This is a genomic window from Acinetobacter sp. 479375 (genome assembly GCF_000581715.1).
Lineage (GTDB): Bacteria > Pseudomonadota > Gammaproteobacteria > Pseudomonadales > Moraxellaceae > Acinetobacter > Acinetobacter ursingii.
This window is the reverse complement of sequence record NZ_JEZN01000001.1, coordinates 288,358-471,190: the sequence shown is the minus strand read 5'-3', so window position 1 is coordinate 471,190 and position 182,833 is coordinate 288,358. Positions and strand designations below refer to the sequence as shown.

189 protein-coding genes, 1 tRNA gene and 2 pseudogenes (1 of these 192 cut by a window edge) are annotated in these 182,833 nt (G+C 39.3%); 116 read left to right on the top strand and 76 right to left on the bottom strand.

Annotated elements, in window-relative coordinates:
* Positions 1-343: 343 nt before the first annotated feature.
* The 3 genes from J500_RS02360 to J500_RS02350 form a co-directional block, all read right to left on the bottom strand.
* Positions 344-1,591 carry a CaiB/BaiF CoA transferase family protein gene (locus J500_RS02360; protein WP_004997773.1) on the bottom strand — a complete coding sequence of 416 codons (1,248 nt, stop codon included), beginning with the start codon at positions 1,589-1,591 and terminating at the stop codon, positions 344-346.
* A gap of 52 nt (positions 1,592-1,643) precedes the next feature.
* A complete protein-coding gene (locus tag J500_RS02355; protein ID WP_004997771.1) occupies positions 1,644-2,960 on the bottom strand; it encodes an MFS transporter in 1,317 nt (438 codons plus the stop codon).
* A gap of 253 nt (positions 2,961-3,213) precedes the next feature.
* Positions 3,214-4,440, bottom strand: coding sequence for an acyl-CoA dehydrogenase (locus J500_RS02350; RefSeq protein WP_004997769.1), 1,227 nt, complete (start codon positions 4,438-4,440; stop codon positions 3,214-3,216).
* A 252-nt stretch (positions 4,441-4,692) separates the two neighbouring features.
* Between J500_RS02350 and J500_RS02345 the strand changes: the two genes are divergently transcribed.
* Positions 4,693-5,667: a LysR substrate-binding domain-containing protein gene (locus tag J500_RS02345; protein WP_034697825.1), complete on the top strand. Its 975-nt coding sequence runs from the start codon at positions 4,693-4,695 to the stop codon at positions 5,665-5,667.
* Here J500_RS02345 and J500_RS02340 read toward each other — a convergent pair.
* A complete protein-coding gene (locus J500_RS02340) occupies positions 5,648-5,977 on the bottom strand; it encodes a hypothetical protein (protein ID WP_004997762.1) in 330 nt (109 codons plus the stop codon). The genes J500_RS02345 and J500_RS02340 overlap by 20 nt on opposite strands.
* 192 nt (positions 5,978-6,169) lie before the next feature.
* On the opposite strand from J500_RS02340, the gene J500_RS02335 reads away from it, so the two are divergent.
* Together J500_RS02335 and J500_RS02330 are read left to right on the top strand one after the other, a co-directional pair.
* Positions 6,170-6,607, top strand: a complete 438-nt coding sequence (locus J500_RS02335; RefSeq protein ID WP_004997753.1) for an HD domain-containing protein — start codon at positions 6,170-6,172, stop codon at positions 6,605-6,607.
* A 103-nt stretch (positions 6,608-6,710) separates the two neighbouring features.
* Positions 6,711-7,610 carry a LysR family transcriptional regulator gene (locus J500_RS02330; protein ID WP_004997750.1) on the top strand — a complete coding sequence of 300 codons (900 nt, stop codon included), beginning with the start codon at positions 6,711-6,713 and terminating at the stop codon, positions 7,608-7,610.
* Positions 7,611-7,653: 43 nt separating this feature from the next.
* On the opposite strand, the gene map is transcribed toward J500_RS02330, so the two are convergent.
* A complete protein-coding gene (map, locus tag J500_RS02325) occupies positions 7,654-8,475 on the bottom strand; it encodes a type I methionyl aminopeptidase (RefSeq protein ID WP_004997748.1) in 822 nt (273 codons plus the stop codon).
* A 339-nt stretch (positions 8,476-8,814) separates the two neighbouring features.
* On the opposite strand from map, the gene brnQ reads away from it, so the two are divergent.
* Positions 8,815-10,116 (top strand): branched-chain amino acid transport system II carrier protein, encoded by a 1,302-nt coding sequence (gene brnQ, locus J500_RS02320; protein WP_004997746.1) that lies wholly within the window; start codon positions 8,815-8,817, stop codon positions 10,114-10,116.
* Positions 10,117-10,703: 587 nt separating this feature from the next.
* A complete protein-coding gene (locus J500_RS02315; protein WP_004988991.1) occupies positions 10,704-10,964 on the top strand; it encodes a hypothetical protein in 261 nt (86 codons plus the stop codon).
* Positions 10,965-10,999: 35 nt separating this feature from the next.
* Here the strand turns inward: J500_RS02315 and J500_RS02310 are convergent, their stop codons facing one another.
* Positions 11,000-11,452: a hypothetical protein gene (locus J500_RS02310; protein WP_004997742.1), complete on the bottom strand. Its 453-nt coding sequence runs from the start codon at positions 11,450-11,452 to the stop codon at positions 11,000-11,002.
* Positions 11,453-11,585: 133 nt separating this feature from the next.
* On the opposite strand from J500_RS02310, the gene J500_RS02305 reads away from it, so the two are divergent.
* The 6 genes from J500_RS02305 to accC all read left to right on the top strand — a co-directional run bounded on the left by J500_RS02305 (position 11,586) and on the right by accC (position 17,140).
* Positions 11,586-12,452 carry an alpha/beta fold hydrolase gene (locus tag J500_RS02305; RefSeq protein ID WP_004997740.1) on the top strand — a complete coding sequence of 289 codons (867 nt, stop codon included), beginning with the start codon at positions 11,586-11,588 and terminating at the stop codon, positions 12,450-12,452.
* A 252-nt stretch (positions 12,453-12,704) separates the two neighbouring features.
* The gene (locus tag J500_RS02300) at positions 12,705-13,295 is read left to right on the top strand and encodes a LexA family protein (protein ID WP_373865987.1); all 591 of its coding nucleotides are present in this window, start codon (positions 12,705-12,707) and stop codon (positions 13,293-13,295) included.
* A gap of 2 nt (positions 13,296-13,297) precedes the next feature.
* The gene (locus J500_RS02295; protein ID WP_004997733.1) at positions 13,298-14,623 is read left to right on the top strand and encodes a Y-family DNA polymerase; all 1,326 of its coding nucleotides are present in this window, start codon (positions 13,298-13,300) and stop codon (positions 14,621-14,623) included.
* 237 nt (positions 14,624-14,860) lie between these two features.
* Complete coding sequence (gene aroQ / locus J500_RS02290) at positions 14,861-15,310, top strand: type II 3-dehydroquinate dehydratase (protein WP_004989003.1); 450 nt, start codon at positions 14,861-14,863, stop codon at positions 15,308-15,310.
* Between the two features lie 27 nt (positions 15,311-15,337).
* Complete coding sequence (gene accB, locus J500_RS02285) at positions 15,338-15,757, top strand: acetyl-CoA carboxylase biotin carboxyl carrier protein (protein WP_004997731.1); 420 nt, start codon at positions 15,338-15,340, stop codon at positions 15,755-15,757.
* A gap of 15 nt (positions 15,758-15,772) precedes the next feature.
* Entirely contained in the window at positions 15,773-17,140 is a 1,368-nt protein-coding gene (accC, locus tag J500_RS02280; protein ID WP_004997729.1) for an acetyl-CoA carboxylase biotin carboxylase subunit, read from the top strand.
* 70 nt (positions 17,141-17,210) lie between these two features.
* Here the strand turns inward: accC and J500_RS02275 are convergent, their stop codons facing one another.
* Entirely contained in the window at positions 17,211-17,642 is a 432-nt protein-coding gene (locus tag J500_RS02275; protein ID WP_370684984.1) for a hypothetical protein, read from the bottom strand.
* Between the two features lie 248 nt (positions 17,643-17,890).
* Here J500_RS02275 and J500_RS02270 point away from each other — a divergent pair, with 248 nt between their 5' ends.
* Positions 17,891-19,381, top strand: a complete 1,491-nt coding sequence (locus tag J500_RS02270; RefSeq protein ID WP_004997728.1) for an amidase — start codon at positions 17,891-17,893, stop codon at positions 19,379-19,381.
* Here J500_RS02270 and J500_RS02265 read toward each other — a convergent pair.
* The 4 genes and pseudogenes from J500_RS02265 to J500_RS02250 all read right to left on the bottom strand — a co-directional run bounded on the left by J500_RS02265 (position 19,378) and on the right by J500_RS02250 (position 23,509).
* Positions 19,378-20,548: pseudogene (locus J500_RS02265) on the bottom strand (MFS transporter). The gene J500_RS02270 and the pseudogene J500_RS02265 overlap by 4 nt on opposite strands.
* Before the next feature lie 66 nt (positions 20,549-20,614).
* A complete protein-coding gene (locus tag J500_RS02260) occupies positions 20,615-22,483 on the bottom strand; it encodes a SurA N-terminal domain-containing protein (protein WP_004997724.1) in 1,869 nt (622 codons plus the stop codon).
* A 129-nt stretch (positions 22,484-22,612) separates the two neighbouring features.
* A complete protein-coding gene (locus J500_RS02255) occupies positions 22,613-22,885 on the bottom strand; it encodes an HU family DNA-binding protein (protein ID WP_004989063.1) in 273 nt (90 codons plus the stop codon).
* Positions 22,886-23,053: 168 nt separating this feature from the next.
* A complete protein-coding gene (locus J500_RS02250; protein WP_004997721.1) occupies positions 23,054-23,509 on the bottom strand; it encodes a phasin family protein in 456 nt (151 codons plus the stop codon).
* A 195-nt stretch (positions 23,510-23,704) separates the two neighbouring features.
* Here J500_RS02250 and J500_RS02245 point away from each other — a divergent pair, with 195 nt between their 5' ends.
* The 8 genes from J500_RS02245 (at position 23,705) to fdx (ending at position 29,824) form a co-directional block, all read left to right on the top strand.
* Entirely contained in the window at positions 23,705-24,352 is a 648-nt protein-coding gene (locus J500_RS02245) for a hypothetical protein (protein ID WP_004997720.1), read from the top strand.
* A 112-nt stretch (positions 24,353-24,464) separates the two neighbouring features.
* Complete coding sequence (locus J500_RS02240; protein WP_004989069.1) at positions 24,465-24,938, top strand: Rrf2 family transcriptional regulator; 474 nt, start codon at positions 24,465-24,467, stop codon at positions 24,936-24,938.
* Between the two features lies 1 nt (position 24,939).
* Entirely contained in the window at positions 24,940-26,157 is a 1,218-nt protein-coding gene (locus J500_RS02235) for an IscS subfamily cysteine desulfurase (protein ID WP_004997719.1), read from the top strand.
* A gap of 80 nt (positions 26,158-26,237) precedes the next feature.
* Positions 26,238-26,624, top strand: coding sequence for a Fe-S cluster assembly scaffold IscU (gene iscU / locus J500_RS02230; protein WP_004989072.1), 387 nt, complete (start codon positions 26,238-26,240; stop codon positions 26,622-26,624).
* Positions 26,625-26,652: 28 nt separating this feature from the next.
* Positions 26,653-26,973 (top strand): iron-sulfur cluster assembly protein IscA, encoded by a 321-nt coding sequence (gene iscA / locus J500_RS02225; RefSeq protein ID WP_004989073.1) that lies wholly within the window; start codon positions 26,653-26,655, stop codon positions 26,971-26,973.
* A gap of 84 nt (positions 26,974-27,057) precedes the next feature.
* Positions 27,058-27,573: a Fe-S protein assembly co-chaperone HscB gene (gene hscB, locus J500_RS02220; protein ID WP_004997717.1), complete on the top strand. Its 516-nt coding sequence runs from the start codon at positions 27,058-27,060 to the stop codon at positions 27,571-27,573.
* A gap of 37 nt (positions 27,574-27,610) precedes the next feature.
* The gene (hscA, locus tag J500_RS02215; RefSeq protein WP_004997716.1) at positions 27,611-29,470 is read left to right on the top strand and encodes a Fe-S protein assembly chaperone HscA; all 1,860 of its coding nucleotides are present in this window, start codon (positions 27,611-27,613) and stop codon (positions 29,468-29,470) included.
* 15 nt (positions 29,471-29,485) lie between these two features.
* The gene (gene fdx, locus J500_RS02210; protein WP_004989078.1) at positions 29,486-29,824 is read left to right on the top strand and encodes an ISC system 2Fe-2S type ferredoxin; all 339 of its coding nucleotides are present in this window, start codon (positions 29,486-29,488) and stop codon (positions 29,822-29,824) included.
* Between the two features lie 42 nt (positions 29,825-29,866).
* Here the strand turns inward: fdx and J500_RS02205 are convergent, their stop codons facing one another.
* The 8 genes from J500_RS02205 to J500_RS02170 form a co-directional block, all read right to left on the bottom strand.
* On the bottom strand, positions 29,867-31,243 hold the full coding sequence (locus J500_RS02205) for an adenylate/guanylate cyclase domain-containing protein (protein ID WP_416202161.1): 1,377 nt from the start codon (positions 31,241-31,243) through the stop codon (positions 29,867-29,869).
* Between the two features lie 113 nt (positions 31,244-31,356).
* Positions 31,357-31,791 (bottom strand): HIT domain-containing protein, encoded by a 435-nt coding sequence (locus tag J500_RS02200; protein ID WP_004989091.1) that lies wholly within the window; start codon positions 31,789-31,791, stop codon positions 31,357-31,359.
* 236 nt (positions 31,792-32,027) lie between these two features.
* Positions 32,028-35,486: a transcription-repair coupling factor gene (gene mfd, locus J500_RS02195; RefSeq protein WP_004997713.1), complete on the bottom strand. Its 3,459-nt coding sequence runs from the start codon at positions 35,484-35,486 to the stop codon at positions 32,028-32,030.
* A 96-nt stretch (positions 35,487-35,582) separates the two neighbouring features.
* Positions 35,583-35,936, bottom strand: coding sequence for a hypothetical protein (locus J500_RS02190; protein ID WP_004997710.1), 354 nt, complete (start codon positions 35,934-35,936; stop codon positions 35,583-35,585).
* 25 nt (positions 35,937-35,961) lie between these two features.
* Positions 35,962-36,987, bottom strand: coding sequence for an alpha/beta hydrolase (locus tag J500_RS02185; protein WP_004997709.1), 1,026 nt, complete (start codon positions 36,985-36,987; stop codon positions 35,962-35,964).
* The gene (locus J500_RS02180) at positions 36,988-38,130 is read right to left on the bottom strand and encodes a YdcF family protein (protein WP_004997707.1); all 1,143 of its coding nucleotides are present in this window, start codon (positions 38,128-38,130) and stop codon (positions 36,988-36,990) included.
* A 2-nt stretch (positions 38,131-38,132) separates the two neighbouring features.
* Positions 38,133-39,170 carry a UDP-N-acetylmuramate dehydrogenase gene (gene murB / locus J500_RS02175; RefSeq protein ID WP_034697901.1) on the bottom strand — a complete coding sequence of 346 codons (1,038 nt, stop codon included), beginning with the start codon at positions 39,168-39,170 and terminating at the stop codon, positions 38,133-38,135.
* A gap of 45 nt (positions 39,171-39,215) precedes the next feature.
* Positions 39,216-39,719 (bottom strand): low molecular weight protein-tyrosine-phosphatase, encoded by a 504-nt coding sequence (locus J500_RS02170; RefSeq protein WP_004997703.1) that lies wholly within the window; start codon positions 39,717-39,719, stop codon positions 39,216-39,218.
* A gap of 118 nt (positions 39,720-39,837) precedes the next feature.
* On the opposite strand from J500_RS02170, the gene J500_RS02165 reads away from it, so the two are divergent.
* Positions 39,838-40,998, top strand: a complete 1,161-nt coding sequence (locus J500_RS02165; RefSeq protein WP_004997701.1) for an iron-containing alcohol dehydrogenase — start codon at positions 39,838-39,840, stop codon at positions 40,996-40,998.
* The gene (locus J500_RS02160; RefSeq protein WP_004997700.1) at positions 40,995-41,456 is read left to right on the top strand and encodes an acyl-CoA thioesterase; all 462 of its coding nucleotides are present in this window, start codon (positions 40,995-40,997) and stop codon (positions 41,454-41,456) included. The genes J500_RS02165 and J500_RS02160 overlap by 4 nt, the downstream gene beginning before the upstream one ends.
* Before the next feature lie 23 nt (positions 41,457-41,479).
* Here the strand turns inward: J500_RS02160 and dnaX are convergent, their stop codons facing one another.
* Together dnaX and J500_RS02150 are read right to left on the bottom strand one after the other, a co-directional pair.
* Entirely contained in the window at positions 41,480-43,735 is a 2,256-nt protein-coding gene (gene dnaX / locus J500_RS02155; RefSeq protein WP_034697814.1) for a DNA polymerase III subunit gamma/tau, read from the bottom strand.
* Between the two features lie 103 nt (positions 43,736-43,838).
* Positions 43,839-45,341, bottom strand: a complete 1,503-nt coding sequence (locus tag J500_RS02150; RefSeq protein ID WP_034697811.1) for a SmvA family efflux MFS transporter — start codon at positions 45,339-45,341, stop codon at positions 43,839-43,841.
* A 121-nt stretch (positions 45,342-45,462) separates the two neighbouring features.
* Between J500_RS02150 and J500_RS02145 the strand changes: the two genes are divergently transcribed.
* Both J500_RS02145 and J500_RS02140 read left to right on the top strand, forming a co-directional pair.
* Positions 45,463-46,056: a TetR family transcriptional regulator gene (locus tag J500_RS02145; RefSeq protein ID WP_034697808.1), complete on the top strand. Its 594-nt coding sequence runs from the start codon at positions 45,463-45,465 to the stop codon at positions 46,054-46,056.
* A 69-nt stretch (positions 46,057-46,125) separates the two neighbouring features.
* Positions 46,126-46,641: a GNAT family N-acetyltransferase gene (locus tag J500_RS02140; RefSeq protein WP_034697805.1), complete on the top strand. Its 516-nt coding sequence runs from the start codon at positions 46,126-46,128 to the stop codon at positions 46,639-46,641.
* A gap of 1 nt (position 46,642) precedes the next feature.
* Here the strand turns inward: J500_RS02140 and J500_RS02135 are convergent, their stop codons facing one another.
* From J500_RS02135 to J500_RS02125, 3 genes are all read right to left on the bottom strand, one after another.
* A complete protein-coding gene (locus tag J500_RS02135) occupies positions 46,643-47,905 on the bottom strand; it encodes a serine hydrolase domain-containing protein (RefSeq protein WP_034697802.1) in 1,263 nt (420 codons plus the stop codon).
* A gap of 62 nt (positions 47,906-47,967) precedes the next feature.
* Positions 47,968-48,822 (bottom strand): MaoC family dehydratase, encoded by an 855-nt coding sequence (locus J500_RS02130; protein WP_034697799.1) that lies wholly within the window; start codon positions 48,820-48,822, stop codon positions 47,968-47,970.
* Between the two features lie 112 nt (positions 48,823-48,934).
* Entirely contained in the window at positions 48,935-50,326 is a 1,392-nt protein-coding gene (locus tag J500_RS02125) for a 3-oxoacyl-ACP reductase (RefSeq protein WP_004997669.1), read from the bottom strand.
* A gap of 241 nt (positions 50,327-50,567) precedes the next feature.
* Between J500_RS02125 and J500_RS02120 the strand changes: the two genes are divergently transcribed.
* Complete coding sequence (locus tag J500_RS02120; RefSeq protein WP_004997667.1) at positions 50,568-52,124, top strand: acetyl-CoA C-acetyltransferase; 1,557 nt, start codon at positions 50,568-50,570, stop codon at positions 52,122-52,124.
* 91 nt (positions 52,125-52,215) lie between these two features.
* On the opposite strand, the gene J500_RS02115 is transcribed toward J500_RS02120, so the two are convergent.
* From J500_RS02115 to aceI, 3 genes are all read right to left on the bottom strand, one after another.
* Positions 52,216-53,220, bottom strand: a complete 1,005-nt coding sequence (locus J500_RS02115) for an alpha/beta hydrolase (RefSeq protein ID WP_004997666.1) — start codon at positions 53,218-53,220, stop codon at positions 52,216-52,218.
* 214 nt (positions 53,221-53,434) lie between these two features.
* Entirely contained in the window at positions 53,435-54,562 is a 1,128-nt protein-coding gene (locus J500_RS02110; protein WP_004997665.1) for an OmpW/AlkL family protein, read from the bottom strand.
* Between the two features lie 251 nt (positions 54,563-54,813).
* Positions 54,814-55,236 (bottom strand): chlorhexidine efflux PACE transporter AceI, encoded by a 423-nt coding sequence (gene aceI, locus J500_RS02105; protein ID WP_004997664.1) that lies wholly within the window; start codon positions 55,234-55,236, stop codon positions 54,814-54,816.
* 88 nt (positions 55,237-55,324) lie between these two features.
* On the opposite strand from aceI, the gene J500_RS02100 reads away from it, so the two are divergent.
* The 4 genes from J500_RS02100 to J500_RS02085 all read left to right on the top strand — a co-directional run bounded on the left by J500_RS02100 (position 55,325) and on the right by J500_RS02085 (position 59,291).
* Entirely contained in the window at positions 55,325-56,206 is an 882-nt protein-coding gene (locus J500_RS02100) for a LysR family transcriptional regulator (protein WP_004997663.1), read from the top strand.
* Positions 56,207-56,292: 86 nt separating this feature from the next.
* Positions 56,293-57,282, top strand: coding sequence for a transaldolase (gene tal, locus J500_RS02095; RefSeq protein WP_034697898.1), 990 nt, complete (start codon positions 56,293-56,295; stop codon positions 57,280-57,282).
* Positions 57,283-57,354: 72 nt separating this feature from the next.
* Positions 57,355-58,005, top strand: a complete 651-nt coding sequence (leuE, locus tag J500_RS02090; RefSeq protein ID WP_004989131.1) for a leucine efflux protein LeuE — start codon at positions 57,355-57,357, stop codon at positions 58,003-58,005.
* 110 nt (positions 58,006-58,115) lie between these two features.
* The gene (locus J500_RS02085) at positions 58,116-59,291 is read left to right on the top strand and encodes a benzoate/H(+) symporter BenE family transporter (RefSeq protein WP_004997660.1); all 1,176 of its coding nucleotides are present in this window, start codon (positions 58,116-58,118) and stop codon (positions 59,289-59,291) included.
* A gap of 47 nt (positions 59,292-59,338) precedes the next feature.
* On the opposite strand, the gene J500_RS02080 is transcribed toward J500_RS02085, so the two are convergent.
* The 4 genes from J500_RS02080 to J500_RS02065 form a co-directional block, all read right to left on the bottom strand.
* On the bottom strand, positions 59,339-60,058 hold the full coding sequence (locus J500_RS02080) for an MgtC/SapB family protein (protein WP_004989136.1): 720 nt from the start codon (positions 60,056-60,058) through the stop codon (positions 59,339-59,341).
* 10 nt (positions 60,059-60,068) lie between these two features.
* Positions 60,069-62,831: a magnesium-translocating P-type ATPase gene (mgtA, locus tag J500_RS02075; RefSeq protein ID WP_034697795.1), complete on the bottom strand. Its 2,763-nt coding sequence runs from the start codon at positions 62,829-62,831 to the stop codon at positions 60,069-60,071.
* A gap of 110 nt (positions 62,832-62,941) precedes the next feature.
* Entirely contained in the window at positions 62,942-63,634 is a 693-nt protein-coding gene (locus J500_RS02070) for a hypothetical protein (protein WP_034697792.1), read from the bottom strand.
* Positions 63,635-63,957: 323 nt separating this feature from the next.
* Positions 63,958-64,401 (bottom strand): RDD family protein, encoded by a 444-nt coding sequence (locus tag J500_RS02065; protein WP_004989141.1) that lies wholly within the window; start codon positions 64,399-64,401, stop codon positions 63,958-63,960.
* Positions 64,402-64,680: 279 nt separating this feature from the next.
* Here J500_RS02065 and J500_RS02060 point away from each other — a divergent pair, with 279 nt between their 5' ends.
* The gene (locus tag J500_RS02060) at positions 64,681-65,124 is read left to right on the top strand and encodes a universal stress protein (protein ID WP_004997656.1); all 444 of its coding nucleotides are present in this window, start codon (positions 64,681-64,683) and stop codon (positions 65,122-65,124) included.
* Positions 65,125-65,165: 41 nt separating this feature from the next.
* Here J500_RS02060 and J500_RS02055 read toward each other — a convergent pair whose 3' ends face one another.
* Together J500_RS02055 and pepN are read right to left on the bottom strand one after the other, a co-directional pair.
* Positions 65,166-65,510 carry a hypothetical protein gene (locus J500_RS02055; protein WP_227546596.1) on the bottom strand — a complete coding sequence of 115 codons (345 nt, stop codon included), beginning with the start codon at positions 65,508-65,510 and terminating at the stop codon, positions 65,166-65,168.
* Between the two features lie 201 nt (positions 65,511-65,711).
* Positions 65,712-68,318 (bottom strand): aminopeptidase N, encoded by a 2,607-nt coding sequence (gene pepN / locus J500_RS02050; RefSeq protein WP_034697789.1) that lies wholly within the window; start codon positions 68,316-68,318, stop codon positions 65,712-65,714.
* 392 nt (positions 68,319-68,710) lie between these two features.
* On the opposite strand from pepN, the gene J500_RS02045 reads away from it, so the two are divergent.
* The 3 genes from J500_RS02045 (at position 68,711) to thiM (ending at position 71,123) form a co-directional block, all read left to right on the top strand.
* The gene (locus J500_RS02045) at positions 68,711-68,968 is read left to right on the top strand and encodes a hypothetical protein (protein WP_004989154.1); all 258 of its coding nucleotides are present in this window, start codon (positions 68,711-68,713) and stop codon (positions 68,966-68,968) included.
* 146 nt (positions 68,969-69,114) lie between these two features.
* Positions 69,115-70,272 carry a hypothetical protein gene (locus tag J500_RS02040; protein ID WP_004997654.1) on the top strand — a complete coding sequence of 386 codons (1,158 nt, stop codon included), beginning with the start codon at positions 69,115-69,117 and terminating at the stop codon, positions 70,270-70,272.
* A 26-nt stretch (positions 70,273-70,298) separates the two neighbouring features.
* The gene (gene thiM, locus J500_RS02035; protein ID WP_004997653.1) at positions 70,299-71,123 is read left to right on the top strand and encodes a hydroxyethylthiazole kinase; all 825 of its coding nucleotides are present in this window, start codon (positions 70,299-70,301) and stop codon (positions 71,121-71,123) included.
* Positions 71,124-71,172: 49 nt separating this feature from the next.
* On the opposite strand, the gene J500_RS02030 is transcribed toward thiM, so the two are convergent.
* The 3 genes from J500_RS02030 to J500_RS02020 all read right to left on the bottom strand — a co-directional run bounded on the left by J500_RS02030 (position 71,173) and on the right by J500_RS02020 (position 74,182).
* A complete protein-coding gene (locus J500_RS02030; protein ID WP_004997649.1) occupies positions 71,173-72,024 on the bottom strand; it encodes an AraC family transcriptional regulator in 852 nt (283 codons plus the stop codon).
* Positions 72,025-72,085: 61 nt separating this feature from the next.
* A complete protein-coding gene (locus tag J500_RS02025; RefSeq protein ID WP_004997647.1) occupies positions 72,086-72,457 on the bottom strand; it encodes a 5-carboxymethyl-2-hydroxymuconate Delta-isomerase in 372 nt (123 codons plus the stop codon).
* A gap of 12 nt (positions 72,458-72,469) precedes the next feature.
* A complete protein-coding gene (locus J500_RS02020; RefSeq protein ID WP_004997637.1) occupies positions 72,470-74,182 on the bottom strand; it encodes an AAA family ATPase in 1,713 nt (570 codons plus the stop codon).
* Positions 74,183-74,409: 227 nt separating this feature from the next.
* Here J500_RS02020 and mdh point away from each other — a divergent pair, with 227 nt between their 5' ends.
* Together mdh and J500_RS02010 are read left to right on the top strand one after the other, a co-directional pair.
* Positions 74,410-75,582 (top strand): iron-dependent methanol dehydrogenase, encoded by a 1,173-nt coding sequence (mdh, locus tag J500_RS02015; RefSeq protein ID WP_004997635.1) that lies wholly within the window; start codon positions 74,410-74,412, stop codon positions 75,580-75,582.
* Between the two features lie 182 nt (positions 75,583-75,764).
* Entirely contained in the window at positions 75,765-76,727 is a 963-nt protein-coding gene (locus tag J500_RS02010; protein ID WP_004997634.1) for an alpha/beta hydrolase, read from the top strand.
* Between the two features lie 3 nt (positions 76,728-76,730).
* Here the strand turns inward: J500_RS02010 and J500_RS02005 are convergent, their stop codons facing one another.
* On the bottom strand, positions 76,731-77,915 hold the full coding sequence (locus J500_RS02005) for a helix-turn-helix domain-containing protein (RefSeq protein WP_004997631.1): 1,185 nt from the start codon (positions 77,913-77,915) through the stop codon (positions 76,731-76,733).
* Positions 77,916-78,068: 153 nt separating this feature from the next.
* On the opposite strand from J500_RS02005, the gene J500_RS02000 reads away from it, so the two are divergent.
* The gene (locus J500_RS02000) at positions 78,069-79,580 is read left to right on the top strand and encodes an aldehyde dehydrogenase family protein (RefSeq protein ID WP_004997628.1); all 1,512 of its coding nucleotides are present in this window, start codon (positions 78,069-78,071) and stop codon (positions 79,578-79,580) included.
* 277 nt (positions 79,581-79,857) lie between these two features.
* Positions 79,858-80,574: a glutamine amidotransferase gene (locus tag J500_RS01995; protein WP_004997627.1), complete on the top strand. Its 717-nt coding sequence runs from the start codon at positions 79,858-79,860 to the stop codon at positions 80,572-80,574.
* A 23-nt stretch (positions 80,575-80,597) separates the two neighbouring features.
* On the opposite strand, the gene J500_RS01990 is transcribed toward J500_RS01995, so the two are convergent.
* Entirely contained in the window at positions 80,598-81,005 is a 408-nt protein-coding gene (locus tag J500_RS01990; protein ID WP_004997626.1) for a GFA family protein, read from the bottom strand.
* A gap of 121 nt (positions 81,006-81,126) precedes the next feature.
* Positions 81,127-81,708, bottom strand: a complete 582-nt coding sequence (locus J500_RS01985; RefSeq protein ID WP_004989182.1) for a YceI family protein — start codon at positions 81,706-81,708, stop codon at positions 81,127-81,129.
* 302 nt (positions 81,709-82,010) lie between these two features.
* On the opposite strand from J500_RS01985, the gene J500_RS01980 reads away from it, so the two are divergent.
* Positions 82,011-82,421 carry an OsmC family protein gene (locus J500_RS01980; RefSeq protein WP_034697895.1) on the top strand — a complete coding sequence of 137 codons (411 nt, stop codon included), beginning with the start codon at positions 82,011-82,013 and terminating at the stop codon, positions 82,419-82,421.
* 154 nt (positions 82,422-82,575) lie between these two features.
* Here J500_RS01980 and J500_RS01975 read toward each other — a convergent pair whose 3' ends face one another.
* Entirely contained in the window at positions 82,576-82,860 is a 285-nt protein-coding gene (locus tag J500_RS01975) for a hypothetical protein (RefSeq protein WP_004989184.1), read from the bottom strand.
* 124 nt (positions 82,861-82,984) lie between these two features.
* A complete protein-coding gene (gene tkt, locus J500_RS01970) occupies positions 82,985-84,973 on the bottom strand; it encodes a transketolase (RefSeq protein WP_004997623.1) in 1,989 nt (662 codons plus the stop codon).
* A gap of 795 nt (positions 84,974-85,768) precedes the next feature.
* Between tkt and metK the strand changes: the two genes are divergently transcribed.
* Positions 85,769-86,935 (top strand): methionine adenosyltransferase, encoded by a 1,167-nt coding sequence (gene metK, locus J500_RS01965; RefSeq protein ID WP_004997619.1) that lies wholly within the window; start codon positions 85,769-85,771, stop codon positions 86,933-86,935.
* Between the two features lie 110 nt (positions 86,936-87,045).
* Here the strand turns inward: metK and J500_RS01960 are convergent, their stop codons facing one another.
* Positions 87,046-87,294 carry a hypothetical protein gene (locus J500_RS01960; protein WP_004997617.1) on the bottom strand — a complete coding sequence of 83 codons (249 nt, stop codon included), beginning with the start codon at positions 87,292-87,294 and terminating at the stop codon, positions 87,046-87,048.
* A gap of 246 nt (positions 87,295-87,540) precedes the next feature.
* Here J500_RS01960 and J500_RS01955 point away from each other — a divergent pair, with 246 nt between their 5' ends.
* Both J500_RS01955 and J500_RS01950 read left to right on the top strand, forming a co-directional pair.
* On the top strand, positions 87,541-87,735 hold the full coding sequence (locus J500_RS01955; protein ID WP_004997608.1) for a hypothetical protein: 195 nt from the start codon (positions 87,541-87,543) through the stop codon (positions 87,733-87,735).
* Positions 87,736-87,866: 131 nt separating this feature from the next.
* Positions 87,867-89,258, top strand: a complete 1,392-nt coding sequence (locus J500_RS01950) for an LLM class flavin-dependent oxidoreductase (protein WP_004997607.1) — start codon at positions 87,867-87,869, stop codon at positions 89,256-89,258.
* A 77-nt stretch (positions 89,259-89,335) separates the two neighbouring features.
* Here the strand turns inward: J500_RS01950 and J500_RS01945 are convergent, their stop codons facing one another.
* A complete protein-coding gene (locus J500_RS01945; RefSeq protein WP_004997605.1) occupies positions 89,336-89,902 on the bottom strand; it encodes an FxsA family protein in 567 nt (188 codons plus the stop codon).
* A gap of 124 nt (positions 89,903-90,026) precedes the next feature.
* Between J500_RS01945 and ruvC the strand changes: the two genes are divergently transcribed.
* Positions 90,027-90,572, top strand: coding sequence for a crossover junction endodeoxyribonuclease RuvC (gene ruvC, locus J500_RS01940; protein WP_034697892.1), 546 nt, complete (start codon positions 90,027-90,029; stop codon positions 90,570-90,572).
* Positions 90,573-90,578: 6 nt separating this feature from the next.
* Here ruvC and J500_RS01935 read toward each other — a convergent pair whose 3' ends face one another.
* Entirely contained in the window at positions 90,579-92,066 is a 1,488-nt protein-coding gene (locus J500_RS01935; RefSeq protein ID WP_004997601.1) for a bifunctional ADP-dependent NAD(P)H-hydrate dehydratase/NAD(P)H-hydrate epimerase, read from the bottom strand.
* 28 nt (positions 92,067-92,094) lie between these two features.
* Between J500_RS01935 and queG the strand changes: the two genes are divergently transcribed.
* Together queG and bioB are read left to right on the top strand one after the other, a co-directional pair.
* A complete protein-coding gene (gene queG, locus J500_RS01930; RefSeq protein ID WP_004997600.1) occupies positions 92,095-93,198 on the top strand; it encodes a tRNA epoxyqueuosine(34) reductase QueG in 1,104 nt (367 codons plus the stop codon).
* A gap of 83 nt (positions 93,199-93,281) precedes the next feature.
* Complete coding sequence (gene bioB / locus J500_RS01925) at positions 93,282-94,271, top strand: biotin synthase BioB (protein WP_004997598.1); 990 nt, start codon at positions 93,282-93,284, stop codon at positions 94,269-94,271.
* A 47-nt stretch (positions 94,272-94,318) separates the two neighbouring features.
* On the opposite strand, the gene J500_RS01920 is transcribed toward bioB, so the two are convergent.
* The 3 genes from J500_RS01920 to J500_RS01910 form a co-directional block, all read right to left on the bottom strand.
* Positions 94,319-94,528, bottom strand: coding sequence for a hypothetical protein (locus tag J500_RS01920; protein WP_004989206.1), 210 nt, complete (start codon positions 94,526-94,528; stop codon positions 94,319-94,321).
* A gap of 230 nt (positions 94,529-94,758) precedes the next feature.
* Positions 94,759-95,040: a hypothetical protein gene (locus tag J500_RS01915; protein WP_004997596.1), complete on the bottom strand. Its 282-nt coding sequence runs from the start codon at positions 95,038-95,040 to the stop codon at positions 94,759-94,761.
* Between the two features lies 1 nt (position 95,041).
* Positions 95,042-95,689, bottom strand: coding sequence for a helix-turn-helix domain-containing protein (locus J500_RS01910; protein ID WP_004997595.1), 648 nt, complete (start codon positions 95,687-95,689; stop codon positions 95,042-95,044).
* 200 nt (positions 95,690-95,889) lie between these two features.
* Between J500_RS01910 and J500_RS01905 the strand changes: the two genes are divergently transcribed.
* From J500_RS01905 to J500_RS01810, 20 genes are all read left to right on the top strand, one after another.
* On the top strand, positions 95,890-96,159 hold the full coding sequence (locus tag J500_RS01905) for a helix-turn-helix domain-containing protein (RefSeq protein WP_034697785.1): 270 nt from the start codon (positions 95,890-95,892) through the stop codon (positions 96,157-96,159).
* Complete coding sequence (locus tag J500_RS17655) at positions 96,159-96,590, top strand: hypothetical protein (protein ID WP_004997593.1); 432 nt, start codon at positions 96,159-96,161, stop codon at positions 96,588-96,590. The genes J500_RS01905 and J500_RS17655 overlap by 1 nt, the downstream gene beginning before the upstream one ends.
* Before the next feature lie 42 nt (positions 96,591-96,632).
* Positions 96,633-98,321 carry a Mu transposase C-terminal domain-containing protein gene (locus J500_RS01895; protein ID WP_004997592.1) on the top strand — a complete coding sequence of 563 codons (1,689 nt, stop codon included), beginning with the start codon at positions 96,633-96,635 and terminating at the stop codon, positions 98,319-98,321.
* A 56-nt stretch (positions 98,322-98,377) separates the two neighbouring features.
* Positions 98,378-99,145 (top strand): AAA family ATPase, encoded by a 768-nt coding sequence (locus J500_RS01890; protein WP_004997580.1) that lies wholly within the window; start codon positions 98,378-98,380, stop codon positions 99,143-99,145.
* Positions 99,146-99,192: 47 nt separating this feature from the next.
* Positions 99,193-99,840: a hypothetical protein gene (locus tag J500_RS16885; protein WP_051062663.1), complete on the top strand. Its 648-nt coding sequence runs from the start codon at positions 99,193-99,195 to the stop codon at positions 99,838-99,840.
* Positions 99,833-100,051 (top strand): hypothetical protein, encoded by a 219-nt coding sequence (locus tag J500_RS01880; RefSeq protein ID WP_004997571.1) that lies wholly within the window; start codon positions 99,833-99,835, stop codon positions 100,049-100,051. Before J500_RS16885 ends, J500_RS01880 begins: the two co-directional genes overlap by 8 nt.
* Complete coding sequence (locus tag J500_RS01875; RefSeq protein WP_004997568.1) at positions 100,035-100,379, top strand: helix-turn-helix domain-containing protein; 345 nt, start codon at positions 100,035-100,037, stop codon at positions 100,377-100,379. Before J500_RS01880 ends, J500_RS01875 begins: the two co-directional genes overlap by 17 nt.
* Before the next feature lie 94 nt (positions 100,380-100,473).
* On the top strand, positions 100,474-100,686 hold the full coding sequence (locus J500_RS01870; RefSeq protein WP_004997562.1) for a TraR/DksA C4-type zinc finger protein: 213 nt from the start codon (positions 100,474-100,476) through the stop codon (positions 100,684-100,686).
* 2 nt (positions 100,687-100,688) lie between these two features.
* The gene (locus tag J500_RS01865; protein WP_004997559.1) at positions 100,689-101,306 is read left to right on the top strand and encodes a DUF3164 family protein; all 618 of its coding nucleotides are present in this window, start codon (positions 100,689-100,691) and stop codon (positions 101,304-101,306) included.
* 20 nt (positions 101,307-101,326) lie between these two features.
* Complete coding sequence (locus tag J500_RS01860; protein ID WP_004997557.1) at positions 101,327-101,599, top strand: HU family DNA-binding protein; 273 nt, start codon at positions 101,327-101,329, stop codon at positions 101,597-101,599.
* A 93-nt stretch (positions 101,600-101,692) separates the two neighbouring features.
* Complete coding sequence (locus J500_RS01855; RefSeq protein ID WP_004997555.1) at positions 101,693-102,004, top strand: hypothetical protein; 312 nt, start codon at positions 101,693-101,695, stop codon at positions 102,002-102,004.
* A gap of 65 nt (positions 102,005-102,069) precedes the next feature.
* Positions 102,070-102,483, top strand: a complete 414-nt coding sequence (locus J500_RS01850; RefSeq protein WP_004997553.1) for a hypothetical protein — start codon at positions 102,070-102,072, stop codon at positions 102,481-102,483.
* Between the two features lie 59 nt (positions 102,484-102,542).
* Entirely contained in the window at positions 102,543-102,917 is a 375-nt protein-coding gene (locus J500_RS01845; protein ID WP_228128174.1) for a regulatory protein GemA, read from the top strand.
* Positions 102,877-103,308, top strand: a complete 432-nt coding sequence (locus J500_RS01840) for a Mor transcription activator family protein (RefSeq protein WP_004997546.1) — start codon at positions 102,877-102,879, stop codon at positions 103,306-103,308. The genes J500_RS01845 and J500_RS01840 overlap by 41 nt, the downstream gene beginning before the upstream one ends.
* A 127-nt stretch (positions 103,309-103,435) precedes the next feature.
* Positions 103,436-103,885: a M15 family metallopeptidase gene (locus J500_RS01835; RefSeq protein ID WP_004997545.1), complete on the top strand. Its 450-nt coding sequence runs from the start codon at positions 103,436-103,438 to the stop codon at positions 103,883-103,885.
* Between the two features lie 2 nt (positions 103,886-103,887).
* Positions 103,888-104,424 (top strand): hypothetical protein, encoded by a 537-nt coding sequence (locus J500_RS01830; RefSeq protein ID WP_004997544.1) that lies wholly within the window; start codon positions 103,888-103,890, stop codon positions 104,422-104,424.
* Positions 104,417-104,698 carry a DUF2730 family protein gene (locus J500_RS01825; protein ID WP_004997543.1) on the top strand — a complete coding sequence of 94 codons (282 nt, stop codon included), beginning with the start codon at positions 104,417-104,419 and terminating at the stop codon, positions 104,696-104,698. The genes J500_RS01830 and J500_RS01825 overlap by 8 nt, the downstream gene beginning before the upstream one ends.
* Positions 104,699-104,704: 6 nt before the next feature.
* Complete coding sequence (locus tag J500_RS01820) at positions 104,705-104,998, top strand: hypothetical protein (RefSeq protein WP_004997542.1); 294 nt, start codon at positions 104,705-104,707, stop codon at positions 104,996-104,998.
* 14 nt (positions 104,999-105,012) lie between these two features.
* The gene (locus J500_RS01815) at positions 105,013-105,579 is read left to right on the top strand and encodes a phage protein Gp27 family protein (protein WP_004997541.1); all 567 of its coding nucleotides are present in this window, start codon (positions 105,013-105,015) and stop codon (positions 105,577-105,579) included.
* A 2-nt stretch (positions 105,580-105,581) separates the two neighbouring features.
* Complete coding sequence (locus J500_RS01810) at positions 105,582-107,219, top strand: phage protein (RefSeq protein WP_034697878.1); 1,638 nt, start codon at positions 105,582-105,584, stop codon at positions 107,217-107,219.
* A 2-nt stretch (positions 107,220-107,221) separates the two neighbouring features.
* Here the strand turns inward: J500_RS01810 and J500_RS16880 are convergent, their stop codons facing one another.
* The gene (locus J500_RS16880) at positions 107,222-107,896 is read right to left on the bottom strand and encodes a hypothetical protein (protein ID WP_004997537.1); all 675 of its coding nucleotides are present in this window, start codon (positions 107,894-107,896) and stop codon (positions 107,222-107,224) included.
* A 107-nt stretch (positions 107,897-108,003) separates the two neighbouring features.
* Between J500_RS16880 and J500_RS01800 the strand changes: the two genes are divergently transcribed.
* The 11 genes from J500_RS01800 to J500_RS01750 all read left to right on the top strand — a co-directional run bounded on the left by J500_RS01800 (position 108,004) and on the right by J500_RS01750 (position 117,216).
* Entirely contained in the window at positions 108,004-108,579 is a 576-nt protein-coding gene (locus J500_RS01800; protein ID WP_004997535.1) for a hypothetical protein, read from the top strand.
* A gap of 130 nt (positions 108,580-108,709) precedes the next feature.
* Positions 108,710-110,296 (top strand): DUF935 domain-containing protein, encoded by a 1,587-nt coding sequence (locus J500_RS01795; protein WP_034697784.1) that lies wholly within the window; start codon positions 108,710-108,712, stop codon positions 110,294-110,296.
* A complete protein-coding gene (locus tag J500_RS01790) occupies positions 110,296-111,618 on the top strand; it encodes a phage minor head protein (RefSeq protein ID WP_004997531.1) in 1,323 nt (440 codons plus the stop codon). Before J500_RS01795 ends, J500_RS01790 begins: the two co-directional genes overlap by 1 nt.
* A 101-nt stretch (positions 111,619-111,719) precedes the next feature.
* Positions 111,720-112,196, top strand: coding sequence for a phage virion morphogenesis protein (locus tag J500_RS01785; protein ID WP_004997530.1), 477 nt, complete (start codon positions 111,720-111,722; stop codon positions 112,194-112,196).
* Between the two features lie 185 nt (positions 112,197-112,381).
* Positions 112,382-113,467, top strand: coding sequence for a phage protease (locus J500_RS01780; RefSeq protein WP_004997529.1), 1,086 nt, complete (start codon positions 112,382-112,384; stop codon positions 113,465-113,467).
* A gap of 3 nt (positions 113,468-113,470) precedes the next feature.
* Entirely contained in the window at positions 113,471-113,896 is a 426-nt protein-coding gene (locus J500_RS01775) for a hypothetical protein (protein ID WP_004997525.1), read from the top strand.
* A gap of 3 nt (positions 113,897-113,899) precedes the next feature.
* Complete coding sequence (locus tag J500_RS01770) at positions 113,900-114,832, top strand: Mu-like prophage major head subunit gpT family protein (protein WP_004997523.1); 933 nt, start codon at positions 113,900-113,902, stop codon at positions 114,830-114,832.
* Positions 114,833-114,835: 3 nt separating this feature from the next.
* Positions 114,836-115,264, top strand: coding sequence for a gp436 family protein (locus tag J500_RS01765; protein ID WP_004997520.1), 429 nt, complete (start codon positions 114,836-114,838; stop codon positions 115,262-115,264).
* The gene (locus tag J500_RS01760; protein ID WP_004997519.1) at positions 115,258-115,857 is read left to right on the top strand and encodes a phage protein Gp37; all 600 of its coding nucleotides are present in this window, start codon (positions 115,258-115,260) and stop codon (positions 115,855-115,857) included. Before J500_RS01765 ends, J500_RS01760 begins: the two co-directional genes overlap by 7 nt.
* A gap of 218 nt (positions 115,858-116,075) precedes the next feature.
* Complete coding sequence (locus J500_RS01755) at positions 116,076-116,921, top strand: phage tail sheath C-terminal domain-containing protein (RefSeq protein WP_051062670.1); 846 nt, start codon at positions 116,076-116,078, stop codon at positions 116,919-116,921.
* A gap of 25 nt (positions 116,922-116,946) precedes the next feature.
* A complete protein-coding gene (locus J500_RS01750) occupies positions 116,947-117,216 on the top strand; it encodes a hypothetical protein (RefSeq protein ID WP_004997517.1) in 270 nt (89 codons plus the stop codon).
* 30 nt (positions 117,217-117,246) lie between these two features.
* Here J500_RS01750 and J500_RS01745 read toward each other — a convergent pair whose 3' ends face one another.
* On the bottom strand, positions 117,247-117,501 hold the full coding sequence (locus J500_RS01745; protein WP_227613744.1) for a hypothetical protein: 255 nt from the start codon (positions 117,499-117,501) through the stop codon (positions 117,247-117,249).
* Between the two features lie 90 nt (positions 117,502-117,591).
* Here J500_RS01745 and J500_RS01740 point away from each other — a divergent pair, with 90 nt between their 5' ends.
* The 13 genes from J500_RS01740 to J500_RS01680 all read left to right on the top strand — a co-directional run bounded on the left by J500_RS01740 (position 117,592) and on the right by J500_RS01680 (position 128,324).
* The gene (locus tag J500_RS01740; protein WP_004997514.1) at positions 117,592-117,966 is read left to right on the top strand and encodes a hypothetical protein; all 375 of its coding nucleotides are present in this window, start codon (positions 117,592-117,594) and stop codon (positions 117,964-117,966) included.
* A 9-nt stretch (positions 117,967-117,975) separates the two neighbouring features.
* The gene (locus J500_RS01735; RefSeq protein ID WP_004997510.1) at positions 117,976-118,302 is read left to right on the top strand and encodes a hypothetical protein; all 327 of its coding nucleotides are present in this window, start codon (positions 117,976-117,978) and stop codon (positions 118,300-118,302) included.
* Positions 118,303-118,307: 5 nt separating this feature from the next.
* Positions 118,308-118,517 carry a hypothetical protein gene (locus J500_RS01730; protein WP_034697781.1) on the top strand — a complete coding sequence of 70 codons (210 nt, stop codon included), beginning with the start codon at positions 118,308-118,310 and terminating at the stop codon, positions 118,515-118,517.
* A gap of 3 nt (positions 118,518-118,520) precedes the next feature.
* A complete protein-coding gene (locus J500_RS01725; protein WP_004997507.1) occupies positions 118,521-120,947 on the top strand; it encodes a phage tail tape measure protein in 2,427 nt (808 codons plus the stop codon).
* A 70-nt stretch (positions 120,948-121,017) separates the two neighbouring features.
* Positions 121,018-122,400, top strand: coding sequence for a DNA circularization N-terminal domain-containing protein (locus J500_RS01720; protein WP_004997506.1), 1,383 nt, complete (start codon positions 121,018-121,020; stop codon positions 122,398-122,400).
* Positions 122,390-123,493 carry a phage baseplate assembly protein gene (locus tag J500_RS01715; RefSeq protein ID WP_004997501.1) on the top strand — a complete coding sequence of 368 codons (1,104 nt, stop codon included), beginning with the start codon at positions 122,390-122,392 and terminating at the stop codon, positions 123,491-123,493. The genes J500_RS01720 and J500_RS01715 overlap by 11 nt, the downstream gene beginning before the upstream one ends.
* Positions 123,490-123,966, top strand: coding sequence for a phage baseplate assembly protein domain-containing protein (locus J500_RS01710; protein WP_004997499.1), 477 nt, complete (start codon positions 123,490-123,492; stop codon positions 123,964-123,966). The genes J500_RS01715 and J500_RS01710 overlap by 4 nt, the downstream gene beginning before the upstream one ends.
* 10 nt (positions 123,967-123,976) lie before the next feature.
* Positions 123,977-124,339 (top strand): phage GP46 family protein, encoded by a 363-nt coding sequence (locus tag J500_RS01705; RefSeq protein WP_004997496.1) that lies wholly within the window; start codon positions 123,977-123,979, stop codon positions 124,337-124,339.
* A 5-nt stretch (positions 124,340-124,344) separates the two neighbouring features.
* Positions 124,345-125,394 (top strand): baseplate J/gp47 family protein, encoded by a 1,050-nt coding sequence (locus tag J500_RS01700; protein ID WP_034697780.1) that lies wholly within the window; start codon positions 124,345-124,347, stop codon positions 125,392-125,394.
* Positions 125,394-125,921, top strand: coding sequence for a hypothetical protein (locus J500_RS01695; protein ID WP_034697862.1), 528 nt, complete (start codon positions 125,394-125,396; stop codon positions 125,919-125,921). The genes J500_RS01700 and J500_RS01695 overlap by 1 nt, the downstream gene beginning before the upstream one ends.
* A 1-nt stretch (position 125,922) precedes the next feature.
* Positions 125,923-127,818 (top strand): hypothetical protein, encoded by a 1,896-nt coding sequence (locus J500_RS17600; RefSeq protein ID WP_004997488.1) that lies wholly within the window; start codon positions 125,923-125,925, stop codon positions 127,816-127,818.
* 6 nt (positions 127,819-127,824) lie between these two features.
* Positions 127,825-128,040 (top strand): hypothetical protein, encoded by a 216-nt coding sequence (locus tag J500_RS16875; protein ID WP_227613746.1) that lies wholly within the window; start codon positions 127,825-127,827, stop codon positions 128,038-128,040.
* Positions 128,037-128,324: a hypothetical protein gene (locus tag J500_RS01680; protein WP_004997484.1), complete on the top strand. Its 288-nt coding sequence runs from the start codon at positions 128,037-128,039 to the stop codon at positions 128,322-128,324. The genes J500_RS16875 and J500_RS01680 overlap by 4 nt, the downstream gene beginning before the upstream one ends.
* 213 nt (positions 128,325-128,537) lie before the next feature.
* Here J500_RS01680 and J500_RS01675 read toward each other — a convergent pair.
* A tRNA-Ile gene (locus J500_RS01675) sits at positions 128,538-128,614 on the bottom strand.
* Between the two features lie 467 nt (positions 128,615-129,081).
* On the opposite strand from J500_RS01675, the gene J500_RS01670 reads away from it, so the two are divergent.
* Positions 129,082-129,612, top strand: coding sequence for a ferritin-like domain-containing protein (locus tag J500_RS01670; RefSeq protein ID WP_004989233.1), 531 nt, complete (start codon positions 129,082-129,084; stop codon positions 129,610-129,612).
* A gap of 403 nt (positions 129,613-130,015) precedes the next feature.
* Here the strand turns inward: J500_RS01670 and J500_RS17480 are convergent, their stop codons facing one another.
* Positions 130,016-130,174, bottom strand: a complete 159-nt coding sequence (locus tag J500_RS17480) for a hypothetical protein (protein ID WP_004997481.1) — start codon at positions 130,172-130,174, stop codon at positions 130,016-130,018.
* A gap of 362 nt (positions 130,175-130,536) precedes the next feature.
* On the opposite strand from J500_RS17480, the gene J500_RS01665 reads away from it, so the two are divergent.
* Positions 130,537-131,097 carry a 1-acyl-sn-glycerol-3-phosphate acyltransferase gene (locus tag J500_RS01665; protein ID WP_004989238.1) on the top strand — a complete coding sequence of 187 codons (561 nt, stop codon included), beginning with the start codon at positions 130,537-130,539 and terminating at the stop codon, positions 131,095-131,097.
* 111 nt (positions 131,098-131,208) lie between these two features.
* Positions 131,209-131,958, top strand: coding sequence for a YebC/PmpR family DNA-binding transcriptional regulator (locus J500_RS01660; RefSeq protein ID WP_004989240.1), 750 nt, complete (start codon positions 131,209-131,211; stop codon positions 131,956-131,958).
* A gap of 36 nt (positions 131,959-131,994) precedes the next feature.
* Here J500_RS01660 and J500_RS01655 read toward each other — a convergent pair whose 3' ends face one another.
* A complete protein-coding gene (locus tag J500_RS01655; protein ID WP_004989241.1) occupies positions 131,995-132,465 on the bottom strand; it encodes an Lrp/AsnC family transcriptional regulator in 471 nt (156 codons plus the stop codon).
* A gap of 720 nt (positions 132,466-133,185) precedes the next feature.
* On the opposite strand from J500_RS01655, the gene J500_RS01650 reads away from it, so the two are divergent.
* The gene (locus tag J500_RS01650) at positions 133,186-134,628 is read left to right on the top strand and encodes a DcaP family trimeric outer membrane transporter (RefSeq protein ID WP_004989243.1); all 1,443 of its coding nucleotides are present in this window, start codon (positions 133,186-133,188) and stop codon (positions 134,626-134,628) included.
* A gap of 114 nt (positions 134,629-134,742) precedes the next feature.
* On the opposite strand, the gene J500_RS01645 is transcribed toward J500_RS01650, so the two are convergent.
* The 4 genes from J500_RS01645 to J500_RS01630 all read right to left on the bottom strand — a co-directional run bounded on the left by J500_RS01645 (position 134,743) and on the right by J500_RS01630 (position 138,018).
* The gene (locus J500_RS01645) at positions 134,743-135,486 is read right to left on the bottom strand and encodes an amino acid ABC transporter ATP-binding protein (protein WP_004989245.1); all 744 of its coding nucleotides are present in this window, start codon (positions 135,484-135,486) and stop codon (positions 134,743-134,745) included.
* A gap of 13 nt (positions 135,487-135,499) precedes the next feature.
* On the bottom strand, positions 135,500-136,177 hold the full coding sequence (locus tag J500_RS01640; RefSeq protein ID WP_004989246.1) for an amino acid ABC transporter permease: 678 nt from the start codon (positions 136,175-136,177) through the stop codon (positions 135,500-135,502).
* Position 136,178: 1 nt separating this feature from the next.
* Positions 136,179-137,021 (bottom strand): amino acid ABC transporter permease, encoded by an 843-nt coding sequence (locus tag J500_RS01635; RefSeq protein WP_004989247.1) that lies wholly within the window; start codon positions 137,019-137,021, stop codon positions 136,179-136,181.
* A 103-nt stretch (positions 137,022-137,124) separates the two neighbouring features.
* The gene (locus J500_RS01630) at positions 137,125-138,018 is read right to left on the bottom strand and encodes an amino acid ABC transporter substrate-binding protein (protein WP_004989248.1); all 894 of its coding nucleotides are present in this window, start codon (positions 138,016-138,018) and stop codon (positions 137,125-137,127) included.
* Positions 138,019-138,762: 744 nt separating this feature from the next.
* Here J500_RS01630 and J500_RS01625 point away from each other — a divergent pair.
* Together J500_RS01625 and argF are read left to right on the top strand one after the other, a co-directional pair.
* Positions 138,763-139,395 (top strand): annotated as a pseudogene (locus J500_RS01625) (TetR/AcrR family transcriptional regulator).
* Between the two features lie 102 nt (positions 139,396-139,497).
* Positions 139,498-140,403, top strand: coding sequence for an ornithine carbamoyltransferase (argF, locus tag J500_RS01620; RefSeq protein ID WP_004989252.1), 906 nt, complete (start codon positions 139,498-139,500; stop codon positions 140,401-140,403).
* Between the two features lie 72 nt (positions 140,404-140,475).
* Here argF and J500_RS01615 read toward each other — a convergent pair whose 3' ends face one another.
* The 5 genes from J500_RS01615 to argC all read right to left on the bottom strand — a co-directional run bounded on the left by J500_RS01615 (position 140,476) and on the right by argC (position 145,439).
* The gene (locus J500_RS01615; protein ID WP_034697778.1) at positions 140,476-140,835 is read right to left on the bottom strand and encodes a YnfA family protein; all 360 of its coding nucleotides are present in this window, start codon (positions 140,833-140,835) and stop codon (positions 140,476-140,478) included.
* A gap of 3 nt (positions 140,836-140,838) precedes the next feature.
* On the bottom strand, positions 140,839-143,115 hold the full coding sequence (gene clpA / locus J500_RS01610; protein ID WP_034697777.1) for an ATP-dependent Clp protease ATP-binding subunit ClpA: 2,277 nt from the start codon (positions 143,113-143,115) through the stop codon (positions 140,839-140,841).
* 10 nt (positions 143,116-143,125) lie between these two features.
* Entirely contained in the window at positions 143,126-143,539 is a 414-nt protein-coding gene (clpS, locus tag J500_RS01605) for an ATP-dependent Clp protease adapter ClpS (RefSeq protein WP_004997476.1), read from the bottom strand.
* Between the two features lie 18 nt (positions 143,540-143,557).
* Complete coding sequence (locus J500_RS01600; RefSeq protein WP_104794893.1) at positions 143,558-144,310, bottom strand: DUF6776 family protein; 753 nt, start codon at positions 144,308-144,310, stop codon at positions 143,558-143,560.
* 73 nt (positions 144,311-144,383) lie between these two features.
* Positions 144,384-145,439: an N-acetyl-gamma-glutamyl-phosphate reductase gene (gene argC, locus J500_RS01595; protein WP_171063275.1), complete on the bottom strand. Its 1,056-nt coding sequence runs from the start codon at positions 145,437-145,439 to the stop codon at positions 144,384-144,386.
* 510 nt (positions 145,440-145,949) lie between these two features.
* Here argC and J500_RS01590 point away from each other — a divergent pair.
* The gene (locus J500_RS01590) at positions 145,950-147,401 is read left to right on the top strand and encodes a hypothetical protein (protein ID WP_227546593.1); all 1,452 of its coding nucleotides are present in this window, start codon (positions 145,950-145,952) and stop codon (positions 147,399-147,401) included.
* A gap of 33 nt (positions 147,402-147,434) precedes the next feature.
* Here the strand turns inward: J500_RS01590 and J500_RS01585 are convergent, their stop codons facing one another.
* Together J500_RS01585 and rpiA are read right to left on the bottom strand one after the other, a co-directional pair.
* Entirely contained in the window at positions 147,435-148,109 is a 675-nt protein-coding gene (locus tag J500_RS01585; protein WP_004989264.1) for a SprT family zinc-dependent metalloprotease, read from the bottom strand.
* Positions 148,109-148,780, bottom strand: coding sequence for a ribose-5-phosphate isomerase RpiA (gene rpiA, locus J500_RS01580; RefSeq protein ID WP_004989265.1), 672 nt, complete (start codon positions 148,778-148,780; stop codon positions 148,109-148,111). The genes J500_RS01585 and rpiA overlap by 1 nt, the downstream gene beginning before the upstream one ends.
* A gap of 108 nt (positions 148,781-148,888) precedes the next feature.
* On the opposite strand from rpiA, the gene ilvA reads away from it, so the two are divergent.
* From ilvA to J500_RS01565, 3 genes are all read left to right on the top strand, one after another.
* On the top strand, positions 148,889-150,427 hold the full coding sequence (ilvA, locus tag J500_RS01575; protein WP_004989268.1) for a threonine ammonia-lyase, biosynthetic: 1,539 nt from the start codon (positions 148,889-148,891) through the stop codon (positions 150,425-150,427).
* Positions 150,428-150,598: 171 nt separating this feature from the next.
* Positions 150,599-151,264, top strand: a complete 666-nt coding sequence (locus J500_RS01570) for a potassium channel family protein (protein WP_004989270.1) — start codon at positions 150,599-150,601, stop codon at positions 151,262-151,264.
* Positions 151,254-152,588: a TrkH family potassium uptake protein gene (locus tag J500_RS01565; protein WP_005004086.1), complete on the top strand. Its 1,335-nt coding sequence runs from the start codon at positions 151,254-151,256 to the stop codon at positions 152,586-152,588. Before J500_RS01570 ends, J500_RS01565 begins: the two co-directional genes overlap by 11 nt.
* A gap of 100 nt (positions 152,589-152,688) precedes the next feature.
* On the opposite strand, the gene J500_RS01560 is transcribed toward J500_RS01565, so the two are convergent.
* Complete coding sequence (locus tag J500_RS01560) at positions 152,689-153,882, bottom strand: phospholipase A (RefSeq protein ID WP_034697776.1); 1,194 nt, start codon at positions 153,880-153,882, stop codon at positions 152,689-152,691.
* A 20-nt stretch (positions 153,883-153,902) separates the two neighbouring features.
* Positions 153,903-156,842, bottom strand: coding sequence for an insulinase family protein (locus J500_RS01555; RefSeq protein ID WP_034697853.1), 2,940 nt, complete (start codon positions 156,840-156,842; stop codon positions 153,903-153,905).
* A 372-nt stretch (positions 156,843-157,214) separates the two neighbouring features.
* On the opposite strand from J500_RS01555, the gene J500_RS01550 reads away from it, so the two are divergent.
* The 8 genes from J500_RS01550 (at position 157,215) to J500_RS01515 (ending at position 162,904) form a co-directional block, all read left to right on the top strand.
* Entirely contained in the window at positions 157,215-158,219 is a 1,005-nt protein-coding gene (locus J500_RS01550) for an adenosine kinase (protein WP_004997467.1), read from the top strand.
* 17 nt (positions 158,220-158,236) lie between these two features.
* Positions 158,237-158,545, top strand: a complete 309-nt coding sequence (locus tag J500_RS01545) for a Rieske (2Fe-2S) protein (RefSeq protein ID WP_004989278.1) — start codon at positions 158,237-158,239, stop codon at positions 158,543-158,545.
* A 17-nt stretch (positions 158,546-158,562) separates the two neighbouring features.
* The gene (locus J500_RS01540; RefSeq protein WP_004989281.1) at positions 158,563-159,174 is read left to right on the top strand and encodes an OB-fold-containig protein; all 612 of its coding nucleotides are present in this window, start codon (positions 158,563-158,565) and stop codon (positions 159,172-159,174) included.
* 389 nt (positions 159,175-159,563) lie between these two features.
* On the top strand, positions 159,564-159,755 hold the full coding sequence (gene cydP / locus J500_RS01535; RefSeq protein ID WP_004989285.1) for a cytochrome oxidase putative small subunit CydP: 192 nt from the start codon (positions 159,564-159,566) through the stop codon (positions 159,753-159,755).
* Positions 159,755-161,341: a cytochrome ubiquinol oxidase subunit I gene (locus J500_RS01530; protein ID WP_004989287.1), complete on the top strand. Its 1,587-nt coding sequence runs from the start codon at positions 159,755-159,757 to the stop codon at positions 161,339-161,341. Before cydP ends, J500_RS01530 begins: the two co-directional genes overlap by 1 nt.
* Positions 161,338-162,483: a cytochrome d ubiquinol oxidase subunit II gene (gene cydB / locus J500_RS01525; protein ID WP_004997458.1), complete on the top strand. Its 1,146-nt coding sequence runs from the start codon at positions 161,338-161,340 to the stop codon at positions 162,481-162,483. The genes J500_RS01530 and cydB overlap by 4 nt, the downstream gene beginning before the upstream one ends.
* Before the next feature lie 18 nt (positions 162,484-162,501).
* Positions 162,502-162,603, top strand: coding sequence for a cytochrome bd-I oxidase subunit CydX (cydX, locus tag J500_RS16960; protein ID WP_000270276.1), 102 nt, complete (start codon positions 162,502-162,504; stop codon positions 162,601-162,603).
* Positions 162,604-162,607: 4 nt separating this feature from the next.
* Positions 162,608-162,904 carry a cyd operon YbgE family protein gene (locus J500_RS01515; protein ID WP_004989293.1) on the top strand — a complete coding sequence of 99 codons (297 nt, stop codon included), beginning with the start codon at positions 162,608-162,610 and terminating at the stop codon, positions 162,902-162,904.
* Positions 162,905-162,962: 58 nt separating this feature from the next.
* Here the strand turns inward: J500_RS01515 and J500_RS01510 are convergent, their stop codons facing one another.
* The 3 genes from J500_RS01510 to ftsY all read right to left on the bottom strand — a co-directional run bounded on the left by J500_RS01510 (position 162,963) and on the right by ftsY (position 165,793).
* Positions 162,963-163,646 carry a DUF2057 family protein gene (locus tag J500_RS01510; RefSeq protein ID WP_004997457.1) on the bottom strand — a complete coding sequence of 228 codons (684 nt, stop codon included), beginning with the start codon at positions 163,644-163,646 and terminating at the stop codon, positions 162,963-162,965.
* Between the two features lie 226 nt (positions 163,647-163,872).
* Positions 163,873-164,469, bottom strand: coding sequence for a nitroreductase family protein (locus J500_RS01505; RefSeq protein ID WP_004989296.1), 597 nt, complete (start codon positions 164,467-164,469; stop codon positions 163,873-163,875).
* Between the two features lie 190 nt (positions 164,470-164,659).
* Positions 164,660-165,793, bottom strand: a complete 1,134-nt coding sequence (ftsY, locus tag J500_RS01500; protein ID WP_004997455.1) for a signal recognition particle-docking protein FtsY — start codon at positions 165,791-165,793, stop codon at positions 164,660-164,662.
* 242 nt (positions 165,794-166,035) lie between these two features.
* Here ftsY and J500_RS01495 point away from each other — a divergent pair, with 242 nt between their 5' ends.
* Together J500_RS01495 and J500_RS01490 are read left to right on the top strand one after the other, a co-directional pair.
* Positions 166,036-167,403 (top strand): M16 family metallopeptidase, encoded by a 1,368-nt coding sequence (locus J500_RS01495; RefSeq protein ID WP_004997453.1) that lies wholly within the window; start codon positions 166,036-166,038, stop codon positions 167,401-167,403.
* A 10-nt stretch (positions 167,404-167,413) separates the two neighbouring features.
* Complete coding sequence (locus tag J500_RS01490; RefSeq protein WP_004997451.1) at positions 167,414-168,979, top strand: M16 family metallopeptidase; 1,566 nt, start codon at positions 167,414-167,416, stop codon at positions 168,977-168,979.
* Here J500_RS01490 and J500_RS01485 read toward each other — a convergent pair.
* Together J500_RS01485 and J500_RS01480 are read right to left on the bottom strand one after the other, a co-directional pair.
* Complete coding sequence (locus tag J500_RS01485; RefSeq protein WP_227615820.1) at positions 168,903-169,145, bottom strand: hypothetical protein; 243 nt, start codon at positions 169,143-169,145, stop codon at positions 168,903-168,905. The two genes, J500_RS01490 and J500_RS01485, sit on opposite strands and share 77 nt — an antisense overlap.
* Before the next feature lie 199 nt (positions 169,146-169,344).
* Positions 169,345-169,704, bottom strand: a complete 360-nt coding sequence (locus J500_RS01480; protein WP_004989306.1) for a hypothetical protein — start codon at positions 169,702-169,704, stop codon at positions 169,345-169,347.
* A 230-nt stretch (positions 169,705-169,934) separates the two neighbouring features.
* On the opposite strand from J500_RS01480, the gene J500_RS01475 reads away from it, so the two are divergent.
* From J500_RS01475 to alr, 5 genes are all read left to right on the top strand, one after another.
* Positions 169,935-170,168 (top strand): hypothetical protein, encoded by a 234-nt coding sequence (locus tag J500_RS01475; protein ID WP_004989307.1) that lies wholly within the window; start codon positions 169,935-169,937, stop codon positions 170,166-170,168.
* Between the two features lie 127 nt (positions 170,169-170,295).
* Entirely contained in the window at positions 170,296-170,673 is a 378-nt protein-coding gene (locus J500_RS01470; RefSeq protein ID WP_004989308.1) for a DUF2750 domain-containing protein, read from the top strand.
* A 157-nt stretch (positions 170,674-170,830) separates the two neighbouring features.
* The gene (locus J500_RS01465; RefSeq protein ID WP_004997445.1) at positions 170,831-171,262 is read left to right on the top strand and encodes a CBS domain-containing protein; all 432 of its coding nucleotides are present in this window, start codon (positions 170,831-170,833) and stop codon (positions 171,260-171,262) included.
* 310 nt (positions 171,263-171,572) lie between these two features.
* On the top strand, positions 171,573-173,018 hold the full coding sequence (dnaB, locus tag J500_RS01460; protein ID WP_004989311.1) for a replicative DNA helicase: 1,446 nt from the start codon (positions 171,573-171,575) through the stop codon (positions 173,016-173,018).
* Positions 173,019-173,086: 68 nt separating this feature from the next.
* The gene (gene alr / locus J500_RS01455; protein ID WP_004997442.1) at positions 173,087-174,166 is read left to right on the top strand and encodes an alanine racemase; all 1,080 of its coding nucleotides are present in this window, start codon (positions 173,087-173,089) and stop codon (positions 174,164-174,166) included.
* A gap of 17 nt (positions 174,167-174,183) precedes the next feature.
* Here alr and J500_RS01450 read toward each other — a convergent pair whose 3' ends face one another.
* The 5 genes from J500_RS01450 to J500_RS01430 are packed head-to-tail and all read right to left on the bottom strand — an operon-like array spanning position 174,184 to position 178,324.
* Complete coding sequence (locus J500_RS01450; protein ID WP_004997440.1) at positions 174,184-174,609, bottom strand: BLUF domain-containing protein; 426 nt, start codon at positions 174,607-174,609, stop codon at positions 174,184-174,186.
* A gap of 50 nt (positions 174,610-174,659) precedes the next feature.
* Positions 174,660-175,394, bottom strand: a complete 735-nt coding sequence (locus J500_RS01445; RefSeq protein WP_004989316.1) for a proteasome-type protease — start codon at positions 175,392-175,394, stop codon at positions 174,660-174,662.
* Positions 175,395-175,408: 14 nt separating this feature from the next.
* Positions 175,409-176,188 carry a transglutaminase family protein gene (locus tag J500_RS01440; RefSeq protein ID WP_004997436.1) on the bottom strand — a complete coding sequence of 260 codons (780 nt, stop codon included), beginning with the start codon at positions 176,186-176,188 and terminating at the stop codon, positions 175,409-175,411.
* Positions 176,185-176,790, bottom strand: coding sequence for an alpha-E domain-containing protein (locus tag J500_RS01435; protein WP_004989318.1), 606 nt, complete (start codon positions 176,788-176,790; stop codon positions 176,185-176,187). Before J500_RS01435 ends, J500_RS01440 begins: the two co-directional genes overlap by 4 nt.
* 28 nt (positions 176,791-176,818) lie before the next feature.
* Positions 176,819-178,324, bottom strand: coding sequence for a circularly permuted type 2 ATP-grasp protein (locus J500_RS01430; protein WP_370685022.1), 1,506 nt, complete (start codon positions 178,322-178,324; stop codon positions 176,819-176,821).
* 274 nt (positions 178,325-178,598) lie between these two features.
* Between J500_RS01430 and J500_RS17595 the strand changes: the two genes are divergently transcribed.
* Positions 178,599-179,600 carry a helix-turn-helix transcriptional regulator gene (locus J500_RS17595; protein ID WP_004989324.1) on the top strand — a complete coding sequence of 334 codons (1,002 nt, stop codon included), beginning with the start codon at positions 178,599-178,601 and terminating at the stop codon, positions 179,598-179,600.
* Between the two features lie 388 nt (positions 179,601-179,988).
* Here the strand turns inward: J500_RS17595 and mnmG are convergent, their stop codons facing one another.
* Positions 179,989-181,869 (bottom strand): tRNA uridine-5-carboxymethylaminomethyl(34) synthesis enzyme MnmG, encoded by a 1,881-nt coding sequence (gene mnmG, locus J500_RS01420; protein WP_004997433.1) that lies wholly within the window; start codon positions 181,867-181,869, stop codon positions 179,989-179,991.
* Between the two features lie 234 nt (positions 181,870-182,103).
* Here mnmG and J500_RS01415 point away from each other — a divergent pair, with 234 nt between their 5' ends.
* Both J500_RS01415 and J500_RS01410 read left to right on the top strand, forming a co-directional pair.
* Positions 182,104-182,340, top strand: a complete 237-nt coding sequence (locus tag J500_RS01415; RefSeq protein WP_004997431.1) for a hypothetical protein — start codon at positions 182,104-182,106, stop codon at positions 182,338-182,340.
* Positions 182,341-182,513: 173 nt separating this feature from the next.
* Positions 182,514-182,833, top strand: partial view of a bile acid:sodium symporter family protein gene (locus tag J500_RS01410; protein WP_004997430.1) — the beginning only. It continues 571 nt past the right edge of the window; only the first 320 of its 891 coding nucleotides appear in the window; it begins with the start codon at positions 182,514-182,516; its stop codon lies off the right edge, out of view.

Genomic DNA, 182,833 nt, shown 5'->3' with positions numbered 1-182,833 from the left:
AGTTAAAATCATTTTGCGTCTTTCTTAAAGAACAAGACGCCAATTCTGGCTCATCAATTACTGACAAATTCTCTCAAATAAACTTCGAGTAATTTAAACCAATTAATTAATGATAATATTTCGATCAATCAATTGGTAAAAATCCACACAAGTTGTTCTTCTATTTTCTTAATGATCTATTCCTTACCTCGTCAGTAAGAAATTCAACTCAATACAAATCCTTCAACCTTAACCCTAAAAGCCAAGATCTTCATCGTGTATCGCGTCGGGATGCTGCGTATTCTATACAGTTTTTAAAGCAACGCAAGCCCTATTTTCCAAATAAACATCATCAGGATGTTTTTTAATCAACATACGCTTTTTCCTTGCTGTATTCGCCCGTTTTATCCTCAATTATGCCTTTTTCATTGAACTGATTAAGTTGATCATTCGATTTATAACGCTTCAGTATCTTATAAGTATGCTCACCTAGCTGTGGTGGAGCATGATGATATTCAACTGGAGTGCCCGATAATTTGATTGGTGAAGCAATTACTTTAAATCTCTGATTTTGTGGGTGTGGAATATTCACTACCATTTGACGAGCCAGAATTTGTGGCTCATTTAATGCTTCTTCAATGGAGTTGATCATGCCCACTGGCACTTTTTTCGCATGAATTTGTGTTATCCAATGAGTTGCATCTTGCGTTTGGAAATGCTCACTCAATACACCAATTAATTCATGCCTATGTGCAACTCGGTCTTTATTAGTCGAATAATTTGGCTGATCTAATAAGTCCGCCCGATCTATTGCAACACACAAGTCTTTGAATTGTTTATCATTACCACAGGCAATAATAAAGTCTTTATCCTTCGCCTTAAACACTTGATACGGCACAATATTGGGGTGTGCATTTCCCATTCGTACAGGTGATTTTCCTGTGGTGAGAAAATTCATGCCTTGATTGGCCAATGTTGCAACCTGTACATCTAAAAGAGACAAATCAATGTGTTGTCCTTTACCTGTACTCAAACGTGACCATAATGCTGCTTGAATCGCAATGGTGGCATACAGCCCAGTTTGAATATCTGCAACCGCAACCCCAACTTTTTGTGGTTCTTGATTTTGCTCACCTGTAATACTCATCAATCCAGACATACCTTGAATGACAAAATCATAACCCGGTTCTTCGGCACGAGGACCTGTTTGCCCAAAACCTGTAATTGAACAATAGACAAGTCGAGGGTTAATTTGGCTCAGTGTCGCGTAATCTAGTCCATATTTTGCGAGTGAACCTGCTTTGTAGTTTTCAATTAATACATCCGCATCTTTGATCATCTCCTGAATCAGTTGTTGGCCTTCTTCAGATGCAATATCAATTGCCACAGAATATTTATTTCGGTTGGCTGCCTGATAATAACCCGCTTCTTTAGTCGGTTGGCCCTGATCATTTAACATCCACGGCGGCCCCCACATGCGAGTATCATCACCCACTTTAGGACGTTCCACTTTAATCACTTCTGCACCTAGATCTGCCAGAATTTGACCACACCATGGTCCTGCTAAAACCCGACTTAAATCCAATACTGTTAAGCCTGTCAATGCACCCATAATTTATTCCTCCAAAAACCGACATCATATTTTTAGATGTCGGTTTTTTATCTCATGATTTTTGTGGATCGTACTGACGATCTTTAATAAATAAACCTGGTAATACGCCTGCGATAAAGTAGGCTGCCCCCATGACAATAAATGCCATAGCAAAAGTCCCACCTGATGCCAAAAAGCCAATCGTTGCAGGTGCAATTGCAGCACCGACACGACCAATGTTATAAGCACCACCAATCGCAGTCCCACGGACATCAGTTGAGAACGACTCTGCCATATAAGTGGCATTTACCCCATATGGAATACCGTAAAGGAAACCAAAGGTGATCAATAAATACAGAATATTGTCAGGCGTATTAAAGAAAATAATGATTGGCAGGAAAATTGCGCTGGCAAGTGTTCCGAAGACAAACACAGCACGGCGATTAAATTTATCCGCTAAATATCCTGCTAAAATTTTGCCTAAAATCATTGCGGTATATGAACCCACCATATAACTGGTCAAGGATTTAAAATTCATATGGACTTCAGTTTCAAGATAACTCGGCATCCAGTTATTAATCCCGTAATAACCAAACTGTAAGAAAAATGCGGTGGTCATCCAAAGTAGAAACATTTTGCGATGTTTGAAGTTCTTGAAGATTTGTTTGTAAATACTGCCGCTTTTAGGTTTTACATCTGGTTGTCCTGTTTTTTGTTTTTCTGGATTTAAAGCTGCAATTTTTGTTAATTGCCATGATTTTGGTTCAGGGACAAAGCGCTGTAAAATGACATTAATAATGGCAGGAATCACGGTAATAAAAAATAGAATACGCCAGCCATGTTCAGGAATAATTGCACCAGCTAATAATGTAGCTACGATGTAACCTACGGTTTGTCCTGTCTGTAATGTTCCTAAGACGGTTGTACGATATGAAGTCGGAACGTATTCGGCCATTAAAGTATTACATGCCATATACAGCGCACCAATTCCTAAAGCTCCGATAAAACGAAGCACCATGAATTGTTCAAAAGTTTGTGTAAAACCTAAAATACAAGTTGCAATTGAAAAGAATGTCACTGAATGCGCAATGGTTCTAACACGACCAAACTTATCACAGGCCCAACCCCCTAAAATACCTCCAATTCCCATCCCTGCTAAAGATGCGCTGCCTAATGCGCCCGCCTGAAAAGTCGACAAACCAAAATCTGCTTTTAAACTGGTCAAGCTATAAGACAACAACATGATATCCACGCCATCCACCACCATCGCGAAATAGGCAAATAACAATGCCCATTTCCATGTATTTGGGGTAATGCGATCATATGTTCCAATATTGGATGCTAGTGTATTTGGAAGATTTCCTGTAACGGTTTGAACATCATTGTTCATTTTATTTCACCTCATTTTTTCCTAAATGAGTCTTGGGTTTTCATCGATTGATCATGCCATGTTCGCTTTGCTATTGTTGTTTTATCTTGCCCAAGCAAAGTGCCATTTCTTCATGAAAAATTCCATGATGAATCCCTGACTATTTTTGTATTGTCTTTTTTAAGCAAAAGCCGCTTAGAGACACGCATAGCGCGCATCTTTAAGCATCAAGATTTAATTTAAAAATGAAAAACGAATTAATTAAACTATGAGTCTAGTTACTAAAAGCCGCAATACCCGTTTGAGCACGTCCCAAAATCAAGGCATGTACATCATGTGTACCTTCGTAAGTATTGACGACTTCTAGGTTCACCAAGTGACGTGCAACACCAAATTCATCACTAATGCCGTTACCACCCATCATGTCACGGGCTAAACGAGCAATATCAAGCGCTTTACCACAGTTATTACGTTTAATTAAAGACGTACCTTCTACCGCAGCAATACCTTCATCTTTCATACGACCAAAACGTAAAGCCGCCTGTAAGCCTAATGCGATTTCAGTTTGCATATCAGCCAGTTTTTTCTGAATCAACTGATTGGCAGCCAATGGACGACCGAATTGTTTACGATCTAGGGTATATTGACGTGCGGTATGCCAACAAAATTCTGCCGCACCCATCGCACCCCAAGCGATTCCATAACGCGCACTGTTCAAGCAAGTGAATGGACCTTTTAGACCACGAACGTCTGGAAATGCGTTTTCTTCTGGAACAAACACATTATCCATCACGATTTCGCCAGTAATGGAAGCACGTAATCCTACTTTGCCGTGAATTGCTGGAGCAGAAAGTCCTTCCCAACCTTTTTCTAAAATAAAGCCGCGGATTTCACCCACATTACCTTCAGCAGACACTTCTTTTGCCCATACCACAAACACATCAGCAATTGGGCTGTTAGTAATCCACATTTTTGCGCCAGTTAAACGATAACCACCGTCTACTTTTTTGGCACGTGTAATCATACTGCCTGGATCAGAACCATGATCAGGTTCAGTCAAACCGAAACAACCAATGAATTCACCTGTTGCAAGTTTGGGTAAATATTTTTGCTTTTGTTCTTCAGTCCCAAATTCATTAATTGGCACCATCACTAAAGAACTTTGTACACTTGCCATTGAACGGTAGCCTGAATCGACACGCTCAACTTCACGAGCAATCAAACCATAACTGACATAATTTAAACCTGCGCCACCGTATTGTTCTGGAATGGTTGGGCCAAGCAGACCCAATTCACCCATTTCACGAAAAATAGTAGGATCGGTGGTTTCGTGACGAAATTGCTCCAATACACGTGTCATGAGTTTATCTTGACAATATGCATGCGCAGAATCACGAATCATGCGTTCTTCTTCAGTTAACTGTTGCTCAAGTAAGAATGGGTCTTCCCAATTGAAGTGAACACGTGCAGATTTTTTAGCTGTATCGACCATTTGATTCATCGCTTTCCTAGCCTGTTTGTTTGTCATTGACCCGATGCTACGATGTCGTAGTCAAAGCAGCAAACGATAAATTTGCATACAGTCATTCCATTTACGCATATCTTATTTTAATTTTAGGCTATACTTAAATTACGTTTTACTCTTAAGTTCAAGCAAATAGGTTTTTTGAGCTACAGAAAGATAGAGTACACTTTCAAAATATATGTGATTTACAAATATCTTCATTTTGCAATCATCATTAAGGACAACCCTATGCGGCGTATGATTCCCTCTCTACAAGCACTCATTTGTTTTGAATCAGCCGCCAAGCACAAAAGTTATACCTACGCGGCACAAGAGCTTTCGATTACACAAAGTGCTGTGTCTCGACAAGTCCAACAGCTTGAGGAATTTTTAAATATTGAGCTGTTTAATCGCACCCGACACGGCGTAGAACTCACTCAAGCCGGCGAACAATATTTTAAGAGTATTAAGCCTTATTTGCTCGGCATTGAACAAAGCACACTGGATCTGATGTCGCACAAAGGTTTAGGTGGAACTTTAAAGCTAGGAGTTGTCCCCACTTTTGCGACCCGTTGGTTGTTGCCTCGTTTATATCGCTTTAATGAAATTTTTCCTGAAATTACCATTCACCTTGAAACCAGTACCAAACCTTTTTTATTTAGTGATCATATTTTTGATGCCGCCATTTATGCAGGCACACCTTCACAAATTGAAAACTGGCCAGGTGCAAAAATTCAATTTCTGATGCAAGAAGAAGTTGTACCTGTTTGCTCTTTAGCCTTAATCCAAAAACATTTTCCTGATATTCATATTGATCAAAAACGCAGCATCGACTTATCCCCTGAACAGATTATTCAACTACCCTTACTGCAACAAACCACACGCCCTTACATCTGGAAAGAATGGTTTTCAGCCGCTGCTTACGATTACCCCTATGCGATGGAAGGTCAACGTCACGAACTCTTTTCGATGCTCGCAGTAGCGGCAACACATCATTTAGGCGTAGCACTCATTCCACAAATGTTGCTTGAGAAAGAACTGAACAATGCTGATCTGGTCATTGCCTCGTCTTTAAAGTTAGTCGGTGCGCGTTCTTATTATTTCGTCTATTCTGAGCAACACAATAACGCACTGATTTTAAAATTTACTGAATGGCTTGAAAAAGAAGTGAAGACCTATCAATCTAAAACTGGCTTACAACAGATCAAGACTCATGAGAACTAAATCCTGCATAGCGCGATAAATTTTCAACCCCTAAATCAGTCTGGATAATCGTTACCGCAGAATATGGCGTTTCAGTAATCGCAGTAAAAATATTCATGTCTGGATCTTCGTGTAACTCATCCACAGATTTTGTCATTTGAGCTTCAAAGCGATCTGCAACAAATTCAAAACCCAAGTCCATTGCAACAAATAAAGTGTGTTCACAAGGCTGAATATATTGCTCTTGCATCCAGTCAACGACAGCATGTTGACAAATCGGACAGAGAATATTGGCAGAAGCATCGGGCTGCTGGATAAGCTTGCAGGACATAGACTTACTCTAATAATGTGTTTAATAACGTCAATAGTAGTCTAATAGAAATATTTGCTTGCATCTAATTTTTTTAAAATCCACCTTTGGTGAATTGCTATTCATTTCCACTCATGCTTATTATCATAGAAAGAAAAAACGTGCTCAGTTGTGTGAATTTTGAATTAACGACATTTTTGAAATGGAGATTTCATGTCAACACTAGAAAAAGCCATTGCACTGGCAACAAAAAAACATGCGGGACAACTTGATAAAGCGGGGCAACCATACATTTTACATCCTTTAAGGCTTATGTTGAATGTAGAAAATATGGATCAGAAAATGGTCGCGGTAATGCACGATCTACTTGAAGACACAGATACCACGATTGTTGATCTGATTACTTTGGGGTTCAGTCAGAATGTAATTGATGCGGTCGTTGCATTGACCAAAAAAGAAGGCGAAAGCCGTTTGGATGCAGCCAAAAGAATCGTGAAAAATTCACTCGCAAGAACAGTTAAATTAGCTGACCTTGCAGACAATATGGACTTAAGCCGAATCAAATCGCCAACGCAACGTGATTTTATGCGCCTTGAAGAATATAAAAAAGTAAAAGACTTTCTACTAAACCCGCCCGCAGCTCTCATATAATTTTGAGCTATTTACTCAGGTTTAACATAAAGCTTTAAAATTATTGGGTATAATATGCAGTATTGCTTAAAAAATTAAATTTGCTGCTCAACGGAAATCCATTATGCTCACTGATTTAGACGATTTTTATTGTTTTGCTTTAGTCGTTGAACATGGGGGATTTAGTGCAGCCGAACGAGCCACAGATATTCCAAAATCAAAATTGAGCCGTCGTGTTTATAACCTTGAAGAACGTCTCGGGGTTCGCCTGATTCAGCGTAGTTCGCGCCATTTTGCTGTGACTGAAATCGGCATGAATGTATATCGACATGCCCAAGTCATGATGAATGCTGCACAAGCTGCACATGACTTGGTCGATCATTTGAGTGTTAAACCTCGTGGTGTGATCAAAGTCACCGTTCCGGTCGATATTGCACAGAATCAACTGACCAAGATTTTGCCTGATTTTTTAAAATTATATCCTGAAATTCGGGTGCAGCTGATTATTAGTAATCGACGTTTCGATGTGATTAATGAAGGCATTGATATTGCCCTGCGTGTTCGATCCAATCTGGATGATGATCCAAGTTTAGTGATACGCCAGTTCAGCACCATTGAACAACATATCTTTGCAAGTCAGGCCTATTTAAATGAATACGGCTCCATAAAAAAACCCGAAGATCTCTCTCAGCACCGTATTTTAAGTTTGGCTGATGACCATCTGGATCAACAAATCATTTTACACAATAAAGAAAACCAACAAGAAAAAGTAAAAGTAAATCCAGTTATTATGGCTTCAAACTTATTGATGTTAGCCAATTTAGCCAGTCAAAATTGTGGCGTTGCCTTACTCCCCGATACCATTGCGAGTGAATATGTGCGTACAGGTGAATTAGTGCGAATTTTACCAGACTGGAAAGCACCCCATGGTATTTTCCATGCCGTGTATCCTTCACGCCGTGGTCAGTTACCTGCGGTTCGGGTATTTATTGATTATTTAGTTGAGCAGTTGGCTATCAGATAATAAAAAAGCTTATTTCGATCGAAATAAACTGTATACAAACCGTTTACTCAGTCGCAGTGACAGGTAAAACTTCGATATCAGGATATGAACCTGTACCATTTGGCCACGGTGTCAATAATTCATAACCTGTTTCTGTGACTGCAACCATGTGCTCCCATTGTGCCGATAATGATTTATCTTTGGTAATTACTGTCCAACCATCACTAAGTTCTTTAACCTGTGCATGCCCTGCATTTACCATAGGTTCAATGGTAAAGACCATACCTTTTTGTAAGACCATGCCTTGTCCCGGCTGACCATAATGCAGAATATTTGGCTGTTCGTGATAAACCTTTCCAATGCCATGACCGCAATATTCACGCACGATGCTATAACCTTGAGCTTGAGCGACAGACTGGATCGCATACCCAATATCGCCTAATGTCGCGCCTGGTTTTACTGATTGAATACCTGCATACATCGCTTTATAGGTGGTTTCAACCAATTTTTTTGCATCTGGATGAACATCTCCAACCAGAAACATACGGCTGGTATCACCAAAGTAACCGTCTTTAATAATAGCAACATCAATATTAATGATATCGCCATCTTGCAGAATTTTAGCAGGGGAAGGAATTCCGTGACAGACCACTTCATTAACTGAGGTACAGGTGGTTTTGGTAAAACCGTGATAACCCACATTGGCAGGAATCACTTGCAAGGTATTGACGATGTAATCATGACAAATATCATCCAGATATTCAGTACTCACACCGGGTTTAATATGATCCGCAATCATCTCCAGAACCTGCGCCGCCAGTCGACCTGAAACACGCAAATTTTCAATATCTTGTTCAGTTTTGATGGTAACTGTAGATGCTCGCATTGCAATCCCCTCTATGATTCTGTGAATTATACCCCCTTTAAGCTCAAACTTATATTAGCTTAATGCTTATCATTTCTAATTAGAGACTCATAGATTATCAAATTAGATCAATTATTGATCAATCAATGCTTCATCAAATATGCATTTATTGTTGAAATTTACAGCTAAAGCATTGAACCTAATATAATTTCGATTTTATTTTCAAAAGTTTAATTTAACCACTTTAGAATTTTATCTAAATTTCATCTTTATATATCTATAGGCACGCGATTAGATAGTTGCACAAACATCCTATTTTTATACTAAAATTTGCATGTTTTTATCACAAACTCCCATTTTATGATCAGTCTTCGCACTTCAGACATTATTGCACTTGGTTTTATGACCTTTGCTTTATTTATTGGGGCTGGCAATATTATTTTCCCACCGATTGTTGCTCAACAAGCGGGTGAACATGTATGGTTAGCAGCAGCTGGATTTTTGATTACGGCTGTAGGCTTGCCTGTTATTACTATTATGGCACTTTCCCGTATGGAAGGTTCGATTGCCATGATCAGTTCACCACTTGGAAGAGTCGCTAGCTTACTCCTCACTATTGTATGCTATCTGTCGGTTGGACCATTATTTGCTACTCCACGTACTGCAACCGTTTCTTATGAAATCGGTTTCTCCTCTTATTTTGGTACATCCAGTCATAGCTTACTGATTTACAGTATTGTTTATTTTGCATTTGTAACGCTAGTTTCGCTTTATCCAAATAAACTTTTGGATACTGTAGGGCGTTTTCTTGCTCCTTTAAAAATTGCGGCACTTGCTGTTTTAGGTGTAGCTGCATTTTTGATTCCATCAGGCTATATCCCACCTGCGATTAACAATTACGTTGCTCATCCTGTTTCTGAAGGTTTTGTTAATGGTTACTTAACCATGGATACTTTAGGTGCATTGGTGTTTGGTATCGTGATTATTCAGGCGATTTATTCGCGTGGTGTACGTGAGCCAAGGTTGGTAACACGTTATGCGATCATTGCCAGTATTATTTCAGGAATTGGTTTGACACTGGTGTATATCAGTTTGTTCAAACTTGGGCTAGGTAGTCATGAAGTTGCACCAAATGCAAGCAATGGCGCTGTAATCTTACATGCTTATGTACAACATGCTTTCGGTGATCTTGGTTCTTTCTTCTTAACGATCCTGATCTTTATTGCCTGCATGGTGACTGCCATTGGCCTGACTTGTGCATGTGCTGAATATTTTGCACAGTTAACCAATCTGCCGTATAAACTATATGTCTTTGTTCTGGTTGGATTTTCTTTAATCATTTCGAATTTAGGATTAACCAAACTGATCGCAATTTCAGTTCCAGTTTTAACAGCGATTTACCCGCCTGCTATCGTCGTCATTATGCTGAGTTTTTTCTGGAAATACTGGAATGTACCTGCTCGCGTCGTTGCACCTGTTACAGCCATTGCTTTCTTATTTGGTATTCTTGAGGGCTTAAAAGTTGCTGGTTTTGAAGCACATCTTCCAAGTTTCGTTCAAGATTTGCCATTAAATGCACAAAATTTAGCTTGGCTCATTCCGTCTATTGTTGTACTCGTCATTTCTATTGTGATCGACAAAATCAAAAAACCGAACGTTTGATTATTTTGTTGTTAATTAAAGTCTAGTTTTATCCAAATCTGATTTTAAGCCCAATAAAAATGCCACTGTTTTTACCCAAAACAGGCATTTTTGTTTCAACAACCCTCATCTACAACATGGTCTGTTGTATCAATTCAGTCGTACTGGTTTTATCAAAATAAAAACAATTATCAGCCATCTTCTCCAAACTAATACATTGCAAATAATCATCGCACACATCGCGTATTTTTAATTATTTTTTAAGAAATGCATTTTAGGCTAAAAATCAACCTTTGTCGTTTCACATTCAAAAAAGCTGGCATACTTCATGCTTTATTTAGCTTAAGTCGTATGTCTTTTCCTCTTGAATATACATAGGATGTAAAGAGCTTCCAATTAATTCGGCAATATATATAAATATTTTTGATAGTAATACCTATATTTATTACAAAAATATAAATAACTATCATATATTTTATATATACGCTAAATATTTTGGGAAATAGTGTTATCACCTATTGAAATACCGCTAAATTCGAAGTACAACTGTAATATTAATTCCGACTAAAACAATTATGTTTAGTCAAACTAAAGAAGGAGGGATGGAGATGTTATCATTACATTTCAATAAGCAAGTCTTCATTAACGCTCTGAAGACCTCAGACACAGTCATTTATGGAATAACCACTGTTGCCCTGATGTTGACGCTTGCATTTCAAGGAATGATAAAAGGCAATTTAAAACCCGAATACTTTATGTATGCATTGGTGGTTTCTGTTGCTTTTTCAGTCTGGGCTTTTGTCGATCACAAATTCCGCCAGCTTAGCCTAGAACGTGCCAAAGCAAAAATGGAGAAAATGGATGAGTAATCATCCATTTTTTATGCCCTTTCCTTCTTCATCCCTTAAATAAATTGAACGATACAACCAAGTAATAAAATAAAGGTTGCACCCACTTCAATCACGATTAAAGCCAGCATTGCCAAAGTCATCATCCATGTAGCTAAACTATACTGTCCAAGTTTATGCGGCCTTTGAAATTGGTTGGTGGTATCTTTTAAAAAGCCATGCAAGATATAAGACCCAATTGAAAAACTAAAAAAGATCAAATTCAAGATCACACAGATTACATTCAGCATGTCTGACCATACAGAAAAATAAGCCAAAACCGCCAAAATTAGACTTGCAGGTGCATACAAGAGACTGCTTCGATGCGCAATATCAACATAATAATGTGCACGTGATTGTTGTGAATGACGAATTTGATAGTATTTCCAAACCCCTGTAAGCATTCCCACCCAAAGAAAAATACCACTAAAAATAATCCCTATTTTTACCGCAAAAGCTAAAGAAATCATGAGATTCCATCTCTATGTTTATTTTTGGAAGCCCGTTATATCATATTTTTTTGACTTTTAAGTCATAAAATTATCAAGTCTCTTTTTGGAACTCGTTTAAAGTAAAAGCAAGATTATTACTTAATGACATATCATGGAAAATTTTGAGAAATTATGGATAAGCTGTGCAGATGGTTATCAACTTGCGGCTCAGTTTTATAGCACTTCCAAAAATACCCAAACCGCTAAGACTTATCCTATTTTAATTTGTCCTGCGACTGGCATTACCAAATCGTTTTATCATGCCTTTGCAAGCTGGTTAAGTGAGCAAGGTTATGATTTGATGGTGTTTGACTTTCGTGGAATTGGAGAGTCCTTACATGGCAGTTTACATCATTCCTCCGCCAGTATTGTTGACTGGGGAACGCTGGACATTCCCGCTGCAATAACCACATTACTCAATAAATCAGGTGCAGAGAAAGTCATTTTGCTCGGTCATAGCGCAGGAGGTCAACTTTTAGGTATTAATCCATTGTATGCAAAAGTACATCAAGTGATCGCGGTGGCTGGATCGACAGGTTATATAAAAGGGTTAAAAGGTAAGACTAAGATTTTAGCACCTGTGATGTTCAATTTTGTCTTCCCTATTTCAAGTCTGATCAAAGGATATGGTGCAACTCAGTTTATTGGTATGGGAGAAAACCTACCTAAATTAGTCGCCAAACAATGGCGTGAATTTTGTAGCCAAGCAGGCTATGTCAAAAATGCGATAGGAAAAACCGTACATCATGACTTTCATCATCAAATTGCATGTCCAGTGACTTCAATTTGGGCAACCGATGATGAGATTGCAACAGAAATTAATGTGAAAGATTTATTAAGTTTATATCCAAATGCCAAGACTGAGATGATTAAGCTAGAACCAAAACAACTTGGTTTTCAAACTATTGGGCATATGTTGATGTTTAAAAAATCTCATCAAAGTTTATGGCCAATCATTCAAGAACAAATCAAAAACTAAGCTTATTTTGTGTGGGTTATCTCTTTCGATAAAGCATAGCCCATACCGTTCCCCTTTCCCCGTTCCAATTATGAGCTTGACTCACACTCTTGTCTAAAATGATTCTAAAAGCCGACTCACAAGACTCAGCTTAAGTTGGATTATTATTTTAGCTTGGATTTTTTATTCTTTTTATCAATTAGCCCGATGCTATTTTTTTTGCTATCTTGATTAAGTTACAAATTCAAACCCAACTAAATCACAATGAATGAAATCCCATTCAAGACAGCTAAAAAGCACGGTGGTAAGCGTGAAAATGCTGGTCGAAAAGCCCAATATCAGGAAAAAACAGTGGTTATGCGAGTGCCTGAATCCAAAGTCAATGCTGTCAAAGCATGGCTAAAACCTCGTCATCCAGATGATATTGAGCCCATTTACAATCTACAAAAACTGGTAGCAAAAAGCTCGGTTCAAATCCCTTTTCCACTTGAATCGGTTGCTGCTGGATTTCCATCGCCCGCGCAGGATGATATTGAAAAGACTTTAGATCTAAATCAATACCTGATTAAAAATCCTTTATTTACTTTTATATTAAAAGTTAATTCACTGTCTATGCGTGATGCGGGTATTGATATTGGCGATCAAATTATTATCGACAGAAGTATAGAGGCAGAACACGGAGATATTGTTCTGGCATTGGTCAATAACGACTTTACAGTGAAACGTTATATGCGCAATGGCAATAATCCTCATGATTTTTGGTTAAAAGCCGAAAATCCCGAGTTTCCAGATATCTATCCTCGTGAAAATGAACAGGTAAAAGTTTGGGGCATCATTACCTGTATCCTTAAAAAGCTAAAATAATCATGATGAATTTTCAGCGACAATATTATGCCCTGATTGACATTAATAACTGTTATGTCAGTTGCGAGCGATTATTTCAACCTAAATTCAGTACTCAGCCTGTTGTGGTATTGTCCAATAACGACGGCTGTGTCGTTTCAAGAAGCAATGAAGCAAAAGCACTTGGGATAAAAATGGCTGTGCCGTGGCATCAAATTAAAGATCTTCCCCAGTATCAAGGCGTACAGGTATTTTCTAGCAACTATACGTTATATGCAGAAATGTCTCGGCGCTTTTTTTTAACGATTCAAGAATTCTTCCATGCAGAGGATACAGAAGCCTACTCTATCGATGAGTGTTTCATTCATCTGACTGCTTATGTTGATTTATTTGATATCAAGGATTACTGCCAACAGCTTGTTAAAAAACTTGAACAATGTTTAGGATTACCCTGCTCAATAGGCATCGGTCACAGTAAGACACAAGCAAAACTCGCCAATCATTTTGCCAAGAAAATTTCCAGTTTCAAAGGCGTTTGCTATTTAGAACAATTAGACCCATTGATTTTGGAAGATTTAATGATCAACACCCCTGCCAGAGAAGTCTGGGGAATTGGTCATCAAATCAGCAAACGTTTACAAGCCTACAATATTTATAGTTGTTATGACTTAACTTTTGCCAATGAACACTATCTTACTAAAGAGTTTTCAGTGATTATTGCGCGTACAATCCGTGAGCTAAAAGGCCAATCCTGTATCTCACTTGACGACCCCAAAATTCCAAGTAAACGTATTCTGGCATCCCGAAGTTTTTCAAAAGCTCTAAACGATTTAAATCAAATTAAACAGGCTTTGATTTTTCATTTAAATCGTGCACATCGGCGACTCATGTCACAACAACAGCTATGTCATTGTATTCAAGTTTTCTTGTATGAAAAAATCGAAGCCAAGCCCTATAAAAAAGCGCATGTACATGCTGTCGGTCTGGAATATGCGACAGATGATCTATTAATTTTAACAAAGTTTTCTTTACAGCAACTTGATGTTTTATTTGATAAAAATAAAAAATATATCAAAATTGGTGTAATGTTCTGTGGCTTATATCCTCGCCAGCAACATATTGATGACCTTTGGCAACCTCTTGAACAAATTCATGAGCGTCAAAACCTGATGTTGGTTCTAAGTTCGATCAAAAACCGATTTGGCAATGAAAGTTTGCAAGTGGGTTATCATTCCTGCCAGTCACAATGGAAAATGAAGCAACTATATTGCTCACCTCATTATCTGACTCGATGGAATGAATTACTTTGTATTGATGATTCGCACATGGCAGTTACACAAAATAAATGAACTGTTTTCGTCAATTCGGTTTAAAATAGTATGCGATGAAAAAACGATAAAATTTGTCATTTTTTAACATTGCCAATTTTCAGCAAAGTTTGCAATATAGGCGCTGAGTTTTGGCAAATGCTTTCTGCTTCAATTAAAACAAATTATAAAAAATATGTAGAAATATATGCCATAATGAGCAAACTTTGCAGACATCTTGCAAAGCTTATTTGCATTTTATGAATTGGAGCAAGCAGAATGAGTTCAACCATTTTGGTGATTCATGGACCGAATTTGAATCTGTTAGGAAAACGCGAACCAGAAGTTTATGGTGATCTTACTCTTCAAGATATCAATCAACAGTTGATTAGCCAAGCCCAAAACTCCAGTATTCAATTAGAAACATTCCAAAGCAACTGGGAAGGTGCGATTGTAGATCGCATTCATCAAGCTCAGACCGAAGGCGTTAAATTTATTGTCATTAACCCTGCTGCGCTTACTCATACTTCAGTTGCGCTTCGCGATGCCTTACTTGGCGTTGCCATACCTTTTATCGAAGTGCATTTATCGAATGTACATGCGCGCGAAGCCTTTCGCCATCATTCTTATTTATCTGATAAAGCCGTTGGCGTGATTTGTGGTTTGGGTGCAAAAGGATATTCCTATGCCCTCAACACAGCCATCGAAAAACTACAATCTTCCCATTAATTCACCATGATTTAGGAATACTCACCTATGGATATTCGCAAAATTAAGAAACTCATCGACTTGATGATTGAATCTGACTTACAAGCGATTGAGGTTAAAGAAGGTGATCAATCTATCTCTCTTACCCGCCCAACACCTGTATATACCACTGCGCCAGTAGCCGCTCCCGTTGCTGTGCCTTCTTCAGCACCTGCTGCTAAAACACCACGCGGTGCTGTCGAAACATCACCAATGGTCGGCGTATTTTATGCAGCACCAAGTCCAGGTGAAGCGCCGTTTGTGAAAGTCGGTCAAACTGTTTCTGCGGGTGAAACGTTGGGTATTATTGAAGCGATGAAAATCATGAACCCAATTGAGGCAACTCAAAGCGGTGTTGTTGAAGAGATTCTAGTGAAAAACGGTGACGTGATTCAGTTTGGTCAACCATTATTCCGCTACCGCGCGTAATCCACGGGGGCATGTATGTTGCAAAAAGTATTAATTGCAAACCGTGGTGAAATCGCATTACGAATTACCCGTGCTTGTAAAACATTAGGCATTAAAACTGTTGGTATTTATTCTGATGCCGACAAAGATTTAATGCATTTACGTTTCGTTGATGAAGCTGTATGTATTGGCCCGGGTGCAAGTAGTGATAGCTATTTAAATATTCCTGCAATTATTACAGCAGCAGAAATTACAGGTGCAGATGCCATCCATCCCGGTTATGGCTTTCTCTCAGAAAATGCGGAATTTGCCGAAATTGTAGAAACCTCAGGTTTCATCTTTATTGGCCCACGCCCTGAACATATCCGCTTAATGGGCAATAAAGTCTCTGCTATTGTTGCTATGAAAAAAGCAGGTGTTCCAACTGTTCCGGGTTGTGACCATGCGGTAACCATTCACAATGCACTGGCTGAGGCCAAAGAAATTGGTTTTCCGTTAATTGTCAAAGCGGCTTCTGGTGGTGGTGGTCGTGGGATGCGCATTGTTGAGCGTGTCGATACTCTACTTGAATCTGTTCAAGCGGCACAACGCGATGCTGAAATGTGGTTTGGTGATGATACCGTTTATATGGAACGTTTCCTGCAAAAACCACGTCACGTTGAAGTACAGGTTTTGGGTGATGGTAATGGTCATGCGATTCATTTGTATGATCGTGATTGCTCATTACAACGTCGTCATCAAAAAGTTTTAGAAGAAGCACCAGCACCGAACTTACCAGAGCAAGCACGTGCTGATATTTTAGAAGCATGTGTCAATGCGTGTAAGCTCATGCAGTATCGCGGCGCAGGAACATTTGAGTTTCTATTTGAAGATGGTGAATTCTTCTTTATTGAAATGAATACCCGTGTTCAGGTGGAGCATCCTGTCACTGAAATGGTGACTGGAATCGACATCATTGAACAGCAGCTTCGTGTTGCTGCGGGTCTAGGGCTTGAAATTGAACAGTCTGATGTGGAAGTACGCGGTCATGCGATTGAATGCCGTATCAATGCTGAAGATCCAACCACATTCCTACCTTCACCGGGAAAAATTGAGCATTTCTATGCGCCAGGTGGTGCGGGTATTCGTCTGGATTCACACATCTATCCGGGCTATAGCATTCCGCCTTACTACGATTCTATGATTGCTAAATTGATCGCTCACGGTAAAGATCGCGAGACCTCATTGGCTCGTATGCGTCAAGCATTGGATGAGATTATTCTCACTGGAGTGAAAACCAATATTCCTTTGCATAAAGACCTTATTTTACAAGATAAAAAATTCTGCACTCAGGCTATGGATATTCACTATCTTGAAAAACATTTGCTCAAACAATTAGAAGCAGCACCCACTGAAAAAGCTTAATATTTAAAAAACCTCTTATTTCGATAAGAGGTTTTTTAAATCGTATCAATACAATTATTATTTCAATGGACTAAGGCAAAACACGTCTTAGGGTTGCAAAGCATTGCTGCCCATTTTCACCTGCACAAAAATTAATCGTGTTTGGTGATTTCCACTGAACGAAATATTGTGAAACTTCGCCTGATTGGTCTTCTTGCTGACCTGAACAATCGACTTCGTTATTGTCATATTTGATCTGCATAATGAGCGCAGGAAGTTTTTCTTTCATATCCTGAGATGGCTGATAATCATAAACACCGTATGACCACTCTTTGCCACTCTTGACTACAACTTCATTGGCATTACGGAAATTATAATATTCCACACATTTTTTATTGGTCGGAATTTCCATTCCCCATAAACCCATAATTTCTGGACGAGTTTCGATTTGAATGGTGTTGGCATTTAAATCCATCGCCTGAGCTTCTGTTTCCACTTGTTTTTGCTCTGCTTCATCTGCCATAGCAAATGAACAGCAAAGACTTAATAATCCAACAATATAAATATTTTTCATAGATTTATTGATAACTAAACGCATGGACTTAACTTATCATACTTTTTGAAAATTACATTCGATCATAACGATATAAAAACAATATTTTTATATGCAGATCGTGCAACTCAAATCGGAAACCATCACCATACTTGAATAAGTTACGTAATTGATTTAAAACCTAATTCAATAAAATACAAGATACACAAAAGGGACATATGAAACTGAACGAATATATTCATTATGATGGATTAGGACTTGCACAACTGATCGAAAAAAAAGAAGTTCAACCAATAGAATTACTCGAACTTGCGCTACAACGCTCAGATCAGGTCAATCCAAAACTGAATGCTATTATTATTCCAATGCATGAATATGCAAAAAACAGAGCCAAACAGCAACTGACTGGTGCATTTGCTGGTGTTCCATTTTTAGTGAAAGATTTATTTCAGGAATATGCAGGTATTCCTACCTCATACGGTTGTAATGCTTTAAAAAGTCGTCAGTATACCCCCGATACTAATGCTGAAATTGTAAATCGCTGGGAAAAAGCAGGAATCGTAACTTTTGGTCGTACCAATACACCTGAGTTCGGAATTAAGGGAATTACTGAACCCGATGCTTGGGGAAGTTGTTCAAATCCATGGCATCTAAAGCATAACAGTGGCGGTTCGTCTGGAGGTTCTGCATCCGCAGTGGCAGCAGGAATCGTGCCGATGGCAGGCGCTGGCGATGGTGGAGGCTCTATTCGTATTCCGGCATCTTATTGTGGACTATTTGGTTTAAAACCAAGTCGCGGGCGTACACCATGGGGACCACAAATGAGTGAAGGCATGCATGGTGCTGTAATTCAGCATGTACTGACTAAATCTGTACGCGACAGTGCAGCCATGCTCGATGCGACACATGGCTTTGAAAACAGTTCATTGTTTAAAATTGAGAAACCAGAACGTCCTTTCTTAGAGAACTTAATACGTCCTCCTCAACAGTTAAAAATTGCATTTAATACACAATCACCCATTGGTACAAAAGTATCTAAAGATGCTGTGGCAGCGGTCAAACATACTGCCGAACTTTTGGAATCATTGGGGCATATTGTGGTTGAAGATACCCCTAAAATTGATGGCATGTCGCTTGCTAAAGATTTTATCACCACATGGTTCAGTCAATTTTCATATATGTTGCATCAAATCAAACAAATGTCAGGTGCGACCGACGATGAATTTGAGCTTGATTCACTTGCTCTTGCTGCCTTTGGTGCAAAAACCACAGCACATGAGTATATTCATAATCTAAATAACTGGGGTATTTATGTCACCCAAATGAATCAATTTTTTGATCAATATGATTTATATTTAACTCCTGCTACCGCTTCAGTTGCACCTAAAAATGGTGAGCTCGCCACACCCAAATGGCAACAACCTGTGATCAAAGCGTTACTTAAAATAGGTCAGGCACACTATTTAGCAAAAGGCAAACTGGTCGAACAGATCATCCGTGAAAACCTGAAGTGGGTTCCCTTTACCCAGTTGGCTAATATTACAGGATTACCCGCGATGTCAGTTCCCTTGTATTGGAATAAAGACCATCTTCCACTAGGTTCGCAGTTTATTGCCCCTTTTGCTCGTGAAGATCTTCTTTTCCAACTTGCAGGACAATTAGAACAAGCGCAGCCTTGGTCAAAAAAATATCAAGATATTGTGGTTTAGTTACGCATCGAAATAGGTTGCTCAAACTGACTGGGCAACCATTTAACCCATAATAATCCGAATAGAACTATTCCAGATGCAGTTATAAAAATAATAGAACCGCCATAAATTTTCCAATAATGCCCTGCCAAGATACTTCCAAAAGCAACTCCCAAGCCCCACATCGTGCTATATAAAGCCTGACCACGTCCTTGTTGCCCTGCGGAAAAATTTTGGAAAATCATTCGCATGGCGATTAGATGAAATAATCCAAAACTAAACGCGTGAATCGTCTGTGCAGCAAATTGAGCAATAAAACTGTTTGAAAATAGTCCTGCGACCATCCAACGAATACTCGTCATTATCAGACATAAACTGACCAATTTTTTTAACGAATAACGCGATAAAAACAAATGGGCGTAAGCAAACATGATAATTTCAGCAATGACACCAACCGCCCATAAGAAACCTATTTCTGTCGTTGTAAAATCGGCTTCTTTTAAATAGTTACTATAAAAACTATAAAATGGTGCATGTGAAAATAATAAAATAAATTCAATAGCAAAAAACGCAAAGACATATGGCCGTTTTAAAATAGGAAGTAAGGGTTCAAGCGTTGTTTGAGAGCGCGGCGCTGAGTCTGGCTCCAGAATCGTAAATGACCAAATAAATGCTAAAAAAGCAACGCTCAATAGCAGAACTGGCAGCATGGCAATTGGAATGATTTCTAATAATGCACCAATACTAAACACACCGACGATAAATCCAACAGAACCCCATTTACGAATTTTGCCATATAATTTGCTACGTTGCTCCCCAAGCCAAAATAAGGTCACACCTTCGAACTGAGCTAAAATTGCATTTTGAAAAAAACTGAAAATCAACATTAATAAGGCTATTGACTGAAAAGTATTGGGAATCATAAATTGCGAACCAAATACAAGACTCCATCCATGTTGCAATGCGCACTAATCGCATTCTTTTGCCAGATTTATCTGCAATCCACCCCCAGATAAAGGGTGCAAAAAAGCGAGTAATAATTGCAATTGAAGATAAAATACCAATTTCTTGATAATTAAATCCTTGATCCTCCAGATACAAACTCCAATACGGCATGAATGTTCCCACGATCGCATAGTAGCAAAAGTAAAAACCACCGAGCTTGGTTGTGATTGGAAGGCGTAGCACTGATTTATATCCCTTTGGAACTTTATGACATCAAGAAAAAAACCGCCGAAGCGGTTTTCTTATAACTTACTTGATCTTAGCTTTGGACTTTAAGTACTGCGTATAATCATCCAATTCTTGTTGACCACGGAACTGCTGATAAAGCTTACTTAACTCACTCAACTGCTCTGGTGTCAATGCATTTGCAGTGGTTGAATTGACATTTGAAACACCAACCACTACTAACTCATCTGGAAGCTTCGCTGTCGTAACAGACCAAAACCCATCTTTAGGCGTTGTAACACTAAATGCCGCACGTTCAATTTCACGTTTTAAACCTTGTGAACGTGTAAACGTACCTGCATCTTCAAAATGAATAGCACTTGCTGCAACAACTTGTGCTGCTGGTTGTGTTTTAAATGCATCTAAAGACTTCGCAATTTTAGCTTTAGCAGCCTGATATGCTTTATCTTCAATCAATTTCGCTTTTACATCAGCAGTTGCTTGTGCAAGTGGTTTAATACCAGCTGCGTGATAATCGCGAACTTTTACCCAAACTGTATCGCCATTGGGAAGCTGAATATTGCTCGAAGCATTGCGATCACCATTTTTAACATCATCGTTAAAAATACGTGTCTTAACATTTGAATCACTTAATACAGGATGACCAGTAGCCAAAGTTACACCTTTCACAGATTCAACATGCGTTGCTTTGACTTCCTGAGTGATTGCGGTCAGATCATCACTACTCACCACCATTTCATTTAGGCGATTCACTGCATCTGAATATGCATTTGCTGTTTTAGATTTCTGAACTTCAGCAGTTAAACGTGCCTTTTCAGATTCAAATGAAGCAATTGTCGCAGCAGCAGTATTTGCTTCGATAATATGATAGCCATATTGTGTTTTGACTGGCTTAGAAATTTGGCCATTACCTAATGAATTCACAGCTTGATCAAATTCAGCCGAAAACACGCCTGGTTGATATGCTGCCAGTAAACCACCTTCATTTTTAGAACTGGTATCATCTGAATATTGTTGAGCAGCATCAGCAAAAGATAAAGTACCTGCACTAATTTTTGCATAAACATCGTTGGCAAGCTTTTGAGCTTCTGCATCCGAACGCGCATCAGTGGTAATCAAAATATGCTTAACATCACGCTTTGCATCTTTTTGCTGTTTTTCCACAAAAGCTTTATAAGCTTGCTGCAATTCTGCATCTGTTACTGGAGCATTGGTTACCACTTGCACAGGAGACAAAACCACATAATCAACATCTACGCTAGCAACTTGCTTAAAGCTGTTTTGGTGTTTGTTATAATAATCAGATATTTCCTGATTACTCACGGTAATATCTTTTTTATAATCATCTAATTTAATGCTCGCCAAATGTAAGGTGCGCTGTTCAGTTTGTAAAGTCGCAATCTGATTGATGTCAGCCTTACTAACCAATGCAGTCCCATTAATACTCGAAGTCAGCATTTTAAGCGCATGGTCTTGACGCAGGCTGGTAATGAGCGCCTGACTGGTCATTCCAACTGAACGTAAATAATTTTCATATAAAGTCTGAGAAAACTTTCCATTTTCTTGAAAGCTTGGTTGTTGCGCCAACATTTTCTCAATTTGACCATCACTGAGAGAAATTCCCAGTTTTTCAGCCTGCTGTAAAAGAACTGTACGAGCAACTAGCGTATCTAAAGCAGTTTGCTCGATAAATGGTTGGTTCAGTAAAGTTTCATCACCATGAACCATCGATAAATATTGATCTTTATAAGTTTTTGTTAAGTTCTCAACGTCTTTTTTAGGAATATCCTGACCGTTTACACTTTTTGCAACATCTGCCTTATTATGACTACCAAAATACCCTTCAATACCTACAAGCGCTAAAGGCGTCAAAAACAAGACTAGAAGCACTTTGCCAAGCCAACCCTTAATGATTGTACGAAACGATTCCATAAGTATTCCACTATTTTATTTCGGAGAGATTTTAACTGAAAAAGCTTGCTGAATGAATGCGTAATCTCTTGCTTTTGCACTTTTTAATAAAAAACGCGCCCAAAAGGCGCGTTAATTTAACTCGTGCAATTAAGCAACAGAATCTTTAAGACCTTTACCTGCTTTAAAGCTAGGTACTTTAGTCGCTTTGATCTGTAACTCTTCACCAGTTTTAGGATTACGTCCTGTACGAGCTGCACGGTCTTTAACACTGAAAGTGCCAAAACCCACTAAAGTAACAGTGTCACCCGCTTTAAGTGCATCTGTTACTGAAGCGATAGTCGCATCTAATGCTTTACCAGCATCAGTCTTAGACAATCCCCCTTTTTCTGCAATCGCATCAATTAATTCTGATTTATTCATGAAGATAACGTCCTCTTATTTCGTTTATTTAAAATCTAAGGCTGTAAGTTTAAAAGGCCATGACGCCTTTATAGCAATGCTTTAGGGCAAAAGGCAATACTGAATCAGGCGTTTTATCAAAAATAAACGTGAATTTCTGCTATAAAAACGCCTAAATGCTATTTTTTTTTATTTTTCACTCAATTTTGACTTTAAGTTTTCATTTTCCTCAATCAACATATCGATCTTAGTATGCAGTTGTAATAATAGCTGTTCAATGTGCTGTAAATCCTTTGCCGTCACCAAACCAATTCTGTTCAATGAATGGTGAATACTCTGATCAATGATCCGCTCAACTTTATCTTTAGTATCAGTCACTGACTCTTTTGCTTTTTCTGCTACTTTGTTAACAGTCGTATCCGCAGCATCTATTGTTTTTGATTCAAGCTCTTCACCAACTTTGACTAATGAGTCAAATAATTTATTCCCTTCTTCTTCTGCACGTGAAAAAGCCCCAAGACCTGCTAACCAAATTTGCTTTGTATATTTTCTAAAATCAAGCGCAGATTTACGGGAAGCTCTGGTTTTTCCTCTTGTTTTCTCAGATTCAAGTTCAGTACCCTGATCTATGCTTTCCTTTTCCATTATTTCGTTACTCCTGATCACTTTACCGTCATATGGCTACATTTAACCATAAAATGTATTCATAATAGCAAACCAAAGACTTGATCCTTTTGCTAAAGTGTTCTACAAAGCAAGGCAATTACTTTATTTTTTATTTATTTTTACAATTTGAGATCGGATCTCGAACTTTATATAGCGTTTAAGGACCATGTGGGTATGAGCGAGTCGCAACAAAGCAAAGAACAGTCTCACTTGTTGCTTAACATTTTGTTAATTGTACTTGAAACCGTTTTTTCGTTTATTTTGAAAAATGATAGCGTGATACGCCTTCAGTCTAAACCTTTTGTAGATAAAAAAATTTCATTGCGAATCAATAGTTATATTCCTTACTTTGATTTTTATGTGCAGTTTACTGACAAAGGCGTCTTATTTGATTTACAAGCACCCGATCGAGATATCGATCTTGAGATCAGTAGTACCCTATTAGATTTGATTAAAATTTTTATTTTTGGAAATCGTCGCAGTATCAAAACTATGCGGATTGGTGGCGATGCTGAACTCAAAGAACAGTTTAAAGATTTACTTTTATACTTTAGTTTGCCAAAGCTGTTTGCGGATTGGAAACAATGGCTACGCCAACCTCATGAGCCCCATCAGGCGATTGCTTCAAAAAAACGTATTGCGCCGTTACTTGAAAAAATTGATACTCAACGCTCTCAAATTAACAGTCTACATGTGGAGCTTAAACAATATAAAAACCGTATCCGTCGCCTTCAACAACGTCAACGTTCTATCAATATCGGTTTTGGCGTAATTACTGTCGTTTTAGTTGCTTTATTAGTGTATAATTTATGGGCAGGTTAACCAACACATCTTTCCTGCTCAACAAATCATTTTAATAACTATAAAAAAACTTGACTATTTTAGTCGGGATTCTTAAAATTAACCTATCTAGTCTAAACATGTGTACCGAATCATGCGCCTTACAACTCGCGGTCGCTACGCAGTGACTGCTCTTCTTGATCTAGCTTTGCAGCCAACTGAACAAACGATCACACTCGCTGAAATTGCAGCCCGCCAATCCATTTCAGTCGCTTATCTTGAGCAGTTATTTGCCAAACTAAAGCGTCATGGATTAGTTTCTAGTGTTCGTGGTGCGAATGGTGGTTATCATTTAGCTCGCAAAGCCAATGAAATTACCATATTAGAAATTATCGAAGCCGTAAATGAAACTGTAGATGCAACGCGTTGCGACCATAAAGGCAACTGTCAAAATGGTGCAATGTGCTTGACTCACGATTTATGGCAAGAACTCTCCCACCACATTGCCGATTACCTTGCAAAAATCTCACTTGCTGATCTCGTCAATCGCGACAATGTACAAACCGTCGCACTGCGTCAGAACTCAGCAGATTATGATTCTGCCCTACTATCGGCTACAGGTATTTGAAATGAAACGTCCGATTTATCTTGATTATGCTGCAACAACGCCTGTACTTCCAGAAGTTGCAGAACGCATGATGGAATGCCTGACTTTTGATGGTACGTTTGGTAATCCTGCATCACGTTCTCATGCGTATGGATGGCAAGCAGAAGAAAAAGTTGAATATGCACGTGAACAAGTCGCAAATTTAATCAAAGCTGATCCTCGTGAAATCGTATGGACATCAGGCGCGACTGAATCTGATAACTTGGCATTAAAAGGGATTGCTCAGTTTTATGGTTCAAAGGGTAAACATATCATTACCAGTAAAATTGAACATAAAGCGATTTTAGATCCTTGCCGTGAGTTAGAAGAACAAGGTTTCGAGATTACTTATCTTGAGCCAGAACCACGTACAGGTCTCATTACCCCTGAAATGGTAAAAGAAGCACTGCGTCCAGATACAATTTTAGTGTCACTGATGATGGTGAACAATGAAATTGGTACTGTGACAGATGTTACCGCAATTGGTGAGCTTACACGTGCCAATAAAACTTTCTTGCATGTAGATGCGGCCCAAGCTGCTGGTAAGGTCGAAATTGATCTTTCTACCATGAAAATTGACTTGATGAGTTTTTCTGGTCACAAAGTTTACGGCCCTAAAGGTATTGGTGCGCTTTATGTGCGTCGCAGCCCACGTGTTCGTTTAAAAGCACAAATACACGGTGGCGGTCATGAACGCGGTATGCGTTCGGGTACTTTAGCGACTCATCAAATTGTAGGTATGGGTGAAGCGTTTGAAATTGCTGGTAAAACCATGCAAGCAGAACAAACTCGTATTCGTCAGTTACGTGACAAACTCTGGAATGGCTTACAGGATCTTGAACAAGTGTTCTTGAATGGTCATCCAACTCAGAACGTTGCAAATTATCTTAATGTCAGCTTTAACTTTGTTGAAGGTGAATCATTGATGATGGCACTTAAAGATGCGGCTGTATCTTCTGGATCAGCATGTACATCTGCAACTCTAGAGCCATCTTATGTCTTACGTGCTTTAGGCCTATCTGATGAACTGGCACACAGCTCAATTCGTTTTAGTTTTGGTAAATATACCACTGAAGCTGATATTGATCACGTGCTTGAAATTACCAAAGCTGCTGTCGAGAAATTACGTGAACTTTCTCCGCTTTGGGATATGTATAAAGAAGGTATCGACCTTTCAACAGTTGAATGGGCTGAACACTAATCCATTGATCTGTCGATTGAAAAACATATTTTTGCCCTCATATTTAATATTAGGCTGACCCCGAGGTTTGGAGAAGCAACATGGCTTATAGTGAAAAGGTTATTGATCATTACGAAAACCCGCGTAATGTTGGTGTTTTAGATAAAAACGCTGAAAATGTAGGTACAGGAATGGTAGGTGCACCAGCATGTGGTGATGTGATGCGCCTACAAATTCAAGTCAATGATGATGGTGTGATTGAAGAAGCGCGTTTCAAGACTTATGGTTGTGGTTCAGCCATTGCATCGAGCTCTTTGGTCACAGAGTGGCTTAAAGGTAAAACACTAGACCAAGCGCAAGCAATCAAGAACATTGATATTGCAACTGAGCTTGCTCTACCGCCTGTTAAAGTTCACTGTTCGGTTTTAGCAGAAGATGCAATCAAAGCTGCGATTGACGATTACCGCAACAAAAAGACCAAAGCTTAATTGCTTGCCTTAATTTGACGGAGTTTTCATGATTCATTTAACTGAAAATGCGGCAACTCACATTCGCAATTATTTGTTGAATCGTGGTAAAGGTGAAGGCATTCGCGTTGGTGTGAAAACTTCAGGCTGTTCAGGTCTGGCTTATGTGCTTGAATTTGTCGATGACATGGATACGCATGACCAGATGTTTGAACAGCATGGCGTAAAAGTTTTCGTTGATCCCAAAAGTCTTGTTTATCTTGACGGGATGGAAATGGACTATGTTAAAAATGGTCTAAATGAAGGCTTTGAGTTTAATAACCCCAATAAAAAAGGCGAATGTGGTTGTGGAGAATCCTTCACAGTTTAAAGCCCTTACCCTTTTTACTTCATATTAAAAGCAGTGTTTTTACACTGTTTTTAATATATTTATTTACTACGGAATTCATCTCCCATGAATCATTTTGAGTTGTTTAACTTACCCGTAGCACTCGATATCGATTTAGCCGCGCTAAAAACAAATTTCCTGAACTTGCAGCAACAATATCATCCCGATAAAGCGGAAGATAAAGATCAGGCACTCATCAAATCCAGTGAAATCAATCAGGCTTATAAAACACTTTCACAAGTGGACAGTCGCGCTGCTTATTTATTATCGCTTAAAAAGCAAGATTATCATCTGGATCAATCGATTAGTGATTTTGAGTTTTTGCAATCAGCTTTGGAAATTCGTGAACAACTCGAAGAAGCCAGTGATCCTGAACAACTTCAAACTCTAAAAATTGAAGTCAACCAATGGGTGGATGGTCTGATTCGTGAGTTTAAAATTGATTACGCAGATGAAGATTGGGGCGAAGCACGTGATACTGTTCGTAAACTGCGGTTTTTCCAACGTGTTCTCAATGATATCGATAAAGCTGAAGATCAAATGCTCGATGATGATAGCTTCGATTTAGATGATGAATTTTAATTTAGTTGTACCGATTTATTTTCAAGGGATTTAACTCATGGCACTCTTGCAAATTGCTGAACCAGGTCAATCAAGTGCCCCGCATCAACATCGTATTGCGATTGGGATTGACCTTGGAACAACACATTCTTTAGTTGCCACCGTACTCTCTGGCAAAGCAAAAGTTCTACCAGATGACAAAGATCGCGTCTTGTTGCCTTCAATTGTGCATTATGCTGAGAAAACCACAGAATATGGTGATGATGCCAAGTCCTTTATCACCACAGATCCTAAAAATACGATTATTTCAGTTAAACGTTTTATGGGTCGTTCCAAGGCAGATATTAAATTTCAGCATCCTTACACATTAATCGGTGCAGACAATGAAATGCCCGCTTTTGAAACTCGTGCAGGTCGTAAAACACCTGTTGAAGTTTCAGCAGAAATTCTTAAGCAGCTTAAAGATCGTGCAGAAACCAGCCTTAAAAACCCTGTCAATGGCGCAGTGATTACTGTACCTGCTTATTTTGATGAAGCGCAGCGCCAAGCGACACGTGATGCAGCTCAACTTGCAGGGCTCAATGTTCTAAGACTTTTAAATGAACCGACTGCGGCTGCGGTTGCTTATGGCCTCGATCAGGATACAAACCTACAAACCGATCATAATTATGTGATTTATGATTTGGGTGGTGGTACTTTTGACGTTTCGATCTTACGTTTTTCACAAGGCGTATTTGAAGTGCTTGCGACAGGTGGTCATACCGCTTTGGGTGGTGATGATCTGGATCGCTTAATTGTGAAATGGGCTAAAAAACAGCTTAATATCGATGTATTGGATGATGCAGAATATGCTGCGTTTATTGTTGCTGCTCGCAAAGCAAAAGAAGCTTTATCTGATGAACCTCAGGTTCAATTTAAAGCACTCGATCATGCCTTAGCACTCGATCGCGCTACGTTTGAAACGATCATTCAAATCGCACTAGATAAGACAATCAGTGTTTGTAAACGTGTTTTACGTGATGCAAAACTGAATCTGGACGATATTCAAAATGTAGTATTAGTCGGTGGTTCTACGCGCTCCTATGCTGTACAAAAAGCAGTGCGTGATGTATTTGGTCAGGAACCACTTTGTACCATTAATCCAGATGAAGTGGTCGCTATCGGTGCTGCCATCACAGCCAATCAATTGATTGGTAATTCACAAGATGGTTCGTTACTGCTTGATGTCACTCCGCTTTCTCTTGGCTTGGAAACCATGGGTGGTTTAGTTGAACGACTTATTTCACGCAATACTGCCATCCCTGTTGCTCGTCGTCAGGAATTTACGACTTATCAAGATGGTCAAACCGCCATGTTGATTCATGTAGTACAAGGTGAGCGTGATCTGGTTGAACATTGCCGTTCATTAGGCCGCTTTGTGTTGCATGGCATTCCACCGATGACCGCAGGTCAAGCACGTATCGAAGTAACGTTCCAAGTCGATGCTGATGGGTTATTAACTGTTTCTGCGCAAGAAACAACTTCTGGCGTAAAAGCTGAGATTGATATCAAGCCTTCTTATGGCTTATCCGATACAGACACCGAACGTCTATTGATCGAAGGCTTCCAACATGCGGAAGAAGACAAATTATTGCGTCATTTACAAGAAGCCAAAGTTGAAGCTCAACGTGAACTTGAAGCACTTGAGCAAGCCTTGAAAGTCGATGCTACGCTATTGTCTGAACAGCAGTTGACTGCATTAAATGTCGCCAAAGATCATTTATATATACAACTTAATGCCAATGATATTCAAGCCATTGAACAGGCGGTACAAGCGCTTAAAGTCTATAGCGATGAATTTGCAGCATTACGCATGAATCGACATATCGATCATGCACTCAAAGGCACCAAACTGAACGACTGGTCAGACTCAAATTAAGAAACAGGTGAATATATGCCACGTATTAAAGTTCTTCCCCATGCGCAAATTTGCCCAGAAGGTGCTGAGTTTGAAGTTGAAGAAAATGCCAACCTTTGCCAAAGCTTACTCAATAATGGCATCAAAATTGAACATGCCTGTGATATGTCATGCGCCTGTACGACTTGCCATGTGATTGTGCGTAAAGGTTTTGACAGTTTAGATGAAATGAATGATGTCGAAGCCGACTTGCTTGATCGTGCCTGGGGATTAGAACCAGATTCACGTTTATCTTGTCAGGTTAAAATTGTTGATGAAGATTTGGAAGTTGAGATTCCAAAATACACCATCAACCATGCTTCAGAAAATCATTAATTCATAACTCAGAAAATGAAAAGCCACTCAAAAGAGTGGCTTTTATTTGACTTCATCTTCGAGTTTTAACTTGGCAACACCTTGCGCGTTAGTGAGATTCTGCTGAACCTGAATACGCTGAATCATTTTTTCGAGCACTTCTACCAATTCTGGATATTCAAAATTTTGCACTTCCTCAAGATTAAGTACCAAGTGAAATCCTTTGTATTCATAATCAAACCATTGTTGATTATCGGATTTTTTACCCGTGTATTTTTCCATGACTTGCCATGTTTTGACTGCACCCTGAATACCTTTTAAATAAATAGGCGCTTTAGGTGCACATAGGAATTCATTTTTAACTAATTGATAAGTATCATCAGAAATTAAAATTTCATCAATTTCTGCCGCATATTGTAACCGTGCTGCAAGATTGGCATCACGTCCTACAATGGTATAGGCCATACGATGGGTCGCGCCATAGTTTCCCACGTGACAATATCCCGTACTGATTCCCATACGAATGTGCAATGCTGGATAGCCCATTTTGATCCAGCGCTCACGCAATAATTTCATTTGCTGGCGCATGGCGATTGCCATTTCTACACAGGATTTCGCATCTTTCTCGACCCCTTGAGAAGTCGGATCACCAAAAAAGATAAGAATCGCGTCACCCATAAACTTATCGACAGTCGCTTCATACTGTTTGGCAATTTCAGTCATGTGACTTAAATAGTCATTCAGTAGAAATGCTAAATCATCTGGAATCAAACTCTCTGAAAGTTCGGTAAATCCCTGAATATCAGAAAAGAAAATCGTGAGTTTTTTACGTTTATATTCAATTTTAGCTTCCGCTTCACCACGCATAATCGATTGCCAAAGCTGTAAAGGCGCATAACGACTCAGCTGGTTGGAAAATGCCATGTAACGGGTCATTTGATTATAGTAATGTTGACGAAGCTGGGTCAGTTTTTCGATACGAATATGCTGATAATAATTGCCAATATTAATAAAAGTAATCAGGCAAATTAGACTAATAACGGTCAGCTCCTGACTCGTTGGCTCGAAATAGTCCTGAAAACCAAAAATAAAAATAGTACTTGCATAAAAAATTGTAATCCCAATCATGCCAGACAAAGATGCCGCCATAAATGAAATTTTACTATTAATTGCAGTGTACAATAAGGCAAATAAAGAGGTAAAAGTTAAAACCAGACTTAAATGTCCGCCTGCCAATGAAACCGCAACGGCAATGACATCAATGACAAAAAAAACATTTCGGGCGACATTCTGATTAAATTTATATTGTAACCAACGATCTAATTTGGGACTGATCAGTAAAATCAAAACCAGAAAAATAGGGATAAAGAGTTGATAGTTAGCGTCTGGTGAGGTAAATGAATAAATTACCACAATCAGTGACAGTATAAAATATCCCATCAAACGATGAAAATATGCAAACTGCCGCGGTTCCCTATCAACCAGCCTATCTAATGGCACTCTACCCTCCGATCTTTAACTTAAACCACATTTTCATGCGGTTTAACAAAGACTTAGTCCATACGCCAATCAAATGGCATATCACCCTGTCCGCGTAAAGCTAACATCAAAGTCTGGCGCATATGTGCAAGTACATCATTACTATACGGTACCGCAGGTGTTCCCCATACTGGTTTAGGCCAAGCGACATCGTTCTGATAACGAACCACATGATGAAAATGCAACTGTGGCACCATATTACCTAGTGCGGCAACATTCATCTTATCTGCACGGAAAACACGGGCTAATTGGCTAGATAACCAGCTTGATTCACGCAGGAACTGTTCCTGATCAGCTTGGCTTAACTCATAAAGCTCTGTAATTCCAGGTACACGCGGTATAAGAATCAACCATGGAAATTGCATATCATTCATTAAACGACATGTTGAAAGCGGGAAATCGCCTACAAAAAAAGTATCTTGAGCAAGTTGTGGATGCAAACTAAACATATCTTTATAAATGACGCATGAATTATGATGGCTAATACTATCACAACACTTGTGATGTGAGTATTATTAGTACCTTGTTTACTTACAAATAACAATGATTTTATTCAATAATTCAGCGATAAAAGTCCAATTTTACAGCGGTTTGCTGATCGATTTAGCCAACCTCAAGTTAAACTAAAAAATGTGATGAAAATCGATAGCATTTCATCACATTAGCTTAACAAAAGTTGCATGTCTTAATGCAACTCATTAACAAGTTTTGCAAGTAAATCCTGAATAAATTGGACACGTTTATCATATTCCTGTAATTGCACTGTAATTTTTAAACGCTGCCCACCTTCCATCCGATAATAAGTTGGATTTTTCTGCATCAGTTGAATAATGCTGATCGCTTGTACAGGCGTATCTGGTGAAAATTCAACATAGCCCCCGTTTGCATTGATATCAATCTTGGTTATACCTAGATGTTCGGCTTTAAGACGAATCTGATGCACACTAAATAGCTGTTTAACTGCTTGTGGCAATGTCCCAAAACGATCAATCAATTCCATGCGGATATTATCGAGCTTTTCCTGTGTATCGGTATTACTGATTCGTTTGTAAAATAACAATCGCTGATGTACATCCCCAAGATAATCATCTGGAATTAAAGCTGGCATGTGTAAATTAATTTCTGCGGTTAACGATAAAGGCGCATCGAAATTCGGTGTTTTACCCTTTTGAATGGCTTTGGTAGCTTTTTCTAGCATTTCCATATACAAGCTATAACCAATTGCCTGCATAGAACCACTTTGCTGTTCACCCAGTAATTCACCCGCACCACGGATTTCCAAGTCTTCGGTGGCGAGCATAAAACCCGCTCCTAGTGTTGAAGCGCGTTGAATCGCATCCAGACGTTTTTCGGCATCACCTTTCAAATGTTTAATTGATGGTACCAGCAAATAGGCATAAGCCTGATGATGTGAGCGCCCAACTCGACCACGTAATTGATGCAATTGCGCCAATCCAAGCTTATCCGCTCGTTCAATGATAATGGTATTGGCATTAGGGACATCAATTCCTGTTTCAATAATGGTTGAACACACCAATACATTGAATTCTTTATGATAAAACTGCTGCATCACTTGTTCGAGCTCACGTTCACGCATCTGCCCATGCGCAACTGCAACACGGGCTTCTGGTACTAGATATCGAATATTTTCGGCAGTGCGCTCAATCGTATCGACTTCATTATGTAAGAAATAGACCTGACCACCCCGTAGTAATTCACGCAAAATGGCTTCTTTGACAGACTCATCGGTATGTTCTTGCATAAAGGTTTTTACTGCCAAACGTCGTGCTGGCGGTGTCGCAATAATCGATAAATCACGCATTCCAGAAAATGCCATATTTAAGGTACGCGGAATCGGTGTTGCTGTTAATGTCAGCATATCGACATCAGCACGTAAGGCTTTAATTCGCTCTTTATCTCTTACACCAAAACGGTGTTCTTCATCGACAATCATTAAGCCCAGATTTTTAAACTGGACATTTTCCTGAAGTAATTTATGTGTTCCAATCACAATATCGACTTTGCCATCAATCAAATCTTCAATATTTTTTTGATGAGCTTTGTTGGAACCAAAACGCGATAAAACTTCGATGCGTACGGGCCAGTCTGCAAAACGATCTTTAAAAGATTCATAATGTTGCTGCGCCAAAAGTGTTGTTGGAACTAAAACCGCTACCTGTTTATTATTTTGCACTGCCACAAAAGCCGCTCGCATCGCCACTTCAGTTTTACCAAAACCGACATCACCGCAGACCAAACGATCCATTGGTTTTGCCAAATGCATATCGTGTATAGTCGCTTCAATGGCATTGGCCTGATCGAGCGTTTCCTCATAAGCAAAACCACTGGCAAATTGCATATACAAACTTTGATCCAGTTCAAAAGCAAACCCCGGTTTAGATTGACGACGCGCCTGTATATGCAATAATTCCGCAGCTACATCATGAATTTGCTCTAAAGCTTTTCGTTTTGCTTTGCTCCATGTATCTGTTCCCAACTTATGTAATGGCGCAAGGTCAGGATCACCGCCACTGTAGCGACTAATCAAATGCAAATTAGTCACGGGAACATAAACTTTAGCTCCCTCAGCATAATCAAGCTGCAAAAACTCATGATCCTGCCCATCGATTGCCAGCGTGATCAGTCCTGCATATCGTCCGACCCCATGATCGATATGCACCACAGGTGCGCCAATGCTGAGTTCGGTGAGGCTACGGATCAGAAATTCTTCAGAAACTTCTTGTTGACGTTTACGACGGCGTTGTACAACACGATGCTCATAAAGCTGATTTTCTGAAATCACTGAAAGCTGATCTCGAATCACTAAGCCTCGATCTAAGGGCGCGTTGGTAATCGCAATCGCATATTGCTGTTTAAGAAAATCGCTAAAACCTTCGACATTTGGAATTTCACCCAGACTCGATCGCAATGAATCTTTTAAACTTTCACGACGACCAGCACTTTCAGCGACCAAAAGCACGGGATGATTTGACTCATCAATATACTGTTTGACACTTTCAAAAGGATGCTCTTTTTTGGCATCGACAGGTAGTTTCGGTGGAGCTAAGGTATCAAGATTGATTGCGCCTACACGTAGTTCTGTTGCTTCTGCACTGGCTAAAATTCGGGGGAATTGATTAAGACGTTCAAGCACCAGATTTGGCATGAGAAATAATTCTTCTGGAGCTAAAAGTGGCTGATCAATATTATGTCTACGACTTTCATAACGCTGTAGAACATCTTTCCAAAATTGGGATAAGAATTCATCCAAATCGGTATTAGTAATGACAACGCAATTCTTTGGTAAGTAAGATGTAAACGCACTCTGCGTTTGCATAATTTCCTTTTCAAAAAATAAGGGGAAATAAAACTCAACACCTGGCGATGAAATTCCATCTAATACATCTTGATAGATCGGATTTTTCTTAGGATTTGCCGTTGGAAAACTTTCAGCGTAACGGTCACGAAAGACTGAACGTCCTTCTTTTAATGGAAATTCTTTTGCAGGTAATACTGTAAATTGATCCAGACTCTCCGTCGTTCGCTGGGTTTCTGGATCAAAAAATTTGAGTGTATCTATTTCATCATCGAATAAGTCAACACGAATCGGTTGTTCTTGTCCAGACGCGAAAATATCCATGATGCTGCCACGAACGGCAAACTCACCATGATCATAAACCGTATCGACCAAATGGTAACCCGCCTGAATCAGTCTTAATTTTTCTTTTTCCAGATCAAACTTTTGTCCCACACGAATATCAAAATGTTCTCCCAATATCCATGAAACAGGTGCAACTCGTTGAGCCAGTGTCGCAGCAGAGATCAGCAAGACCCCTTTTTGCGGCATATTGGATAGAATCGCAAGGCGTTCTGAAACAATGTCCTGATGAGGCGAAAGACGATCATAAGGCAGAATTTCCCAGTCAGGAAAAATTGTGGGTTTAACCCCATAAAATTCAAGCTCACTTTCCAGTTGAGCCAAGTGCTGATTATTTCTTGCTACAATGACCAATAGAGATGCACATTGATCGGCCATTTCTTTAAATAGTAATGCGCCAGATGAACCTAATATTGATCCGATCCAGCGTTTTTCGCCTGCTTTTAATTGCTGTAATTTGAGCTGAGAGATTTCTTGTTGGAACATTGAATGTGTTTGGATAAAAGACATAGCACCTATATTAACATGATGCACCACGACCAAACTTGATTTATGTTGTTGTTTGCGCAAGCTTTGAAGGAATTATTTGTCTCGTTTAAACTCACGGTAATATTGATTGAGCTTTTCGATCAGGCTTTTGAATTGTTGTAAATTCTCGTGATTATTTCCCAAACGCTGGATATAACGTCCTGTTGCCATTTCCAGATCAATTTTTTCATTAATCAGCATCGATCTTAAATAAAGCTGTTCCAAATCATTAAAACTGGATAACTTTCGATTTGAAAAATATTCCAGTCGTTCCGATAAATCATTCATAACAATCCCATCCACTATATAGCCCTGTACTGCATCGAACTGAATTTGATGCTGTTGCATATATTGCTGTTCAGCCGATGGCTTGCCGGATTTAAATAAATTTGAAAGCTTGTTTAACATTGCTAGTCATCACGAATACAGTTCATCAATAGTAATAATGCTTCGGTCGTGCATGTAAGAATGCAGGAATCAGCCCCGTTAAAGCAGCACGAATATCAGCGCGTTCATTGATTAACTGATGAGAACCTTCTTCAAGCATTAGCAAGGTTTGTAAGCGAAATTTACGTCGAATAAACTCAATGTTATATCGCCAGTCGACCGTTTGATCCAATGCGCCTTGCGCCAACCAGACTGGAATACGACATGGCGGACGTTGCTCCATTTCCAGCATCCATTTAGACATGGCTAAAATCCAGTCCATTCCCATCATACGCGGTTGAAGTGGATCTTTAAGCCGAATAAAACGCAGAAATTCTGGATTGTGATTATTGCGTCTAAAATGACGCGGAACTTGGCGTTTAATCCGTTTAATAATGCCCAAGCCCACTGAATTGTGCCACCATGCGGTTTTTGCAGGTCGAATCAATGGTGATAATAATAACACCCGATCTACAATCGGATCTTGGCGTTTTTCTGCATATTCAAGTAAATGATGCATCCAGATCGCGCCACCCGTACTCTGCCCAATACCCAACCACGGTTTTGGAAGTTGATTGGCATGTTTAACGTATTGGTGAACTGCTTTTAAGACTTGTTGATAATGATCAAAATTTTGAATATTGGCAGGTGAACCATCACTTAGACCATGACCCGGCAAATCATAAGTCAATACACTAAAACCCTGTTCCAGAATTTCACGGATAATCGGTTGATAGATCCCGCTATGTTCCAGATAACCATGCAATAAACATACTGTACCTAATGGTTTACGATGTGGCTTAAATACCTGTACATGCAGTTTGAACAATGGCATTTGGATATAGCCTTGCCATTGTTCACAATCAAGCAAATCAAGACCATAGAGTTTACGATAAGCTAAAAGATCTTTTGATGGCTCAAAGGCATGATTTAGATTTAAAGGTTCAAGTACATGCGGAGTTAAATCACGACTTGGAACAGGTAAATCCAGTTGCTGAAGCGCAGTTGGATTTAAAAAAGGAATTTCTGGCATTTAAGGTACCTCCCGACATCCGCTAGAGCCAAAAAGTACATCACGTATAGTCGCCAATAGCTCATAATTGGCTCGACGACTATGATCATAATTTTGTTGACTTGGTTGCCATTTTGTCAATTGTGTCGGCATAGGTGCTTCAACAGGAATAGTTTCAATTCCATTTAAAGCAAATAAACGTCTTGTTCTTGGCATATGATAAATATCTGTGACCAACATGACTGTTGGCGCTCCCCCTTTTTTTTGTAGTAATAAAGAACTAAAGCGTGTGTTTTCACAGGTATTCATACTTCTATTTTCAAGAAGTTTTGCATCTACACCCCGTTGTTTCAGCCATTTTTGCATATAGGGTGCTTCTACACCGCTCAATACAATAGGTAAATGATTTTGTTGGTGTAATTCCAGCGTTTTTTCCAGTCTTAACCGTGTATAAGGATTAACAACGATATCCTTTTTGTTTTCATCCAGCGTCAAACCACCACCTAAAACCACAATGGCATAAGGCTTATTATGATTTGCGGGCTTTTCATCATTCTGATTTTGCTGAACGTAAGCAACATCCTGTGAAGTTTGTTGATCAATCGTTTTTTCATGCTCAACTGAAACAGGATGTTTTTTAAGAAATTCAACATACTGCTGCATTAATGCTTTATTTTCAGAGCTATTAAGTTCAATCAATGGATTTGCAGGCTCATCGACGTGTACCTCACTTGCAGCAGCTTCTGGTTCTGAAACAGAAGCTTTAAGCAATGGCACGGCTGGCTTTTCCTGATCTTCATCTTCTGCTTCTTCTTGTTTTTGCTGTTCTAATATACGCTCTTGTAAAAGCTTATATCGAGTTTGTAGCAAGCTTAAAGACTCTGGATCTTTTGAGTTTAGCGCTTCTTCAATCAGGCTTAAATAAGCCTGACGTGCAATCCATAGGTTTGATCCTGGTTCAAGATTATCATGTTCACTTAATGCAGCCTGTTGCTGACTTTTTGCTGCGACTTGATTGACTTCGACAGGCACAAAATAATTTAAAGCTTTTACAATCAATTTTGAGTAAAAAGGCGTATAAATAAAAACCATTAGACAAGCAAAGAATACGAATAGTATGGCAACTAAACGTACTAATCGAATCGCCCAATGCGTTTTAACCATAACTACACTTCCGAATGGGATCGAATTAATCCATTTGAGTCAAATAACACTGGCTCTGGTTCAAGCTGGATATTAAAACGCTGTTTTACATCATATTGAACAGACTGATAAGTGTGCCTAACATCACTTAAAGATGCATTGGCATAATTCACTAAAACCAATGCCTGCTTTTCAAACATCCCAACAGAACCCAACTTTTTACCTTTCCAGCCTGCTTGATCAATCAGCCAGCCTGCCGCAATTTTAACGCAGCCTTGGGCTTGAGGATAATGTGAAATTTGCGGAAATTTTGTAAGTAACTGATCAAAATCTGCTTGATCAATCACAGGATTTTTAAAGAAACTGCCGACATTCGGATATTGCTTTGGATTGGGCAATTTACTCTGACGAATCTGAATCACCTGTTTCTGTAAATTTTCAGGGCTGACATCACTTCCCACTGCGGCTTTTAAATCACCATAATTCAATTTAAGTTGAGGTTGTTTCAATAAACGAAAAGTGACATGAGTGATAATGTAACGGTTTGGGTCACGTTTAAAAATACTATCCCGATAAGCAAATTGGCAATCTTCAGCGAAAATATCTTGTGTCGTTTTCTCAAATCGGTCATAGACTTGTACAGACTCGATAAACTCACCGACCTCGACCCCATAAGCGCCAATATTTTGTACAGGTGAAGCCCCAACCAGACCTGGAATGAGTGCTAGATTTTGTAGTCCATACCAGCCGTTCTCTGTAGTCATCAAGACAAAATCATGCCAAATCTGCCCTCCACCAACTTTGACTTTTACATGGTTAGGGTGATCTTCAACCAGCTCGATACCCTGAATATTGATATGCAATACCAATGCATAAATATGCTCTGGCAATAACAAATTGCTCCCACCAGACAGAATGAGAACATTCAATTGCTGTTGTTCGGCATAGTTTAACGCCACGATTAAGCTTTGGATTGAATCAATTTTTACATAATGTGAAGCGATTGAGTGCAAATTTAAAGTATTAAAAGGTTGAAGCTGTACATCGTGTTGAATTTGGATCACAGGTAAACTCATTTTTATTGATTGCTAGTCATGACTTGCTGTTTAAAGCTTGCTGTTTAAAGATTTGCACCATGCCTGCGCACTAGATTCACATTGATCGAGCACTCGCTCAAAACCATCAGCTCCACCATAATAAGGATCAGGCAATGCCTGACCGAAGTAAACTGGATCATGCTCACTCATTAAAGCAACTGTTGCCAGCAATTGATGTGGCTTATATTGTTTTAATGCTTTTTGTTTAAGTAGTTGAATATCATCAAAATTCTCATGATCCATTGCTAGAATAAGATCAAACTCCAAAAAATCTTGAACCCTGAGCTGACGAGCACGTAAAGAAGACAAATCATAACCCCGTTTTAATGCATGCTGCTGACTTCGAGAATCAGGTGCTTTGTTGGGATGATAATTACTCGTACCTGCCGAATCCACCACGACATTCAGTTGATATGTATCACAAAAGTGTCTTAAAACAATCTCTGCCGTGGGAGAACGACAAATATTTCCCAAACAGACACAAAGCACCTTATAAGGTGGGTGTGATGACATATAAACCTCGAAAGTGCTTTATTTTCAGGTGTCTTATGTTAATTTATTTAAAAGCAGAATCCTATAGAAGAAATGAACAGAAATGTTCGATTTATGATGAAAAATAAGGAAATACCTCATGAGCCAATTTCAATTTCAGACAGCAGCTCGCATTATTTCAGGTCTTGGCTCAATACAGGAACTTAAACAGATTATTCTCGAGAATCACTATCGAAAACTTCTTATCATTACCGATGCAGGAATGGTACAACACCAGCTGCATTTACCTATTATCGAGATTTTAGAACGCCTAAATATTACTTATTCAATTTATTCCAACATTCAGGCTGACCCGCCCGAACATATCGTGCTCGATGCCGCTGAGTTTGCTAAAAAAGAAAAAGTTGATGCGATTTTGGGTTTTGGTGGTGGTAGTTCGATGGATGTTGCTAAAATCATTGCCTTATTGGCACATCCTGAACAAAGACAGACTATCGCGGAGATGTATGGCGTGAATAACGCCAAAGGCCCCAAACTGCCACTAATTCTAGTGCCTACCACTGCTGGGACTGGCTCCGAAGTTACCCCAATTTCTATCGTCACTACAGGTGAAACCACTAAAACAGGTATTGTCTCCCCCCATTTATATGCTGATATTGCCATATTGGATGCAAATTTCACTCAAGGCCTACCTGCACATATTACTGCTGCGACAGGGATAGATGCGATGGTGCATGCCATAGAAGCCTATACCTCCAAAATCAAGAAAAATTTCTACGCGGATATGTTGGCAAAAAATGCATTGCGCTTACTCAATGATAATCTGCCTAAAGTCCTCAAAGATGGTACGGATCTCGAGGCGCGACAAAATATGTTATTGGGATCAATGCTCGCGGGACAAGCTTTTGCCAATGCACCAGTGGGTGCAGTTCATGCCTTAGCCTATCCATTAGGTGGGCATTTTCATCTTTCGCATGGGCATACCAATGCATTGGTTTTAGTCGAAGTTCTCAAATTCAATGCACCACATGCCAAGCATCTCTATGCAGAACTGATGCAATGGCTGGATCCACATAGTAATGGCTGTTCCGATGGTTTATGTGATCTTTTTATTGATCATATGCAAAATCACTTAGATCAAAGTGGACTGGTTTTAAAGCTACAAGATTTGAATGTACCACGGCAAAGTCTTGAGACGCTTGCCAAAGATGCGATGCTACAAACTCGCCTTTTACAAAATAATCCATGCGAAATGACGGAACAAGCTGCGCTTGGAATCTATGAGGCGATTTACGCATGAACAAAGAATCGATAAAAACTGTAATAAAAACACGTGATCAATTTCATTTCTTTTTAAATATCCAGACACGCTGGGCAGATAATGATATTTATGGTCATGTCAACAATGTCACTTATTATAGTTACTTTGACACTGCTGCGAACTCATTACTGATTCAACACGCGGGTTTTGATATCCGCCAATCTCCCATCATTGGTCTCGTGGTTGATTCTGCATGCAGTTTTTTTCAAGAACTGTCTTTTCCAGATATTATTGAAGTTGGCGTAGCCATTGCGAAAATTGGAAATTCATCTTTAAGATATGAATTAGCCATTTTTAAACAACATCATGTTGAACCGTCTGCTCAAGGTCATTTTGTCCATGTTTTTGTGGATCGTGAAACGCGCAAAACAACATCCGTTCCAGACACAATCAGAATAGCACTTCAACCTTATGTATTAAAAAGCGAATCAGATTAAATACGTTTAAAAAAACTACTTCATCATGGTTTTAACTGGATATTTTGTAATTCACCTTGAAATGTTTCCAATAAACTTTTGACCACAGAATCTTTTTTCAACAAATGTTCGGCTCGTTGAAAGGCTTTTTGTTTACGTTCCGCTTGTTTTACAAATGGTGTGATACCTGAAACTTCAGCATATTGCACCGTAAACTGGGTATTTGGCCATAAAGATCGAATCTCGGTTTCCAAAGCATGTTGAAGCTGTGAAAGCATGCCTTCATATTGCTGCGGAATGGTAAATGTACATAGTCCGTCTATTTGACCTGACATCAGACCATGCTGTGCCAACTCCTGAACAGCAGGTGAAAGCTGGCTGTTTCTAAACCAATATTCCCACTTTTCCAGCGTCCATTCGCCATCAAGAACTTCCGCAGAAAGTTTAAGAATTTCTTGTGGCATTAAATCTTCATGACGCGACGCAACAGGTTGATGTTCTTCAAACTGTATGGTCTGGGCAGTGGATTCAAAATTCACTGCAGCATCAGTAGCTGAAATGCTAGGATTTTGGGCACTTTCATATAGATTTTCTAGAGGTTTACTAGAGTCTTCAATATTATCTGATAGTGAAGATACCGGTCGATCTGATGAAACATTCTCTGTTGGAACAATACCATCTTGAACCAAAAGCATATCTTGCTTTGCCTCGCCCAGAGGTTCGATAGGTTCAACTAGAAAAGAATCCTGCGATGGATCGACTATATCTGATTTAGTTAAGAGTTCTTCTACAGGAAAAACCTGCATCTCATCGACTGACATCGCTGGTACAGGTTTTTCTGTATCGAATCCAATCAACTCATCTGAATTTGCATCAAAGACCACCATATTTTCTTGTGTGTCAGTTGTAGGTGCAGGAGAAGACTCCAACGCTTCATGATCCATGGCAATCAATTGCTCTGGTTCTTCAAAGGTTTGAGATTCTTCCTCAAAATTTTCAGTATTAATTAGGACTGAACTGGCTTCAACTTGATCAGATTTAGAGGATATTGGCTGAATATGCGAAACAGCCGTCAAATCATCTTTGGGCAAATCATGTGCGGATAAGTTATCAGTGGAAAAATCATGTGCGAATGTCGATGTATTTGCTTCAAAGCTAGGTTGTACAGTTTCAGATGACATTCCTGGAGATTGTTCAAGCACAACTTCATCGATTGCTAAAGGACGAAATGCCAATAAACGTAGCACACACATCTCGAAACCTTGTTCTTGAGTCACGGCGAGTTGTAATTCTGCTCGACCTTTACAGGCAATCTGATAGTAAAGCTGTAAATCCTGAGCCGACACCATTTTTGACAATGCTAAAATCTTTTGATTGATTTCCTCACTGTATTTGAGGCTTAACTCAGGTAAATATTGCAACAAGGCCAGTTCATGTAAGGTGGAGATCAACTGATCCAGTACCAGTGATACATCAAGCGCTTGTTGGCGGAATTGTAGTAATAATTGGCTGACACGCGCCTGTTGATTTTGATGAATCGCAATGATCAGATCATAGATAATGGTTCGATCAATCAGCCCCAACATTTCCTTAACATCTTGATGATGGACTTCACCTTGCCCGTAAGCAATCGCCTGATCTGTTAAAGATAAAGCATCACGCAAAGACCCTTGCGCAGATTCTGCAATCTGCCAAATCGCATCTTTGTCTGCACTGATCTGTTCTTTGTCTAAAATAGTCGTCAGATGTTCGGTAATTTCATCTACAGCTAAAGGACGCAAGGTGAATTGTAGGCATCGAGAAATCACCGTAATTGGAAGCTTTTGCGGATCTGTGGTTGCAAATAAAAACTTCACATGTTCTGGCGGCTCTTCCAGAGTTTTAAGCAAGGCATTAAATGAGTGCGTAGACAGCATATGCACTTCGTCAATCAAATAAACCTTAAAACGCCCCTGAGTTGGTGCATAAGGCACATTGTCCAAAAGCTCACGTGTATCTTCAACTTTGGTACGTGATGCCGCATCAATCTCAATCAGATCAATAAAACGACCTTCATTGACAGCGCGACAAGTTGCACAAACTTCACAAGGGGTAGAAGTAACGCCTGTTTCACAATTTAGACATTTCGCCAGAATACGCGCTATGGTCGTTTTACCCACGCCGCGCGTACCTGTAAACAAGTAGGCATGATGCAAACGTCCACGCTCAAGCGCACTAGTGAGTGCACGTGACACATGATTTTGCCCGACCAATTCAATAAAATTAAGAGGACGGTATTTTCTAGCCAGTACTTGATACATGAATGCTCCTTAATGTATTTATAAGGATACTGTTTTTTTGCCCGATAGTGAATGAATTCAGCAACAATACATCAACAAGCAAATATTAAATAAACAAATTGTTTTAATAGCTATTCTCCTCATCACATACTCGCTTAGAAGGCAATGCCCACCACACAAAACCAGATAAAATTAAAAATAAACTTCCTGCAATCGCAAGCACTTTCGCATGTGAATGACTAAAAGCATCTGATGCTGCCTGAGTCAATGCGAGCACTAAGCTTTTATCATCGAGTTGTTGTGCAATTTGCATCGCTTCAGCAATTGAATGACTTGCTGTTTGAGCTAACTCAGATGGTAAACCATGTGGAATCAATAAAGATTGCGTATAAAAAAAAGAAAGTAAAAGACCAAATATTGTAATCCCTAAACCGGCACCGAGTTCATATGCCATACCCTCTATTGCCCCAGCTGCGGTTGCTTTGTGTGGAGGCACAGCAGTCATAATCGCAGCAGTTGATGAAAGCAATGCAATTTCAACACTGATGCCCATAACAATCATGAGACTCCACGTTTGCAAATGTTGTGTATCAAAATTAGTAAGCGCAAAACCCCATAAACTAAAGGCACACATCATCATCCCTAAAGTGGCGACTGGGCGAAGTCCATAACGATTCATTAAAAAACTGGTAAATGGCCCACCCAAGCTAATCGCAATCATAAAAGGTAAGATAAATAAGCCTGCCTGCAACGGTGTATAACTATAAACAAACTGAAGTTCTTGAGACAACAAAAGCTCGAATCCGACGAGTGCGATCATCGCCACAATTGCCATGACCATGCTGGTGGAAATCACAGGATGCTTAAACAAACTAAAATCAATCATTGGACTTGCTGATTTTAACTGCTGTTTAACAAAGAGGATCAAAGCACCGAGTCCAATCACAAACAATAAAATAATGAAATAATTCAATTCATGCGTCGCTGTTTTAGCGGCATAAATGATCATTAAAATTGCACTGACTAAAATAAGTGCCTGTAACAGATTTAAAGGCTGCTTAGATTCAACTTTTTGTTTTGGTACGATCCAAACCGTTAAAATGAGTACGAGGATAATGATGGGCACATTTATTAAAAACACAGCGCCCCAATCAAAATGCTCCAAAATAAAACCACCCAGTAGCGGACCAAAAGCTGCTCCACCGCCACCAACTGTTCCCCAAATCCCTAGCGCATAATTGCGTTGTTTTTCATCTAGAAAACTGTTGCGGACACCTGATAATGTGGCAGGAAGAATCATGGCAGCGCCTAACCCAAGTAAAGCGCGAGCCAAAATTAGCATATCAGCCGATTGAGCCAATGCCGCCATTAAAGATGCCAGACCAAAGATCGTCGCCCCTATGATCATTAGGCGTTTAAAACCAATACGATCCCCCAACGCTCCCATTGGCAGAATAAAACCTGCCATAATCAAGGAATAAATATCCATGACCCAGAGCATTTGGTTATTACTGAGTGCCAAAGTTGCGCTTAAGGTCGGAATCGCGACATGCAAAATGGTGGCATCAATCGAGACTGGCAAATAAATCAAAACGATGATTGCAAGAATCATCCACTTGCGGTACATAAAACACCCAATTTAAAGTTGGACACTTGTTCAAATTAAAATCATTATACTCAAACTTGAACAAACGTCCAACTTTTATTAAACTTGAATTTGATGATGATAAATATTGAAAGCCAAGCGAATGAACTATTTAAATCGTGAACAACGTCGTGACATGATTTTAGCTGCTGCTAAAACTTTGGCATTAAAAGAAGGTTTAAATGCATTGACCGTTCGGGCGATCGCAACGCAAGCAAAGGTTTCTACAGGTCAAGTTCATCATCATTTTGAGTCTGCCTCACACTTAAAAGCGCAAGTTTTTATTGAATTGATGGATCAATTGAATGAACTTGAAGCTCAGGTACTTACAGATTCATGGCTTCAACGTATTTCTTTACTATTGGGTTGTGAAAATATCGAGCAAACTCAGCCTTATTTACGACTTTGGAATGAAGCTGAAATTTTGATAGAACAAGATATCGAAATAAAAAAAGCCTATAACCTCACCATGCAACGATGGCACAATGTATTGGTGCAGTTGATTCAAGATGGGATACAACAAAAGCAGTTTAAAATGCTTGAAACGACAACCGCACAAGATGTGGCATGGCGACTCATTGCTTTTGTGTGTGGTTTAGAAGGAATTTATCAACTTGGTCTACAAGGCTTAGATCAGCCATCGTTTCAACGTCATGTGGAAATCATGATTAAAATGGAATTAATGAATTCAATCTAACTTTATATTTGCAAATGATTATTATTTATATATGATAATTAAGTTCGCTAAAAATATATAAATTTCACTATGCTTGCTACTCCAAGTCTTAGTTCTCCTAGACTTAACATAGAAACCTTTAAGTTACAGGATTGTCCTGATATTTATCCATGCATTACGTCAAGTTTGACTCAATTTATGTCTTGGGAGCCAGCAAAATCTTTTGCGGAATTTGAGTCGATTGGTAAAAGCTGGATACATGCTCAAACTCAAGGCACAGATCAATATTTTGTGCTAACAGATAAAAGCTCTCAAAAGTTTATTGGCTTAATTGGCATTCACCGTATCCATACTCAAACGCCTGAATTTGGTTTATGGATACGCGAAGATCAACACGCTAAGGGCTATGCCAAAGAAGCTTTGAAGTCGATTTATGATTGGGCGGTTTTAAACTTTGAAGCTGATTATTTTGTTTATCCTGTAGCAGAACAAAATTTTGCCAGCCGAAAACTTGTAGAAGGTTTGGGGGGAAGCATCAGCCATATCAAACAACAACCCAAATATATTCAGATCACTTATCACATTCCTGCAAAACTGAAAATTTAAATTAAAACCAGCCCTTACGCCCTGTTAATATCAGGTCTGCACAACGCAAGATTTCTTGAGTCAATCCCCATAAACGATAATCCCCCGTGATCGAACCAATTTTAAAATTATGAGTATAAGCAAAGCTTAAGTTTCGATCTGGATCGCACCATGCTCCCGAACCATTATAACCGATGTGTCCAAAGCCATTTTTGGCACGTTTGCCCATCGTTAAAACGCGATGATAACCGAGTCGCCAGTTCATCGGAATCGGCATGACTCTATCTCTTGCATAACTTTGAATCGTACTCAGTTGCTGAAAAACCTCTGGCTGGATCAAGGTGTGACCTTCCCATCGACCACCATTGGCAAGCATCGCATAGATCTTACTTAGGCTATTTGCTGTAAAAGCACCATTGGCTGCCGGTATAATCGCTTGCAGTCCCTCATCACTAAAGAAACTAAAATTTTTCATTCCTTTTGGGATCATCGCATCCTGAAAGTCTTGTGGATTTTGTCCAGTCCATGTGACTAATTTATCGGCAAGAGAAGGTTTATGTGCTTTTACTTTCTTTGTTTGAGCGTCTTGAGGTTTTTGTTCAGTTGATCTTTTTTGTGGAATTAATCTAGCAACACGATCCAACTCTGAACTCGGCACACCAAAAAATGCACCGTCTAATTGTAAAGGTTTAACCAAATAAGTTTGCATTAAATCGGATAAACCGCGTCCAGTCGCTTTTTCAAGCGCGCCCCCTACTAACCAGCCAAATGTTAATGCTTGATAAGCATTGCTTTGATTAACAGCAAAACGTGGCGTCGCTTGTTCAAACACCTGTAACATATGTGACCAATTCAGCATCTCACGTGCATCCTCAATCAAATTGCGAATGTCGTACAAACCGCTTTGATGACTCAATATATGTCTGAGTGTGATCTGCTCTTTATTGTTCTGCCCAAACGCTGGCCAATAATGTGCAATTGGAATGTCATATTCTATCAAGCCCCCACTGACTAAAATATGTGCCAAAGTTGCTAATACACCTTTTCCAGTTGAGTAACAAACAGAAAGCGTCTCATCATTCCATTGTTCAGTCTGTGACTTTTTTCCAGTATAAATATCAACCACTTTTTGACCGTGAAAATAAACGGCTAAAGCTGCTCCGCCTTGTTCAGTCCGCGCATCCTGCAAACGGCTAAATTGTTCTGCCAAATCGTGAAAACGCTGATCAATCGAACCGTGATAATTTTGCTTATCTGCAAATAAAATTTCTGTTAAAGCGCTCATTCTTGTTCCCTCATTTTTTCTAGTTTTATATAAAAAGCCCGAATTGATCGGGCTTTTAAAATTTACAAAGCGCTGACCGTCCCTGAAACATGCGGTTTTTTAGACTTTTCATTGCGAATTAAAAAATCAGTTTCCTTTGGCTGCTCTGCTGTCAAAAACTCAACTTTTGATGGCAAATACATTGGAAGTTTAAACCATACATCTGCTTCATAAGCGTCTGGTAAGTTGATATTGGCCAAAGCCTTTGCTTTACTCCACATTCCATGCGCAATCGCTTGTTTAAATCCAAAGGCTTTTGCCGTCACCGCATGAATATGGATGAGGTTAAAGTCGCCTGAAACTTTGGCATAACGACGACCTGTATTTTCTGCAATATCCCATACTTGTTGAAGTTGATACTCTGGTATTCTGCTTTCTTTTGCTTTTTCAGTAGTCTTTTTCTCTGTCTTTTGACGAGACAAGTAAGTGGTTAAACCTTGCATCACCACTTCATTACCCACTTTTGCAGTCGTAATGAAATCAAACTGAACGCCTTTATCATGCGGCTTTAACTCGCCAAATTTACAAGATAATGTTAAACGTTCATCTACTCCAATTTTACGTGTTTGTTTGACTTGATTACGAATATGAACCAAACCTAACACTGCAAATGGAAAAGCTTCTGTGGTCATCATATGCATCTGTAGACTCTGCGAAAGCACCGCTAAATAAATCGCAGGAATAAAACCATCATTTTTAAAGCCACAAACTTCATTATAAGCTTGCAAATGTTTTTGATCGACTTGAAATGAATCCACCACATATTCAACCTGTGGCAAAACTTTTGGACCCGTTGGCTTTTTAAATACCAGACCTTGAATGACTTTTGGATAAGCCAGATACGGTTTAGGAAGTTGGCTAAAATGGCGTGTATTCATGGTTGACCTTATTCAATTTTTATAGATTTACAATGAGGATACCCTCTCCTTAATGATAAAGAGAGGGCGAATATTATTCTATTTTCAAAGCGACCACATAAAAACCAGCAAATTATGCGCCGAGTAAGCTTTGCCCACAAACACGCACAACGTTACCGTTTAGACCAGTTGATGCAGTTGATGCGTACCATGCGATTGTTTCCGCAACATCAACAGGTAAACCACCTTGATTCATCGAGTTCATACGACGACCAGCTTCACGAATCGCAAATGGGATCGCAGCGGTCATCTGAGTTTCAATAAAACCTGGCGCAACAGCATTGATAGTAATACCATTTTTCAACGTTGGCGCAGTAAATTTCACCAGACCAATTACGCCTGCTTTAGATGCAGCATAGTTGGTTTGTCCCAAGTTCCCTGCAATACCACTGATTGAAGAAACGCAAACAATTCGACCATTTTCATTCAAGCCATCATTAGCCAATAGATAGTCATTGATACGTTCAGCCGCTGACAAGTTAATGTTAATTACCAGATCCCAAAGCTCAGGCTTCATATTGGCCAAAGTTTTGTCACGTGTAATACCAGCGTTATGTACAATAATATCCAAACCGCCCTGCTTTGCAGCAGCCGCTTTAATTTTCTCACCTGCATCAGCCGCAGTAATATCCAAACCTAAAGCCGAGCCACCAATTTCCGCTGCAACGCGATCAAGATCTGCTTGCTGCTGTGGTACATCCAGACAAATAACGTGTGCGCCATCGCGTGCCAATACATGTGCAATTGCTTCACCAATACCACGACTCGCACCTGTGACCAATGCAGTTTTACCTGCCAATGGCTGATTCCAGCCTACTTTTACCACATCTGCTTTAGATACACGGATCACCTGACCAGAAACATACGCTGAACGTGGAGAAAGCAAGAAACGTAAAGTTGATTCGATATTATCCGCCGCACCTTCATCCACATAGACGACTTGTGCAGTAATACCTTTTTTGAATTCTTTACCAACAGATTTCACAAAACCTTCAAGTGCACGTTGTGCAATCGCTTGCTTAACCGTTTTTGCTGATTCTGGCGTTGTTCCAATCACAATCACGCGACCAGAACTCTGAATTTGACGCGCGACTGGATTAAAGAATTTATACAGTTCATTCAACTGTTCAGAGTTTTGAATACCAGACGCATCAAAAACCACCGCCTTAAATTTAGACTCTTTATCGCCTGAATTAAAGGCACGTAAATTTAAACCCGCTTTTGCGGCAGTTTGCTGTAACTCTGCATTGTTACCTGCATAGCTATCTGCATGGATATTACTCAATACTTGAGCAATTGCACCAGACAATGAACTTGAAGGCGCAGCACCAAGCAATACAGCACCATTAATCACCGGTTCTGCACTTTCAAAACGATCTAGCACCACGGGTGATGGTAAACCTAAATTTTTTACGACAAATTTACCAAGTGGTGATTGGGTAAATGCCTGGTATTGATCAGTCATGGTTATTATCTCTCATGCAAAAAATGTATGTATAAACTCAGCCAGATAATTGCTGTTTATATCCTTTGTTGGAAACTTGTGAACATATAGGTTCATGGATTTGAATAAAATAATACTTGAGTTAATCTTGATATGTCTTGACCTGAATGCAGTCTAGAATGTCATTCTAGTCAATACAGGTCTATTTTAATTATGTTAATGTACACCGCAAGAATATCATAAACATGCTTGGAAAAGCCTTATGAGCAAAACAACTCAAGACAATCCACAAGAGCAAACAGCACCGACTAATACTGCTTCGGATACTGTGTCAAATACATCAAAGCGCACTCCACGCGCAACTAAAAGTACAGCTTCAGGTACAGCGAAAGCAACCTCTGCAACCGCAACCAAAACATCACGTACACGTGCAAGCACTGCGCGTACAAAAACGACTGCTGCAACCAGTAAAACGCCAGCTAGTACAAAAACATCAACTTCAACTAAAGCGCAACCTTCTGTTCAACAGGATCAAAACATGAGTCAAAACGCAATTCGCCGTGTCGCCATTATTGGTGGTAACCGTATTCCATTTGCCCGTTCTAATGGCGCGTATTTTAAAGCATCTAACATGGACATGCTGACTGCTGCATTAAATGGTCTGGTTGAACGTTACAACCTTCAAGGTCAACGCCTTGGTGAAGTCGTTGCGGGTGCGGTACTAAAACATAGCCGTGATTTTAATATGACCCGTGAGTGCGTACTGAACACTGCCCTTGCACCAGAAACACCTGCTTACGATATCCAGCAAGCATGTGGTACAGGTTTACAAGCTGCTTTTGCCGTTGCCAATAAAATTGCACTGGGACAAATCGATGTTGCAATTGCTGGCGGTGTAGATACAACTTCGGATGCTCCTATCGCATTTGGTGACGGGTTACGTAAAGCTTTGCTTGAATTGAACATCGCAAAAACAGGTAAAGATCGCTTAAAGGCTTTAACTAAAATTAATTTGAAAGAATTGATGGATGCGCCAAAAAATGGTGAACCACGCACAGGTCTTTCAATGGGCGATCACGCTGCAATTACCGCACTTGAATGGAATATTGGTCGTGAAGAACAGGATGAACTTGCTGCATCTTCTCATCACAAAATGGCAAAAGCCTATGAAGAAGGTTTCTTTGACGACTTAATTACCCCGTTTATGGGTCTTGAGCGCGACAATAACTTACGTCCAGACTCATCAGTCGAAAAACTTGCCAAACTTAAGCCTGTTTTTGGTAAAGGTGAAAATGCGACCATGACAGCGGGTAACTCTACTCCACTGACTGATGGTGCATCTGTTGTTCTTTTAGCTTCTGAAGAATGGGCGAAAGCAAACGGACATGAAGTATTGGCTTACTTAAGCTTCTCTGAAACAGCAGCAGTTGACTTCGTGAATAAAAAAGAAGGCTTATTAATGGCACCTGCTTATGCAGTTCCACGTATGCTTGAACGTGCTGGTTTAAAACTACAAGATTTCGATTATTACGAAATTCATGAAGCATTTGCATCACAAGTACTTTCTACGCTTAAAGCGTGGGAAGATCCTAAATTCTGTAAAGAGCGTTTAGGCTTAGATGCTCCTTTGGGTGCGATTGACCGTTCTAAATTGAACATTCACGGCTCTTCTTTAGCTGCGGGTCATCCATTTGCTGCCACAGGTGGTCGTATCCTTGCGACTGCGGCTAAAATTCTCAACCAAAAAGGTTCAGGGCGTATTTTAGTCTCGATCTGTGCCGCTGGTGGTCAAGGTGTGGTTGCCATTGTAGAAAAATAAGTTTTATTTATTTTCTATCAATGTCTTGAAAAAAATCAGCATCCTATTTGGATGCTGATTTTTTTATAACTACTTAAAATTTCAATCAAGTTCAAGAATGACGCTTGAGGAACTGGATCGACTGATCAAAAACTTCATGACTGGCTTTAAACCGCATATTGAAGTTAAAATCATGATTAATATTTTCGGCATAATCTTTGGTGTATATTTTCGAACTGACATCAACACCCAAATTTTTGAGCTTTTTAACCAATGGCTTAGTCTGGGTTTGGGTCAAAATATCCTGATCTGTTGCACTAAAATACACGGGTGGAAATTGCGCTGTGACCCATGGATAAGCGGACATCAAGTCTAATTGTTGATCCTTAGGATGAGGATAGCCACTGTATTGGGCAATGACGCTTTGTGCCCCCCAAGAAACGATTTTTCCAGCTTTTGCACTTGAGTGGTATAAGGTTTTTAAATCATAATCACCACTATGTAAAACGAGTCCCTTCACACTTTGAGCAGAAATAGACGCTTTCAAATTAAGCTGCTCTGCCATTTTAGGCGCATTTAATGCGGCAACATAACTACTCGTAATATTTGCACCTGCGGAATCACCACTAAAAAATACACGAGATAAGTCGATTGGTAATTGATTTTGGTGCTGAACAACATACTCAACTGCCTGATTTAACTCTAATACCTGTTGAGGATAAGCGGCTTGTGGAACTAAAGTATATTCAACATTGACTACCAAAAAACCTTGATCCGCAATCATTTTCGCATAAGGCAACATACTCTCTTTATTACCAGCAACCCAACCACCACCATGAACCAGAAAGACCACAGGAATCTTTTGATCGACCAACACTTCAGGATAAATAATATCCAATCTTTGACTCGACTGATCGCCATAATTTAGATCAGTTTTAATAATAAGTTGTTGATTAATATTTTCTTTGGCATATTGTTCAAGATATTGAACATTCTCTCGAGTTTGCTGATTATCCATTAATTTCGCGACCAGCGTGGTGGGTAAATTTTGGCAACCTGATGAGAAGATCAATAAACCGAAAGCAAAGCAAATCTTCATTTTTTTCAATTGTAACATCTGAACATAATCCATAATTTGATAATGTGCATTTTAGCCTTTTAAATATGCGAGCTATGCATACCAGAAAGTAAGTTGAACTGTGAAATTTTATGCGCGATTAATCATTCAAATGTAAAAAAGCTTTGTTATTTTGCTAAACTAAAAAAGCATGCCCATCATTGTATTGATCAGCATGCCAGTATCAATAAAGTTTTAAACCTCGACACTAAAATTAAAAACGATAACCTCCCCCCAAATAAGTAATGATAGGGTCGATATCCATTTTGGTCGTGGCATGAATCAGTTGTTTGTTTGTATTGCTATCAAACACATTAATCGTGGCCTTATTATTGAGTTTTGCATAAGACACTGAAACCACTGTATACCAATTTGGCGTGATATCATAAGTAAATCCAGCAGTTACAATCGGTGCAATCGCATCATCTGCGTCAACATCCACCACTGGATTTGCACTGGATTTTTTACCGTCTAATGCAGCACCAGCCTGCCGATCATGAATATTTTGAATCATGTGACCGGCAGCTTCCAAGTCAGAGCGTATACCAGAGTTTAGTTTAATATCACTAAAATGAGCATACATTACTCCCGCGCCGACATAGGGTCTAAACTTATTTATGCCCGCTCTACCCCACTGATATTGGGCTTCCAGTGCAGGTGTCCAAGCACGTACCGTTGCGGCTTTGCCGTAAGCATCTAAATTGGTAATAGGAATGTCTTTTTTTAGTCCAAGATTATTCCCAATAACACTGCCAGCCAAACCACCTGGCGCAGCAGAACCTGTCAATGGTGCTTTAATAAACCCTTTGCCGTTAATATCAACTTTAGGAGGAATACCTCCAATAAATTGCAATGAAACATTTTCATTTAAATAATAGTTAAAAGTTAGACCAAGAGTATCTACATCATCCGCTTCTAATCCGCTTCCTTCATTTTGCCAATGATCAATGCCATTAATTGTAGCTACTCCAGACGTAACTGGAGTGACATTACCTTCAGAATCAACAAATCCCAGTAGCTCCCCAACACTTTGCCCACCGCCTTCAGGTTTTTTAAAGACTAAATCCAAAATATCTTTAGCATTTTCACCTGTAGATGGAAGAGTAGCCTCTGGATCAACAGCACTCATAAATGCAGGGATTGAGATTTGACCAACATTGGCTTTAGTACCACTTGGAACAGAGGTCGAGATATCAAACGGATTTGCTTTTCCCTGTGGCATTACATGTAACCACCCTGCTGACACTGAGAACCTTTTAAAATCAGCTGCATGTACCGCAGAAATGCATGTTACACCAATTAAACTGCAATACATTGTTTTGTAAAATATTTTACTTTTCATATTATATTTCCTTTATATTTAGTTCATCATCAATGACAAAACTCATTTTATCGTACAAAAATATTGAGTAAAAATAAGACAAAACCGACAAATGGCATTAAATTAAAATTCATATATTTCAATATTATAAAATTCAAATATTTATAAAAAACTAACAAATTCAATTAGTAGCGAAATGAAAGATTTAATTGTTAATTATGTTAATTTTCATAGAAAAAGTCACCAATTTTAAAAATCAGTGACTTAAATTGTTAGTTTTGAGGCGCATAACCCAGACGCATTTCTAAATGGTCATAACACCACTGGAATATAAAGGTATAAATCAAAATACACATGGTCAAGCCAAAGTCTAAAACAATCGCCTGCCAGATACTCATATTCATGGCGTAGGCCACCATTGGAATCGTTGCAAGCATCAAGCCGCCTTCAAAACCAATGGCATGAAGAATACGGACTTTAATGGTTCGTTTAAGCTGATGCATATGTTCAAATTTTTCAAAAAAATGGTTAAAAATCATATTCCAGACTACAGAAGTCACCGCCATGGCAATACCTAACGAGCCTGTGACTTCCATCGGAACATCGAAAATAAAACTCAATGCGATTGCTATGATGACCAATAGAATCACTTCATAGCTCAAGGCATGAATAATTCGTCTTTTGGAAATCAACATTTTAAAACACTCTTTTTGTTTACAGTATGCTTATTTTATTTTTATAATTTTGATAAATACAATTAGGTTCTTTCAATAATTTTGATAGATGAATATTAATCAGGAACAACTCACCATCTTTAAGACCGTGATGGAAACAGGTTCATTTTCTGCTGCCGCAAGAAAATTAAACAAAGTTCCATCTGCGGTCAGCATGTCTATTGCTAATTTGGAAATAGATCTTAATTTAAATTTGTTTGAACGACTTGGTCGTGAACCTGTTGCCACTTCGGAAGCGCATGTGCTTTATGAAAAGACCAACCAGCTTTTGATTGAAATGAATCAATGGAAACAACAGGCATATGCACTCAGTACAGGACTTGAATCAGTCTTGAATATTGTGATTGCGTCTGAACTACTGGATACCAATTGGACAGATTATGTCAGTCTAGTTTCCAAACAATTTCCAGATTTACAAATTAATATTACCTCTGCACCTCAAGAAGATGCTTTAGCCATGTTGCTCGATCAGCGCGCGCAACTAGCATGGATGTTTGAACGGGAGAATCTGGATTATCGTGAACAATTCGTTGAAATCAAAAAAGAATCACTGATTCCTGTTGTCTCCAAAACACATCCTTTGGCGAACATGCAGCACATTCAATTTGAAGATCTGTTAAATCAGCGTCAAATCGTAGTGGCAAGTCGGGATAATACGATTAAACCTGAATTATTGTTTTCTAAAAATTATTGGCGTACAGATAATCACCATTCGGCTTATATGCTGATTGTCAGAAATTTAGGCTGGGGCGTTTTACCCTCAGAAATGTTCAAGGAAAACCCTAGATTAAAACAACAACTGAAAGTTTTAGATCTTCTGGATTTTACGCCCAAATTTGAATATTACATCGATCTAGTATGGAGTCGAGAAAGTAAGCTAGGATCTGCTGCGCGATATTTAATCGAGCATATTCGACGTGACAGAAAATAATCAATCGACAAGTTTTAACGTGGATTTACAATAGAATATGCTATAACTAAAGAGATAAATATTTTAAACCAAGAATGTTGATTGCAATGACACAAACAGCTTTAGACCAATTAAAACAGGTTACAACCGTTGTCGCTGATAGTAGTGACCTCGAAGCGATTCGCCAGTTTCGTCCTCTGGATGCCACAACCAATCCCTCATTAATCACTGCGGCAGCTAGCCAGCCTGAAAATCGTGAACTCATCGAAGCTGCTTACACGCAAGCACGTGAAGAAGGTTATCAGGCAGATCAATTGATTGAACGTACCATTGATATTTTGACCGTCAAATTTGGCGTTGAAATTTTAAAGTTGATTGAAGGTCGTGTTTCGACTGAAGTGGATGCGTCGTTATCTTATGATACAGAGGCGACCCTGCAAAAAGCGCGTGAATTGTCCAAACTTTATCAAGATTATGGCATCGATCCATCTAGAGTGTTAATTAAAATTGCATCGACATGGGAAGGTATTCAAGCAGCCAAAGTACTTGAAGCTGAAGGCATTGCTTGTAACTTAACCTTATTGTTTGGTTTGCATCAAGCTCAAGCCTGTGCAGATGCGCATATCACTCTCATTTCTCCATTTGTCGGGCGTATTCTGGATTGGTATAAAAAGGCTGAAAATATTGATCACTATCCGACCGAAAAAGATCCAGGCGTGATTTCAGTCAAAAAAATCTATCATTATTATAAGCAACACGATATCCAGACTCAGGTGATGGGTGCAAGTTTCCGTAGTGTCGATCAGGTTTTAGGTCTAGCGGGTTGTGACCTACTGACGATTTCTCCAGCATTGTTGACTGAATTAAATCAAGACCACCGTCAGGTTGAAACTGTTTTAAGCTCTAAATCAGCATCCGATGCCGAGAAAATCAATCGAGATACGCAAACACGTGAAAGTTTCAAAATTGAACTCGAACATGATTTAATGGCTTTTCAGTTATTACAAAGTGGCATTGATGGCTTTATCAAAGCGCGTGATCAGCTCAATACCTTACTACGTCAGTCATTTGGAATTGATGCCGAAATTCAACCCTAATATTTGATAATTCACATATTAAAACCGATTTTTGTTATAGTACAAAAATCGGTTTTTTATGAGTAAATCTTCGTGTTCGGGATTATAGATCTAGCAACTTACATCGTTGGTACCTTGTTAATTGTATTTTTACCCGGACCAAATTCTATTTACGTCATGTCGATTGCTTCGCGCTATGGTATTAAAACTGGTTATCGTGGCGCATTTGGTATTTTCACGGGCGATGCGATTTTAATTTTGTGTACGGTACTTGGCGCCGCGTCTCTTATGCACGCTTTTCCATGGATTTTTACTACACTCAAAATTGTGGGTGCACTCTATCTATCTTATTTAGGGTTTAAGCTACTGCAAGCAAGTTATCAACGCTGGAAAAATAAGTCTGTGGAAGAAATTCAAATGGCAGACTTACCGCAACTTGATCAGATTCATCCTTATCGCACTGCACTCGGCATTAGTTTACTTAACCCTAAAGCGATTTTATTTTTCTTGTCTTTTTTTGTGCAATTTGTCGATCCTACTTATCCTTATCCCGCGCTAAGTTTTCTGATTTTATCCATCATTTTACAATGCGTAAGTCTAAGTTATTTAACCATTCTGATTTTTTCAGGAGTGAAATTATCAGCTTTTTTTAAATCTCAAGATAAAATCGCTGCGGTCAGTATCTTTATGGTGGGTATTTTATTCTTTGGCTTTGGTTTAAAACTTGCGACTTCAACTTTGTAAGATTTTACCTTTTGTTTAAATCCCTACCTCTTTAGAATACAACCCATGCTTTTCTTTCGCTGAATTTTGAAAAGCATTTTCTTAAACACCTTATGACCTAAAGCTGAATCATGCAAAAATTTATTCGTGATTTTTCACTTCCTGCCGCTTTTGCTGGATTTGTTACTTTTCTGATTGGGATCAGTGTATCTGCTGTGTTGGTTATTCAAGCCGCACAAATACTGGGTGCAACGACCGAACAAATAACCTCATGGTTTTGGGCATTAGGGATTGGGATTGGTTTATCTGGTCTAATTTTGTCATGGAAATTTAAATATCCTGTAGCAACATCATGGTCGACAGCGGGTCTAGCCTTAATTATTGCAACAGGCAGTGGCTATAATTTACATGAAGCGATTGGTGCATTTTTGGTATGTGGCTTAATCACTGCATTGCTTGGTTTCTTTGGTGTTTTTGAAAAAGTCCTCGCTTATATTCCACAAAGTTTGACCAGTGCAATGCTGGCTGGCGTTTTACTTAAATTTGGAATTGCTATTTTTGCCAATATGCAGGATCACTGGCAGTTTATTCTAAGTTTACTTGCCGTCTACATCGTTTCTAAACGTGTTTGGCCACGCTACTGTATTGTCATTACGGTCGTGATTGGCATTATCATCTGCCCATTTTTTATGGAGTTTCACCCTCCTGTTCTACATTGGACTTTGGCAAAACCGGTGTGGATTACACCTGAATTTACATGGTCTGCAATTTTAGGATTAGCACTGCCCCTTTTTGTCATCAATATGGCATCACAATATTTACCGGGTATCGCCATGATTAAAAGTTATGGTTATCGCCCTCATGTCAATCAATTGATTGGCTGGACGGGTGCAACGCAAACCTTGCTTGCCCCTTTTGGCTGTTATACCGTTAATATTGCCGCGATTAGTGCCGCTGTAAGTCTGGATGATCAAGTGCATCCCGACCCAGCCAAACGTTATATTGCGGGGATCAGTTGTGGATTTTTCTATATTTTAATGGGTTTGTTTGCAGCGACACTTACCAGTTTACTGATGTCATTTCCGTCATTATTCATTATGGCGCTGGCGGGTATTGCTCTATTTGGTACCATTAGCCACAATATCGCCATTGCCTTTCATGAACCGAATGATCGCGAAGCAGCGCTACTCACTTTTTTATGTAGCGCTTCTGGGGTTCAGTTTTTTGGAATTGGCTCTGCTTTTTGGGGATTAATTGTCGGAATTATTGTTTCGCTTATATTCAAAGTAAAATTTAAAAAGACATAAACAACAAACTGCTTTTTTAAATTTCATTGAAACTAAAAATACGATGTTTAAGCCATCGTATTTTTATCCCAATAGGCCTGTTGGACTTGTGGCATTTGATTAAGTTGCTTAATCATTTCATTCATTTCAACAGGGTCTATGGACGTTGCAATTAAGGTTGCCTCTATTTCCACATCCTCTTCCCCAAAAGGCTCAACATCCAGATCCATCAAGGGATAATTCAAACTTTGCAACATTTCGGTGAGTTTATACATCACCATTTTTCGATGATCCTTATGGGCGATCAGATAGATCACATGGGTCACTTCTGACTCAGCATCCAATGGTTGCCGATCCATCATATTGACGAGAGGTCGTAATAAAGTATTCGCGGCGATAATAAATGCTGTCGCCAATATAGCCTCCATAATCAGATCTGACCCCGCCGCAGCCCCCACAGCAGCAGAACACCAAAGTGTCGCTGCTGTGTTTAAACCATGAATATTGCCTTCCTGACGCATAATCACACCTGCACCCAGAAAACCAATCCCAGAAACTACATACGCAATTACGCGTACTGCACCATCTGCCCCTGAAAGATTATTGGCGATATCAACAAAAATTGCAGCACCTAAAGCGACCAGAACATTGGTTCTCAAACCCGCTGTTCTTTGTCGATACTGTCGTTCAAAACCAATCAATCCACCCAATAAAAAAGCAGTGGTCAGACTAATTAAAGTATTAGCCATATTAGATAGACTGGTATTGTGTAAAAATTGCAAAACCATACTGCACCTGTTATTGCCAGCCATAACGACGGATATAAATACCTTTTATCCATTGAGTCACACACATATAAGCCAATAAAATACAAGGTAAATACAGAAAATACGTCAATGGTAAAGCTTCTAGTTTAAAGTAATGTGCCAAAGGCCCCATTGGTAAAAATATTCCAATTGCACTAATGATCATCGTCATGACTACCAACGGTGTTGCAGCACAGCTTTGAATAAACGGAATTTTTTTAGTTCGAATCATATGAACGATCAAGGTTTGAGTCAGTAGCCCCACAACGAACCAGCCAAACTGAAACAAGCTTTGCTGGGCTGGTGTATTCGCATCAAATACGAACCACATCATGCCAAAAGTCAAAATATCAAAAATAGAACTGATTGGCCCGAAAACCACCATAAAACGCCCAACTTCTGATGGCTGCCAGCGTTGAGGTTTTTCAAGCTGCTCTTCATCTACATGATCAAAAGGAATGGCAATTTGTGAGACATCATAAAGTAAGTTTTGTACAAGCAAATGAATTGGCAGCATAGGCAAAAATGGAATAAATGCACTAGCTACTAATACCGAAAAAACATTACCAAAATTTGAACTGGCCGTCATTTTGATATATTTGAGCATATTGGCAAAGGTTCGACGACCTTCAATGACACCATTTTCAAGTACCATCAGACTTTTTTCGAGAAGAATTAAATCTGCTGACTCTTTGGCAATATCAACAGCCGAATCTACAGAAATACCAATATCCGCCGCACGAATCGCTGCCGCATCGTTAATCCCATCACCGAGAAAACCGACCACATGACCGTTTGCCTTAAGTTGCTCAACGATTCGTTCTTTATGAATTGGGCTTAATTTGGTAAAGATAGTGTATTCTTCTACGACAAGTTTTAAATCTTCATCAGATAATGTCTCAACCATTCCACCCAATAAAACCTTTTCATGAGGAATACCAATTTCTTGACATATTTTTTGGGTCACAAATTCATTATCCCCAGTCAGTACTTTTACACTAACGCCATGCGCATGTAATTGTTGTATGGCTGGTCGAGCAGATTCTTTAGGTGGATCCAAGAAGGTGATATAACCAGCCAAAATTAGGTCGCTCTCGTCTTTGACTGAAAAGTTTTCACAGATACCATCAAAGTCACGATAAGCTACAGCCACAACGCGTAGACCTTCACGATTATAATGCTGCGTAATTTCTTCAATCTCTTTACGCAGTTGGGCAGTTAACTCTTTGATCTCCCCTTTAATTTCAATATGAGTACAGACCTTAACCATTTCCTCGACAGCGCCTTTGGTCACCATACGAATCTGGGATTGAGGAGTACGTACGATTACTGACATACGGCGACGTTCAAAATCAAATGGAACTTCATCAAGCTTTTTAAAACGTAGCTTTTCAAACTTCATATCTTGATCAACAGCTTCAAGTACAGCTACATCCAACAAGTTCTTGAGTCCCGTTTGATAATAGCTATTTAAAAAAGCCAGCATCAGCACCGTATGTGATTTTTTTCCTAATACATCGACGTGATGGGATAGAAAAATTTTATCTTGTGTCAGCGTTCCTGTTTTATCGGTACATAGCACATCCATCGCACCAAAATTTTGAATAGCATCCAGACGTTTCACTATTACTTTTTTTCTGGATAAAAATACCGCACCTTTCGCAAGTGTTGAGGTCACAATCATCGGGAGCATTTCTGGCGTTAAACCCACCGCAACGGACAGGGCAAATAATACGGCCTCACCCCAATCTCCTTTGGTGAACCCATTAATGAATAAAACAATAGGTGCCATAATCAACATAAACCGAATCAGTAACCAACTGATTTTATTCACACCTAGCTGAAATGAAGTCACGCTGCGATCGGTTGCAGTAACCCGATGTGCCAATGCACCAAAATAAGTTTGAATACCTGTATTAAGCACGACAGCTTTTGCCGTACCTGAGACCACATTGGTTCCCATAAAGACTAAATTATCAAGTTCTAATGGGCTATTTACATCCATACTATGTTGGAATGCATATTTTTCTACAGGCATAGATTCTCCAGTCATGGCTGCCTGTGAGACAAATAAATCTTTTGCCGAAAGAATTCGACAGTCGGCAGGAATCATATCTCCCGCAGAAAGCAAAATAATGTCGCCTGGAACCAGATATTGGATGGGTATTTCAAATTGAATCTCTTTAAGCTGTTTTACTTTCGCGCCATAACGCTGTTGTAGCAAACTCAAATCTGAATAATTAATCTCACGGCGCAACACCATAGCCGTATTCGTGACCATGGCTTTAAGCGATTCTGCGGCTTTGTTTGACTTAGACTCTTGCCAATATCGCAAAAATGTTGAAAGTAACACCATGATGCTAATAATGACTGACCCAGTCAGATCATCTGTGAGAAATGCGACAACAGCCAAAAGACTTAGTAATACATTAAAAGGATTACGATAGCAGTACCACAGATGTTGCCACCACGTTAACGGTTTTTCCTGTGCAACCTCATTAAGTCCAACTTTAAGCTGCTGCTCTTGTGCTTCAAATTCAGTTAAACCCTCTTCATGCGAAGATAAAGTATTTAAGAGTGCTTCACTTTCAAGTGTTGAATAATGTCTTAATTGCACTGCCAGAGTTTGCCCAATTTCTTTGGCATAACTAGATTGATGCAATTCTTTAAAAGAACTATTTCGAATAAAGAAACGTTTTAAATGAAAAGTTTCTAGAAAGCGTGTAAATAGACGTTGCCATAGATCATATTTCATGTAGAGATCTCCTTTTTTCAGGCATACGAAGCCGCACTTTATTTAGATGAATAAAGTGGATTTGCAATAAATGATTTAGAAAATAAGTGCTTTGGTTCTAAATAATCAGATTAGGGCGTAAAACTTAAGCCAAAGCCAAACCATCGCTCTCGAAAAGTATTCAAGCGCTGTCCAATGGAAGCTTCAAAAGTCAAAATATTAGGAAGGATAGAATAATGAATAGCGCTTTGTAACAAAGGCGCATGTTGATCTTGGTTATAAGTTTCAACACTTACACTTGTTTTTGGTGTTAAAGCAAGGTTAGACGCCAAACTCCAGCGCAATAGATTCAAGTTTCGTGGTGAATATTGATAGCCAATATTACTATCTATATGTAGAGAATTATTAAGATAAACTAAAGAAAAAGGAATATTAAGAAACCACTGAATGGACTCTTTATCTTTTTCATTCTGCTGGGAAACTTGAAGGCTGGCAGCCATTCCCCATTGACTCATGGGTTGGATCACACCTTTAACTTGAGCGGACCATTGTCCTTTTCCAGCATCAACAAATTGGTCAGTATAAGAAATCGAACTTTCACCCCCCTCAATGAACTGGCAAGCCGTATTCAACTGATAGCCTGCCTGTGAACCTGACGGGCGAGTTACAGCGGATTCCAACTGGCAATGTTTTGCAGACACAATGTCTGCATCGTCTGTATTCAACAATGGATCTGCTTTGGCATATTGTGAAAGCAACATACAAATCCAGATGCAAAAGCATTGAATACTATAAAGTTTTAAAATTGAAGCATGTAACCACATTGGCTTCTCCCACGTTTTAGAAGGAGTCTAAGCAGGCAGTATTACGCCCGAATGAAAATTCAGCGTGATTCAATATAGATATGGATATAAATGTGATGACAAACTATCTCATTGCAAGATAGTCGCCCTAAGTAGTGACTTTTCTTGCTCAGATGACAGTATGCATAACCAATTTACAGCATAACCTCGAACAACTTCCCACTTAGGGTCTCCTCATATTAAATTTGGCTGTATTATATTTAGATTTTCTTAATTTACAAGTCCTTTTAGTGCAACTTTTTACAGATAAAATACAATTATTGCAAAAACATCATCTGCATCGATTAAAGTTCTTTGACCACGACTGTTTTCGCCATTTTATCGTGCCAACCCTGTTTTTTTGAATCAAATGCAATCCAGATGAATCCGAGCATAAAAACCAAAGTAGATGGTATATATCCGATATAACGAATAATCGACTGACCTAAAGTCAGTTTATCACCCGTTTTTTCATCTAGCACCTTTAAACGCATCAAACGCTTGCCAGGTGTTCCACCTAAATATAACCAAAAGAGAATCGTATATAAAAATGGGAAAATATAATTGACTAGAATATCAAACCATAGCGAAGCTTTTTGATCAGCCAAACCTGTAGAAAAAACCAGATCATAATTCCCCTGATAAAAAATCCATGCTGAAGGTATGATGGCTAACATCATAATAAGCGTATCAATAATCGAAGCGCCACAACGTATCCAAAAGCCTGCGTATTCATATTTATAAGACATGTTTTCCTCTCATTGTTGTTATCAAGGCAGTATTTTAGTTAAACACTATCATTGATTTTATCCTAATCTAAAAAAGTGAAAGGCGAAATATGCAACTTCATCATCGTGCATACTATTTATGCAAACAGAAGAGACCATTTAAAATTTTTAAAAAGTGATAAGTTTTATCCTATGGAGCCTATACAAATAATAATAATTTTTAGAAACACAATCTTCTGATACTGTGTTAGCCTAAAAGCATAAAAGATTTTTAGAAACAATAAATTAAGAGGAAATATTATGTCTTATCATCGTATCTTGGTTCCAGTCGATGACTCACCTCTTTCAGATGCAGCAGTGAAACATGCTGTAGATGTTGCGAAAGCATTTAATAGTAGTGTAACGGTAATGAGTGTGGTTGCCGTTGATCCTTTTGTCGGTGTCGATTTTTATAAGGTTGCACCTGCAGTTACTGAACATTTGTTTGAAGCTGAAACAAATGCTGAAGCGCATTTACAAAAAATAAGTGATATTTTCAGCTCCAATGGAATTGAAACAAATACGAAAATTATTAGAGAAGAACCTACAGCGGTAGGAATCTTGAATATTGCGGATGAAGTGAATGCGGATCTAATTATTATGGGTTCTCATGGCCGTTCAGGTTTAAAAAAATTAGTGCTGGGTAGTGTTGCACAGAAAGTACTTGCTGAAAGTCCTGTACCTGTTTTGATTGTCAAAGCTTAACAAGCAAAAACCTAAAAAAACCGCTTAAGCGGTTTTTTTGTTTAAACGTTTTCGTCTTGGAAATATTTAAGCCAGAATGCTTCTCGACATGTCGAATTAAACTGAATGCGCTTAGGGGTGATATGCTCTAATCGATGTTGATGATCGACGACTTCATAGCTAATCCAATGCTCGCGACAAGCTTCGATCTCGATGGCTGTTGCATCATGCTCTTCAATCTTACGAATGGTAATGCCATTTTCAAACTGAAAAAGCGACATTTTTCCAATAACTTGAATATCACCATCAAACCATTGTTTTATTTTTTCCTCTTTATCCACTACCTGATGTTCCGAAGGTTGCTCTGGATATAGAATACTTTGAACATATTTTGAGAGATGAGACATCACACACGCAGTCATGCATAAGGTGGCAACATGATACCACCAAAGTATAAAATAATGTGCTTATAAATTTACTTGCGTAGCAAACAAGCAAACGTCGTTAGAAATCTTCTTTATGACTGAACATTCTCTCACTTTTCAGGGAAAGCAGTAGTCTGCTACTGCATAACTCAACTCAGTGAATTATGCAGCAGATCCTTTCAATTAAACACTTAAAATACTATTTAAGGTTTCAGTGACATTTTTTGACTTCACACGAGGCTGTAACGCTTTTAAAGCACCTTGTACATGACTACGCTGAGGTTCAGCCAACGTGTACCAACGTGACAATACCTGTAATAAACGCGAACCTAAAATTGGATTTTTTTCATCGAAGTATTCTGCTAAACCAATATAGTGTTCAACACCAAAGCTCCATGCATTGACAGGATTATTACTTAATCCACCGCTGACCGCTCGTACGCGGTTAGGTGTACCCAAATCATAATCTGGATGTTTAGTCAAAGCAGCAATACTTTCAGATGTTGCACTTGGATTGGCTGCCTGTACCATAAACCACTGATCAAGCGATAAAGCTTCATCCTTATAACGATTATAAAAATCGTCTAAAGCTTGCTGTGCTTGTGGGGCATCATTCCAGACTAGCACACGTAATGCCCCCATGCGTTCTGACATGTTATGGGTCTGTTGATACTGGTTGTAAGCCAACTCAAATACACTGTCATCACCCTGACGCGCCATCATACTCAGCATGATATTTTTTAAAGCACGCTCGCCCATCGCCTGAGAAAAGTCATTTTGCAAAGATGGATCAAGTGACAAATAAGTTTCTTTCCAGAAAGTAGCTAATTCACGTGCCAATGTTTCTAGCACTGAATTGCGTTTTTCCTGCACCACTTCTGGTTCATAATCAGCATCAATACGACTACCCAAATACCCTTCAGTTGGTACATCAAATAAACGCGAGGCGAGTAGCGGATCTTTACGCACTAAATCAGGTAGCGTATTTTTAATGGCTTGAATATAAGGTTGAACATCATGATCTTTAAGCAAAATCCGCTCAAGCAAAGTTTGACTGGCTTGCCATTGATTAAAACCACTGGTTTCATGCTGAATCAGAAATGCCAATTCATCATCGCTATAGTCAAACTCCAAGTTCACGGGTGCAGAAAAATTGCGCAACAAGGATACAACTGGTTGCTCGGCGACCTGTGTGAATTCAATAGTGGCCGTATCTTGATCAAATAGATAAACCCCATCCTGAACAGCATCGACAAATAAATCTGGAGAATGAAGCGTATATTGTTCACCTGTTTGGGCATTAAATAATGCAAGCGCGACAGGAATTGGGACTGCTTTTAGATTTGGATATTTCGGATGCGCTTTTAAACTTTGTTTAAAGTTCAACCGATAAGTTTGTTTTTGAGCATCGTACTCGGCATTGACTTGGAGTTTAGGCGTACCTGGCTGGTTATACCATGTCAGAAAATTCGATAAATCTATACCTGAACCTGATGATAACGCATCCACCCAGTCTTCGACTGTCACGGCTTGACCATCATAACGGCGGAAATATTCATCTGTCCCTTTACGGAATTTTTCTTTTCCAAGTAAAGTCGACATCATACGGTTAATTTCCGCACCCTTTTCATAGACGGTAGCGGTATAGAAATTATTGATTTCAACAAAATGATCTGGACGCGGTGGGTGTGATAATGGTCCAGCATCTTCAGGAAATTGATGTGCTTTCAACACTGCAACATCATCGATACGTTGTACCGCAGCCGATTGCAAATCTTCAGAGAAAGATTGATCACGAAATACAGTCAAACCTTCTTTTAAACAAAGCTGAAACCAGTCACGGCAAGTAATACGGTTTCCTGTCCAGTTATGAAAATACTCATGAGCAATCACCGATTGCACGCGCATAATTGCGGCATCGGTGGTGTATTCTTCATCTGCTAATACACATGAGGTATTAAAGATGTTTAATCCTTTATTTTCCATCGCGCCCATGTTGAACTGACTCACCGCAACGATCATGTAATTATCCAGATCGTAAGCGCGGCCATAGTGTTCTTCATCCCAACGCATCGAATGTTTTAGGGCTTCCATGGCGATATGACATTTAGGAATATCTTTTTCGATGGCATAAATTTCAAGTGCAACATCACGACCTTCAGAAGTTGTGTAACGGTCTTTTAATACCGCCAAATCACCAATCACACAAGCAAATAAATAACTTGGTTTTTTGGTCGGGTCTTGCCAAATTGCAAAATGACGATTCTCACCCACTTCACCAGTTTCGAGTAAATTACCATTGGCGAGCAATACAGGATATTTTTTATCGGCTTCAACACGGGTGGTAAATTCAGCCAAAACATCTGGACGGTCTGGATAAAAGGTAATTTTACGAAACCCTTCTGGTTCATTTTGGGTAACAAACAAATCCCCCGCTTTATATAAACCTTCGAGTTGCGTGTTGCTTTCAGGATGAATAATCACTTGAGTATTTAAAATAACATCATCAGGTACGTTGGCAATGACCAGCTGCTCAGAATCAAGTTGATACTGATCGGCTTGTAAACTTTGCCCATTCAATATAATCGATTTCAACTCTAAATCACGGCCTAATAACACCAAATCCCCAGCAGTTTGACGTTTCATGACCAAGGTTGCGTCGACAATAGTGCGATCATCATAGACCTGAATATCAAGGTTAATCGACTGCACTAAAAATGATGGTTTTTGATAGTCTTTAAGATATACCGTTTGATCTGCCTGAACGTGTGGATTTGCCGCAATATTCATATATTTTCCTATGTCGCCACTTGTATCGTGGTATCAGTATTTATTGTGTATGAATCTGATCATACGCCAACTTAACTGAAGTGTCTGTGTTGTTTCACGTTAAAATTTACATGGGTGTAAGGCTTTGATTTTTCAATTCCCCAAGAGTTAAAATTATTGATATTGCTTCATATCTTATGTAAGAACATCTTTTCAGCGTTATCATAGCTATCTCACTGGTTACAGATTGACCAACAAATCTACACATGTGCTTGCATGGATTACGTCGAATTACTTTTTTTCTAAACTGCTTACAGTTTGTGCACGTTTTTTGCTTTGTCTTAAATGACGTCATTAGTCAAAATAAAAACTCAATCTATGCTATACACAAAATAGCCGAGAGGTGACATAAGATGGAATTAACTCAACACTTGTACCGCGCTGAAAATATCAAAGCTATTCATGATTTACATGATGCAGGCGTCGCTCATAACGTGATTGCCGTATTTATGACTGCCGAGGGTATAGACATTCAGCCACAGGATGTGACCAGTATCGTCAATACTTATGACGCGCTGGGTAAAGAAAAACTACCAAGCAAGAAAGTGAAAGCACTTATTGCTGCCAAAAAATTAGGACAGCATGACGAGTCGTTGCCTTGCCCTGTTTAAATAAAGCAATTTTTTAGATCAAGAAAGCCTGAACTTTACGGAGTTTGGGCTTTTTCATTTAATGGTGTTTCAATTATTCCAGTTTCCCCTGACCATTCGACTCAGAGCAAGCTATAATCTTATTTTTACTCACGTATAATTTTCGCATGATTTTGAATATTCTGAAAAAACAGCTTGATGAAAGTACACTTTGCCCTTTATGTCAGGCAGCAATGTACTTTGTGGAAGCTGATCAATTTGATCAGGAGGTTCTATTTCATGAATGCAGCCATTGTCAGCATCAAGTCTTTGCTGATGCAAAAATGGTCTGTCATTGTGCAACTTGCACCAAACAACGCAAAAAAATGATGCAGGATACTCTGCAACAAGAACAACGCAAAAATAAAATTAAAGATGACATCATCTACAATCTGGAAGATTTAAGTTTATTACATAAGCTGTTCCTGCTGTCTTTACTGGATGATCGGATTCAGGATAATCTGCCACATGATGAATATATTTACTGGGATCGAGTCAAATATGAATACATTAGCCCCAATTATTTATTTCAATATGGCTTGCTCAAAGAGTTGATTAAATTGGGTATTTTGGCTCCCAAAAACCTTCAGGATGATCAGCACATCTATTATTTAAGAGTCCGTTTGGATGGCTACAACGAACCCAGTTTATTTAGTATCGCCCAACAATTACGTTATTGGTTTTACGAAAACTTAAGCCTAGGCATTCCCTACAAAACTTCAGATGAAGTGAAAGATGTTTTATTTTTAGTGCTTTATCAGGAAATTATTCAATTTATGCAAATGTACTGCCGTACATGGGGCATACAAATTGCAGGTAATCGGAGCTTTCAGCAATTTTGTTATCGTTTGCTCGATAGCTTGGCTGTGGGTCAAGTTTATTATCTTATTCAAACTGCTTTGGATTATTTATATAATAAGAAAGCCTTACAGCCACGTAATGAAAACTTTATTAATACCAATATTTTAAAAAAGACCTTGGAGCAATATCGTGAGCGCTCACTCAATGAAAAATGGGAAACATCTACGCTACCACGCCCAATGAATTTACCTCTAAGTAAAATGAGTCAAATTTTTTTGTTCCATTTTTTATCTTATGATGAGCGTATTTTCATTCAACCAATCTGGCGCGCATGGCGAAAGATTGAACCTCGACTTAATTTTTATTCGATCAAACGTTGTATGTATTGTGGTTCTCATGATTTAGAAGTGGATTATGATGCTGCCGATTATGTGTCTTTGATTTGTCGACATTGCAAACATCAGGATCATTATTTTACACAATAATTTTTATAAGTTTTAAGGGGAAAAATATGTATAACTCATCTAATATTATCGATTATGTCATTGAAGCGTGGGAAAAATTACAACAGCAAACACCATTAGTTCAATGTATCACTAACAGTGTTGCGGCAAATTATGCAGCCAACGTTCTGCTCGCCGCAGGTGCATCTCCTGCCATGATTGATAATCCCTTTGAAGCGGAAGCATTTACCAAAATCAGTGGTGCACTCAGTATTAATCTCGGAACACCCACCACTGAACAGATGCAAGCCATCAGGATTTCAGCAAAAACTGCCCATGAAAATCTAATCCCGTGGGTATTAGATCCAGTTGGTTATGGCGCTGTTTTGAAATGGCGAAGCGATACGGTCGATGAATTACTGCAATATCATCCGTCTGTAATTCGTGGCAATGCATCAGAGATCAGCGCACTTGCAGGAAGTTTATCTCAAAGCAAAGGTGTAGACAGCACCTTAAAAAGTGATGATATGTTCCAACTTGCACAAGGCTTGCTGAGTAAAGCCAGTTGTATTGCCATATCTGGGGAAACCGATTACATCTTGTCGACTGCCATGACCTGTATTGTCAAAATTCGTGGCGGTAGTCATCTACAACCCAAAATTACCGCTACAGGCTGTGCTTTAGGTGCATTGATTGCTGCATATTCTGCGGTTGCACCCATTCATTTAGCCACCATTGCAGCCCATGTTCATTTCGCGATTGCAGGTAAGCTTGCTTATGATCAGGCTCAAACGGTGGGCAGTTTTAATACCATGTTTATGGATTATATTCATATGATGGATGCCAATTTAATTGAGCAATATGCCTGTATCGAACTGATTTCGGATGATTAATCAACACTTATTTAAAAAAGAGACGAAAATCATCGTCTCTTTCCATGATTTATTTTAACAGCAGATAAATATCTGTGATTAAATCTGCTTCGTTCACTTCATGTACAAAATTGTGATAATGAAAAAAAACTGGATAATCGCCTGCTTGTTCCTGTTGTTCAAGTAACCAGTTTCTAAATAGAAAATACACGCTTTCCCGAATCTGATCGTGACTACCTAAATGCCGAATCATGGCATAACGTCCTGCTGGAATTTCACCTATTCTGATTCCATCGTCTTTTTGAGCAAAAGGTTTATCGATTGAACCTGCAATATCAAAGCGAAATTCCTGTTCAGGTGTCTGCTCTGGATCAGAAAAAGGTATGCCATAGGTTGCAGATTTTCTGAATGGAGATAGTCCTGTTCTTTTTCGCCATTCAATAAACTTGGCCGCAGTTTCAAATACTTTTTCAGGCGAACCAAGATGCGAAATATAAGCTATTTTCTCTAGCGGTCGCTCAATGATATTTACGTTCATGTCTAACTCACTTTTAGGGGTGAAATACACAAACTTCGTATGCCAATTTTGCCAGTTAGGCTCAGTTCTAAAAGCACTCGGAGTCTGGTCAAATGAACGTTTAAACGCTCTCGTAAATGCTTCAGGACTGTCAAATCCTGAATTAAAAGCAATATCAATAATTTTGAGTTCGTGATTAAATACCAGTTGAAATGATGCGCGTTTTAAGCGCAACATCTGCGTATATTTCATCACATTGATACCTAAATGTGCGTAAAAAATACGATGGAAATGAAAGCGTGATAGCCCTGCAATTTCACTTAATCGCTGTAAATTGAGTGGTTCATCCAAATGTTGTTGAATATAATCACAGACACGTTTTAGTTTCAGATCATACGCCATCATAGCTTCAATACTTGTTCATTTGACAGAAGCATTATGAAAGGATTAAACGCGCCGATCCTGATCAAAATTGCGATTTAATCACGTGTTTAAAATAATCCTGTTTCGGCATTTCAATTAATTCTACACAACTTTGCACAGGAAAATCTTGCTGCTGTAAGGCAGAATAAGAAAGTAATACTTTCAGAACGTTCTTCCCAATTTCCTGCTTTTGCTGTTGATCACGTCCAGACAAAAGATAAACTTTAACATGCACATAAGCTTGCTGTTCAGCCCCAAGCCCAATTACAAAAACATCATCCATGTGCGCTCTGGATTTAATATCAAGTGCTTCGCAATAACCTGTTTCCACCAGTGCAGTGTTGATTTGCAATAATAATGGTCTAGGTTCAAAATCTTTCAGATTTGCAGAATAATCAACAATCACATGGGGCATAATCAAATCGTCCTATTCAATAAATAAGAGTGCTAACCGTACCTGATCATAGCCCATGCGTGGACTGGTTAATTCCACAATCGGTCTAAGTTTGATGGAACCGTCATCATTAAAATTTTCTGGGCGTTTGCTTTTTTGCACACGTTTATAGAGTTTTCTGATTTGTTCAACCACTTCATCACCAGGATGTGCAACAGAAATATCGAGTCCTTGTTCTTTTTGTAGACGTGCCAGATGGTTAATAATGGTCGCAGGTGTTAAACCACGTTCCGTTGCGATATCCTGAATATCATAGCCTTCTTCAAATAAAGCACGGGTTTCATCCAGTGTTGCTGAACCATAGTTTTGCTTTTCACTTTTGGCCAGTTTTTTCTCATTTCGTTGAATCTCAGTTTCATTGAGCGTACCACCGCAGTGACGAATAAACGCTTTATGTTGATCACTTAAATCAGTATCAAGAAAATGCTCTTCTGCATCCTGAGATAGTTCCTGAAAACGTTTATCGGCTTTTAGAGCCAATGCATCCAGTTCCAATGCCTGATCATTAAAGCCTAATAAACGCAAACCTGTTAAGGATTTTAATCGCGACAAAGCCACATAGCCCTGTCCTTTTTCAAAGGTATGCGACAGATTAATTTCTGCGGCTTCAAGGGTCATGCCCTGACTTTTATGAATGGTAATCGCCCATGCCAAACGCAGTGGAATCTGCTGAAAACTGGCAATACTTTTTCCGGCTTCATTTTCAATTGACCAAGTTTCGGGTTCAACAAGCAAAGTCGTGCCATCGGTTAATTTTACTTTGGGCAAAATGCCGTGTTCATCATCTTCTTCAAAAGCAATGACTTCGCCCAAGCTGCCATTGATATAGCCCATATCAAAGTTATTCTTTACAAACATGACTTTGGCATGTTTTTTCAACATTAATTCTTCAGGTGCGCGTACAGAAGACTTTAAGGTTTCCAGCATTTTTTCATTGCCATCTAAAACGGCGTTAAATTGATGTTCTTCATTTTCAATTTCATTAAGATGTTGAAAATTAATATTATCGACATCCATATTATGCGTATAAAGACGGGTAAATGTATCGCCGATATCTTGCTGACGTGATTGTAGTAAAGCCTGCGTATGTACTTGCTGAATATCCTGTGCGCGTATGGCATTTAAAATTTGATTGAGAATTTCATCATCCTGACGATGCTGTTCGGTCAAATAGCAGACCCGAAATTTAGCCTCAACCCATGCATCCGACATAAAACAGAACTTGTCACGATTACGCTCGTCGTTTTTTCCTACAGGTGGTAACTGAAAAAAATCACCTGCTAAAATGACTTGGATCCCACCGAAAGCCTCATCACTTTCTTTAAAATATTTCAGGACTTGATTGACCAGATTAAGCTGTTTGGCGTGCAACATCGAAATTTCATCAATAATTAAAACCTGCGCATTTTCAAGATGTTCTTTTAAGTATTTGCGCTCTTTCATGCGTTTGAGATCATCATCAGATAAATGATCTTTAATGCCAATCCCGGCCCAAGTATGAATGGTCATCCCATTCATATGTGTTGCGGCAATACCTGTAGACGCAGTCACTGCAACAGGCACTTTACGGGCTTTTAAGTAATTAATGTATTGATTCAGGGTATATGTTTTTCCTGCACCAGCCGAACCTGTTAAAAACACATTTTCACCCGCTTTTAATAACTTCAGTGCAGTTTCTTGCTTCATAACCTGATCATTTCCATAAAACAGCCCATAGCTTAACGACTTTCATGCAAAAGTGAAATCCGAAAGCAACTCAAAATATTAAAATAAATAAATATCAAATAGATACAACAATATTTTTATTGGTAGGTTTTTGGTAGGTAGGAAAAAAATAGTCAAATCAGAATACTAGCTTCACGGTGAAGATCACCTGTAAAAACAAATGGACTAATGGAAGAAGGAATCGCTCCATGGCTTTAAAAAATATTGCTGACCAAACAAATGGTTTTTATATCCCATGTGTTTCCCTTTTTGGCCCAGGCTGTGCCAAAGAAATTGGAACCAAAGCACAAAATTTAGGTGCAAAAAAAGCGCTGATTGTCACCGATGCAGGTCTGTTCAAGTTTGGTGTAGCAGACACGATTGCTACATACTTAAAAGATGCAGGGGTAGACAGTCATATTTTCCCGGGTGCAGAACCCAACCCAACCGACAAAAATGTACATCATGGTGTTGATGCCTATAACGACAATCAATGTGATTTTATTGTGTCACTTGGTGGTGGTTCTTCACATGATTGCGCTAAAGGGATTGGACTGGTGACCGCAGGCGGCGGACATATTCGTGACTATGAAGGCATCGATAAAAGTAAAGTACCGATGACACCTTTAATTGCAGTAAATACCACAGCGGGTACAGCCTCAGAAATGACGCGTTTTTGTATTATCACTAACACCGACACACATGTCAAAATGGCCATTGTTGATTGGCGCTGTACCCCTCTTATTGCGATTGATGATCCTAAACTGATGGTTGCAAAACCAGCCAGTTTAACTGCTGCAACAGGTATGGATGCCTTGACGCATGCCGTTGAAGCGTATGTCTCAACCGCAGCCAATCCCATTACTGATGCCTGCGCAGAAAAAGCGATTTCCATGATCAGTGAATGGCTCAGCCCTGCGGTTGCCAATGGTGAAAATCTGGAAGCACGTGATGCCATGAGCTATGCCCAGTACCTTGCTGGAATGGCATTTAACAATGCTTCACTGGGTTATGTACATGCGATGGCGCACCAGTTAGGCGGTTTCTATAACTTACCGCACGGGGTTTGTAATGCGGTGCTATTACCTCATGTCTGTGAGTTTAACCTAATCGCTTGTCCAGACCGATATGCACGCATTGCGGAACTGATGGGCGTCCAAACACAAGGCTTAACTCAAAATCAAGCCGCACGCGCAGCGATCAATGCGATTCGTGAGTTATCCCAATCGATCGGAATTCCATCTGGACTGACCGAATTGGGTGTGAAAACCGAAGATTTGGCGGTTATGGCTGAAAATGCACAAAAGGATGCTTGTATGCTGACCAATCCACGCAAGGCAACTCATGCACAAGTGGTAGAGATTTTTAAAGCAGCACTTTAATGACTTGAATTTCTCAAAATTATTTAACAGTCTCCAACTTTTGTCCTTAGAGCAAGCTTCTCTCTCCAACCAGCTTGCTCAATTGAGGGAGTATTTCTCCAAGATATTCCCTCTTTTTTTCTTTACTTCAATTGACAAAACCAACATTTCATACAAGGATGAAAACATGATTTAAAACACAAATGAATAAAAATATGAATCAATACACTCCAGATATTCTAGGTGAAGGCTACCAACAACTGACTTTAAACTTTCCTGATGATTACGAAGGCAAAGTCATTGCGACATTAGTCAGAAAAAAAGCAGCGATACCCACTTCCAAAGCTGTTTTATACATTCATGGCTTTATCGATTATTTTTTTCAGACTGAAATGGCTGAGCAATTTAATCAGCACGGTTATGACTTTTATGCGCTGGATTTGAGAAAATATGGTCGCTCTCATCTTCCTCATCAGATTTTATATAACGTACTCGATCTGAATGAATACAATGCCGAGATTACTGAAGCCCTTAATATTATTGGCGAGGAAAATCATAGCCAGATATTATTAGCAGGACATTCTACAGGTGGACTCACTGCGACACTATATGCTGCACATCATCCTGATCATCCTCTGATCAAGGCACTCTGGGCGAATAGCCCATTTTATGACTTTAATATGAATTCGCTAAAAAAAGCGCTAGGCGTACCTCTTTTAAGTCAAATTGGTCGTTACCTCCCTCAAGCAAAATTTCCGAGCGGTTTAAATAAATGGTATGTACCTAGTTTGCATCGAGATTACTACGGTGAATGGTCATTTGATTTAAACTGGAAACTGCCTAATATGAAGAAAGTCCAGTTAAGTTTTATTCGTGCTATTCATGTTGCACAAAAAGAAATTCATCAAGGTGTTAAACTTACAATTCCTGCACTGGTCATGCATTCGAATCAAACAAAAAACCCAAGAAGATGGAGTAAAAAAGCTACACAAAGCGATGTAATTTTGGGCGTAAAAGATATCGAAAAGTATGCTAGAAAAATTAAGGGTGACGTGACCACCGAAACCATTCATCATGGTCTGCATGATTTAGTACTATCTGCTGAGCCAGTTCGAAGTCAGGTTTATCAGCAATTATTTGATTGGTTAAAAATTAAAATGCCTTAAAATCTATTGTTCTGCCTGCTGATATTTAATTAATGATTGGTGGGCAGGATGATCAGTCGGCAATAGTTCGATTAATCGCTCGACCGCATCAATCGCTTCAGGGAACCGCGCCACATGTTTCAGTAACATATCAGTTTCTTTGGCTTTGAAAATCGCATCACTTAAACGTGATTCTAAACAATCTCGCCATGCGCATAGAAATGGACTCTCGGTTTTTGCCAAGAACACGCCTGTATATAACTGTAATGCCGACGATACATAACCAGAATCTAATGCATTTTCAGCCTGTAAAAAATCAGCTTCAACATGTGCCAATAAGCGATAAGGACGTGAGCCGAGCATTCCCCCAAGCACATCGCGTAACTGCGACATTTCAGCTTTTAGCGTTCCCATACTGACCTTACGTTCACCATAAAGTGCCTGATGTAGTGTTTCCAGATTTAAACCTTGCGGACATAGCGCCAAAATACTCAAAATTTCGATCTGGCGTGGTGTTAGCACCAGATTTTTTCCATTAAATAGCACTTGTGGAATAGAAAATGCCCGTATATACAATTGCTGGCGCTGTTGTTCCTGTAAAGCTGTTTGAATGATTGAGGCACAACGTTCAGCAGCTAAAATGCCTAAAGAATTATGATTCGTCCATGTCGTGGATAAATCGATCACTCCAAGCAATTGCCTCGAATGCGGATCAATAATCGGGGCAGCATAACAGACCCAGTCTTGTACCGACTGCATATAATGTTCATTGGAAAATACACAACTAGATTGTCGAGTTTTGATGGATAAAGCTAATGCATTGGTTCCCACCATTTCCTCACCCCACTGCCCACCTTCGACAAAGTGTACCCGTTCAGCCGCACTACGCATCTGTTGACTCGCAGCTGTCCAGATAATGGTACTACCGACATCCCCCACTGCAATCACCATGGATGATTGTTCAGCCACATGTTTCAGATCATTAGCACAATATTGCAAGGCAATATCCAGTGCAGACGGCTGTTTTTGGGCTAAGGACAATAACGGCGCAGCAGATCGTTCTTTGGGAATTGCAGCAGATACCGAGCGTTGCCAAGAACTGGCAATACTTTCATTGACTTGACTCGTTTGTTCTGTCTTGAGAATGCTTTGTTGACGAAGTGTCTCAACCGTGTGGCGCTGTTCCCTGAGCTTTTGTTTTGTAACCATTTGTATATTCCCTGAAAATTGTCATGGTCTCCAACCTTTCTCCAACCTTCGTTTTTATATGCTAACTGCATAGTGTACAAAAGTACCTTATACCAAAGCTGTATAAGCTTCAAATTTGATATGTATATCAATGATAAGCAAAGGAATATTTATATGCGTTACATCGATCCTAATCAACCTGGTTCTAAGGTTCAATTTAAATCTCAATATGAAAACTTTATTGGTGGGCAATGGGTTGCCCCTGTAAAAGGAGAATACTTTGAAAATATCTCTCCTGTCGATGGCAAAGTATTTACAAAAATTCCGCGTTCAAGCGTGGAAGATATCGAGTTAGCATTAGATGCAGCCCACAAAGCTAAAGCACAATGGAACAAAGCTTCACCTACGACGCGTTCTAATTTATTGTTAAAAATTGCTGATCGTCTTGAAGCAAATCTGGAAATGTTAGCGGTTGCTGAAACATGGGACAATGGTAAGCCTGTACGTGAAACACTGGCAGCGGATATTCCATTGGCGATTGATCATTTCCGTTATTTTGCAGGCTGTATCCGTGCTCAGGAAGGCGGCATTTCAGAGATTGATGAAGATACCATCGCCTACCATTTTCATGAACCTTTAGGTGTCGTTGGTCAAATCATTCCGTGGAATTTCCCCATTTTAATGGCCGCGTGGAAACTTGCACCTGCTTTAGCTGCGGGTAACTGTATTGTACTAAAACCGGCTGAACAAACGCCTGTTAGTATTTTGGTACTGGTTGAACTGATCCAAGATCTTTTACCAGCAGGTGTACTGAATATTGTCAATGGTTATGGCGTAGAAGTTGGTCGTCCATTGGCGACGAATCCACGTATTGCAAAGATTGCCTTTACGGGTTCAACCAAAGTCGGGCAACAAATCATGCAATATGCAACTGAGAATATTATTCCAGTCACACTTGAGCTTGGTGGCAAATCACCGAATATTTTCTTTGAAGATATTTTGGACAAAGATGATGACTTCCTTGAAAAAACCTTAGAAGGTTTTGCCATGTTTGCTCTGAATCAGGGTGAAGTTTGCACTTGTCCTTCTCGCGCACTGGTTCAGGAAAGCATTGCCGATCGTTTTCTTGAAATGGCAGTTGAACGTGTTAAAAAAATCAAAACGGGTCATCCATTAGACACTGACACCATGATTGGTGCGCAGGCATCCAAGCAACAGTTCGACAAAATTATTGGTTGTATCGATAATGGTCGAAATGAAGGTGCGCAACTGCTAACAGGCGGTGATGCGCGTCATGATGTGGATGGTGGTTTTTATATTGAACCAACTATTTTCAAAGGCAATAATAGTATGAAAATTTTTCAGGAAGAAATTTTCGGACCTGTCTTGTCGGTCACTACATTTAAAGACTTTGATGATGCGATGCGCATTGCCAATGATACCGTGTATGGTTTAGGTGCAGGTGTCTGGTCTCGCTCAGCGCATACCTCTTATCGTGCAGGTCGTGCGATTGAAGCAGGTCGTGTCTGGACCAACTGTTATCACATTTATCCTGCGCATGCTGCATTTGGTGGTTATAAACAATCAGGTATTGGTCGTGAAAACCACAAAATGATGCTGGATCATTATCAACAAACTAAAAACTTATTGGTCAGTTATTCAACCAAACCGATGGGCTTTTTCTAAAACCAATTTTTAGGCCTTAGACTTCTTTCATTATTATTTAATCCCTCTTTATTTTTCCCATAAGGATAAATAAAAGAGGGATTTATAAAAGAAGTCTATTCAATAAAGAGGTGATTGAGTCACCTCTTTATTTTCAAAAATAATTTGAATTGCCGTTTTATTCTTCATCGAACCTAAATCTAGCCGTATTTTCTTTTAAGCGCTGCTGATCGTACTGTTTTCTTTTTATATGATTTGGCTTAATGTAAAACAATACTCACACGCTGTTTAGATCCTTATGACGCATCATACTTTTTCCAAAACGATTTACGCTATTCAGCACCTTGCTTTTGAAGACTTGGGTTCGCTGGAAGATATTTTTTATCAGTTAGGTTTTCGTATTCGCTATTTCGAGGCAGGTATTGATGATTTAACTCCCGCGCTAAATTATGAAGGTCTTACCGTGATTTTGGGTGGGCCAATTGGCGTTTATGAGGAAGAAGACTACCCTTTTTTAACAGATGAAATTCGCTTACTCCAACAACGGCTTGCCAGTAAAAAACCAACTTTAGGGATTTGTCTGGGTGCGCAGCTCATTGCAAGAGCTTTGGATGCCAAAGTATATGCAGGTCACCAAAAAGAAATTGGTTGGGGTGAACTTGAGATTAAGCCGACTGAGCATAATATTTTAGAACCGCTTGAAGGTGTCTCAGTTTTACACTGGCATGGGGATACCTTTGATTTACCAGAACATGCTACTCTTCTTGCTAGCTCGCCCCTTTATCCACATCAGGCATTTTCAATCGATCAGCATGTACTGGCTTTACAGTTTCATATCGAAGTGGCTGAAGATATGTTTGAACGTTGGCTGATTGGTCATACATGTGAATTGCGTCAGGGTAAGTTCTCAATTCCTCAGTTACGTGAGGAAAATTCACTGCATGCTCAACACCTTGAACATGCGGCATATCATGTGATTAAACAATTTTTAAAACAAAATCAACTATTAAGCTAAAAGAAGGTCTTTTTGACCTTCTTTTAATTTTCCGAAGAAAATAACTCAATCACATCTTGTTCAGTCATCTGCTTGGCTGAAGATAAAAATGGATAATACGTAGGTTTATGATCTACATAAATTTCCAGATGAATTTTTGCTTGTTCAGGTAACTCAAACAATTGTGCATTTAAGCTGTAGTATTCTCGCTCATTGAGTTTGTAATATAAATTGGTGCCACATTCTTTACAGAAATAACGCGCAGCCCATTCTGATGATGCATATTTTCCAATTGATTTTTCACCCGTCACTTTCAAATGATCTGTCACTTCCAGAGTCAAATATGGCCCACCTCCCCATTTTCGACACATAGAACAATGACAAACTGTGATTTGCTCTGGATGAATATTTGTCTCAAATTGCACTGATCCACACAAACATTGACCGAACATGTTGTTTCCTTTTATTGATGTTTAATTGGTTTTCATTTTTTTAGAATTGATTATTATGCTACACAATAAAAAGCCCATCATGTGTTTTTATTCATGATGGGCTTGCTCAAACTGTAAACTTTTATTTCTTGGCAGCTTCTGCTTCAGTCGTAATGTTTACAGTAATTTTATCACCAACATTTGGTACATAGTTTCCGATACCAAATTCAGAACGATTAAATGAAGTGGTTGCATTGAAACCAATTGCAGGGACTTTTGCCATTGGATGTTCGCCTTGCTTATTCAACACAGCGTCCAAAACGACAGGTTTAGTAATCCCTTTAACGGTTAAGTTACCTGTAATTTTGAAATGTTTTTTGTCTTTGGTTTCAACTTTAGTACTTTTAAAAGTGATGTTTGGATATTTAGCGGCATTGAACCAGCCTTCTTCCTGAAACTCTTTATCCAACGCAGTTACGTTTGTATTAACGCTACTGACGGGAATCGTTACTTCTACAGAAGAGTTTGCAGGTTTTGCATTGTCAACTTTAATCACACCTTGAATATCGCTAAAGTTCGCACTTGGTGTAGAAAAACCAAAGTGGTTCCATGAAAATACAGTCGCAGTGTGAGTCGGATCAATTTTATAATCTACTGGCGCAGCTAAAGTTAATGTACTCGCAACTGCAACCGCCAAGCCAAGTGATAATGTTTTTAAACGCATGATTATTTCCTACTGAGTGGATTGTTATTAGTTTATACATTGCTGATTTTAATACACTGTTATTTATAAGACGAATTGTTGCAAGCATGCAACAATCTTGATTTAGTTAATTTATCTTAACAAATCATCATATTCATCTGAAATAAAGCTTATATTTTTAAATATTACTGAATTAAATACTATATTATTTAGATAAAATTAAAAAAATGCTTTTAAGTCTGCTTGTCAACATACAAAAAAACAACAAGCTCGATATGATTTATGCTAAAGATACTACTTTATTAATCAACTTAGGTTATTACATGTCATACACTGCGCAAGCTCAAAGTACCCAAACACCTTATCGAGTGACGCTGACCGATCCCTCTGGACATGTCTGGTACGTCGATGAACCTGAAGAAAAAGGTGGACAAAATTCTGCACCTAATCCTATTTTGCTGCTTCTTTCTGCCTTAGGTGCATGCACGACCGTGACTTTGCAAATGTATGCAGACCATAAACAAATACAACTTGAACATGTACAGGTCGATTTGATTTTAAATCCTCAAGGAGAAAGCGTTTCTTCTGACTCTAATCAAATTGAACGTAACATTAAACTGACAGGAAACTTCACAGAAGATCAGCACAAACGTTTATTAAAAGTTGCTGAAAGTTGTCCTGTACATAAATTGTTGACTTCAAATATTTCAATTCAGACTGAAATGACTTTTTGATTTTGCATTGATGCACTTATCTGAATACACAAGTTTTATCGGTGCTCAGCAATACTGAGATCAAGCTCAACGGTTGCTGAGAAAGCTCAGGTTAAAAGACAAAAAAGTTCAATAATTCTCTTAACCTAGCTTTTCTTGATCATGCTTTTCTTGATCACGAGTTATCACTTTTCCAATGACTTCCGATTTGAACGAAATCAGGCAGTTTATCACTATGAAAGACATTATTTTCGTTATCAACAGCAAATCTGGATACTTCACTCTCATTTTTCGTATGACTTTTTTGATAAAAACTAAATTCTCCTAACACGCCATCAAGTGCAGTCGAGTTTTTAATATCTGCGGCTAAGGCATGAGAGATAGACTGCGCAGGATGATCTATAAACTCGCAGTCACCTGTAACCGTGTGTCCATTTAAATCCACAAATGAAAATTTCATGCCGATCTCCAATTAAAACCACACTATTCAAAAATATATCATAGAAACATTGAATCAAAAAAAATCCCAGCCAAGCTTTTGATTGACTGGGATTACAAACTTTAAGTTTCGCTAAAGTTTATTTTTAGGCCGTTAAAGACTGCACAGCTTCGACTACAGCCTCGGTTGTAATACCAAAGAATTTAAATAGATCTTTAGCAGGTGCAGATTCACCATAAGTGGTCATGCCAATCACTTTGCCATCTAAACCGACAAATTTCCACCAGTAATCCACATGTGCTGCTTCTACAGCCACACGTGCACGGATGTTAGAAGGAAGTACAGCTTCACGGTAAGCCGCATCTTGCTTCATAAATTCTTCTGCACATGGCATTGAAACTACACGTACACCCTCAAGTTGAGCATAAGCATTCATTGCCAGTTCGACCTCTGAACCTGTTGCAATAATAATCGCTTTAAGTTCACCTTTTTCCTGAGCCAATACATAGCCACCTTTTGCAGCATTTTGGATTTGCTCATCACTACGGGTTTGGAATGCCAGATTTTGACGAGACAAGATCAATGCAGATGGACCATCTTTACGCTCTAAAGCAGATTTCCATGCAATTGCCGTTTCAACGGTATCCGCAGGACGCCATGTATTTAGATTTGGAGTAGAACGCAATGAAGCAATTTGCTCTACAGGTTGATGGGTTGGGCCATCTTCACCCAGACCAATCGAGTCATGGGTATAGACATGGATCACACGCTGCTTCATCAGTGCAGACATACGCACTGCATTACGTGCATATTCCATAAACATCAAGAACGTTGCAACATAAGGGATAAATCCACCATGCAAGGCAACACCATTGGCAATCGCAGTCATACCAAATTCACGGACACCATAATGTACATAGTTCCCTGCTGGATTGTCCTGAACACCCACACAACCTTTCCACAACGTCAGGTTTGAACCTGCAAGGTCAGCAGAACCGCCCAATAATTCAGGTAATAACGGCCCAAATGCCTGTAAAGTATTTTGGCTGGCTTTACGAGTTGCAATAGTTTCAGCTTTGGCATTGGTTTGTGCAATAAAGGCATCTGCTTGAGCCGCAAAATCAGCAGGTAAATCACCAGAAATACGGCGCAAAAGTTCAGCTGCTTCAGTTGGATATTTTTCTTGATACGCTGCAAAAACTTTATCCCAAGCTGATTCAACTTGTTGGCCTTTGGCTTTGGCATCCCAATGCTCATAAATGTCAGTTGGAATGACGAAAGCTTCATCTTCCCAACCTAACACTTCACGAGTAAGCTTGATTTCATCTGCACCGAGTGGCGCACCATGACTATCTTCTTTACCTTGTTTATTTGGAGAACCTAAACCAATAATTGTTTTGCAGATAATAATGGTTGGTTTAGACGTTTCAGCTTGCGCTTCAATCGTTGCTTGGCGAATCGCGTCTGAATTATGACCATCAACACGTAACACTTGCCAGCCATAAGATTTGAAGCGTTGTTCTGTATCATCACTGAACCAGCCTTCTACTTCACCATCAATCGAAATACCATTGTCATCATAGTAAGCAATCAACTTACCCAGACCCAAAGTTCCTGCCAGTGAACACGCTTCATGGGAAACACCTTCCATTAAGCAACCATCACCAAGGAAACAATAAGTAAAATGATCAACTACAGTTAAATCAGCTTTGTTAAATTGTGCAGCAAGCGTTTTTTCAGCTAAGGCAAAACCTACAGCATTGGCAATCCCCTGACCTAAAGGACCTGTTGTAGTTTCAATACCTGGTGCATAACCTAATTCTGGATGGCCTGGCGTTTTAGAGTGTAATTGACGAAATTGCTTGATATCCTCAATTGAAACATCGTAGCCCGTTAAATGAAGCAATGCATATTGCAACATTGAACCATGACCATTTGACAATACAAAACGGTCGCGGTTCGCCCATTGAGGATTGGCTGGATTATGGTTTAAAAACTCGCGCCAAACGACGTCTGCAATGTCTGCCATACCCATTGGCGCACCAGGATGGCCTGAGTTTGCCTGTTGTACAGCATCCATAGCCAATACACGAATTGCGTTTGCAATACGACGTTCGTTTAAAGGGGTCGTCATAGGTCAGCGTCCAAATAAATCGATAGAATATAAAAGATGTGCATGAATCGAGATTCAAAAACAGGCTATATTGTCTTAAAAAAACAGGCACGGGTAAAGCCTATGTCGTGATTTTCCGTACTTTTAAATAGTCATTTTGATTGAATTGTGGTGAATCTTGTAGCGATACACAGGTTTTCATTTTTGTATTTTTTAGGCGCATTCGAAATAGATTATTTTTAAATCCACCAAATTCCAGTATAAATAAAATAAAATCAAAGAATTAAGTTTATTTAAAACCTTGTCAAAATGATTGAAAATCGCTCATTTTCTATATTAAATTTCTAGAAAGATCATAAATTTTAAAAAAAAGAATTTTAATCAACTATTCAAAAAAAGAATGAATCACATTCAACTAAAAGCTTAGATGAGTAACTAGACTTCTTTCATCATTGTATAAGCCCTCTTTACTTTTCTCCCATAGCGAGAAATAAAAGAGACATACGAAAGAAATTTATTCGTTAAAAAATAGTAAACTCTTTGTCTTCGAAGCTAGAAATAACGAGTAAACTGATAATTTTTTTGAATCAAAACAAAAACTATCTTAAAAATCAGAAACTAAATTTTAAAGCACTGTCCAGAATCAATCACAACTGATCATTTTATCTAGCCTATATAAGTTTTACTCATACACATATCAGATAAAACAAGGCAAAAATGAAATAAATTCACGCAATTTAGTCAGGTTAAGCTAGTCCTAAAGGGCAAGTCGATGTAACATATTATGTCTTTAAAAATTACTGTGATAGGACTTTCATGCGCGAGTATGCTGTTTTTACTTCGGAATCTGTAAGCGAAGGCCATCCAGATAAAATGGCTGACCAAATTAGTGATGCGATTCTGGATGCGATCTTAAGAGAAGACCCATACGCACGGGTTGCTTGTGAAACATTAGTAAAAACAGGCGCTGTGGTTCTTGCTGGTGAAATCACTACAACAGCCAATGTAGATTTCGAAGCCATTGTACGTCAAACCGTAAATGGCATTGGCTACCATCATTCTGATCTTGGCTTTGACGGTTCAACCTGTGCTGTGATCAACATGATTGGTAAACAGTCTCCTGAAATTGCGCAAGGTGTAGACCGCCAAAAGCCTGAAGATCAAGGTGCAGGTGATCAGGGTCTGATGTTTGGCTATGCCAGCCGTGAAACTGATGTACTTATGCCAGCGCCTATTTCCTATGCGCATCGTTTAATGGAACGTCAGGCTGAATTACGTCGTTCAGGTGTGTTGCCATGGTTACGTCCAGATGCAAAAAGTCAGGTGACTTTTGCTTATGAAAATGGTCGACCTGTACGTCTGGATGCAGTGGTTCTTTCGACTCAACATGATCCTGAAATTTCTCAAACTCAGCTTAAAGAAGCTGTGATTGAAGAAATTGTCAAACCTGTGATTCCAGCAGACATGTTCCATGCAGGTACCAAATTCCATATTAATCCTACAGGTATGTTTGTGATTGGCGGTCCAGTTGGGGATTGTGGACTTACAGGCCGTAAAATTATTGTGGATACTTACGGCGGTATGGCAAGTCATGGTGGCGGTGCGTTCTCTGGTAAAGATCCATCAAAAGTTGACCGCTCTGCTGCTTATGCAGGTCGTTACGTGGCAAAGAATATCGTTGCAGCAGGCTTAGCAGATAAGTGTGAAATTCAGGTAAGTTATGCTATTGGTGTTGCGGAACCTACTTCAATTTCAATCAATACCTTTAATACTGCAAAAGTCGATGATGAGCTGATTATTGCTTTAGTACGTGAACATTTTGATCTACGCCCATTTGGTATTACGCGTATGTTGAATTTGTTACAACCGATGTATAAGCAAACTGCTGCTTATGGTCACTTTGGCCGTGAAGGCACAGATCATGCATTTACTTGGGAAAAGACAGATAAAGTTGACGTTCTTAAGGATGCTGCTGGTCTATAAAGACTCGCTCTATATTTTAAACAAGCCCGCATTTGCGGGCTTGTTTTTATTAGAACCGATCGAAATAGTTAATCTAAAAAAATTAGTATAGTTCCCTAAATACTGGACTGTTAATTGTTTTTTTTATCATTAGAATTTAAAACATCCAGTATCGACTTTTGTTCTGGCGTATCAGTTTCATGTGTCTGAATATAAAACTGCACTGATTTAAATACCATCACAACAGCGAAACACCCCACAATACAAAATATCCACCACCCGTATGGGCTGCGAATGTGTTGTGAACCACAATAAGGACATTCTTTATCTGTAGATGCAACAACCTTATTACAACATGCACAGTTATATTGGTATAGCATAGTTAAACCCTCCCGCAGACCTCTAAACTTGTTTTTCTATTCTGTTCAGCGACAGCTAAATCATTTTAGGCCTTATATTTTTATACTATGTGAAACAGAACAGGATTTCAACGAAACTCAAAAATAATAAATTTATTAATTATCAACAATATACATAAAATACCACTTATAAGATTACATAAAAAATAGAATTATCCACAAAAAAATTGTTAAAATTTATTAATAATCCCTCAGAAGTTGATCATTATGACCCAATTGATTAATAAAGGTGGTTTTCGTGAACGGGCTAATCGTAGTCGGAAATATAAAGAATCCGAAAACGAAAAAACCACTCTGGCTTCAAATAAATATCAGCCTAGTGTAAAAGCCGAGTCAAGCCATGTTGAATCCACAATTGACACGCCATCTGAAACGCAGAAAAATCCAGACACAGATCAATAGTTATTTTTCCTCTTAATACATCTTTTTTTATTATTAAAAAACAATCATACAAGCTCTGAACTAATCCATATAAAGCACCCTTTAACTTTGATTTAAGCTGTTAATCACTTTGTACAAGCTTGAGTCTAACCATGTCAAAACAAATACGATTTAATGCTTTTGAGATGAATTGTATTGCCCACCAATCACCAGGTTTATGGCGGCATCCCCAAGATCGTTCCCGTGAATATAAAGAGCTGGAATATTGGACAGATTTAGCAAAAATTCTGGAAAAAGGTATTTTTGATGGTGTGTTTCTGGCGGATGTATTAGGAATCTATGACATTTATCAGCAAAGTGCAGAACATGCTCTAACAGGTGCGGTACAAGTTCCTGTCAATGATCCACTGCAAGTTGTACCTGCAATGGCAGCGGTAACCAAACATTTGGGCTTTGGAGTCACCACTTCCATTTCATTCGAACACCCTTATCCTTTTGCACGACGCATGAGTACGCTGGATCATTTAAGTAAAGGACGTGTCGGCTGGAATATCGTGACTTCATATCTGGCAAGTGGTTCCAAAAATTTAGGTCTATCCAATCAAGTCAGTCATGATGAACGATATGATATTGCAGATGAATATCTGGAAGTCTTATACAAACTTTGGGAAGGCTCTTGGGAAAATGATGCCGTTGTTGCAGATAAAAAATCGGGAGTCTTTGCAGATTTTAAAAAAGTGCATCCGATTCAGCACAAAGGCAAATATTTTGAGGTTCCTGGTATTCATATTTGTGAACCCTCGCCTCAACGCACACCCGTTTTATATCAAGCGGGTGCTTCAGGACGCGGACAGACATTTGCCAGTCAAAATGCAGAATGTATTTTCATAGCTGCGCCATCCAAAGTAGCGACTAAAAGTATTGTTCAAAGTATTCGCCACAAATTGGTTGAAAATGGTCGTGATCCTTATTCAGCAAAAATTTATGCGCTACTTTCGATTGTCACCGATGAAACTGATGAGAAAGCTCAACACAAATTTAGAGAATATCAGTCCTATGCAAGCTACGATGGTGCTTTAACTTTGTTGTCAGGCTGGTCGGGTGTTGATTTTTCTCAGTATCAATCTAAAGATAAAGTTGAATATATCCAGACAGATGCAATTCAATCACTGCTTGATTCTTATGTCAATGCAGATCCAAACCGTATCTGGACCATAGAAGAAATTGCCAATTGGATTGGCGTCGGTGGTAATGGACCAGTTTTAGTCGGTTCTGCTCAAACTGTAGCTGATGAATTACAGCAATGGGTTGAAGATACCGATGTTGATGGTTTTAATCTCGCCTATATTTTAGCGCATCAAAGTTTTCAGGACGTGGTTGATTTTATCGTGCCAGAATTGCAAAAACGCGGAGTTTATCCAAAGCAGTACAGTGAAGGCACATTAAGAGAAAAGTTATTTCATAATAATGCTCATTTACCAGACTGGCATCGTGGAGCAGCTTATCGCAAAACCAATCTATCACCTTTCAGGGCAGCAGTTTAGAATCGGCATTTAAGCCACAAAAAAGCCGAATCACATGATTCGGCTTTTGCATATAATCGTTTCACATCAAACTTATTTTAATCTTTGTCTTTGTGTTCGATTTTCTTCACTTCTGGTGTCACTTCACGCGCTTCCCCATCGATTACGCTTGAATCACGATACTGACCGCCTGACTGCTGATTTTGCATATCCTGCATTTGACGCATCATATCGGCGAAAGGATTTTGTCCCGCTTGACCACCAGCACTTCCCATCATACCGCCCATCATTTTATCCATCATGGCTTGTTGGCGTTTTGCCATAGTTTTCATTAGGGCATTTTGGAAAGCTTTCTGTACAGCAGGAATCAAAATCAAAACAGCTAAAATATCAGAGATAATTCCCGGTAACATCAGCAGAAAACCAGCCATTGCCATGGCAAGTTTTTTGCTCACTGCGGGATCTGTTCCAAGTTGTCCTGTCATTTGCATTTGCTGCAACTGTGGCATAATCCCAGAAGTACTGGAACGCAACATGTTTAGCCCGATAAAGAACGCGATAATAAACCAGAAAAAAACATACCAACCGCTCACAAATTGGGCAATACCAATCCATACAGCAATTTCGAGAATCGCGCCAAAAACAACAATCAATAATAAATTCATGTAAAACGTATCTATCTCAAAAATAAATGTTTGCAGCAGTATTAAACACTGATCTCAATTGAATCAAGATTTTTTAATGCTGTTATGTAACAATATGGGCAATCTTTTATTTTTAAAGTCTGTTATGCCATTAATTATAGGAATTGATCCGGGTTCGCGCCTTACAGGTTATGGCATCATTGAAAAAGATGGCGGTCAGTTACGTTTTATTGACGCTGGAACCATACGTACGGAAAGTCAGGACATGCCTGAACGCTTAAAACGGATTTTTGCAGGGGTTGAACGGATTGTAAAATTTCATGGACCGACCGAAGCCGCAGTCGAACAAGTATTTATGGCACAAAATCCTGATTCTGCTCTTAAATTAGGTCAAGCACGTGGTGCAGCGATTGCAGCTTTGGTGAATCTGGATTTACAAGTGGCTGAATATACCGCACGACAAATTAAACAATCTGTAGTCGGTTATGGTGCAGCAGATAAAGAGCAAGTCCAGATGATGGTCATGCGGATTTTAAGCTTAACGATCAAACCTCAAGCCGATGCTGCCGATGCGCTGGCCGCTGCCATTTGTCACGCCCATGTATCTGGAAGCATGAGCAAAATGGCAGTTTTAAATGCTCTGGGTGGCATGGCACGTGGACGTAGTCGGTATAACAGTAGAAGGCGCTAAGTTCAATTAAACATTCACAAGCTGATAAATTGCCTCTGACATGTGCTGTGCCTGAATTCCTCTTTGACCCTTTTCAGCCAACAAATCACCTGCTTTTCCATGTAAAGTGACAATGTCTGAAAGTGCAATCTCTGCATGGAACTGCGCTTTTAGACTAGCCACCATGCCTGCCAATACATCACCCATCCCGCCTGTCCCCATCCCTGCATTACCACTGGAGCAGACAAATAACGTATTATTTTCCAAAATCAAACTGCCAGAGCCTTTCAATACCCAATTGCCCTGATATTTCTGTTGTAGTTGATCAATTGCTGCCACTCGATCTTGTTCAATTTTTTGAACAGTCGTATTCAGTAATCGTGCTGCTTCAGCCGAATGTGGTGTTAAATAGATATTTTCATGCAAATCAGTATTTCTTTCTTCTGCCAAAAACCAAAGCGCATCTGCATCTAATACAATTTCAAGCTGAGTTTGGCTTTTTAAGATTTTAAACCACCGCTTAAAAATCTGTGCTGACTTATCATCTCGCCCCAAGCCCATTCCAAAACAAACGGCATCGATCTGACGAAGTAATGCTTCAATTTTTTCCTGATCAAATTGATCAATATCTTGCACCATAATATTTGGAGCACGTGACAATATGGCTGAATGATGGGATGCATCACAAATTACAGTGACTTTGCCTGCACCTGCATGAAAAGCCGCCTCTGCCGCCATGATCACAGCTCCGCCCATATTGGCATGACCACCCACCACTAACACATGTCCATAACTTCCCTTATGACCAAAAGCCTGACGTTTGGGTAACTGAATATGTGAAGATGTAAGATAAGCCACTGGCCGTAATTCCTCATCACATGGAATCAATGAAATAACTTCTAGTTGCCCCACATATTCTTTGGCTTGTCCTGTCACCAGTCCTACTTTTATTGCCAAAGCCGTAAAAGTAATATCGGCTTTGATTGCGACTGGTAAGGTCTGACCCGTATTAGCATGCAATCCGCTTGGAACATCAATGGCAACTTTTAAACCAGTTAACTGATTAAAATGTTGAATCGTATTTTGCCAGCTTTGATCAAGCTCACGATTTAAACCGATTCCAAATAACGCATCAATATGACAATCAAATTGATCTGGAACTGCAAAATTTGGCTCAATCTGTATTTTATGAAGCTGCGCGTAAAGAATCACTTGCTTTAAATCTGAAGAATCACCTGTTGATGCTGCAAATATTTGAACCTCATAGCCTTTTTGAGACAAATAAGCAGCGGTATAGTAACCATCCCCTGCATTGTTTCCAGAACCACACCAGACTGCAATTTTTTCAATGCTTAGGTTTTTTTGTAAAATGTATTGATCCAGTCGTTCAGCAATCGTCCATGCCACTTGCTGCATGAGACCTAAAGAAGAATTGTGCTGTGCAAACCAACGCTTTTCCCATGCTTGAATACTTTCACGATTATAAACAGGGCTATGGTAAACTATGCTTCGCATTGTTCTTCTTCCTCATTATTCTTGGCATATGTCATCTATTTCTTCAGCAGCTTCTATTCCTGTTCTTCAACATGATGCCATTGCGCTTAAACAATGGATCAAACAACAGGCTTTGGCACTGGGTTTTGCTGATTGTGTCATTGCCAAACCAGATGCTCAAGCACAAATGCCGCGTTTTGAGGAATATTTAAAACGTGGCTACCATGCAGATATGCACTATTTAGAGGAAAATCTGGAAAAACGTGCAGATCCAAAATTGCTCGTTCCAGGAACAAAAAGCATCATTTGTGTGCGCATGAACTATCTGGTGGAAACACCAAAACCGCGCTATGTACCAGATGAACCCAACTCAGCCATTATTGCTCGTTATGCACGAGGACGCGATTATCATAAAGTGATGCGGGGACGTTTAAAAACTCTTGCCTCAAAAATTAAGGAAAAAGTTGGGGAATTTGAATCACGTCCTTTTGCAGACTCGGCCCCGATCTTCGAAAAGTCACTGGCTGAAAGCGCAGGAATGGGTTGGACAGGTAAACATACCCTGCTTATTCACAAGAAATCAGGCTCTTTTTTTGTGTTAGGTGAATTATTTACCTCACTCGATTTGCCTTTTGATGAACCTGCTACAGCACATTGTGGTTCTTGCAGTGCCTGTATCGATATCTGTCCGACTCAAGCGATTGTTGAACCTTATATGCTGGATGCACGTAAATGTATCGCTTATCTTACCATTGAATATAAAGGAATTATTCCTGAAGAATTGCGCAGTGGGATTGGCAATCGCATTTTTGGCTGTGATGATTGTCAGCTCATTTGTCCGTGGAATAGTTTTGCAAAAACAGCCTCAATTCCTGATTTTGATCCCCGACATGGACTGGACAATATTTCATTGATAGAAATCTGGAACTGGGATGAAGCTACATTTTTAAATAACACCGAAGGCAGTCCGATTCGTCGCACAGGCTATCAATCCTTTAAACGTAATATCGCCATTGGATTAGGTAATGCACTCTATTCTGAGTTAACTGTTGAGCAACTAATACAAGCGAAAGCACAACATGATGACATCGTGAATGTGCATATTGACTGGGCAATTGAACAACAATTATTAAAGCAACGCGCAAGTCAGTAAAAATGATGTTTTTTGCCCTATAGCTTTGGCATGAATTCTGTATGATAAGTTGCTAGTAAATGCAATCATCATGGATTATGACAATGACCTTACGTAATGATTGGACTCGTAATGAAATCCAAGCACTTTATGATCAGCCATTTTTAGATCTGGTTTTTCAGGCGCAACAAGTGCACCGTCAATATTTTTCTGCCAATACGATTCAGGTCAGTACCCTATTATCCATCAAAACAGGCAAATGCCCCGAAGATTGCAAATATTGTTCGCAATCGGCACGTTACGATTCAAAATTAGAAGCAGAAAAACGTATTGCTGTTGAAAAAGTCATTTCTGAAGCAAAAGCAGCCAAAGAATCAGGTTCGTCACGTTTTTGTATGGGTGCTGCTTGGCGCAATCCCCATGAACGCGATATGCCTTATGTACTGGAAATGGTACGCGAAGTCAAAGCACTTGGCATGGAAACCTGCATGACGCTTGGAATGCTCAACCAATCACAAGCTGAACGCCTATATGATGCAGGTCTAGATTACTATAATCACAATCTGGACACTTCACGCGAATATTATAGCAATATCATTAGCACCCGTACCTTTGATGATCGTTTAAATACTCTGGATCATGTACGCAATGCAGGCTTGAAAGTCTGTAGTGGCGGGATTGTTGGTTTAGGTGAAGATAAACAAGATCGTATTGGATTATTGTATGAGCTTGCAACTTTACCCATTCACCCTGAATCTGTGCCGATTAATATGTTAGTTCCAATTGAAGGAACACCACTGGCTGATGTTGAAAAGCTGGAAGTGACTGAATGGATTCGTACGATTGCCGTTGCGCGTATTATCATGCCGCAAAGTTATATCCGACTTTCTGCAGGACGTGAGTCATTAAGCGATTCTGATCAGGCACTGGCATTTATGGCTGGAGCAAACTCTTTATTCTCTGGCGATAAATTACTCACCACCCCAAATGCGGGTGAAGGCAGAGATCAACAGCTTTTCGCAAAATTAGGATTAGTCGCTGAAAAACCAAAAGTTTCTGTTCGAGAAATGGCTATCGATGCCATGAGCGCATAACACCTCAGTTTAATATGATCTCAGCCCTCTTAACTAAGAGGGCTTTTTTATGATGTCACTAAAATGCCATATTGAGCAGTGAGATACATACCTTCACGAATCAAATCTTCCCCTGCTGCGTGTTTTACAGTGAGTTGCTGCGTAAGGACGTCGAAACTCAATGAGTCAAAAATATCCTGATGTTGCATCAACCATATAATGGTTTGATCGAGTTGATTGGTAACGATGTGCTGATCACGATTTGAAGTATTCGACATATTTACGCTCAGTTTGCTTTTTTATAAAAATTAACTGTGAGTTTATAACTGATTCTGCACCAGGTAGATGTGGGATTGAGTGGGATATTATGGGATTAAATGGGATTAAATGGGATTAAATGGGATGAAACTTTTGATATGAAAGACTTTGAAGATTTTTTGGGGCAAATTTAGCCGCGTTTTAAATTTACCCGTTATTCTGCACTGATTTTATCAGTTAGAGAATTTGATTAAGATTTTTGGATTTTATTTTGCACTTGTTGGATGACTGGAATTTGGTTCAATAAACTTTCTACTGTTGAACCAACCGTTTTAGTGATCGTTCGATTTGGTGATTGTAGATCGTCTAGTGTGAACTCTAATTTGAATAATTCGCTTCCTGCAATCTTTAGTTCAAGTGTTATATTCTGTTGCTCAGATTCGTTAAGAAAGATATCTAACGCCTTACTTGGTAATTTTACCCCTGCTTGCTTTAATGTTTGTACATTAAAGCGATTTGTTGTTTCATGCATATTAGCTTGTACTCCTTATTAATTCGTCTAGTGTGGTCTTCATTGCTTCTTTGTAAGCTGCGTTGCCATAGTACAGATCATAGATAATCGAAATCAATTCAGATTTTGCAGTAGACGACATTGTACGTCGTGTATCGAGTAAGGCTTGTTCAATTGTATAGATACATTCTTGTAATAGTTCAGCTTTTAGTTCGGTTTCTTCGTTTAAATTGTCATAAATACTCACTACAAACTTTGCTTTTGACTGAGGTGTCATTGTGCGGTTTGTAACTTTTAAAGCTTTGTCCATTGTGTCAAATGCTTGTGCCAAGAGGTCAGTATTTAGGGATATTTGGGTATTTAAATTTTTTTGTTTAGCCCCCTGATTCACCTGATTATTTATTTTTTGATCTGATATAAATGGCTCTCCAATACCTGTTGTAAGCCATGCAGGGTTGGCTCCTGTAGCAACACAAATTTTGTTTACAGTCCCATTATGAAGTGATGACCTTCCTTCCTTCCATATTCCTGTGAAAGTACCTTTAGATAAACCAACTCTTGTAGCAAAGCTATAAGGTTTCTCCAGTTCATTCTCAGTCATTAACAACTTGATTCTCTCTTTGAGAGGGTTCTCTAGTTCTGAATTATTTTTAGTGTTTAAAGAACTCATGACAAAAAAATCACCATTAATGAAAATAAAATAACATTTTGAAAAACATAAATATTTTCAAAAATAAATATTAATAAAGTTCTTTATATTAAAAAGAACCGCTGACAGTTCTTTTTTAAGAACTTATATTGTCGTTAGATTAAGTAAATACCTAGTCTAACAAGTTAAAAAAAATGCCATCTGGCACTTAAGGAGTTCATATGGGATTCGAGAAAAAGCCCACAGAACAATGGGATAGATACAGCATTAAAGCTGAAATTGAGCGACGTGGTAAGTCAATCACTCAATTGGCTAAAGACTACGGTATGTCTGATCGGAGAGTTCGTAATGCGTTGTATCACCCCAGTAAAAAGGGAGAGCTTGTGATTGCGAACTTTTTGGGAAAAACTTTGCACGAGCTATTTCCAGAGCGTTGGACAATCGATAACAAGCGTATCTACCCTCGATACAGCAATAAGGAATGTGCTTAATGAAAACACATTACAGTGTTGCTGAATTATTAGCTTTAGAACTAGAAGGTTTGCCTAAAACTCAGAAAGGTTTAGATAAATTTCTAGCTCGAAATGGATTTGAGTATAAAGAAATTCCAAGTCGTGGAAAAGGGGGAATGCGTAAAGAATACGAACTTCCAAACGATTTAATGACACTTGTGGTTCTTAAAGGTATTAAACAAGAACTGAATGTAGCTGAACCAACTATGGTGACTAAAACTGAATTGTCAACTGTGATTGATACTCAGCAACCGACAGAGTTGATGAATTGGCAACGTGAAATAGCTGAAAATCGCTTATTTATCGTGCGTTATTTGCAAAGCCAGATTAATGCAGGTGCTAAGAAAACACCAGCCATTCAAACTTTTATTGAGCAAGCTTATGAAGGCGCTTTACCTGCGGATATATAACACGCTGTTTCTAAAGCGAATGCAAAGTCAGGTGAAAATCGTGTGGTGAGTCGACGTTCTATATTTGACTGGATGAAAACAGTTGAAGACGCTGAAAAGCATCAGATTTCTGTCATTGCTGTATTGGCTCCGAAACAACGTCAGACCGTCATGCCTGCATGGGCTGGAGCATTATTGAAAGTGTGGAGTCAACCGCAAAAACCCATGCTCACAGTTTGTCTGGAGATGCTTCCTCAATATCTGGATGCGGGAGTGAAATGTCCAAGTTATGCGCAGGCTTATCGTTTCCTTAATGAAAAAATGGGAAAGGTGGATGTAATGCGTGGACAGATGGGCGCGCGTGAGTTAAAGAACATTCGTCCGTTTATTCGACGTGATACCAGTTTGTTGTTGCCTACTGATGTCTATACCGCTGATGGTCATTGTTTTGATGCTGAAGTAGCTCATCCAGCGCACGGTAAGCCGTTTAGACCTGAAATTACGTCTATTTTGGATGTAGCAACTCGTCGTTTAGTTGGTTGGTCAATCTCTTTAGCGGAAAGTAGTTGGTGTGTTTTGGATGCGATTCGTATAGCTGCTGTGGAGTGTGGTATCCCTGCATTGTTTTATGTCGACAATGGCTCTGGCTATAAAAATGACATGCTCAAAGCGCAGAATCGCGGGGTCATGGCACGTTTAAATACAGAAGTCACTCATGCTTTACCTTATAACTCGCAAGCCAAAGGGATGATTGAGCGAAGCCATCAAACCTTATGGGTCACTGCTGCAAAAAAACTGCCAACATACATGGGAAAAGACATGGACAGTGAAGCAGGCAATGCAGTGTTTAAGCTTACTCGTAAGGACATTGCTGAGTTTGGTCAATCCAAATTATTGATGTCATGGCCTGACTTTGTAGCTTATGCAGCTCAGGTGATCAATGAATACAACAATAAGCCACATAGTGGTTTGAAGAGAGTTGTTGATCCTGTCACGTTAAAAAAACGGTATCAGACTCCGTTAGAAGCTTGGAACGAAGCGTTAGAACAAGGTGCGCCAATTGATCGGGTAGAAGATTGGGATGCAGAAGATTTGTTCCGTCCTTATGAGGCGCGTAAGGTGCGCCGAGGTGAGATAGAGTTGTTTGGCAACCGCTATTTTAACAAGGACTTGGAGCAATATCACGGGGTTGAAGTGCTTGTGGGTTATGACATCCATAGTGCCGAAAAAGTTGTGGTACGTGATGAAGATGGTCGCTTGATTTGCCATGCAACTTGGAATGCAAATAAGCGCAATTATTTCCCTGTTTCCAAGGTTGAACAGGCGCGCCAAAACCGTGCTGATGGACGTTTACGTCGTTTGGCTGTGAAACAGGCTGAAGTATTTGATGAATTAAGCCCTAAAGCCATGATTGAGCATATTGAAAATCAGAATGTGATTCCATTTGACCAATTAAAACGTCAAAAACTTATGGCTGAACTTGATGCATTGCCTGTACAGCCTAAACCTGAAGAACGCGTTTACTTTAAAGATGTAGAGCTACCACAAGAAGATGAAAAGCATTCGGGTCAAGTGTTTAGCACTCCGTTAGAGCGCTGGATGAACATTGATAAGAGAGTTTTAAAAGAGGAGGAAGTTTCTGAAAAGGATCAGGATTTTTGGAACATGTTCCAAATGTCTAAGAAGTTTAAACAGCTTAGTTTAGATGACGAAACGCTCAAAACGTATTTAGAGCGTCGTCAAGTATCGTGATGGTATTCGCAGTACCAGCACAAAAATCAAACAACCACATATTTATGGTGATTTAAATGACTGCAAATGTCAATCCTGTTTTACAGAACATCGTTACGAATGGCGGCATCGCCAGTATTCGTAATATTGCACAGTGCTATGAAGCGGTGAATCGTACTTTACAGCGTAATCCGCTATTGCCGGGCATCTCTGCTTTCTATGGCCCAAGTGGCTTCGGGAAGTCGACTGCTGCCAACTATGTAGCGACCAAGACCAATGCATTTTATGTCCAAGTAAAATCAACTTATACCAAAAAAGCGTTTGCTCAAGCACTGTTACGTGAAATGAGTATTCCAATGCCCAATACTTTGAGCGAGATGATGGAGCTTGCCAGTGCTGAGTTAGCTAAGTCAGGACGACCTCTCATTATTGATGAGTTTGATCATTTGGTGAATAGCGCAAAGGTTGAAATAGTTCGCGATTTGTATGAAGCCAGCCAAGGGACTTTCTTGATTATTGGTGAGGAGTTGTTGGCGCGTAAGCTTGAAAAATGGGAACGGTTTCATGGTCGTGTACTAAATTGGGTTCCCGCACTTCCTTCTGATCTTGAAGATGCCTATCAACTCAGTCGTATTTATGCGCCAAGTATCGAGATTGACTCAAGTGTCTTGGAACAGTTGATTGTAGCCGTCCGCGGTTCGACCCGACGAGTTTCAACTAACCTTGAAATGTTGCACGAACTCGCCCTTGAGCAAGGCGTTAAGCACATTGGTTCTAAAGAGTTAAAAATGGTGTTACCTCAAGGGTTTGTGACTGGCGAAAGCCCAAAACCACGGAGTTTCTGAAGATGGATATCGCGTTTTTTAGACCCAACTTTAAGGAATTAGACATCATGAACTCAAAAACTCCGTATGAGTCACCTCGCCAACGAGCTTGGAACGAAATTCGAAAAAATCGTCATGAGTTTACGATTGCACAAATTTCTGAAGATGCGGGCATGGTGTATGAAAGTGTTCGTAGTTTTGTCGGGCAACTGGTTAAGGCTGGCGTAGTTGAAATTTTGAATGAAAAACCTGTACATCATCCAAATTGTGTGGTGAAGCAGCGGACATATCGCCTTTTCAAAGATATGGGCTATAACTACCCAACAATGACAAAAGCAGGACAATTGATTACGACAGTTAGTGGCACTAAAGCGATGTGGAATACATTACGAATTAGTAAGCAACCTATGAATGCAGATGAGTTAGCGGCTATTTCAAGTAATGATACTTTGAATATTGAAATTTCAACTGCTAGTAACTACCTGATGACATTACATAAAGCAGGTTATTTAAAAGTTGTAAAAGCGGCACGAGTTACAGGCGGTAAGGCTAAATATATTTTATTGCCTGAAATGAATACTGGCCCAAAACCACCGCAGATTCAGCGTGCCAAACATGTATTTGACCCAAATACAAACGAGGTCATGTTCGCTGAACGTCCTGAGCTAGATGAAGAACTGAAACACGGCACAATTTTGGGGGTGTTAGATGCATAACTTTAGCCCTGAACATGTAAATCAACGTGAAGCTTGTCTAAATCGTCATCGTACTCGGATGTTTCTTGAGCGTAATGCTTTTATGCAACGCGCCGAAGCGGCTGAGTTTGAACTTGGATACCAACGTCAGAAATATCGAACCATGTTTTTTACTTTGGTCACGATCATTCTTGCGCTTGCATGGAGCCTTAGCTATGTCGTGTTCTTCTGAATTACCTAAATGGAAAAATCTAGTCCATGCACGTATTGCCGAACTTGGAAGCATCCAGAAAGTGGCGGATGAACTTGGCTATGCTCGTTCAAGTCTATCGCTAGCATTACGCGATAAATACGTTGGCAGTACTGAACAACTCGAAAAAAGAGTCATCAAAGTGTTGGATAAAGTTGAATGTCCATATCTGGGTTATGAAATATCTAGTGATCAATGTCGAAAGTTTAAAGAGCGTGATGCTCCTACACAAAATCCTGCCGAAATGAGGCATTGGAGAGAATGTCAATTTTGCCCGATTGGGTGTGGTCAGACAGGCAATAAGGAATAGAAAATGAGTGATAATTTTTTTTGGCTTGCAGCACTTTTTATCATTTTCGGATTACCAGAAATCTTGGATTTAATTGGAAAATTGGGGGGCTGTCATGGTTGATTTGGTTGATATGGCGGAAGAGTTTCAAGCCATGAACTTACAAGAAAAAATAAATGCACGTGCGCAATTTACAGCGTGCAGCAATTATGAATGTGAAGACTGTGGTGAAGATATACCTGATCAGCGTCGTGCAATTGGTGGTGTGACATGTTGTATCAAATGTCAGTTTAGTTTTGAAGCAAAACAAAAGCATTTTCGGAGATAAAAATGAACTCAGCCATGCAAATCCCTGATGGGTTTAAACAAGATGCCAAAGGTCGTTTGATTCCAGAATCTCAGATCAAACCGATTGATATGGAACGTAGTGACTTAGTCATTCGACTCATTGATCAGGCCAAACAGCAGCAACAGTCTTTACGTGATTTTAAGGCTTTGGTGTTTGGTGATATAGCCGCATTTGTGCAGTTATCGGCTGAACAATATGAAGTCAATATTGGTGGGGCTAAAGGCAATCTAACTCTATTTAGCTTTGATGGTAAATATAAAGTCGTTCGTCAATGTCAGGATTCAATTCGTTTTGATGAGCGTTTACAAGCAGCTAAGGCCTTGATTGATGAATGTATCCAGTCATGGTCAGCGAATTCTAACGATAACTTGAAGGCATTGATTAATGATGCTTTCCAAGTTGATAAGGAGGGAAAAATCTCGACAGGTCGTGTACTTGGTTTACGTCGATTGAATATCGATGATGCTAAGTGGCAGCAAGCTATGCAAGCCATCAGTGACAGCATTATCGTGACTGATAGTAAGAATTATGTCCGTTTCTATGAACGAGATGAGGATGGTAAGTACCAGCCGATCTCGCTTGATTTTGCAAATATTTAATTTTTTTAAGGTAATTATTCATGAATAAGTCAGAACTTATCCAACATATCGCAACAAGCGCGGGTTTAACAAAAATTCAGGCCGCAGATGCATTACAAGGTTTTGAAGCTGCGGTGATTAATACACTTGCCAATGGTGGTGAAGTAGCGCTTGTGGGTTTCGGCACTTTCAAAGTTTCAGATCGTGCTGCACGAACTGGTCGTAATCCTAAAACGGGTGAAGCCCTAGAAATTGCGGCCAGCAAAGTGCCTACGTTTAAAGCGGGTAAAGCTTTGAAGGAAGCGGTGAATTGATTTGATTCAAGCTATGAATTGATTTAACAAAACAAAAGGTCCCGCCTTTTGGCGGGATTTTTTTGGCCTAAATTTTAAAAGTGAGACATTAAAATGGGTATTAAAAAATTAGTGACAATTACTGTTGAATCTCAACTTGAAATTGAGCTACCAGATGAATTTCAACAACTTTCTGAAGACGACATTAAAAGTATTAATGCTTGTGGCTATGAAGTTACTAGTACTGATGACCTGTACAAGTATGCCGCCGAACTTGTTTTGAATGGTGGAGAAAATGGAAATTGGGATGTTTTTGGTCGGGTTTTGAATGTATGGAAAAAAGGAATGCCTAACGTTTCCGACAATAGCACATTCTTTTCAAGACGTGAGATGCATATCGAAGATTGTAAGGTGGAGTCAATTTAAATGATCAAAATTGAAGATTTAGACAAGTTACCGCCTGAAATCATTATTAGTCTTGGAGAAACATCATGAGTCTATCCAAAGAACAGAAAGCATTTATTCTCGAAAAATTGAATCATCAATATTCAACTGTAAAGATTAAATGCAATGATCATGAAATTAGTTTGTGTCTTGAACGCGTTTCAAAAATGAAGTTGGCGGTTGGTGTCTATGTAGATGGATTTTTTAAATCCATTTGGTTATTCAAGCCTGATGAACATATTGAAAGCAAGTTCTATCCCACACTATACAAATCATATTATTCGGCAAAGCAGAAAGCTGAACTTACTAAAATATGGGGTAAGCGTGAAGTTAAAAAACGGTATGATTTGGATAAAAAATATGAGTATAAGTTGCCTTATTTCAATACTGCTCAAGCCCCTATCAATCACTTGATTAAAGTGAGTGATTCAATTGAGTTTATAAGTGAGATGTCAATATGAAGAAGGCCTCACGTAATCACCGCCTAGCAGCCATTCATCTAGGTAAGAAAGAGCTAGGAATGGATGATGATACTTATCGGGATCTACTACAGCAGGTCACTGGTAAGCGATCTGCCAAGGACTTGAATGATGATGAGCTGGTAGCCGTTTTAAAACGTTTAGAAGAACTTGGGTTTAGTAAGAAGGAATTTGGAACTAAACCTAAAGTCAAAGCATCCAAGGATGCTTTGATGGACAAGATTGAAGCGCTTTTGACAGATGCCGAGCTGCATTGGAACTATGCAATTGGCATCGCTAAAAAAATGTTTAAAAAAGAAGCGTTAGAATTTTGCACAGAAAGTGAGTTACATCGTATAGTTGCGGCATTAGAGTACAGAAAAAAGAGACTGCCCAATGAAAGACGAGTACCTCCACAAACTTCCCGAAAACCTTAGAACCATTATTCAGCTTACTGACTACCGAACCGCAATGACTTTAGTTCAGCGGTTCGGTGGACATGACTATTCATTCCCACCTGTTAAGTCAATTTCTGAAAGTCATGAACTTTCTATTCTATTAGGCTTCAATAATTTAAAAAAACTATGCCAGTTCTGGAATGGTGATCGTGTTTATATCCCTAAAGCGGATCGTTACATTGGCCTACTGCGCGACCAACGTATTAAACAAGATTTAGAAGAACTCGGTGCATCATCAAATATCCAAGATCAACTTGCTGAAAAATATCGCGTTACGCCACGTTGGATCAGAAAAATCCGTAAAGATATGGTTGAGAATAAGCCTGTAAAGCATAAAGATGATGATCAACTTGACTTGTTTGAAGCGTAATCTATAACTCTAATGGTCTCTTTTACCGCCTTCGGGCGGTTTTTTATTGGAAGTAATTCCGCTCAAATATAGTGCTTAAAAGTCAAACAATAACCACATATTAAATAATGATTTAAAAGGTTTTATTGTGACTAAAAAGCAATATGTACTATCAAAATTAAGTCTGTCACGCCTGCAAGGTGTAAATCCTGATTTGGTCGAAGTTGTACGACGTGCAATCCAGTTGACTGATCAGGACTTTATGGTGGTTGAGGGCGTGCGTAGTCGTGAGCAGTGCATGATCAACTGGGGCAAAGGTCGAACTATAGAACAGTGTAAGCTGCGTGGTATTCCTGAAAAATATGCTCAACCAAGCCTTTCAAAAGTGACATGGCTGACTGATCCTTTTGCATCTAAGCATGTGAAAGGTGAAGCGGTGGATTTAGTTCCCTATCCTATTGATTGGAATGATTTATCAAAATTTAAAGCAATTTCAGTTGCTATGAAAGCCGCTGCGGTTGAGCTAAAAGTGGCAATTGCATGGGGTGGTAACTGGGTTAAAACCAAAGATTACCCGCACTTTGAGTTGGTGGGTTAAATATGAAAAAAACTCAACATAAAATCCCCAGTTCTCTTTTTAAAACTCGTGTTGATAATGCGGTTAAAGAACATTTAAAAGTTCAAGTGATTAGCCCCGATCAGCATGATGCTTTGCGTAGTGAATTAAATAAGGCTACTGGTCAGATTGATAATCTGACCTTAGAAGTTGCTGCATCTAAACAACAACTATCGGAACAAGCCAAGCGCCATCAAGCTCGTGTGACTGAGCTTAAAGATCATATTGAACGTCAAGCGCAACAAATTTTACCTGTGATCACTTCAGTAGAAGCGTCAATTCATAGTGGTTTATTGGTGAATAATTGGAAATCGGGTTGGAAATGGCTTAGTAACTGGATGTTTATTCTTATTGGTTATATCTCAGTTTACGGTATTCCACCCGAAATTGTGAGTTTAATTCCTGAAGCGAGTCAAGGGAAAGTAACTACAATTCTTGCAATTATTGGTTTTCTAACGCGCTTTATTAATCAGAGTAAACCTAAGCCTTTGATGCCAGTGCAAGGAGATGCCGATGTTTGATTTTTTAAAGCTTGGCTTTGCTGAGGTGCAATGGATTGTGGTGACTGCTTTAGGTATTTATGCATGGATTATCCAGAAACACAGCGCCTCAGCTAAAGAAATGCTTGATCTTCATTTGCGTGTTATTGCCCTTGAAAACTCAATGAAAGATATGCCAACCCGTGTTGATATTTCAAATTTACAAGGTCAACTCAATACTGTTAATTCTAAGCTTGGTGGTGTTGAGCAAGGAGTTAAACGGATTGAGGATTATCTTTTAAATAACAATAAGTGAGGTCGTATGAGCTTTGAAAATCATCTAAAAGAAGAAATGCGACTTGTGTTGCTGCGCTTGCTAAATGAAATGCCTAGCTATCGTGGTAATAGCTCTACATTGCACAGTGGACTGAATCATTGGGGTTTAAGCTTTAGTCGTGATCAGGTCAAAACTGAGCTGTATTGGTTGAAAGAGCAAGGTTGTATTGATATTGAAATGGACAATCCTGCTGTATTAGTCGTTCGTCTCACTGAACGTGGTCAGGACTATGTTGAAGGTCGTGCGCGTATTCATGGTATCAAGCGCCCTTCAGCTTAGGAGTATTGGCAATTATGGCTAAGTCTTTTATGCATAAGCTTTCTGATGAGCAACGTGCCTTTATTGAAAAAATGCTGCGCGAAGATCGGCTCACGCTCAATGAAATGATGGATGAAATTCGTGCCGAATTTCCTGTGGACTGTATTCCAAGTCGTTCCGCACTAGGGCGTGAGAAAAAAGGTTGGGCTGAAGAAGCTAAAGCCATGCGTGAATTTGCTGCGGCATCTGAGGTGCTCGTCAAGGAATTTGGTGAAGATCCAGACGACAAAGGCGGGATGTTACTTGCTCAGGCTGTACAAGCGATTGTGACCAAAAAAGCGTTAGATGAACTAACCAATACTGGGGATGATCCTGAAAAACCGAAAATGGATATTGATGCTGTAGGTGCTTTGGCCCGTGCTGCTCGTGCAGCAATGATGACCAAAGAAAAGGCAATGGATAATCGGGAAGAAGTTCGGCGGTTGGCTCGTGAAGAGTTACTGAAAGAACAAGATGAAAATCTTAAAAAAGCTGCTGCGTCACAAGGTATGGGCGAAGAGCAAATTCAATTCTGGCGTGAAAAAGTGTTAGGCATCAAATAATGATGAATGCACCAAAGCCACGGCAAGATACAGTACGAATTATTGACTGGGATGAACTTCCAGAACGTGCGCGTAATTTACCGAACAACTTAAATCCTTTCGAGGAAGGTGTTTTGATGAAACACCAAGTTGAGTGGTTAAAGATTAAGACAGATATTAAAGCCTGTCCTAAAGGTCGTCGTACTGGTATTACTTTTGCCGAAAGCTTTGATGCTGTATTTACCGCAGCAGCGAGCAAAGAAGCTGGCGGTATGAGTGTTTACTACATTGGCGATACCAAAGAAAAAGGTCTGGAGTTTATTGGCTATTGTGCCAAGTTTTCGCGCGTTATTGCTGAGGCTCAGGGTCAAGGTATTTCTCAGATTGAAGAATTTCTTTTTGAAGACCAAAATGACAAAGGCGAAACCCGTCAGATCACCGCCTACCGTGTGCGTTATTCGAGTGGTTTTCAAATTGTCGCGTTATCTAGCCGTCCTGAGAACATCCGTGGTTTACAGGGTAAAGTTGTTATTGATGAAGCTGCATTCCATCCCAATGTTCAAGGCGTGATTGAAGCAGCAACCGCACTTTTGATTTGGGGTGGTCGCATCTCCATCATTAGTTCCCATAACGGTAAAAATAATCCGTTCAATCAATTTGTCAAAGATATTGAAAACGGTGTCTTTGGTGAAGATGCCAAAGTGCATGTGGTTACTTTTGATGATGCTGTGGCGAATGGGTTGTATGAGCGTGTTTGCTTTATGCAAGGCAAAGCAGCAACGCTTGAAGGCAAAGAGAAATGGTATAAAAAGATTCGTAAAGCTTATGGCAGTCGTAAAGCTGCCATGCGTGAAGAGTTAGATGCTATCCCCCGCGATGGATCATCAGTATGTTTACCTCAGCTATGGGTAGAACGTGCAATGCCTGAAGTCAGAACTATTCTACGTCTGACCTTGGGTGATGATTTTAAAGAGCTTACTCCTGATGAGCGCGACGCATATATCGATGAGTGGATTCAACGATATTTAGACCCTGAACTGGCAAAATTGGATAAGCGTCGTCAGCATTGTGCTGGACAGGATTATGCTCGTCATCGTGACTTTAGTTATATTTTACCGTTTTACATCGATACAGATTTGCGTCGGATCGCCCCGTTTGCTATCGAGATGCACAATGTTCCAGCACGTATGCAAAAGAAAATTCTATGGCATATGTTGGATCGTTTACCGCGCTTTGGTGGTATTGCGATGGATGCCACAGGTACAGGTGAAACCTTAGCTGAATATACCGCTGAAAAGTACGGTGAGCATATGGTGCATGAAATTAAGCTGAATCGTAACTGGTATGGTTTATGGACACCCAAGCTTGTATCTGCTTTTGAAGACGACATGATTGATTTGCCAAGGGATGACAACCTAAAAAATGACTGTACTGCGATTGAAGAAGTTGATGGTATTCATATGGTGAGCAAGGCCAGAACCAAAGATTTAAAAGAGCCTGAGCTGTACCGACATGGCGATGGTGCAGTGGCAATGATTTTGGCATGGTTTGCCAGTTTGCATTTATCATCACCGATTGAGTTTTTAGAACTTCCATCCCGTCAAGAGATGAATGTGTGCCCCGATGATTATGATGGGTGGTTTAGTGGTGGATGTATTTAAAATCAATCAATTTTTATAAAAGCAATTTTGTGTATATTGTTTGAGGAGTTTATTATCATGAATTTCGAAACTTGTATTCTTCCCAACCCATCTGTAAATGTAATAAAAAAGTTGGCGTCAGTTTTACTTATTTCAATTTGTCTCATGATAAATGCTTCTGTTTGATCTTGATTAAATACTGAATATTCAAAATTGAATTCTTGGTCGTCACTTTTAATATATCTAAGTAAAACGTTTTTAGCCTTTGCTCCAGTATTCAGAATACCTATATTGTAACCAGAATGTGTGTTGTGACTACGAATCCAAATATGGAAAATTGGTAGAGCATCATTATTAATTCTTGCTATTTCTAACTCTTCTTTTTCTTTGAAAATCGCAAATTGTTGTGAAGATAAATCAAATTGTTGTATTTGTTGTTCAACACTATTTTTAAGTTCCTCTGCTTGTAAACGCAATGCTTCAGTATTTTGTTTAAGCTCTTGACCTTGTTGATAATAACCATAGACAAGCCAAAGAAATGCTAAAGGAGCAAATATTCCAGCTAGAAAATCACCTTTGGCATTAAGTTCTAGTTTCATAAATGCATTCAATTCAGTAATTTTAAAAATAAACAATAGATAAGCAATAGTGATAACAGGCACAATAATTAAGCTTAAAATTTCTTTTATTTTTTTCATAGCATCAATGGGTTCAAGATTAAAATTTGAGTTTATTAGAAAAACTTAATCTTTTGAATCCCTTGAAACTTAAGTAAGATGATCACACAAGAAATAAGGGGAAATAAATGAATAAAATCGTATTCGCAGCAGTCATTTGTATGATTGGACTTGTCGGATGTTCTAAAGAAGAAGAACCTAAAACTGAAACAACGGCTACAAACGCTACTGAACAAGCAGAGCCTAAGCCAGTTGAACAAGAATCATCTCAATCAGGTGAAGATTTTACTCCAGAACAAGCGCAAGCTTTTGCTAAAAATCTACTACATAAAATTGAAGAAGATGAGAAATTTCTTAATGATGCGTTCGAGTTAAAAGAATACGACACATTATCCAAATATGTTTTAAATGATTGGCCCAATTACATCAATCAACCTTTCAGTGCTGATAACGCTAAAAACTCATATGGAAGACCTTACTTTCCAGCAAGTGATATTGCTGATCCATATGCCGTCTGCGATACAGCTTTTAGTGATTTAAATTTGTATGCTGGAGCAATGATGAATTTAGTTCGCGAAGATTCAGCAACCTTAAGAAAAATTTTTCGTAAAGAAAAAGAAGACTTTTTGAAATCAAAAGCTCAATGTGTTGAACGGGTCAATATGACTTATGATGAAGCCTACGAGGCTGAAGAAAAGGAATAATAATATTTATTTTATTTCTCTCAATGCTTTAAGATGCAACCGTTTTGAAATTGTTAAGGAACGTGTTCCAATCATCATTTAATTTTTTTTGATTCAAATTAGGCACAATCTCATATTGTGCTTAATTTTTATGGCTAAGAAAAAACTGACCTCCAATAAACAAGACCGTACCGCACTTGAAACCAATCAAACTGCCGAAATTGCATGGTTAACCAATCAGTGGCAGGAACATCCAACTGTTGGTTTGACGCCAGTTCTACTTAATCGATTACTGACCGATGCCGAACAAGGCAACCTGACAGCTCAAGCTGATCTATTTTCAGATATGGAAGAAAAAGATGCCCATATTTTTTCTGAGATGGATAAGCGCAAGAAAGGTGTCAACGGCTTGGAATGGAATGTCATACCACCCAAAAATGCCACTGATCAAGAAAAAAAGATTGCTGAAGAAGTAGCTGAATGGATTGATGACATTAAAGACTTTGAGATGTTTTTGTTTGATGCGATGGATGGTGTCGGGCATGGCTATAGTTGTCAGGAAATCGAATGGCATCAACTGGGCAGTCTGTGGTTGCCTAAAAGTTTTGAACATGTAAATGCTCGTAACTTTATGACTCCATACAGCAAACCAAATGAATTACGGTTGAATGATGGATCCCCTGACGGGGCTGATTTTTGGGACTTTGGCTGGTTTATTCATCGTCATAAAGCCAAGTCTGGTTATATTGCACGATCAGGATTGCATCGTGTTCTATCATGGCCGTTTCTGTTCAAAAACTATGGTGTCCGTGATGTGATGGAGTTTCTTGAAATTTATGGACTACCAATCCGATTAGGTAAATATCCTTCGGGTGCTACAAGCGACGAGAAAATGACCTTGCTTCGTGCAGTCATGATGATTGGCCGCAATGCTGGCGGGGCAATTCCTCAAGGCATGAGTATCGATTTTGAATCAGCCGCCACGGGTGATACTGACAACCACATGTCATTGATTAAGTGGTGTGAACAAAGCCAATCTAAGGCGATTGTGGGTGGTACATTACTTTCTCAAGCAGATGGCAAAACCAGTACAAATGCTCAATCAACGACTCATGAAATTCAATTTGAAAAAATTATTAAATCTGATGCAAAACAACTTGGTCGATCAATTACCGATAGTTTGATCAGTCATATGATGCGATTGAATTATCCCAATATTACTGAAGATCGTTATCCAGCATTTCAATTTGACACATCTGATATTGAGGATATGACTCAGTTTAGTGAGTCCTTAGGTAAGCTGGTCAGCGTGGGTATGAAGATTCCTCTCAGTTGGGCGCATGAAAAGTTAGGAATTCCTGACCCTGCCGATGAAAATGAAGCAATATTAAGTGCTCAGCAGGAACAACCCTTCGCCGTACCCAATTTAGCAATGAATACATTTCATCCACATTTAATCGGACAGTTGGTTGCCGCTAATTCTTCTCAGTTGCCCATTGAAGACCAAGCCATGCAGTTATTGTTGAATGAGCAGACTGCAAAGGCGCAAACCACAGTTCAAGACTGGACGCAACGTTTATTAAAAAATATTCAAGCAGGTCAAAACGAAGATGATGTTTTAACATTATTACAAGATATCTACCCCCATGATGATGAACCTGCTTTACAAGAAAAGCTTACTCGTTTGATTTTTGCCTGTGAAGTCATGGGTCGGCTGAGTATTGAAGGTGAAAGCTAATGCCAATACCACAACGACCAGAACTCAATGCTTTATTTAACTTACCACCTGTAGATGCGATTGATTATCTTAAGAAAAAGGGATTTAAAATTGGATGGGATTGGCATGAAACTTTAGACGATGCGCATAGTCGTGCTTTTACCGTGGCAAAAGTTGCACGGATTGATTTACTGCAAGACATCCGTAAATCACTCATAACCGCGTTAGAAAATGGTCAGAGCTTTGAAAAATGGAAAGCAGACCTAACACCTGTGTTACAGGAAAAAGGTTGGTGGGGACGCAAAACAGTTAAGAATCCTGAAGGTATTGAGCAAGAAGTACAACTTGGTAGCCCTCGGCGTTTACGTACCATCTATGACACCAACATGAAAAGTGCTTATTCAGCTGGTCGATACAAAGCCATGCTTGCGGGTAGCGAAACACGTCCTTATTGGGAATGGAGACATACCACGATAAATAATCCTCGCAAAAGGGATTTAGTACTTAATGGCAGAATCTTTAGATTTGATGATCCTTTTTGGAATGTATCTTACCCACCTACAGGATTCGGTTGTAATTGCTATATTATTGCCCGATCTGCCCGCGAAGTTGGAGATAAAGAGATTTTATCCAGTGAAGGTTATGCTTCTGTGATTTATGAGAAAGTCGGTACGGATCGTAACTCAGGTGTGGATATTACGACTAGACGTACTCAATTTAATATTCCAACCCAATCAGGTGAAACATTGAGTTTTGCTCCTGCTGCTGGTTTTAATGGTTCGCCAGCGAGTAGCTACCTCATTGATGCAGTCTTAACAAAACGTTCCACAGAACTGATGGGAAGAACCAAAGGTTTACAACAAGTTGAGCAAATGCTGAATGCACCGCCACGGATTAAAGCACATCAGGCTTTTGTCAAAAACTCAATGAGCTTTGCCAAGCCACAAAATAAAACCTGTACCGTTGGGGTATTACAATCAGAAGAAATAAGCTTTCTTGCTAGAAAAAATCAGGTGGTTGAAAGCCCGATTATGACTATTAGTGATCATCTTATGGTCGGAAAAAAGGCTCAAAGACATGGTGAGGCAGGAAACGCACCGACTACGGAGGAATGGCTTGAGTTACCTCAGTTAATTCAGCAGGTCAAACAAGTGGTATATGACGTAAAAAATGACAGTATATTGTACTTGCTAACTGTTTTGGAAAAACAGTATGACGACGATGTATTGAAATTATCTGTTCGTCATCAGAGTGGTGTGATGGAAATTGTGAGTATTTTTAAGGTTCAAAATAAAGCGATTCAAGATGGGCTGAATGCAAAACAATATGAGCTTATCAGATGATGAGATGGCGGCTGACTTGCACAGCATAATACTGAGTAGCACACAGGCTAAACCGTAACCCTTCTATTTGGAAACTACCATCTCAAGGAATAGTTTAAATTATGAGCACCATACAAATCAATGACCAGTTACTCATTGAGAAGTTACATACTGTTGCTGAGCGTCTTGATCAACCCATTAAGCTTGGTCATGCGATTGCAAACAGTCTTTTAACGACTGTTGAAGATAATTTTGATAATGAAGGTCGGCCTGAATGGGCGGGATTGAGTTCTGTGACGTTGGCTCGACGTAAAGCAGGGAAAATTTTACAACAGTCTGGCCAGTTACGCCGTAGCATTGTTACAGTAGTGACTAAAGATGAAGTGATGATTGGTTCAAATGATCCGAAAGCCCCTACTCAACAGTTTGGTGCTAAACAAGGTCAATATGGTCGCAGTGCTAGAAATACGCCTTTACCTTGGGGAAATATATCAACTCGTCCATTTATTCCGATGGATGCGAATGGCAATTTGCAAGTTGAAGCAGAACAGGCAATTTTTGATGATGCAGATTATTTTTATAGATCAATATTCGATTAATGATAAACATAGCGTTAGATTATCGTTAGATTGTTTTATATTAAATTGAAATGCGTAAAACCATGAATCTATCGTCTATATAAAAATAATAGCTTAAAACGCCTTAAAACAATAAATACAGATTTATCGATTTTTCGGAAAGAATTCCAACTCTTTTTCCATTTTGATTCTTTCACACTGCGAGTATGAAAAAGACATTACTCGCAGCTTCATGCTCATTCGATATTACAGCGACATCAGATTACATGGTTTTAATCCCTGAAGGGATTTTCCGTGGCATCGATGGTCGCCCAACTGATGCTCCACACTGGAACTTGACTCCAGAGCGTGGCAGTCAAATTGCTGCGGTTTTAAATCAACGCGCAATCGATATGGTGATCGATTATGAGCATGCAACTTTAAAGTCACAAGAAAATGGTGACCCTGCCCCTGCTGCGGGCTGGATAAAAGCTGGCAGTTTTACCTATATAGAAGGAATAGGCTTATGTAGTACTCAATTCAAATGGACGGATAAGGCAAAGGGCTTTATCGAGTCAGAAGAATATAAATATTTATCCCCCGTCTTTTTTTATAACAACCAAGGTGACGTTCTAGCGTTACTGAATACTTCACTGACCAATACTCCTGCATTAGATCAGTTGCCACAAGCCAAGCTTGCAGCAGCGGCTCAGGATTACTTTTCTCAAAATTTAACCCAACAGGATTCCAAAATGGATGAGTTATTAGAACAACTGCGTTGGATGCTGAATCTGCCTCTCTCTGCAACAGCTGAAGAGATTTTGGCAGAGCTTGGCAAACTTCAAGCGCAGATTAAAGAAAAAACAGGCGTTGCAGTTGCAGCCAATAGTCAAAACCTTTTTGATGCGATTGCAGCTATTGATCAAATTAAAATGGCTGCTAACAGTCAAGCCAAGCCTGATCTAACTCAGTTTGTACCGATGGCTGTATATCAAGAAGCAGTTGCCAAAGCTGGTAATGCTGATGCCGTAATGAAAGCTAAAGAAATTGATGACTTGATTGTCGCAGCATGTAGTGACGGACGCCTCACAGGTGAAGCCACAATTAACTGGGTAAAAGATCAGGCTAAAACCAATCCTGATTTTGTTAAGGCTCATCTTGAAGGTTTACCCAAAATTGCGGCGTTGACCCAGAAACAGACACAGCAGCTCAATTTGGCAGCTAATCACCAGCAACATCAACAACCTGTGGATGACATTACTGCAAGTATTGCCACTCAATTTGGTTTAGACCCTGCAACTATTGGAGCTTAATTTATGACAGCTACTCAAATCCCAATCGTCACTGAAATGCGTGATGGTGAGCTATTACCACTCTCCTTAAAAGCAAATGCAATTGTTTTAGAAGGCACATTTGCTGTCGTTGATGCTACAGGTCTTGCCATTTCTTCAACTGTTGCAGTTGCAGCAACTCAAAAAGTTTTAGGTGTGTGGGATAAATCGGCTGACAACACAGGCGGTGCTGATGCCGATGTTATTACATGTGCTCGTCGCAAAAAGCAGTTCCTATTCCGAAATTCTACAACTGATGCTGTAGGACAAGCAGACATTGGTTCACAGGTTTATGTCGAAGATAACCAAACAATTGCAAAAACAGCAGGCGCTGGAAGTACACGTCCTTTAGCGGGGAAATTTATGGGCTTTGATACGCAATATCGTGACTGCGTATGGGTGGAGATTTAATACATGATCATTAATGAACAAAATGGCGCACGCATTCTTGCCGCTTTAAGTACAAGCATTAAAAAGGTTTTTGATGGGGCTTTTGCTTCTACAGAAAGCAATTATGACAAAGTGGCAATGACTGTACCGAGTACGGGGGCGTCAAATACATATGCATGGACAGACCGCTTCCCTGCATTACGCAAATGGATTGGTGATAAAGCTGTAAAGAAATTAACAGGCCATGCTTACATCTTAGTAAATGAAGATTATGAAGGCACTGTTGAAGTTGATCGTAACGATATCGAAGACGATAACTTGGGAATGTACACCATTGAAACTGAATCTGTTGCTGAGTCAGCTAAGCGCTGGCCAGATGGTTTGGTCTTTAAAGTTTTGACTAAGGGATTTAGTGAAAAATGCTATGACGGCAAAACATTTTATGCCACTGATCATAAGGTTGGTGACGGTAAAAGCATTGAAACTTACAGCAATAAGATTACTGCGCCATTGAGTGCCGCAACTTTGGCTGAAGCTCAAGCGAGTCTTGGTGCTGCAATTACGCTGATGACGTCTTTAAAAGATTCTGAAGGTCAACCACTTAATTTAAGTCCAAGCTTGTTGGTTGTTCCACCGGCTTTGCGTGAAACAGCAAACGTGTTGGTCACGACAGATCGTTTGGAAGACGGTAAGCCGAATCCATATAAAAATGCCGTTGAAGTACTGATCTGTGGTTGGCTGGCAACCACAACTGAATGGCATTTACTTGATGCCTCACGAAAGATCAAACCTATTGTATTCCAGCCACGTAAAAAGCCTGTCTTTGTTGCTCAGTTCGACATGAATAGCGATAACGTCTTCATGCGTAAAAAGTATCGTTACGGTGCTGAAGCACGGGGGGTTGCTGGCTTTGGTTTGTGGCAACAGGCTGTTGGATCAACAGGTACTGGAGCTTAAGTCATGTATGCAACGGTAGATGGGATGCTCAAGAAATTTGGTGAACGTGAATTGATCCAGCTCACTGACACTGAAGCTCCTTATGAAGATGTCATTAATTACGATAAGCTGAATGCTGCCATGATTGAGGCTAATTCGGAAATTGATGGTTATCTTGCAAGTCGCTATCAACTACCGTTGCCTGCTGTACCACCATTTTTAGAAGCGATTGCGTGCAATATGGCCCGTTACCATGCTTGTACGGGTGCGATTTCTGAAAATGATCCAATAAAAACTCGTTATGACAATGCTGTAAAGTCACTCAAGGAAATCGCTAAAGGCACAATAGCTATTGGTGGTACACCTGCGGGTCAATCAGTTCCAGTGCAAACCTCTTCGAATAATGTGATGTTTCAAGTTGGGCGTCACGACTGGGGAGGTAATAAATGGTAGACCTAAATCTTTCAATTGTTGAGCAAGGCATTAAAGATGTCATGGCTGAACAGATCAAATCTGGCCAATGGCCGTGGGTGAGAGAGATTAAAACCTATGGTGGTGAATTCGATGATGAAACACTGGCATTTGTTCAAACCTTTCCAGCGATTTGGGTGACGTATCAAGGCTCAACGACAAAAAAGATCAGTCATAACAAAACTGAGTTGAATTGTACTTTTGTAGTGATGGTCGGTGCGCGTTCATTGCGTAATGAAGAGGCTCAACGGTTGGGCGCTGGACGAGACATTGGCACATTTGAAATGTTGGATCGAGTGCAACGTCTACTGAGCGTTAATGATTTATCCAGTCGAAATATTCAGGGTTTAGCACCGCTTGAGCTAGGTCGAACCCGAACTATTTTCAATACGTTGACACAGCGTCAATCTGTCAGTGTGTTAGCGCAAGAATTTACAACGTCTTATGTGATTCAAGCTTCGGATCGTGATCGTGAAGAAACTGACGCAGAAATTCGACATATCAATATTGACTATTATTTTGAGCCAGGGGATGACATCAAAGATGCTTCTGACCTTGTGGAGTTAAAACCATGACTATTTCAGCAGGAATTAAAACACCTGGTGTTTACACTGAGGTAAATATTAATACCCAGCGATCAGGGCTGCTTGCCAATGATCAGCGTGTATTATTTGTGACAAAAGATACCACCCCCGTCGTCAACCCGATTTCAATCTACGATACGGCATCAGCAGATGAAAAATTTGGTGACAACTCAGTTGCTGGGCGTATGTTGAAAGCAGCAATCAAAACCATGCGTACCGTCGATGTTCAAGCATGTACATTGCAGGAAGAATTAGATGATACGCTAGATACTATTGCACCCTTGGGTCATACCATCATTGCTGTAGATCAGGTGTTTAGTGCAGCTGATGATGCTGCTGCTTGGGTGGATCACTTGAACTTTGTGAGTGATGCAATCGAACAACGTCCTGCGATTTTGGTTGTGCCATTTACTGATATTGATGCTGCTACATTATTTGCTGCACAAGCAAAAATTGAAACCAGTTACCGAGTAGTTTGTCCATGTTACCACGGAGCCACAGGCCAAGCTGCTGAGATTGCTGGTGCGATGGCTGCTGCTTTGGCAGACTCTGCTGATCCAACTGTACCATTTAATGGGGTAAATTTGGGGGGTGTGGCGGCGGTAGATGACCAATACAAACTCACTTTTGAGCGTAAAGAAGCGGCAATGCGTGCAGGTGTGTGTGTCATTGAAACTGGTGCTGATGGCTCACCAGAGATTGTGCGTGCGATTTCCACTTTCCGTAAAAATCCTGATAGTGGTTTAGCTGATGGCATTATGCTCGACATCAATGGTGCTTTGACGATTGATTATGTGCGTAAAGTAATGCGTACTGCTGCATCCAAAGAGCGTCGTCGAAAAAATACCGCAGCGCAGCGTCGTAATTTACGTTCAATCTTCCTGACTGAAGCATTAAAACTGGACAAAGCAGAAATTCTGCAAAATGTCAGTGAAACTGCGGATCAACTCACTGTGACTGAAGATACAACAGATCGTTATCGTGTTAATGCAGTGATTCCTGCGAATTGGGTACGTGGTATGCACGTCGTTGCCGCTACGATTAATGTGTATTAATGGTATTCATAAAGGGCTTTTAAATATGAATTATTCTATCTCAACTGCTGTAGCCAGTACCATTGATGCATTGGACGCTGGCCATGAAATTTATAGCAAAATTGCAGATGCTATGGATTCTATTGAACAACAAGGCTCAACATTATCAGGTACTGAGAAAAAAACATGGGTACTGGAATATGCGGCTAAAGAAATTGCAGAGGTTCTAGATAATCTGGATTACTGGATACCTAAAATCAAGCAATGGATTGATATTTTCAAAGCTGCATTTAATGCATTAAAAGCATTATTTTAAAATCATGGATATAGGTTTCATTTGTGAAACCTATATCCTCACTACCTCAGCATTCAGCCAGAATTTCTTTTTAAAGTTTTTTGCAATTATGCCAATCGGCGTATCGTAGTCCTGAAAAACTTTTGCTTCGTTTATATGTTTTGTCCAACTGTATGATGTAGTTGGGATAATACGTTGGCTAAACTCAAAATCAGAATAACCGTCGCTTTCAAAATCATAATATTCAGTGTTCTTTTCTTCTTTTAAAAATAGTCCATCTTTTTTGATGTAATAGTTTCGCATCATATCTCCTAAATTAAATGGAAATGTTTCCGACTGATTTCACCATAATGCCTGATTAATAATAAGCCATCATTTGATAAAGAGTCTTTTAAAATGGCTGAAAAAGCAGTGGGTACTATAGTACTCAGCGTGAATGGTGATGAATATGACTGTGTGTCTTGCTCACCTAAAACCGAAACAGGTAAGAAACCTGTTAAAACCATGAATCGTTCCCGAAAAGTCACCCATACCACCGATGGTATTGAAACTCATGCGCTTGATGTTGTGGTCATTATTCCAGATGGCAAAGATATCAATTGGCTTGAAGTTGAAGATGCTCGTATCAGCATCGAGTCGCTATCGGGTAAATTCCGTGAAACATTTATCGACTGTACGACACAAAGTATGTCTGACAGCTATGAAGTGGATGGTGAAACCCGTCGCAGTTTGACGATGTTTGCACTGGATAAACTTGGTGAGTCACTTTGAGGTTAAACCATGATTGAAATTAAAGGTACTTTGCCTGTTGCGCTAAAAAAATTGGATGGTCAAACAGAGATTAAAAGTAAGCAGATCGTGATGCGTCAGATGACTGCGATTGAATATATTGACTCACAAGCTAATGTTGGTGAGGGTCAATATCTAGCGATTGCTGATCTTGCTTTTATGACAAAATTGATTGATCAGGATGGTCATGAGCATGATATCAGCTATGACATGCTTGGACACTCCAGTCGCTCGAATCTGGATTATTTGAAAAAATTGCGGCTTGAACTGGATGCAAAGGAACGAGCCGAGAATTCAGAAACCGAGCAAGAATCTTAAAAGCTTTGTTGCATCTAGGCATTCCTTATGATCAAGCGGTCAATATACCGCTTGATCTGGCATATGCATTCCTGATTGATGAGCGGCCAGACAATACTCATCAGCGACAATCAAAAAAATCTAACGTCAATCCAGCTCAATCTAACGCCATTCCACAGTCATCTGAAACCACAACTTTTGTTGCAGCACGTCGCAAGCATTCTAAAAAGGTTTAATCTATGAGCAGTAAAAACACAACAGTTTCTCTCACGCTTCAGGTTAAAGGCTCTCAAGCTTCACAAGAATTAAAGCGGTTGGCTGATCAGCAAATTACTGATACTAAAAAAATTAATGATCAGTGGAATCGAATAGATACTGCACAAAAATCATCAGTCAATACGGCTAAAGCTGGAACTCAGGCTGCGCGAGATACTGCACGTGCGGGAGATCAGCTGTTGCAGACTCAACGAGCAACAGAAACAGTACTGAGAACTCAGAAAGGTCATAGTCAACAGCAAGCCCAGTTGCTAAAGCAGCAACAGAATAATGCGCAACAATTGGCTGCTCAAATGAAAAAAGTTGAGCAATCAAGTTTAGAAACTCAGAGACATACTCAAAATACTTTTTCACTTTGGCAGAAAGGTGCGGCACTCGCTACAGGTGCAGTCGCTACTGGGGCTGTGATTTCTACTGCAATGCAAAAGCCTAGAGATTATGATCAACAGCTTACATATATTGCTGCTACAGCAACAGGTGGCCAAGGTTTAAGTGTTAAAGAGCGTTTAGAAGCCCGCAGCCAGTTAAATGATTACATTAAAGGGTCTGTACGTGCTGGAGGTGGAACTCGGGAAGATGCTGCAAGTGCCGTAAATACATTAATCGCTTCGGGTAAATATGATCTTGACAATGTAAAACCCGCTCTTGATGCAGCGGTTAAAACTGCTTCAGCAACAGGAGCAAATGCTATTGATGCTGCAACTTTAACAACAAGAATGCAAGATTTTGGTATCACGGATTTACAGCGAGGCCATGATATCGCAGTACGTGGAGGTCAATTAGGTAGTTTTGAATATAAAGATTTATCCAAATGGCTTGCACAGCAAATGGCTGCAGCTAGAACTGTTGGATATAGTGGTGAAAAAGGTTACGTTGAACTTGTCGCAATGAATCAGGTGGCTATGTCCACTGCTGCCACATCAGATGAAGCTGGAAATAATGTAGTTAATTTATTGGCTAAATTATCAAGTCGAGAATTTAGTAAATCTATTGGTGATGAAGTTAGAGTTCAAAAAGGCGATCCAACTCGATTGGAAGGGAAAAAAAAGCCACATGAGGTCTTTGACTGGAATACATATGCTATCCAACAACGCGATCAAGGAGTATACGGTGTTGAGGCATTTGTAAAACTTTTAGAGCGTCAATTTGCGGGTAATAAACAATATCAAACACTACAAAATAAAGCATTAAATTCATCTAATGATGCAGAACGTAAACAGGCTCTTGAGGATATGAGTAATATCGCAAGTGGTAGTGAGATTGGTAAAATTATTGCAGATCGTCAGGCTTTAATGGCTGCTTTGAGCGTAGTTTATAAAAAGGATGAATTAAATAAACTTCGCAAAGAATTGCCACAAGCTGGTGGAACAGTTTCTGCTGATTACGAAATGATAAGCCAGACAGAGTGGGCAAAAGATCAGGCAACTGATCAGGAAAAACTATTTGCTCAATCTAAGGCTTATGATTCTATTGCAGATTCATTGGGTGGGGTCAAAGACGAAATTACAGATTGGGCACGTAAACATGAAGACTTGGCAGCCGCAGCATATAGTGCAACGATTGCGTTAGGTGCTTTGGCTGCTGGTGCTGGTATATTTGCAGTTTTAGGCGGTAAAGGTGGTGGCGGTATTTTTACTAAAGTTAAAGATAAGTTTTCAAAAAAACCACCGATTTCAACAGTAAAAATGGAACGTGACCCAATCACTAACCTTCCTAAAGATCAGGCTTTAAAGAAAACTACAACCACAGTCCCCCCGATCTCGACTGAAAAAGCAGGTTCAGGAGCAAAATTAGCCACAGTCGCTAAAACAGCAACAAAGGTTGCAGGAGCAACAGCCACCGTTGCAACTGTTGGTGTTGGTGCATATCAAGCTTATTCTGCATATAACAATCCAGATTTGACTAAAAAGCAAAAAAATACTGAATATGCCAAAGCTGCTGGAGGTACAGCAGGTACACTGGCAGGTGGATGGGCTGGTGCTAAAGCTGGTGGATTTGCAGGAGCTGCTATAGGTTCTGCTTTTCCAGTCGTTGGCACTGTAGCAGGCGGTGTGGTTGGTGCAGCTGTAGGCGGTATCGCGGGTGGACTTGCAGGTAATTGGCTTGGTGATAAAGCGGGAGAAGCATTGAGTCAGACGATCAACGATAGTAGTACTGAACAAATTGCAGTTCTTCAGCAACAAAATGACATGCTGACCGCCCAGAATAAAGCCATTACTGATCAAACTTCGATTTTATCGAACAAGTTGGATGCTCTCATGGGAGCAATGGCCAATAATCGGCCGATAATTAATTTTGATGGAACAACATTTTCAACTTCATTCTCACAACAACAAAACCGTGAAAGTAAACGCTCTGCTGCACCTCCCAATTATTTATTGAGAAAATAAATGGAAAGGTTTCCGCCTGATCTAAAATACTGGAATTTCTAAAATAGCCTCATATCAATGAGGTTTTTTTATGGGCTGGAAAGATGATTTATTAGACTCAAGTTTTCGTGGAGTGCAGTTTGAGTGTATCTCTACTAAGGATAGTGTGTCTAAAACTCAAGTCGTACATCAAGCTCCATATTCTAATGAAGCCATCATCGAAGACATGGGCAAAGAGCCTAGAAAAATCACGATCCAGACTATTTATACGGGCGAAGACTATAAGTCGCAGTTGGATGCGCTTGAAAATGCATTGCAAGAAACGGGCGAAGGTGAACTGATCCATCCGATTTTTGGTTCATGCAATGCCAGTGTTATAACTTATAGTGTTGATCATGATGCAGATAATTATGATGCATGTCTAATTTCAATCGATTTTATTTTAGCAAAAGAAGAAAAACGGGAATTATTTCTACCAATTGATGCCCCGATCGCAATCGACGGATTAGTCGGTGTTGATGCCCCGTTTGCCAAGTTGCGTGAATATCTCAATAAGTTGCGTAGTTTCGATCCTAATAAATATCTGCAAGTTTTTAATCGAATCCGTAATGGTATCCAAGATGCTCGCACTGCTTTGGGCTTAATCAAGGGAACCATTGAAGATGTACTTAATCCTAAGTGGATCACAGGCTTAATTGATGATGTCACCAAGTTAGTAACCTTTGATACATCGATATCGGCAATATCAAAGTGGCGTGATGTTTTTCATCGTATCAAGCGTTTAAGTAATATTTTCGATTCTGATGATGATGCACCAGAACTCAAACAAACTTGGCGCGCGGTACAAGTGGCTACCACTGTTGCGGTTTCTCAGAAGATGGTTAGTCGTGTTCGTGATGAGATGATTCAGCAGACTCAAGAACAGCATGATCAGATCGCCAGTGTTGTGACTAACAATAATAGTAACGGTATTGTCAGTGGCAGCGCCAATAAAAATGGCTCTGTTTCTGGCTCAAGCTCATCTAGCGGCAGTTCTGGTTCTTCGGGTGGTGGTTCATCTTCATCAAGTACAACTGGTCAAACCAGCTCAAGAGGACGTACACGTACTGAAGTGTCTTTGACCCCGCTTGATTTGGCTGTGATTCGCCAAAACATTCGTCAGCAGATTCAGGAAAATATTCAAGCTGAACGTGAACAATCTTCAGCAACAAATCTCATGACGTATGAAAGCGTTAATCAGATCCAATTGTTAAAAGTCTTTGCGGATCAAGTTCATTTGCAGATTCAGGAATTGATTGAAACACGTCCACCAATCACTACTGCTGTTGTGCCTGTGCCATGCACCCTGCATTGGTTCGCACACTATTTGTATGGCGATATGAGCCGAGCAAATGAAATTAATCGTTTGAATCAAAACCTGATTAATCCTGCTATGTTATTGTCTGGCATGGAGTTGACTGTCTATGCAAGATAATCAAAAAACGGATATTCGCCTAGTAATTGGTGCGACTGAAATCAATCAGTTTGATGACGTTTCTATTGATAGTGTCATCGACGTGCCCGCTGACGGCTGGAGCGTGACTGCATTTAATCCAGTCTATGATCGCCTACCGATGGACGTATCAGCGGGTCAAAAAATCCAGTTGTACTATGGCAAAGAGCTTGTTCTCACAGGCATTTGCGACAGCGTTAAAGAAGTGGTGAAACGTGATGGTCGTTTATTGCAAATCGCTGGCCGTGATCTGGCTGGCCAGTTAATTGATTGCTCAGTGCCATTATTCAATGGCAAGCAACTGAATCTACAAGAGTTAATTAATCGCTATGTGTTGTCAGGTGATTTTGCATCACTATTTAGCAATGTCAAAATTCAAAATAATGCATGGCTAAAAAATAAAGTGTCGATTGAGCCAACAGAATCCGTGTGGGATGCACTGGCCAAAGCAGCTCAAGTCACGGGTCAGCACGTTTGGCTGGAGTCAGATGGCACGATTGTTATTGGCGATCCATTTGCCAATCCATATCAAGTCCAGCAACCTCTTATGCTGATGTATGATGGCAACCAGAACAATATTTTAGATGCTGAATATGAAGAGGATGTTTCCAGCGTCTTTAGTACCATCAAAATGCTGTCTCAGGATGCTGAAGCACGTCAAATTTTATCTGAAGCGACCAGCAGTACTAACTATCAATATGGCCGCTTAAAGCTAGTAAGTCTGGGCGATGTCGAAACCCAGTCAGAAGCTAAAGCAGCACTGGATAAAATCAAAAAAGACAATGATCTACAGGCTTATAGCTTAACTGTCACCGTGCAAGGCTGGACAATAGACAACCGTGTCTGGACGGCAGGAATGTATGTCACAGTCAAAAGTGACGTACTTTCACGTGCAACGGCAAAATGGATGGTACTTGGTCGGACATTGCGTTTATCGCGTGGCCAAGGTCAAACCACCATTCTACGCCTTAAACGCCAAGGTGATTGGGCGCAACCGCTTACATCTAAGCAACATCAGGACAAAACCCAAAAGAAAAAAGCCAAACAGGCACTGAAAAAGGAACCAAAACCATGATGGATATGATTCGTAGCCAGATCAATGCTGCGGGTGGTCAAATCCGTCAGGCTTTATTCGGATTGGTTGCTCGTGCTGGCTCTAAGACCTTGCAACTCAAAGGTTTTGCAGATGAAACATTGCAAGATGTTGAATTGATTCAGCAAGTGGGTTTTAACTCGCATATTCCTGTCGATGCACGTGTTGTTGTTCTTCCATTGCACGGCAAAACTGCACGTTCTGTTGTCATTGCTACCACCAATGGAAAAGTCGTGGTGAATGTTGCTGAGGGTGAAACCTGTATTTATGATCAGTTTGGCCATTCAGTTTGGCTAAAGCAAGATGGTGTGCATGTGGCTGGAGACTTATATGTCGATGGAAACATTTCCTCTACAGCAAATATCTCAGATATGAAAAGCTCTATGCAGGATATGCGAGACATATATAACGACCATAAAAACGGCAATACCCCAACCCCGACACCGCAAATGTGAGGCAATAGCAATGGCAGTGATTGATTTAGAAACCAAAGATTATGTACTGACCTCACTGGATGCTGCATTTAATGATGATGTGGTGCAAGTAGTTTGTCAGCGTTTAAATATCCATCGCGGTAAGTTTTGGCGTGATCCAAACTTGGGCAGTCGCTTGTTCACACTCAAGCGCTCTAAAGATGTGAGCCGCAATATTTTATTAGCCAAACAATATGCTGAAGAAGCATTGGTCGATTTAGTTCCGAGCCGTTTATCTGCATTTAAAGTGACTGCTACGCAAAGTATTCAAAGCCGTGTTGATTTAGTGATTAATATTACCCGACTCACGGGTCTAAGTCAGAATATCCTTTATTTTGTCAAAGTTGGGGGGTAATTGCGATGGCTTATCCAATCCCTAACTTTAATACCCTATACCGACTTATTGTTCAGGAAATCCGAAATCAATCGGGTCTAAGCATTTCGGATGATTCAGATGCGGGCATACGTGCTGCGGGTACTGCATCCACGGTTGAGGGTTTATATCACCATCAAACCTATATTCAGCGTCAACTGTTTATCTCAACTGCGGATGAGCCTTTTCTGTATGTCCATGCTGAAGAAATTGGTCTGCCAAGGTTGGGTGGAACCAAAGCATCAGGCACTGTGACAGCCACTGCCAATGTTGATATGACCATTTTGGCTGGAACTCATTTGACCAATGGTAAAGGCTATTACTGGAGCGTTGCGACAGATGTCGAATTGATTGCGAATACAGCTGCTGTTGTTAATGTGGTTGCTGGTGAGGCAGGTACATCATGGAACAGTACTGATGCTAGCCTGATGTGGGTCAGCCCTGCGGCGGGTCTGAGGGGTAATGTACAAGTTATCAGCATTAGTGGTGGTTCTGATGAAGAAGAACTTGAAGATTGGCGTTCACGGCTATCTGAACGTAAAAAACTGGGTGATTTTAAGGATCGACGCACCGATCTGATCTTTATGATGAAATCTGTAACAGGTGTTGAGCATGTTTATATTTACCCCAAACGTCGTGGATTAGGTTCGTTAGATATCGGCATTACTGCCAAAGGTAATCCACCGACTTTACCTTCAGCAGCTCTCATTGCATCAGCACAACAGGTTTTGGATGACTACCTTGGTATCTTAGCTGATAGTCGAGTATTTTCACCGACCCAACAATTGGTGGATGTGACAGCGGTATTGTCAGGTACAACGATTGATTTAGTTGCTGCACAACAAATGATTCGTGATTATTTTGCTGAACTTGAGCCTGCGGATTCGTATTTGCCTGCGATTTTATCTGCACGTTTACTTAACTTGAGCAATGTTACTGATGTGCAATTGACCCCAGATTACAACATTACGCCAACGGTGGACTGGATGAATCTGTTTTGGCTTCGTGCAGGCAATGTCATAGTGAGTAAAGCATGATGACTTTAGATCAATCAACCTTACTTTATGCTTCAGTATTACGTCAGTTGCTCCCAGTTGGCGGCTACGATACTTCTGCCAACACTAATATTGCCATTGATATATATGCACATGCCAAATTACTAGCTCAAACTGATTTTGATGGGAAACGTTTACTCAGCGTGATTCATGATATTCCACCTGAACTTATATCTGAATATGAGCGTGAATATGGGTTGCCGTTAAATTGCTCATTTGATGACGACCGAAGTATTGAAGAGCGCATCAATATTGTGAAATGGGTACGCAGTCATATTTTTGGAACGGAGTATTATCGTCAGCTTTTAAGTTTTTTTGGTGTTGAACTGATCAATCTGGTAAAGCCTAAACCAATGCAATGTACCGACCCATGTACCGCACCAGTCAATACCGAGCAACTTCGTTACAAGATCAAACTTTTAGTTAAGAACTCAAATACAGCCAATATGAGCTGCATTATTGAGAGTTATTTTCCTGCATTTCTTCAAATTGACCCTGTGGAGGCCTAGAGTGAAGCGAATTGATAGTGTAAATGCGCGGCCTAACCAGAATGGCCAAGGCAAAAATGGTTTTTCAGATAATGCTGATATTTCAGGCATGGACGCCACATATGTAACACCTGACTTTCTCAATCATATTCAGGAAGAATTGGCTAACTTGCTGGAGAAAAATGGTACAGCTTTAAACCCGCAGTCTAAGCAGCAGTTGTTTGATTTGCTTGCAACAGACGCAGATGTACTTGCACTTGCTCAAAATATCGAAAATTTGTTTTTAAGAAAAAATCAGCTTGTTGATAATTTGACAACTGACGATTCAAATAGACCTTTAAGTGCAAAACAGGGTAAAAAACTTCAAGATGAAAAATTTGCAAAAACGGGTGGTACTGTTAATGGTGATATGACAGTCACTGGTGCAATTACTGTCAATATTGATGATGCTGTTGGTGTTTTTAAAAAATTGATCGAAGCTAGCACAACAACTGATGGCGGATATTTGGCTATCGGAAATAATGGTGAGGACAAAGGTTATGTTGAGCTTGGTGCTATTGATGATGCGGATTCAAAAGTGTTTGCGCGGAAGAGAGATGGCGCAAATCAGATACTTTCAGAAGTCACATTACTTGGCTCAAACAATGAATCAGTTTTTCCAGTTTCAGTAAAATCTCCAAAATTTATTGGAGAATTGCAGGGCAATGCTTCAACAGCGACTAAATTACAGAGCCCAAGAAAAATTAACAATATTGATTTTGATGGCACATCTAATATCACTATTTATGACGCATCAAAATTTGAAGCGACAGGTGTAACTGGTTCAGTTGTTGATGTAGCATGGAATGCTAAATCTGGTGTCTACAAAAAAAACCTACCAGAATCATCACAGATGATTGTTCATTTTTTAGGTGATGGTTCTGCACCAGCATTACAATTTCTTTGTTCATATTCAAATGGTGGATTGTATTATCGATCTGCAAGGGATTCTTTTGGATTCGAGAAAAACTTTGAACGAATCATGACTGAAAAGGGTGGAAGATTTACAGGTGATGTAGATTTTAGCCAAAATATTACTGTTGATGGTGGTGTATCCATCAACAGCAATATTTTGGTCGGTGGAACGATTTTAGTAAAAGTAAACGATTCTGTTGGTGTTTTTAAAAAATTGATCGAAGCTAGTACAGCAACTGATGGCGGATATTTGGCTGTCGGAAATAATGGTGAAGATAAAGGCTATGTAGAAATTGGTACAACAGATGATGCTGAAACTTGGATTTTTGCAACACAGCGTGGTTCTAATGGCAATGTTTTAAGAAGAGTAGTTTTACTTGATTCTGTTGGTGATACATCATTCCCTGGTTCAATAACCACTCCTAATGATATCTCATCTAAAAATGTCCGAGCATCTAGCGATTTTATTGCTGGCGGTTGGGTCTATGCAGATAAGTATGTATCAAAAAGCGGTGGATCTGCTGCATTTCAGGGTAATGCAGACACAGCATCAAAACTACAAAACTCACGTAACATTGCACTTTCTGGTGCGGTGTCTGGAAATGCCAATTTTGATGGATCTGGAAACATCAACATTGAAACTACTCATAACAACTCAGTTCGTGCATTTATCAACTTCAATATGAGTAACGGCTCAATAAGGAAGTCTTCAGGAATTTCAAGTGTTACTTCGCTTGGTAGTGGTGTTTACAGAATCAACTTAAGTCAAGCTGCTCCAGATGCAAATTATGCAGTTGTTGGGATGGCTAGTTGGCGTGGTTCTGCTGGTGCTGCTGTGAATATGTGGGATGATTCGAACAACTTACCGAGTCAGTGGTCGTTTTGTATTAACTGTAGTTGGGGTGGTGATAACACAGCAGGTACTTATAACCCAACTTACGTTAATTTAGCTATTATGTATTGAGGTTTAATGATGAAAATTATTTATTTACAAGAAAATAATGTCATTGCAATCGTATCACTCGTTGATGAATCGAACATTGCTGAAGAGGCTCCAAAACATGTGCCTCTGGGCAAGAAATTTAAGATCATTGATGATTCTGAACTACCAACTGATACAAAATATCGTGATGCGTGGACAGTAGATGAGTCTGATCTGACCGATGGTATCGGAGAAATGGCATGATCTATATTGATGAAGAAAAGAAAAAAGAAATTGATAGCAAACAATTTCTAGCTCTCACACGCCGACAATTCAAACTTGCATTACTTCAAAATAATTTACTTGAAACGGTCGAGCAGTCGATTGCAACTATTGAAGATTCGGCGTTAAAAACTCGCATTGAAATCGAATACAACGAATCTGAAAAATTTGAGCGTACAAACGATTCAGTTCAATACATGCTTAGTATTTTAAATCTGACTGAAGAACAAGTTGATGAAATGTGGCGTTATGCGATGACGTTGTGATTTGATTATTTATAGTGCTATAAGTCAGTAATGGCTTATAGCTATATATGGGCATAAGTGCAGAATAAGTTATAAAAATTTAGTGCAAAATAAAAAATAAATCAGTGCAAAATTAGCCGAAAACTTACATTAACGATTAAAATAATAATGTTACATGGATATCAGACATTAAAAAACCACTTAGGATTCGTACACCTAAGTGGTTGATTTATTTGGTGGGCCCACCGTGACTCGAACACGGGACCAATGGATTATGAGTCCACTGCTCTAACCGACTGAGCTATAGGCCCAAATAATGTAAAATATTGAATAATCAATGATTTTAAGCGAATCAGATATTATCTAAGTTGATCATTAAATACAAGTGCTTTTTAATTTATAAAACTATAAAGCACCTTGATTTTACCCGAGTGATTCTATCCGATATGGATCATTATAGTAAAGTTAAGATACTGATTTTTTGATCATTAAAGATTCAATTAGAACCATGCAATAGCCTTATAAACATATGATATTTACATTCACTTATCACCCCAATCGATAAATAAAATAATAATTATTATCAAGTACTTGTGTTTCGTTTTTTTACAAATATGCAGCTATACTCTGCTATTTATTTATTCGATCTTCTATAAGAATGTAAAAAGAAATAATGAAATACAGAATTTCTGATTGAGCTTTTAAATAAATACACCCTAATTTATCCCATCAAAATATATTTTTATATATTAAATTCAAAAAGTTGAGGAACAAACCCATGTCAAATGTAGAATTTACAGATATTGCTACTTTACGTCAAAGAGCACGTCAACATGTTGAAGAAGGTGCTGTAACAGAAGGTTATTCAGCAGATCGCGAAGAAATTCTGAAATTACTCAATGAAGCACTCGCAACTGAACTGATTTGCGTTTTACGCTATAAACGCCATTATTTTATGGCTCAAGGCGTCAAAGCCTCGGTTGCTGCTTCTGAGTTTTTAGAGCATGCAAATCAGGAAGCCACACATGCGGACAATCTGGCAGAGCGAATTGTACAGCTCGGTGGTGAACCCAACTTTAATCCAAGAGGTTTGGAAGAACGTTCACATGCCGAATACGTGGAAGGTAAAACTCTTAAAGAAATGGTGACTGAAGATCTGGTTGCTGAACGTATTGCAATCGACTCTTACCGTGAAATCATTCAATATATTGGTGATAAAGATCCAACTACACGCCGTATTTTGGAAGATATTTTAGCTCAGGAAGAAGAACATGCCGATGATATGGCTGATATTTTAAGTGATCTTTAAAATATTTCTTCAATCTATTAAAAATAGGTTTTGAAATCCAATTATTATGTTGATTAGGGTGTTATTTACACCCTAATTTTAGATTTTATTCACTTTCATCAGATTTGCTATGTTTGCGAGCATCAAGATAAAATTCAAAGGCACTCCAAATACAAATAATAGTAAATATGCAGGCTATGACTATCATTAGCGTCATCCACATTAAAATGTCCTTATTTTAACTGGTTGAAAATATTTATAAGTTTAAGTTGAATTAGACTAAAGTCTAATGCTGTTCTTAGATCATCGGAATGGCATTTTTATACTTTTTTAAAACTTTATTTTTATATTTTAAGCATGAAAAAATGGCGCATTTTCTGCGCCACATTTTCTTAAATAAAATAGCGAAATTTAAAACCGAGCACTAACGTTGTTGATTAGATTGCTTTTGCTGGTCTTTTTGCTGATTTGGGTTTTGCTGTTCTTGCTGACGTTGTTTGTCAGACTGTTGGTTATGCTGAGGTTGCTTAGACGGATTCGACTGTTGATCTTGTGACTGACCTTGTTGGCGTTGATTAGACATAACAATGTTCCTCATTTTTGCTTTTTAAATCACCTTAGTCATTTAGAAGTTGAGTTAAAACCCTAAGATGTCCGTTCATGCTAGACCATAAGTTAGGTTTACAATAATTCGGTCTGTAAGATTGTTTAAAGTTATGTAAGACTAAAAAATAGAATATTTTTGTATTTTTTTTAAACAAGAATAGTTTAGCTTCTACTTGTACATTTCAATGAGAAAATAACTCACCTAATGTCACGGATCCTTACTTAAACTTACGCCTAAGTCTCCGTAAAATTTTATACAAGCGTATAAAAATATCTTTTTACTTCTTGTTTTTTCATTAAAGCTGCCTAAACTATGCCGATCTTTAGAGGATGTTCATCATGAAAAAGCAACTTGCTAAGTCTATTTTCAAACTTTCTGGCTGGTCATATCACATCGAACCCAATATTTTGGAAAACAAACAAGTGCTTATCGGTTTTGAGCACACCTCTAATATGGATGCCGTACTTTCACTGGCGTTGTTTGAGATTTTGGATATTAAAATTCATACTCTGATTAAAAAAGAGCTTTTTAAAGGGCCGTTGAAACCCCTATTAGAAAAAATAGGAGGGATTCCCGTTGATCGTAAAGCCAGTAAAGATATCGTCTCACAAATGGTTGAGCTATTTGAAACGCATGAAAGCTTCAATCTGGTGATTGCTCCAGAAGGAACCCGTGCAAAAAATGGCGAAGCACGTAAACCTATTCGTACAGGTTTTTGGCATATTGCAAAAGCCGCCAATGTTCCAATCGTGATGATGTATGCCAATGCGAAAACCAAACAAGGTGGCATTTTAGGCAAAATTTATCCTTCCGATCTCAATCAGGATTTGCAAACCATCCAACGACTTTATAAAGAAAAAGTTGGGTTAGATGTATGTATTCCAGAATCTAAACAATAACGTTTGTTGATTTTTCAAAAGCCAACCTCTTCCTCCTAAAAATAGGCTTATGGTAGAATCTGCACAATTTGATCGGGTACTCTCCCCCATCCTTAAGGAGCATATTGCAACATGGCAGGTCATTCCAAATGGGCAAACACCAAGCATCGTAAAGCAAAACAAGATGCCAGCCGTGCTAAAGTTTTTACCAAATATATTCGTGAAATTGTCACCGCAGCAAAATTGGGTGGCGCTGAGGCAGCAAGTAACCCGCGTTTACGTGCTGTAGTTGAAAAAGCATTGTCGGTAAATATGACCCGCGATGCCATTAATCGTGCGATCCAGCGTGGTGCTGGCGGTGAAGATAATGATGATCTCAACGAAGTCACTTATGAAGGATATGGCGTCGGCGGTGTTGCGGTTTTAGTTGAAACCATGACAGATAACCTGAATCGTACTGTACCTGATGTTCGCCATTGCTTTAGCAAAACCAATGGAAACTTAGGCACGAATGGTTCTGTGTCTTATCTATTTACCAAGCGTGGTGAAATCAGCTTTGAAGATGTGTCTTTAGAAGACAAAATCATGGAAGTGGCACTCGAAGCTGGTGCAGATGATATTGAAATTGAAGAAGACGGTATTTTAGTCATTACTTCGCCTGAAAGCTTTGGTGACGTGCAAGATGCATTGACAGCAGCAGGTTTAAAATCTGACAATGCCGAAGTAGTAATGAGTCCATCGACCAAAGCAGAAATTACGGATATCGAGCAAGCAAAACAGATCTTGAAAATGATTGATATGCTTGAAGATCTGGATGATGTGCAAAACGTCTATACCAATGTTGAATTTTCAGACGATGTATTAGCACAACTTGATGCTTAATATGACTTAAAAAAAACGCGCTTGATGCGCGTTTTTTTATACTTTATTTAAAAGCTTATAGCAGTTAAATACATTATATTCCTTAATCACGAAACTTGAATGAAGTGCCACGACATTGTCAATTTTTCCAATTCTACGCAGCAAAATATCACTATAATCATCCATATTTCGGGCAACCAATTCTAAAATAAAATCAGCACTCTGCCCTGTTACCAAAAATGCATTGGTGACTTCTGGAATATCTTCAATTTCAGTTAAAAATTTATCAAAGGTTTCGGTATCATGTTTACTTAGAGAAACTTGTAGCAGGATATGCAAAGTAAACCCAAGCTTCGCGAAATTAATATCACGCTTTAGACTACTCATGATATTGGTTTCTATTAAATGCTTAATACGTCGATGCACCGAACTGACTGAAAGACTGATCCGCTCAGAAAGTTCATTTAGATTAACATCTTCATGGGTTAATATTTCAAGAATTTGTTTGTCAAAACGATCGAGTTCCATCGTTACTCCACAAGCTTAATCGTGATATTTGAGTGTATTGGAACTTTTATAATGCTTAAATTTTTACAGGGTCAAGGGAAAACATCTGTTTACTTGTGACGACTCTTTCACCGATAAGTGAATTCATCTTGCAATTAACTTGTGGTCAATCCTGTCAAAGCTGAGTCGAGACCTTTTGGGCTAGATCTGCGTATCTCCCAATCCGCAGACCACTCTTCTCAACCCCCATCACACCCTGATCTATAAAGTACCAATATCTGTACGAGATTATTTCCCTAAAATAAGAAAAAACCAAGATAAATCTAAATTATTTTTCATTAAAAATAAATTTTATGTAATTTATTTCCAAATTATGATAATTAATTGATTATAAATATCAGCTTACCGCCTATAATTAATAAAATTTACTTTAAAAACCAAGAGAGAAAGAGCGATCGACTTCTAAAGGAATATTTAGATAATTGCAATAAATTGGAACATGCATGATTTATTTTAGGACTTTTTAATATCGATTATTCTGAATAAAAAATTTAGAGTTTTCAAAGATTACATATAGTTATCTTGTTTAATTCTTTTTCTTCATATTGACTATTTTTTTGGATGTTTTTCAACCAAACACAAAAGACTCATTAGTCTGTCTTAATTATTGGCATTATTCTTGTTAGTAAGAACACGAAGCTTTTTTTGATTTCAGCTTTTACTATTATCCTTGGAGTTATCGTGATCAAACTTAATAAATTAGTACTCTGTATGAGTACATTAGGACTCTCTACAATCTCACTTCCAACATTTGCAGCAGCAAGTGAACAACAAGAAATTCAACAATTACGTGCAGAAGTCGCAGAACTTCGCGCATTAATTCAACAACAGGCGGCAACTCAGAAACAAATCGTGGCAGAGCAAAAAGCACGTCCAGTGGTTGTGGCTTCTGCACCTGCGGTGGTCGTGGCACAAGCTCCTGCCGCACCTGCGCCTGCTAATACAAAACCAGGTTGGTTCACTCTACCAGATGGTCAAACTCAGGTTAAACTTTATGGTAGCGTCCGTGCAGATGCGACTTATGACTTTAAAGGTACCAATGCGGATACCACCAATATCAATAACCCAACCAACAAAGTTCCTTTAAACTCTGCCAATGCGACCGAAGATGCACTGAATGTGACTGCGGCAACGACTCGTTTTGGATTGGATTTCTCTCGTCCAAGTGATATTGGTGAGATTACTGGTAAAATTGAAGCCGACTTTATGGGCTCGTCTGGCACAAACGGAACGGGATCATTACGTGTTCGTCATGCCTATGTTAATGTTGGAAAATGGTTGGCAGGTCAAACCACTTCTCCATTTGTAAACGTTGATACCGCACCTGAAACAGTCGACTTCAATGGCCCAATGGGCTATGGATCAACACGTACCGTTCAGGTTCGTTATACTCAGCCAATTGATGCCAATCAAAAACTGTTACTGGCATTAGAAGGCGGTGATGTGGATAACATTACCACAGGCAATACCACAGTGAATGCAAATGGTGTCACCTCAAGTGGTGGTAACCGTTTTCCTGCATTCACTGCACGTTATGATTTTAAAACGGCTGATAATAAATTCTTAGTTCAAGCACATGCACTTTTGCATGAAAATCGTATCTCAAGCAATGACAGTAACGACGAAGAGAAACTGGGCTGGGGGATTGGTTTAGGCGCAAAATATAAAATTACCGATGTAGATACCGTATTTGCTAACTACTATCATGTTAAGGGTGATAACCGTTATTTACTTTATGGCAACCCTGCTTATGTTGCTTCAAGCAATACTGATGGTAGCTTGAATATTTCAGAAAGTGAGTTTAACTCTGGCCTGATTGGATATTCACGTACATGGAGTCCAAAACTGAGATCAACGATTGCTGCGGGCGGTATTTGGTATAAAGACGACAATGGCTACGCTGATTTTGCTTCACGTGCAGCAACTACGGCAGCAACCCGTGATGGCTTGAATAAAACGTTGTATAACATCATCGTCAATTCATTCTATAGTCCAACCAAAGCGATTGATTTGGGTGTGGAATATACCTATGGTCAACGTAAGATTTTTGAACAGCTTGATCCAAATAAATCAGACGATGGTGATTATTCACGTCTAAACTTGATGGCTAAATATAACTTCTAGGTTTTTTGCGATTTAGAAAACCACAGATATATTCTGTGGTTTTTTATTACAAATCTTTATATTTAAGCAATAAAAAAGAGCCGATATCTCGGCTCTCCTTTCAACTACATAGACTTAATGCATCATCTGGATCTTGTCTAAAAATAATTTGGCACGATCATGACGTGCATGTAAATTACCGAAAAATTCGCTAGTCGCACAATCTTCCAGAATTTTACCTTCATCCATAAAAATGACGCGATTCGATACACGTTTGGCAAAGCCCATTTCATGCGTTACACACATCATAGTCATGCCTTCGTTTGCAAGCTGCATCATGACTTCTAAAACTTCACCGACCATCTCAGGGTCAAGCGCAGATGTAGGCTCATCAAACAACATACAAATCGGATCCATCGAAAGACCACGCGCAATCGCGACACGTTGCTGCTGACCACCAGACAACTGTCCTGGAAATTTGTCTTTGTGAGCCAGTAAACCGACCCGTTCCAGATACTTGATTCCCTTTTCACGTGCTTCAACGGATGAACGCTTGAGCACCTTAACTTGAGCCACAGTTAAATTCTCAAGCACTGTCATGTGGGGAAAGAGTTCAAAATGCTGGAAGACCATTCCGACTTTGGAACGAAATTTGGCAAGATTAGTTTTAGGATCGCGTAATGACACGCCATCTACCAAAATATTACCTTCCTGAATCGGTTCCAATGCATTAACTGTTTTAATCAATGTCGATTTTCCAGAACCTGAAGGCCCACAAACCACAACCACTTCACCTTTTTCAATACTGGTAGTGCAATCTGTTAAAACCTGAAAATCACCATACCATTTAGAGATATGTTGGATGTCTATCATTGGCATTTAAAATCTCCAATTAGCGAATGATGGCAATTTTCTGCTGTAATCGTTTCACGAGTTGCGAAAGCAAGAACGAACTACAGAAATAAACCAGTGCTACAATAAAATAAAAAGTTGCTTTAGTTTCAGGCCCATAGGTATTCGCCAGTGTATCGGCACGACCTAAAAAGTCAGGTGCGCTGATGACATAAACCAGTGAAATATCCTGAAATAAAATAATCGTTTGTGTCAAAAGTACAGGTAACATATTGCGAAAAGCCTGTGGTAACACCACATATTTCATGGATTGACCGTAGGTAAAACCCAATGCATAACCTGCATTCACCTGACCTTTAGAGACAGACTGGATACCCGAACGCACAATTTCTGAAAAGAATGCAGCTTCAAAAATCGCAAACGTTACCACACTGGAAAAAAGTGGGCCCCAGTAGGTATCTGATTGGAAGGCAAACACTTTTGGCAACAGAAAATAGAAGATAAAAATGACCTGAATCAGTGGAATGCCACGAAAAACATCCACATAAAACTTGGCAAAATTACGTGCCACAAAGTTATTGGATAAACGCATCATTGCCAAAGGTGTACCAATCAGGATGCCGCCAATCATCGATAGGACTGTCACCGTCAGGGTAAAAATAAAACCTTCTTTTAATGCATGAATCACATCAGGATTTTGTAATAAACTAAAGTCCATATTACTTCCCTCCTGAACCTAAACCAGGCACAGCCATTCTTTTTTCAATCCATGCCATCACAAATTTAATGCCATAGGTAATGATGAGATAAACAGGTGTAGATAAAATGAGAATCACAATATCCTGAGAAGTCTCTTCACGCATGGTTTTGGTATAAGCAAAGAAGTTCAATACACTTAAGGCATACAGCACCGCTGAGTTCTTAAATACATTCATGGCTTCAGATGTAATTGTTGGCCAAACGATACGATATGCAACAGGTAAAACTACATAGCGATAGCTTTGTCCTGTGGTAAAACCCAGCGCAGACGCCGCATATTTTTGACCACGTGAGACTGTGCTAATACCTGCACGAACATGTTCAGAAACTCGCGCGGCCGTATAAAGTCCCAACGCAAAAACACCAATAACAGCAGGATGCGTGTTTAAAATATTTTTCCACCAACCTCCCGCAACGATATCTCCACTGCCTGAACTCAAACTATCTGGTAAAAACTCAGGAAATACAAAAGCCCAGAAGAAAAGCTGTACGATTAAAGGAATATTACGAAAAATCTCAACATAGCAATTCCCAATAAATGCTAAAGGCTTATTAGGTAAAGTTCGAATAATGCCGAGTAATGAGCCCAAGAAAAATGCAATCAAAAATGCAGCAAATGATGTCCAAACCATGGTAAATACGCCTGAACCTAACATTTGAAGCCATGTAGGTGCATCGGCGTAAGGAGAATAACTTGCGCTACCTAATGCTTTACAGACAGACTCAGCCCACGCAGCTTTATCCAGTCCATATTCATTCGATTCAGCACAAAATGCAGTCCAGTTTAATGAGCCAACTGACATAGCTGCCCCTTTTATTAAAGTTCAAAAAAGCACAGCTCATGCAGCTAAATTCACTACATGAGCCAACAATTAACCTACCCTTATTTAGAGTTAAAAGTCAGTGCTAAATACCTGCATCTGTAGGATTCGCTTTTAATTTTTTGAACGACTGACTTTGTGGCATGTTCAGATTGGTATTTTTAGGAGGAATCGCAGATTGGAACCATTTTTTATACAAAGCATCCATCTGACCAGATTTCCACATTCCTTTTACGGTACGATCGGCCACCGCCTTAAATTTTGGATCATCTTTTGCAATCATGATGCCATAAGGTTCAGAAGATAGAACTGGCCCTACAATGGCAAACTCTTTTGGATTCGAAGACTTGGCAATAAGTCCTGCAAGAATATTATCATCCATGACAAATGCTGCTGCACGGCCAGAAGCCATCATTGCAAAGGAGTCCGCATGATCTTTACCATAAATGTTTTGCACATTAATTTTTTGACCACGCTCATTCATTTTGATGTATTTATCAGAGGTTGTACCCTGAGTCGTTACCACTGCTTTACCGTTTAAATCAGCAAGACTCTTAATGCCTGAATTAGCTTTAACCGCCATTCGCACTTCTGTTGCATAATAGTTAGTCGAAAAACCAACCTGCTCTTGACGTTGTTTCGAGTTAGTCGTCGTTCCACATTCCATATCAATATTGCCTGATAAAAGTTCAGGAATACGGGTAGATGAAGTAACCGCCTTATACTCTACTTTAAGATTTGGCATCTTAAGATCTTTCTTGATTTCATTGGCAAAGTTATTACAAATATCTACTGCATAACCGACTGGTTTACCGCCAACAACATAAGAAATTGGATCGGAAGATTCACGATGTCCAATCACAATTTTTCCACTTTTTTGAATTTTTGCCAAAGTATCGGCAGCCTGAACCTGTGTTGCTCCTCCGACTGTAAAAACCATAAGTGCTGATACAAGTAATGAGGTTGCTGAATGTTTCATAAAAACTCCTTGATTATAAGTTCTCCTCCTTTGGTATCTATTTGTATTATTCAACGATACTAAAGGATGAGCCTGTTTTTCCTAGTTGCAATTATCAAGCCAACTTTTAATTATTACTTATTATCGATTGATAATAGCTCTTTTTATACGCTTTTGAAAAAAAATGAAAAGGTTAAAAAATTCCTTTTTTGTTATACTTTAGTTTTAGTTATGGTTGTTTTTAGCTTAAGTGTCTTTTTTTTAAACAGTTTATTTAAATCATCTTAAAAAAATACGTCTCAATTGTGCACAAATTTAAAAAAATGCAACATCAATGAGCATTTCAACACAAAAACCAACATCACTGACATCTCTGGAGCAATTTCATCGCCTATAAAATTACGCTACATTTTTGTCAAATTTTAAAAGCACCTATTGTTTAATTCTCTTTATCAATCATCCTTACCTGAATTGTGCGTTTAGAAATATAGACTTTTAATAAACAACTCCATGGCACGTTGACTCTGCATGCTCTCTTTTGTGAAAAGCGCTCTTGAAAACTGAAGATGAATACCATTTATAGATTATGAGCTGATGATCATCACAATATCGTTGATTTATTCATATTTGAAACCATATAGATAGAGTCTCTCACTGCACTGTAAACCGTCTTTACAGTCAGCATTGAGTTTTTTTGCTATACTGTTTTTTTGAATATTTGATGTCTTAAATATTCAATTTATTATGTAGAGAACTAACTTCCTTATGATTCCAAATGCCTGTTGCGAACTTCCACAAACCAAACGAGGTCACGAACGACGTTTGGCACTTTTGCTCAGTGCAACGGAGCTTTTTTAGGAACGTGGTTACGATGCGGTATCTCTGGATGATATTGTCCATCATGCAGGTGGTTCAAAAGCGTCTATTTATAAATATTTTGGTAGTAAAGAAGGTCTTTTTAAGGCCATTTGTGACTACAGACGTGAACTTTTTTTTAAAAATATATGTGTGGCGTTTAATAGTCATGAGGATTTGAGAAGTTATCTCATCCAGACTTTAATTGGGTTTTATCAGAAAATTACCTGTGTAGAAAATGCAGCCTTTATGCGTCTTGTCATTGAACGCTCGCAAAGTGATCCAGAGTTGGCTTTGTATCTTCATGAAAGAGGCCCTGAATACGTTCAAAAAACAATAGCTTGTGCTTTGGCACAAGCGACTCAACAAGGCAAAATCAACTGTTCGCAACCGCTTCATTCTGCAATTATGTATTTTGGTATTTTACGTAATATTGAATGGAAAGTGACGATGGGCGTTCCCATGAAAATTGATGATCAGGAAATTTTGGATCATATCGAATATTGCGTTGATGTTTTTTTAAACGGTCATAGAATCAGCTAATTTCTTTGCATTTTCAATCACGTGTAGTATAGTATTCGATTCTTTTTTCGTTCATTTATCAGCAACTAATTGTTGTTTAACAACAATTATTGTGGAGTAACCATGGCTCTACGGCATTTCTTAACTTTACGTGACTTATCTTCTTCAGAACTTCAACGCATTTTAGCTCGTGCAAGTGAACTAAAACGCTTACAGCATGAGAAACAGATATTTCAGCCTTTTGTTGGTAAAGTTCTAGGAATGATTTTTGAGAAATCAAGTACACGTACCCGTATTTCTTTTGAGGCTGGAATTAATCAATTTGGTGGCAGTGCAATTTTTCTTTCACCACGTGATACCCAATTAGGTCGCGGTGAACCGATTGAAGATTCTGCCCGTGTTATTTCAAGCATGCTTGATATTGTCATGATCCGTACTTTTGGGCATGAAATTGTTGAACAATTTGCTTCGTACTCTAAAGTGCCCGTGATTAATGGCTTAACCGATGATCACCATCCTTGTCAGCTTTTAGCTGATCTACAAACCTATCAAGAACATCGTGGCAGTATTGAAGGTAAAACTGTGGCATGGATTGGTGATGGTAATAATATGTGTAATTCATATATTGAAGCTGCACATATGATGGGCTTTAAACTGAAAATTGCTTCACCTAAAGGCTATGAACCAAAACCTGAATTTTTGTCTGAATTTGCACATTGTGTTGAAGTTTTTGACAATGCAGAAGATGCAGCCGTCAATGCAGATTTGATTGTGACCGATGTTTGGGCAAGTATGGGACAAGAAGAAGAACAAAAGCTACGCGAACAGGCTTTTGCAAACTTTCAAGTCAATGAAAAACTCATGGATATAGCACATCCAGATTGCTTATTTATGCATTGTTTACCCGCGCATCGTGGCGAAGAAATCTCTGAACATATGCTAGATCATAAAAATTCTGTGGTTTGGGATGAAGCTGAAAATCGCCTACATGCGCAAAAGGCATTGATGGAATTCTTGCTAAACGAATAATCAAAATAAGATGTTTGATGTAAAAAAACGCTGTTTTAAAACAGCGTTTTTTATGTTTAAAATTAAAAGCAATTATCGGATCAAACCTTGCGGCTGCAAAATAATTAAACTCGCACCAATTAAAACCACGATGCCACCCAACAAATCCCAGCGTGTTAATGCAACCTGATCAACAAAACGCAACCACATCAGCGCTGTGAAAATATAGACCCCGCCATAAGCAGCATAAATGCGTCCTGAAGCAGTTGGATGCAAGGTTAAAAGCCATACAAATAATGCAAGGCTAGCTATGGTAGGAATCCATAACCATGTACTTTTCCCCTCTTTTAAAATTAAGTAGGGAAAATAGCAGCCCAATATTTCAGCAATAGCAGTGATTAAAAATAACCCGAATACACTGAGTATTCGGGTGATTGAGAAATCTTCTAGCATCGATTAAGCAGGCTCAGCCGTTTGGTCTTCAAAGACAGAAAGCTGTAATCCAACTTCTTTACCATCTTCTTTTTTCACAGAAACAGCGACATTGCCGCCATGATCAGCCAGCTCACCAAACAAAATCATTTCAGCAAGCGGCTTTTTCAAATGTTCCTGAATTAGACGCTGCATCGGACGTGCTCCCATTTGACGATCATAACCATTGGTGGCTAACCAATCACGAGCAGATTGATCAACTTCAAGCACTACTTTTTTATCATCCAGTTGTGCTTGTAGCTCGGTCAAGAACTTATCAACCACTGATTCGATCACTGAAGTTGGTAAAGCTTTAAATTGAATAACGCCATCTAAACGGTTACGGAATTCAGGAGCAAATGCACGTTTCATCGCTTCCTGATTATCATTGCTATTATCTTGCTCAGTGAAACCGATACTGGTTCTTGAAATACTTTCGGCCCCAATATTCGTGGTCAAAACAATAATCACATTTCTAAAATCAGACTTGCGACCATTGTTGTCCGTTAATGCACCATGATCCATCACTTGCAGCAATAAATTAAATACATCCGAATGCGCTTTTTCAATTTCATCTAACAATAATACGCAATGTGGATTTTTGTGAATCGCATCAGTCAGCAAACCACCCTGATCATATCCTACATAACCTGGAGGTGCGCCAATCAAACGTGAAACCGCATGACGTTCCATATATTCCGACATATCAAAACGTACCAATTCCACGCCTAACAATTTTGCCAATTGTTTGGTGACTTCTGTTTTACCCACCCCAGTTGGACCTGCAAATACAAAACTACCGACAGGCTTATCTGGTGCTTTTAATCCTGCGCGAGATAATTTAATCGCAGAAGCAAGTGCGCTAATCGCTTCATCTTGACCAAACACCACGCGTTTTAAGTCTCGTTCAAGATATTCAAGCACTGCTTTATCATCTTTAGAGACTGTTTTCGGTGGAATACGGGCAATTTTAGAAACAATATCTTCAATATTTTCAATGGTAATCAAACTATCGTCTGATTCTGCTTTTAAACGGCGCTGTGCACCAGCTTCATCAATTACATCAATGGCTTTATCTGGCAAGAAACGATCATTGATAAATTTGGAAGATAGCTCTACTGCTGCAACTAAAGCTTTATCTTCATACTCAACATGATGAAAATCTTCAAACTTGGTTTTAAGACCGCGTAAAATATCGATGGTTTCAGAAATACTTGTTTCATTCACATCGACTTTTTGGAAACGGCGCGATAATGCATGATCTTTTTCAAAAACCTGACGATATTCCTGAAAAGTGGTTGATCCGATGCAACGTAAAGTACCATTGGCTAATGCCGGCTTGATGAGGTTAGATGCATCCATGGTACTGCCCATACTTGAGCCTGCACCAATAATCATGTGGATTTCATCAATAAACAAAATCGCATTTGGATTTTTCTTTAACGCATTGAGCAGTTGTTTCAAGCGTTTTTCAAAGTCACCACGATATTTGGTTCCTGCAACTAAGGCGCCAATATCCAGACTATAGACTTCAGCATTTGCAAGTGGTTTTGGCGCTTTGCCATTGACAATAAGCCATGCCAAACCTTCTGCAATTGAGGTTTTACCCACGCCAGGATCACCCACTAACAGTGGATTATTTTTACGACGACGGCAAAGAATCTGAGCGGTACGCTCTATCTCTTTTTCACGCCCAATCAGAGGATCTGTTTTACCTTTAAGCGCTTCGTTGTTGAGATTTAGCGTAAATTGTTCTAAAGGGCCTGCATTTGAAGATGAAGCAGCATCTCCTTCGATATCTTCAACCTCTTCTTCTGCCTGAATATCTTCTTTACGGGTTCCATGAGAGAGATACTGCGTTAAGGTCAATCGGTTGATTTGATGACGCTTTAGAAGATAAACCGCAAAAGAATCACGTTCAGAATACATCGCCACTAATACATCTGCACCTTCAACGGTACGATCACCGCCACTAGATTGCACATGAAAAATAGCACGCTGTAAAATTCGGTCAAAACTTTCAGTCGGATGTGGAGCTTGGTCGTTATTTTCACCAAGCTTCGGTGTATGTTGTTCTACATATTCTTCTAGTTCTTTACGCAATGAAACTATATCAGCGCCACACGCCTTAAGTGCATTAACAGCCGAATCATTATCGAGCAAAGCCAGCAATAAGTGTTCTACAGTGAGAAACTCATGCCTTTTTTGACGAGCCATGCTTACAGCCAAACGTAAGGATACTTCTAATTGACGACTGAGCATACGACCCCCTTTAATCTTTGGGTTCGATCTGACAAAGTAATGGATGACCTTGGGATCGAGCGTAATTATTTACTTGGTTTGCCTTCGTCTCCGCAATGTCTCTCGGATAAACACCAGCAACACCTTTACCTTCATAGTGTACAGTTAGCATTACTTGAGTGGCTTGGTCAAGATTCAATGCAAAGTATTGTTGTAAAATTTCAATTACAAAGTCCATTGGGGTGTAATCATCATTCAACAATACTACCGCATATAGAGGTGGACGTTTTAGCTGAGGCTCAGCAGTTTGTACTGCAATATCACCTTCTGGCTCGTTACTTTGCGAATCACTTAAGCACGGATTGATATGCCAATCGACATATCCAGATTGGTAAAAGGAAGCTTTCACGTCTTTTAAACTAATTTGTCGCTTATTGGTTCGCATATACTCTTTGATTCACTCTTAATTTGCATTTGCTTCGGCTTGCGGGATTTCTGCAACAAAAGCAGATTCCGCCTCAACTGGTTTTCCACGTTGCCAGCTAAAACGTTTGGTAACAGGTGTAGCTCCTGTCAATCGAACTTCAATAAACTGCGGAGTAAAACCTTTAGGCATCGTCCAGCGTCCTGTTAAACGTTCAAAATCATCAAAATTGAAATTGTTGTCTTCTAGTGGCACTACTAAAATCTCATCACCTTGTATCAGACGCATCTCTACCGAGCCTGTTGCACGACGTTTATTTGGGCTAACTTGTACCAAATCAAGCTGATATTCAAAGGCATTTTCAGGCAATGGTTTAATTGCCAAATCTTGAATCGTTAAGCTCAAACCGCCTCGTTGACGTAATATCTCACGATAAAGCGCACTCATACCTTCCATTTGCGCCTTATCATTCTTTGCTTGAGTAATCCCCTGATATAAATCATTGGCATTGCTCACTGCAACATCTCGTTCTTGTACAGTTGCATTCAAACTTTTATTGACAGCATCTAAAGCAGTTTTCTGCTTTTGAACCACTTCAACCAATTGTTCCGCATCTGCATCGTAACCTACTACAGTCAATCCTTGACGATGTCCAACGGTATAACCCAACGAAACACTACCCAAAATCAGAACAATCGCTCCAATCACTAAGGGTCTGTTCGTATGCCAAAATGATGGCTTGGGTGTGTGTAGATCATCATTATTTATTTGTTCAGTATTCTGCATCGCCATCTCTGTTTGAAGATAGAACCAAAGCACACATTTAAATCGAAATTTAAATGTGTGTGAAGCTTAAAAGCGTTTTTTATGGTAATAAACCAATACCTGTTAGACCTGCATCTTCGGCAAAATCAAACATCAGGTTCATATTTTGTACAGCCTGCCCCGCAGCACCTTTTACTAAATTATCCTGTACCGATAGTACAATCAATTTATGGGGTTGCGGTTTGTACAATGCAATGCGTAATTCATTTGCTCCGCGTACACTGCGCGTTTCAGGTGAGCTATTTGGTGGCATCACATCTACAAATTTTTCATCGGCATAAAATTGCTCATAAAGCGCTTGAATATCTGTATTTGCACCCTGTTCAGTCAAATCAAGATAAATAGTGCTTAACATACCGCGAATCATCGGCACCAGATGCGGAACAAACACGATATGATCAAAGACACCCTTTTGACCTGAAATATTTTCGAGTGCTTCTACAATTTCAGGATGATGGCGATGTCCACTCACCCCATAGGCTTTAAAATTATCGGCATTTTCCGAGTAGATCATGCCCATACTCGCTTTACGACCAGCACCAGATACACCCGATTTGGCATCAATAATAATGCTTGAAGGGTTTACTAAGTTTTGTTCAGATTTCAATAACGGTGCTAAACCCAACTGTACCGTGGTTGGATAACAACCTGGATTACCAATTACACTAGCCTGCTTAATTCTCTCACGATTAAGTTCAGTCAAACCATAAGCTGAATTTTGTAAAATATCAGGGCAACTGTGCTGCAAACCATACCATTTTTCAAATTGTTCTAGATTTTGTAAACGAAAATCGGCAGCAAGATCGATCACTTTAGTCTGGGCTGCCACCAGTTCTTTTGCATGTTGCATCGCCACACCATGCGGTGTAGCAAAAAACACCACATCACATTGTTTTAATAGATCCAGATTCAAATCTGAAAATTCAAGATCAGTATGACCACGAAGGCTTGGAAACATATCGGCAACGCGTTTACCAGCTTCAGTACGTGAAGTAAGGACTCGAACAGTGACCTGCGGATGTCGTAATAAAAGACGCAATAATTCAACGCCAGTATATCCAGTTCCCCCAACAATTCCGACAGAGACCACGATTATTACCTCTAAATTTCAACCGAATGGCGGATAGTATGGCAGTTTACTCGGATTTCTACAATCGACTCAGAGACCTAAAAAAAGCTTTTTAAAGGCGCTTCAAATTAGCCTTGTAATAAAGTATTTGTCACATATCCGACCATTGGTCAAAAATTACTTTAGCCATTATATTGAGATGGCATAAAATGAAACTAAAGCCGACATTTTAAACTGAATAAAACTTTGTAATCGCAAAATAAGTTCTAAAAAGTATTTGATGTCGTTAAATGACAAGGATTTAAATCTAAAATTTAAATAGGCTTCTTTGATAAATCCCCTTTATTTCTCCATACGCGAGAAAAATAAAGAAGGTTTAAATAATGATGAAAGAAGTCTAATGATGATTTGTCAGTATATAAAACTGACTCCTTACTTGACACGGATGACTAAAACTTCAGGGGTGAAGGAATGCCTTTTTTTAAAAGCAGACAATATCAATATAGCAATCTATTCAAATCAATTGGCATCATAATATTGAGTAGTTATCTTGCCAGTTGTGGGGGAAGTTCTAACACCCCTCCAACAACACAGCAAAATAACGAAAATTCAAACAATCAAGTTTTACAACCAAACGAAGTCCTGATTAAACTCCCTTTGGAAGTACATGATGTGAATCTTAAACTTTATGACAATACCAATAATCAAGTCGTTACTGAGGTCAGTTCTTTTAGCGGAACGTCTTCAATTTTGAAGTTTCCAATTGAAAAAGCAAATCGAATCTATCGTCTTGAGATGACGACCAATCAGAACTCTCAAATTTATGATTTTATTAATGATAAGTTTATCAATTTTGTGGGCACTTATCATGCATTGTTGTGGCCAACATCCACTGAGTCACGTATATTTTTTGCGAGTCCTGTATCTGAGGCCATTTACCAAAGAGCTTTAGTCCGCGCAGGTCAACTTCCAAATGAAAATATCGAAAACTCAAAAATTAATGACACACATTTTACGATGGCAATGCAAGATGTAAATGCCGCACTACTCAATGCATTTAAAAATGAAAACACCCCGACTTTAAGCAATGCCAATGCATTAACCAATCTGAGTTATACAGCATCTCCTCAGAATCTTTATTTAGATAGTTATTTAAGCTTTGGATACTTTGTGTATTGGTATAACTCACATAATCAAAGTAGCAACTATTATTCAGAATTTACTCAAAACATTGCACTCGATTTGGCAGATGGCTATCTGGATGGAAAAGCAGTGAATGGTCATACCACTGATTTTGCGCCAATGGTGAGTACTGTCGAAAATACGGAAGCAATATTAAATACGGCTCCTGATATTGGAGCAAATCAAAAAACTGTCAGAGAACTGTTTGCAAGCCGTCTAAAAAATGCGGTATTAGACTTAGCTGCTCGTCAACTGCAACCCAGTTTAAATGGAATAGGCTATAAAGCATTGAACGAGCGCGCCTATAGTGGAACGCCGAATACCGCTTATAATACTGTTAATATCCGAACGAGTGGTGCGGGTGACTATCGACGTGCTATTGGATTTACCAATTCAAGTGTATGTGGAGATTCTATTTATCCATGTAAGCAAGGCATTACTGGAATAAATACTGAAAATACAGATATTAACTTTCCCACAATTGAATATTTAGTGGGTCGCTATGAAGCCAATAACTGTATTTTAAAAGTCCGAGCAACAGGTGAAATTGAACTCAGTCAGGGCGAACAGACTTATAAATCTAGCTTAAACGGCGGAAGTACAGATAACTTGCTGCAAGTCAATGCATCCACAAACGACTATATTCTCAATAGCGGCTCTGCTGAACCGAGCAATAATTCTCAACAGTATCCGTTTATTCAGCTTAAAATTAAAGATAACAAAATTCTGTCTGCAACAGCGGGTTTAGATAAACATACTTCACCTGCACAACTCGAAACCGAGAAATTAAGCTGTAATTTCAATTAAATGTGTGATAGGAGCCGTAATGCATTATGGCTCCTAATACCACCACACAGGTAATTGATAACTTTTCAGTTGCTTACGATGCTTGGAATATTTTGGATCGAATTTTTCAACTTCAGCCCAGAACTGCACGCTATGATTAAAATAACGCGTATGCGCCAATTCATGTACGCAAACATAGCGTACGATTTCAGGCTGCATTAAGACCAAGCCTGCATGTAACATAATATTGTGCTGCGCGCTGCAACTTCCCCATCGGGTTTTAGGCCGTCGAATACTACAATCACGAAACGAAAGTCCAACCTGCTGACTGATTTCCTTCAGATATACGGGTAAATATTGTTTTGCATAGTCGTAGATCATATCTTTCAACACGGTATTGCCTTTATCTTCTCGAATAAAGACGCACGCTTGTTCATGATCAATCAGATAATTTTTATGCTGTTTACGCAAAATAATCTGATAAGGCTGATCTTGATTAAAAAAATGAATCTGCTGGAGATTTGAACTTGCAAGTTGTTGTTGCTGAGTCTGTTTCTGCCAAGTTTGTAATAACCACTCTTGCGAATGATCCAAAAATTGCTGAATTTGCTTTTTTGTACAAAATAACGGCACAGTTAAACGAATTTGATGCGGTTCGACACGTAAACGCAAATGTCTTGCCCTTACATGTCTGACCATCTTAATTTCGGGTAATGATTCCAAAAGCATTAAATCGCTGTACGTTCTTCAATCCCACTATTGGTTGCCACAATCGCAACAGATGCAGGATTCAGCGCAAAAATACCATTAGTGACCACACCTGGAATATCATTTAATGTCTTTTCAAGTTCAATGGCATTTAGGATATTTAAATTATAAACATCTAAAATCACGTTGCCATTATCGGTGACCACACCTTCACGATAGACTGGATCACCGCCTAAAGTGACAATTTTACGTGCGACAGCAGAACGTGCCATTGGAATGACTTCAACAGGTAATGGAAATTCACGACCTAATTGTTCCACCCATTTTGAATCATCGACGATACATACGAACTTTTTGGCGATAGATGCCACAATCTTTTCACGTGTGAGCGCAGCACCACCGCCCTTGATCATATGCATATGGCGATCAATTTCATCAGCGCCATCAACATAAGCATCCAAGCCACCGACATGATTCATATCCACCACTTCAATGCCTAACTTTTGTAGGCGCTCGGCAGTGGCCTGAGAACTGGCAACAGCTGCTTCGAGCTGTAATTCAGGTAGTAGATCAATCAGAAAATTGACTGTGCTGCCAGTTCCTACTCCTAATATGCCACCTCTTGGCAAGTGTTTTAAAGCTGCTTTCGCAGCAGCTTGTTTTTTCTCATCTTGGGTTGCATACAGGCTCATGACATCACTCAACTATTATTTTTGACATTAGGACGAATTAATCGGCGCAAATGCCTAGGGGTTTGTTACAATAATCGTTTATTTTAAACTGTTAGATGGAAGATTAACATGCTGTCTCGTTTGGTTCGACAAATTTTACAGGCAACGGTGTATGACGTTGCAATCGAAACCCCACTCGAAGCAGCGCCACGAATTAGTGAAAAACTGAATAATAACATTCGTTTTAAACGCGAAGATTTACAACCTGTTTTTTCTTTTAAACTACGCGGTGCCTATAACCGTATTAGCCAACTCCCAAAATCCCAATTGGAACGTGGTGTCATCACCGCTTCAGCAGGTAACCATGCTCAAGGTGTTGCATTATCTGGTCAAAAATTAGGAATACGCGCCATTATCGTAATGCCTAAAACCACACCCGATATTAAAGTTCAGGCCGTAAAGCGTTTAGGCGGTGAAGTCGTATTACACGGCGACTCTTTTGATGTCGCCAATAAATACGCGATTCAACGTGCCAAAGATGAAGGCATGACCTTTATTCCACCTTATGACGATGAACTGGTCATGGCGGGTCAAGGCACGATTGCCAATGAAATTTTACGTCAATGGCGCGATGTGGAATATGTGTTTGTTGCTGTGGGTGGTGGTGGCTTGATTGCAGGGGTTGCCGCTTATTTAGGTGATGTTGCACCACATGTCAAAGTGATTCCAGTTGAATATGATGAATCAGCCTGTTTGAAAGCAGCCTTTGAACATAATCAACGCGTGATCTTGCCGCATGTCGGTTTATTCGCCGATGGTACTGCGGTGGCTCAAATTGGTGAAAAACCATTTGAAGTGATTCAACTGCAAAAATCAGACAACTCTGGGCAAATTGTTGAACGTGAAGTCGTATTGGTAAATACAGACGAAATTTGTGCCGCCATTAAAGATACTTTTGATGAGTGTCGCAGCATCGTTGAGCCTTCAGGCGCAATGGCTTTGGCTGGTATAAAAAAATACGTTGAACAGTATCAAATTCAGGACAAAAATATTGTTTCCATCGTTTGCGGTGCAAACATGAATTTTGACCGCTTACGGTATATTGCTGAACGTACTGAATTGGGTGAACATAAAGAAGCTATTTTTGCAGTCACCATTCCTGAACAAAAAGGCGCATTTTTAAATTTCTGCCGTGCTTTACATGGCCGTAATATTACCGAATTTAATTATCGTGCAAGTGATAGCAACCAAGCTCAGGTATTTGTTGGCATCAGTCTAAAATCAGGTCAGGCTGAACGTATCGAGATCTTTAATTCACTTAAAGAATTGTATGAAGTCGATGATTTGTCTGATGATGAAGTGGCTAAACTGCATATTCGATATTTGATTGGTGGTCATGCCAATATTGAAAATGAACGTTTATTCCGTGTTGAATTCCCTGAACGCCCAGGTGCCCTACTTACTTTCCTTGAGCGCTTAGGTCCAACGCATAATATTAGCTTATTCCACTATCGCAATCACGGCGCTGCCGAAGGTCGCGTACTGGTTGGATTACAGGCGACAGATACGCAGGAAAATCCAGATGTATTAATCGAAACATTGGAAAACATTACGTACCCTTATGAAGAAATCACAGCCAATATTGGTTATCAGCGTTTCTTGAAATAATTTTTCAGCGTTTTCAAACATAAACCGATTTGGATTTGGATCAACCTGCCTTATCGGTTTTTTAACACTTCTTTGCACTAAAACTTATTCAAAAATAATAAACTAACTTCATCATTATGCATTATCCAAAATTTTAAAATTTAACTTATTATACAAAGATCAGGTTTTTTTATGGCTCAATTCGCTGTCATTGGTTTAGGTAGTTTTGGTGCAACGGTTGCATTACAACTTGCGCAGCTTAATCATGATGTCATTGGAATAGATACGATTAAACGCAATGTTGAAGACATTGGTGATCAACTAACACATGCGGTGATCGCCGATGCGAGTGATGAACATGTGCTTGAAGAACTCAATATTAAAAACTGTGATGCTGTAGTGGTCGCGATTGGCGAAGATATTGAAGCCAGTATTTTATGTGTGCTACATCTGAAAAATTTAGGTGTTCCTAAAATTTGGGTTAAAGCAAAAACCAAAGCGCATCATATGATTTTGTCACATCTACATGTCGATAAAATTATTCACCCTGAAGAAGATATGGGCGTCCGTGTCGCGCAAGCTTTAAACTATCCGATGGTCAGTCGGTATATGGCACTCAATGATGATCATTTCATTGTCAAAGTAGAAATTCCTAAACATCTAAACGGAGTACATTTATTAGGTTTAATTGATGCCACCCATCATATCAAAACGATTTTATTACAACGCGGTAAAGATATCATTTACGATCCAGAACCATCTTGTGCGGTACAATCCAAAGATATTCTCATCATAGAAGGTCATCTTGAACCACTCAAAAAACTATCTAAACGATTTCTAGGCTATGATGAAAGCTAAACTTAAGAATAAAACCTTTAATTTCAGTCCACCTTCTCTTTTGGCGTTGGGATTTCTTAGTTTTATCATCATTGGAACACTTTTACTTAAGCTTCCTTTTGCCAATAACGGTAATTTAAGCTGGATGGATGCTTTATTTACAGCAACCTCCGCAGTTACTATTACGGGGCTTTCCGTTGTTAATATCGGTCAATCGCTGACCACTACAGGTCAGCTTATTTTGCTATTTTTGATTCAGTGTGGCGGTCTCGGTTTTATGACTTTCGCTATACTGGCAGCGTTGAGTCTTGCTCCACAGTTGGGACTGAAGCAACAAATGATGGCGCAGGATTCTTTGGGGCAGACCAGTTTATCTAAAGTTACCACCATTGCACAGTCCGTGTTTTTTTATTCTTTATTCTTCGAAGTCACAGGAATCATCATTTTAACGTCAATCTGGACACCCGACTTCGGATTCGCTCATGCTTTGTATTATGCTTTTTTCTATAGTGTATCCGCCTTTAATAACGCGGGATTTTCTTTATTCCCCGATAGCTTAGTTACTTTTCAAAGTCATTATCTTGCATGTCTTGCGATTAGTTTCCTATACATACTTGGCGGCATTGGCTTTATGGTATTGATGGATATCAAACAAAATAAGCGTTGGAAAAAGCTCAGCACCAATAGCAAAGTCGTGTTATCGACCATTGCCGTTTTAAATATCAGTGGTTTTTTACTCATTTGGTTAATTGAAGCCAATAATCCACTGACGCTCATGCAAATGAATCTAGGCGAGCAAGCCGTAAATGCGTGGTTTCAGGCGACTGTGCCTCGTTCTTCTGGATTCAATACCATCGATACCGCATCTTTGATGAATAGCTCCACTCTACTGACCATGTTTCTCATGTTTATTGGGGGCGGCTCACTCAGTACCGCAGGTGGAATCAAAGTCGGTACTTTTTTCATTTTAGTATTGAGTGTTATTTCTTTTTTACGTCGAAACGATGAGATTCGGGTATTTAATCGTTCTATTTCCTATGAAAGTACGTTTAAAGCGCTGGCTGTTGTCGTGATTACGTTAAGTCTCATTTTTATCGGTTTCATGACAATCTTAATCTTGGAACCACACAAAAATTTTCTGGATTTATTTTTCGAAGTAGTATCCGCGGCTTGCACTGTGGGTTTATCTCGTGGAGTTACAGGAGAATTACATAACGGTAGCTTATTTGTACTGAGTTTGCTGATGTTTGCAGGTCGTTTAGGGCCCCTTACGCTGGCTTATCTCATCGCAACACCCAAGAAAAGTCGACTTAAGCATCCGAGTGCAGACATTCAAATTGGTTAATGATCGACTTTAATTTTTAGTACATCGATTAAATAAAAAACGCCCAATAACTTTATTGAGCGTTTGATAAAACATAAATCATGATGCTGTTTATATTGGATTAGTACCAATCCATCAGCGAAATACCCAAACCAAAATACGTAGCACGATGATTGTAGTCAATCAGACTTTCACCATAACCATCAAACACCTGAAAGTGTCCACGTAACTTCCCACTAATCGGGAATGTCCAGTCAAATTGTGCAGCGCCATGCGAGTCATCACCATCTTTTAAAGAATGACGTAGCATTAACGAAAAGTCATGGTCATTCCATTTATAAAATGCGGTTAGATCACCACGTCCAATATAATCCTCAATATCTGGATTGTTGTCATTTTTGCTATCTTCCTGAATACGAGCCCACGGGCGTAGCATTAAAGCAAAATTGTCTTTTTCAAATCCGACATTAAAAATTACACGGTTCCAACTACGCGACAATGGATCAGAACGACCATTCGATTGATGGTTTAAAGTCACACCAAGCAAACGTCCATCTAAACCAAATACTTTATAATTGGTACGGAACATTAAGCTTGCTTCAGGCTCATAATTGGTTTCACGAAACGGGCGTGACTCGTCACCATTATAAACCTGCCAACGTGAAGACTGCGTATATCCAAGCCACAAATCGCCATTGTTACCAATGATGTTTTCCCAAGCTTTTGTTTTCAGTGAAAGCTGAAATTTCGACTCAAGCGAATCTAAATTTTGATTTTCTGTCACCGTATTATTTGGGTTTGGACTTGAAGGAAATTCATTTTTCTTGGTCGTCCAGAAAACTGGCATTAAATATACTGGCTTGAATGCTCGGATATTCCATGTGCCCAATTTTGCCTTTTCAGAGAGTTCCCAACGTTTATCCAATAAAGACACATTCGGATCAATTGGGTCAGCTTCCAATGCAAATAAACTGCCCACCTTCTCTTCAACTTTGGCTTTTAAAGTCTCAGGCTTCGCTTTATCCTCTTTAGGCTCAACAGGTGCAGCAAGCTGAGCTGCAATTGCGTTTCGAGTATCTACAGGCGCTTTGAAAATCGCATCATAACAAGCCAGACGGTCTGCATTTGAATCCAATGCGACACATGCTTTGGCACTTGCTGGTGCGGCAGGTGCTTCAACTGTCTTAACAACAGTGCTTGGTGTTTGATTCGATGTCACCGACATTTCTGCATGTACAACAGACACCCCCATACAACTGAGCATACTCAGCATGCTCAGTTGTAGCGGTGTTCGTTCAAAAGATTTGAACGACATAAGTTTCTCCAGTTTTTCTTTTAATCTACTTGTTTAATTTGAAAACCGAGCTGTTCAAGTTGCTCTCGTTTTGCAAACGGTGCAACCACAGCTTTTATGGGTTTCTGATCAATTAAATATTGTTGCGCCACACGTTGTAAATCCTCTACCGTGACATTTAACAAACGTTCTCTCAAAGTTTTCCTAAAGGCTGGTGTACGCGCATGCAACAGCGCATAACATGCCGTTATGGCTTCACCCGCAGGTGAACCAGGTTTATCCATGCTCGACACCAATCCCAAAATGGCTTCTTCAAGTTGATGGGGCTGTTGCTGTGTATGCAAAAGCCATTCCACACTGGCTTCAAAATCTTTAAATGTTTGAGCCAGACGTGGATCACGATAGCTATAAAAACGGAATGAACAAGCATTGCCATCGTAGCTTGCACCACCGCCATACGCTCCGCCTTTTTCACGAATCGCGCTGTGCAAATAACCATTGCGCAAATAGGCTGCGAGTACCATCAGCGGCGCTGCATCAGGATGTGCAACCTCAATGGCTGGATAAGCAGATGCACAAAACTGAACATTGGTCTGAATTAACCATGCTTCATCATGATCATTTTCTGAATGCGAAATATTCTGAATTTCGGGAATCTGCGTATCAATTTCAACTTTATCCCAGACATTTTGAATTTCTTCAATTAACTGTTCTGAAAGTTGTTCCTCACAGACTAATAAAAACTGTTTAGGTGCTTGCAACAGCTTCAAATGAATCGCTTTTAATTCATTAATCAATTGATCATAAGCCGTATCGTTTTGTTCAATATCATCGACCAGATCACTTAGCCAGTTTAAAGCACCCAAGCCAGTATTATGATAATCACGCTGCGCCAATGCACTCATATTGCGTGATGCAGCTTGCATCGCATAGCTATGACCAGAGCCAGACAAACGTGATTTCCAACGTGTTTTACGTTGTTGTAATAACTCAATAATTCGATCTTTTTCATCAAAACGAAGCTTTTCAAAAGCCAGTTTTAACAAACCAATCGCATCTAATCGCTCATTTAAGGATTTGGTGGTCAATGTCAACCACGCACTAATTTTACCTTTATCATCCACTTTACTACGTAATGAAGCGCCCATGCCCAAACCACCACTCAAGGCCGTCTGTACTTGTTGCAGAGTCAAATAATCATATTCGCCCGCACCCACTTCACCCATCAAAATTGACAATAGACTAAAATAAGGCGACTGCACCACTTCCTCTGGAATCTCAATCAACACCTGTTGATAATAAATCCCGTTGGTTCCCGCATGATATAAATTCAGAGGATAATCATGCCGATTGGAAATAATTTCCCGAAGTTGCCCCTGCACAATGTGTAAATCTGCTGGAACATCTTCTAATCCGACTTTTGGCAATAAATCCAGATCATCAGGTGTATCCTGACGCTCCTTTAATGCTTGGGTTTTAGCCTCAATCTCAGCACGATCAGCATCGGTTAAATGTTCAGCAATTTTTGTCAGACGTGCTTTTTCATCCGCTTGCTCTTTCACAGACTTTTCAGCATCTGGGATCAGGGTCATTTGTACACGATGTGAATTATCCAAAAGATAGGTTTGAATCAAATTCGACAACCACATCGGATCTTCGAGTTCTTCTTTAACCTGATCAATGGCAGTATCTACATCCCAAACATGAATCGGATCATTATGGTGAATCGCACTGCCCAAACCATTTAAGATCAAACTCAAACCATAAGGCATACCATCGCCATTGATTTCGCGCTGATGCAATTCGATCTGATGCAAAATTGCATCAACCAAGGCCTGATCAATCGGTTTAGAGGCAACATCCTGCAAAACCTTGAGAACGCCCTGTTTAAACTCTTCAGCATGCTCAGCATTTGAACCTTGCACAGCACAATAGAAGGTCATCTCAAAATTAGAATCATCCACACCCATGAGCGGACCCGTCGATTGGGCATAACCACAAGTTTCCAGATAGTGACGCAATGGTGAAGCAGAATTTTCAAGCAGAATACCTTCGACCAGACGCATTCCCAAACGTAACTTGATATCGCTGGCTTGAGGTAATAACCAAGCCAATACATGATAGGTTTTGTCAGTTAAATCTTCGCTATCGACTGCATAGGTTTCAGTCACTTCAATCGGTGCGGTCAAACGTTTTTCTGGGGTTGAATAAAGTGTCGTACCCTTTTCAAACTTTGCCAAAGCCAGTTTTTCAAATTGCTCTTGCAGATCATAAGCACTTTGATTTCCAAAAGTCATAAACACCGCATTGCTTGGATGATAATGCGACTTATAAAAATTGACCAATTGCTCATAACTTAAATCTGGAATGTCTTTCGGATCACCACCAGAATTATAATGATAAGTCGTTTCAGGAAATAAATGATAAGCCAGTTGGTGATAAAGCTGATCTGAAGGTGCACTCATCGCGCCTTTCATTTCATTAAATACCACGCCTTTATAAACAGGTTCGCCATTTTCTAACTCAATACGAATCCCTTCTTGAGCAAAATCAAGCGGGTTCAAATTTGCTGCAAACGCAGCATCCAGATAAACAGATAATAAGTTTTGAAAATCTTTTTTATTTTGTGTTGCAAATGGATAAGCCGTCCAGTCTGCCGCCGTGAATGCGTTCATAAATGTATTTAATGAACGGCGAATCATCAAGAAGAATGGATCACGTACAGGAAATTTCTCTGAACCACACAGTGCCGTATGCTCAAGAATATGTGCTGTACCTTTTGAATCCATCGGTTGGGTACGAAATGCCACTAAAAAAACATTTTCATCATGTGAAGTGGCTAAATGATAATGAACAGCGCCCGTCACTTTATGAGCATATTCAGAAACTAAAATATCCAAAGCTTTAACATGATGTTGACGTACCAACTGAAACGCAGGATGTACAGTTTGATTAATAGTTCCAGTGACATCTACCGTCATGTGATCTCCTAAAATTTCGCTTTGATAATTGGTCTCCATTATAGCCTTAGTCAGATGCCATTTTGGTAGTTTTAATCTGACACAATTTCTTTGTTTTGCTGTATTTTTGTGGCTATTCGAGCCACTTTATAAAAATTCATACTTTATTTTAAATTTTCATAGAATTACCTGTTCCCGAGTGAACATCATCACATGTCCTTTCGATAATGACTTTGCTCATCAATAAAAAAGCTATAGCCCATTTTTCAAACAACGCAGTTTAGTAAATAAAGACAGTCCATCTGCTTCAATAATGAAATTTATTCATCGAACTACAGTAAAACTGAACAATCGTGTAAACTGTGTGCTTTGATTTTACCTGTGAAGACAATCATGGCAACTGTTGACCTTTTTGCAATTGGAAATGCACTTATTGACCAGGAATTTAAAATTTCTGATGATTTTCTAATTCAACAAGGCTTGCAAAAAGGCACCATGCAGTTAACGGATGGTCCAACTCAAGCCGCATTATATCAAAACCTGCTCAATTCTCAGGATTATAAAGGTCAAGCCAGTGGTGGATCTGCGGCAAACACAACGGTCGCGTTTAGTGCTTTAGGTAGTTCTGCTTTTTATGCCTGTCGAGTTGGAAATGACGAACTCGGTCAAATTTACCTTGATGGTTTAAATGACGCCGATATTTACACTTCCACAAAATCAAAAACGGATGGCGTAACGGGTACTTGTATGGTACTGATTAGCCCAGATACAGAACGTACCATGCATACTTATTTAGGGATCACCACCGAGCTTTCTGCGGAACAGGTCGATTACGAACCGTTAAAAAAAGCAAAATGGCTTTACATCGAAGGATATCTTTCGACTAGTCCTTCAGCTCGACTAGCTGTCAAACAAGCACGCCAGATTGCACGTGAACATGGAGTCAAAATTGCTTTATCGCTTTCGGATCCTGCGATGGTTCAATATGCCCGCGAAGGTCTCAATGAACTGATTGATGAAGGCGTTGATGTGTTGTTCTGTAATGAACAAGAAGCGCTCATGTATACAGAAACGCATACATTGGATGAAGCTTTTGCCAAATTGAAATTAAAAAATCATACCATTGTCATTACACAAGGCGCCAAAGGTGCTTCGGTATATTCAGCTAACACACATTTTCATTTAGGTGGTCGTCGTGTTACTGCTGTTGATGCCAATGGTGCGGGTGATGCCTTTGCAGGTGCATTCTTATATGCCCTTAATCAACACATGTCTCTTGAAGATGCAACTCAGCTTGCTATTTTGATTTCAAGTGAAGTGGTTGCCCAATATGGCCCGCGTTTAGATATTGAAAACTATGCTAAACTGCTTAAAAATTTCCAGACTGAATGTGCATAAATATGGAAAAAATTTGCATGACCGAGGATATCCCTGAACGTGAAGCGCGTTCTTATGAAACGCCTCAGGGAGAGACTATTTTTATTACGCAACGTGATGGCGGTTTTTTTGCTTATCAAAATATCTGCCCACACCTACAAGTTGAACTTGAATTTCTGGAAAATCAATTTCTAGATCAAGATCAGGAATTTATCGAGTGTTCAACACATGGTGCGCTGTTTAATGTAGAAACGGGTGAATGTATTTCTGGCCCTTGTTTGGGTGAGTTTTTGACGAAAGTTGAAATTCAGATACATTCAGATGGTGGAATTTACTTAACAGAATAATTTCTCAGGTTTTTGCCATGTCAGAATTTTTCTTCAACTACGACTTGCTTCCTTTTCATTTAAGTGTGGTTGCTTTAATTATTCTCAGCATGGCAGAAACTATTGGGATTTATATTGGGATACGTCCCAGTACAATTATTCAGAAAGTTTCTCCAAATTGGCTTGTGTATTCGCCACTGCTTAATGTCAAGTTTTCAAAAGTTCTCATTCTTGTTTTTCTTTTAATCAATTTCAGTTTTGCTGGCTATTTTTTACAACTTGCTTTTTTTGCCAAACAGCACAGCTTTGTTTCGCCCTTCTATCTGATTTTGCCTGCACTGATTATTGCCATCTTCTTTACGGTATTTATGATCCACTGTCTTGATCAAGTCATCAAGCCACAGATCGAACATCACAACACCAGTCTACTTGGGCGACTTGCAACCATCTCAAGCGGCAATGCTCGTCCAGGATTTTCAGCACAAGCCCGAATTCGGGACGAATTTGGTCAGATTCATTATGTACAAGTTGAACCAGAATTTGGGGAATTAGAATTTCGTTCACAAGTGATTTTAATTCGTTTTAAACAAACACACTACATCGCAAAAAAAATTGCAGTATCAAATCACTTATTTACACCACAACAATAATCTTGTATATCTTTTAATCAATAAGAAAAATTGACTTAGGATCATTCAAATATAATGAGTAAATTAAAAATTTAATCTCGATATTTAGCAACACCCACATAACTACAATCCGACCATTTTAGTTGGTTATTTAATTTTTTCTGAAATTTAATTAATACTATTTTAGTCGGATTTAAAACATTAAATACAACCATTTTAGTCTGATTTATTTCAACCCAAATACGACTGCTTTAATATACTTTTCATTATTTTAAAATTAAAAAATATATTCATAAATATTTGATATAAAACAAATTAATAATATATTTTTATTTTAATTGTTTTAATTGTTTATTTTTTTGTTTATGTCATTAATAATATAGTTAATCCATCCAGATAGGCTTGTATATATGAGCTTAATGAAAAAAGATTTTAATCAACGTTTAGTCAAAGAAATTACAATCATATTAATAATTAAGATTGTTCTTTTACTGACAATTAAACATATCTGGTTTGACGCCCCTACTATCCCTAAAAATTTTGACAATCAAGTTGCCGAGCGTATCGCTGGCACAAATTCCCAAATCAAGGAGACACGTTGATGATTTCTGAAAGCGTGGTCGATCTTTCGCGGTTCCAGTTCGCTATGACCGCAATGTATCACTTCATTTTTGTCCCTCTGACTTTAGGCCTTGCTTTTCTTCTTGCCATTATGGAAACGACATATGTCATTTCTGGTAAAGAAATTTATAAAGATATGACTAAGTTCTGGGGAAAACTTTTCGGTATCAACTTTGCTTTAGGTGTAACGACTGGTCTGACTATGGAATTCCAGTTTGGTACTAACTGGGCTTACTATTCACACTATGTAGGTGACATTTTTGGTGCGCCACTGGCGATTGAAGGTCTAATGGCTTTCTTTTTAGAATCGACTTTTATTGGTTTGTTCTTCTTCGGCTGGAATCGTTTATCAAAAGTACAGCATCTTGGTGTGACATGGTTAGTTGCTATTGGTTCAAATATGTCCGCATTATGGATTTTGGTCGCAAATGGCTGGATGCAAAACCCTGTCGGTGCTGCATTTAACTATGAAACCATGCGTATGGAACTGACCGATTTCGCAGCGCTTATTTTTAACCCTGTCGCTCAGGTTAAATTTGTACATACTGTTTCGGCAGGCTATGTCACTGGTGCGATCTTTGTATTAGCGATTTCTAGTTATTACCTGTTGAAAAAACGTGACTTGCCTTTTGCCCGTCGCTCTTTCGCCATTGCTGCTATTTTTGGTTTAGCTTCTACATTATCGGTTATTTTACTAGGTGATGAATCTGGCTATGAATTAGGTGATGTCCAAAAAGCAAAACTTGCCGCTATTGAATCCGAATGGGAAACTCAACCAGCACCAGCCAGTTTTACTCTATTTGGTATCCCAAATCAGCAAGAAATGCGCACTGATTATGCGATTAAAATTCCTTACGCGTTAGGTCTAATTGCAACACGTTCAACCGATCAGCAAGTCACTGGTATTACCGACTTGATGAAAGAACATGAACTACGCATTCGTAATGGTATGGTGGCGTATAGCGAGCTTGAGAAACTTCGCGCAGGCGATAAATCTCCAGATTTGCTTAACTCGTTTAAAGAAAACCAGAAAGATTTAGGCTACGGTTTATTATTGAAAAAATATACCGAAAATGTCACTGATGCGACTGAAGCCAATATTCAATCTGCTGTAAAAGACAGTATTCCGAACGTTCCTGCTTTATTCTTTACGTTCCGTATCATGGTTGCTTGTGGCTTCCTCATGCTCTTGCTCTTCATCTTGGCGGCATGGTCTGTGGCTAAACGCAATGCTGAAGATAAACCATGGTTACTTAAGTTTGCTTTGTTTGCTTTGCCATTACCGTGGATTGCGGCTCAAACTGGCTGGTATGTAGCAGAAGGTGGTCGTCAACCTTGGACGATCGGTGAAGTATTACCTACTCACCTCTCAGCATCTAGTTTAAGTACTGGAGATGTATGGGGCTCAATCATTGCACTTGCAGCGTTCTACACAGTACTGCTCATTATTGAAATGTATCTAATGATCAAGTTTGCACGCTTAGGTCCAAGCTCACTTCATACTGGTAAATACCACTTTGAAAAACAAGAGAACTCGAATTTGGTCGCTGAGGAGGCTCAATCATGATCGAATATGAACTCCTAAAAATAATTTGGTGGGTCTTGGTCGGGGTACTCCTGATTGGGCTTGCCCTAACTGACGGTTTCGACATGGGTGCCATGATTTTGATGCCTTTCGTCGGTAAAACTGATAATGAACGTCGTGTGGCAATCAATACGATTGCTCCGCACTGGGATGGTAATCAGGTCTGGTTAATTACTGCGGGTGGTGCAATTTTTGCAGCATGGCCAATGGTTTATGCGGTCGCTTTCTCGGGGATGTATTGGGCCTTATTGCTCGTTCTGTTTGGACTTTTCTTAAGACCTGTTGGTTTTGATTATCGATCTAAACTTGAAAATACCAAATGGCGTAACTCTTGGGACTGGGGACTTTGTATTGGTAGTTTTGTTCCAGCACTTGTATTTGGTGTAGCATTCGGCAACATGCTGGTTGGTGTACCTTTTAGTCTGGATGAAACTGTCCGTTCTCACTATGATGGTAATTTCTTCGGTCTACTTAATCCTTTCTCCGTGGTATGTGGTCTAGTGAGTGTTGCTATGTTGTGTGCCCACGGTGGAGCTTGGCTCATGCTGCGTACAGATGCTGCACTACATCGCCGTGCGGCTAAAGCAACTCAAATTATGTCTGTTGTATACCTTGTTTGCTTTATTGCTGCTGGTGCTTGGCTTTATTTCGGTAATATTGAAGGTTATACCTTGGTACAACCTTTTGATACCAACGGTGTTGCAAATCCTTTAGCAAAAGAAGTGGTGACCAATGCGAATCATGGTTGGTTAAATAACTATAGCCAGTATCCAATCACTATGGTTGCGCCTATTGTGGGTATTCTTGGTGGTCTGATTGCTTTATTTGCTTCGAGTAAAAATAAAGCAGGATTAAGCTTTCTTGGGTCTGCTTTAGCGATTGTTGGAACTATTTTAACTGCTGGTTTTGCATTATTTCCGTTCCTTATGCCATCTAGCATCAACCCTGTTTCTAGCCTCACTATGTGGGATGCTGTTTCAAGCCATAAAACACTGGGCGTTATGACTGTTGCTGCATGTATTTTTGTACCGATCGTATTAAGTTATACCTTCTGGTGCTACTATAAAATGTGGGGCGTCATTACCAATAAAGACATTCAAGCTAATTCACATAGTTTGTACTAAGGTCACGAGGAGAAATATATGTGGTATTTCGCATGGATTCTTGGAATATTGATGGCTTGTTTTGCAGGTGTTCTAAGCGCTCTTTATATTGAGCATCATCAAAATTTAGATGAGGAATAACATTATGGCTGAAGCAGTGACAACAGTAAAAAGAAGTAAAGCGCAGACCATTGCGATGGTAATTTCATTTTTGTTGGCATTGCCACTTGCAGCTGTTTTGTTGGTCCATCCTGGCATGATGCTAGATGCAAACGGACACTACAATCACAGTGTTCTTATGCTGGTTATGCTAGGAATTTCAGGCGGCTTTATTCATGGTGTAGGCTACATTCCCCAATTTTGGTTGTGGAAATGGTTATTTAGTCCTTACATCTCATGGCCACTGATGTTGATTGGTTATTATCTATGGTTTGTTAAATAATAGTCACTCAATAAAAAACCTCCGAAATTTCGGAGGTTTTTTATGCCTAAGATTTATCTTAATTCGACTGCCCTGCTAGCCACGCCATAAATTTTTGGCGTTCTGTTTTTGAAGATTTTTGCCATAACTCAACCAATTGTTGATCGTTGCTTTTAACTGCATTCGAAGCTTGAGGGTTGATCACTGTGGTTGGAACAGCAACGCTTTCTTTAGCCACTACAGTTTGAGTTGCATATACGGGTGCAGGTTGATTTGCTGGTGCAGATTTAGTTTGAGTTAAATCATAAGCTTTGCCAAAAAGCCCTCTGTTAAACCAAGGCTTAGCTTCTGTATTTGCACCTGTTTGCTGAACAAGTAATTGGTGATTTGCATTATAAAGACCAATTGTTGGTTGTTCAGCGTATTTTTTTGCATCTTCAAAATTTGACGGCGCATTAACCAAATCTAGTTGATAAGTTGCTCCATCTTTTAGAGGTGGCGTTTTTAACGTTACTATTCCAGATTTAACAATATCGTGCTCACCATCTAAATGCTGAAAAAACTCCTGATAACGAACACTAATACTGATTTCGCCAGCATCAACTTTGTAATCATTTTCTTTTTTACGCAATAACCCTGAATTCACCTCTTGGTCATTGACCGCCAGTATTACGATTTCCTCTGGAGCCGTAATCGTCGCAGCTGCAAAAACAGAGCTACTTAAACATAAACTTAATGCGGCAAGTGTGAATTTTGAAGTCATTGTCGGATTTCTCTACATTTTTTTAAATCATGAGCACTATGCAGCGCAGTTGTGACAATTTTATGACAAATATTTCAAACATATGACTAAGTTATTAAATTTTATAATAATATTTAATAACTTAGTCATCAGGTGTATGCATCAATACTAAACCTAACTTCCAATACATCCTCATAAAAAAAAGAGCGCGTAAACGCGCTCTTGATGTTGAAAAAGAATATCAAACTTAGTTAAAGGTTTTAAAACGCTCATCATCGCTCATAAAATCTTTATCGCCCGCTTCTGCTTCAATTGAACCAAAGACCAATTGCGCGCGAAGTTTCCAGTTATGTGGAATACCAAAAGTTGTTGCAACTTCATCATCCACAATTGGATTGTAGTGTTGAAGTGACGCACCGACATTATGTTCTGCCAATGCTGTCCACGCTGCAAATTGTGCAATCGCAGTTGAGTGTTCAGACCAAACTGGGAAGTTATCTGCATACAATGCAAATTGTTCTTGTAAACCTTTAATCACCGCTTGGTCTTCATAGAATAGCGCTGTACCAAAACCCGCGGAGAAACTATCAAGCTTGCCACTTGTCGCAGCAAAAGCAGCTTCAGGAACAATTTTTCTTAAAGTTTCACGTACAATTTCCCAAAATTTATGATGCGAATCACCAAATAGAATCACTACACGTGAAGACTGTGAGTTGAATGAAGATGGACTGTGTTTTACAGCATCTTTAATGATTTGCTCAATCTCAGCTTGTTCTAATGCAACATTTTTTCCGATTGCATAGATACTGCGACGATTTTTAATTTTATCTAAGAACGATGTCATTTGTTATGTCCTGTGTACATTTGACCTAATCGGTCGTGATCTGGAATGATGATTAGTTTATGCAACTCTTATGGCGGCTTCATTACTAATTTTATTACATACTGTTTTATTTTTAGAACAGTTTCATACTTTAGCGCATCATCAAAACAAAAAACTCCACACGAAGTGGAGTTTCAAAGTTTAGATCAGATTATTTATCGGTTTCAAATAATGCTGCCACAAAAGATTTGGCTGAAAATGGACGTAAGTCATCAATTTTTTCACCAACACCAATGAAACGAATAGGTACATGGGTACGACTGGCGATATTAAACAGCACTCCACCTTTCGCTGTACCATCCAGTTTAGTAATGGTAATTCCTGTTAAACCAACTGCCTGATCAAACTCCTGAACCTGATTGATAGCATTCTGTCCTGTGCCAGCATCTACCACGAGCATAATTTCATGCGGTGCAGTCGCATCAATTTTCTGCATCACACGTTTGACTTTTTTAAGCTCTTCCATCAGGTTACTTTTGTTATGCAAACGACCTGCTGTATCGGCAATTAATACATCAATTCCTTTCGCGCGTGCACTTTCAAAAGCATCAAAAATCACCGATGCACTATCTGCACCATGCCCTTGTGCCACCACTGGAATATTATTGCGCTCACCCCAAATTTGTAATTGTTCAGTCGCCGCAGCACGGAAGGTATCTCCTGCTGCCAACATGACTTTTTTACCTTCGCCTTGTAAACGCTTGGCTAATTTACCAATGGTTGTAGTTTTACCTACGCCATTTACGCCGACCATTAAAATCACATAAGGTGTTTTATTTGGATCGATATGTAAAGGTTTAACTCTTGGTGCAAGCAAAGCCACCAGTTCTTCCTGCAACGCTTTATAAAGTGAATGTGAATAGATCAAGTCACCACGCGCAGTACGCTCAGTCAAATTGGTAATAATGGTTTTGGTAGCATCTACGCCAATGTCAGAAACCAATAATTGCTCTTCAACTTCCTCTAAAAGCTCATCATCGATCTCTTTACCGCCAATCAGGATATTGACCATACCATCAGCCAAATTACGGCGAGTTTTGGTCAATCCATCTTTCATACGGCTAAAGAAGCCACCTTTAGATTGGGTCTCAGCCGAACTTTGCTCAGCATCTTCAAGATCAGAGGTTTCAGATTTAACAGCAGCAGGTAAAGCGGATTCTTGTGTTTTTACAGCATCATCAATAATTGGAACATTGACAGCAGGTAAGTTTGGTAATGTGACATCGTCATCCCCAATGTCAGCATCAATCAAGAATTTATTTTGCATATTCGATTGCTGTTGCATACCGATTCCCTTGAAAAGCAGCGGGTTAAAAAACAAAGAGTTTAGCACAGATTCTCTGTATTGCCTGAGCTTATTCAAACTGCTTTTAAAGTGCAATTAGCCCTGCAAATGATTGGTATTACAAGGTGTTTTGCGATCATCCAGATAAAGAAACTTCACTAAAACACAACAGGATATTCTTGAGTTTAAACGTTATTTTTTTAAAAATAGATTGAAATATGAGAAATACCTATGGACGGCTTGTGTTCAAATCGTTACGACAATGTCTTAAACTCCCTGTACTTCATTTTTCTTTAATTTTCTTAACGCTGACTACGAGTCATGCAGAAACACAAAGCCAACTTGGACGCACTACTTTTGAAACCACACTCACCAATGGTTTGAAAGTGATTATTCGAGAAGATCATCGTGCCCCGATTGCAATTAGTCAAATTTGGTATGCCGTCGGTAGCAGTGACGAATCAGGCAATATTTTAGGAGTCTCTCATGCGCTTGAACATATGATGTTTAAAGGAACGACCAAAGTTCCTGATAATGAGTTTACCCGTTTAAGTCGCATTTATGGTGGTCGAGTCAATGCGGCAACTTCAAGCAACTATACCAATTATTATCAACTTTATCCCAAAGCTTATCTACCTATGGCTTTGGAACTTGAAGCAGATCGGATGACCCATCTGGTATTACGTCAAAGCGATTTTGCAACTGAAATGAATGTGGTCATGGAAGAACGTCGTCAACGTACCGACGATAATCCTCGCGCACTCGCTTTTGAACGTTTTAAATGGCTGGCTTTCCCCACCAGTCATGCACGGCAACCTGTAATTGGTTATATGAAAAATCTGCAAAACATTCAGTTAGAAGACCTTAAACAATGGTACAAAACCTGGTATAGCCCTAATCATGCCACCTTAGTGATTATTGGTGATGTGGATGCAGAGGCAACGCTCAAACAGGTTCAAAAGTATTTCGGACAGATTCCCAAACAGGTTTCAGGCGAGCGCAATGACGTGTTGGAATTTGATCGTGTGGGCTATCGACACATGGAAGTTGAATTGCCTGTCCATGTAGCGAATTTATATATGGCTTGGAATGTTCGTTCTATCAAGACCGCCAAAAATCCGCAAGATGCCTATGCACTAACAATTATTCAGGCACTTTTGGATGGCAATATTTCTTCACGTTTGCAACAAAAACTGGTACGTGACAAAAAAATTCTTAGCTCGATAAGTATCAATTATGATCCTTATAATCGTGGTGACAGTTTATTTACGATTACCGCCTTGCCTGCGGATGGGATCAGTCTCTCATCTGCTCAAGAAGCCATTCAAAAAGAAATAGATTCGCTTAAAACTGAACTAATTGAACCCGTTGAACTAGAGCGTGTCACCAATAATTTTGTTTCCAATCTGATCTATAGCCAAGACGATATTATTGGTCAAGCACATATGATTGGATTACTTGAAGTTAATGGTTTGAGTTATCGACTGGTGGATGATTTGCCTGAACATTATCAGACGGTAACACCACAAGATATTCAACGAGTAGCTAATGCTTATTTTGTTAAAAGCAATCTCACCACTTTATACCTAGAACCAGAACAAGAAAAATAAAGGATTGATAATGAACAATACCCTACTCATGCTCATGTTGACATTCCTGCTCTCTAGTCCAGCCTTTGCAGATATTGTGGATCAAAGTGTTGCTGAACAAGATGATCCGTCTCAACTAAAATCCATTTCACAACTGAGTAGTCTCAAAAATATTTCGAAAAGCACTGCTGAACAAGCACCGTATGTACATGATCTAAAAAATGCCAATCAAGTGCGAACACTATTTGTTGAATCACAAGCATTGCCGATTGTGGATATACAACTTACCTTTAATGCGGGTTCGGCACAAGATGAGCGTATAGGCAAAGGTTTATTTGGTATTGCCAATATGGCTGCTAATCTGATGACTGAAGGAACTGAAAATTATACTGCTGCCCAAATCGCCAATACCTTTGAACAACTTGGTGCACAATTTAGTGTCAAAGCATATCGAGATATGTTTGTCGTGCGTTTACGAGTGATGTCAGATCCCCAAAAAATGCAGTCCGCTATCAACCTCATGCTAGAGGTGCTTAATCATGCAACATTTAATCCATCCAGCTTAAATCTTATATATAGCAATACGCAAGTCGGTCAACGCCAGCTGCAAGAAAATCCGAATCGTTTAATTGATATTAAACTTTATCGTACTTTATATGGAACACACCCCTATGCAGAACCAATCACGGGAACTCATGCCAGCATTCGTAAGATTACTCCTTCATTGCTCAAACAGTTTCGCCAAGAGTTACTGGTCGCACAAAATATGAATATCGCCATGACAGGACAACTCACTACACAACAAGCCAGTGATCTCAGTATTAAAATCATTCAATCCTTACCCCAAGGCCATGCTGCACCGCCGCTTGTTCAACCCAAACTACAGCAGGGCTTTAACATTCAGCACATTCCTTATCAGTCCACACAAAGCTATGTCACGATGGGACATGTGGGTGTAAGTCGAAATGATCCAGATCAGCTAGCTCTAGAACTTGCCAATCAAATGCTAGGTGGTTCAGGATTTAACTCATTGCTCATGAAAGAGCTTCGGGTAAAACGTGGTTATACTTATGGTGCATATAGTACATTTAGCTTTACGCAGACAAGTGGCATTTTTAGTTTAAACTATTCAACTCAACAAGATCAGCTGATGGATAGTATTCAGGTTGCACATCAAACTTTGGTTGATTTTGTCAAACAACCTATCGATAAAAAACAGCTTGAAGAAACACGAAGTGGAATGTTACTGGCTTTTCCAATGACCTATAGCAGCAATGCCAATATTAATGCACAACTTGGCTCCATTGGTTTTTATGGATTACCCTCAGATTATTTATCGAAGTATCCAGAACATCTTAGAAAATTGACAGCACAAGACGTACAACGGGCAATTAGAACGCACATTCACCCTGATCATCTTACAGTCATAGTTGCCAGTGAAAAGCTAGATAAAGAGCAATTATTAAAAGACCTTCAAAATCAGTTAGAACCGATTAAGCCTGTACAGATTAATCCACAGATTATTCATCCTCTAAAGCCATCGCAGGATAGTGCCGAGCCTTTGCATTCTCAAACTGATACGCCCGCATCAATTTAAAATATTCCGCGCGGTTAATCGTCTGTTCATGCAATAACCGACGTGCCATTTTTTGAGTTTCTGGATTATTGGCCATGTCGGATAAATTCACGACGATTTGATATTGTGGATGAGAAATAGGACGTTGTAATGCAATAAAAGCCAACAGTAACATCGCGATAATCATGATGGCGACGATGCTGTTGTAAATGCGATCTAATCTGATTTCATTTACAAATTTTAAAAAATTATATTTTGATATGAGCATACCTTACCTCGAATGGATGTAGTGTATGGCTCATTTCAGTTGCACACAAGTCAAAGTGCCTCATTCTCCTAACAAAATAGAAGATTAGGTACTTTGACATCAGAACAAACAATAAAATTTAGCTGATTAACGCACGAATAACGGCAAAATATAAAATAAAGGCAATAATCGCCAAGACAATCAAAATAGCGAAATAGCTCAGGCCTGTTTCTGCATCTGCTGGATGCAAGTCTTCTTCATCCGCCAAACGCAATAATTCACCATCATAGACGCGATAAAACCATGCCTTGGTTTGTGGATCAAGCTGTTGAGTAAAATCATGCACACGCTTACGCTGTGCCAGACAGTAATCACCTAAATGAATTTCTTGATGAAATATGGCCTCATCAAGTTGTTTACGATGATATTGTGCCAAAGCCACAATTTGAGACTCATCTGGAGGAACTTCAAAATTAAAACCATCGACCGTTGTTAGCATGTTGTTCTCCTTGTCATGTCATATTTAATTGTTATATTGATTTTACTAAAAAATATTTTTGTTGAATGTTTAATCATGTAAGCTTGTAATTCGGGCAACACGCCCCATTTATTACTTGACTTATCACGCTTATTGTAATATTAGTTTAACAATCAACTGCTAAATTAGTTTTGCGAGGCAAGTAAGCCGAGTTGATGTGATCATAATTACAACTATAAGGAGTTTTTAATATGATTCAACAAATTTCTCATCATGACTTAGAACATGTGTACGCATCTGCGGTCAATACAATTCAATCACAGATGAACTTTCAAGACGCTGTGAAGCAGCTTGAAGATGCAGCACGTGCAGGACACGGTAAAGCAGCGATGTTTCTGGCTGAACTTTACTACCAAGGCTTTCGTGTAGAACGAGATTCATTGAAAGCACAATACTGGCAACGAATGGCCACCATGCAAGCATAATCAAACGTCACCTAGGTGGCGTTTTTTAATGCCGCTGTAAAACTTTATTACGATTTAAAGCAAACGAGTAACTGAAATTAAGTATTTATTTTTTATAATAAACACGAATTTAAATCGCAGCAAAACCATGAAAACCTATACACAGTTAAATCCTGTATCTAAAGACTTGATAATTAAAATTTCTATTTTAAAAACCATGATGTATTGCGGCGCACTTTGGGGTTTATACCATCAAGGCTGGGCAATTAAATCAGATCAAGATGATTTTGTTTTTCCTTTTTGGCTCAATGGTGTGCAAGCACATCGTTATGCTAAAAAACACTGGCCAAATTATGTCCCCAAAAAAATTACGCCCCAAGATTTTCAGGAATCTTTATTACCTACATTGACCCGTTTAAACGTGACGCCCGCTTTGTTTAATTCGAATCAACGCAAATTTAAATTATCGACACAACAAATGCGGCATTTTTTCTTTGCACCCGCATCGAATTTAAAAATTGCATAAAATAATTTGTATTGAGTTTTAATCGGTAAAACTCAATACAAAACGCCAACGCCATTTGGCAAAATATTATTCATTTATACTTTCAAAGGCTTTGCATTTTCTTCAAATCGCGCTAAGTTAATTTAAAACGATAACACTAGCCAGAGGGACATAAAAGATGACAAACGTTGCTCAAGTTATACAAGATAAAGCTGAACAAGCCATTTATACTGTTTCGCCAGACGCAACCGTACTTGAAGCAATTTCGATCATGGCAGAAAAAGGGATTGGAGCATTAGTTGTCACTCAAGATAATGAAGTCGTTGGAATCTTGTCTGAACGTGATTACACCCGCAAAGTTGCCCTGATGGAACGCTCTTCTTATGATACGACGGTGAGTGAAATTATGACTGCTAAGGTTTTAACTATTTCACGTTCAAATACAGTTGAAGAATGTTTACAACTGATGACAGACCGACATTTACGTCATTTACCTGTGGTTGAAGAGAAAAAGTTGGTTGGACTCATCTCCATTGGTGATTTAGTTAAAGCAGCCATGCAAGACCAAAAAAACTTAATTGATCAATTACAACATTATATTTCGGGTTAAATAGCCTTAAATAAAGCAGGCATCTTTATCAGATGCCTTTTTCTTGAATGCTTAACTGCCCTATTTCCAAACTGATCTGCAATTCGATTTCATCCATTTGCAAATACCGCTTCGCTAAATACGTGCTGGCTGTAATACCTTTATGAGACATGATTCGATACTCAAATGAAACGCATCGCATCAGCTCTCACGCGACCACTACAATTTTTCGCCACTTATACAATTTTCACCGAATTAAATTGTCCCGATGACCTTTATTTGGATTAAGATAGCCCATCGGTATCGTTTCATCTTTTGATTAGGTCTTGTTATGTCGCAGGCGAATGCCAATTTTACAAAAAATTCTCCCAATACAGAGAATAAAGTGAATGACTCAGGTCAACTAAAAGAATTTCGTACTCCTCCGCATAACCTTGCCATTGAACAAGCAGTACTTGCAGCGCTGATGACAGTTGCTGAATCATTTGAACAAGTAGGTGATTTACTCAAAGAAAGTGATTTTTATGCAACCCGTCATAAATATATTTTCCGTGCCATTGAGAAACTGGCACAAGAAAACTCACCTTATGATGCAGTATTGGTCAATGACTGGTTGGTGAAGCAGAATTTACTTGATGCCATTGGCGGTGAAGAATACCTAATGCAGCTTATGGCGGACTCTCCGTCGAGTTTTTACAATCTGGAAACTTATGCAGGCAAAATTAAAGAGTTTTCTACACTGCGTAGTATGATTAAAGTCAGTACTGATATTTTGCAAAATGCTTATGACACTAAGGGTCGTGCAGTCAGTGAAATTTTGGATTTGGCTGAAACCAATATTTTTTCATTGGCAGAACAACATAATAACAATAAGAAAGACGCGGGACCAAAATCGATTAGCTCAGTGACTGCTGATGTTATTAGCAAACTCGATGAGCTTTCTAAACTTGATGGCAATATCACAGGTCTAACGACTGGATTCTTAGAACTTGATAATAAAACCTATGGGATGCAGGCAGGTGATCTCATCATTGTTGCCGCACGTCCTTCAATGGGTAAAACCACTTTTGCCATGAACTTAGTCGAAAGTGTTTTATTCAATAGTAATTTGCCTGCACTGGTTTATTCGATGGAAATGCCTGCGGATTCCATCGCAATGCGTTTGATTTCCTCCTATGGCAAAGTGCACCAAGGGCATTTACGTTCAGGCAAACTGGATGGCGATGAATGGTCGAAAGTCACAGGTACGATCTTGCAGCTTCAGGAAAAGCATCTCTATATTGATGATTCCTCCGCACTCCCCCCGACGGAAGTACGCTCACGCGCACGACGTATTGCTAAAATGCATGATGGCAAAATTGGCTGCATTATGGTCGACTATTTGCAATTGATGAAAGTCCCAGGCATGGGTGATAACCGTGTAGGCGAGATTTCAGAAATTTCACGAAGTTTAAAAGCACTGGCGAAAGAGATGAATTGCCCTGTTATAGCACTGTCTCAGCTCAACCGTAGTCTGGAAAATCGTCCCAACAAACGTCCTGTCATGTCTGACTTACGTGAATCGGGTGCGATCGAGCAGGATGCCGATTTGATCATGTTTATCTATCGGGATGAAGTCTACAATAAAGAATCTAAAGAAGCTGGTACTGCCGAAATTATTATTGGTAAACAGCGTAACGGCCCGATTGGAACAGTTCGTTTGGCTTTTGAAGGTCAATATACCCGCTTTAGTAACCTCTCACCTGAGTATTACAGTCAGTATGATGATGAGGAATAATGTCTTAATTATTTGACTATTTATCCTCTTTAAAAATTTTTCCATGCCATCCCAAAGGAGAAATCAGGGTGCGCCAAGCAACAGTTTATATTGATAGCGCTGCGCTGCAATATAATTTAAACCGTGTCAAACAACTTGCACCAAACTCAAAAATCGTGAGTATGGTCAAAGCCAATGCCTATGGACATGGAGTCAAAGACTGTTTAGCAGCCTTAAATAACACCGATGCTTTCGGAGTTGCCACTCTGGAAGAAGCACTCGAGCTTCGTGCTCAAGGCTCAAAGCATGCGATTACCCTTATTGAAGGTATTTTCAATGCCAATGAAATGCATGCTGTTTTACAACATCAACTTGAATGTGTCGTACATCATCAGCAGCAAGTAGAATGGTTATTACAATATAAAGCTGAATATATTCAACAAGGCTTAAAAGTCTGGATCAAACTCAATAGTGGAATGAACCGTTTAGGTTTTAAAATAGATGAAATTATTGATGTCATCACACGTTTAAAAACTGAAGGTTTCCATTGTGTACTTGCAATGCATTTTGCCAATGCCGATGTTCCAGAACATCCAATGAATCAGCAACAAATCCAACAACTACTCAGCATTAAAGAAAGCTGTGCGCCAATTGAGGTTTCATGCTGCAATTCAGCTGCCATTTTTAACTGGCCAGAACTTCATTTTGATTATGTACGTCCGGGCATCATGCTGTATGGTGCTAGTCCTTTTGCAAACAAAACCGTACATGAGCTGGATTTAAAACCAGTCATGACCTTTACTGCCCGAATCATTGCGCTTAACCATATTCAAGCAGGTGATTCAGTCGGTTATGGCTCATGGTTTACCGCCGACGAAGCAATGGATATTGCCATTGTTTCAATTGGCTATGGGGATGGCTATCCACGCGCTTATATTAAACAAAACTACGTTGCAGTGAATGGACGTCTTACACGAGTAATCGGACGTGTTAGCATGGATATGATCGCGATTGATGCGACGGGATTGAATGTATCGTTAGACCATGAAGTTGAGCTGTGGGGGCAACATCGTTTGGTTGACGACGTTGCCGAAGCAAATGGAACGATTGGTTACGAGTTACTCTGCCGTTTAAGTAACCGACCGATTCGCCGAAAAATTGAAAATTAAATCAGATCAACCCATGTTTAATCATGGGTTTCTGCTTGTACATCTTTTAAAATTTCGAGCAAACGTTCTAGCGAAGTTGGATTAAGTAGATATGGATTAAAAGTGTTGCTCCCAAGCTCAGCAAAAAAACTTTTTACTTCACTACGTTTACGCACATATTTCATTGACCAGTCTTTAAAGTTGGCGTGTTCAGCACTTCTTTCATCAAGAACATGAAAATGTGAATGACGCGGATCTTTCTTTATAGAATCCAGTAACGTCAAAACTTGTTGCTGTTCGCCCTCAAGACATTGAAAAAAATAGTTATCCGCAAAATATAAGACACCTTGTATTTTGTGAATGTAATTGAAATGCATCGCAGTTGTAAGAATTTCTCTCAGATCAACCATAAGTTGCTCATGCGATGAGGTGGTTTGACTTGCATAACAAATTTGATAATTCATAATTATATTTCTTTATCTGTTAATAAATTAATTATGCATGCCGTTTTCAATTATTCCAAATAATCCTCTGAAGGTTTTGGAATTTCATGCAAACCTGCACGCAGTATTTCCGACCATTGTTTACTGATTTTTTGAAAATACTCATCATCTTGAGTAACACGTTTACCTTTTGGCATTTCCAGACTATCAATATGATACACCAATACATCAAGCGGCAATCCCACTGACACATTCGAACGTAAGGTAGAATCGAATGAAAGTAGGCTACAACGCAGTGCTTCATCCAAAGGCATATCATAAGTTAAAGCACGATCTAGTATTGGTTTACCGTACTTACTTTCACCAATCTGAAAAAAAGGCGTGTCTTTAGTTGCACAAATAAAATTCCCTTGTGGATAGATATTATAAAGTTGATGCTCTCCTTCCCCAATTTGACCACCCACAGTCAAACTACAGTAGTAATTACTTTGTTCAAGCGTATCTTCGGTCACATCTTCAATGACTTTGCGCAAAGTTCGCCCGACCAATTGGGCAACTTCAAACATGGTATTTACAGTGTATAGATTGGGTTGTTCCTGTAATTCAAGCTGATTTCGCAAATGACCGATCACAGCCTGTGTTGTTGCCAGATTACCCGCTGTTTGAATCGCAATAAAGCGCTCTTTTAATTTCCCAAAAGTGTAAAGTTTTCGAAAAACTGAAATCTGATCTACACCCGCATTAGTCCTCGTATCACTAATGAAGACCAAGCCATCTTTAAGCCGTAAAGCACAACAATAAGTCATTTTTTTCATTCCATTCAACAAGCAAGTACCTGCACTGTTGATCGCATTTTTTCCACACCACCTTTTTCACGAATACCCCTTACTGGCGCAACATCAAAATAATCACGACCAATTGCGACGTAAATATGTGAAGAAGGTTCAAACAATTGATTACTCACATCGAAACAATACCATTGTTTATTCAAAAATACTTCAGCCCATGCATGACTTGCTAGATGAGGCGTATTTTTATCATATAAATAGCCTGAAACATATCTCGCAGGTATATTCAAAGCCCGACACATGGCAATCATTAAATGTGCATGATCCTGACACACCCCTAAACCTGCGTAAAATGCTTCTTTTGCTGTGGACTGAACTGTGGTTGCATGCGGGCAATAAGGAACTTTCAACAAAATTTGTTCTGCTAAAACAATAAGTTCTTTCAACGAACCCATCGTCACAAATTGGGTGGCAAATTCCAACATATTCGCGTCCCACAACGTAGCATGTGTCGGCTGCAAAAATAGTGACAACGGTAAACTTGCTTGGTGTCCCTCATTTCCACCACAATGTAATTCAACGATCCCTTGCGCCATGATGGTTAAATGTTGATAGTCAAAACGCTGTGAACAAGTCAGCCATAGATTATTAAAAACATCCTTTTTAAGTACCCGTTCACCCGGAACACTAATGTCCCAGTAATGAACATATTGGTGCTGTGAACTTTGAGGAATCATCTTAATATATTGGATACTGTTACACGCATTTTCACTATAAGTGTAATGCGTTTGATGATTCACCATAAGTTTCATACAGGCGCCTCAAACATGAGATGAAGTTGATCATGAAAATGATAAAAAGACATCAAATCAGGTTGTTGCTTCAAATCAAGCCATGCTGTTTCAAGAGCCAACCAGCCGTAATTTTTTAAAGCTGCAACGGTTTTGTCGAGTTCATCAATTAAATTTTCAGGATTTTGTTTAAAGCGTAAGGTCTCATCTAATTGCTCAATTTTTTGACCCAAACCAAAAAACAGTAAAATATCGGTATCTGTTTCTGCTTCCAAAATCTCATTACATTCTTGGACTACATTACAAATATAACCCGATTGTTCACCTGCATTTCGGATAAGTGCATTAAGTTCAGCATAGGCTTTTGCAGGTAAAACAGCACGTAATTCATGAATATTGTCACTCGCATAGCTAAATTGTTTCATCAATGAATAAGGCTGCTCTGGATCTAGTGCCAATTCATTCAGTGATGCTGCATCATAAGCAGGTAAACAAAAAGCATGACAAAATTCAATTGCAGCCTGATCCTGTGTAAATGGAATCCGATTGCAAAAAAAATTGATGCGCATCAAATAACGGCCTAACCAGTAAATATGTTGTGCATTTGAACTCAGTAAAATCATAGTTTCTTCCTTGTTAAATGAACATTGATCAAGAATGTAGTGCTTCAACAACCCAAGTATCTTTGATGCCACCACCTTGTGATGAGTTCACAACAAGTGAGCCAGCTTTCATGGCCACACGTGTCAAGCCTCCTGGTACAATCTCGGTTCGATAAGGCGATGACAATACAAAAGGACGTAAGTCGATATGCCGCTCTGCGATGCCATCCTGAGTCAAAGTTGGCGCCACAGATAATTCGAGTGTCGGCTGTGCAATATATAAATGCGGATGTTGCAAAACTTTTTTTCTGAACTCCGCGATTTCACTCTTGGTTGCTTGCGGCCCAATCAGCATTCCATATCCACCAGAACCCTGTGCCTCTTTAACGACCAGTTGTTCCAGATTGGCAACTACATAATCCAGTTCATCTTCACGTCGACATTGAAAGGTTGGCACATTTTTCAAAATTGGCGCTTCATTCAGATAAAAATTAATCATATCATCCACATAAGGATAAATTGATTTATCATCCGCAACCCCTGTACCCGGAGCATTTGCAATCACGACATTGTGCTGCAAATAAGCAGACATCAAACCTGCGACACCTAAGGTACTATCAGGTCTAAAAGCAAGTGGATCGAGAAATGCATCATCAACACGGCGATAAATCACATCGACACGTTGACGACCTCGAATAGTTTTGACATAGACGTGATCATTTTCAACAAAAAGATCGCGACTACTGACTAGCGGCACATCCATTTCACGGGCTAAAAAAGCATGCTCGTAATAGGCGCTATTAAAGCGTCCTGGGGTTAACACCACTATAAAAGGCTGATCAACATAAGCATTTTCCTCCAAAATTGCGCGGAGTAATGTTGGATATTGTTCGATTTCTTGTAACGGGTTTGCCGCACATAGCTCTGGCATGAGTTTTTTACTGATTTTTCGACTCTCAATCATATAAGAGACGCCTGACGGTGTTCTCAAATTATCTTCGAGAACAAAAAAATCACCTTTTCCATCACGAATGATATCGATCCCACTGATTTGTGAATAAATTTTTCCTTTTAAATCATGATTTAACATATGGGGCTGAAAAGCTTCATGTGTCATCACCTGCATTTGAGGAACAATCTGTTCTTTCAAAATATGCTGATCATGATAAATATCATCTAAAAATAAATTTAAAGCTTTGACGCGCTGCTCGCAGCCTTTGGATATTTTCTCCCATTGTTTTTTTTCGATCACTCGTGGAATGAGATCATATGGAATCGTTCGCTGTGTGCCTTCTTCTTCACCATAAACCGTAAAGGTAATCCCTTCATATAAAAAATGTTGCTTTGCCTCAGCATTCAGTTGCTTCAATTGTTCGAGACTATGCACTGACAGCCATTGCTCTATCTTTTTAGAAACCTCACCACTTGAGCTGACATCATCTAGCATTTCGTTAAAAAATTTTGATTTTAACTGCTCAAACAAATTGGTATTTACACTTAACTGGTCAATGAATAAAGACTGGCTGTTGATTACTCCGCTCAATTTATCTTTCATATATTGCTCACCTAGGGCATGCATCTCTTTATCTTCTTCTAACATAATTACCTGCCTCTTTTCTTGTTGACTCATTATCCTATAAAGCAAATACAGTGCCATTTATGCAGATGCTTTCCTTATTTTTGGAAAAAAAGTGAACTGGCTTCAATGAGGTTCTTGTAGAAAGTTGTATCGGGATATAAGCAATATTTCTGTTACATTCTTGCCAAAACGATCAAGTTTTTCTATTGTGTTGCTATTCAAAATATTATTGACCCACTTACGATCGACTATGTCTTTACAAGAAAAAGAAACCTCCAATAGTTTGCACCGACAATGGCAAATTCTATCGCGCCTTTCGACAGGCAAATGGATGGGAACGCGTGAACTACAGGAAATGCTGGAACGTGAAGGGGTTGATATTAGCCTGCGCACTATTCAGCGTGACTTAAACCAGATTGCACAACGCTTTCCCATTGAAAGCAATAAGACCGTACCGCAAGGCTGGCGCTGGCGTTCTGACGCCCCTATTCAAAGTCTGCCGCATATGACCAGTTCTCAAGCGGTGACATTTATGATGGTCGAAGAACATTTAAAACACCTGTTACCCCCCAGTCTGATCGAAGAAATGAATCCGTGGTTCGATCTGGCACGCCGCAGCCTATCGACTCAAAATAATGTTCGCCAATGGATTAATCGTGTTCGAATTGTGCCTGCGAGCCAACCATTAATTCCACCTTTGGTCGATAAACATGCACAACAAGCCGTTTATGAAGGTTTACTCCAAGATAAACAGATTGAATGTATTTATCGACCACGTAATATTCATGCTGAAGAAAAAACCTATATTTTAAATCCGCTGGCTTTGGTACAAAAAGGTGCGATTATTTATTTAATTTGTACACGGCACGATAAATCCGATGTCCAAACTTTTGCTTTGCACCGTTTTAAATCAGCATCTGTACTAAATTCGCGCGCTTTACACCCAGTAAATTTTGATATTGATCAATATATTGACTCTGGCGCTTTAGGTTTTCGTGTTGACTACAACAAACCGACTGAGATTGTTGAGTTAAAGCTGACCATGACTGAAAATACAGCACAGAGCTTTTATGAAAGTCAGCTTAGTAAAGATCAAAGCATTACGCCCATCGATGAAAATATTGTAGAGATTCGAGCAACGCTCCCTTTTACTTCTCAATTGGTCTGGTGGCTACGCAGTTTTGGTAAAAAGATTCTACATATTGAGCCGCTTGAAGTTCATCATGCGGTCAGAGAAATTGAAAATGAATAAAAAAAAGAGAGCATTGCTCTCTTAGAGTTTTTATAATTTTTGATATTCAAACAATATTACTTTTTCTTGGTGATTAAAATACTGGCATCCATTTTCCCAAGCCCCGACACCAAAGAAAATGGATACCAATTCGTGCTGAGAACCATGATTCAACATAAGCATGCTAAATCATAACCATTATAACGAATCGACTTCATGGTCATGTTGATTACCTCTTTGTTTTGAACGTAAAGTGACTATAAGAAATTTTCAATCGCATGAGAAATAACAAAATTGACAGAATAAATGCATTTAAATTCTTAAGATTTTTTCATATATCATTTTAATTCATATAAAAAAGCCCAATTTAAATTGGGCTTTCGTGTCTTCTACTTTCTTTTCAAATGAATTACGCGATTTTTTTGGTCTGATTATTTTTACGGATGGTAATCATCACCAATTGCACCGCAGCAGGTGTTACACCTGGAATACGATTGGCTTGTGCCAATGTTTCGGGACGCACGGTTTTCAGCTTCTGTGTGATTTCACGAGACAGGCCAGAAACCACATCATAATCAAAATCTGCTGGAATTTTGGTTTCTTCCAAACGTTTCATTTGAGCCACATCTTCATGTTGACGATTGATATAGCCTTCGTACTTGACTGCAATTTCAATCTGTTCACCGACTTGCACTGAAACCTGAGAATCAGTCAATTCAGCAATTTGAGTGAAATTAACATTTGGACGTTTAAGCAAATCTATTGCACTGGATTCCTTACTTAAATCAGCACCCGTCATTTCGACAAACTTTTTACCCATTGGATTGTTTGGTGCAGCCCAAAGATGCGCCAAACGAGCCGTTTCAGTTTCTACAGCTTCCATTTTTTCACAGTAAGCAGCCCAACGGATATCATCAACCAAGCCCAACTCACGACCCGCAGGGGTTAAACGCTGATCTGCATTATCTTCACGCAACATCAAACGATATTCTGCACGAGAAGTAAACATTCGGTACGGTTCTTTGGTTCCCAAGGTAATTAAATCGTCAACCAATACGCCCATATAGGCTTGATCACGTTTTGGTGTCCATTGTTCCTGATCCCATGCACGACGCGCAGCGTTCAGGCCTGCAAGCAAGCCTTGTGCACCCGCCTCTTCGTATCCTGTTGTTCCATTGATCTGACCAGCAAAATACAAATTATTGATGGCTTTCGTTTCAAGGGTAAATTTTAAAGCCTGCGGATTGAAATAATCATATTCAATCGCATAACCCGGACGCAAAATATGCGCATTTTCCATACCACGAATCGAACGCACCAATTCAAACTGCACATCGAACGGTAAAGATGTTGAAATGCCGTTTGGATAAAGTTCATGCGTATCCAAACCTTCTGGCTCTAAAAACACCTGATGAGATTCTTTATCAGCAAAACGGTGAATTTTATCTTCGATGGATGGACAATAGCGCGGCCCCACACCTTCAATCACACCAGTGTACATTGGAGAACGATCAAGACCGCCACGAATAATCTCGTGCGTTTTTTCATTGGTGTGTGTGATGTAGCAATTCACTTGCTCTGGATGCATTGAAACATTGCCCATAAAAGACATCACGGGTGATGGAAAATCACCCGGTTGCGGAGTCATTACAGAAAAATCAACTGAACGTGCATCGATACGTGGCGGCGTACCGGTTTTTAAACGACCCACTGGTAAATTTAATTCGCGCAAACGATGTGCCAACGCAATAGAGGGTGGATCACCTGCGCGACCACCACTCGATTTTTCCAATCCAATATGAATGACACCACCTAAAAAAGTACCCGTGGTCAATACAACTGTTTTGGTTTCAAAGTGTACGCCCATTTGGGTAATCACACCCTTCACCGTATCGCCATCAACAACTAAATCATCGGCTGCTTGCTGAAAAATATCCAGATTTGGTTGGTTTTCAAGGGTATAACGAATGGCGGCTTTATAACGCACACGGTCGGCTTGAGCACGCGTTGCGCGAACTGCTGCGCCTTTACGCGAATTTAAAATACGAAACTGGATACCACCCTTGTCGGCAGCTAATGCCATGGCACCGCCTAAAGCATCAATCTCACGAACCAGATGCGATTTACCAATACCACCAATCGCAGGGTTACAGCTCATTTGACCCAATGTTTCAATGTTATGCGTCAAAAGCAAGGTCTGTCGCCCCATACGCGCAGCAGCAAGCGCCGCTTCCGTACCTGCGTGACCGCCACCAATAACAATAACATCATAAACTTTAGGGTAATGCATGGCTGAAAAACACCAAGAAAAAAGGACGAAAAATTATATCAAAAAACCCTGTAGCAATATGGTTTTTTTACAAAAATAAAGACACAAAATTTACAGCAATATACAAGATGTGACATTTTATATAAGTATTTCAGCATAAAACGAATTAACTTTTTAAAAACCGACTCTTAGAATAAGACTGTGTCAGTGCTTTATAGTTAAAAACCTAAAATCAACTTTAAAAAAGGTATTGAAATGAAAAACATCATGTTAAAAACAATCGCTGTATCTGCTTTACTTCTTGGTGGTATGACGCTAGCGAATGCTGAAGAAGCGACTGTGAGCAAGGCTGAAACCAATGCACAGATCAAAGCATGTGCTAAGAAAAAGCAAGGTGACTGGGCAACTTATGGCTATAAAGGCGTTACTTTCAATGGTGTTTGCCAGCCAAATGAAAATGGTAAATTGCAATTTAAAGCGCCTGCACCATAATTGTAAAACTGCTTTAATTTAATCTGTAAAAACACAGGCTTACCATGCCTGTGTTTTTTTATGGGAAAAATAATAATTCTACTTATAAATGTAATTTATCCGGTTGAAATATATTCAATTTTAGTTAGAATCATTATGACATCGGGATATAAAACAACAAAAGGAAATAAGATATGGATTCTGGAATAATTACGATTTTTCTACCCATAGCACTTGCAATCATTATGGCTGGACTAGGCTTGGAGTTACGGCCTCAGGATTTTAAGCGTGTTGCAAAACATCCTAAAGCAGTTTTCTTGGCCTTATTTTGTCAATTGGTGATTCTGGTCAGTATCGCATTTGTAATTTGTAAGTTATTAGCCCTTCCTCCCCTTTTGGCCGTTGGTGTGATGCTACTGGCAGCGTCACCGGGCGGGCCTACAGCAAACTTATTTAGCTATCTTTATAAAGGTGATATTGCACTCAATATTACTTTAACAGCGATCAATTCTGT

Coding starts and splice junctions, on each gene's coding strand:
- J500_RS01775 (WP_004997525.1), top strand. CDS start 113,471: ATGACAGCTACTCAAATCCCAATCGTCACTGAAATGCGTGATGGTGAG.
- J500_RS01470 (WP_004989308.1), top strand. CDS start 170,296: ATGAAAACCTATACACAGTTAAATCCTGTATCTAAAGACTTGATAATT.
- J500_RS16880 (WP_004997537.1), bottom strand. CDS start 107,896: ATGAAAAAAATAAAAGAAATTTTAAGCTTAATTATTGTGCCTGTTATC.
- fdx (WP_004989078.1), top strand. CDS start 29,486: ATGCCACGTATTAAAGTTCTTCCCCATGCGCAAATTTGCCCAGAAGGT.
- tkt (WP_004997623.1), bottom strand. CDS start 84,973: ATGACGACCCCTTTAAACGAACGTCGTATTGCAAACGCAATTCGTGTA.
- J500_RS02255 (WP_004989063.1), bottom strand. CDS start 22,885: ATGAATAAATCAGAATTAATTGATGCGATTGCAGAAAAAGGGGGATTG.
- tal (WP_034697898.1), top strand. CDS start 56,293: ATGACACAAACAGCTTTAGACCAATTAAAACAGGTTACAACCGTTGTC.
- J500_RS01840 (WP_004997546.1), top strand. CDS start 102,877: ATGAAAGACGAGTACCTCCACAAACTTCCCGAAAACCTTAGAACCATT.
- J500_RS16875 (WP_227613746.1), top strand. CDS start 127,825: ATGATGAAAATTATTTATTTACAAGAAAATAATGTCATTGCAATCGTA.
- J500_RS02240 (WP_004989069.1), top strand. CDS start 24,465: ATGCGCCTTACAACTCGCGGTCGCTACGCAGTGACTGCTCTTCTTGAT.
- J500_RS01865 (WP_004997559.1), top strand. CDS start 100,689: ATGAACTCAGCCATGCAAATCCCTGATGGGTTTAAACAAGATGCCAAA.
- J500_RS01740 (WP_004997514.1), top strand. CDS start 117,592: ATGGCTGAAAAAGCAGTGGGTACTATAGTACTCAGCGTGAATGGTGAT.
- hscB (WP_004997717.1), top strand. CDS start 27,058: ATGAATCATTTTGAGTTGTTTAACTTACCCGTAGCACTCGATATCGAT.
- J500_RS01585 (WP_004989264.1), bottom strand. CDS start 148,109: ATGCTTTTGGAATCATTACCCGAAATTAAGATGGTCAGACATGTAAGG.
- J500_RS01475 (WP_004989307.1), top strand. CDS start 169,935: ATGATTCAACAAATTTCTCATCATGACTTAGAACATGTGTACGCATCT.
- J500_RS01435 (WP_004989318.1), bottom strand. CDS start 176,790: ATGATTTTACTGAGTTCAAATGCACAACATATTTACTGGTTAGGCCGT.
- J500_RS17655 (WP_004997593.1), top strand. CDS start 96,159: ATGAAAACACATTACAGTGTTGCTGAATTATTAGCTTTAGAACTAGAA.
- J500_RS01860 (WP_004997557.1), top strand. CDS start 101,327: ATGAATAAGTCAGAACTTATCCAACATATCGCAACAAGCGCGGGTTTA.
- J500_RS02340 (WP_004997762.1), bottom strand. CDS start 5,977: ATGTCCTGCAAGCTTATCCAGCAGCCCGATGCTTCTGCCAATATTCTC.
- J500_RS16885 (WP_051062663.1), top strand. CDS start 99,193: ATGAACTCAAAAACTCCGTATGAGTCACCTCGCCAACGAGCTTGGAAC.
- J500_RS02110 (WP_004997665.1), bottom strand. CDS start 54,562: ATGAAAAGTAAAATATTTTACAAAACAATGTATTGCAGTTTAATTGGT.
- J500_RS02295 (WP_004997733.1), top strand. CDS start 13,298: ATGATGAATTTTCAGCGACAATATTATGCCCTGATTGACATTAATAAC.
- J500_RS01445 (WP_004989316.1), bottom strand. CDS start 175,394: ATGACTTATTGTTGTGCTTTACGGCTTAAAGATGGCTTGGTCTTCATT.
- J500_RS01645 (WP_004989245.1), bottom strand. CDS start 135,486: ATGCCAATGATAGACATCCAACATATCTCTAAATGGTATGGTGATTTT.
- J500_RS01695 (WP_034697862.1), top strand. CDS start 125,394: ATGACTTTAGATCAATCAACCTTACTTTATGCTTCAGTATTACGTCAG.
- J500_RS02270 (WP_004997728.1), top strand. CDS start 17,891: ATGAAACTGAACGAATATATTCATTATGATGGATTAGGACTTGCACAA.
- J500_RS02275 (WP_370684984.1), bottom strand. CDS start 17,642: ATGGCAGATGAAGCAGAGCAAAAACAAGTGGAAACAGAAGCTCAGGCG.
- J500_RS01910 (WP_004997595.1), bottom strand. CDS start 95,689: ATGAGTTCTTTAAACACTAAAAATAATTCAGAACTAGAGAACCCTCTC.
- J500_RS01750 (WP_004997517.1), top strand. CDS start 116,947: ATGAATTATTCTATCTCAACTGCTGTAGCCAGTACCATTGATGCATTG.
- J500_RS01975 (WP_004989184.1), bottom strand. CDS start 82,860: ATGAAATTTTCATTTGTGGATTTAAATGGACACACGGTTACAGGTGAC.
- J500_RS01795 (WP_034697784.1), top strand. CDS start 108,710: ATGGCTAAGAAAAAACTGACCTCCAATAAACAAGACCGTACCGCACTT.
- J500_RS02170 (WP_004997703.1), bottom strand. CDS start 39,719: ATGTCATCACACCCACCTTATAAGGTGCTTTGTGTCTGTTTGGGAAAT.
- J500_RS01570 (WP_004989270.1), top strand. CDS start 150,599: ATGGCTCAATTCGCTGTCATTGGTTTAGGTAGTTTTGGTGCAACGGTT.
- J500_RS01430 (WP_370685022.1), bottom strand. CDS start 178,324: ATGAAAGATAAATTGAGCGGAGTAATCAACAGCCAGTCTTTATTCATT.
- J500_RS02140 (WP_034697805.1), top strand. CDS start 46,126: ATGCTTGCTACTCCAAGTCTTAGTTCTCCTAGACTTAACATAGAAACC.
- mfd (WP_004997713.1), bottom strand. CDS start 35,486: ATGTTCCAACAAGAAATCTCTCAGCTCAAATTACAGCAATTAAAAGCA.
- J500_RS01870 (WP_004997562.1), top strand. CDS start 100,474: ATGGTTGATTTGGTTGATATGGCGGAAGAGTTTCAAGCCATGAACTTA.
- J500_RS01560 (WP_034697776.1), bottom strand. CDS start 153,882: ATGTCGTTCAAATCTTTTGAACGAACACCGCTACAACTGAGCATGCTG.
- J500_RS02100 (WP_004997663.1), top strand. CDS start 55,325: ATGAATATTAATCAGGAACAACTCACCATCTTTAAGACCGTGATGGAA.
- map (WP_004997748.1), bottom strand. CDS start 8,475: ATGCGAGCATCTACAGTTACCATCAAAACTGAACAAGATATTGAAAAT.
- iscU (WP_004989072.1), top strand. CDS start 26,238: ATGGCTTATAGTGAAAAGGTTATTGATCATTACGAAAACCCGCGTAAT.
- J500_RS01755 (WP_051062670.1), top strand. CDS start 116,076: ATGCGTACCGTCGATGTTCAAGCATGTACATTGCAGGAAGAATTAGAT.
- J500_RS01920 (WP_004989206.1), bottom strand. CDS start 94,528: ATGTCGAATACTTCAAATCGTGATCAGCACATCGTTACCAATCAACTC.
- J500_RS02360 (WP_004997773.1), bottom strand. CDS start 1,591: ATGGGTGCATTGACAGGCTTAACAGTATTGGATTTAAGTCGGGTTTTA.
- J500_RS01530 (WP_004989287.1), top strand. CDS start 159,755: ATGATTTCTGAAAGCGTGGTCGATCTTTCGCGGTTCCAGTTCGCTATG.
- J500_RS02250 (WP_004997721.1), bottom strand. CDS start 23,509: ATGGAAAAGGAAAGCATAGATCAGGGTACTGAACTTGAATCTGAGAAA.
- J500_RS01875 (WP_004997568.1), top strand. CDS start 100,035: ATGTCGTGTTCTTCTGAATTACCTAAATGGAAAAATCTAGTCCATGCA.
- J500_RS01450 (WP_004997440.1), bottom strand. CDS start 174,609: ATGAATTATCAAATTTGTTATGCAAGTCAAACCACCTCATCGCATGAG.
- J500_RS01960 (WP_004997617.1), bottom strand. CDS start 87,294: ATGCTATACCAATATAACTGTGCATGTTGTAATAAGGTTGTTGCATCT.
- mgtA (WP_034697795.1), bottom strand. CDS start 62,831: ATGAAATATGATCTATGGCAACGTCTATTTACACGCTTTCTAGAAACT.
- ruvC (WP_034697892.1), top strand. CDS start 90,027: ATGCCATTAATTATAGGAATTGATCCGGGTTCGCGCCTTACAGGTTAT.
- J500_RS01725 (WP_004997507.1), top strand. CDS start 118,521: ATGAGCAGTAAAAACACAACAGTTTCTCTCACGCTTCAGGTTAAAGGC.
- cydP (WP_004989285.1), top strand. CDS start 159,564: ATGAGCTTAATGAAAAAAGATTTTAATCAACGTTTAGTCAAAGAAATT.
- J500_RS02025 (WP_004997647.1), bottom strand. CDS start 72,457: ATGCCCCATGTGATTGTTGATTATTCTGCAAATCTGAAAGATTTTGAA.
- J500_RS01600 (WP_104794893.1), bottom strand. CDS start 144,310: ATGGCGATGCAGAATACTGAACAAATAAATAATGATGATCTACACACA.
- J500_RS01415 (WP_004997431.1), top strand. CDS start 182,104: ATGAAAAACATCATGTTAAAAACAATCGCTGTATCTGCTTTACTTCTT.
- J500_RS01915 (WP_004997596.1), bottom strand. CDS start 95,040: ATGCATGAAACAACAAATCGCTTTAATGTACAAACATTAAAGCAAGCA.
- J500_RS01780 (WP_004997529.1), top strand. CDS start 112,382: ATGAAAAAGACATTACTCGCAGCTTCATGCTCATTCGATATTACAGCG.
- J500_RS01565 (WP_005004086.1), top strand. CDS start 151,254: ATGAAAGCTAAACTTAAGAATAAAACCTTTAATTTCAGTCCACCTTCT.
- queG (WP_004997600.1), top strand. CDS start 92,095: ATGTCATCTATTTCTTCAGCAGCTTCTATTCCTGTTCTTCAACATGAT.
- J500_RS02235 (WP_004997719.1), top strand. CDS start 24,940: ATGAAACGTCCGATTTATCTTGATTATGCTGCAACAACGCCTGTACTT.
- J500_RS02165 (WP_004997701.1), top strand. CDS start 39,838: ATGAGCCAATTTCAATTTCAGACAGCAGCTCGCATTATTTCAGGTCTT.
- J500_RS02030 (WP_004997649.1), bottom strand. CDS start 72,024: ATGATGGCGTATGATCTGAAACTAAAACGTGTCTGTGATTATATTCAA.
- J500_RS02260 (WP_004997724.1), bottom strand. CDS start 22,483: ATGGAATCGTTTCGTACAATCATTAAGGGTTGGCTTGGCAAAGTGCTT.
- J500_RS01700 (WP_034697780.1), top strand. CDS start 124,345: ATGGCTTATCCAATCCCTAACTTTAATACCCTATACCGACTTATTGTT.
- J500_RS02120 (WP_004997667.1), top strand. CDS start 50,568: ATGAGCAAAACAACTCAAGACAATCCACAAGAGCAAACAGCACCGACT.
- J500_RS01855 (WP_004997555.1), top strand. CDS start 101,693: ATGGGTATTAAAAAATTAGTGACAATTACTGTTGAATCTCAACTTGAA.
- brnQ (WP_004997746.1), top strand. CDS start 8,815: ATGATCAGTCTTCGCACTTCAGACATTATTGCACTTGGTTTTATGACC.
- J500_RS02045 (WP_004989154.1), top strand. CDS start 68,711: ATGGAATTAACTCAACACTTGTACCGCGCTGAAAATATCAAAGCTATT.
- argF (WP_004989252.1), top strand. CDS start 139,498: ATGGCTCTACGGCATTTCTTAACTTTACGTGACTTATCTTCTTCAGAA.
- J500_RS02080 (WP_004989136.1), bottom strand. CDS start 60,058: ATGGTTTTGCAATTTTTACACAATACCAGTCTATCTAATATGGCTAAT.
- J500_RS02005 (WP_004997631.1), bottom strand. CDS start 77,915: ATGGTTACAAAACAAAAGCTCAGGGAACAGCGCCACACGGTTGAGACA.
- pepN (WP_034697789.1), bottom strand. CDS start 68,318: ATGAATATTGCGGCAAATCCACACGTTCAGGCAGATCAAACGGTATAT.
- hscA (WP_004997716.1), top strand. CDS start 27,611: ATGGCACTCTTGCAAATTGCTGAACCAGGTCAATCAAGTGCCCCGCAT.
- J500_RS01550 (WP_004997467.1), top strand. CDS start 157,215: ATGGCAACTGTTGACCTTTTTGCAATTGGAAATGCACTTATTGACCAG.
- J500_RS02020 (WP_004997637.1), bottom strand. CDS start 74,182: ATGAAGCAAGAAACTGCACTGAAGTTATTAAAAGCGGGTGAAAATGTG.
- J500_RS17480 (WP_004997481.1), bottom strand. CDS start 130,174: ATGTCTAATCAACGCCAACAAGGTCAGTCACAAGATCAACAGTCGAAT.
- J500_RS02205 (WP_416202161.1), bottom strand. CDS start 31,243: ATGGGATATTTTATACTGTCACTGATTGTGGTAATTTATTCATTTACC.
- J500_RS01485 (WP_227615820.1), bottom strand. CDS start 169,145: ATGATTATCGCGATGTTACTGTTGGCTTTTATTGCATTACAACGTCCT.
- J500_RS02055 (WP_227546596.1), bottom strand. CDS start 65,510: ATGTCTCATCTCTCAAAATATGTTCAAAGTATTCTATATCCAGAGCAA.
- J500_RS01710 (WP_004997499.1), top strand. CDS start 123,490: ATGATGGATATGATTCGTAGCCAGATCAATGCTGCGGGTGGTCAAATC.
- J500_RS02150 (WP_034697811.1), bottom strand. CDS start 45,341: ATGTACCGCAAGTGGATGATTCTTGCAATCATCGTTTTGATTTATTTG.
- J500_RS02085 (WP_004997660.1), top strand. CDS start 58,116: ATGCAAAAATTTATTCGTGATTTTTCACTTCCTGCCGCTTTTGCTGGA.
- J500_RS01820 (WP_004997542.1), top strand. CDS start 104,705: ATGAGCTTTGAAAATCATCTAAAAGAAGAAATGCGACTTGTGTTGCTG.
- J500_RS02245 (WP_004997720.1), top strand. CDS start 23,705: ATGAGCGAGTCGCAACAAAGCAAAGAACAGTCTCACTTGTTGCTTAAC.
- J500_RS01800 (WP_004997535.1), top strand. CDS start 108,004: ATGAATAAAATCGTATTCGCAGCAGTCATTTGTATGATTGGACTTGTC.
- J500_RS01790 (WP_004997531.1), top strand. CDS start 110,296: ATGCCAATACCACAACGACCAGAACTCAATGCTTTATTTAACTTACCA.
- J500_RS02330 (WP_004997750.1), top strand. CDS start 6,711: ATGCTCACTGATTTAGACGATTTTTATTGTTTTGCTTTAGTCGTTGAA.
- J500_RS01630 (WP_004989248.1), bottom strand. CDS start 138,018: ATGAAACATTCAGCAACCTCATTACTTGTATCAGCACTTATGGTTTTT.
- J500_RS01705 (WP_004997496.1), top strand. CDS start 123,977: ATGGCAGTGATTGATTTAGAAACCAAAGATTATGTACTGACCTCACTG.
- J500_RS01440 (WP_004997436.1), bottom strand. CDS start 176,188: ATGAAACTTATGGTGAATCATCAAACGCATTACACTTATAGTGAAAAT.
- clpS (WP_004997476.1), bottom strand. CDS start 143,539: ATGCGAACCAATAAGCGACAAATTAGTTTAAAAGACGTGAAAGCTTCC.
- J500_RS01760 (WP_004997519.1), top strand. CDS start 115,258: ATGGTAGACCTAAATCTTTCAATTGTTGAGCAAGGCATTAAAGATGTC.
- J500_RS01955 (WP_004997608.1), top strand. CDS start 87,541: ATGACCCAATTGATTAATAAAGGTGGTTTTCGTGAACGGGCTAATCGT.
- J500_RS01640 (WP_004989246.1), bottom strand. CDS start 136,177: ATGGACTTTAGTTTATTACAAAATCCTGATGTGATTCATGCATTAAAA.
- J500_RS01665 (WP_004989238.1), top strand. CDS start 130,537: ATGAAAAAGCAACTTGCTAAGTCTATTTTCAAACTTTCTGGCTGGTCA.
- J500_RS01880 (WP_004997571.1), top strand. CDS start 99,833: ATGCATAACTTTAGCCCTGAACATGTAAATCAACGTGAAGCTTGTCTA.
- aroQ (WP_004989003.1), top strand. CDS start 14,861: ATGAGTTCAACCATTTTGGTGATTCATGGACCGAATTTGAATCTGTTA.
- J500_RS02200 (WP_004989091.1), bottom strand. CDS start 31,791: ATGTTTAGTTTGCATCCACAACTTGCTCAAGATACTTTTTTTGTAGGC.
- J500_RS02130 (WP_034697799.1), bottom strand. CDS start 48,822: ATGAATACACGCCATTTTAGCCAACTTCCTAAACCGTATCTGGCTTAT.
- J500_RS01615 (WP_034697778.1), bottom strand. CDS start 140,835: ATGCTAGAAGATTTCTCAATCACCCGAATACTCAGTGTATTCGGGTTA.
- J500_RS01990 (WP_004997626.1), bottom strand. CDS start 81,005: ATGTTCGGTCAATGTTTGTGTGGATCAGTGCAATTTGAGACAAATATT.
- J500_RS01515 (WP_004989293.1), top strand. CDS start 162,608: ATGGCTGAAGCAGTGACAACAGTAAAAAGAAGTAAAGCGCAGACCATT.
- J500_RS02115 (WP_004997666.1), bottom strand. CDS start 53,220: ATGTTACAATTGAAAAAAATGAAGATTTGCTTTGCTTTCGGTTTATTG.
- J500_RS01680 (WP_004997484.1), top strand. CDS start 128,037: ATGATCTATATTGATGAAGAAAAGAAAAAAGAAATTGATAGCAAACAA.
- cydB (WP_004997458.1), top strand. CDS start 161,338: ATGATCGAATATGAACTCCTAAAAATAATTTGGTGGGTCTTGGTCGGG.
- dnaX (WP_034697814.1), bottom strand. CDS start 43,735: ATGTATCAAGTACTGGCTAGAAAATACCGTCCTCTTAATTTTATTGAA.
- J500_RS01505 (WP_004989296.1), bottom strand. CDS start 164,469: ATGACATCGTTCTTAGATAAAATTAAAAATCGTCGCAGTATCTATGCA.
- J500_RS01785 (WP_004997530.1), top strand. CDS start 111,720: ATGAGCACCATACAAATCAATGACCAGTTACTCATTGAGAAGTTACAT.
- J500_RS01555 (WP_034697853.1), bottom strand. CDS start 156,842: ATGACGGTAGATGTCACTGGAACTATTAATCAAACTGTACATCCTGCG.
- J500_RS02315 (WP_004988991.1), top strand. CDS start 10,704: ATGTTATCATTACATTTCAATAAGCAAGTCTTCATTAACGCTCTGAAG.
- J500_RS02185 (WP_004997709.1), bottom strand. CDS start 36,987: ATGCCAGAAATTCCTTTTTTAAATCCAACTGCGCTTCAGCAACTGGAT.
- J500_RS01770 (WP_004997523.1), top strand. CDS start 113,900: ATGATCATTAATGAACAAAATGGCGCACGCATTCTTGCCGCTTTAAGT.
- J500_RS02345 (WP_034697825.1), top strand. CDS start 4,693: ATGCGGCGTATGATTCCCTCTCTACAAGCACTCATTTGTTTTGAATCA.
- J500_RS01845 (WP_228128174.1), top strand. CDS start 102,543: ATGGATGATGATACTTATCGGGATCTACTACAGCAGGTCACTGGTAAG.
- J500_RS01540 (WP_004989281.1), top strand. CDS start 158,563: ATGTCAGAATTTTTCTTCAACTACGACTTGCTTCCTTTTCATTTAAGT.
- J500_RS02000 (WP_004997628.1), top strand. CDS start 78,069: ATGCGTTACATCGATCCTAATCAACCTGGTTCTAAGGTTCAATTTAAA.
- J500_RS01980 (WP_034697895.1), top strand. CDS start 82,011: ATGTCATACACTGCGCAAGCTCAAAGTACCCAAACACCTTATCGAGTG.
- J500_RS02145 (WP_034697808.1), top strand. CDS start 45,463: ATGAACTATTTAAATCGTGAACAACGTCGTGACATGATTTTAGCTGCT.
- J500_RS02135 (WP_034697802.1), bottom strand. CDS start 47,905: ATGAGCGCTTTAACAGAAATTTTATTTGCAGATAAGCAAAATTATCAC.
- J500_RS02160 (WP_004997700.1), top strand. CDS start 40,995: ATGAACAAAGAATCGATAAAAACTGTAATAAAAACACGTGATCAATTT.
- J500_RS01935 (WP_004997601.1), bottom strand. CDS start 92,066: ATGCGAAGCATAGTTTACCATAGCCCTGTTTATAATCGTGAAAGTATT.
- J500_RS01480 (WP_004989306.1), bottom strand. CDS start 169,704: ATGCTAACAACGGTCGATGGTTTTAATTTTGAAGTTCCTCCAGATGAG.
- mdh (WP_004997635.1), top strand. CDS start 74,410: ATGGCTTTAAAAAATATTGCTGACCAAACAAATGGTTTTTATATCCCA.
- J500_RS02190 (WP_004997710.1), bottom strand. CDS start 35,936: ATGTTAAACAAGCTTTCAAATTTATTTAAATCCGGCAAGCCATCGGCT.
- J500_RS01660 (WP_004989240.1), top strand. CDS start 131,209: ATGGCAGGTCATTCCAAATGGGCAAACACCAAGCATCGTAAAGCAAAA.
- J500_RS01715 (WP_004997501.1), top strand. CDS start 122,390: ATGCAAGATAATCAAAAAACGGATATTCGCCTAGTAATTGGTGCGACT.
- J500_RS01490 (WP_004997451.1), top strand. CDS start 167,414: ATGAACAATACCCTACTCATGCTCATGTTGACATTCCTGCTCTCTAGT.
- clpA (WP_034697777.1), bottom strand. CDS start 143,115: ATGCTCAGTCGTCAATTAGAAGTATCCTTACGTTTGGCTGTAAGCATG.
- J500_RS01670 (WP_004989233.1), top strand. CDS start 129,082: ATGTCAAATGTAGAATTTACAGATATTGCTACTTTACGTCAAAGAGCA.
- J500_RS02305 (WP_004997740.1), top strand. CDS start 11,586: ATGGAAAATTTTGAGAAATTATGGATAAGCTGTGCAGATGGTTATCAA.
- dnaB (WP_004989311.1), top strand. CDS start 171,573: ATGTCGCAGGCGAATGCCAATTTTACAAAAAATTCTCCCAATACAGAG.
- J500_RS01765 (WP_004997520.1), top strand. CDS start 114,836: ATGTATGCAACGGTAGATGGGATGCTCAAGAAATTTGGTGAACGTGAA.
- J500_RS02065 (WP_004989141.1), bottom strand. CDS start 64,401: ATGTCTTATAAATATGAATACGCAGGCTTTTGGATACGTTGTGGCGCT.
- J500_RS02180 (WP_004997707.1), bottom strand. CDS start 38,130: ATGGTTAAAACGCATTGGGCGATTCGATTAGTACGTTTAGTTGCCATA.
- mnmG (WP_004997433.1), bottom strand. CDS start 181,869: ATGCATTACCCTAAAGTTTATGATGTTATTGTTATTGGTGGCGGTCAC.
- J500_RS01510 (WP_004997457.1), bottom strand. CDS start 163,646: ATGACTTCAAAATTCACACTTGCCGCATTAAGTTTATGTTTAAGTAGC.
- J500_RS02040 (WP_004997654.1), top strand. CDS start 69,115: ATGATTTTGAATATTCTGAAAAAACAGCTTGATGAAAGTACACTTTGC.
- J500_RS01825 (WP_004997543.1), top strand. CDS start 104,417: ATGTTTGATTTTTTAAAGCTTGGCTTTGCTGAGGTGCAATGGATTGTG.
- J500_RS01810 (WP_034697878.1), top strand. CDS start 105,582: ATGAATGCACCAAAGCCACGGCAAGATACAGTACGAATTATTGACTGG.
- J500_RS02310 (WP_004997742.1), bottom strand. CDS start 11,452: ATGATTTCTTTAGCTTTTGCGGTAAAAATAGGGATTATTTTTAGTGGT.
- J500_RS01745 (WP_227613744.1), bottom strand. CDS start 117,501: ATGATGCGAAACTATTACATCAAAAAAGATGGACTATTTTTAAAAGAA.
- J500_RS02355 (WP_004997771.1), bottom strand. CDS start 2,960: ATGAACAATGATGTTCAAACCGTTACAGGAAATCTTCCAAATACACTA.
- J500_RS02125 (WP_004997669.1), bottom strand. CDS start 50,326: ATGACTGATCAATACCAGGCATTTACCCAATCACCACTTGGTAAATTT.
- J500_RS01830 (WP_004997544.1), top strand. CDS start 103,888: ATGAAAAAAACTCAACATAAAATCCCCAGTTCTCTTTTTAAAACTCGT.
- rpiA (WP_004989265.1), bottom strand. CDS start 148,780: ATGAGCCTGTATGCAACCCAAGATGAGAAAAAACAAGCTGCTGCGAAA.
- accC (WP_004997729.1), top strand. CDS start 15,773: ATGTTGCAAAAAGTATTAATTGCAAACCGTGGTGAAATCGCATTACGA.
- J500_RS01735 (WP_004997510.1), top strand. CDS start 117,976: ATGATTGAAATTAAAGGTACTTTGCCTGTTGCGCTAAAAAAATTGGAT.
- thiM (WP_004997653.1), top strand. CDS start 70,299: ATGTATAACTCATCTAATATTATCGATTATGTCATTGAAGCGTGGGAA.
- aceI (WP_004997664.1), bottom strand. CDS start 55,236: ATGTTGATTTCCAAAAGACGAATTATTCATGCCTTGAGCTATGAAGTG.
- J500_RS01905 (WP_034697785.1), top strand. CDS start 95,890: ATGGGATTCGAGAAAAAGCCCACAGAACAATGGGATAGATACAGCATT.
- J500_RS01720 (WP_004997506.1), top strand. CDS start 121,018: ATGGGCTGGAAAGATGATTTATTAGACTCAAGTTTTCGTGGAGTGCAG.
- J500_RS01815 (WP_004997541.1), top strand. CDS start 105,013: ATGGCTAAGTCTTTTATGCATAAGCTTTCTGATGAGCAACGTGCCTTT.
- bioB (WP_004997598.1), top strand. CDS start 93,282: ATGACCTTACGTAATGATTGGACTCGTAATGAAATCCAAGCACTTTAT.
- cydX (WP_000270276.1), top strand. CDS start 162,502: ATGTGGTATTTCGCATGGATTCTTGGAATATTGATGGCTTGTTTTGCA.
- J500_RS01995 (WP_004997627.1), top strand. CDS start 79,858: ATGACGCATCATACTTTTTCCAAAACGATTTACGCTATTCAGCACCTT.
- J500_RS01950 (WP_004997607.1), top strand. CDS start 87,867: ATGTCAAAACAAATACGATTTAATGCTTTTGAGATGAATTGTATTGCC.
- J500_RS17595 (WP_004989324.1), top strand. CDS start 178,599: ATGTCTTTACAAGAAAAAGAAACCTCCAATAGTTTGCACCGACAATGG.
- J500_RS01890 (WP_004997580.1), top strand. CDS start 98,378: ATGACTGCAAATGTCAATCCTGTTTTACAGAACATCGTTACGAATGGC.
- J500_RS02350 (WP_004997769.1), bottom strand. CDS start 4,440: ATGAATCAAATGGTCGATACAGCTAAAAAATCTGCACGTGTTCACTTC.
- J500_RS01465 (WP_004997445.1), top strand. CDS start 170,831: ATGACAAACGTTGCTCAAGTTATACAAGATAAAGCTGAACAAGCCATT.
- J500_RS01655 (WP_004989241.1), bottom strand. CDS start 132,465: ATGGAACTCGATCGTTTTGACAAACAAATTCTTGAAATATTAACCCAT.
- iscA (WP_004989073.1), top strand. CDS start 26,653: ATGATTCATTTAACTGAAAATGCGGCAACTCACATTCGCAATTATTTG.
- J500_RS02010 (WP_004997634.1), top strand. CDS start 75,765: ATGAATAAAAATATGAATCAATACACTCCAGATATTCTAGGTGAAGGC.
- J500_RS02060 (WP_004997656.1), top strand. CDS start 64,681: ATGTCTTATCATCGTATCTTGGTTCCAGTCGATGACTCACCTCTTTCA.
- J500_RS02070 (WP_034697792.1), bottom strand. CDS start 63,634: ATGTGGTTACATGCTTCAATTTTAAAACTTTATAGTATTCAATGCTTT.
- J500_RS01545 (WP_004989278.1), top strand. CDS start 158,237: ATGACCGAGGATATCCCTGAACGTGAAGCGCGTTCTTATGAAACGCCT.
- ilvA (WP_004989268.1), top strand. CDS start 148,889: ATGCTGTCTCGTTTGGTTCGACAAATTTTACAGGCAACGGTGTATGAC.
- J500_RS01635 (WP_004989247.1), bottom strand. CDS start 137,021: ATGTCAGTTGGCTCATTAAACTGGACTGCATTTTGTGCTGAATCGAAT.
- ftsY (WP_004997455.1), bottom strand. CDS start 165,793: ATGCAACAGCAATCGAATATGCAAAATAAATTCTTGATTGATGCTGAC.
- metK (WP_004997619.1), top strand. CDS start 85,769: ATGCGCGAGTATGCTGTTTTTACTTCGGAATCTGTAAGCGAAGGCCAT.
- J500_RS02335 (WP_004997753.1), top strand. CDS start 6,170: ATGTCAACACTAGAAAAAGCCATTGCACTGGCAACAAAAAAACATGCG.
- J500_RS01850 (WP_004997553.1), top strand. CDS start 102,070: ATGAGTCTATCCAAAGAACAGAAAGCATTTATTCTCGAAAAATTGAAT.
- accB (WP_004997731.1), top strand. CDS start 15,338: ATGGATATTCGCAAAATTAAGAAACTCATCGACTTGATGATTGAATCT.
- J500_RS01985 (WP_004989182.1), bottom strand. CDS start 81,708: ATGCGTTTAAAAACATTATCACTTGGCTTGGCGGTTGCAGTTGCGAGT.
- J500_RS01945 (WP_004997605.1), bottom strand. CDS start 89,902: ATGAATTTATTATTGATTGTTGTTTTTGGCGCGATTCTCGAAATTGCT.